The organism is Vibrio sp. THAF190c (assembly GCF_009363355.1).
Classification (GTDB): Bacteria; Pseudomonadota; Gammaproteobacteria; order Enterobacterales; family Vibrionaceae; genus Vibrio; species Vibrio fortis_A.
Map to the genome: position 1 here is coordinate 115,343 of NZ_CP045339.1, position 230,686 is coordinate 346,028.

The window sequence follows — 230,686 nt, forward strand, 5'->3', positions numbered from 1 at the left end:
TGAGGTTGTAGTCGCCATCACAATAAGAACCGGGAGTTGCATGCACATCCACATCGACGCCCAAGTCTTTAAAAAACAGAGTTAAAACATCACATAGATGTAGATACGCTTTTTTGATGTCGTAGGCTTCATTACTAGGCCAATGATAAATATGCGATAGGTTAATAATCCCCGGCAACTGGGGGACGGGAGCGCCACCTGTTTTTCGCGAAGAGAGTTGCCAACCTTGCGCCTCAAGTTGTTTTCTAGACTCTAAGGTTACTGGCCACTTTTTACCTGAGGGCAAAACAAGCGTCGGTGTTTTGGCTTGCCAAAGCATTAAGGCTTGTCCAATCTCACCAGCCTGAATTTGCTGCAATAACTCGTCTTCTTTTTCAAACGCACGATCAACATCAATATGCGGGTAACGTACAAGTTTATTTGTTAACTTCAATGCGCTATTCCTCTACAACTAATCGTGAACTCGTATCAACTATTCCCCAGCCGTTGATAATACCAACATATCTCACATTATTGATGCCATATATTAAGAATCATAAACAGTATCATTGCCCTTGCGGCATTAAGGCCAATCCCTGAACTTCTTGGCAAGACCTATTGCATAGCTTCCTTTGAGCTAACTCTTTACTCAATGACACCTAAGCTTAAAACTATAGAGAAGCATAAAGCTCACTCAACGTTGGGAATTTTAAAGTGTTCCAATCTGCAGGAAGTCTTATCGCTTCACACGATTCAATCAGCTTGCGCGCCTGCTTAACATCCCCAGAACGACTCACTTTGGCAAGTTCATCGAGTAAATGAAGTTCATCGTCATTAGAAACTGGAGCCATAAAGTGAGGTAAGATCCCCCAACCAATATCCCACGTGTGCATTTCATATTTAGACAGCGCGAACAGATCGCGAATAAGGCTGGCTTTAATAAAAGCTAGCCCTTTAAAATCCGCAAAACCGAACTTCTTTGCTGGCACTGAGTTTTCACGAGCGAGTTTCCATGCCTGACCCGCAACTAAGAATTGAGATGACGGAACATCACACGGATCGAATTCAAACTTCAGAATGCGTTGATGAACGCCATCGAGCTGTGCATCAACCGATACCCAACGTTGACCATTCCAATATTCACAAACCCAGTGATCTTCGAAATGAACCGGCCCTAGATACGCTGCAAAACCACTTCTTATGCGAGCAGGCACTCCTTTCATCCTGAAGATAGAACACACCAAAAGGGAAAAGTCTCGGCAAATACTGACCACTCTATGATTCGGCGCTTTGATGGTATGTGCAGCTTGCCCTGATTTCGACATGGCTAACGACAACAAATCCTTCGCATATCGCGTCTGCATTTCAGTGCGTTGAATAGAAATGTCTATCTCTACACCATAATGCTCTAACCAATAAGCATGGATAAGGTTTCCTTGTACAAACTGACAGATTCCCTCGACATCATTTGGCACTTGCTTGATGTCCAACTTAATACTGGCGAGGTCGGTAAATTCAGATGGTGTAGTAAACTCAGAAATAACGGCATGTTCTATGACGTCCATATACTTCAATCCTTGTCAGAAAGTGAAAACCTCAAAACTGGCGCGTTGTGCTTAAGGAAACAACACGGTTTTGAGGATTAAGCATTGATTTTAAAGGGTGTAAATATGATCAGCGTAGAGCTTGCCACCAATGGTGTAAGCGTCTGGAACGACCTCTTTGAGTGAAAAGCCACTTTTCAGCAACACTTTTTCAGACCCTATATTGCCCTCTGTTACAATGGCTTGAAATGTAGTAATCCCTTGCTCTTTGGTTGCCCAGCTAATGAGAGCCTTTAAAGACTCCGTACCAAAGCCGAAGCCATGAAACTTAGGTAAAATCAGATAACCCACTTCCGCAACACCATCGACCATACGAAAGCCCGTCACCCCAATCTTTTCGCCAGTCTCTTTGTTTGTGATAGTAAGACACAGCCAATATGTTGAATCTTTATTCCAAGCAGGCAATCGAGATTCGAAAGCTTCTTTAATATCGGAAGGTGATGGTTCGTCAAAGCACAGTCGGATGACCTCTGGCTCACGATTTAAAGACTGAAAAAGGGCCCAGTCTTCGGTAGTGATTTGAGCCATGGTGAGTCTATCTGTGTTGATGATCATTGCGTACTGTCCTTATTGCATCACGATTATTAGGCAGAGTAAGCCTCTCCTGCTTTATATGCAACACATCTCGTGATTATTTTCTATAAATAACAGATATTTAAATTAGGTTTCCGCAATTCGCGTTGGTCACTCAACCATACAAAAAAAGCGCATAGGCCTAAACCTATACGCTTTTGAAATTAGTGACTATTCGCTTGTTTTATTATTTTAAAATGCTTCTTCGAGCGTTGATTCACTCTTTTTTACTGATTGATTCTCATGAGGTTCCACCTCTTTCAAACGTGCAGTGAAGTGCCTTAGTACAGGAGGTTCGTAAACAAAATCGAGCCCTTTCACTTTGCTCGCGTTCTCTTTTACTTTTTCGAATGCTTCAATAATGAAGTCCATATGCGTTTGAGTGTAAGTCGCGCGTGGAATGGTTAGGCGCAATAGCTCTGCAGGGCATGGGTGCTGTTCACCTGTTGCAGGATCTCGCCCTTGCAACAATGAACCAATCTCAACCGCTCGGATCCCTGCTACCTTATACAATTCACACGCTAAAGCATGTGCTGGGAACTGACCTGCCGGAATGTGTGGCAGCAGTTTACCTGCATCAACAAACGCAGCATGACCACCCGCTTGCTGACACACGATGCCAATCGCTTCTAAGCCATCAACTAAGTACTGAACTTGCCCAATACGATATTCCAACCAATCTTGGCGCATACCGTCGTATAGTCCAACTGCAAGACGCTCCATGGCACCGCCCTCTAAGCCGCCATAAGTTGGGAAGCCCTCTTGTACCACACACAAGGTACGACACTCTGTGTAGACATCCATGAAGGTGTCATTTTTAAAACACAACAAGCCACCCATTTGTACCATCGCATCTTTCTTAGCGGACATCGCCAAACCATCTGCGTATTTGTATGATTCGCGAGTGATTTGCTCGATAGTCCAATCTTGATAACCCGGTTCACGCTGCTGAATAAAGTAAGCATTTTCAGCGTAGCGAGCCGAGTCCATGATGACGGGAATATCGTACTTTTGAGCGATTTCATATACAGCTTTCAGGTTAGCGATAGAAACAGGCTGTCCACCAGCCGAGTTGCAGGTAATAGTACTCACAATGTAAGGAACATTGGCAGCGCCCGCTTCCAATATCACTTGTTCAAGCTTCTCGATATCAAAGTTACCTTTAAAGTCAGCGTTCACTGAAGTATCAAACGCTTCTTTGGTGTAAACGTTCTTTGCGACGCAGCAATTCACTTGAGTGTGGCCTTGCGTGGTATCGAAAAAGTAATTCGACAAAGCGACCATTTTGCTGCGGTCTAACCCCTTTTCCATCTCACGCATTTTAATCAGCACCGGGATATAGATCTGCTCTGCACCGCGTCCTTGGTGAGTCGGAATGGTTAGCTCATAGCCGAAGATATCTTTCACCGCATTCGACAGCGCATAATAACTACGACTGCCACTATACGCTTCATCGCCCATTAACATCGCCGCTTGCATACGTTGAGTAATTGAACCCGTGCCGCTGTCGGTCAGCAGGTCGATGAATACGTCATCGCTATCAAGTAGAAATGGGTTCATACCCGCTTCGACAATGGCTTGCTCACGATAAGCGTAGGTGGTTCTTTTAACTGGCTCTACAACGCGAATACGAAACGGTTCAGGTAGATGTTTGAAGTTTTCCATAATAGTACCTTTCAACGAACCCAGTACTTCCTAATGAAGAAACATTAAAAAATGTCTAAGCTCATTATTTTTCAGATGTCACAAACCATCACTATTAATTTTATTTATTGCACCATCACATTCGTGACAATTACGATAAAACTTAATAGCGAAAGACAAATTATTGAATCAATAAGATATTGATTGAGGCCGTATTAATAATGGCTAAGAGATAAATAGCGACATGCATAAATAAATTATTATCTTACGCACAGGCTACGGCATTTCTTAAAACAAAATTAACAGGATTGGCAAAGCACAAGAGCTCTGCTGGCGCGTGACGCCCAGAAGGTACTACTCTGAAGAAAGGTGGAACGAGATCTGATGATCTAAAGTATACCAAGCTAACAAGGTTAGCCATGTTGTTGATTGCCATTTCAGATACATGTTCACAATATATCCCTATGTTGAAATCAAAATGATCCGAAATTTAAATATAGTGCAGTAATTTTATAAATAAAGACCTATCAATCATAAATGTGATCAATATTTACGTTGATGTATTTGCAGTGATTAACATCATATAAAACTCATCAGTACATCGACCTAGTGAACTATTATACTAGTTCATAAAATTAAGTTATAAATAGAACTGACCAGTAAGATCTGAAAAATAAAAATTAACTATCCAAGCGATATTACGGTTTAACGAATATCGCTTTGTATTGTTGGTTATTTTTTCTTAGTGACTTGTTTTATCGCCATCTCAGCCAGTTTAGGGGTAGCGACTTTCAATGCACTTGGTGCGACCTTCTTCCCTGCCTTCATGGCTTTATTAAGCTGGCCTTTTACCGAAGTTCCTCTGTTGATAGCTTCGAGACGCTGACGATTTCTCTGAACATTATTGGCGTCTGCAATGTGTTCAATCAGCGTCTGTTTCAAAGCCTCTAAACCAAACTGTATCTTTTCAGGAGCAATCGCTAGCGGTAAAGCAATATCAGGCTTCAAAAGTGTTTGGTTGTATTGAAGGGCCTGAGCAATGATCTTAGCTTTTGCCGTAGTTGGATTATCTAAATCGTAAGGTGGCTGCCACTCGTCCAACGGCTTTAATCGATCGACTTGGTTGACGATTGTCATCACAATTGGCTGTTTGCGCGAGATATTCTTAGGATCATCGTAAAATGCATCAAACTTATCTTTAAGCTGCTTATCCAGTTCTCGAGCAGACTGATTCGCTTTAAGTACCCACAACACCACATCGGCTTGAGTCATCTCTTTAAGCATCACAGCTTCGGTTTTAGCGTTTCCATCCAGCCCTTGAAGATCAACTACTCTCACATCGTTGTCATCTACAAATGCGTTGTAAACCGTAGAGGTATCCGTTGATGGTAGAACATCCACCTCGGCAACCATTTCCTCTTTGAGAGCATTGATAATCGATGATTTACCAGAGCTAATTTGCCCTACCAGTACAATTCTCACTGGTTCTAATTCAGGCGCGAAACGCTTCTCGTCGACTTCTGAAACATCAGACACTTTTAATGCTTCGTCTTCGATGCTGAAACGTCCGCTGTATAAATCAATCGCAACAGCTGCCACTTCATCGAGCAAGGCTTGTTTCGCAGCATATTGCATATCATCGACAACGCCCTTTGTCATAGAGGCCGTCGCTTGCTCACGACCTAAGTCAGAAATAACCTTCAATGGGTTCAAATACAGGTTTTTTAAGTGATTACCCCAAATCGCCGCTTTGAAAATCTTTTGCCCCAACTCTTCATATTTGTCATAGGCTTCGTAGCCCGCTTTGATGTAAGAAACCTTAAGGTACTCAATACCCGGAATGTGCTCTTTCACCACCAATTTGTAACGGCGGCTTACCTCTTCAAATAGCTTTAGACCTTCTGGGATCGAAAAATCGAGCGACTTTTTATTAAACTTTTTAGCAACGAATTCCAACACCTCTAAACCAGTTTGGTCGACGTTGCCCCACTCGATATCATCGGTTAACTGCTGACGAACATAATGTTTAGAGTCATTCCAGATCGAAAGCTCTACTTGAGACCATTCGTTCGATGCTTTAACCAACGCGTCATCTATGCTGTGATTCGGTGATTGAATTGTGGTTTCTTCTCTGGCTTCATCTGTTGTGTTTCCTGATTGCTTGCTATTGGTCGAATTATGAGAAGCACGACTAGAAATGTATAAGGGAATCGTAAACAGCAAAGTACTTACGGCAATAGCTACCGACATTTCCAATAGGTAGCCATATTTAATCGCCAAAAACAGACCAAAGCCCATCATGATGATGCTCGGGAAGATCGCCGAAATGAGAGCTATACCCCAACGACCACTCGACAGCGCAGAAAGTAGTCGAAATAAGTTTCTAATTTTCTTCATAGCCTGACGCCGCCTTTCCTTTTTTCAGGGATTCTTTATAGATTGCTTGCATTTCTTGCTCAGAGACTTCTTCGCCTCTGTTCTTATGATAAAAGTAATAGCACGCCGCTCTGCCAAGGCCATAGCTGGTACCAAAACTCATAGCTGCGGCTGCGACAGCGCCAACCGTTTGTCCATACACAGGAATCAATTTAACCAGTTGTCGAGTGCCAAGTTTCATTCCGTATTGCAACGCAAAACTGCTACCCAGAGTTCCTATCAACTCACTAAAGACTCGCTTATTCCACTCCACCCCATATTGGTTGGCTAAGCTATGTAACATTTTCGCTTGAATGGCAGGCACAGATACCAAGCCCACGCCTGGAACTAGGTCGCTAACTGCTGCACTTCCCGAATACCAAAGTACCTCATTCTCAACTTGGTCAAAGTTCGCTTCTTCTTGCGTTGAATGCTCCTTGTTTTGCACCATCATTCCAATTACAGGAAGAATGCTGGTCAGTTTTTCTAACAAGATGTCGTGGTTATAGACATCATCGTTACCAGTCTCGAAATCAACTGCCACAGATTCAAAATCTTTGCCCCAAACCTTTTCGACTTGTTGACTGTTGAATTGAACTTGCCGTGCGCGGTCGGGTTCTTGAGAAGACAACACCGCCGTATGAACAAGTAGCAAGTGCTTAATCTTCTTTTGTTTCTTAATCTGTTTCAGTGCAGACAGCACGGCCGATTGTTCCGGCTCATCGGCTTTCATCACGACGACTAACGCATTCCCCGCTTGTCCGATTTCTTTCAGATCCTCTGTAGGGTAATAATCCGCTTCGCCCAAACCTCGCGTATCAAGAAAGCGCATTATCGGCTTATCTTGAGGAAACACGTACGACATTGCAGTTATTGTGCAGGGTGCAAAACCATTGCCCACCTCCACCGAAGAATCGCCCGTGAGCGCTTGAATAAACGAAGACTTACCTGCACCCGTTTTTCCCAACAACCACAAAGTCGGTAAATGCTTGCGTTGATACTCGTGCGCCTGAGTAAGGTCAGGGTTCTTGCTCGGGTTGATGAAATCTTTAATCTGCTCAAACATAGTTAGGCTAATTCTCACTTGGTATTGAGATTGATGACATAGCGCGACAATTCATACAATCACATTCGCGCTCTTACTATATGTTTGTTCACCAGAGCGGATTTACAATACTGAGGCGACTGTTTTATGAACTTATGTTAATAGATACTCTAAATCCCCCTTTAGATCGAGAAAGCCTCAACAAGCTTACCTTGCTGAGGCTTTTTAAGTGTTAAGTCTTCAGACTGCTAACGCGACGTTGATTGAACGTCCACGCCCTCAAAAGAAAGATTACTTAGTCGTATTCTCAAGCACGTAGTCTGGACCAGCGGTTTCTGCTGTCACAATCGCAAGCTTAGACACGTCCGCGCCTTCACCTTGGTAAGAATTAATACCGTTTTTGACCGTTACTTGTGGTAGTTCAACTGAGTAGCTTCCAATCAGCTCTGACTCAGTGACTTGTCCAACATAGGTTTCATCGCTGTATGTTGCGCCGATTAGTGGAAAGTCTTGGGTCGCTCGAACACTCACAAACTCAGGCGTTTTCGAGTTATCTACCACATTGTTGTTGAACGCGATATCAACACCCGCATAGATGCCTTCTACTTCTGCGTTGTCAAATAGGCTCACACGGTGACTTTGGTTGCCGTAAACAATACCCCACTCCGTGTCGACCAGAGAGTTGTTTTCAATCGTGATGTTTTTCGGAGTCCACTGCTTGTTAAGCTCTTTGCCCTTTACCGATTGATCAAGCTGCTCGCCGTTCGCAACATCAATAATGCCAGTATTAATGACAATACCACCACGCAAGTCAGCATTGCCTTCGATCACACCATCACGACCACGCGTGTTTGTGATGTAGTTGTTACGAATCACATGGTCTTCATCGTAGATACGAACACCGCCCGTTAGGCGCTTCTCGTTACCCAAAATCATGTTGTTCTCAACCGTGTTGCCTTTACCGTGACGCAATGAAATCAACGCTGCGCTTTGGAAGATAGTATTACCTGCAATTGTGTTGTCGCCCGATTTAATTGAGATAAGCTCACGCTCACCATCCATATCGATCATCAGGTTGTTGACAAATTTCGAGCTTGAATCCCACTGTGAAGATTTAGAATCACCAATACGGATCGCTTCCCAGCTGTTGCCGTTGTAGCGAATCGCTTCTTTGATATCGAACTCATTAAACTGGTTTGGCTTTTGATCCATAAAGATGTTGTTCGCGATCAGGTGGTTATCTGACGTATCGTCTTTTTGGACACCGATCAAGGTACCGCGCTTTTGCTTACCTTCAAAACGGTTGTTGATCACTTTACCGTCTTTACCCCAAAGTGAAACCCATAGGTACTTAGGGTACTCAGAGCGGCGCTCATCTGGCTCGTAAGTGTAGTCGTGGTTGAAATAGTAGAAGGTCGAGTTTTGAAGCGTATTGCCATTACCCATCATACGAACCGCACCAAAGCGCTCGTTTGGACCTCCTTCGGTAAACACTAAGCCATCGAGCGTAATGTCGTCACCCTTTAACTCGAATTGAATCAAACCTGTCAGCCACGCCGAACCCGCTTGCTCCGATCTAATAGTGATGTCATTTGCTGTGATCGTCACTTGACCCAAGTTGGCGTATTTACCGTTAGGGATAACCACTTCGTCGCCATCTTGTAGGTTTTCAAATTCCGCCTTAAGAGCAGCAACTTGCTCTTCTGAGGCTACCGCCAGCGTATCCCCATCAACCTCAGTTAAGCGGTCACTGTTCAAAAGGTAGCTACGATCGATCTCGTTGATTGCGGTAGTTGCCTGCTGTTCTGCAGTAATCACCGATGCCGTGTTTTCTTGAGTGGTACAGCCCGTAGCAAAAGCCAACGTAAACGCACTAATTACGCTTACCGATATTAAATTTTTCTTCATCTTTGTTCTCACATTAAACATTGGATTATCAAATTAACCGCCACCTAAATAGGTGGTCGTTCTATTTACACTGCTCTTGTGGCTATTTATTGCTGCTTCTTTTTGAGAACAATATAGATAGATGATGAGTTAATTTGTACTACAATAATTTAAATGCGTGACGGCGATCTTGCAGTTTTAGAGTTGATTTATTGGCGACAGAAACCGCCTAACTGAATGGATGATTTGATATGCAAAATCTCAATAATTTCGCTCATCGATAAACATTTTCTTACATTCAGTCCAGAACTTACCTAATATTGAGAGAGATTGGAGTAATGAAAAGTGAGATCAGAAAGCAATCAAACCAGCGTTCAATGCTCACTCATAAATTGAAAGGAAAGATCAAAGACAACTCGGTAAACGACCTGTCTTAATGTTATCTACAAAAACCATTTCTCGCCCATCTTGTATTACAAATCAAGGTTATTTTTCCATATCAGGCACTCATTTCCAGCGCGATTCATGGGGAGATCACTCCTGATTGGAAACAAGCACAAAGGGAGATGGAATTATGCGACGATTTACACCGCTCTTGGTGTTGTATTGAAGTGGCGCTTGAACTCACGGCTGAATTGGGATGGACTTGAATAACCCACTCGACGCGCAGCATCACTGATTCGCAACCCTTCAAGTTGAATCAGCTCTTTAGCTTTATTAAGCCGTACTTTCTTAAGATATTGAAGGGGAGATTCAAAAGTAACACTACGAAAAGCGCTATGGAAAGCAGACACGCTCATGTTTGCTTCTTCAGCTAGAGATTGAACGGTAATGGTTTGATCGTATTCTTCATGCACCTTAGATAAAGCCTTAGCGACACGAGCGTAATGTCCATCGTGATGGGCGAGATCAAACAGAACACGTCCTTCTGAGCCAGTGAGCGCGCGGTAAACGATCTCGGTAACAATGGAATCTCCAAGAATGTTAGCTTCTATGTCGCAATGAAGCATTTTCACCAATCGCTTAAAGCTCTCTAACATCGCCTCTTCCATCGGTGTTGACTCTAAGCCGCTCGCATTCTGTTTGTGCTTATTGCAATAGCTTTCCAAAAAGCCTTGGTCTTCGAGCTTTTTCACTAAGCTATGCAATCGTTGGGAATCAATATTAATCGATAAACCTAACAAAGGTTCATCATCGACAGGCAGTGCTTCGCACTCTAACGGCATCGGTACACCAACAACCAAATAATCACCTGCTGCATAGGTGACTGGCCTGTCACCAATATAAATATTCTTTTTACCTTGACCCAACATGATGATGCCAGACTGATAGGTAAACGGCTGACGATGGTTACCACGACTGCTTCTGTATAGCCAGACGCCCTCAATACCGGTTTCTCTGATCCCTTCTAGATCATGCCAACCTTTATATTCAACGTAGGATTGTAGTAACTGTGCGAGTGTCTTCATTGGTGGTCATTTTCCGTGCTGATTGAGAGTCGAAAGCCAATAGAGAATAACAATATTGTAGAAATAGGCAATTTATTTGGAGGATCAGCTCTTCATGACCCAAGATTACTGTACTAATATGCAAATATAGAAATTGAGCAATCAATCAGAATAACAAGTTCCGATTTACACAAGGATACAATGATGCAATTTACATACGTTAACCCAACCGTGATTCATTTTGGTAAAGGTCAAATCAACGCAATCAGCCAGGCAGTGGATACCGCTAAGAAAGTACTGGTCATCTACGGTGGCGGTTCAATTAAGAAGAACGGTGTTTACGACCAAGTTGTAGAATCCCTGAAAGATCACTCTTGGATCGAGTTTTCTGGCGTTGAAGCCAACCCAACCAAAGAAACGCTAGACAAAGCGGTGGCTATCGTTAAAGAGCAAAACGTTGAATTCATTATCGCTGTCGGTGGTGGCTCAGTAATCGATGGTTCGAAATACGTTGCTGCAGCAGCAAAATATGATGGTGACGGTTGGGATATCCTAGCAGGCAAACACCAAGTAACAGAAGCGACGCCAATCGGTGCAGTACTGACACTGCCTGCTACGGGCTCTGAATCTAACATGGGTGCAGTAATCACTCGTAAAGAGACTCAAGAGAAGCTGGCATTCATGAACCCTGCAGTTCAGCCTAAGTTTGCGGTTATGGACCCAGATGTAATGAAGTCTCTTCCAGAACGCCAACTTATCAACGGTTTAGTGGATGCATGGGTACACGTATGCGAGCAATACATCACTATGCCAACAGAAGCGATGGTTCAAGACGGCTATGCCGAAACACTTCTAAAGAATCTGCTTGTTCTTGGTAAGCAATACGATGAGCGCGATAACGACTCATGGCGTGCAAACCTAATGTGGACAGCGAACCAAGCGTTGAACGGTCTGATTGGTACTGGCGTTCCTCAAGACTGGGCAACACACATGATTGGCCACGAGTTCACAGCTCTTTGGCATGTAGACCACGCACGCTCATTGGCGATTGTTCAACCTTCACTTCTACGTAACCAAATCGAAGTTAAACGTGGCAAGCTAGAACAAATGGGTCGCAACGTGTTTGGCCTTGAATCTGGCGCAGATCTAGCAGAGCGTACCATTGATGCAATCGAAGCCTTCTACCACAGCTTAGACGTCGCAACTCAGTTCGATGGCTATGAAGCAAGCAAAGAGAGCGCAATTGATAATGTTATCGCTCAACTAGAGTCTCACGGTTATGTAAAACTAGGTGAAAACCAAGCGATTACTCCTGAAAAAACGCGTGAAATCCTAGAATCAGCGATTGCGTAGTCTGTTATTTTTGCGCTCGCGATTGGTTGATTCATAAAACCGAGTTTGTTGATACAAGGCACAACAACGTTTTTACAATCGAACTGAACCAAACGCCGAGTTCTTACGTATGTAAAAAAGCAGCTCCCAATTTGGGCGCTGCTTTTTATTTGTCCAAACGATATAACGAAATTCTCATAAGCTCTTAATTTTATGTGCAATCATATTTCTATATTGTTAAGGTAATTCATTCCGTAACTACAGATGTACTGCAATTTGAACGCAACTTCTAAGATGGTTAAGTTTACGTCACTTAACAAGTGGTATGGTGATTATCATGCCCTGAAAGACATTGATTTGAGTATCCAACAGGGTGAAATCGTGGTGGTTTGCGGCCCTTCTGGCTCGGGTAAATCCACTTTGATTCGCTGCATTAACCAATTAGAGCCTTTTGACTCTGGTGAGCTCAGTGTCGTTAATCAAACTCTGCCTTGTAAATTCAACACTCCAGGCCAAGTCGGCATGGTTTTCCAACACTTTCATCTGTTTCCACACCTTACAGTGCTCGAAAACCTCACCTTGTCGCCAATCCGCACACTCAAAATGAGTAAAACCGATGCAGAAGCCTTGGCTATGCACTACTTGGAACGCGTACACATTGCTGACCAAGCACACAAATACCCTGTTCAGCTTTCAGGCGGTCAACAGCAACGAGTAGCCATTGCTCGTTCTCTATGCATGAAACCCGACCTACTGCTGTTTGATGAACCAACCTCGGCACTCGACCCTGAGATGATCAACGAAGTGCTCGACGTAATGGTCGAACTTGCTGAAGAAGGCATCACTATGGTGTGTGTGACTCATGAGATGGGGTTTGCCAAGAAAGTAGCGGACAGAGTCATCTTTATGGATCAGGGAGAGATTGTTGAGTCAAATACGCCAACCGAGCTTTTTGAAAACCCTAAACATCAACGAACTCAAGCCTTCTTGAATCAAATACTGAGCTATTGATGATCATCCGAATTTTAAAGCCAACCCTTTCAGCCTTGTTACAAATCGTTGTGCTCGTTGCTGCGGTAAGCTGGATTCTAGACTCTGGTGCACAAGCCATGGGCTATCGTTGGCAATGGGAGCGTGTTCCTGACTACATAGCATTTTATGAAGATGGTGAATGGTGGCCAGCCGAGCTCATTGAAGGACTATTCGTCACCATTAAGATATCTTTGCTCGCTTTAATCGCGACGCTATTGATTGGTTTAACAACGGCACTACTACGTAACTCAAGTTCCATTGTTGGTCGAACCATCGCGAGTAGCTATGTAGAACTTATCCGCAACACACCACTGCTAGTGCAGATTTATCTACTCTACTTTGTCTTTGGACCGGTACTTGGTTTAGAGCGTTTTAGTACAGCAGTACTTGCGCTCGCTCTGTTTCAGGGCGCTTACACCGCAGAAATTTTCCGTGCGGGCCTGAACAGTATCGCCAAAGGCCAATTTGAAGCAGCACAATCATTAGGGCTCTCAAGAACGTTTACCTTCTGGGATATTGTGCTACCTCAAGTCATACAAAGAACCTTGCCACCACTAACTAACGAGGTGATTTCTTTAATCAAGAACTCTTCTATCGTTAGTGTGATGGCGATTTTCGATCTCACAACAGAGGCGCGTAACATTGTCTCTGAAACTGCCATGCCGTTTGAGATTTGGTTCTCTGTGGCACTTATTTATCTTGCATTAACTCTTTCACTTTCTGCCATCGCTGCTTGGCTCGAGCACAAGCTCGGCGCTAATTGGCGCACACAATAAGGAAATATCAGCATGAAGCTATTTAAATCTGCCATCACTGCGCTTTTAGCGTTAGCCGTCAGCTTACCGACTTTGGCCTCCGAAACACCTAATCTAGACAAGATTAACGAACGTGGTTCGCTGCGTGTTGGTATGTCTACCTTTGTTCCTTGGGCAATGCGTAACAAGCAAGGCGACCTTGTTGGTTTTGAGATTGATGTTGCGAAGCGCCTAGCAGAAGATTCAGGCTGGAAAGTAGAGTTTGTTCCAACAGCTTGGGACGGCATTATTCCTTCTCTACTTTCTAAGAAATTTGATGTGATTATCGGTGGAATGTCGATCACTGAAGCTCGTGCCAAGAGTGTTCTTTTCACCGAACCTTATTCTCACTCTGGCGTTCAGCTTGCAGCGAACAAAGAACTGGCGAAAGGTTTCACTGAAATCTCTGACTTCGACTCTCGTCGCGTGAAAATAGCGGCTCGCCGCGGCGCATTCACCGTTCAAGTAGCTCGCGAGACCTTCCCGAAAGCAAAAGTTCTACAGTTTGATGACGATGCTCAAGCATTCCAAGAGGTTCTTAACGGTAACGCGCACGCTGTGATTGCATCGAGCCCTAAACCTGAGCACGAGAGCATTAAAAACTCAGACACTCTGTTCATTCCGTTCACAGAGCGCTTATCAAAAGGTAACGAAGCTTTTGCAGTACGCCTAGGTGAAACTGATAAAGCAGAATTCTTCAACAAATGGATTCAAGCTCGTACTGAAGATGGCTGGCTACAAGAGCGTTACGAATACTGGTTCTCAACTCTAGACTGGCAAGATCAGATTGCTCAAGGCCAGTAATTAAAATCATCGCTCTGAGCGAGCTCTAAGAAAGACAAACACAGCGGCCAGTCAATTGGCTGGCCGCTTCATAATTGAGTTTCAAAGTGGGTTCGATGAGCCTACTTTGAAACGAAAATTATTAAGTATGAATCTACACATAGGTTATCAGTGACGGATACAAGCCCTCTCATAGCAACCAAACCTAGCCCCCAAAGCAAAGCTTGGTACCAACGCCTTACTCTTCTCGATGGCGTGCTACTTCTCCTTGTCGGCCTTTTTTCTGGTTGGCTATATTATCGTTCTTCGGTTGGCATCAATTATCACTGGCACTGGGAAGATGCGTTTAATCTCATCTTCATTCCACCTTCTGAAGGAAGCATTCCGTATTTCTTTCAGGGCTTAATCGCGACATTACGCTTGAGTCTATGGAGTATGGTATTAGCACTCTCTGTGGGCATTGTGCTCGGTGTTGCACGTCACTCATCCATAGCTGTGTTTCGAACTCCTGCATTGTTGTTCATTCAACTGGTTCGTAATATTCCACCCTTGGTGTTTGTGTTCATCTTCTACTTTTTTATCTCTAATCAGCTCATCCCTTTACTCGGGCTTGAGAGTCTCTTGCGCGAGCATAACGGAGAGATTAACAGTCTGCAGAGTTTCCTATTCGGCCCTTCTAACCTATGGGAAAATCTAGCCTCTGGCGTTATCTGTATTGGCTTGCTCTCTTCTGCCTATATTGCAGAGGTGATTCGTGCTGGATTAGAGAGCGTCCCGAAAGGACAATGGGAAGCCGCCGATTCACTAGGGCTATCTAGCTTTTCTAAATACCGTTTCGTGATTGGCCCACAAGTACTCACAGCAATTACCCCACCTCTTGCGGGGCAAGCAATATCTCTTGTCAAAGATACCTCCATCGTCTCTTTGATCTCGATTCAGGAGATGACGTTTGTTGGAACAGAAATGGCTAATTCATCGGGGCTTATCTTTGAGATTTGGCTGATTGTTGGCGCAGTTTACTTCACCTTGTGCTTCGCCCTATCTCGCCTGTTTAAGTGGATTGAAATACGCTCTCGCGCCTATCTCAATCGCTAAACAAAAAAATGGCCTCAAGCTGATTGCCGAGGCCATTTTGCCACAATAAAATTAACGTTCGTTTAGCGCCCAAGCCAACTCAATACTGATACCTATGGGGATAAATCAGATTGAGTGAACGTTAACCTGCTTGCATGTATTCTTCTGATTATACGCGACTCGTTTTGGTCGCGCTGTTTCAAAACCCTACGCCATTAGAACTGGTATGCTGCTGACAGTTTGTAGTTACGACCCGGTTCGTAATCGTCTAGCACAAAACCACGAGCTGTACCTGAACGTGACGCATGAGAGGTGTACAACTCATCGAATACATTATCTATACCGAACGTAACCGATAAACCCTCAACACTATTTGGCACCCATTGAGCATAAAGGTTGTGTACATCGTAACCCTCTTTGATTGGCGCACCATCAGCCACGTTTGTTTCATCCTTAACAAGGATCGACGTCCAACCGAAGATCGTCTCTAGAGAGTCCGCTTGATAATCCAATGTCAGCGCTATGCTGTCACCCATATCAATGCTTCGGCCGTTACCACCCGGTACATAGCCACCTGTCTCTTTGTTTTTGGTGTCTGAACGCGAGTAAGACAGCTTACTGTTAAACATATCGTAGCCGTAAGATACGCTCGCTTCGAAACCTTTGATTTCAACATCACCCAAGTTATAGATTAAATAAGATGATGTAGCACCTTGGTACGCTTCAACAATGTAATCATCAATGTCAGTTTGGAAGACCGTTACATTTGCGCCTAGGAAATGATCTTCAATGTATTTGTTGAATCGAACTCCACCCTGCGTGTTTAGACCTGTTTCAGCTTTGATGTCATCAGCTAAATACGCCACATCTTGATAAGCGATAAAGCTCTCTAGCAGCTCTGGGCCTTTAAATAGCGAGCGTGCACTGGCGAACAGAGTCCAGTCTTGTGTTACACCCCACTCGGTTGCCAAAGCCCATGTGACATCATCAAAGTTGTCAGTACCGGTTTCCGCTTTACGTTTATAGTCATCAAAACGTAGACCGGCTGTCACAGAGAAATTGTCTGTAAAGTAGAATTGGTCTTCTGCAAACAAGGCCGTTGAAATTGCAGATTCATCCATGAACTTACGGCTTCCGTAGTAAGAACTTGATGTCTTATCCATGTAATCAAAACCATAGGTCGCAGTATTGTCGAAGCTTGCGATACTGAAGTCAGATTGAATTTTTGCAGTCAGGCCAAGGTTTTGGTTTTTCGCCTTGTTTTTTGATTGACGATTACCCGGCCATGCTGGAGCCATAACAGATTCATCACGAATAATCTCAGTCATGGTGTTATACAGTGTTACGTCAGCTTGATGAGTATCACCGCGCATCTCATAACTTAACGTGACCGTGTCACGATCATAATCCGTTGGAATAAGCTTATCACTCGACAAACCTTCATTCGCACCACCAGACATATCAGGACGTGGGCTATAGTCGCCACTATCTCTGTAAAGATCATAGGCTAATTCAAAACGATGCAGGTCACTCGGCTCGTAGCCAATTTTACCTAGAATGTTATAAACATCACCTGACGCACCGAAGGTCTTATTACCATCTCCATCTTCAAAATCATCACGAGTTACAAAGTTGCCGTACACCATTAGATCAATAGTATCAGTCGGTGTGCCATAAACCGTTAACGAGCCTTGTTGACTGTCATTCGTCGCATAACCACCATAAACGCGAGCACCGAAGGTTTCATCGTAACGCAGTAAGTCTTTCGCATCCTTCGTTTCAAAATAAACCGCACCACCTAAACCATTTTGAGTCACTGAGTTGTTACCCACCTGAATGTCAGCAGACTTTAAAATATCTGGGTTTAGCGTCAGGTTACCGATGTGGTGGAACATGTTCGCATGTTGAGACGCACCATCTAAACGAATATCAAGATCCGTTTCGCTTAAGCCACGAATAGTAATACGTTGGTTAACAGAGTGCGTTCCCCCGACATCAACACCAGGAATATCGCGCAGCAGATCAGACATATGGTCCGCCTGTTTGAGTGACATGTCCTCAGACACCATAGACTCAGAGTTACTCGATACCTTAGTACCCCACACAACCACTTCTTCAAAGTTTGATGTTGTATCGTCGGCAAAGGCTGGGCTAGCGATAGCCGCGCCAATTGCGAGGCATAATGTTGAGCGCTTAATGGTCAAATGGATTGGGCTTTCCATAAATTCTTTTCCTAGATATAAATGATAATAATTCTCATGTATAATATGGGTCGAGTTTATAAATGGACAGGCGATTCACTTATGCAAAATCGCATAGGTGTTATGAGGAAAGGTCAAATGGGTGAAGTAGCATCAAAACGAGCTAGAATTGGCAAAGTCACTTTAACAAAAAAGCTAGAGCAGACAGAAAAGCAGATTATTGTCACACAAGGCCAACCTAAACAGACTTCGCTTGCAGAAGGCACCTTTCTCTCTTATCAGTACAATGACCAGATTTTTGTTCATGGAGGGCGCTGTGTAGAACTCGTCGATACCAAGATCGTCTCAACGGCGCATGCCGCGGTGCTGGTCACCATACTCTTGGAGGGGAAATTATCATTTGGTTATGATGATCTTGAGTTCAACCTTGATGCTTCAAAAAAGCCACAAGGTGTTGTCGTCAATCTCGCTAAGCCTGCGAATTTTCGTCGTGCGATGGTCGCCAACAACCACTTAAATAAAATCAATATCTTAGTAAAGCCGCAATGGCTCGAAGCACGTATGAACGAAGATTGCACCAGCCGCAACTTTATTAAATCGCATACCGCTAACTACCATCTAGAAATCACCGACCAAATCTTAGAGCTTGCCCAAAAACTAACAACAAGTTCTACTCCAGATGATTTCCACCAAAAGCTGCATATAGAAGCCTTAACACAACAGTTGCTAGCGAGCTCACTTTCACAACTTCCCCTAGCCTGCTGCCAAATTTGTCAAAGTAGTCCTACGAAACTAGGCTTGGCCAAAAGTTCGAGTGCAATACAAAACAAAAGTAATGATGAACGTATTGAGGCGATGATCAGCTATATTGAAATTCATTTGGATCAAGAACTCAGCTTAGAAACGCTAGCCAAGCAGTTCTCGATGAGTGTTTCTAATATTCAAAGACGCTTCAAGCAATCTTACAACATGACCATCAATGGCTACATTCGTTTTAGACGCCTTGAAATCGCGCGCCAACATTTGGAAAGAGGCCTTGTATCCATTACTGAAGCCGCTTACGAAGCGGGCTATCAACACCCTTCAAACTTTACCAACGCCTTTAAGAAGACTTTTGGTATGCCACCTCATGATATTGCTGTAAGGGCGTCATGAACTCCGGCTCAAATCAGAAAAAGCTTAAGCTATTCAGGTACCGATTTTGCGAGTTCCGCTTTAAGCCAGTCGCTAAACTGCTCTTCGTTATGAGACAGTTTGTCTTGCTCAGCAAGTAAAACATAATTAAAACCAGATTTAACAAAGCCGAACGGCGCTATCAAATTACCTCGGCTCAAATCGTCCTGTATTAGAGGGTAAGAACCAATCGCGCCCCCTAAACCATCAACCGCCGCTTGTAAGCAAAAATAGAAGTGGCCCATGGTGTGGTTCTTGGTTGATGTATTCAGTGCACTCTTAAATTGGTTAAAGCATTGATTACGCTCTGGTTGTTTTTGAGCTGAATTGGCGATATCAAAATAGGACAACCAGTTTTTCCAAGCCTCGGGCCGAGTCTCGCTGTGTAAACATGTCACATCAGTATTTTTGCGAGAGATCTCTTCCCAATATTGCGAAGAGAAAACAGGCCCAACCCACTCTTCCACTAAAAACAGTTTTTGGTAGTCTGTTCCTGCTTCAAAGTCATCACGGCGAATGGCGAGCGAAAGCCCCGAAGCGCCTAACGTAACAGGACCACCAGCTGTCGATAAGCGCACATCGATACCAGACTTAGCAAAGAATTCAGATATTCTCGGCATTAACCAACGCATGGTTAGCGTTGGCTCACAGGATACTTCGAGAACATTGTTATTTTGCATGCTCAACACGTTAACACCTGCCTGAAGTGCCGAAAATGCTTGTTCAGTATAGCCCTTAAGCAATTCCCCCTCAGAGGTTAAACGAACACCACGCCCTTGTTTGTAAAACAGCGAACAGGCTAAATGTTCTTCCAATACTCTAATCTGTTTGCTCACAGCACCATGAGTAATATTGAGCTGTTTAGCGGCCTCACTGTAACTCCCGACACTGGCAGCGACGTTAAATACCTGAAAAGCTTTTAGATGTCTCATTGGTGAATTTTACTCACATATCATAAGAATTCTTTTCGATTATAGTTCTGCACGGTGGACCATACAATAACGGCTCGTTTCACATCAGAGTCATATAATATGGAATTCATCAGTTTAGCCATCTTAGGTATTTTAATCGTTATCAGTCCCGGCGCCGACTTTGTTCTGGTATTAAAGAACAGCATCAACTTCGGGCGTAGGGCTGGCATTCTCACAGCGGTGGGAATTAGCCTCGCAATTGGCGTCCACATCAGTTATTCAATGTTTGGGATAAGTTACTTAATCTCACAAAATGAATTAGTTTTTCAGACTATTCGATATTTAGGCGCAGGATATTTAGTCTATCTTGGGGTGAAGGGTATCTTGTCAAAAGAGCAAGTATCAAATGAAGCGGAGGCAACTCAAGAAAAGGGACAGCGCTACTTTGTACAAGGCTTCTTCTGTAACGTTCTTAACCCAAAGACAATGCTGTTTTTCTTAAGTATTTTTAGTCAGTTGATCACCAATAATTCAACCGACAATGCATTCGCACTGGGTTACGGTGTCTATATGATGGCACTGCATATGGCATGGTTTGCGCTTGTCGCAGTTCTGTTTACGTCACCGTTGTTGCAAGATTGGTTAAACAAATTCAAACAGCGATTAATTCAGGTATGTGGTGCAGGTTTGGTATTGTTTGGGTCGGCGCTAGCGTTGAAGTCATAGCGCACCCAATTAAATAGTGACTATGGCTTAGACTGGTGGCCATAGTCGTTATCAACTTAATCAGCCTTTAAAGTAACCGAAAGACCAACTGTCGTTTTTAATTTCGTCACCTAAAAACTTCTGAAACTGCGCTGCATGCTTAGATTCAAATTCAGAAATTTGGATACTAAAATAACCGTCTTTATCTTGAGTTGCATAGATAAAGTTCGGTGAGATAGTTACCGTGTTCGGCTCAATTACATGCTCTGAATTCATCTCTAAAGTCAAAAACGACTTGCCATCCACCACAAATCCGCGGCGTATATTACAACGCGCCTCTTTTAGAACATATTCGCCTGGCTTAATACCATCGAATAACGCGTAATTTGCGTCTTCGTACACAAAGAATCGTAGTGTTTGTGGCTCTGAATCAACTACCTCCCCATCTACTTTTTCGTACAAATCAAACGAGAAGGTCTCACAAGGGTATGTAACTTGATTTTTACTAATTGCTGTCGCGATTGCTAATGCACCTTGACCATGAGGTTCAGATAATGTTTCCGTAGCCGTGTTAGGTAATGTCGTCTGACACCCTGCTAAAGTAGCAACTAGAGCCACTGCCATCATTCGTTTCATATTAAGCCTGTATATATCTATATTTAATAATCCGCGAACATTATCAGAATTCAAACAATAAATGAATAAATTTAATAACTTAGATTAGTTTTTATAAATTCGATCGATATACAAAGAGCCTTAAGTAAGAATGAACGGTGGAAGATTGTCACTACCTGGGAAAACTTCATTCAACTGTTCTCGGCTGAGAGATAAATGATTAGAGAGAACACTTCGTATAACTGACCTCATATCGGTCGTTGGCATCAAGTCTCTTTGTTGGTATAGCTCATTTTTTGATAACCCAGGCCATTGGGTGTAAACCTTGCCGCTCTTAACCGCACCACCAGCAATAAACATCGCGTTTCCTGTGCCGTGATCGGTTCCTTTAGTGCCATTTTCAGCGGCTGTTCGTCCGAATTCACTGGCAACCAGAATCACGGTTTTATCCCAGTTTTTACCGAGTGACGCTCTTAATGCGGCTAATCCGGAATCTAGAGCTTTCAACTGATTGGCGAGTCTACCTTTCTCCGCACCTTGATTTGCATGTGTGTCCCAACCACCCAGTTCCAGTGCGGCGATATTCGGAGCATCATTTGCTGACAGTATATCTCCGGTTTTCGACATTATAGCTTTAAACTGTTTACCTACGGTTTCGTCTCCGACTAATTCATCGACTTTCATTACACTGTCGAAATTTGACGAGAGCATCTCATCACTTTGAAACATCTCGGCCAGTAATTCCGTTTGTTTATCTCGAGTTTTGAGCTTATTTGGAAACCAACTTGCTACTTTGCTTTCACCTTGCATGATCAATGGTAACCCTGAATCGATGGCAATACCTTGGTTTTGTAAGTCACTTAACGCTAATAGTCGATTCAACCAACCATCTGTATGGAAGGGATCATTGGTACCGTTCTCTAGCACTTTCTGACCATCAAAGTGCGAACGTGATCGGTATGGTGTTGAACAGGCTTGAACAATACTAAATTGCTTCTCCTTAAACCATTTATGACACTGCTCCATCGACGGATGCAGCCCAAAAAAGTCATCAAGTAATAACAACTGTTGTTTCTTCAAACCGATATTGGGACGTAATGCGAGATAACTAGCATCACCATAAGGAACGGCGACATTGAGCCCATCCATTGCACCTCGCAGTGTTATCCAAACAAATACATTCTTAGACTGTGTTTGTGCGAAGAGAGGTAAAGGACATACCACAGAAGCACTGCACACCGTCGCAATAGTTAAGAATTGGCGACGATTGTAATGTTTAATGCTCATAGCGCCTCCTATCGATATTGGAATTGTGGGCTAAGCCAAAGCAAAGCGAGTTTCATCGGTACGCCATCGGCTTTTGATAAAGCAGTCGCTGTATGCTCATCAAGCGCATCAGGATAGAGAGTATTCACAACATCTTGTAAAAGAGCCTGAGGCTTAAGATTTGATTGCTTAGCTGATTTTACAGCTAGATTCGCCAACCGATTCGCCACCTGCATTCTTTGAGTTAGAGCTGAAGGGCTATTGTAATCACTGTCTCTATCGGACCAACCAACAGGAGACCCCGGTTTGAAAGGTGGCTGGCCCATAGCGTTTAGAGTATTCAATGCTTGTCTCTCAGTAAGTTCAATATTGACACTTCTTACAACTGCAAACAGCCACTCTTTAGGCGTTCTAAATCGCACTGGCGACGACACATGAATGTCTTTGCTTTTAATCAGCTCTTTATACATTGGCATCAACTGCCCTTTAGAGCGAACAAATGCCTGTGCCATATCCGCAGACAGCTCTTTAGGTTCGCTTCCCAAAAAGTGCAGGCATAGCTTACGGGCAAGATGCTCTGCTGTACTTGCATGGACGGCTAAGTCAGCTAAACACTGCTCCCCTTGCCTAATTCCAATTTGATTGTAACGACGCCCAAGTAGAGTAACGCTTCCTGGTTCATGTGCTGATTCTGAGAATCGAAAACCCACGTTTGGAGATTTGAGCTTAACGCCCCACCCTGATATCGCCTTTGCGAGTTCCAATACATCTCGTTGCGAATAGCCACTCCCCACTCCTAGCGTATGTAATTCAAGGATCTCTCTGGCGAGGTTTTCATTTAAACCCTTACCTCTACGCTTACCCAATTTCGAGTTCGGTCCAATGGACTGTTGATTATCGAGGTAAATAAGCATAGCTGGATTCTTGGTCACCCCTGACAACATCTCCGAAAAATTGCGATTCCACGTGTTTCTTATTACGTCATTTTCAATGTGAGCCGCCAAAGGTAATAACCGTCGATTGTCGACGGATATAGCGAAATGGTTACTCCAAAACTGAATCAGTCGCTCTTGGAAGCCCAGTGGTGTATGGATACTCTGCTGATATCGAGCTTCGGCTTGTTGACGATAGTTTGATCGAAAGAACTGCTTGGTTTGATCCTTAACCATCTTCATTTGGTCGGGATCTTTTTTAGCCTTATTTCTTTTAGTACCTTGTTCGCCCATTTTTATCAATATCGATTGGGTACTTGGCAAGACCTTTAGACTAGAGTGGGTAAAAGCAGGTCGAGAAAGTTGTTCGGATAACGTGTAATAACGCTCTTGGCCCAACTTAGGACCGAAGCCGAACCTTTGCTCACTCACTATCTCTGATGTTGGATAATAGCTCATTGCGATACTCCCTATTCGCCGCTGTTTAAGTGTAATAGGAAATGAGCAAATTGGTTGAGCACTCAGTCTCACACCAATCATCACAATCAAGGATAAACAATTAACCCAGTGTTGGTTTGATATGGAAATAGAAGGAAACAAGAGAGGCATATGGTGCCAGCCAATGACAAGCACCATCAATATTAGAAACTAACGCTCTACTTTTGGAGAGTAAATTGAATATGCAGTAATTTGCCCCGCGACAATAGCCGAGAACATAAATAGCGCTGACAGACCAATGCTTGGAATCGGCAAAATAGATTGCTCAAATACCGATTGACTGGCACTCACTAATACACGACTACCGGGAACTAGGATGATAATGCCTTGAACAATGTAGATAGAGCCAGTGAGATCCATTTTCTTGGCAATCCAAGTACCGTATAGCGTGATTAATACCGTAGTCACCCAAGTACCCACAACCCAGCCACTATCAAAGCCTAAGTAGAACGGCCCCCACATACCCAACACGGCTACTGGCAGTCCCAGCAAGATATCTGTTGGACGAGCATTAAACATCACACCAATCGATACTGAGATCAATACCAGACCGGATATATGCATCCACGTCGGCACCTCATTGGTGTATGAGATAGACGCCGCCTGTCCCCATAACGCTTCGCCAATATTCAGCCCCATGACAATGCCAACAAACAGCTTAATCAAGGTTAACGCGCTCTGCCCCAATAAACTTGTGCCCGAAACTAAGTCATTAAATGCTAAACACTCTAAGGAGTTAGCAATCGACAATCCGGGCACAAACAGAACAATCGAAGCAATACACAAAGCCCATACAGGAACGGGTAAGCCAGTGCTGGCAAGGAAAGCAACGAAAATACCTGTGATCAAAGCGGCAATGAACTCTACTGCAATAGCACGTCGCCCATGACAAACTTGCTGACACAGCCACACCATAAGTCCCAGTAGAACAGAAAAACCAACCGCTTCCAAAGTACTACCAACCAACATTAAGTACGCCGGTGGAATGCCCATATTCGCTAGAGCCGTGACAAACTTCGAGTAACCTACAGGCTCAGGTACGGGTTCGCTACTTGGCTGGTTAATACGAATGATCGTATTTGCTAACAGGCTCAAGTTAATTGAAGCAGGTTTAAGGCGCTTCAAAATAACCGCGTTGTTGTCGTCAGGGAACTGGTAGTTAATCGCCGTTGGAGTCGCTTGGATCATCACATCTACACCATGCTTTTTCGCATAGTGCTGTGTGTATTTTTCGAGCTTATATGGTGCACAGCCACTGCGATGCAGAGTGTCGCCGATTTCAACAATTTTGTTAATTCGATACTGGGAAGGCATGGACGTTACAGAGGTGAAAAAATATGCGGCAAATGTAACAAACGTACAGCTGATTGACGAGCGATTTGGGGTAATTAGTTCCTCATTTTTATACTTTTTTTCGTTGTGCAAAAATAATAACGCACATCATACCCCTTTGTAGTTATCAATCATATCAATGTCATATAGACACCTGAATCATTCACAAACCAATCCCAACCTCAAATGGGACTTTGCTCACACAGAATGCTCGGTTATAAGACCATAACGAACAAAAAAATAGCGCAACGGTGATTATGCGACCACTTAGCATAAAAATCAGGAAAAAAAGGTTTCGTTTTCAGTTAGATGTGGCATTATCGATCTCGTTAAGACGATGTGCGTGCATCGTATAATGGCTATTACCTCAGCCTTCCAAGCTGATGATGCGGGTTCGATTCCCGCTGCACGCTCCAGATCTTCAACCTGCTTAGTCTTTCTCAATAAGACGATAAGCGTGCATCGTATAATGGCTATTACCTCAGCCTTCCAAGCTGATGATGCGGGTTCGATTCCCGCTGCACGCTCCAATGCTCTCCTGCATCTAAACTTATTTCATCTCATCGATTTCCATCAACGTTATTCTCATTCGTTGCAAAGTCATATGAGACTAAACTCACAATATTTGCACCTTTTCGCTTTGTAGCAGCATTTCATAATCTCAATCAATATCCTTGTTGAGACCTTGTGTTAGTCTTCGCGCAATAGAAGCAATGTTGTAATAATAAAAATGTTAAAAAACAAAGATTTAAGCATAGAAGCCATTACAATGGCTCTCACCAAAGTCGAGAATGCAAACAAAATAGAATTGAGTATGCTGAAGGGCTACGTTGAACAGCAACCGGCGCAAGCAATTTTGAACTTTCAAGCCTTAAATGACGCAGAGTCCATTGACGACAAGCTCAAAAAAATAATGAGCGACATGCCTCACCTCAGTAGTGAAGCACATCATGTTTTAGAAACTGCTATTTTGCTCCAGTAACGCTGCATATTTCTTCCCAGCACAAAAGCAAATGAGATTTATTTGCAACCGTATAACTGATAGTATAATTACGTCGTTATCGGAGGTATTGGGATGAAAGCAAAAAAGGCATTAACAAAACTGTATAAGAAGGCGAATAAAAAGTCGCCTTCTGCTTCCTTACAACTACTAAAACAGCTAAAGAAGAATCCTGACTCTTCTTTGAATTCTACATCTCACCCATCGCGCGGTTATTCTTCATCAAAAGAGTTCCAAGAACTTGCCGAGCAGGTCGCGATCAGCGCTGTCTCAGAGTTGGCTAAACCGTTTAGCCCAGTCATATCTTGGCTAAACGATGCGCCTGTTGGTTTGAATATCTCCACATCTCAACGATCTGCAGCCAATACTTCAAGTTTAAGTCCAGTAAAGCCCAACCAAACGCTGAGTAATGTTTCCTCTATAGGACGACTACCGCTTAAATCGCCTCCTTGTAAACGCTGCCCTGCTCTACAAAACGGTTTGTGTAAATGTGCAGCGAAGAAATTCCAACTCTCCGCTTGATTCTGAACCCGAAGACGCCTCTCAATACCAAAAGTCGCCCACAAAAAAGCAGCCAATTTAGGCTGCTTTTTCACTTTCGGCGAGTTAATACAGTGATATTACGCAATACTCATCACCATACGACTAACCGTGGGTCCCAGTAAGCGATTTAATGCGATCGTCGCTGCTCCTTTCACAAGGGTCTTGGTTCCTGAAACCATAGCTTGTTCAACAAAAGAAGGCTTGTCACTGCTATGAGTCCAATTATGGCTCTCTAATATCTCTAACAGGCTTTCACAATCCAACTCATTCTTATCAAACTGAATCGCCACAGAACCTGCGTACTTTTTGTACTTAATCTCAAAGATTGCATCAATGTCATTCAGCTGATTGATCAGCTTCTCCACCTCTGATGGGTGATCTTTAATATAGTCAGATCTAACCCTAAGCCTTTGATTTGTTTTGTGAATATAAGTGTTCATCTTAGCAAGAACCTTAATGATAACCAATCTCAATAGCAACATATCATTAAACTTGATTCAGCGCAAAGCATCTCTATTTAAATCCACCAAATGTTACTTTTTGGTATCCATATATTTTTCATGGCTATTATACTCAAGTGTATGAAACAGCACATAAACAAGGCCTTAAAGCTAAGAAAGTGGGTATCGATTGGCCATCATATCCCTGGACGAGTTCGTCTTAAATACAAGCTAGGTATTGTCGCTCAGCTAGCTAGCTATCGGAGCGATGAGATTGAACAAGCCCTTGCTTCTGTCCCGGCATTTAGAAACTACAAGATCAATACCGCGACAGGCAGCATCGTCATTGAATATGACCCAACCTGTATTCAGCCTAGCACCATAGACACTCTATTTTCCGACTCCGCCGCAGAAGCGGAACAAGCATGTTACGCACTAGCCGAGCAGCTAAACCTCTAGGGAGTAAAGACCTTGAGTAACGAGACAAACAACCCTTATCAAGCCTATTTCAACGCAATGTTGGATATGCAGAAAGAGATGGCAAACGCCTATTTCGCAGCCCAACAAAATGGTCAGTTGGATCCAAACATGCCTCCCCCGATGGGAATGCCGTCATTCATGATGCATGGGCAACCTATGCCTCCTCAGTTTATGCATCCGGGGATGATGCATCCACACTGGCCACATCCAGGGATGCCGCCGCAACATAATCAAACACACGCTCCACAGCCACCTCCTCAAGAAGAGGAAAACAATGCCCTATTTGAACAGGCACAAGCGATGCTCGACGGTGCGCTTGGAGAAGACGCAAGTACATTTAAAGAAATATTAGGAAGTTTTGGTATGAGTGATAAAGAGTTCTGGAAAGGCGCTATGGTTGGCGCTGCGGCTGCGTTGATTCTTAGCAATGATAATGTGCGTGGGAAACTAATGGGATTGGTTTCAGGCGCTGGTGACATGCTTAAAAATGGCGGTGAAGCTATGCGTGACGGTGCCGCTAACACTGCAAGTACCGTAAAAGAAAGTGTATCGACCAGCAGCGAAATCTTTAAAGACACAGTTGCAGCAGGCAAACAAGGGTATCAAGAGTCAGTACAGAAACATAAGGCTGAACCGGTAATTAAACCTCTTCAACCAGGGCAAGAGCCTCGCGCACCTAAAATGGATGATGACGCCCCAGCAATTCAAGAGCAGTAATTATGAGCAATGCAACCAACAAGTTGAGTACAGCGAATCGAGCGATGCTCGTTGGTGCAATCGCTGGTGGCAGTGCATCCGTAGCAAAACAATGGCAGCAACACAAAGCCGGGCAGTTGGAGACTAACACTATGGTTTCCAACGCAGCCAAAGATGCATTAAAAGCTGGCGCAATTGCTGGTTCGACAACTTATGTCGCCGAACAAATGGCAGGACGCCCTGCTTTGTCGCTGCTCACCATTATCTCTGTGGGTGCAGCTGGCCTCTATCTACTAGACCAATCATCGGAAAAGAATCATGAACAATAATAATCCATACGGCTACCCATATTACGGCTATCAACAGCCGACTCAGCCAACGACTGAGCAACCACAACAATACAAGCAGCAAAACAGCAAAACTCATTTTGCTATGGGCGTTGCAGCAGGTGCTGCGGTGGCTTATCTCCTGACCAATAAAAAGTTTAAGCAAGGCGTAGCCGCAACGGGCGAAAAAGCGTGGTCGGCAGTGCGAGGTGAAGTCGAAGAACTGAAAGAACGACTAGAAGACACGCAAGCGGAACTCGAATACTACCGAAACCTACACAAAGGCGACGAATGATTGATCTGCAGGTTAAGCACCACTTCCCTGGTCGTGTTCGCTTTAAAGTTCCTGCCTTAAAGCAACATTCAGATATTGGTAACTGGATCAAAACAAGCCTGCTTGCGATTCAGGGAATTCGTGACGTTCGCGTTAATGAAGAGGCTTACTCGGTCACCATTGAGTACGACCCGCAAATAATTAAAGCCTCAAACGTCGAAACGAGACTGTTGCAGCTCGACTTCGATACTGCGGAGCAAGAAGAAACCGAACACGAGTATACTCGTGGTGATATAGCTATGAATGTCATCGGTACCATTGCGGCAGCCCTACTACCGAACAAATGGGCCACAATGAGTACGGCAACGCTAATTGCGCCAACGCTATTTGAAGGATTTAACGATCTTAGAAACAAAGATGTATCGGTTGAGGTCCTTGACGCTGTCGCTGTTGGGCTTTCTGCATGGCGCGGTGACTACAGCACCGCGATGATGACTCAAAGCCTGATCAGTTTGGGCGAATATATGGAGCAGAAAACGAGCCGCAACAGTGATGAGCTGCTTGCTAATCTTATGCGTCCTCAAGAGTCTTTGGTCTGGCTCGTGAACGATCATCAACGATCGCAGGTTCACTCTTCTGAATTAAAACCGGGTGATGTAATTGAGCTCGGCCCCGGTGTCGCGATCCCAATCGACGGCACGATAGTAAAAGGAACAGCTCTGGTTAATCAGTCCTCCCTGACGGGTGAAAATGTGCCTGTAAGACGAGAGCAAGACGCCATTGTTTATTCTGGCACCAGTGTTCATGAAGGCACAGTTCAAGTTCGAGTTGATAAGGTTGGTAGTGAAGCGACAACAGCTAAAATTGCTAAACTGATTTACGATTCATTAAGTGAGAAAAGTGAAACTCAACAAGTCACTCAAGACATGGCCAATCGTCGCGTCAAAATCACGCTTGGAATTGGTGCTGCTGTATTTGCACTAACCCAAGACATCAATCGAGTCGCTTCTGTTTTCCTCGTTGACTACTCTTGTGCATTAAAACTCAGCACTCCGGTAACATTCAAATCCATAATGTACCGAGCGGCTTCACAAGGTATCTTATTCAAAGGTGGTTCAGCGATTGAGAAGCTGGTTAACATCGATACTTGTGTGTTTGATAAGACCGGAACACTAACTCATGGCGATATGGAAGTAATGGATGTGATCCCGTTGTGTAACAACAATAGTGCCCGCGATCTGCTTGCTATGGCTGCATCGGTTGAAGAACACAGTAACCATCCACTATCTCAAGCCGTTGTTAATGCTGCAAAACAACATGAGTTGCCTCATATCGATCATGGGGAAGTAGAATACGTCATCGCACACGGCCTAAAAACCACGCTAAATAGTGAACAGCTTGTCATGGGCAGTCGTCATTTCCTTGAAGCACACGAAAAGGTCTGCTTTACGGAATATGAAGAAACGATTCGCCATTATGAGAGCTTAGGTCGACATCTTATTTTCATCTCCTACCAAGGCAAGCTTATTGGTATGCTCGGCCTTCGAGATCATTTACGCGAAGATGCCCATGCCACTTTAGATAACCTCAGAAATCTTGGAATTAAAGAGCTCATCATGATCACTGGCGATAGCCGGTATAAAGCTCAAATCCTAGGTGACGAACTGAAACTAGATCGAATCTTTGCAGAAGCCGTACCTTCAACCAAATCCTCGATAGTTGAGTCATTACAACAGCAGGGGAAAAAAGTGATGTTCGTCGGTGATGGCGTTAATGACGCGCCCGCTTTGACTGCTGCTGATGTGGGCGTAGCCATGTCTCAAGGGACTGAACTTGCAAGGCAAGTTGCTGATGTGGTTCTTCTACATGATAAGCTTTCTGCACTTTCCGATGCACGTGAATTGGCAAACATTGCAATGGGCGTCATCCACTCAAACATCAAGATTGCTGAATACGTCAACAGTGGCATTATGTTAGCGGCTGCCCTTGGGTACCTGAGCCCCGCAATGAGCGCTCTGCTACACAATGGCACAACCTTATCTATTCTGGGACGCTCTGCAGCGTTGCGTCACGGCTAATTAGATAAACAAATCAAAGCTGAAAAGCGCCCCTATTTGGCTGTAACAGTAACAATTGCTTCCAGTGCCCAAGTAGGTCTCGCCTAACCAATAAAATCAAGCCCAGCTAATTTGCTGGGCTTTTGATTATTATTGACTGATTACGATTCTAGGAGAAATCACCACTGGTTGAGCAAGGGTCAGAACTACAGGAGTCAATGCCTTTGTGACTCTTGCTAGTGTAATCATTGTAGGAGCGATATTGATGCTTTTAGTAGGTACAGGTACTTTTACTCTGGACAGTTGTTGTGTCGCAGTACATCCCGTCATTGAGATAAGACCAACCATAGCCACTAGAATTTTATTTTTGATTTTCATTGTTTTGTCCTTAAATCTGAGTCCGATATTCTCGAGGGGATAACACTGCCAACCACTCCTCGTACCACTGGATTTAAGAATGCATTCATAAATCAGATATTGAGACCAAAACCAATCAAGTAACTTATAGTGGCACCCCAAGTCTTATAAAATGTTACTTAGCATTGATACAATCAATATTATCGAACATATCAAAGTGCCAACGCCTCAGTGCGATTATCAAAGAGGTGCCATTTCGGTCACACATTTCCAACTCATTATCACCCTGACAAGCGTTATAAAACTCCTCAACTAACTTCTGCAAACGCAACTGGAACTTCTGATTGGTGTGCGGTGACATCAAACCGGTCGACATGAGTAACTTTTCATCTTGTCGACTAAAGTGGCTATTAAAGAACTCTGGTAGCACTTGAGTTAAAAAGAAGGTTTGAATCGGTCCGCCCGCTATCCAATCAAAATTGGGTGACAACAGTAATCGAATTCGATTGTCTGGCATCAGCTCCAGTACCCCTAACCTGTCTAGCTCAATCAACTTTTGCATCAACAGCTGTTTATTGATGTTATAGCGTTCGATGATTTCGTTAAATTGAAACCCATTTAGCGCACATACTGAGACCATTAACAAAGCCTTGTCTGACACAATCTGTTGTTCCTGTTCGAACGTTAAGCTCTGGAGATTTTTCTCTGCGTTCGCAACTAACTTAACCAACTCACATATATCCATGCTGATGAGTTCGCATATCACGCTAAGTCTCGCCAAACTTATGTTATTGCCGTCTGCAAGTAGCCTTTTCACCGAACCTTCACTCAAGTCCAACTTTGTCGCGATATCTTGATAATGAACATCGTGAAGTTTGAGTTGCTTTTTGAGCTCTTTGATTATGGATTGCGTTCCTGACATATCGTTTTCTTAATTCATTGCTGATGGACTCAGTTTATAAATTAACAAACAAGGCACATTAGAAAACCTATTAACCCGAAGATTGAGGTGTTTTGTGAGTAGGGCGACAAGAATACAGAAAAGCAGCCCAATTGGACTGCCTTTCAGATGGTTAGAGCACCTGTGCTGTTACTTACACAGTATCTTATTTCTACATTTGTGCTAGCTGTGCTTTCCTGTCTTTATTGACAACACAGAAATTACCACGTTTGGTTCGGCACTTAGAGCAGCGTTCGCACTCTACTGGGGCTCGGTCGCCTTCTTGCCAACGTTTAATTAGTTTTGGTTCCGAAAGCAAAGGACGCGACAAAGCAAAGTACTCAATACCGGTGTTGTTTGCGATATCTTCGATAGCAGCGATATCGGTAAGTCCGCCCACCGTAATAACCGGTGCTTTGATCTCACGGCTAACAATATCACCATACTCATGAAAGTAGCCCTCTTCTTGCACGGTGTAGCCATCGTAACAATCACCCACCATAGAATTGGCTTTCCCATGCACGTTCCCCGACATGATGATGCCGTCTACACCCTGTTGATCAAGACGTTGGCAGATTTGTCGAGTCTCTTCGAAGGTTAAACCACCCTCAAAAAACTCAGTAGCAGTTAGTTTAACGAAGATTGGGTAATCCTCTCCCACCAGCTCACGTGTCTTATTGAAAATTTCGATCAAAAAACGCATACGATTTTCTAAGCTGCCACCATACTCATCTTGACGCTGATTGTAGTAAGGACTGAGAAACTGGTTAATAAGGTAAGTATGAGCAGCATGGATTTCTACGCCATCAAAGCCAGATTGTTTTGCTCTTAGGCTCGCGGCAGCGAAAGCATCGACAATGTAGTCAATATCTTGCTTCGACATCGCTTTGCCTTGCGTTTTCGTGCCTATTTCCGGAACATCACTTGGCGCAAAAATGACACGTTCGCCAATGTTATAAGTGGTTTTTGTGCCACCGTAAGCAAGCTGCATAACGATCTTCGAGCCATAGCTTTGCACCAGTTGGGTAAGCTTTTGGTACTCTTGGATGAACGAATCATCGTAGATTCCCATCATTCCTGCATTTGGTTTTTCTTCTGCGACAATGTTCGCATAACCAGTGACAATCAGTCCCACTTGTCCTTGTGCAAGCTCTTCATAAATCGCATAGAGCTTATCCGTCATATGACCATCTTCTGTCGCCATATTTTCCCAGGTCGCGCTACGCATGAATCGATTCTTTAGAAGCATGTTGCCAAGGCGATTTTCGGTGAACAAAGTACTCAAGTGAAACCCTCTAGATCTGTTTTCGATATCGACAAATAAAAAAGAGCAACCTCCGATACAATATCGAGGATTGCTCTTCACTGTTCAAAACGAACGATGTCGTGAATGACGCGAATAGTAACGACTAATGACAAGCCAAAACTTAATCTAGATTAAGATTGATGCATCCTTTATTGAGAAACAAACACCTAGCCAATTGATAGTCAGCTTTTGGGGTGCTAATACTTGCAATTAACCATATTTAACCGTTGGATCGACACATTGGTATATCTCACCAATACACGCGTTATCTGTCACCAAGCTCTCTACGATGCGTGCCACCTCTTGACGGTAAATTACACCATGGATTTCGCCCGATTGAGATACTTCACCTCGGTTAGTGATTTCGCCATCCATAAGTCCACCCGGTCTTAAAATCGTAAAGTCCAGATCACTTGACGCAAGCCAAGCTTCAGCAAGACTCTTCTCTCTTACTGCAGCGCCGAACCCTTGTCTCGCACGCTCCGATAAATATTGCCATGAATCGCCACATCCTAATGATGTCACTAATAAAAATCGCTTAATCTCACGCTTCTGTAGAGCATCAATCAAGTAACGATGCCCGATGTAGTCAACTGGGACCTCAGCTCTAAAACTACCCATACTAGACACAACTAAACAGTCTTGAGGTAACGCCTCCACTGTGGCTTCAACTTGATCTTGTTGAGTTGCATCACAGCTTAAGGTTTGCACTTTAAGCTCGTCCAAACGTGGGTTCTTACTAGGATTTCTAGCAACAGCGATAACGTTAAAGCCACTTTGGTGAAATTGTTCGACCATAGCAGCACCTAAGCCACTTGCTGCACCCCAGATTGCGACAGTTTTCATACAGACCTCTAAACAGTTGAATATACGGTGATACTATCTATTTTTCATTGCAGTTTCTTACATACAGATCAATAAAATGAAAATCATTCGTATTTTCACATCTGTACTCCAGCGTGCCAACCAGAAAAGCAAAAGGCTGACTGTAAAAGCCAGCCTTATCTCAATCAGCTAAAAACTAAAGGGATTTAATTAAACTCATAGGTATAAGAGACACCAACACTGTTGTTTTCCCCAAAATCGTCTTCAGCAAAGATACTGAAAAGGTTGAAGGATTGTGCATCTGAAATCTTGTAGCTAGCCCCTATCCCAGCCCAATAACCAGAATAGTCATCAGAACCCATAGAACCACCACCAAACGCTAACAGCGACCATCGCTCATTGATTGGCCTTAGGCCAAATGCTCCCAGATAGCCACCATGAGTCGACGTTGGCATCAAGACATAGTCGTTTTCAACGCTAGAGTCATCAAAGTAGGCAACTTCACCATCATTGTAACTATAGCCCGCCATAGGGAATAGCTGCCAGCCATAGGGTTCAAAACCGAAATAACTCAGTGGAACAAACGTACCGATACTGTAGTTATTCTTGTATGCATCGTTATCGTATTCAGAGCGACTGAAGTTGAAGTTAACGATTCCTAAAGGGAGCAACCACGACCCACCCAGACGCCACTCATCGCCATCGGCATTGATGCGAGCGTTAATCATTCGAGCGTCATCCAGCCCTACCGAACCCGAAAATTTCAGCTCTTCATTATAAGCCAGCCCTGCTTTGGTGACGATTTTAGTCGGGTCTTCATGATGTTTTTCCTCAGCGTGTAACTCTGCTGAACCAATGAGTACAACAAGCGCTGCGAATAGTCTGCATTTTGAATACATTAGAACGTCGCGCTGATGCCAACAAAGTGGATACGGCCATCAAATGTGCCATCTACACCCGCTCGATACATTTCGACTGAACCAAAGTCTGCATATTCATAGAAAACATCAATCAAGATATCATCCCAATAGGTAGAGGCACCGACTGAGTAACGGTATTGTTCGCCTACAGGCACATCGACCCACTGCATTGAAGGATCATCTTGAGGAGAACTTTCGTAAGAAAAGCCGGCCTTTAATCGCCAGTCGGAGGTCAGTTGATAATCAGCACCAACAGCCAATTTCCAAACATCATCCCAATCCCGCTTGATTGGCACACCACCCGCAGCACCAAAATCTAAAACAGTTTCATCCCAGGCGCTCCAACGATGCAGTTGAACACTAGTTAATAGATCGAGTCTTTCATTGACAGCGTAGCTAGCACTCACGTCAACAATCTCAGGCAAAGCGACATCTGTAGCAAGTGAACGATCGCCTCCGATTGGACCTTTTACTTCATTGTTGAATTCATGTTCCAGTTTAGAGCGGTAACTCAGGCCTAGCTTCAACTGCTCGGTTGGCGTGTACATCACACCCAAGTTATAACCATAAGCCCAATCAGTGTCTTGTTTTGCCGTTAACATTGAGGTGGTTTGCTGAAAAGCTGCCCAACCCAGCTGAACACCGGCACCGATAGCCAGTTGATCATTCACTTGATAACTCAATGCAGGGTTGATCTGCATTGCTGTGAGCGTGATGTCTTCAAGCAAAGCTGAACCCGCCCAGTTGCTACCGTAATCTAGGCTAGATCCACCGGCTGCGCCCAGTGCAATACCTAAATGAAGTTTGTCAGTTATTTGGTGGGCATGGAACGCACCAGCTGAAGGTAAAACTGAGTGACCGCGGCCATCACCAGAAGGATTATTGTTGTCTGTGTATTCCATCTCCAGATCAAACACCATGGTATTGATGGTCGTTTTACTCTCGCCCATATAAGACATCGTGGCAGGGTTAGTCCACATGGCAGCAGCAGAACGAGTGTAGACACCATCACCCGCACCTGCGGTACCTGCATTTGCAGTCACTGCTTCTTGGAGAAAGATACCGCTAGCAGACACGTTAAGGCTTGCCATAATCGCGGCTGCTGCTACTGAGATTTGTAAACCGTTTTTCATTAAAGGAGGCTCATCTAGCTAGTGAATAATTTGACTAGCTTTAGGGTATCTCAAACCTCTATAAACAAATGGAATAACGCGTATTACTAGCCAAGGCCTACTTAAACTGCCTTGCCTCAAAAGCTTTCGGTTCTTCTCTGTTTCTCTCTCGCTGACCAGCAATAATCATGTTCTTGCTCATACCAACTTTTATCTGATACCAAGTCTCTAACATGAGTGCTTTACCGGGACTCGTCCACCACGTTTTCTGGTACAACTTTTTGTTTGCAGCAATAGCATCTGGACTTCGGTTAACGCACTCAAGTGCCAAGTTGTATGCTTCCATGTAAGGATCTGAAGAGAGGTGAGTAACCAAGCCGTAGCTTTTCGCTGTCTGGCTATCGATCACCTTTGCCGTCATTGCCATTTCCAAAGTATGGTCTTGGCGCATCACTTCTCGAAAAGCAAGCGAGCCTCCCATGTCTGGGATCAATCCCCACTTACCTTCCATTATCGAAAAGTTTGAATCATAGCTCGCAATACGGAAGTCCCCACCACAGGCTAACTGCAAACCACCTCCCCAACACTTACCGTGAATTGCGAAAATGACGGGGCATGGGATCTCTCGCCATCCGGTTGAAAAGCGTTGTGCTGCGTTCGCCTGGGTAGGCCACCATTTGAACAGCAGCTTTAATGCACCTACTTTACTGGTGAGTAGTGATTTAACATCAAGGCCAGAGCAAAAGTCACTTCCGTTGGCAGTCACAATCACTGCTCGAAGAGTTTTATTTTTCTTTAGTTCTCGAGTGAGCTGGTTCACTGCCATAAACATGTCCATGTCAATGGCGTTCAATTTATCTGGTCGATTGAGGGTTACTGTCGCGATATTGTTGTCATCTATAGTGCAAGTTACACGATCTTGATTAGGCATAATGTAAGACATCCGATGTCATGGGCTTACTTTTAGAGTAAACATTTTATTAACATACTCAAATATCTATCGGTAAATTTGATACGTAGTCGATGGTATTCATGTGGATTCACATAAAAAAGCAGTACCGAAGTACTGCCTAGGATTAAGTCAACATAACCACGTGGCTCATCAATCGCGCCTTGCTTTTAACAAGAGGAAGATAAAGTAACTACCACCGATGACCGAGACCAGAGTGCCTGCCGCCAGTTGAGCAGGAAATACCACAATTTGTCCTAGCCAGTCGGCAAACAACATAAGCGTTGCGCCAATTAACATTGAGAGCAAAATTTGCTCTTTGACCGTTCGAGCACCAACAATAGCGGCGATATGCGGACCTAATAGGCCAACGAATGCCACTGGCCCCATCGTTGTTGTTACTACACCACACAACACCGCAACCAAACACAGTAACACTAAGTAAGCAGTTGAAATATTTAGGCCACGAGCGGAGGCGAATTGACGCCCTGAACCAATAAGGGTCACCCAACGGCTCAGCGACAAAGCGGTGATAACGACCAGTGAGATAATTAAAGCAAGAATTAACGCAGACTCTGGCTTAACACGATAAGTCGAACCAGCGAGCCACGCCAACAGAGTGTACTTACCCTCACCCACTCGTGTTAATGAAAACTGCACTAGAGCTTCTAATACAGCGGTCAACGAGATCCCAGTTAAGATCAAGATGGAAGGCGCGTATTGATGTTTCTTTCCGAGAAAAAGTAGAAGGGCAAGAGCGCCTAAACTACCCGAAAACGCGACCCAAGGGCTTAATGTATGGATTGAATGACCAAACAATAAACTGCTCAGAATCAACGCTAATACCGCCCCCGACGATACCCCCAGAATATCTGGGCTCGCAAGCGGATTATAAACCAATCGTTGAAGGATCACCCCAGCCACCGCCAAGCCACCACCAGCAAAAATAGCCGTTAACATACGTGGCCAACGAATCGACCATTCAAACGCATCAGGAATCTGAAAATAGTGCTCGTTAGATAACGGATGTGAAAAAGAACTCAATCCAAGCAACACTAGCATTACCGTACCTATCACAAGATAGACTTTAGCACTAGTTTGCTCTGCTCCTTTCGGCATCGAAAAGAACATCTGGTCTTGTGCGGTTAACTGTTTTCTTGCAATTAAAATCAGCGCGGGAGCACCAATAACTGCCGTCGCTGTACCTGTCGGGATGATATCTAATGACCATTGCCCCATGAAGATAGCAAGACTATCCGTTGCGCACAGAAGTAAGGCGCCTAATAACCCACTCGCGTACAACTCGTGTTTCGCCTTAATAGTACCAAGGTAGCGAGCAATGTTGGGCGCAATCAAACCGATAAAACTGATCACCCCGACTGTGGTAATTGACACAGAAACCAGCCAAACACCGATAAACATCAAAAGAAAGAATGTGGTACCAATGTTTAAGCCACGAGCTGCAGCACCTTCGGTTCCAATAGATAACAACGTCAATACTCGCGGTGCAAACAGGAATATAGCGATAATAGGTAGAAGCTTAGGAAGCAGCCATTCAACTTGTTCCCAACCATTCTGGCCGAGATCACCCGCTCCCCAAATAAATAGATTCTGTGCATATTGATCGTTGAGCAGAATAATCGCCGTCGCAAATGCGCCAAGTAGTAAGTTGACGGCCATACCGGCCAATACTATCGGCAAGCCGCTCATGTTTTTCAGACCAACAATCGCGACAATCAGCCCCATCGCCGCCAAAGCACCTAATAGAGCAAAAAAGACCGAAAATTGACCGACTAGCATTGGCGCAAAGACATTCAGTAGCACAAGTCCAAGCCAAGCACCTGCTGATGTACCCAGCGTCAATGGTGACATCATTCTGTTTTGAGTTAATTGCTGGAAAAGGCTACCAATGGTACCCAGAGACCCACCTACCAATATCGCCATCACCAAACGCGGTAAATTGACATCGATAAACCCCATCAGCTCAAACGATTCTGAGTATAAGGTTTGCAGAGCCGACCAACTTCCTGCTGCCGCTACCTCATTCATTAATAAAGATACGGGCCCAAAATCGCTCTGCCCTAACCACAAATGAATGGTGGCTGCTAACAACAATACAGCCACAACAATTAACCCGTTATATTTCATTACTTCTCAGCGAGCTCCAGCATTGATTCAGCTATCGCTTCTGCGTTGTAAAGAATTGACATCGCACCGCCATAACTCCAACTCGGCGCAACAGACCCTACTTGGTTATTCTTCACAAACGGCATGCTCTTCCATACTGGTGAACGATTGAGTTTGGCCGTGTAAGGGAAAGGTTCGAAGTACAGTGCAATTCCATCTTTTACGCGCTTAAGCTCTGTAATTCGTTTCTGAGTGATACCCCATTGGCTGGCTGGCAATTGAATCGCATTTTCAAAGCCAAGCTGTTCCAGCGCGTATTGAGGAATCGAGTTATCACCGTAAATGAACACCGAGTTGGTGCTTGCAAAACGAAACGACGTTACTTTCGGTTTGTCTGCCGGATATGCTTTATCGAGCAAGCCTTTAAGTTCAGCGATTCTTTCATTCATCGCTTGCAGTTTTTGATCAGCCACTTCTTCTTTACCAAGGACATGACTGATTTTCTTGAAGTTATCGATCGCAGCGTGCGCGTTATTATGTGTTTCACTGTATGTCTGATAGTAGAGAACAGGTGCGATTTCAGACAAACGGGATTCGAGATCTTTCTGCGGTGAAGCGATCAAAATAACATCTGGCTTTAGCTGCTTAAGAACGGAGAAATTAGGTTCTGTACGTGTCCCAACATCTTGCGCCCCTTCTGGGATAGGAGGCTGAACAACCCATTCATTATATCCGGCGATATCAGGCACCGCGATAGGTGTCACTCCTAGCTCAATCACCTGCTCTGCAATATCCCAGTTGAGTGCAGCAATTCGCGCAGGCTCTGCAGGTAAGGTTTTTGTACCTTCGCTATCTTGTACTTTAAACTCAGCCAATGCTTGGCCTGACCACATCCAAACCATGATTGATAAACCAATTCCTACCTTGGAAAATCGTAAGCCTTTATTTAATAGATCCATATTATTCCCTATCGGTTTTAGTTGTTTCTTTTAAACGACAAAAGCAGCCTTCTCAGGCTGCTTGTTTATTTGGGTTACTTTAACCCTTTAGAATTCGTAGTTAACACTCAGTTCCACAGACTGCTCTTCACCGAACCAGCAATTACTGTTGTCGTAGCAGGTGTAGTACTCTTCATTAAACAGATTGTTAACCAAGAAGTTAGCAGAAGCTCCTGAAAGAGAATCAGACATCATGCCTAAATCGTAACCAATTGACAGATCAACAACAGTGTAAGACGGAACCATGCCTTGAGTATTCGAGGCATCCATTTGCATCTCACCCATATATCGAGCACCTGCACTAAAGCGTGTTCCCGCTAAGACGCCATCATAAACGTTGTAGTTCCCCCACAGTGTTGCCGCATGCTCAGGCACATAAATAGGAGTGGTGCCTTCAAGATCTGGGTTTACATCTTCAGTCACTTCCATATCCAAGTAGGTGTAGCTTGCCTGAATATCTAGCTCTTCAGTAACAAACCAACGCCCTTCAAGTTCCAAACCTTGTGAACGAACTTCACCCAGCTGAATTTTAGCTCTGTATGAAGGGTCTGAAGGGTCTGAAGGGTCAGCAACAATAGAATCTTGTTTAGTGATATGGAAATATGATGCCGTGAACTGCTTGTCCATATCAGGAGACAGGTATTTCACACCGACTTCTACTTGTTCACCTAGCTGAGGTTTCAGAGATTTGCCATTAATATCTGTACCAGCAGCTGGTTCAAAACTTGTTGCGTAACTTACAAATGGTGACAAGCCATTGCTTAACTCATATAGCGCCCCAACACGATAAGAAAACTGATTATGATCGGCTTCATCTTTACCATCATAAGCTGGTTGGTCACTACGTTTGTCGTCCGTTGCTTTAAACATGTCATAACGACCACCAGCAAGTAAAACTAAGGCGTCGTAACGAACTTGATCTTGGAAATAGAAACCAAGTTGCTCAGTCGAAATATCATGAGTTTCACGATAACTCTCTTGAAGACTGTCTCGGTCCAAAAGGTCATTATTTGGGTTGTAAACATTGAAGCCGTAGAAACCAGCATTAGCGGTGTACTCTTTGTAGAGAGAGTCACCATCCAATTTGATGTAATCAACACCGAAGAGAAGGTTATGTTCTAGTCCACCAGCCAAAACAGTACCTGAGACTTGGTTGTCAATCACGAAGCTTTGTGACTCTTCGTCGGTACTGTATACATTTCTAAGCATCGACCCAGTAGCAGGATCGAAGTTTGTCGAACGGTGATATGTGTTTTCTTGATACAGAGAAGCGTCGGTATAACGAGCATTCTGTAAGAATGACCATTTGTCGTTAAATTGATGATTAATTTTGTAACCCACCATAAGTACTTCACGCTCGAAAGTACTCCAATTCTTATCCCCCATTGATACCGATGGATCATGGTATTTAATCGCTTCCAACGGCATCGCAGAGTTAGTACCCATTGCTGGATCATTTTGATAGTAGAGGTTGAAATTAATCAGCGTATTATCAGATGCTTGCCAATCTAAAGAAGGAGCAATTACATAACGTTCCTCTTCCGCGTTATCTACTTGGCTATCTTGTTTACGCGCCAAAGCTATCAAACGGTATGAAAGATCGCTGTCACCAATCTGCCCAGTTGTGTCAATCGATGCTTCCATTAGATTTCTTGACCCTGTAGCAACACCAACTTTAGTAGAGCCATCACTTTGTGGTGTTTTAGCAATCATATTAACCATTCCACCAGGTGGCATTGCACCATACAAAACCGACGTTGGTCCCTTAAATACCTCGACTTGTTGGATTGCAATCGGATCAATCTGTGGCTGTAGGTTCCAGCCAGTCAAAAATGGCAGTACTAAACCGTCGTAGTAGCTTTGATTATTAGTGAAACCTCGAATCGAGAAAGTGTCGTACATTGTTACTGACGCACCCTTCTGCTCAGTCACGACACCCGGCGCATAACGAAGCGCTTGATTTAGGGACTTCACACCACGCTGCTCAAGCTGTTCGCCTTCAATTACAGTGATACCTTGAGGGGTCTCCTCTGGTTCAAGAGCAGACTTCGTCGCTGTATTACGATACGCCTTACCTAGGATCGTTACTGTTTCTACATCTTGCTCAGAGTTTGTTTTCGACTCTTCTGCATATGCAGGGGCAGATAAAGTACTAACGAGCGCGACAGTTATTGCGGAATACTTGAAATGAGTGTGGGTGTTCATGAGTCCCTCAGATACCAATGCTTAAGTTAAATAATAATAAATCTCATTTGCATTGTATGTATCTAGCGGCGCGATAATTAACAATTTGGTGCAAATATCTATAAAAAAGGGTCAACTGCTTACGAAAAAAGCAATTGACCCTTCTATAAATACGGTCAAATTATGAATTACCCTACACAAGCTAAGGTTGCTTATGCTCTTACTATTGGAACCCAATACTCCATCTCAGCGTCTTGTGACTGTGATTGATAGTCCTTTGGATACACTTCCAATTCGTAACCATCAATCCCTCGATAACCTGAAGCTGGAAGCCAATTTAGAACAAACCATGACAGTGTTTTAGGTAAACCTTGGATAGGCCCTTTGTGCTTGACTACTGCATAGGTCTGCTTGGGAACGGTAAGCACTTCTAGTTTTTCTGAAACTACGCTAGGAAGAGTTGGCATAGAGACTTGTTCATCCAATACCACACCAGCCCAATATTTAAGGTTAGTACCATCAAAATTCGCTTGGGTGATATCTACAACCCCAATAAAGCGCAGGTCTTGCTCTTTAGGTAACACCACTTCCTGCTCAAGGTGCGCCCACAACTGTGGAACTTTTTGAGCAAAGTCCTGCGTAAGAGAAAACAAGCCGCTGATTTCTGTGCTCATGCCTTTAATCAAAAAGGCATCACGCTCATCAATTTTTACCTCAACAAAACGAGCACCACTCTCTTCTTCTAGAGCAGTAGAGAAATCCGAAACCTCGATAGGTTTCTTCAAGCCAACCCTTTTACCACTTTTTCGATATTGGCTAGGGCTAATCTCAAACATTTGCTTAAACGCTCGACTAAAGCTAATTTCTGAGTTGAATCCCAGAGCAATCGCAATATCAATCACTCTTTGATCATCATCTAACAGCAGTTCAGCGGCTCTGCTTAATTTGAGCTCTCGAACATAGTTCGCCACTGTCATCCCCGTCTCCGACTGAAAAACGCGCTGCAACTGCCAACGAGACCAACAGCTCTGGGTCGCTATCTCTTCTAAAGAAAGCTGGCTACTAAGGTTAGTGTGAATAAAACCTAGAACCTTACTAATTCGCTCAAATGCAGGGGTATTCTTATTCAACGTTTATACTTCTTCGTCTTGAGTGGGTGATAGATCGACACATAACATTCACTTTACAAATATTAGTATCATTTAACTCTACTCTGGTCACGTATCGTTTGTTATTCAGCCTAAAAAATCCATTTCAAACGACGTCAATGCACCAATTTGTATGGTGATGTGTGCATCGTTTAGTTATGATAACGAAATTGATTATCATTTATACCAATCTTATGCTGGCCCAGATTCACGACATTGTCATCCGTAAAAAAGCCCCGCCTCTTCATCAAAAAGTATTTTCGCTTTCAAAAGAAGTTACTCCTTTCTTAAAAGGTAGCTTCGGGCCCATCTACGGCAAAAGCATTGTTATCAGCAATCCAGGTAGTCATGTCGAGATCAAACGTGTTTATGATAGCTTGGCAAAAAACCATCCGGAAGCAGGAAATCCATATTGGTTAACTCGCACTTGGGATTTACTCAGCTGGCAACCAATATACGTCAGCTTTATTTCCATTTATGCGTTGCACTCACTACCTGATATTCAAAATATTGGTCAGTCGCGTTTAAAAGGATTTATCACTGGCTACCGCTTCGGCACTGATGCGCACAAGCATGGAACGCCGGAAGAGTTAATTCCAGAAGCAGGAAAAGCACTGCTGGCCTTAGCCGAGTTCTATCGAGAGCAAATTAATACTTGGACACGCATTCGCCCGGGCTTTACTCAGCATTTGTTAGCTGACCACCTTCTGGCGGCACTCATCAAGGTTCAACGTCACCATAATGAATTCAGTAATGAGTATATTCTTGAGCAAGCGAAACTATGGCTAGAAGCATGTGAACTCCCACTCCGCCACTTAACCAGCCTCAAAACGGATCCTGAAACGGGCATGTTAAAGTTGGTTAGAACCAGCTGTTGTCTGGTCTATAAATGTGATTCTCGTAAACTGTGTGATGATTGTCCCCGACATCCAGACAACAAACGCCAAACTACTAAACCTACAAGATAAAAGACGACGTTGACGTTGAGTATCTACCCTAACAAAGGTTATTTATGTTCCAGCTCTCTAATATTGAAGTGATTCGTGATGATCGAACCATTTTACAAGTGCCTAACTTAACGATCCCCACCGATAAACTCACAGTGGTACTCGGTCATAATGGCTCGGGAAAATCAACGTTGGTAAATTTATTGTCCGGTCAGGTGCAAGCAGAACAGGGAGAAGTAAAGCTCGACAACACCTCGTTGAGCTCGCTCAAAAGTAAAGATCTCGCCAAACGCATCGCTTATTTGCCACAAAAGCTTCCTACTTCAGCTGGCCTAACAGTTTCTGAGTTGGTTCGATTAGGACGATTCCCTTGGCGTGGTGCCTTTGGACGATGGAATCAAGAAGATACCGCGATCATTGAACAAGCGATGAAACGCACTGGTGTAGATCAGTTTTCAAGTGCGTTGGCCGATGAGCTATCTGGTGGTGAACGTCAGCGAGCTTGGGTATCGATGTTACTTGCGCAACAATCCCCACTATTGATTCTCGATGAGCCGACATCAGCACTGGACGTTCATCATCAATTTCAATTAATGAGTTTACTTGCAGAGCTCAATCGAAATGAAGGTGTGGGTATCATAGTTATCCTTCACGATCTGAATTTAGCACTGCGTTATGCAACTCACATTATCGCTCTAAAGCAAGGAGAGATTGCCTTTGAAGGTGGCACCGATACCTTATTGAGTGAGAAAACACTCTCAGAGTTGTATGAATCACCCATCAAACTGATCGATCATCCTGTTCCAGCGGATACATTGGCGAGTCAAAAAGTAGCCGTTGTGTGTGAATAATCGAACGAGACCAACTTTGTAGCAGGCTAAGTATTTGCCTGCTGCGCTTCTGGGCTATTAAAACCACGAGTGATATTAAACAGTGTAATTAACGTAAACACAGCGCTCACAATCGACAGATGCCAAGCTTCTCCTAAACCCAGTTTAACCAATCCCATACTCACCAATGACGACACCACCATCTGCCCTCCTCCAGACATAGCTGCAGCCGCACCTGCATTCTTTTTGTATGGAAGCATCACTAGGGCTTGAGCACATGGCAATGCAATACCGTTTCCAAGAATCATCAATAACTGTCCGAGCATTAGGTACAACGGCTCTAGCGGACACACAAACAGCCAGACAGCCGCGCAGGTATGAAGAACAGGCGTAATCAACAGAGTTTTCTTACTGCCTAAGATAGGTCGAATCCGACTACACAAACTGGTCCCGCCTAACATACCTAATGCCGGTATCACCGCCCACATTGCGTATTGATCCGATGTCATGCCAATTTGGTTCTGCATGATAAATGGCATCACTGAAACAGTTGTGATCATCAAACTGAAGTTAAGCCAACCTATGCTGGCAAAACTGATGAAATATCGCGAACTCAGTAACTCTTTGTACTGGATGGTCATTCGTTTTGGTGAAGGAATCTTCGAAAACTGGCTAACCGTCTCTTTGAAACGAAAAGCAATCACAAACCACACCAAGCTCACATAACCAAGCAGCGAGATGAACACCATACTCCAGCCAAAGTGGAAGTTAATGAAACCGCCAATGACGGGGGCAATTAACGGTGTAATTGACGCCACCATAGCAATATAAGACATTGCGATGGGTAGCTCTGAACCCGAGTATCTATCTCGTGTTGTCGCTCTAGCTAATACAGCACAACAACCAGTACCCAGACCTTGCAGGAAGCGACCCAGCACCATATTCGAGAATGAGTGACTTAGGAAAATGATCACTAGTAGACCCATCAAGGCAATCAAAAGACCGGTCAATAGCACTTTTTTGCGCCCTAACGCATCGGAAATAGGACCATATAAGAACTGCGACGGCCCAAAGCCAAGCAGATAGATACTCACCAAAAGCTGAGCCTGCTCCAGTGAAACATCAAAGTCTTTGGCAATCCAAGGTAGTGATGGAAACACCAAGCCCATGCTAAGTTGACCAACACTAATGATCAGACAAGCGAGCAAGATAGTTTTAAATTCAAAACTGGACTTCATGGCTGCACAACCTAATTTTGATGAGTGTTACAAGAGCGATAGAAACAATGCTTGCATAACAAGCCACCGTATCAGCATGCTTGTTAAGCATCGTGAGGAAAGACGAGATAACATACGCCACATGGTTTATTCATACAATACTATTTACATTTATTTTCGAAATAGTCACTTTTCATGAGCAATAGTAACGCTACACTAAAAGACAAGGGATTATTTGGAGAGACTGTATGAGATTAAGTCATTGTATTACCGCTGTTTTAAGCCTAGCTGTTGCGTTACCGAGCCAAGCACTTCAAGTTGAGAAGATCACCGATGGATTATTAATTCCTTGGGGGCTTGCTTACGTTGATGACAATACAATGTTAGTGACTGAACGAGAAGGCGTGATCAAACAGGTTAATCTCAAAACTGGCGAACAAGAGACTCTTTTTCGTCTGCCTGATGTTTGGGCTAAAGATCAAGGTGGCGCCTTAGATATCGCCCTATCGCCATTTGAACAAAACAAAATTTACGTCACCTACAGTAAAAAACAACAAGGTGATGCCGTCACTGCTCTGGCAAGTGCGACCTATAACGGAACGCAGATTACCGACTGGCAAGATGTCTTCGTCTCTCAATCCCTAACAGATACAGGTCGTCACTTTGGCAGCCGCATTACTTTCGATAGCAATAGTCTCTATTTTTCTATTGGTGATCGCGGTGAGCGAGACAACGGCCAAGACACGCAAACCCACGCTGGTTCTATTTTACGACTAACGCCTGACGGACAGGTACCCAAAAACAATCCTTTTGTGAAAAACAAAAACGTACTTAACGAGATTTGGAGTTACGGTCATCGAAACCCACAAGGTCTTTTTTATGATAAAAAAACCAAGAAGCTTTGGTCGATTGAGCATGGACCGCGTGGCGGTGACGAGATCAATCTGATTAAGAAAGGCGCAAACTACGGTTGGCCAGTGACTTCCCATGGAAAAGAGTATTGGGGACCCATTAAAGTTGGCGAAGCAGAGACGAAGAAAGGCATAGAGTCACCTGTAAAGGTTTATATTCCCTCTATCGCTCCGGGCAGTTTAGTACTTTATAGAGGAGAGAAATTCCCTGAGCTTGATGGCAAGCTATTATCTGGTGCGTTGAAGCTCGCTCATATTAATGTTGTTACCCTGAATAAGAAGAACCAAGCCGTGGCAGAAGAGCGATTGTTTGAAGATCTGGGAGAGAGAATCCGTGATATTGAAGTCACGCCAGAGGGTGATATCTATTTTAGTACCGACAACGGGAATTTATATCGCATAACCCATTAAGCAGAGACTCCCAAGGTTGGGTATTGCAGCTGTTTAGGTGTGATACCTGCCTTGAAAGCCCGTTTAGATAGGGGCGGTGATCAACCAATTATTCGAATGAGTCTCGTTTCTATATTTGTTTTACGCCTCACATTTCACATCCATTATTGATATTAATAATTGTTGAATTAGTGCTTTGACTCCAGTTTTTTGCCAAAAATAACACCGATCTGTCACAAAAAGTACAACAAAACACCATACCATTGTAACTACATGATATCTAAGGGATGGAAAGTTTGACTGCCCCCAAAGTTCTGCAACCTTTAGCACAATATCCCATTGACACCTACCCTGTTTGATTTAGACTCGATTTCGGCTAGAAAGAAAGTTCTTTGTATATAAACATATCGTCGGATTACTAGTAACCCCCCGTTGTGTTGTACGCAATAGCAATAAACTTTTCCACGCTATCGGTGCCGCAATAGGCTCAAATAAAAAATAATTTAGGATATCATCATGTCTAACACAGTTACTGGTACAGTAAAATGGTTCAACGAAACTAAAGGTTTCGGCTTCATCCAACAAGAGAATGGTCCAGACGTATTCGCACACTTCTCTGCAATCGTTGGTGACGGCTTCAAAACTCTTGCTGAAGGCCAAAAAGTTGAGTTCGTAGTATCTCAAGGTCAAAAAGGTCCTCAAGCAGACAGCATCAAAGTAATCTAATTGATCGCTTAACGCATTCCTAAAATAGCCAGCCGACGCTGGCTATTTTTTTACCCAAAATTCATTCAGTTAAGGTAAGATAGAGGTCAATTTATAATACAAGACTGTGCTAATGGCTCTTAAACCTACAATCTACAAATTTCGTATCTCACTCACTGACATGAATCGAGACTACTACGACTCGTTCAACCTCACTATCGCACAACACCCTTCTGAGACAGAGCAACGCATGATGGCGCGTATCATGGCGTTTTGTATCAATGCATCGCCAGAGCTTCAATTCACCAAAGGCTTGTCGACTATTGAAGAACCAGACCTTTGGCAAAAGTCTCTTGATGATCAGATCTTAGAGTGGATCGATGTCGGTGAACCGGATCCAGAGCGCGTTAAAAAAGCCACTCGCTTAGCAAAGTCAGTCAAAGTATTTAGCTTTAACACCAAATCAAATGTTTGGTGGGAACAGAATCGCGGTAAGTTTGGTTACTTGGACGCTCAAATTGTTCGCCTGAGCAATGAAGGCATCGAGCAAATGGCGGAAATGACAGAACGTACGATGGATCTGTCAGTGATGTTAACGGGCAATTCAGCCTTTGTGAACAGTGATACCAAGTCAGCTGAAGTGACTTGGGAAGAACTACAAAGCAACGAATAGCACCAGCACGATGAGTAAACTCGAACACTGTTTATCAGAAGCAGGTTTTGAACAGATCCAAGCCTTAAAAATTGGGTTTGAACAGGAATCGAAAGACTTTATCCAGAGTAATCAGTCTTTGTTCAAGCACGCGTGTGAAAACAAACCTGACAACTCCAGTATTCAAACTCTGCTTGGCTTGCTGACAAAAACGCACATCGATGCGAGCTATGAATTTAGTTCTGATAAAGATGCCAGCGAAGCTATGCAGCAAGTGCTGGAAGAGACCGTTGGCCAAGAGCATAGTCAGAAATTTAGCCACTCAAGTTCAAAGAAGCTGCAATTCATCACTCACCTATGGCTATTTGTTCAAGGCCGCATGGGCATGGATTATAGCCTAGCGAACGATCACGCAGCCGCGACAGCTTCCCTACTTTGTCGAATCGTAAGACAAACAGAGGATGAGATTCGTGTCTCGTTTATGGGTAGCTTCTACGATGGCTTGAGCATCTATCAAGATCAGAATAAGCCATCAGGTTTAATTCATAATCTTAAGCGTTTGTTTAACCTGTCATAATCGCTTCAAACTCAAATGAAAGTGCGCTTTACTGCCTGTTGAGCGCATTCCTTTCAAACCATGCCTTCGTAACAGATTCCCTACTACGCTCGTGCCTCGCTTTAGGGAATGACGTAAATAATCTAGACGTAAAATTCCCCAATCAACTTCTGAAACTCAAAATCATCAGCCTCGGGAAGAAGGAACGACTGAATTGGGGGAACTCATACTAATTCTGAAACCGTACTGATTCTTTACTCGCTAATTCTTCACGCTAGAGAATGACCAAAGTTATTTAGACGTAACCATTTGCCAATCAATCTCAGGGAGCTCTAATCCGTCATCCCCGAGAAGGAGGGACGACTGAGTCGGGGATCTATCGCCAGCACAAAACCACACTTGCATAAAGAAACTCCCCGTAACGCTTGCTGTCACGTTAGGTAATAGAACGAATCAGATACAAAAAAGCCCCGCAGAGTGCGAGGCTTCGAATATTTCTTGTCGATTTAAACAGTGAAATCGAACCTATCTAATCAATCGTAGATTAGCGTAGACCGTGCAAGAACTCATGACGAGTTGCTGGGTTTGACTTGAAAATACCGCCCAGTGCCGTTGTGGTCGTTTCACTCGTTGCATCCATAACACCACGAGACTTCACGCAGTAGTGAACTGCATCCATTGTTACCGCAACATCATCCGTCTCAAGCAGAGTTTGAAGTGCAACTAGAATTTGCTGAGTCATGCGCTCCTGAACTTGTGGGCGCTGAGCAAAGAAGCGAACAATACGGTTGATCTTAGAAAGACCAATGATTTTACCACGAGGAATATAAGCAACCGCCGTTTTGCCATCGATAGTTACTAGGTGATGTTCACACGTGCTGGTTACTGTGATGTCTTTCACACGTACCATTTCACGAACACCCATCTTGTTTTCGATCACGGTGATTTTAGGGAAGTTGGCGTAATCCAAACCAGAGAAAATTTCATCGACATACATTTTAGCAATACGATGCGGTGTTTCTTCCAAGCTGTCATCGGTTAAATCAAGTTCTAGAAGAGTCAGAATCTCACGCATATGATGTTCGATTCGTTCCTTTTTCTCTTCACGGCTTACCTGATTCGGGCTCATTGGTGTTTCTAACCCGCGGCTCGCTAGCGCATCTTTAACCAACTTCGCTGATTCGCTAAGACCTGACATTGAACTTCCTCTTCTATTACCCCTTTTGGATGGCAGACAAGGATACTCGGAATTTTGAATAATTACACCCATATTTTAAGGGAGGTCATTATTTACGGGCCTCAAACTATGCTAAAGTGGCATCAATTTCGTTGATACCGATGTACCAACAAACAAATCAAAATAATAACGATCAAAGGAATTCAATTATGGGCTGTTGCGACGCTCCGGGCTTAATGCCAATTGAAGAAGCACTTGATAAGCTGCTATCACCAATTACACCAATTCAAGACACACTATCACTGCCGTTAGCGGATGCTCTAGGTTACGTTCTTGCTGAAGATATTCTCTCACCTATTTTTGTTCCTCCTTTTGATAACTCAGCAATGGACGGTTATGCCCTTCGTCTAGCAGACCTAGAAAATGGCAATACACTCCCACTCGCAGGTAAATCATTCGCAGGTCAGCCGTTTGAAGGCGAATGGCCACAAAACACCTGTGTGCGCATCATGACTGGCGCTAAAATTCCAGAAGGTTGCGATGCGGTCATCATGCAAGAAAATACGCGTGAAACCGAAAACGGCATCGAGATTCAGCAAACTGACATCAAGCCGAACAACAACATTCGTCCAACGGGTGACGACATCAAGCAAGGAGACGTTGTGCTGAGTAAAGGCGAACGTCTGACACCTCGTGACATTCCAATGATCGCGTCTCTGGGTATTAGCCACATTCGAGTGCTGCGCAAACCTAAGGTTGCTTTCTTTTCTACTGGTGACGAGCTTAAGCCTTTAGGTCAACCACTAGAAGATGGCCAGATTTACGACAGCAACCGCTACGGCATTAAACCTCTGATTGAAGCCTTCGGCTGTGAAGCCATTGATTTAGGCATCATTCCTGATTGCCCTGCTACGCTTAAGCAAACATTCGAAAAAGCGCAAGAGCTCGCTGATGTTGTCGTGACTTCCGGTGGCGTGAGTGTTGGTGAAGCGGACTACACCAAAGACATTCTTGAAGAGCTTGGTCAGATTGGTTTTTGGAAACTCGCAATCAAACCGGGTAAACCTTTTGCGTTTGGCGAACTAGAGAACGCTTGGTTCTGTGGTCTTCCGGGCAATCCAGTATCCGCAGTTCTGACTATGTACGTACTCGTACAACCGATGCTCGCTAAATTGGCCGGCAACACAGCGTGGAAGGCACCTGAATCTATTCCAGCGACAACGCGTTCAGCATTTAAAAAAGCACCGGGTCGTACCGACTATCAACGTGGTATCTACACCATCGAAAATGGTCAGTTTATCGTCGAAACAACCGGGAACCAAAGCTCAGGCGCGTTCCGCTCGATGAGCCTTGCGAACTGCTTTGTGGTACTTGAACGTGAGCGAGGTCGTGTCGAAGCAGGTGAAACTGTTCAAATCCAACTGTTTAATTCAACACTCTACTAACGAGGCTTGTTAATGGAAATTCTGTCTGATGCGGAGATGCTTCGCTACAACCGCCAGATCATTCTTAAACAGTTCGACTTTGAGGGACAAGAAGCCCTCAAGCAAAGCTCCATTCTTGTGTTGGGCGCAGGCGGCTTAGGCTGTGCAGCGTCCCAATATCTGGCTACAGCGGGTATTGGCAAGCTCACGCTCATTGATGATGATGTAGTAGAGCTATCTAATTTGCAAAGGCAAGTGTTGCATACCGATGCTGACGTCGGAAAGAAAAAGGTCGAATCGGCAGCTGAATCACTCAAACTGCTGAATCCTCATTTGAAGGTAGAAACAGTAGACCGACGTCTGTCAGACGATGAACTAGATAGTCTGATTAGATCACACACATTGGTGCTGGATGCATGTGATAACGTAGAGACACGTAATCAACTCAATCGATTATGCTACCAAGCAAAGGTCCCATTAGTCTCTGGAGCAGCAATTCGTATGGAAGGTCAAATCAGTGTATTTACCTACCAAGACGAGAACGCTCCGTGCTATCAATGCTTAAGTGCTCTATTCGGTTCGGCTGCGCTTAGCTGCGTTGAGGCTGGCGTTATGGCACCTGTTGTAGGTATAGTCGGCGCTGCACAGGCTCTAGAAGCCATTAAAGTAATAGCGCAATTTGGCTCTCCGAAAGAAGGTAAACTTCTTATCTTAGATGCGATGTCACACAGCTGGCGTGAAATGAAATTGATGAAAATGCCAACTTGCACAGTGTGTGGCGAGTCTAAGTAAACATCGCACTGTACTGTCTCGTCTCTAAAACACGTTTATTAGAGCCTCACTCTTTGGATTGAGGCTCTTTTTCTATCCGCTTCCACTTATTTTCATTTTGAAAACTCTCTTCGCTACTTGGCTTATTTCGACGCCAATTCAATTCTCATTTTGAGAAAACTAAGAAACAGAAACATAAAACCAATAAATACAACAACTTAAAAATGGCATAAGAATTGATACTCATACAGTATCTTCCATTACAAGGATGTTGATATGAGAATCCCAACGTTAAGTTTGCTACTCGGTGCACCGCTTCTAGCTCAAGCCGCGCCATTCGACACTTGCCCAAGCAAGGCATACCTATTTCAATCAACGCCAGTTCAAGTATATGGCGTCAATCTAGTCACAGGCTCTACAACGCTGTTGCAATCGGACACAGGCATGAACGCCAATATTAATGGTGTCGGTTTTAGCTTTGATGACCGCTATATCTACGGTTACGACACTACTAACAAACGCATCGTAAGACTGGGATCTAATTTCCAAGCTGAAGTCGTTAATACCAGCGGTTTACCAACCGACCACACCTTTTATGTGGGCGATGTTTATAACAGTACTTACTATCTATATCGCACTGGCAAAGGACTGTTCACAATCGACTTAACGCCGCTCGCGTCAGATTCCAACGCAGTGCTACCTGTTGTAAAAGTGTCTGATATTGCCACGGTCAGGCTCACTGACTTCGCATTCCACCCAAGTGATGGCAAGCTTTTCGGAATCGATAACAATTCAGGGGTGCTCTACTCCTTCGACCCAAATACAGGCGCGACAACCTCAATTGGTAATACTGGGGAAACAGGAACATTTGGTGCGGGCTATTTCGATGTTAACGGTAACTACTACGTATCACGTAACCAAGACGGTAAAATCTACCGTGTGAATCTATCTCCAGATAATGCGGCCAATATTGCTGCAGGTATCGTTCCTGCCGTTGAGTTTGTATCTAACGGCCCTAGCTCTAATCAGAATGATGGTGCTCGTTGTGCAAACGCTCCTGTTATTGACGAAGACTCCAACATCGATTTTGGTGATGCACCAGACAGCTATCTAACACTGCTTAATAGTAACGGTCCGCGACATGAGCTTGATGGTGTGACTTGGCTCGGTAGTGAAGCCCCAGATGGCGAGCAAGACGGTTTTGTATCTCCACAGTCCGATGAGACAACCGGTATAGATGATGAGTGGACCAACGGCGGTATCGGCTTTGTTACTGCGCTTGAGGCTGGACTTGATTCTAAAGTGATGGTTGAGGCATCAACCACGGGTTATCTGTCTGCTTGGATAGATTGGAACCAAGATGGTAGCTTTGATGGTGAGAACGAAAAAGTGTTCGCTGACTATCAACTATCTGCTGGTGAAAACGAGCTTTTCCTCAACGTTGATGTTAATGCTTTAACGGGTACGACGTGGGCTCGTTTCCGTTTCAGTCAACAGACCAACCTAGAGTATTACGGCGGTTCAACGTCCGGTGAAGTTGTTGATATTCAAGTCGATGTACTCAATGACGGTGCTACCGCTCGTTACTTCCCAAGCGCATCGGGTTACGCCACTCTCGCATATGAAGATAACTGGCCTTATAAAGCTGACTACGACATGAATGATGCCGTACTTCGTTACCGAATCACGGAGATCTTAAAAGATGGCAAAGTCGTCAAATCAACGATTGATGGTCGTCTGGTGGCTGTCGGCGCGGATTACCTTAATGGCTTTGCGGTTCGCCTTCCGAACTTAGCGCCAAGCTCTGTCAACACTGGTAACTCCTACATGAAAGAGAATGGTGTGTTCACGTCTCTCAATATGGAAAGCGGTCGCAGTGAAGCCATTTTTGTTGTCGCAGAGAACCTGACTGAAAAAATCGCTACCAGTTGTGATTTCTATCGTACACAGAATGGTTGTAAGGACGATGAACAATTTGCTTTCCAAATTGGTATTTCATTAGACGGTGAAGGCGTTGACACTAGTGCTTGGACAGATATGCCGTACGACCCATTCATCTTTGCGACTCCTGGTCACTACCACGGTCCAAACTTACCGTTACACCCAGGTCGTAGTTGGGAAGTCCACTTGGCTGATCAAGCACCAACTGAAGCCTTCGACAGTGCAAACCTATTCGAGACTGGCTTAGGTGTTGATGACAGTAGTCCAAGTGAAGGCAAGTACTTCAAAACAGCAGAGAACCACCCTTGGGCATTAATGATTACGTCAACAGCCGAGTGGGAATGGCCACAAGAACGTGTAGACATCGTAACGGCATACCCACAATTCAAGACGTTTGCAGAATCTGGCGGCGAAGATGCGACAACCTGGTTCCAGTCACCTGAAGCTGGCCAATGTTATGACTTGAGCTCAGAGGAGTAATCATGATGAATGCGCAAATGAAATCCTCAAAACCATATACTAACAGCAGTAACACTGAGTCGTCAGCACTACAGGAAACACCAACAAAAGGATGCAGAGCCATGGTTAAACAAGCTTCGTTAATTTCACTGCTCGCTAGTACTACTTTGATCTTTGGTTGTGGTGGAGGTGGCGGCGGCGGAGGTGGCGGTTCAACGGCTGCACCCGCTCCAGCAGTGGCAAGCACGATGTCCGACTTAACCGTACCCGATGGTTTTGACTACAACCCGGTAGAACAGCACGACCTTAATATCGATATCAGTCATATATCAACGAACCGTTCATTCGTATCTGTGTATAGCCGCTATTCTGAACGCAGTGACGCGACTTTTAAGCCAGACTATTCAAGCAGATTGCTGGCTGGCTCTTTGAACAACGGTCAGTTTAATTCTTCATTTACCGCTCCAATCAGCGAGGAGAACATCCTGATTGAGATCTGGTTCTATGATGGTCAAGCGCCGCTTCAGCAAGTTGTTTCTTCCGATGTGATGCAAGTGACCTGGTAGATATTCGAGTAAATACAAGCGAGCCTATTTGGGCTCGCTTTTTGTTGTTAGTTGCCTCACGAACTCGCGCATCTTTATACTCAATTCGTTATAACTGGCGTATCTTAAAACTAACTGCACATAGTCTAGGAGCTCAAACAACTCTATGAAACAGCTAAAGTTGGCGTTTGTTATTCTAGGTTTGGGGGTTGTAGTTTTAGTGGCGTTGATTCAATTAACCACCCCTTCCTCCAACACTGTAGAAAAGCGGGCGACCGTCATGGCGAATACCCTTACCCAATCGCTTGATGGCCATCGTCGCTATCTGACTTTAAAACTTGATGATGAGCCAAGCTTTCGATTGTCAGTCCCAGCAACTATTGAATGCCCCATTGATTCTATAGTGATTGTTGATGCATTATTGAATCAATCAACCGGGCAACAAAGTTATAAATATCAGCGCTGTATTGCTGCAGACACCACCCAATAGCTTGCCCAAAGTTCACCTTTGTAGATATATCAATTCAAACAATAACAACACAGGAAGTGGAGTACTATGACTCAACCTCTGATCACACCCGCTCAGTTGAACGAGCTGTTAAAACAGCAAGACGTTATCCTTCTCGATGCCAGTATCGAATTTCAAATTCCGGGCGAAGCAGAAAAGATTACTGACCAATACATCCCTGGCTCGGTAAAATTCGACTACGACAAAGATTTCTGTGATAAGCATACCTTGCTTCCTCATATGTTCCCGACCGAGGAACACTTTAATGAACGTGCTCGAGCACTTGGCATAAACAATAAGAGTACCGTCGTGGTGTATGACAACGCAGGCACTTTTGCTTCACCACGTGCTTGGTGGATGTTCTTAGCCATGGGTCATACCAATACTCTGATTCTGGATGGTGGTTTACCAGCGTGGGTCGAAAGTGGCTTTGAGACGGTTTCACAATACAGCACCGTTGATGTTCTTGGGAATTTTGAAGGCGTGCTAAATAAGAATTACTTTATCGATGCAGCTCAAGTCAACGACTACTCTAAAACGCAACAAGCTAATATTCTCGATGCACGCTCTCAAGCACGTTTCGACTCTAAAGTACCAGAGCCTCGTCCTGGGTTGAGAAGTGGCCACATTCCACACTCTGTTTGCCTACCCTTCGCACAAGTTATGGAAAATGGGCGCTTAAAGTCAGAGCAAGAACTGAAAACAATCTTCAGCGGATTAGACATACAACAACTGCCTATGGTATTCAGCTGTGGCTCCGGCGTTACGGCTTGTATCATTCTTCTGGCTGCGAAAATTGCAGGGTACAACAACCCAATGAGTGTTTATGATGGTTCATGGACTGAATGGGGAGCAAACGAAAACCTACCGATCGAAGTGACCGAGCCGTAAAAATAACTGCAGGCATGTCACATTAATTGGTCTAGATGACAAATAATTTTGATCGAAACAATACTGAGTTGCTATGTGTTTTGTTACTATACAACAGAATAAATACGGCGTTCTTTTTTACAATTTCGATTCAAGGTTTCTCAAAATTGGCCGTTACATGAGTGTTATCTAGACCCAAAGGCGTTGTATGGCTGTATTCAAAAAAAATATCTGGACGTTGTACGTATTGATCGTACTGCTGACTTTGATACTTTTTTCTGCGTTTGGGCTTATCAAATGGCAAACTAACCGCGACGACTTCACCCGCCAACAGCATATGCAGTTGGAACTGTTTTCGAACTCTATTGAATCGCTTCTAACTAGCCAAGAGGCGTTACTAGAAGTCGTCGGCCATCAATTACTCCAACAATCTGATTTTACTCGTACTGCAGCAATTCAAATTCGTCCTATCTTGGACAAACTGCTCGACACTCACCCGGCGATCGCCGCCTTTGGCTTGATCAACCCTAAAGGCGAATACTTAGCTGTTAGCTCAAATTTGATGCTGACTGAGCAACGTAATCTTCTCGACTATGACTACACCCGTGACTCCTTTTTAGAGGCGATTGAAAGCCAAAAAATGGTGTTAGGTCGCACCTACTTCCAGGACTCCCTTGGCACACTGATCATCCCTATTCGTAAATCGATTTCCACCAACGGCACTGATGTCACCGCGGTAATGACGGCAGGGTTAAAACTTAACAGCACCATCCTATTTAAAAAGAACGTTAACACGGCTGAGTACAACAGCTTGAGCCTGCTGCGCGACGACCTTTATCGTCAGTTCTATTCAAAAGATGTGGTTTCACTACGAGCCTACTCTACTCCCGTTGACGCCAATATGGTCGAGCATATCGCCAAAAGCTTCGCCAAGTCGTACAACATAAAAATTCAAGACGCTAAAGAGAGTGGAAAGATCTACTCTGCGATCGTTGAACAAGAAGGCAATAACAGCATTGTCACCACTACGTACCTGAACAATTACAAACTTTGGGTTATCGGCACAACAGAGCTTGCGTATGTAGATAAGGTTTTCTGGGAAGAGTTTAGCATCTACATTGCTGTGTTCTTGCTGCTACATGCTTGCTTTTACGCACTGGTTAAATCGATTTCCAAGAGTGAGCTTCGCACTCGTAAGCAGCTGATTTATCAAGCGAATCACGACCCACTAACCTCGCTACCAAATCGATTCTATATGCGCCAAAACATCAGTAAATGGCTTGATGATGAGAAACATCCGTTTACCTTGTTGTTTATTGATATCGACAACTTTAAGAGTGTGAACGACACTCATGGGCATGACTTTGGCGATAAAATCCTCAAGCAAATTGCGCTTCGCTTGAGCCGTTTCCAGTCACGCCTGAGCCTTGTTATTAGGGACTCAAGTGATGAGTTCTTATTCTTAACGCCCTTGACCAATGAGAGTGAATTGCACCGTTTGGCGGAAAGAATAATCGAGGTGTTATCGAAGCCTTACGACGTAGACGAATCACAATTCCTATTAAGCTGTAGTATCGGTATTGCACAATTCCCGCAACACGGTACGGACCTCGATAGCCTTCTGCGTTCAGCCGACATATCAATGTACAAAGCAAAACAACAGCAGAACTCGTACAGCATGTTCACAGCTGAGATGCAGGAAACTCACTTGTATAAAATGAAGGTGGAACAAAAGCTAAGAGTGGCCGTTGAGAAACAGACACTCTTTATGGTGTTCCAGCCTCTCCTGTGTGCAGATGGCAGTGTTCATGGTGTGGAAGCTCTGGTGCGCTGGATTGACGATGAACTAGGTTTTGTACCACCTGACGTATTCATCCCCGTGGCAGAAAAAACCGGGCTGATGCCAAGATTAGGCGCGTTCATCATTGAATCCAGTGTCCAACAGATTGCGCACCTGCACCGAATTGAGATGTTTAAACTAGGTTTATCGATCAACATCTCTGTGCGTCAATTTATGCATGCTGCATTTGCAGAGCATCTATTGGCGACACTTGAAAAGTATCAATTCCCGAGTGACTACCTAACGCTAGAGATCACCGAAAACTTATTCATAGAAGACGTACAACAAGTGCGCCCTATCTTTGAATCGCTCAACGATATAGGCATTAAGATCTCACTGGATGATTTCGGTACCGGATACTCATCTTTAAGTATGCTTAAGGCATTACCAATCTACGAACTGAAGATTGATAAGAGCTTTATCGAGAACATTAACTGCGATGCTCAATCTTTGACGATGGTTCAAAACATCATTGCCATCGGTAAAAACTTTGGCATGGTGGTATTGGCAGAAGGTGTCGAGACCAAAGAGCACTTCGATGTCCTAAAAGCTTGTCACTGTGATTTAATGCAGGGCTATTACTTCTCTCGTCCATTACCGTACGAAGAACTTAGCCAATATCTGAAGCACTATTCACCTTCGACAAAAGAAGAGTGTGAAGCATAAAAAATGGAAGCGTGTGCTTCCATTTTTTAATCTCATTGGCGAATCAGTTATTTGGCACTCTCGCCTTTTTCGGCATATTTCATCTGCTCATCCAAGTTAAGAACGGTCAATGCGTTGCTTACGCTGGTTGCTATTACATCAACCACGCCAGTTCTTAGAGCACCCAACAACGCGAGCGGTTTACTGTTCTCCGCAGCAATGGCAATCACCTCTGCAATCGGGCGAAACTCTTCCAACCCCAAGCCAATAACACGGTCACTCATTACTGTGTTTGCCGCTTTACCATGTACGTCAAAAAAGTCGTAACCGGCAAAATCACCAACAACACCCTGTAATAAACGAGATTGAACTACCTCACCAGCGGTAAACCAGCCTAAGTCAACCATGTAGCTGTTTTCACTCATGTCACCGATACCCACTAATGCCACATCGGCCTTTCGAGCGAGATCGAGTGTTTGTTTAACTGTGCTGTTTTCCATAAATGCGGTTTTTTGAGCCTTGTTCTCCGCATAAGCTGGAGCATACAGAGTTTCCGATGAACCACCGTACTTTTTCGCCAGCTGACGGCAAATGTGGTCGGCATTGAACATACCGCCTCTTGGGTGGATGCCTCCGATACCACACACGAACTTACAATCACGTGGGGTAATTACGCCGGTGTGGTGTGCGACAGACGATACGTTACGGCCTTGACCTACTGTCACTACCATGCCGTTTTTCAAGGTGCTGGTTAGATAGTTAGAAACTAAGCCAGCTACTTGAAGACGTTGCTGCTCTTCATTCGGTTGATCCAGAGCGACAAGTGCGCGCTTGACACCAAAGCGCTCAATTAAGCGTTGTTCTATTTTAGCGCTAAATACTGGGTGGTACTTTACTGTAATTTCTACGATACCTTCGTCTCGAGCTTGCTTGAGCATTCGACCAACCTTTGCACGAGAGATTGAGAACTTTTTCGATATCTCTTCCTGTGTCGCACCGTCTTGATAGTAGGCAACTGCCACTTCAGTGAGAAGATCAGTATTTTCTTCCGACACATCTTGAATATTCTTACTCATATACCACCCAACAAGTATTTAACAATTTATTCACCTAAATAAGCAGCAAATGCGCGATAGCAAAGCAACTGTCGCATCAGTTTACACCATGAACATTTGTAATGGTAGAAAACAAATGCTCACGACAATCAATATCACCAAAGTGTAATTGAACTGCTCAATACACAAGCATTAAACGTTTGCTTTCAGACCCCGTGTTTATTGGAGTAAATTATATTTGATTAAAGTCACTTTACTGCACTATTTGCCATTGACTTTGCCGTGAGATCGGATAAATATGGCTTCATCATTTACTCAGCCAACGAACATATGTTCGAAGCAAATGTTCGTCAGCTCGAAATTTTAAAATTAATGAACAACTGAACCAATGATTTGGTGATGAGAAGTTTATTAGCTAGCTTGCAAATGCCCACATCTCTCTTCACACGAGATGTTATGCGATAGATAGGATGATCAAAATGAGCAACAAATTAGAGCAACTTCGTAAACTAACGACAGTAGTAGCAGACACTGGTGAAATTGATGCAATCAAAAAGTACCAGCCAGAAGACGCAACAACTAACCCATCTCTGATTCTTAAAGCGGCTCAAATCGAAGAGTATGCGCCACTTATCGATGCTTCAATCGAATACGCTAAAGCACAAAGCGCTGATAAAGCACAGCAAGTACAAGACACTTGTGACATGCTTGCAGTAAACATCGGTAAAGAAATCCTGAAAACAATCCCAGGCCGTATCTCTACTGAAGTTGATGCTCGTCTTTCTTACGACACTGAAGGCAGCGTAGCTAAAGCTCGTCAGCTAGTAAAAATGTACAACGATGCTGGCATCACTAACGATCGCATCCTAATCAAACTGGCTTCTACTTGGGAAGGTATCCGTGCTGCTGAAATCCTAGAGAAAGAAGGCATCAACTGTAACCTAACGCTTCTATTCTCATTCGCACAAGCTCGCGCATGTGCTGAAGCTGGCGTATTCCTAATCTCTCCATTCGTTGGTCGTATCATGGACTGGTACAAAGCTAAAGAAGGTCGTGACTTTGAAGCTTCAGAAGATCCAGGTGTAATCTCAGTAACTGACATCTACAACTACTACAAAGACTACGGCTACAACACTGTTGTTATGGGCGCAAGCTTCCGTAACATCGGCGAGATCCTAGAACTTGCCGGTTGTGACCGTCTAACTATCGCTCCTGCTCTTCTAGCTGAACTAGAAGCTGCTGAAGGTGAAGTTGTAGAGAAGCTAGTTGACTCTAAAGGCTCTAAAGAGCGCCCTGCTCCAATGACTCACGCTGAGTTCCTATGGGAGCACAACCTAGACGCTATGGCAGTTGAGAAAGTTGCAGAAGGTATCCGCAACTTCGCAGTTGACCAAGGCAAACTAGAAGACATGATCGCAGCTAAGCTGTAATCACACAGAATTAAAAAAGGGGAACGTTTGCGTTCCCCTTTCAATTTCCAATTCCAATATTTAAACACTGGTAGTTATTATGGACCGTAAACATCTAGCTAATGCTATTCGTGCTCTAAGCATGGACGGCGTACAACAAGCAAACTCTGGCCACCCAGGCGCACCTATGGGTATGGCTGACATCGCTGAAGTTCTTTGGCGTGATCACCTAAACCACAACCCGTCAAACCCAGAGTGGGCTGACCGCGACCGTTTCGTTCTTTCAAACGGCCACGGCTCTATGCTGATTTACTCTCTGCTTCACCTAGCAGGCTACGAGCTATCAATCGAAGATCTTAAGAACTTCCGTCAACTGCACTCTAAGACTCCAGGTCACCCAGAGTACGGTTACGCACCGGGTATCGAAACAACAACTGGTCCTCTAGGTCAAGGTATCACTAACGCTGTTGGTATGGCGCTTGCTGAGAAAACTCTAGCGGCACAATTCAACAAAGAAGGCCATGACATCGTTGACCACTTCACTTATGCATTCATGGGTGACGGCTGTCTGATGGAAGGTATCTCTCACGAAGCATGTTCTCTAGCAGGTACGCTAGGTCTTGGTAAGCTTATCGCTTTCTGGGATGACAACGGCATCTCTATCGATGGTGAAGTTGAAGGTTGGTTCTCTGACGATACTCCTAAGCGTTTTGAAGCTTACGGCTGGCACGTAATCCCAGCAGTAGATGGCCATGATGCTGAAGCAATCAACGCAGCGATTATCGCCGCTAAAGCAGACCCACGCCCTACTCTAATCTGTACTAAGACTATCATCGGTTTTGGTTCTCCAAACAAATCTGGTTCACACGACTGTCACGGTGCACCACTAGGCGCTGAAGAAATTGCAGCTACACGTAAAGAACTTGGTTGGGAGCACGGTCCTTTTGAAATTCCGTCGGAAGTCTACGCAGAATGGGATGCGAAAGAAGCAGGCGCAGCTAAGGAAGCAGCGTGGAACGAGAAACTTGCAGCTTATGAAGCAGCACACCCTGAGTTGGCAGCTGAATTCAAACGCCGCGTAAACGGTGAACTTCCTGCACAGTGGGAAGAGAAAGCAAACCAAATCATTGCTGATCTTCAAGCTAACCCAGCAAACATCGCATCACGTAAAGCGTCTCAAAACGCACTAGAAGCGTTCGGTGCTATGCTACCTGAATTCCTAGGCGGCTCTGCTGACCTTGCACCTTCTAACCTAACTATGTGGTCTGGTTCTAAGTCTGTTTCTGCTGAAGATCCAGCGGGTAACTACATCCACTACGGTGTACGTGAATTCGGTATGACAGCGATCATGAACGGTATCGCTCTGCACGGTGGTTTCGTACCATACGGCGCAACGTTCCTAATGTTCATGGAATACGCTCGTAACGCAATGCGTATGGCTGCTCTGATGAAAGTTCAGAACATCCAGGTTTACACGCACGACTCTATCGGTCTTGGCGAAGATGGCCCAACCCACCAACCAGTTGAGCAAATGGCATCTCTACGTCTAACTCCAAACATGAGCACATGGCGTCCATGTGACCAAGTTGAGTCTGCAGTCGCTTGGAAACTGGCTATCGAACGTAAAGACGGCCCAACGTCTCTAATTTTCTCTCGTCAAAACCTTGCACAGCAAGAGCGTAACCAAGAGCAAGTAGCTAACATCGCGAAGGGTGGTTACATCCTGAAAGATTGTGAAGGCAAGCCAGAGCTAATCCTTATCGCGACAGGCTCTGAAGTTGAGCTAGCGGTTAACGCTGCGGCTGAACTGACAGCTGAAGGTAAGAAGGTACGTGTAGTATCTATGCCTGCAACTGACGCATTCGACAAGCAAGACGCTGAGTACCGTGAATCAGTACTTCCATCTGACGTAACAGCTCGTATCGCTGTAGAAGCTGGCATCGCTGACTTCTGGTACAAGTACGTTGGCTTCGGTGGCAAGATCATCGGTATGACAACATTCGGCGAATCTGCACCAGCAGGTGAGCTATTCAAGATGTTCGGTTTCACTACTGAAAACGTAGTAAACACAGCGAAAGAGCTTCTAGCTTAATCTCTGCATCTCGAAACTAAAATGCCCCGCTCGTTGAGCGGGGCATTTTTTATTGGATCTCTTCAACATTGACTTCGGTGCTGAACTTAACGGTTTTGGTCGACACTGAAGTGTGAAATTTTCTAATGTTCTTATCCTGATGCAGCACCCTTTCAATAAAGCGCTCATAGGCTTGAATGTCGGGTACTGAAACAATGATCAGAAAGTCATAGCTTCCGGTGATCTGATAACACTGTGTGACTTCAGGAGCCTGCTCAATTGAACGACTAAACACACTGTAGATATCCCCCCTATCACGCTCCATCTCAACGGATACTATCAGCGTCATTTTGTTTCCTGCCAGTGCTGGATTAATCAGAGCGACGTCGCCAACAATGATTTTGCCTTCTCTAAGCCTTTTAACACGCTTCAAGCAAGCGGGTGGAGACAGCCCAACAGCTTCTGCCAGATCGATATTGGCAATTCGATTATTCTTTTGCAAAAGGCTCAAGATACTTCTATCAATTCGATCTATTTCCATATATTTCTCCACACCCAGAATTTACGAAATAAATATATCACTTATCGATAAATAAAAAATAATTAACTCAATTCAACTCTAAACTGGTTAATCATATTTCTTATGAATACCTTACCATTCATCCTATCAGTTGTAATGAAAAGGATGAAACAATGAGAAAGTTCCAAAATTTCTTCTCCGAGCTTTGGCGCGAAATATTTGATGTAACCTGGACACTATACAAGTTGATGATCCCAATCATCATTGTCATCAAAATCGTTGAAGAGATGGGCGGCATCACGCTACTGAGCGAATGGCTAAGCCCCTTAATGAGCTTTGTCGGTTTACCCAGTGAGATGGGGTTGGTATGGGCTACAACCCTTCTAACGAACATCTATGCAGGCTTATTGGTCTTCATGAACACCAATGCTGAACTCAGCGTCGCACAAGTATCGGTACTAGGTTCATTAATGTTGATTGCACACTCACTGCCGATTGAAGCTGCTGTCGCTAAACGAGCGGGTGTGAGTGTCTTTGCGACTATGGTATTGAGGCTCGGTGGCGGCTTATTGTTTGCTTGGATACTTCACCAAACCTATACATGGGGTGGTCTACTAGAACAAACGGCACAAGTAATATGGGCACCAGACTTAAACAGCGAGCAGACTTATCTTGAGTGGGCTTGGAGCCAAGTCGAAAGCCTGTTTATGATTTTCATCATCATCGCTGTATTGCTGTTCACTCTTAAAGTGTTAAAGATGTTAGGTATCGAAAAGCTAATCGCCATTGCACTGCGTCCCGTTCTGCGAGAGTTGGGTATAAGCCCTGAAGCGACCAATATGACTATCGTCGGCATGACTCTAGGGATCTCTTTTGGTGGAGGTTTATTGATCAATGAAGCAAATAAAGGACATATCCCCGCGCGAGATATCTTTACGGCAATCATGCTGTTGAATCTGGTCCACAGTATGATCGAAGACACCATTCTTATTATGCTAATTGGCGCGGATTTCATCACTATCTTCTGGGGCCGATTGTTGTTTGGCTTAATCGTGGTTGCCCTGATCTCCCACGCACTCAAACGCATCAGTGACGTCACGTGTGAAAAGTATCTCTACAAGAGCCTCAATGGCTAGGCAAGAGCTAAGAAACTAAAAAAGAAAAGCCCCGCGAGTGCGGGGCTTAATATTCTATGCGGTCCAATTGCTAGCATTACTTCTCTTCAAAACGCTGCGCAAGTAGATGGAACTCCCCGACTTGATTCTTAAGATCGTTTGAGTTCTCTTTAACTGAATGTGTCGCCGCTTGGTTTTGTTCCGCCGTAGAAGCGATTGACTGAATATGCAGGTTCACATCGCTAGTTAACTGACGCTGTTGGTTAGCTGCGCTCTCAACAGACTGCATCAATTGATTCATTTGCCCCATTAGCGACTCAACCTCAGATAAGCGCTCTGAACTTACCTGTGCAGATTCACCACACTTTGCTGTCTGAGCTTGGTTATCCAAAATATCACGCTGCCATCCTTCAATAGTGTGCAGCATGGTTTCAATACTCTCTTTGATCTGTACAGTTGCTTTTGAAGTGCGCCCTGACAGTGCACGAACTTCATCTGCTACAACAGCAAAACCACGGCCTTGCTCGCCTGCACGTGCCGCTTCAATTGCAGCGTTCAGAGCCAGCAAGTTAGTCTGTTCTGCGATGCCACCAATCTCTTCCATCATTTTGCTGACGCTCTGAGCTTGATCGCTCAACTGATACGTTGTTTGAGTCGCCTTTTCAGCCTGTACATTCAAACTATCAAGATTGCTGTGCGTTTGGTCGATGCTCTCTTTTGCACTCGCACATGTTTTGAAGGTGATATCAACGATCTGGTGCGCTTCTTGAGTTGTCGATGACACTTCATTCGCCGTTACTTCTACTTCAGCCGTCGCTTCACGTACTTCAAGGATGTCTTTAGTTTGTTGATCAAGCGCTTCCGTTACTTGGTAAGAAGTTGCGCTTAAGTTATCTGCCAAGTCTTGAATTGGTTTCGCTGAATCTGTCATTCGACCTAATACAGTACGAATACGGGCCGAAGCCAACTTAAGGTGGAAATCAGCAACCGAAAACTGACTATTGCCCGAATACACTAAGCGGCTAACACTATCAAACTTAGATTGAAGCTTTTTAAGCTCGCGCGGTGTATCGATAAGCTCCTGTCTAAATAGCAGTGCCAGTGCAGAAACAGGCAGTAAGCTACATAGCCATTGCGCAGCCTGACCTAGATCCATCATATTCGATAGAGCCGGCGCTGAAAGTGAGCCGAGAAGAATCGCGTAGCGAACACTATCACTGATCTGCAACGACCATTGACGACCATTCTTCTCAGCCTTCAACAGACCTTGATACGCTTTATCTGCTATTTGTACCCATTGAGCTTTTGGCTTCACACGAACCGACTGATAGCCACTAATTGCACCGTTGTCGTAAATTGGCGTCACATAAGCATCCACCCAGTAATAGCCACCCGACTTGGTTTTATTCTTAACAATGCCACGCCACGCCTTACCTTGTTTGAGGTTAACCCACATGTCGGCAAACGCAGCTTTAGGCATTTCATCGTGACGAACAATATTGTGGTTTTGACCCAATAGTTCATCTTGTTCATATTCTGCAATGCGACAAAAAGCCTCATTACTGTAGGTAATCACGCCTTTTAGGTCGGTCGTCGATACCAGCTGATCGGTATCGTTTAAAAGTGTTTCACGTCGTTGAGAAGATAGGCTGGCAGTCATTATTCGTTGCTTATTGGTATTTATAGTTTTAGCAGGCGAATATATACAATTATTGAAATTATGACAAAATATGAACCTCACATTTTACGCAAATGACGGTACTTTGTTCGTTTCTTATGGTAATAGGTCACAAATACAACAAAGCCTCGGATTGACACCCAAGGCTTAATGGAAATTATGAACAGAGTTCTGTTATGTAATCTTTTGTACAAATAGGTTATGCATAGCGACAAGGGCCAATATGATCTTCAGGTAGGGTCTTGTACCTTCTGTGTAACCACATCCAAGCACTGATGTCTTTTAAGATTAAGCGTTCAATTTCTTGATTCATGACTTGCGCTGCAACTTCTGGCTGCTTGCGTGGGAACTTATCACTAAAGTCCTCGCTGATCTGCAGCTCATAGACACCACCTTTTCTGACACTGACTCCTGACATCACTGCACACTTGGTTGCATCAATTAGGAAGCCGGTGCCCGCCGTGGTTGAAGCTTTGTCGACACCAAAGAACGGCACGAATACAGAAGCATTTGCTCCGTAATCATGGTCAGGTAGATACCATAGACGATTGCCAGATTTAAGTACTTTGAGCATGCCTTTTAGATCAGAGCGATCAATCATTTTATGCCCTTTACGCGTTCTACCATGATGCTGAATAAACTCGTAGGCAGCGTTACTATGTGGTCGATACACACCGTAACCCGGTGCAAATAGACTAAAAATTCTTGCTGTCATTTCTAAGTTTAGAAAATGGCCACATGCCACCAGCACGCCTCGTCCATTCTTTTCTTGCTCAAGAATAAGATCTTTACCCACAACACGCATATGGCGCTTTACACGCCAATCTGGCCAGAACCAAGCCATTCCGGTTTCAATCAGAGCCATGCCCGCGTAATCAAAATTTCGTCGAACTAACTTCTCAACTTCTTGCTCGGATAACTCAGGAAATGCTAACTCAAAGTTACGTCGAGCCACCTTCGCACGTTTACTAATAATCAACTTTGCAAGCTGACCAACGCCCTCTCCAATAAAAACTAATACTCGATAAGGTAGAAGATTCACTAATAAAGCTAAAAAGCCAAAACCAAACCAGACACACCAATATTTTGGCAACAACAAAGACAACGTTAACTTTGGACGTTCTACTACTTTCATTACGCCTCCTAGAATAAAAGCGGCGCAATTATACATACGATTCATGAAAAAAAAGTAAATATCGAATAAAGCTATGCATAAAGTCTGTCGATTATGGGATTACAACCCACAATCCCAATAAAAGATGGAGAAAGTTTGAACTTTTTAATTATTTATCAAATATTTAACAATACAACATTCAAAAAAGTGCTCACCTAAACAGGGCGAGCACTTCAATTAAAGTAGGGTTATAGAAGCTGATGTTGATTGAATTACTGAGTCAATGATGGGCGGCTCGCTTTCTTAGCACTAAACGCAAACACCATGATCACCAAAAGAACAAACGGTAATACGTAGATGTTAAGCATTTGCCAACCAACCGTAGATTCAAGCCACCCAGAGAGAAGAGCAGTGACACTAACGCAGCTAAATACCACAAACTCATTCAGGGCCTGCGCCTTAGACTTGTTTTTCGCTTGGTAAGATTGACTAAATAACCCTGTGGCCGCAATGAACATAAAGTTCCAACCTACCCCCAGTAACACAAGCGCCGATCTGAAGTGCCAAATTGACTCACCGTGAATATTGATAGCGATACACAACAAGAACAAGACGGCTCCAGCTAGAATCATACGTTTTGCCCCAAATTTCTCGATTAGTCCACCCGTGAAGAATGCAGGGACGAACATACCTAATACGTGCCACTCAATCACGCCAGCTGCTTTGGTAAAATCAAAACCACATCCAATCATCGCAAGCGGGGTGGCGGTCATTAGAATGTTCATCACGGCATAGGCAACCATAGCGGCAAACACCGCACCGACGAAATTAGGCGCTTTGATCATGGTACGCACAGGGTCTGGCTTAACTTGTTGGGTTGTTAGGTTGAACTTAGGGAATTGAACAGTCTGGAGAATAAGCAGTGTCAACACATTTAGCCCAATTAGAGATGCGAAAGCGCCGATATAAAGACCATCTTGTGACCACTGCTGAGACATTACCGCCAAGTTTGGCCCTAATACGGCTGCCAGAACCCCACCTGCCATTGAAATGGATATCGCACGATGGCGCGCATCTTCGCTACACACTTCAATCGCAGCAAATCGATACAAAGTACCAAAGCCAATACCAATGCCGAGTAAAAAGGTTGCAACGCAGAATAGGTAAAAGTTGTGGGTTGAGAGCGCGAACGTCGCCAAACTCGCCCCTGATATGCCCACGATATTACCGATACTAAAACCACGCTTACGGCCAAGCTTTCCAGAGATGAGAGACGCAGGAATAGTCGCCGCCATTAAACCAAGAAACTGAAGTGCAACAGGCAAAGTAATCATACTTTGGCTCGGCGCGATCTGTTTACCGATCAAACCAATCACCGAGATAAGAAGAATGTTGCCCGTCATCAATAGAGCCTGACAGAGAGAGAGTATCCAAACGTTCCTGTTCATTTTGCCACCTTTTATGCACTAGGTGGCAACTACAACAAATAGACAACAAACTTGCAACCCTTTAATCGCTTACATTTATAACGATATCTTTATCCATTCTGACTACAATGGGTTATGCTAATTAGAGATTGTGATAATGATTTGTTATATAGGCGCGTAATGATTAATCCGCTTTGGCTTAATACTTTTAAAACACTTGTGGAAGTGGGTCACTTCACTCAAACGGCAGAAAAACTCTACATGACTCAACCTGGAGTCAGCCAGCATATAAAGAAACTCGAGCAAGCTTGTAACTGCTCCCTGCTCTCACGCGAAAACAAAACCTTCGAGCTAACCGAGCAAGGTCGAATTATCTATCGCTACGCGCTTAAGCTAAACAAAGAGCAAGAAGAGCTGTTTGAATCTCTGCAGTTTGACAACCCTTTTGCAGGTCAATGCAACCTGTCTTGCTCTGGTACCCTTGCTCTGCAGCTTTACCCCGACTTTCTCGAACTGCAAGCCGAGCATCCAGAGCTCAGTATTCACGTCGAGGCTTCACCCAACCAACGAATATTCAATGATGTGTTACAAGGAACAATTGATGTAGGCATCGTGACTCAACTACCGAATGATCGAGTCTATCAAACAGAAATGATTGGTAAGGAAGCCTTGTGTCTGATTACTCACAAGAGCTTGGAAAACGTCGAGATTACTCCTGAAAAGCTCCACGAGTTGGGCCTAATCGCTCACCCTGACTCAACCCATTATCTCTCTCTGTATTTCGATTTATGTGGTGATGACGCGCTGAAAAAACTCAATATCAACGAGCTTCCTAAAACGGGATACATTAACCAGCTCCATCAAATTCTACTGCCCGTCTCCAAAGGACTTGGATTTACGGTGCTGCCTGAAGGTGCAGTTGATAACTTCCCAAACAAAGACCAACTGCACGTAGTTCCCCCCAAGGTCAAAGTGGAAGAGGCACTCTACTTAGTACAGAAGAGAAACCGTACCCTACCACGTCGATACGACACTGTGATTGACCTGATAAAACAGACTTTCGCTAACAGCCTATAAAAATATTCTAGCCCTAGAGCAGTTATGATTTAGTGTCAGTAATACGCTCCAACGCCGTATCAAAATCATACTGTTCAAGGGCTTGCTGCACTTCTTTTAACCAAGGTTCCGCGCTGCTCGTCAGTAATAGATTGGTTAAGTCGAGCGCTTCGCTGTCGTAATTTGAGATTAGCTCGGTCAACTTCTGTATCTGCTCTTGAGAAACCGCCATTTGCTCATTCTCGAGCGTTTCATCAGGCAAGCTATCATTACTTTGTAATCCCTTTGTGATTAAGGGTTGAAGAGCTTCCACCAACTCAATGACTCTTTTCGTAGCAACTTTTAAGTCGGCATCAGTCAAAGTCTTGTCTCGCGCTTTACCTTCAAAATCAGCCAATGCACTCTGGGCCTTCGTTCCTCCAATGGCACCACACATGCTTTTCAGCGTGTGAAGTTCGCGTTCTAAAGCCTCCCACTCTCCATTATCCAGATAACCTTGAGCATTATTGAGCATAGGTTGAGCTTGGTCGTTGAAACGGGCGAGTAGCTTCTGTTTTAGCAGGTCATCACCTTGAATGGTGCGGTCTAGAATTTTTAGAGACAATATTTCGCTAGCTTCCCCCACATCAACCTTGGAACTAAGGCTTGTGATTGGCTGCTCGTTCTCTCGATGATGATCACTTTCAACACCCAAGCCAACATAATGCGCAATCATCGCCATCGCTTTATCAAGCACAATAGGCTTATCAAGGAAATCATCCACACCCGCATCTATCGCACGCTGCTTTGCCTCAGAATACGCGTTGGCAGACATGGCAATGATTGGTATGTCACCTTTGATTTGTTTAATGCGTCGAGTCGCGGCATAACCGTCCATGATCGGCATTTGTAAATCCATTAAGATCAGTTTATAGTCATTGTTTTCAACAAAGTCGATCGCTTGCTGGCCGTTCTCTGCTAAGTCGACCGTTAAGTTCATTCTTTTGAGAAACGCCATAGCCAAATCTTGATTCAATTCGTTATCTTCAGCGAGCAATACACGTTCACCTTCGAAGAACACGGTTTGAGTTTTACGCGCCTCTTTAGTTCGAAATTTTGCTACTTCAGATTGTGATGCTTTGGAGAGTTCAAGTGCGAAGTGGAAACGACTGCCTTCGCCCAACTCACTCTCGATATGGATTTCACTGCCCATCGCATTCACCAGCTTTTGACTGATGTTGAGCCCCAGTCCTGTACCACCGAAACGTCTCGTCGTCGTGCTATCAGCTTGTTTAAATGCCTCAAACAAGTATTTTTTATGCTCATTTGATATGCCGATTCCGGTGTCGATGACTGAAATGTCTAACGTTGCTGTGTCTATAGACTCTCTTACCAAGTGACATTGAATGGTGACACTCCCTTGCTCAGTAAACTTAATCGCATTACCGACTAAGTTGAGTAGAACTTGGAAAAGTCTCAACGGGTCGCCAACGAGCGCAAGTAGCTCTGGAATATTGAAATCTGTTCGCAAAACAAGCCGCTTCTCGACCGCCTTCGATTCCATCAACTCTGCCACTTCATTCAAAGGCTGAATCGGACTAAACGGAATACTATCAATGCCAAGCTCACCCGCTTCTATCTTAGAAAAATCCAGGATGTCGTTAATAATAGTGAGTAACGACTGACCTGAGCGATGAACTTTCTCAATATAGTTTTTAGCAACTGGGTTTTGGATTTCGCCCAGAGCTAAGTGTGAAAGTCCGATAATCGCGTTCATCGGTGTACGGATCTCATGACTCATATTAGCGAGAAATTCCGATTTGGCTTGGCTTGCGTGATCCGCCCTGAGCTTCTCTTCAGCCAATCGTTGATTAAGTTGCTTCATGATAGAAATATCGAAAGCCCAAAATAGCACCGCGAGTTCACCGTCTAGTTCCAATTGGTAATAACTCACCAGAGCGACCAGAGGCTCGCCACTTAAAGTACGTAATTTCAATTCACGATTCTCTACCTGACCATGTTTAGCCAACTCCTCATAGATCGCTTTCCTATCTTCCAAAGATTCATGAATCGCATCAGGGGCGATCAAAGAAAGGTCTTCATGGTCTGCACCGAACAAGTGTTTCGCCCGTTCATTGGCATAACGCACTTCATCGCCAAAGACAACGGCTGCGGCAATCGGAGAGGTGTTGAGCATCGAATAGAGTTGAGCTTGTGCTCGCTTGTAAGCCTCAGTAGCATCATTGGCGATGATCACTTGTCTAGTCAATTTACGATTCCAGAAGACTATCAAGGCAAAGATAAGAATCGAGAAGCCCGAAATTGTATACACCAATTCATAGTCAATGGTTTCGATCTGTCTCGGTGCAGCCCATTTTGCCGTAATCTTCTGATGCTCTTCGGCAGAAATGCTGTTTATCGCTTTATTTATGATTGAAAGCAGTAATGGCTCTGACTTTAAAACATGGAGTGTCGGAGAAACAAAAAAATCTAATCGCCCAATAATGCCCATACCTGGGTAACCAAACGAATTGATTTGATAATTAAGTACATCGATAGTGTCAATGGTCGCGTCAAGCATGCCATCACTGACTAAGCTCAAGCCTTCGCGAGTCGATTGAATAAAAGTCCATTCGATTTGCGGATATTGTTCAACAATACTTTCTGTGTTAGCGGCTCCCTTAACAATACCTATCTTCCAGCCAGCGGCTTCTTTCAACACCAAGCTGTTTACGTCCCTTTTAGACGCAATCGCTAGCCGGCTCGAAAAGAAGCTATTTGCTGGTTTAACATTTTCGCCCAAGGCACGGTTTTCAGCCGCAGCTGACACCAACTCAACGGCATGATGGTCAACCAAACGACGGGTCTCTTCCCATGTTTCGACGTTCACATGTTCAATATTCAAACCCGTTTTCTGCTGAATAATAGTTAGGTAGTCGTCAATGATTCCGATGTACTCTTGATTGTCGCTCAAGGCTTCATATGGAAGCGCATCAGGGTCAATACCGACATTGATATCACGGTTCTCTTTTATCCAGTCTCGCTCATTCTCCGTTAAATTGAGAATCTCTCCAGTGAGGCTGTTGGTCTGGTAGATTTCGGCAATATAGCGCGCCGCTCCAGTGCCAAAGCCTTCAAAACGATCCACAGATGGGTAGTAAGCATAGTTTTTCAATATTCGATCAACATCGAAATAGAACGTCATACTCCCTGCGTTGGTTGTTCCACCTTTGGTCCAATAAGCCGTTTTCTTAGTGACAGAGTAAAGATGAGAAGTATCACGAGTCTTTAATAGACCGATGTTCACATCTCCTAAATACCAAGCCTCAATAGGACGAGTGCTGTTTTCCGTTTGTGCTGTAATCACGCTAAAGGCGCTATCTGCATCAAAAATCTCGAACAGCTCTGGAAGCTCTTGAATCCGGTCATTCACAATAAAATATGCTGAGACCTGTGCCATGATGTCGGCTTTTTTCAGCACATTAGATAAGTCTTGGTGAATGTGCGAATCGACTATTTTTGATAAGCCATCTTCGCGATTCTTTAAGTTCTGAATTGCAACGTTAAAGCTGTCTCGGATATCTTCATCTCTAAAGTCGACAAAAATTGGATAGTTGACGCTGTAGTCTCGATGCAGAGTTAACTCTTCCAACTCAATAAAACGTGTATTGGCGATAAACCAATCAAGAACTCGCGTTTCCACCAGCAACAAATCAACATTCTGCGCTCTCAGCTGTGAAAAAGCAGATTCTAGGCTGTCGAAGTCTTCCACCTTCTCGATCGATAGACTCTGCTCGATTTGTTCAACGGCTTTTACTATTGGTGATGTTTCATCGTAGAGAAGAGCACCCAAAGACAAAGGAGTGCGAGATTGGATAGAGATGTTACGCCGCGCCAAGGAGATGGGAACAAACTCAACATTAAGTATCTCATCACTCAAATAGCCCGTTGATTCATCCTCGACTTGCTTACTAGAAACAAACGCCATCGAGCGGTTAGTCTCCATAGCATTTCTCGCGGCTGCAGGAGGCAGAGTGACAACGTCCCCCACCTGATACCCCATATCATTGAATGCTCTTTGAAGGATCGCATATTCCATCCCTACTGAAGGACTGTCAGGGTATAGGTATGGAGGGTTTCCGAAGCCAAAAACGCCGTTAAGAGCCACTCGATAGGGCGATTCATTCAACCACTTACTCAGAATACTATTCTTCTTTTCAATCTCCATCGTTTCAATTTGATCGTTCAAAAGTGCCAACAGGATGTGATTATCAGATTTGAGGATCATTGACGCTTCCATTTCACGCCAGCGGTCCAATACATAGTTGACAGCCAAATCAAACACACCACTCTTAAATGCCAAGTCCATGGTACTGACGGGTTCAGCTAATAGACCGTCTATCAAACCATCTTCAAGAGCACGAATGCCGTCAATCACGTTATCGACCGACACCTGTGTCATCGAGTTAAGTTGGACACCAGCAAGACTCGCATCGATAGAGTCTTTGACCATCGCGATTTTCTTGGTCGCTTCTTGGTCTGCTGGCTCTTCTTGTTGACCGTTAGTTGGCACAATCACTGCGACTTGATAAGGAATATAAGGCTCAGTTGCTAAAAAGCGCCCTCCATCTGTCACATCAAATTGTTGAAACGGAAAAACATCCGCTTCTCCCTTTTCGATTGCTTGTTTGGCTTCGGTGTACGAATTGACCACGAGAAAGTGAGTATCAACAAGATAGCGCTGCTCAAGGTCACGAGCATAATCACGCACGAGGCCAGATACATTACCGTTGTCATCAATATAAGAGTATGGATAGTGTCCTGCTAGTACCGCATAAGTAATAGTGGGTTTCAGACTCAACCAAGATTGCAACTCCGTGTCCGTCACGGTTTTTGCCAGCACGCTGTTTGAAGTAATCAGCGCTGATACACCGATAGAGAGAATAAAAACAAATGACCGCACTGAGCGTCGCAAAGTGAAGAGTAGCTGCCAAGTATTGACCAACAATAAAGCCAGTTCAGTCATCTTTAAACTGCTCTTTTATGCTCAAAATCTGGTCCAAATTCTCAACTAATAGATCGACCACCATAGGATCAAAATGTTTGCCTCTTTCTCGCTCAAACAAGGCTAGCGTATCTTCGAGACTCCATGCTTTTTTGTAAGGCCTGTCTGCAGTGAGAGCATCAAACACGTCAGCAACTGCGGCGATTCTGCCGACCAAAGGAATATCTTCACCACTGATTTGATTCGGATAACCTGAGCCATCCCACTTTTCATGATGGAACTGAGCTACCTGTACCGCCATTTGCATTAATTTTGAGTCGCTATTATTTCCTAAGATCTCGATACCAAACTCAACATGCTGACGCATCACATCCCACTCTTGACCATCCAACTTGCCTGGCTTAAGTAGGATTGCATCAGGAATACCAATCTTGCCAATATCATGCATTGGCGCTGCATCTCTCAGTGTTTCAGCATCTTCCTTTGGCATTCCCGCTGCTATCGCCAAGATATAACAATAGTGACTCATTCTCAGGACATGCATACCAGTTTCGTTGTCTTTGAATTCAGCAGCACGACCAAGGATTTTAATCGTTTCTAACAAGCCAAGTTTAATCTCTTCGGTTTTCTCTTGAACTTGCTCGTGGAGTGCACGCTTCTGATTGTAAAGAGAGATATGTGTTTTTACTCGTTGACGAGCGATCTCGGGGGTAATAGGTTTAGTGATATAGTCCACCGCACCTAAACTTAAACCTTTCACTTCATCTTCAGGATCTATTTTCGCTGTCACGAATATAATAGGGATATGAGCGGTATTGGGTTGCAACTTCAACTGACGACACACTTCAAAACCATCAATATCTGGCATCATAATATCAAGTAGGATCAGGTCGGGCTGCGGTACAGTCTTAGCAATTTTTATACCGATATGACCATTGATCGCGACTTTAACTTGGTAGGTGTCTTTGAGTATTCCGGTAAGCACATCTAAGTTACTGGGCGTATCGTCTATCACTAAAACGGTCGGTTTACTACTCATTACAACCCCATATATAAATCAATTAGTTATTTACCAAGTGTAGGTCGCAATTTGGGGTCATCAACAGAACTATGTAAAAATTTTGCTAAACCCTCTACGCGCTCACAATAGGTGATATTTACGCCACAACAAACTCGTTTTCTAAGTACAAAAAAGCCGCCCAACGGAGCGGCTTTATGAATTTATCGGCTTGTCTTAGGCCGTGGTTTCTTGCTGAGCACCCTCGACTTTGTCGTCAACTGCCTTAACTAAGAGTAAGCCCACCGAGAACACGATCAGTCCACACAATACGAACACTAAGCGTCCCCACATTGGGTTTGGTAAGACGAACATCGTCATAACACCAACACCTGCGACAGCAATAAGTGTACCCAGCATGCGACGTTGTTTGTTATCTAACTTCTTCTGTTCTGTGCTTTCTGCAACGAGTGGGGTTGCCAAGTTACCGAAGAAAGTATCAACGTCTTTCTCACGGTGTTTTGGAAGAGGCTTGTAGAACAGCGTTGAAAGTACGAAGAAGCCAGCAGTAAATACGATGTGTCCAATCAGACCAATGGCAACTTTCAGGTCAGCCCACTCACGACCGGTGAGCTCATTCAGACCAAACCAACCTTCAATCATTTCAGCAGTGATAACGAAACCTACAAAGTATGATACAAAGCCACCGACAACTAGCGTACCCCAACCTGCCCAGTCTGGAGTCTTACGGATGAAGAAGCCACAGAACGCTGGGATTGTCATCGGGAAGCCAATTAAGGCACCCACATACATCATGGTATCAAATAGGCTTAGCCCCTTAAGTGAGTTAATGAACAGCGCAACTAGGATGATGGAAATACCAAAGAAGGTAGACGTTAGCTTAGAAACGATAACCAGCTCTTTCTCGTTGGCATTTGGACGTAAAATCGGCTCGTAGAAATTCTTAACAAAGATACCTGAGTTACGGTTTAGCCCTGAGTCCATAGAAGACATCGTCGCGGCAAACATCGCTGCAATCAATAAACCTACCATACCTACCGGCATGTACTCTTGCACAAAGTAAAGGTAAGCGAAGTCCGCCGCTTTACTGCCCGCTTCTGGGTATTGAGAAGCCAGATCGACACCTTGACCAGTAATGAACCAAGAAGGCATGAACCAAATGATTGGGCCAAGCGTCATCAGAACACAAGCCAATAGTGCCGCTTTACGCGCATTGTTCGAGTCTTTTGCCGCTAAGTAGCGGTAAGAGTTCAACATGTTATTGGTAATGCTGAACTGTTTTAGGAAGATGAACACCGCCCAGATGCTAAAGATGCTCAGGTAGTTAAGGTTGTCACCTGTAATGAACGAGTCTGTTGGGAAGTTGTTGACGATATTGGTTACACCCCCACCGTGGTACATAGCAACCACAGCACAGGTAACCGTTACTGCCATAATGATGACCATCTGCATAAAATCAGATGCAATAACAGCCCAAGAACCACCCGTTACTGACATTACCAATACAACTAGGCCTGTCAGAATGATGGTTGTCGTCATGTCGAAACCGAAGATGCCTGATGCAATGATTGCAAGGCCATTCAACCAGATACCCGCAGAGATAACGCTGTTTGGCATACCAGACCAAGTAAATACTTGCTCATTGACCTTACCAAAACGCATACGAATCGCTTCAATAACCGTCACCACACGTAACTGTCTGAATTTTGGTGCAAAATACAAGTAGTTCATCAAGTAGCCGAATGCATTGGCGATAAAGATTATCGCAACAGCAAAGCCATCGGTAAACGCTTTACCAGCCGCACCAGTAAATGTCCACGCACTAAACTGAGTCATAAAGGCGGTCGCACCAACCATCCACCAAAGCATACTACCTCCTCCTCGGAAGTAATCACTTGTCGTACTAGTAAACGTTCTAAACATCCACCCTATTGCAATTAAGAATAGAAAGTAGATACCTACTATTAGTGTATTGAGTTCCATTGTAGAGACCTTTTATTTGTTTTTTTGTTGCCTCGACTATAAATATCGACAGAGAACATTTGTACTACAATAACTCAAATGCGTGATTCAAATCTTAAATTTGGACTTGTAACAACGCGGGGAGTGATCGAGTTCAAAGTCATCGATTGTTCAAGTAAACAAAAAACTATAAAAGCAAAAAATAGGAGATAAAAAGCACAAATGGACGCGAAATAATCATATAAATCTTAGATATTATACATCTAGATTGGATTTTTAATTTCATTTATTAAGCAAGGTTACTCATCTAAAACAGCCTGATTGAATCGTTTCTTTACCAGTCCCTCCAATCACCAATGAAATTAAGTAATACTAATCAACTTGTAAATACCTAATCGACACCTAAATTTTTCTGACTATGCAAATTATAAAATACTGAGTTTGGGGAGTGGACAATTCAACTAGGAGGAGGACAATTTTCAATCAGGCAAAAAAAAACGCCCATGTTGCCTGTATCAACATGGGCGCAAAGGCAGTATTGCCACCACCTTCTTCTATCTCAACATCGTTCAACAGAAGTCGTCATTAGTATAGTTGGGAGCAAGAATAGAAATACCGGTGTAAGGCATTTCAATCAATGCCTAAGATCCGATAGCCAAAACGAATCAATCAAACTGCAACATACCGTTGCCAAATGCTTCTCCGTGACAGCTGCAATAATCTTAATGTATTACAATTAAAAATAAAGCGATTATTCGCGATTACATGATTGAACGCACAATTCTCAAATGCCTATTTTCCAACCAAACTTCTTATAAACACATCAATACCATATAAAACAGTCTCTTAGCATATTTATTTCAGAGTGTAACGGTTTGTTACCGTCGATTTTGTCATCACAAGTAGATCCAATTCACAGATCAACGTGAAAATATTGAGATAGCATATTTGTATTATCTTAACTCAATAATAAAAGGCATTTTATGAAAGCCCTACGTCCCCTACACCTTGCGGCTTGTATTGGAGCCATCACTTTTGGTTCCAATGTTATGGCAGCAGATTTCGTCTTCTTAGATGAAGCAACATTAGAAGCAAACCGAACTCTACTTCAATCAGAGAAAGCACCTTCAACAATGAAGGTCACTTATGAGCGACTACTCGAAGAAGCAGAGCTTGCAATGCAAGACGGGCCATTCAGTGTCGCTGATAAAGGTATGACCCCACCGAGCGGTAACAAGAATGATTACATGAGTATTAGCCCATATTGGTGGCCAGATGAATCTAAAGATGACGGGCTGCCTTGGGTTCGACACGATGGAAAAACAAATCCAGCGTCAAAAACAGACGAAACTGATTCTAAGCGAATTGGCCACTTCACCCGCTCAGTTCGCGCATTAGCTATCGCTTATTACTTTAGCCAAGACGAAAAATATGCGCAGCAAGGTATTGATTACATTAGAACTTGGTTCATCAATGAAGAGACGAAGATGAATCCTAATGTGAATTATGGCCAAGGCGTTCCAGGTGTTGCAGAAGGACGTCGTGGTGGAATCATTGATACTCGTACCTTGGCTGATCGCATGCTTGATTCAATCGCCATGCTTTCTCAATCACCTTCTTGGACAGAAAAAGACGAAGAACAGATCAAGCAATGGTACAGCGACTACCTAGATTGGCTGATTGTCGATGACCTGTCAGGAGGCCCTAAAGGTGAGGCTTACGCTGAGAACAATCACGGTACTTGGTATGACTATCAAGTCGCAAGTATTGCCTACTTTATCGGTAACGAACCACTGGCAAAACAGATGGTTCAGAAAGGCAAAATGCGCATCGATACTCAGTTCGAAAAGGATGGCTCTCAACCGCATGAAATTGAGCGCACTCGAGCTTATCACTACCACTACTTCAGCTTAGATCCTTTGGTTGGCATGGCGCAGATCGGCGAAAAGGTAGACGTCGACCTTTGGAACTACACCAACAAGAAAGGCGGCTCTTTAGAGACTGGTATTCAGCTTATGGCTAACTATCACGACCTAGATAAAGAGTGGCCATACACCCAAAAAGACAAACGTCGTCGCATTGAACGCATGACACCACTTTATATAAAAGCTGGTGTAGCAATGGACAAACCTGAGTGGGTCAAACTGGCAACCGAAACAGACTTTAGCGAGTTCACAGTGAAGAAGAACTTGGCGGAAGTTTGGGCACAACGTGATATCGAGCTGCTCTACCCAAAACTATAAATCCCCTACTGGTGGGTGCATTTACGCCCACCCTTTATGACTTTAATTACAGTGGAACAACGTTATGATTTCTAAAAATAAAATTGCTTTAGCTATTACGGCATCTCTTTTTGCTGGCAGTGTTTCAGCTGCATCACTCGACGCGCGCCAAGAGTACAAACATGGCTCAGAAGAGTGGGCAAGCCGTATCAAAATGAGCGGTTCAGTCGACAACCACTTTTTTGGCGCTGAGATGAAGCAAAAAGGTAAACCGTTCTCAGAGTGGGAAGCAGCAGACAATGAGTTTGAATATGGTTACCGTTTCAAATTGAATGATCAATGGATGATCCAGCCAAGTATGCCAGTGACTTTTGGTTCTGATAGCGTGACTTATAAACCTCAGGTTCGCGTGCAGTACTCGTTCGAATCGGGTTTAAAGGCGAAACTACGCTACCGTCATGAGTTCCGCGACTACACATCGGATTCCTCAAATGATAACCGCAACCGTAGTAAAATCACTGGTAACCTAGATTACAACTGGAACGCGTTCCAGTTCGGCTTTGAAGCAAACTACGCGGAAGATTTTGCAAATAATGAATGGACTGGCGGTGGCGGTGCTGACTATGAATGGGATTACAACCTCAAAGTAGGTTACAAAGAGTCTGACTGGAACTGGCGTCCGTATGTAGAGTTCGGTAACGTACAAGACAGTCGTGATCGTCAACTACGTAGCCGTGTTGGTATTACCTACAGCTTCTAATCAGTACCCAGCTTTTAATCTGTACGAAGCTTTTAGTCCGTACAAAGCTTTTAGTCTGCACAAAGATTAAAAACACAAAAGCCAGCATATTTGCTGGCTTTATTCTTTTGTACTAATTCAGGCAGAAAACGCAGATTAGCTTGCAGCTGGCAGTCTGTGGTTAGACGCTTGTAAGTGGTTAGCAGAAGCAGCACGTGCTTTTTCACTGTTACCAGCCATGATTGCATCGTAGATCTGGCGGTGTTCATTGATACAAGTGCTACCCTCTTCCGAAGAGTGAACAATAAAGTTAACGAACATCGTTGTTAAGATGTTGCCAAACGGAAGATAGAAATCATTACCTGTTGCGTTAAAGATAAGGCTGTGGAATCGCATGTCTACATCTGTCCAACGCTCTTGGTCAAATACTTCAGCTTCTGATACTTCTACCATTTCTTGGAAGGTCTCTGATAGCTCGATACGCTGTTCAGCTGATGCATTTTTCGCAGCTAGTGCACACGCCTCAGGCTCAATTGCACGACGTAAACCCAAGAACTGGAAACAGAACTCATCTGTATCCGCTAGGCCATCCATCCAACCAATCAATTGTGGATCAAGGAAGTTCCAGTAAGCGCGATCAACAACACGAGTACCAACTTTTGGACGAGACTCTAATAGGCCTTTTGATGTTAGCAGTTTAACCGCTTCACGCAGTGCAGTACGGCTAATACCAAATTGCTCACAAAGTGCCATCTCACCAGGGATAATAGAGCCTTGAGCAAGCTCACCTGATAAAATGCTGCGAGCGATTTCACGAGCAACTTGCACGTGCAGGCTACGCTTAGAGCCTGAGATTGAATTGAATGTTCCGACCATAAGTTCACTTGTTGTTATTTATGTATTATTTAATCCTTACTATATCACTTATATATTCAACTACCAAATATCCTTACTGCGCTCCGTCCCAGATTTAAACAAAACAAATGATGTAAATTAGATTACGCAAATAATACGCTCAAAATTGCCTATCAACTAATAGCTTAATAATAATTCTCACTTCTATTTAGCGCATTATTTTGTACGACTAATGTCACATATATTTACCTTTATGACTATTTATAGCCGCATATGGCAGATTTTCGCGATGTACTGCTTGATTCAAATAGATGCTATTGTATTATTAATTAAGTATTGATTTTCAATATTATCAGTCCCCTTAATCGGAAATCGCGTCGATCACGAGTCCGTTGTCTCATTGAAAGTCATATAACTAACAACGTCGGTTCCATTTATGGGCCAAACAACGAGGTGTCTTTATTACATCTCATTAATTTGCAGTAGTACGTCTGAACACTCGCGTTGAGATATAAATATGGTCATCAGCATTTTGAAATGGTGAATTTGGTTGAGCTAACTCTCTTTATCACATCTTACACTGACGGCCTTTCTAATCTAAACGACGTAACACTGACAACCCAAAGCCAGTTGATTCTGGTTTTGACCCTTTAATATAGGTGGTTTACATGTCCGTATTCACGCTGGTGGAAGATTCTAACCGCCGCATTCATGTCCAAGTTGCAAGACAAGTTGCCCGTAAGATCCTATCTGGAGAGTTGAAAGAAGAAGAAAAACTACCCAGCGAGATGGAGCTCTGTGAAATCTTCGGTGTCAGTCGTACTGCGTTGAGAGAATCAACTAAATTGTTGTCAGCCAAAGGTCTGATAGAGTCGAAGCCCAAAGTCGGCACACGCATTATGCCTCGCTCTAACTGGCACTTCTTGGATCCTCAACTGCTGGATTGGATTCAAGATCTTGAAGACACCAAGCCATTTCTGGCTCAATTCTTAGGCCTTCGCAAAGCAATAGAACCCGAAGCTTGTGCGCTTGCAGCAAGAAATGCATCGGTAGAGCAAAGAAAGGAACTCTCAATACTCTTCCAAAAAATGACGCTCGCAGCAGAGAGCTTTGATTACGGAAGTTGGACCGTTAACGACCACCTGTTCCATCGAACAATCTTCCTCTCAACAGGCAACCAGTTCTACATTCCATTTGGCAACATTTTGTCAGCGATTTTTCGACAATTTATTGATCATTCGGCAGAAGGTGGACGCTTCTGTTTAGCAGAACACAAAGCGATTTATGACTCTATTATGTCTGGGAATAGCGAGGGAGCACGGATAGCCTCTCAAAGCCTACTGAACGACGACAACCAAAAGCTATCCAAAGTGCCTTTAAAGCAAGTTGCGATAGCATAACGATAGCGACTTCAATCGCAATCTATACATCTGGCTTGAAACACTCATGATATAACCCGCTTGTATCATGAGTTTGCTCATTACGAGGTCACTGTGCTTTCTCAATCTTACGTCAAAAAGAACCTTTCTCTCGCTTGGCCATTAGCTCTTAATGCCCTGTTAATGCAGTCGATGCTGATGATTGATACGCTTCTGGTATCGCCACTCGGTGAAGTCTCTCTTGCTGCAATGGGAATTGCGACCACGGTTATCGCCTTCATACTTGGTATCCAAATGGCGCTCGCCAACGGTACGCAACTGGTACTCAGTCGTGCCGTAGGCTCCGGTGTTCAAGCAACATTATCTCGGTCTTTTTTGGCGGGGATGCTCATCAACTTTGGCGCCGCTTTACTCTTCTTCTTAGCTCTAACCTTTTTTGATGACTTGTTGATAAGCTCACTGACGGAAGATACAGCTCTACACAGCGAAATTGCCGTCTACCTCAGTTTTTCTAAGTACATCGTTCTATTCACTGCGGTAACCCAAGTAATCATTGCGCTGTTTAACGGGTTGGGCAAAACCAAAGTGCCATTTAGAGGCTATCTAATTGAGTTACCAATCAACGCACTGGTCAGCTACACCTTCATTCATGGTTGGTCTAACTTTGAAGGTCTCGGTGTTCAAGGTGCCGCCATTGGCAGCCTAGTAGCGATCATCATTCGTACTGTCTATCTCTACCTATGCATTCGTTTTGAAAACTGTGTTGAACTCTCATTCAATGCGTTCGGTTCTAACTTTTCACGTAATGTATTCAACCATTTCAAAGAAATTTTCCCAGTTGCCGCGAATGTCACCATGCTATCGATTGGCGCAACTATTTATCAGCTTCTCTACACCCAGCTCAATATCAATGCGTATGTAGCAATCACCTTGGTAATGCCTTGGATACGAGCTGGTACACAATTCATTACTGCTTGGGCGCACTCTTCTGCCATTACCATTAGCCAAGCCATTGGTTCTAAACAAATGGCTGACTTAAGAAAGAACGTCGACGCCAGTATCGATATCGCTGTCATAATCTCTATTCTATCAATGCTCTTTTTTGTGGCGCTGAGTTTCTTTATTGGAGACATTTACCCTGATTTAGACAGCGCGACTTATGACGCCTTAACTGTGATCGCCCCACTCTACATATTTTTACCTCTCGTCCGTGGCTACAACACGGTTCACGGCCATGTATTGAGGGCTCTAGGCAAAACAACAGCCGTATTCAAAATCAACTTCACGGGCCAGTGGATCATATCGATTCCATTATGCGCGTTGATCATCTTCGGCTTTGATGGCTCGATCTTCTGGGCATTCGCCATTCAACCTTTTGAGGAGATCGTCAAAGCGCTACCATTTAGACACTTAGCAAGAAAATCATTGAATGAATTCGATGAGGAAAAAGCGAAAGAGTTGATGTACGACTAAACAAGGAACAACTCTTGTTAATCAATCGCCCTAGCACGTGATGATAGGGCTTTTTATTTACGCCAGGTTTAGGCTTGGTCTGATCAGATTATACAAATAAGCGAGCTCATCTGGGATATTAAAGCGACGATTAATAACGCCACCCGCCATATGTGGATGCCCTCCTCCAAAACCAATGCCATTATCATTTAATGCTGCTCGCACTACCTCAGCTACATCGTTATCCTGACATTCAGACCGAAGGGAAACATACGTTCTTTGATAAGATCTCGCGCTCAGCACCACGACATCAATCTCATCGACCGTTAAGAGAAAATCACCTAGAACTCCAAGCATGTTCTCAGGACACCCTTCCGGCAACGTCGCAAAAGCGCTGTTTTTGTCACGCTTCATTGAAGCTAACATGGAATCAAAGTATTCGAGCTCCTGATACTCGATTTGGTTTCGACAGATTCCGTTCACTGTCACCATATCGGCGCGCCTTTGCAACTGAAACAGAGCCTTGATATCCGCCTCACCTATGGATTTAGTAAAGCTTCCCGTGTCAAACGTCAAACCGACTAGCAGTGCAGTAGCGATCTTTTTAGGGATCGGCATTTTATAGTAATTAAAGTACTCCACCATGATTGTCGCAGTCGACCCATAGTCAGTTCGTACATCCGAATACCAAACATAGCTCGGCACTTTAACGTCGTGGTGATCAATCACTGCCACTTCCAAACCGGGCAGGTCAGTCACGTTCTCTTCCCCGATACAACCATCAATCACAATAATCTTGTCGCTGGGTTTTAAATCTAATTGGTGTGACTTAACGATTGGAATATCTAACCAACCGATCAAATTATGCAGTGAGACTCGGTCAATAAAGCCCTGATATGAAAGAAAAGGTTTAAAACCTTTTTGACTCAGTAAATAAGCCATAGCAAATGCCGATGCTATAGCGTCATGATCAGGAAAATCATGCGCTTGAATAATGACTCGCTCATCGGTATCTAACAATTCTAAAAATTGATCAAACTTTTTTAAGTCCATTGGTAGCTCTCAAACTCATCCTGAATTTGCTTTTTTCTGATTCATTTCCATAGCGGAAGGAATAAAACCAGTTGCACACTCACTCCATTAAAGCGCTTCAACCTTTGGAATGCAAACAGGGATAAAAGACTTATCTCTCAGAATTGTTGACCTGATAGCTGCTCTAGTTCTTACACGGTCAATCGCAAAGAAAAGAAACACTATATTAAATTGTTATAATGTTTATCTTTTAAGCTCGCGTTTATTGCTCTAAAGTATCTTTTATCATGATTGATAATAGAAAGGTATGGCATGAACACAGAGAAAATCAGAGCGTTTGTTTACGCAGCTGAGTGTGGTTCATTCTCTGCAGCAGCCAAGAAACAAGGAAAAGCACAATCATGGGTAAGTAATGCAATTGCTGACTTGGAGATCGACCTTAACTTGTCGCTATTCGACCGCAGCGAGTATAAGCCTAAGCTCACTTCAGAGGGTGCGACTTTATTGTTTCACGCACAAAGCTTACTGGCCGCTGAATCCACGTTAATCAGCCATGCCGATCACTTAGCTCAAGGCATTGAAGATCGCGTTGTTTTCGCTATAGATGACTGGTTAGTAACGCCCGAAATTCGCGCATTAATTGTCGAGTTTCAAAATCAGTTCCCTTCTGTTGAACTGATCGTAAGACAACTTATGACCCAAGATATAGTTCAACTCATCGAGAACAATGAGATCGATATTGGATTAGCGACAGGGCGTTGGTTTTTCGATAAAAACGTAAGGTTTAGAACACTCTCTTACATCGAAACTAGCCTTATTTGCTCTAAAAACAGTGAACTAAGAAATATCGTTGTTGGTCATGCAGATCTCGTTGGGCACAAACAGGTTTCGCGAACCAGCATATATAACTTGCCTCACAAATACCTAGACCTACCTGACGTTGAGAAAGTCAACGTTAGTGATATGGAGTCGGTAATTGTTCTTGTCGAGAACAATATCGGTTGGGCAGTTATTCCCAGGAAGGTAGCTGAACTCAATCAATCTAGAATTCATATATTGGATTCAGAAATCAGTGACAAGGGGCATTTACTGCGCATAGAACTCATCACTTCTGAGTTAAAAACAAATGGAATTGCTACGGAGTGGCTCAAGAAAAAATTAGCCGAACTTTATTAATTCACATTTAACCTATACTTGGATACAGAATGTTAAAAGCAACGACTCTACTTTTATCTACAACTTTTTTACTTGCTTGTACTGATATTAATACCCCAGATTATGTTGGCCACATTAGCTCAGAAAAACTGGCTATGTATCAGGATATATCCGAACAATTAGGCATTGCGACTGCAGACATCATTAATATCTGCCATACCGACTACTCTTCTCAAGCAGGGGATAACGTTCAATACAACCTAAGTTGCCATTGGGACGAAAATTCGCATTCTTTTTCAATTATTTATTCCGAATTCGATGAAAATGGCAAAGCGAATCCAAACGGCGAGTTCAGCACATTAGAGCTTAACCTTACTGATGAGCTTTTAAGCCAAAACATCATCGGTATATCCGCTATGTTGTATTACCCTACTGAAGAGAAGATCACCGATGTTGAAAGCTTTGAGCTAAGTATCACTGACTTACCTGAGAGTTGGGTAAATAGTGTGAATTATGGTTTCGATTTTAATGCTGCAAACTCACAGCAGACTTCCGTCATCTCAAGCAACAATGATTTACAGCAACAAGGAATCCACATCTATAATTTGGCAAACGCTGAAATGAAAAGGTTTAAAGTTTCGTCAGACGTGGAGTTAGACGGAGAGAAAGGCACTATCCATGACGATATAATCAATACCGGTTTATTCTCAAATATATATCAAGCCGTAGCCTTAAGATCATAAACAAAAAGAGCGCCTATCACTGGCGCTCTTTCTGATTATCAAATCGTTCAATAGCTGACGTTATCGACCTGAGTAGTACATACAGATCTTTACGCCATCGAATTCACGGATTTCAAACGGAATTTCATAGATAGACTCCATGATTTCCTTGTCGACAACCTCATCCACTTTACCAGCTTTAATCACTTGTCCGCGTTTCATCGCAACAATGTTATCCGAGTAGCTCGAAGCGAAGTTGATATCGTGAATAACAATCACCACAGCTTTGTTAAACTCATGAGCTAAACGGCGCAGAGTCTGCATGATTTCGACTGAGTGCTTGATATCGAGGTTGTTAAGTGGCTCGTCGAGAAATACGTAGTCCGTGTCTTGTGCGACAACCATAGCGATAAACGCCATCTGACGCTGACCACCACTCAATTGGTCGAGATACTTATCTTGGATATCGGTAATACCCAAGTGCTCTAAAGCCGTATCTACCACCTTGTGGTCATTATCTTGCATTCTGCCTTGAGAGTGAGGGAAACGTCCGAAACAGACAAGTTCACGCACAGTAAAGCGCATATTGATGTTGTTCGACTGTCTCAAAACCGCAAGGTGCTTTGCAAGCTCTTTGGTATCCCACTCAGCAAGGAGTTTGTCGCCAATTAGAACTTCACCCGCATCACTATCGGTAAGGCGGCTCGCCATTGAAAGCAGCGTACTTTTACCCGCACCATTTGGGCCAATAATGGAAGTTACTTCCCCTTTCGGAAATAGTGCACTGGCGTCATCAACAACCGTTGTCTTGCCATACTTCTTACTTAAACCTGTTAACTTAATCACTTCTCACTACCTTTACTGAATTCTGGTGCGTAACAACAGGAACATAAAATACAAACCGCCGACTAGGTTGATAATCACGCTGACTGTAGTCTCAAAGTTCATCACTTTTTCCACGAACCATTGCCCTGAAACCAACAGCGCGACAGCGAGCAAGCTACTCGCAATAATAAGCACCCGGTGTTGATAAGATTTGAACATCTGACGAGCCAAACTCACGGTAATTAATCCGAAGAAGAGAACTGGGCCAACTAATGCCGTAGAAACAGCCACCATAATCGACACAATCACCAAAATGTACTGTGTTAAGCGCTTAGTATTTACACCCAAACTGGTTGCGTTATCAACACCAAGCCACAACACGTCAAGCTTCGGAGACATCCACCATAGCGCTAGCAAACACGCGCCCAAAGGCACAATGCTTAAGTAAACCAACTCCCCTTTTACATTGTTGAAGCTCGCAAACATCACGTTCTGCAATACCGCAAACTCATTCGGATCGATAAGCATTCCTAGGAAGTTCGATAAGCTACCGAAAACACTGCCGCAAACAATACCGATGAGAAGCAGCGTGAAGACATTGTTACGTTTACTTTTGAAATAGAAATGGAACAAACCAAATGAGAAGAGCACCATAATGCACACGGAAAGTGTAAAGTTCGCAACTGCATCAACCACCCAAAAACTAAGGCTACCAAATACAAACAACAACGAGACTTGCACTAACATGTACAGGTTATCGAAGCCTAGAATGGACGGTGTCAGAATACGATTATTGGTGATCGTTTGAAAAACCAAAGAAGACGTTGAAATGGCAATCGCAGCCAACACGATTGACAAGATCTTTGGTGTACGTAACTTTAGAAAAAACTCGTAGTTATCCCATGTAAGACCCTGTCCGATAAACACCCCGATCATGACGATGCAAACAACGGCCAATAGAGCCATTTTGATAGAATCACGCATTGGACTTGTCTCTCAAGATTAGATAAATGAAGATCAAGCCACCAAAGATGCTGATAACCATAGAGATCGGAATTTCATAAGGGAAAATAATCACCCTTGCGAGCAAGTCACACGCTAACACTAGAATCACACCCCAGTACGCGGTCCAAGGTAAGATCTTCTTCATGTTATCGCCCATCATCAGAGAAACGATGTTTGGCACAATCAAGCCGAGGAAAGGGATTACGCCGACGATCATCACGACTGACGAAGCGCAAACTGCCACCAGCGCAACGCCAATAAAGACAATTTTTTGGTAGTTCAAACCGATATTGCGAGCAAAGCTTTCGCCGATGCTGGCTGCACTGAATTGACTTGCAAAAATATACGCTAAAATACAGGCTGGTACTGCGAGGTATAAGATCTCGTAAGTTCCTTGTAGTACGGTCGCAAAGTTCGCCATGGTCCACGCAGACATCGTTTGTACAAGGTCATACTTGTATGCAATGAAGGTGGTAAGAGACGAAACAACATTGCCATACATGATGCCGATCAACGGCACCAAAACCGCATTTTTAAACTTCAGATGCTGTAAGAAACGCACCAGCAGCATAGTACCCAGAACAGCGAACGTGAAAATGAACCCTAAATAGTGCCATTGCGCTGCGCTGCCTAAGAAAACTAAACCGACAATATAGCCAAGCATCGCACAATCAATGGTGCCCATAGTCGATGGTGCAGCAAACTTGTTCTGCACGATCTGCTGCATGATGAGACCAGAGACACTCAATCCAGCGCCAGCGAGAATAATAGCGAGCAAACGAGGAATTCGGCTTACGACATAAATAGAGTTAGCGTGGTCATTTCCGTTGAAAAAATCACTGAAGCTGATTTCAGCCACACCAATCATCAAAGAAGCAACGCATAGCACGACCAGAAAAACGGCGGCAGCAATGGGTTTAAACATAAAAGTAATACTAAGGAAGGTTGGGACTAGCCCGATACAAAATTCAAAAAGGGCCTATAAGACAATACTTATAAGCCCGATAGCTAAAGTGACGACTTACTGTTTAACAGTGCGGTCGATGTCATTCAGCATACGTTGAGTTGCTGTTACACCGCCACCAGCTAGGTACCATGCACTTGAATCAATAAATACAATGTTGTCTAGCTTCGCCGCTGGAGTCTCTGCCACTAACGCGTTATCGAATAACTGTTTCGCGCGACCCTCTGAACGGCCAATCGCTTGTTCACGATCAAGTACGTAAATCACTTCTGGTTTCGCATCAGCGATGTATTCGAAAGAGATAAGGTTTCCGTGGCTACCTTTGATTGGCGCAACTTTTGCGCTCTTAGACTCAACAAAACCAAAGTCGTCAAAGATGATTGAGAAACGGCTACCTTTGTTGAACATTGCAATGTTGCTACCATTATTCATTAGCATCATTGCTGTCGTTTCATCTTTGGTTACTTTCTGATTTACCGCAGTAATTTGCTTTTGAGTCTTCTCAATCAGCGCTTCTACTTCAGATTGCTTCTCGAAGATATCACCTAACGTGCGCCAGTTTTTCTGCGTATCAGCCCAGTACTTGTCACCTTCAACATAGAACATGATCGTTGGAGCAATTTGAGCAAGCTGGTCGTACACCTTCAGCATGCGGTTTTCAGCAATGATCAGGTCAGGCTTAAGCATGTAGATTGCTTCGAAATCTGGCTCACTCAGAGAACCTGTATTTTTCGTCGTCTTTGCGTAAGACTTTAAGTAGTCAGGCAACAACATGTGTGAAGCACCCACTGGAGCCACACCGATCTGATCCAAAACATCTAAGCTACCATGGCCAAGAACAACAACACGTTGAGGTACGCCAGAGACTTCCGTAGAGCCTTTAATGTGTTCTACCGTCACTGTTTTTGCATGAGCTGTCATGAATACAGACGACGCTAAAACCAGAGTTAAACCAGTCACTAGCTTGCGAGCTGAGTTAAGTATTTTGTTCATTTCTATTCCTTTGCTGTTATGACGGTTTTCTATCAAACACACGAAAGCGATTGCCGTGTAATAAACCGTACAACTGCGAGATAACGATTATTTAAAGTATGTCATTAACTTGACAACAAATTTGTAACGCAACTGAGAATTATTATCAATTATATTCTCGCAAAATTGGGTCTACAACAACTTTGTCATTTAGAAATGTAAATATGAGTATTACAAAAGAGAATAATGCCTCTCTTGATCATACTTTTACTCGAATGAGGCATACTTAAAGAACAGAAGCTAACTCAAAAATAATCTGAGTCAGCTTCAATAAAACTGGCTAATTTCGGCTCAAGTAACATGAAAATGAATCGCACAAACAAGTTTATCTGTTGATCAGTTTACAATGTAAATTAAACCTAACTATCTGATTAATTGTGGCTAAAAATAGATCGTATTGGTCACTTCACCTACGCCTTTGATACTTACAGAGATCATATCGCCATCTTTTAATGCTTTGGTTTTCCCTGGCGTTCCCATAAAGACCAAATCACCCGGCTTCAAAGTGAAATAGTGGCTCAAATAACTGACGACTTTCTTCGGGCTATGGATCATAAAGGTCGTGTTCTCTTGTTGGACAATGGTGCCGTTGAGCTTGGTAGTCAATTCAACATTGTTGTAATCAACCCCTCGCGATATGGTTTTGGCGATTGGTCCAAACCCATCAGACGCTTTGGCTCTCAACCATTGAAGATCACTCCCCTGCCACGAACGTTCTGTGAGATCGTTACCAACAGTAACTCCAAAAATCCCCGCCTCCGCCTCTTCCTGATCAGCTTTATGAAGTGTTTTGCCAATCACCAATACCAACTCCCCTTCAAAGTGCACATTGCGAGCATCAAAAGGCGCGTGCACCGGTTGCCCTGAAAGGATCAGAGAGGAAGGAAGTTTAAGAAACATGGGAGGAGGAAGATCAGGATGAGAAGCCGCGTGACTGCGGAAATTCATCCCAACTGCGAATACTTTCTCTGGTTGTGTCGGGAGCAATATCTCCACATCAGCAAGTGATATGCTTTTGTCTGCCACACTATATTCTGAGAAAATATCTCCAACGATTGGAGTTATTGTGTCACCTTTGAGCTGACCATAGCTTATCTGCTCTTGATATTCGTAACGTACAAACTGTTCGACATTAGCCCAAGCACTGACAGAGCAACTTGCGGCTACAAATGCGCCAATCCATTTCATTAAATCATCCTTAAATACTCAATCGAGCTTACTTTTTCGGTAACCTAATGATCAGTATAGAAATTACTGGCGACTTTGCTGTAGATAACAAACAATATTTATGCGAAGCGTGCACTCAACGTACGTGCATAGAGAAAACCTAAGCATTTATTTTGAAAATAATCGAAATAAAGCTTGAAATATAAAAAACGAGGCGTATATTACGCCACCTGGCTCAAAACATGAGCTGTTAATGCAACATCCCAGTCCAAGTTCCCACAAAGACAGTTCGCGATACCTCGTTACACCGCCTCTGCGTCAGCTTTACTTCGATAGTCATTCAATAGCGTCATTTTTGTTCCAACACTCCAGTTAGTTTTTGCTGTAGAAAAATACTCGATCGTCAATAAAACTATCTGGTTAATCTCAATATTAATGTAATAAACACAAGGCACAGTTATGTCTAGAAGAACAACACGACAAATCCATTGGTACCAACTAACTCGCGAGAAATCGCTCAATAAATTCAAAGGCCATAAATGCTCAAAATCAAAATAGACTTATTGAAAGAAAACATCTCTTGGGTCACGGAGATACGACAATTAAACAGTGACATTTTGCATCGCCACATATTACCAAGGCTGCAACACACAAGTTATCTCATCGACTTCGAATTTGATGAAAGAGAGAGTATCGGAACCATTATCTCGAACAGTGGACAGAAGCTAGGACATTTCACAGTCCTCTAGAGCACAAACGCTCCTCCACTAGAAACATCGCCACGTTTCATTCGTAGCAGCAACACCTAGACAGACCTAGTCATTTGCATTTCACATCGCGGCTTTCCGCTAACTAGGTTGTTATTGCCAGTACTCTCACTACTATCTTCATATAGCCTCTGATTTCTCTAGAGTCATAAACCATCGGCTAACCCAAAAATCCGAACAAAAAAAACGGGCATCCGAAGACACCCGATTCATCGTTATTCGCTTTTTTAAACAATTAAAGTTTAGCGAATGCACCTTCCCATGAATAAGTCTCACCTGCAAACTCAACCGTATGAGTTGCTTGCTGAACATCTTCAGCTTGGTTAGAGATACCGTAGTGGTAAGTGTTACCAGAGGTGGTCTGAATGCGAACAACAGTCCCGACACTGTTATGGCCCACAACAGACACAGATTCTACAAGGCCACGAGCGCCAACAGAGGCTTCGATAGACTCGTTAAAGTAACCGTGCGTTTCTAGTACAGAAGCGAACACATGGTTTTGACCAGATTGACGCAAGATAAGTGCAGGTTCGCTCTTCAGGTTGAAGTCTGGATCGTTCGCGCCAGTACGAGCAAAAATCACTTCGCTGCCTTCGTTAGCACTTGTTACTAGGCTGTAGTAGCTGCTGTCGTGCAACCAGCTAACCAAAGAGCTACCGTTCACTTTACCCGAAGCCACGTTCCATAGATGTTGGTAACCGTTGTCTTCGCCAAGTGGTTTAAGCGTTTTTTCGATGTTGTAATCGAAGTCAGTACGGATGATTTGACCAGAGTGGTGAACTGGCAGGTCGTACTGGTGTTCAGCGTCCGCTTCGATGCGGTAAACATCAATCACTAACGGCTTTTCAAATTCAGGAAGCTCAGCAAGAATGACACTACGCTGCATATCTACACCGGTGTAGTATTCAGAGATTGTGCCGCTCATGCCTTGTAGAGACTGGTCGTCTGCCACAAAGAAGTGCTTCTGACCAAACTTAGACTCAGCCAGTGCCGTATCGAAGTTGTTTTGAGTTTTTTGGTCAACTGTTACTGTGTTATGTGCCACAGTCTGCTTACAATAAGACTTGTTCTCTGGGATGTAACGACCGCCAAATTTAGGCTCAACGTTTACCCAGCGACCGAAGCCGTAGTCGTGCAGTACTTCGTGACCGCGGTTGAACACGCTTAAGTGCAGGCCATCGTAGTGACCGTGGTCTAGTGCAGAGTGGTACTGATGGTCTGAGCCGTGTTGGCCAAACCAAATCAGAGCCATTGTGTCATCGTCTTGCTCGTCACGATGACGAAGAATGCTCACGCCGCCTTTCTCACCTTCAGGGCCGTCAGTCACGAACAGGCTACCCCAGTTGAATGGCTTGATTTCATCAGCCGCTTCAACCGCGCTTGATAGTGTTTTACCTGAGATATGAACCCATACGTCTTGCTGGTGATCAGCCATGCCAAGCAGAGTTTCAGTTTGCTCGTAGCGGTGGTAACACACAGATGTTGCCATGATCACGCCTTCATCGTTGATAGAAATCGTCTTCGATGAATCGTTCAGCGCTGGTAGCGTACCGTCTGGGAATGCCGTCTTAAATACCGCGTAAGACGTTGTCTTGATAACTGAATCGTTGAATTCGTAGATACCAAGCTCAGGCTGACGACGCTCAATAGCCTCTGCGAACAGGTAGATTGGACGCAGTGAGAAACGGTGGTAGTACGGACCTTCCATGTAGTAGCCGTCTGGCGAGAACAATTGGTCTAGCTGTGCTAGGAAACCACCGCTCACTTTGTCTAGCTTAAGGCCGTAAAGCGCTTTATCTACCGATTCTTGATCGTTGATTGCGTAGCCACAGATACCTACAGCTGCTACTGCCCATAGACCGTGGTTGTGTACGATGTCGAAGTCGTGGCCGTATGTTATAACGAACAGCTCGATCATCTGCTTGAATAGGTCGTTTTCAATCAGCGTTTTTTCATCTTCAGAAATCGTGTGGTAAACACAGCTGTATGCGCACGAAGCGTATAGCATCCACATGTTTTCATTCAGTGTTTGGTGGAAGATCTTACCCGGTGGGTTTGAATCACGGCTAGTGTTGCTCTCTAGCGATGGGTAAACCTTCGCGTAAGCCGTTAGCATATCTACGATGTAATCACGGTATTTAGTCTCTTCTGTGATAAGGAATAGACGACCCGCTAGATCCATATGGATGTAGTTCTGCTTATGACGGTTATGTTCGTAACCGCCGCCCTCGCCGTGTCCCGGAACTTCAATACCTACTTCTGCCATGTAAGCGTCAGTTTGGTTGATATCGCGAGTAAGTGCTTTTCCTAATAGGCTATCCTTGCCAAGTTCTTTACGAAGCTCTGCTGCTTCTTCAAAGTTCAGTAAAAGTGGTTGATAGCTCATTGTTATTTCTCCTGACCAGCTGAAGTTGAGTCAATTAGGTTCTCTTCTAGCGAGTAGAAACCTGTCCAGCTGTACGTTTTGCCATTTAATTCGACTTTGTGTTCAGTGGTGTCAGTCGCACCCAGTTGGTTGCTGATCATTACTGTGACACGAGAGGTATTCGTTTCAATTTCAACAACAGAACCGATGTTGTTGTGCGCCAGTACTTTGATGTCTTGTACTTGGCCACGAGCGTTCACTGACTGCTCAAACTCTTCGTTGAAGTAACCGTGCGTCTCTAGAACTGAAGCAAACAGCGTTGTTTCGCCTTTGCTACGCAGAATAAACGCAGGCTCAGAACGCAGGTTGAAGCTTGGGTCATTCGCACCAGAACGAGTAAAGATAACTTCACCGTTGTCGTTCGAGCTTGTACCTAACCATGTGTAGTAGGTGTTGTTTTGTAACCAGCTCACAAGTGCTGTCTCGTTCGCTTCACCACTTGCTACATTCCATAGGTGTTGGTAACCGAAGTCGCCACCTAGCGTGTGTAGCTCTTTGTTGGTTTGGTAACCGAAGTTTGTACGAACAATCTGACCTTCATACTGGTGAGAGTAATCGTATTGGTGCTCGCCTTTCGCTGAATCTAAGCGGTACAGGTCTAATAGTAGCGGAGATTCTAGACCTTCAAGGTTTAGCATGAACACACTGCGTTGCATGTCAAAACCATCGTAGTGATCGTTCGCGAACGCACTCATACCATTGATTTTTTGGTCTTCTACTTTGAAGAAGTGAGGCAAGCCGTGAACAGAGTCTGCGCGCTCAACATCAAAGTTGTTCTGACATTTTTCATCAATCGTTACCGCGTTGTGCGCGATAGTTTGACGAGCGTAAGATTTGTTTTCGTCTAGGTAACGGCCACCAAATTTTGGCTCCACGTTCACCCAACGACAGAAGCCGTATTCACGCAGCACTTCTTGACCACGGTTGAAGAAGGTAATACCTAGTGTATCGAAGTTGCCGTGGCCCATACCGTGTTGGCCGTAGTTCATCACTAGCTGAGACACATCGCCTTTGCTGTCTTGCATACGGATGAAGCCTTGAGCACCGTTGTGACCTTCTGGGCCTTCGTTCAACTCAACACTTGGCCAGAAAGGCATACCAATTTCTTTCTCAGCAGTTGCTGCTTCGTATGCCTTAGAAAGCTCTAATCCACAAGCATGCATCCATACTGCGTCTTGAATCTTCGCCATACCAAGGATGTTTTCGTCTACCTTGCCATCCACTGCGTAGTGCTTGCTGTAAACACTTACCGCAACTTGTACGCCCATGTCTGTGATACCCATAGTGCGAGACGCATCGTTCAGTGCTGGGAATTCACCATTAGGGTAAGCCGTTGAAAGCATCGCTTGTACTGTGTTACCAATCACGCCGTCTTTGTAGTTGTAGATGTCTACTTCTGGCATGTGACGGTGAATCACCTCTGCGAAAACACACGTTGGGCGAATCGCATAACGGTGGTAATAAGGACCTTCCATGTAGTAGCCAGAAGGTGCAAACAGTTGAGAGATTTGCGCTAGGAAACCGCCTGTGTCGTTACGATCAAGACCGTATACCGACATTTCCAGGTACTCGCGTTTGCCCAGTGCTAGGCCACAAATACCGACAGCTGCTACAGCCCAGATACCATGATTGTGGATGCGGTCGAAGTCGTGTGCATACTTCACCGTGAACATCTCAAGCATAGGTTCGAAGATGCGAGACTCGATATTGTCTCGTTGTTCTTGCGTCAAAGTAGACTTAACGCACGAATACGCCAGGCTAGTGAACATTAACCAGCAATGTTCGTTTAGAATTTGGTGGAAAAGACGACCCGTTGGATTTGTGTTCTTTTGAACATGGAAATCAAACGTCAGGTACTTGTCTGCGTATACTTCCAATAGTTCAGTAACGAAATCAGCGTACTTTTGCTCTTTAGTGATAAGGAACAAACGGCCAGCTAGGTTCATGTATGTGTAGTTTTGTTTGTGACGGTTGTGCTCGTAACCACCCGCCTCGCCATGCCCTGGCACGTCAATAGGTAAACGCATGAAGGCTTCCAGCTCTTTTTGGTTAGCTGCGATCGTCTTACCCATTAAACTTGAACGGCCAACTTCTAAATGAAGTGCTTCAATTTCCGCGTCCGTTAGTAGTATTGGTTGTGTAGTCATGTTCTTTATCACCCTCGATGAAGAGTTTCTATATTTGAATTTCAATCTAATTCTTAAACTCCATATAAAGTAATACAATATGAGGTTTAATCCCACCAATTCATCGCTAAATGATGAGCAGAATCACATAAATCTCGCTAAACCTTTGATCTAAAAAGCCAATAACAACTATCAGAGTTGTGTTAAGTCTTTGATTTTACAACACAATAAAAAGTAGCACTTGATCAATATCACACATTTCTGGATATATTGTATTACAATTAAACCCAATCACTTATGATGGACACAACTTAATGAACATATAAAAAATTTACACGCTTTGGAGAGACACAATGAACGCATTCTTTATCAATAACGAGCAACCTTGGGAAGAGCTGGGTGGCGGTATTAAGCGCAAGATCGTGGCGTACACTGACGATCTAATGGCTGTACACCTATCTTTTGACAAAGGCGCGATTGGTCATCCTCATACTCACGAAATTCATGATCAAATTGGTTATGTGGTTCGCGGTAGCTTTGAAGCTGAAATCGAAGGCGAGAAAAAAGTTCTAAAAGAAGGTGACGCGTACTTTGCACGTAAGCACATGATGCATGGTGCAGTTGCTCTTGAGCAAGACAGCATTCTTCTTGATATCTTCAATCCAGCTCGCGAAGACTTCCTAAAATAATATATAGCGCAACCTCAGTTGCTAAGGTAAGCACATGAAATCATTTAATATCGCGGTCATTGGCGAATGTATGGTTGAGCTACAGAAAAAAGATGATGGGCTTAAGCAAACATTTGGTGGTGATACACTTAATACGGCTTTATACCTGTCTCGCTTAACCCAAGAACACAACATCAAAACAAGCTATGTAACCGCATTAGGCAATGATCCGTTCAGCCTAGATATGCTGGATAAGTGGAATGCAGAAGGCATCGACACTAGCTTGGTAAAGCAAATCGATGACAAGCAACCTGGCCTCTACTACATTGAAACTGATGAGACGGGCGAACGTAGCTTTCACTACTGGCGTAATGATGCAGCAGCAAAATACTTGCTTGATGGTGACGATGCATCATTAGTGCTAGACAAACTGTTCTCGTACGATGCTCTTTACCTAAGTGGTATCACATTAGCGATTCTGACAGAGAAAGGTCGCACTGCCCTACTGGCGTTCTTGGAAGAGTACAAAAAGCAAGGTGGCCAAGTTATTTTTGACAATAACTTCCGACCTAAGCTTTGGAAAAGCCAAGAAGAAGCGCAATCTTGGTATTTACAACTACTCAAATTCACTGATATCGCGCTCCTGACCTTTGACGATGAGCAAGAACTTTATGGTGACACATGCATTGAACAATGTATTGAGCGCACGACAAAAAGCGGTGTTAAAGAGATCATCATTAAACGTGGTAGCAAAGACTGCCTAGTGGTTGAAGCGGATGCCGCGCATTATGTGGCGCCAAACCCGGTAGACAAGGTTATTGATACCACTGCCGCAGGCGACTCATTCAGTGCAGGTTTCCTAGCGAAGCGATTCTGTGGTGGTAATGCCCGTGATGCTGCGTTTGCAGGCCACTGTGTCGCTGGCGCAGTGATTCAACATCAAGGTGCAATTATTCCTAAAGAAGCAATGCCAACACTGTCTCTCTCTTCTTAATTTGATGTAAGCATGACGCCATTATCTGCGTCATGCTATGCTCAATCAAAGTACTAGACGAGACGAACCAATAGATTTTAAAGCGCTGATAATTCAATAGTTATCAGTCAATTTAGACGTGAGATATTATCCATGACGACATTAAATGAACAACTGGCTAACCTGAAAGTTATCCCTGTAATCGCAATCAACCGTGCAGAAGACGCTATCCCTCTAGGTAAAGCGCTTGTTGAAAACGGCATGCCATGTGCGGAAATCACACTACGTACTGAATGTGCAATCGAAGCGATTCGCATCATGCGTAAAGAGTTCCCAGACATGCTAATCGGCTCTGGTACGGTACTGACTAACGAGCAAGTGGACGCATCTATCGAAGCGGGCGTGGACTTCATCGTCAGCCCTGGCTTTAACCCACGTACGGTTCAATACTGTATAGACAAAGGCGTTGCTATCGTTCCTGGTGTAAACAACCCAAGCCTGGTTGAGCAAGCAATGGAAATGGGCCTACGCACACTTAAGTTCTTCCCTGCTGAGCCTTCAGGCGGCACAAGCATGCTTAAAGCACTGACAGCCGTGTACCCAGTAAAATTCATGCCAACTGGCGGCGTGAGTTTAAAGAACGTTGATGAATACTTGTCTATCCCTTCTGTTCTTGCATGTGGTGGTACGTGGATGGTTCCAACAAAACTTATCGACGAAGGTAAGTGGGACGAGCTAGGTGCTCTAGTACGTGATGCAGTGAATCACGTCGCAAAATAATTCATCTAGCGACAGATTATTTTTAAAGCGAGCCTCTTGGCTCGCTTTTTTCGTTTAAGCTGCTTTTGCGATAGATTTGGACTTCAATAGTATGATGATAATGACGCAAAGATGAGTGAGGCGCTCATCGTTAGCCCTGTCTTAGAACCACCTATACTTACTGTTTTAGGAAGAGATCTGGAAACAAAAGTAGATGCTAGTTATTTCGTCTAAACAACAGAGTCACACCCTTAGCATCTAACTTCATGATTTTAAAAGGAGTCAATGGTATTACAAATGGTTACATTTAAAAGCAATTAGTATTACGAATTGGATTTTACAAAAGTGCTTTAAAGCCCCATATGTCATAGCTTTGTCAGGATTTTTATATATCAAAAAGCTCTTGGTTTGGATCACAATAAAAGCATATTGTAGTACAAATATACCTGTAAAAGAGTAATCTAGGAGTCAGTTAATGATCACACTTAAAAGGCTGAAAAAATGACTATTGATACTCTTGTTGTTCTTGCCTACTTCTTCTTTCTTGTAGCCATTGGTTGGATGTTCCGTAAGTTCACAACGTCGACAAGTGATTACTTTAGAGGGGGCGGCAAAATGTTGTGGTGGATGGTTGGTGCAACCGCCTTCATGACACAGTTTTCAGCATGGACGTTTACAGGTGCCGCAGGACGCGCGTTCAGTGACGGTTTCGTCGTTGTAATCCTATTCTTAGCCAATGCATTTGGCTACTTCATGAACTACATCTATTTTGCTCCAAAATTCCGCCAGCTTCGCGTTGTAACAGCAATCGAAGCAATTCGTCAGCGTTTTGGTAAAACTTCAGAGCAATTTTTCACTTGGGCTGGTATGCCTGACAGCTTGATTTCAGCGGGTATCTGGTTGAACGGTCTTGCAATTTTCGTTGCTGCTGTATTCAACATTCCAATGGAAGCAACCATCGTTGTAACAGGTCTAGTACTCATGTTGATGGCGGTAACTGGTGGTTCTTGGGCCGTTGTTGCATCTGACTTCATGCAAATGCTTGTTATCATGGCTGTAACGATTACTTGTGCAGTTGCGGCATACTTCCACGGTGGCGGTCTAGGCAACATCGTTGCAAACTTCGATGGCGACTTCATGGTTGGTAACAACCTGAACTACATGAGCATCTTCATCCTTTGGGTTGTATTCATCTTCATCAAACAATTCGGTGTAATGAACAACAGTATCAACGCTTACCGCTACCTGTGTGCAAAAGACAGTGAAAATGCGCGTAAAGCGGCTGGCCTTGCATGTGTGCTAATGATTGTTGGTCCACTAATTTGGTTCCTACCAGCTTGGTACGTAAGTGCATTTATGCCTGACTTCGCTGACCAATACGGTTCAGTAGGTGCAGACGCTGCTTACCTAGCATTCGTACAAAACGTAATGCCTGCAGGTATGGTTGGTCTTCTAATGTCAGCAATGTTCGCGGCTACCATGTCTTCTATGGACTCTGGTCTAAACCGTAACGCAGGTATCTTCGTGATGAACTTCTACAGCCCAATTGTTCGCCCACAAGCGACACAGAAAGAGCTGGTTGTAGTAAGTAAAGCAACGACAGTAATGATGGGCTTCATCATCATCGGTATTGGCTTGTTCATCAACTCACTGCGTCACCTAAGCCTGTTCGATATCGTACTAAACGTTGGTGCATTGATTGGCTTCCCAATGCTTATCCCTGTACTTCTAGGTATGTGGGTTCGTAAGACTCCAGACTGGGCTGGTTGGGCAACACTGATTGTAGGTGGCTTCGTTTCTTACATCTTCGGTATCTCTCTACAAGCTGAAGACGTGCAAAACTGGTTTAACCTAGAACACGCACTAACGGGTCGTGAATGGTCTGACTTGAAAGTAGCACTGAGCTTAGCAGCACACGTTGTGTTCACTGGTGGCTTCTTCCTAGCAACAACACTGGTTTACAAAGGTCGTACACCGGAGCGTGAAGCAGAAGTTGAGAAACTATTCGAGAACTGGAACACACCAGTTGTGGCCGAGTCTCAAGAGCAGCAAAACCTAGACACTAAACAGCGTTCAATGCTTGGTAAACTAATCTGTACTGCAGGTTTCGGTATCCTAGCGATGGCTCTGATTCCAAATGACATTACTGGTCGCGCCCTATTCCTACTGTGTGGTTCGATTGTACTGTCAGTTGGTGTACTACTGGTTAACGCCTCTCGCGGTGGCGTAAAAAAGCTCGATGAGCCAGCGGCAATGAAATAAGCATTGCTTCTAGCAGCAAAACAGCTTCTAGCAAGAATACACCGTTAACAAACAAAACGCCCAAGCATCAATGCTTGGGCGTTTTTTTATATGTTCAGTACTGAGGAAGATAAGACTTTCCTGCCCTACTGTTTGTTGTGCTTGCTGTTTATTGATCCTGCTGTTTATTCAGCCAACGCTTTGACTCTTAGCTTTTGGTCAAGTTCATACAGGTGTTCAGCAGCTTCCATATGTTGAGGATAATCCGCAAATTTCTCGCGCTGTTCTGGCGTCATCTTACAGGTTTCATCGACTAGCATTAGCGTCCAATACAACTTAGTGGTGCGTAACATCGCCAGTAACGGCTTCAGCACCTCTTTTTCGTAGACTTGAATCAACTGTTCGATCCATTCGTCACGTTCGTCTTCAGTTGAAATAGCACCTTCAATCGCTGCAATAACGTTTAGGTATTTTGGGTTGGCCTTGAGCTTGTCCATAACAGACTCTGTCTCTTTAGCGAGCTCTTCAAGCTCTAGCCTTATTGCAGCGATCCAACTCGCTTGGGTAAGTGCGTCAGCGTCAATTGTCTCAAAATCAGACTTAATGCGACGCTCAACGTTCTTTTGTGCCTGCTTAACGACAGAACGCACTTTTTGAAAAGGAAGTTGGTACTCCTTACCTAGCTCAGTGATCAATGTGTGAAAACCACCATTTGGTAAATGCAGGTTCTCTTTAAATGTCGCCAAAGCCGCCTCTTGTTCAGGTGTAAGGTTACTCATTCTCTGTCCTTTTAATCTCTTCTAACTCTCAACGGACTGCCGAGCATAACATCATTCACTCTTGCTGTTGGAGCGAGTCCCTCTTATGAGTCCAAATATCTCTTTAAGTGACGAGATAATAAGCACTCGTGGCATTAAATGGTAAATCCTGAACTTCTGAATTCTGTACATTACGTGCACAAGGGTTGTATCGCAGACAGGAGTCTCCCAACTAAATAAGAGAACACCATGACATACTCAGATTACAAAGAATCCGATCTACACAAATGCGTTATCGTTACAGTTGAGTTACTCACATCAACAGCCAAGTTTGCTATCAAAGCCAGCGCCACTCTATTTAAATGTTTTCGTTGGCTCGCTATTAAGGCTTATCGGTATGTTATGAAATAGACTTAAACGCGTTAAGTACCCCAACCAAAATTTCAAAAAGCGCTACCTGATAAAAGGTAGCGCTTTTTCGTTTTTCACATCTCAGGTTAATAGTCTCGTAGAGTTCAAAGCGATGAAAGTTTATCCAACCGGTGGCGTTAAATGGTAAAACTCATCAAAACAAATCGCCCATACTACACCTGTTCCAACGAAACAGACTTATTCAATAATACAGGTACTAAGATGAAAAAGATGGCACTAAAGATTGTAGGACTCACGGTTTTAGCTTCGGCGCTAACGGGTTGTATCGGTAGTAATGCTGTCACAGGGAAAGTGATGAAATTCAACGTAGAAGTTGTAGATAACCGCTACGCTCGAGCAGGCGTGAACTTCTTACTTGCCCCCGTCTACGGTATCACTACCGCCGCCGACTACGTGGTGTTCAACTCACTAGAGTTCTGGACTGGCAAAAACCCTATCAGTGGCGCGCCACACGTCTTTGATACGGAAGCAGACACACACTTCAAAGTGAATGATGAACTCGACCCAAGCCTGAAAGAGGCTCCGGTTGCACCCCTGTCTAACAATCGCACCATCGAAACAGGCGAAATGATTCAGATTGATGAAAACACTATCCAGATGGATATCGTGTACAACACAGGAGAAAGTGCAACCTTAACGGGTATTAGAGAGGGTGAAGAAGTCAGTTACTACATGAATGGTGAGCTCGTTTCTCAAACGACCATTAGCGAGCTAGAAGCCCTGAAGAAAGGTAACTCATAAACCGATTTAAACGTTTAATTAGACATTAATAGAAAGGCCGTTGAGAGTCACATCACTCTCAACGGCCTTTCTCGTTTATTCCCAGTGCTAGCTAATTTTGGCTATCCTGCCCTTGATTCAATCGAATGCTCACCAAGCTTGCCACCATGATAGCAAGATAGAAACTTCCGATGATTGATTCCATAAACACGAAGAACTGAGCAACGGGAAGGGCCGGAGATATATCGCCATAACCAACGGTCGTAAGCGTAATAAAGCTAAAGTACATCGCGTTAAACAAATTACTCAGCCACTCTCGCTCTTCTAACCCGTTAAACGCGTTGGGGAGAATCTCCAAGATCAGAAGATAGATGGTTGCCCAAGCCAAACCGATTAATAGGTAGATACAGATGGAACCTATAATGTGGTTCTTGGTGACATTAGATGCCTGCATCACCTGTTTAAGTGCCGAGTAAATATGAGAGAACAGAAACGCAGCGAGCGCTAATAGAGTGACAATGGAGAGGTTATAATCTTCAAAGAATGAGAATACCCCAGATACCCCCGCCGTGAGCAAAAGTAACCCATACCAAGAACGATACAGTGCTCGCTCTTGATGTATCCCTGCAATAGAAACCGCCAATGTCATGATTATTAGGAATAAAATTGTCTTTTGCCCTTGAGGGTAGAATTGCTGCATCACGGCGCAGCCGAAGAACAGCACTAGCAAGGCAAAAAACAGAAAGTAAAAATTGTCATCCTTCGACACTGGCTTCATTTAGCTTGCCTCTTTTTCTTTCTGGTCTTGTTGGTTAACCTGGTCCTCTTGCTCCAAATTGAGCCAAACCATCATCAGCTCATAGGTTAAGCTCAGTACCACTGCGCCCACAAACAAACCTACAATACCCGACATCGCCATCCCACCTAGTGCACCAAGAAGGATAACCAGCATAGGGATGTGAGAACCACGGCTTAATAGAACAGGCTTTAGAATCGCGTCACTACCACTAACGATCAAACACCAAACCAAGAACAAGCTAGCCGCGAGTGTCGACTCAACACTGAACATGTAGATAATCGCAGGGAGTAGCGCCAGAATCGGTGGCAGTTGGATAATCGCAATTAACAGCACCGCTAAAGCCCAGAAAGCAGCGGCAGGAACACCAGCAATCACTAAACCAATTGCAGACATAACTGACTGAATCAAAGCAACCCCAATAACGCCCTGAACCACGCTGCGCACCGTTACTTTAGAGAGCTTAACGAGCTCTTCTCCTCGACCATCAGTTAGGCGTGCGACCAAATGCGTCAAACCCACTTGGCACTTATCAGCATTACTCATAAATGCGCCCGCAATGATGGTAGAGATAATAAACTGAACAAAACCACCACCCAGAGATCCAAGAATCGAGGCTGCTTTTGATGCGAACTGTTTTATCTCATCCGCATATTTAACAAAAGCGCCTTCAATGTTGGTTGATGCGTAGACTAACGCGCCATAGATCTTTTCACCCACAAGAGGGATCTCTTGCAAAGACTGTTTAGGCTTAGGGACGGACAATGTCCCATCTTGAAGACCACTCATTAGGTCAGATGCACTGGTATAGATGCCTGAGGACAAAGCGATAAGAGGGATCAGGAGCAGCAACACACCAACAAAACTCAACAGTCCACTGGCTTTACCTTTAGACATTCCAGTTTTGTTTGAAATCGCCACCGCTACAGGATAGAGCGCTGTCGCAATGATCGCTCCCCACACCACCAGCAGAATAAAAGGACGTAGAATTGAGAAACACCAATACACAAGGATCGCTACAGCGGCAATTTTTATCGCAGCATCAATCGCTTGTTTAGAAAAGTCGTCAGTTAACTTCATAAAACATCCTTGTTCACTAAAAATTAAGGCTGATTTTGCAGAAACTTCCAATTCCGGGTCTCAAGAAATAGGGAAGCCAAAATCATATAAACACCGATCATCACCAATTGAACAATGCGTATCAGTGTGTTGCTATCAATGTCACCTGAGCTCATCAAGGTACTGCCAATAAGAACAAGTAAGGTACTAAACGCTGTCGCAAATATCGGGGCTTTCTCTGGCACGGTATAGATTTTCCGAGCCATAAAGATCGCCACTAAACCAATAAACAGCGAATAAAAAACAATGTTAGGCACGATGGCGAGAATAGAGAACGCTGCAATAGCCAGTAGCCCGCCAATGCCATTACTGATCACCAAGAAGGCGCTCAGTTTCACTGACTTCTCTGCCGTGATCATCAAAGAGAGAAGCGCAATAAACATCATAGTCAACAATGCTTCAGAGATTTGAAAAATGAAGAAGAAGCAAACCACTGGATAAGAGATGATCATCGCTCTAAACGCAGCATACCAACGCTGTTGGCGATCAAGAGGCGGCGCCGCAAAACCTGAGAAGTCGGATTTTGGTTCAGGGAAATAGATATGAACCAACGCAAAAATCAGCACCGATACTACGCCAGACGTCGCTAATCCTGATGCCAAAAGTACAGAGACTCCCGGATTAGATATCGCCATAAACGGCAACATCAGTACGGCGATCAGCAAAATGGTCGCGAATAAATTCCACTTGGGATCGACAAACAAGTAGTAACCCCAAAGCATCATCAAACCAACCAATACCAATAGTGGGATCGGATACTGGGTAATTCCTCTTGAGAGCAACAAACCTAATACCATGGTTGCGACCAATGCAAGTAGCAGCTCGTAAACCGTCTCTTTATGTAGAGTTGGCTTATCAATCAAGAACTTTGCAGTGAACACGGGAGCTACGAATGCCAAGGGCCAATTGATCCATGCTGCAATAAAAACCGATATGGTTACGCCTACTGTGAAACGCAAAATTCGTCGCTGTACCTGTTCATCTAAGATGACGTTATCTGACATAAGAAAGCACGCTGATGAAACGAATCCAGAGTTTGCCAATTGCATTAAAGATGAAGTTATCGCCGCTATAGACTATCACATCCGCTTGGCCGCCCACCCGAAGTAAACCCGACACATCATTGCGTTCAAACTCGATGGTGATAGGTAACATCTGGGTTTGTCGTAACCAACCTGTCTGTTGATTCGCTTGAGCAAGCTTACCCGCTTGATCGTTTTTCCCCCAATCAACACCCCAGTCAATACTCGTCACTTTTCCTTTAATGACCTTGCCCGGCGCGAAGTCTAAGGCCACTTCAACCTCATCTCCGACTGTGACATTGCCCAAGCTGTTTTCACGATAATACGCTTCGATCCAGATATCCTGAGTTGAAACAAAGGTCATGATTGGCTGACCAGAAGAGGCATAGAAACCCTCGGACAAACTGAAATTTGAAACACCACCTTGGGTTGGTGCCGTGATAACGGTTCTCTCTAGATTGAGTTGTGCTTGCTCAAGCGCTAATAAGGCCGCTTTAACTTGGCTATTCTCTTCACCCTCTTTACCCATCTGTTGCTTGGCGCGCTCTAGATCCGCCTCTGCATTGGATACCGCTGCACGCGCTGTGGCAACCGCTGCTCGTGCCTTATCTGCGTCAGACTTTGACACCACGCCTTTGTCTGCCATTGCCAGTACGCGTTTCGCTTGTAGATCTGTGTTCTGTCTTTCGACAATCGCAGAAGTCAGTTTGGCCTGCGCAGAAGCGATATTGGCGGTTTGAGCACCCACGTTCTGTCCAGCAATTTCTAGGTTTTGCTCTGCTTGCGCCACAGCAATCCGATAATCAGAATCATCCAATACTGCTAGCACGTCACCCTGCTCCACCAATTGGTTTGGTTGAACTCGGATATCTAGGACTTTGCCAGAGACTTCTGGCTTGATAGGAACGATGTAACCTTTAACGCGGGCGTTGTCAGTAATTGGAATAACACGATCTGATATAACACTAAAAATCAGCATAGCAGCAACAAACAACAACAAATAGTTGGTCACCTTCCTGACTTTATCTTTTTTATTTACTTGAGGTGTGGATTCACTGTTTGCAGATGATTCCGACTCTTTAGTTTCAGACATACCACTCCCTTTCATCTAGGTAACATCAACAAAATTAATACTTTAAAAATAAGCGTACTCGTGGAAAACTCAAGAAATTGCAGTTAAATTTATCTGATGGCACTCTGTAACTGATAGATGCGTCTAATTTATTGCCAATACACGCACGTCTATTGCAAAAACACACAAAGGATTGTTTCGTGATGGCAGAAACCAAGTATCAAGTTCCTGTAATACAAACCAATTATGCGAAGATCTTAGTGCAGATGTTTAGCGACTATGGACTCGACTTGCATCAGTTGCTGAAAGACTCTGGTCTTCCTCCCGATCTAATCCAGTCCGACAGTGATTTTGTGCCCTCAGAGTCCATTAAACGCTTGATTTACCTGACTTCCGCTCAACTTGGGGTTTCAAAGTTTACTGACCTGCTTGGGCTAGCATTTCGACGCCGCATCATCCCACATGTCTTGCATCAGTTTGTCGATTACCAAACCATTGGCGACGCGCTTCAACACATCAATCAAATTTTCTCCAACGACTCGCCAGGGAGCCGCGTCTCTTTAGTACAAGAACATGGCCAAGTTTGGTTCTGCCGTCAGGCTCCGGACGAGGATTCAACGATGTTTCAATGGGGCGAGGCTTTTGCCATCATCTACATCATTGAGCTCATTACGATTCTCTCAAACAATCAGTGGCAGCCAGATAAAATCCGACTTCAAGGTAGAGAAACAGATGTCATCAGTACTATCACTACCAGCCGTTGCCAACTCTTTATAGAACAAGGCATGACAGCGGTGATGATCCCAAGCGATATCTTGATATTGCCAATTCAGCTTACTAGTAAAGACCTAAGCCCCAAGCCTGCCCTTGTGGAGTGGCACACCAGCTTTACTGATAGTATCTACGAGCTACTTAAGCCGTACATGAAAGAGCAAGATCTATCCATCGAAGATGCCGCTCAATTGCTTAACTTTTCGGTGCGAACTTTCCAAAGAAAACTTAAACAAGAGAACACCTCTTTTCGCAAAATAAAAGAGAATCTAATGTTTTCAGTAGCATGCGAACTGATGGAAGAAGGTCATACGCTAACCTACATTTCCAGCCAACTTGGCTACACCAATATTTCGCACTTTTCGAGAGCCTTTAAACGTGTATCAGGGCTAACGCCTAAAATTTACCAGCGGTCTATTTCATCTACTCGATAGAAGAACTAAGCCATTGAGTGCGTTGGGCTATTGTGACTATTTTTCACAATGACTTTTACCATTTCACGCCATATCGAAATTTAGAGAGTGACGTATGATCTTCTTGCAGCGAAGTCAACGATTTGAAAGGTAGACAATATTAGTTGTTAAGTAGGAAAAGTAAGCTACCACCACTCAAAGAGCTGCCATAGTTGAAGTTGATGCCTACGCCGAAGTTATCAAAGAAATAAGAGTCGTATGGCATATCAAACACTAAACCAGCACCAAACTCGTAGTAGTAGTGTGTATCGAGTGGTTCGGTCAGATCTCCAGCTACATCGATTCTTCTAAAGTTGTAGTGGATCTGAGGATTCTTTAATGACCAAGCGTCTAGCGCTACATTCTGCCTAAACTCGAGTTCATTAATAAACCTTAGGCCCTCTGGGTTACCGATGTCACCATCGTTTGCTTCTCCCCAACCCGTTCCATAAAAATAACGCGCTCGTGACGAAATATTCCAACTGCCCCACTCTTTCTTTTGAAGGTATTTGAGCTTAACTGACGGTTCACCTATCAAGGCCCATGCCGACGTATTCAGCGCGTAACCATCAAGCACAGGCTGAAATGCTTGGGAATAGCTGTTGTTGTATTCATATTTGTTGCGGTAATAGAGCAAATGAGAGCCCAGCCCATAAGCGACAGACCAATGTTGGTCTAACTGATTTCTCACCCCGAAAAAGCCATACAAACCAAACACCGAATCTTTATTTGGGTTCACACGACGATCATTAGTCACATCCGATGAAACCTCAATGTCCTGCTCAGATAACGCGTACGAGCCACGTACCGACCAAATCAGATCAACATCAGGGTCTTCGGTGTTTATCAAAGATGAGTAAGGAATTGAGCCCACGCTGACTTGGCTTCGAGTATCAACGGTTTTATCAGAACCAAAGCCACTGTCGTTGAGGTTAATAAACGAATTAGGGTCAAAGTCTACAAAACCAATCGAAACAGCATCGCTATCGGTGAGCGCGATAGACGCTGCAAAAATCTTCTCCAAACGGTTCTGAATCGCCTCATTAGAGGAATAAACACTGGACGAAATAAGACCTGTTAAAAGTACACCAGTCGTGGGGGACTTGAGGAATTGGGGTGAAAGCATTAAGTTGACTCCATTCAAACTTATGCTTCAAGTGTAATTGGAAAATTCGCTATTTCAATCAGAGGGTTAAAGTTGGGAATCGAGCACCTCGCAAGGCGAGCTGTAAAAAACTCGCAAGATCGATTGCCCCATAAAGCTCCTCAACATCTTGTACTCGATAGTGAATGATCATGGTCAGTCCTCCGTCGTTGATAGGATTTCAAATAATGAATGAAATTCCATCTTGGCGTATCCCCAAACCACTTACTTACCATTTTATGCCATCGATTTAAGATGAGACTGCGGTAAAGACAAACTGTGTCTTCTAGACCTTGCGCTCTTTACGATACTGTCTGGGTGTCATTTTCATTTGACGTTTAAAGGCGCGAGTGAAGTGTGAAGAATCTGAGTAACCCATTTTGGCGCCGATATCTGTAATTGATAAATCAGAGTGCTCAAGTAAAAATAGTGTCTGCTCTAGCACCATCTCTTCTATCAGGGCTTTGTAAATCACTCCCTCTTTTTCCAAACGCCGTTGGATTGTCCTCACGTTGATGTTGAGGATCTCAGAGGCAAGACTAATCGGCAGTTTACCCATAGACAAATAGGGCTTAATCGCTAACTGAAACGAGCTAACAAATGAGTGAACGCCACCGATTTGCTTAATGGGTTGTTGAAAATTCTCAGCCTTCATACTCAAATTTCGAGCTAAGACGATAGGCGATTGCATAAGTGAGTCAGGAATTTCAAATGCCGTGACCGGACGACCGATAAAAAACTGAGCCTCTGCCATCTCAGGTAATGATTGAAAATACTCTAAATCACTACTTTGGATCCCTACCTCAGTTGCACGCCACTTACCTTGAGTCAGACTCAGAAGTAACTCATTAATAAATATGACCGAGAATAACTCTGACAGCTTAAACCATGGCGCGTCAGAAAAAGGTTTTTCGCGCACCAACCACCATTTTCCGCCGGACTGCTTGGTGTAAATATTGGCCCCCGTGGAACGAGCTTTAAGCTGCTCAGCGAATTCATCTAAAGCGGCTTTCAGCGAAGTCCGTTCAGATAACTGGGCCAAAAACTTAGGGACATAGACTTGCTTACAGAAACTCCATAGCAAGAGCGTTAATTCTTCTCTGGATGCAGACTGCTCCATCAACTCAAGCACGTTCTTAAACGCGGTTTCAGGAAGGTGCTGATAGTCACGTTCATGAGTAAAAATATCGTTAGGGATCTTCGCTTCTCGCAGTAAGAAATAAATGTCTTGGTCAAACTGCTGCAGCAGTTCAACAAACCACTCCACATCATCGGCATTGACGATGGCAATCGAATTACTCTGCTCCGCCATTAATGGGTCCTTTCACAATGGGTTCTATATTATTCTAATCAAAAAAAGGGCCGCTATATGCGACCCAATCCATTTCTGCCTGACGAATCTCAATTTATAGCTTAATTGATTTCGTCATGCCGGCTTCAGCGTGCCCTTTAAAGTTACACGCGAATTCAACGTTATTGTCACCGTGGAAGTGCCACATAAACTGACGGGCCTTTTTGGGTTCTACGACAATAGAGTTCTTGGTGTCATGTTCCATGCCCGCCATTGCTGCCATCATTTTGCGGTGACTCTCTAGTTCTTCTTTGCTACCAATCGAGAATTCATGAGACTCATTGCCCGCATTCATTACCACAAATTGCACCACATCGTTTGGCTCGATCTTAACTTCTTTTTTGAAAGTGATGATTTTATCGTCATCGAGGATCACATGAACCACTTTGTCTGGCTTAGCGCCATTAGCTGGCATCCCTACACTGGATGTAAGTTGCATTCCCATCATACTCGAATGATCCATAGTGGAATGGTCCATCATTTCATGACTCATCGAGCTGTGATCCATCTTTCCATGGTCCATTTTAGAGTGGTCCATCTGCGCAAAAGCAGAAGAAGTAAATAGAGCTAAGCTCAACGCGATAATTGTCTTTTTCATAATAATTCCTAATGTTGTTTTGACCCAGCGAAAGTCTCATTGGGTCATTTAATTCAATAACCTAGAGAGAATCTATTTCAGATCTCGCTGTTTCCACAAAACGAAAATGGCGGGGATCACCAGCAGCGTCAGAAGTAATGCTGATGCCATGCCTCCAATCATAGGGGCTGCAATTCTCTGCATGACTTCTGAGCCTGTACCCTGCCCGTACATAATTGGAATCAAACCAATGATTACCGTCAGGACCGTCATCATCACCGGACGAACTCGTAAGCCAGCACCTTCACGAATCGCATCCAGCAGATCCTTGTGCTGCAGCGGTGTGTGCGCATTCTCGTGGTCTTGTTTTTTGAAGTTCCACGCTTGGTTGAGGTACACCAACATAATCACTCCGATCTCCACTGCAACGCCGGCCAAGGCAATAAAGCCAACGCCTACGGCTATCGAAAAGTTGTAACCGAGGTAATGCATCAACCACACCCCGCCAACCATCGCGAGCGGTAAAGTCAGCATGATCACCATGACTTCTCCAACACGTCGGAAGCTCAAGTAAAGTAAGAGCATGATGATTGCAATGGTGATTGGCACAACAATGCTCAAGCGCTCCTTAGCTCGCTCCATGTATTCGTATTGGCCAGACCAAGCCAACGAATAACCAGCAGGAAGCTCTAGATGTTCTGCCACCGCACGCTTGGCGTTTTCGACATAAGTTCCTAAGTCACGCCCTTCAATATCAACAAATGCCCAACCGTTTGGACGCGCATTTTCCGTTTTGATCATTGGCGGACCATCTTCGTAACGCACGTCAGCGACATCGGCTAACGCGATGCGTGCACCATTCGCTGTTATCAGAGGCAGGTTTTGCAACTTGATCACCGAATCACGATACTCTTGCGGGTAACGAACATTAATCGGATAACGCTCTAAACCTTCTACCGTCTCACCGACATTCATCCCACCTACTGCTGTTGATATCACTTGCTGTATCTCAGCGATGTTTAGGCCATAACGCGCAGCAGCTCGGCGATCAATGTCGATAGTGACATAACGACCACCAGCTACACGCTCCGCATAGACAGACGCAGTTCCCGGTAAGTCATTAAGAATAGGTTCAATATCTGCCCCTATCTTCTCGATAACTTTCAGATCAGGTCCTGCAATCTTGATCCCGATTGGAGTCTTAATCCCTGTCGCCAACATATCGATACGAGTTTTGATTGGCATAACCCAAGCATTGGTTAGGCCCGGGAACTGAATCAGGTTATTGAGTTCATCACGCAGCGACTCCGGTGTGACACCGTCACGCCAGGTGTCTTTCGGTTTAAACTGAATCACCGTCTCAATCATGGTTAGTGGCGCGGGATCGGTCGCTGTTTCTGCCCTGCCGATCTTGCCCCACACCGTTTCTACTTCAGGAATGGTTTTAATCAACTTATTGGTTTGTTGGAGTAATTCACGCGCTTTACCTATCGAGATACCCGGATAGGTCGTCGGCATGTACATCAAATCGCCTTCATCCAGCGGTGGAATGAACTCGCTGCCTAGCTTACTGGTTGGGTAATACGCAGATGCCATCAAAGCCAGTGCGAACAGAATGATCGTTTTCGGGAAACGCAAGCTTAGGTTAAGCAATGGGCGATACAGTCCAACCAAGCCTTTATTGATTGGATTCTTATGCTCAGGAAGCACCTTGCCACGAATGAAGTAACCCATAAGCACAGGAACTAAGGTGATCGCCAAGCCCGCAGACGCCGCCATCGCATACGTTTTAGTGAACGCCAACGGTGAGAACATCTTGCCCTCTTGCCCTTCCAATGCGAACACAGGCACAAAGCTCAACGTAATAATAAGAAGCGAGAAGAAAAGCGGTGCCCCCACTTCTTCAGCAGCTTTACCTATCACCTGCCAACGATTGTTATCATTCAGCGGAGTGCGCTCAATGTGTTTATGCACGTTCTCAATCATCACGATCGCGCCATCAACCATAGCCCCGATAGCAATTGCGATCCCGCCTAGAGACATGATGTTGGCGTTGATTCCTTGCCAGTGCATCACGATGAATGCCGACAAAATACCAACTGGAAGGCTCAGTGCGATGACTAATGATGAGCGAATATGGAATAGGAATAACGCGCACACAATCGCGACCACTAAGAACTCTTCAGCAAGCTTTTGCCAAAGGTTTTCTACTGCTGAGTCAATCAAGGTTGATCGGTCATAGGTCGCAACAATCTCAACCCCATCCGGCAAGCTGCGTTGTAACTCATCAAGCTTTATTTTTACCTCCGCGATCACCTCACTGGCGTTCTCACCAAAGCGCATAACGATGACTCCGCCAACGGCTTCACCTTCACCATTAAGCTCTGAGATACCGCGACGCATCTGAGGGCCAAGATTCACATCAGCAATATCACCAAGTAATAACGGTGTACCTTTAGCGGTCACTTTCAAAGGCAGTGCTTTGAGATCGTCAATACCACTCAAATAGCCCGACGTGCGCACCATATGCTCAGCTTCTGCCACTTCAATAACTGATGCACCTGTTTCTTGGTTACCGCTTTGAATAGCATTGTTGACCTGCTTCAGTGTTAGGTCGTAGGCACGCAATTTAGCGGGATCAATTTGCACTTGATACTGCTTAACCATGCCACCGACTGTCGCGACTTCAGACACACCATTGACGGTTTGCAGCTCATACTTTAAGAACCAGTCTTGAAGGCTACGAAGTTCCGCCAGATCATGCTGACCAGTTTTGTCTTGTAGAACGTAACTGTAGATCCAGCCCACACCGGTCGCGTCTGGGCCAAGTGTTGGTTTAGCACTGGTTGGCAGCTTAGGCGCGACTTGGCTGAGATATTCCAATACCCTTGAACGTGCCCAATACATGTCAGTGTCATCGTTGAAAATGATATAAACGTACGAATCACCAAAGAACGAATAGCCTCTAACGGTTTCAGCACCAGGTACTGCGAGCATTGCTGTAGTAAGCGGATAGGTCACCTGATCTTCTACCACTTGCGGCGCTTGTCCCGGATAGCTGGTTTTGATGATAACTTGCACATCAGAAAGATCCGGAATGGCATCGACAGGCGTATTCTTCACACTGTAGAGGCCACCTAAAGTCAGAGCGATAGTGGCGACAAGCACCAAGAATCGATTGCTGATCGACCAGCGAATAATTGCATTAATCATCACTACTCCTCAGCCGACTCAATTTTCTTCAACACGTAATCCGTGCCAGATTTCACCACGAGGAAGCGTACTTTTTGTCGCTCTTTGTAATCATCAAGTGGAATGTCATCGCTCGCGGTGAAATTCATCTCTCCGGCTTGCCACTGCCACTCATCAACAGCTTGGTGATTCACTGTGATCATGCCAAAATCTGCCATCAGCATGGTGATATCGCCTTCGACCCAGACTTCCGTCGCCATTGTGTTATCACTTTGGCTCACTTCGGTGACTTGGAATTGTCCTGAATCCGTCTTCTCCATTTTAAAATCGATCGCCTGACCGTTCGCTAAGCCAGATAAATCAACCTCATCAGAGAAGGTAAAGTCCATTACCATTCCTGGCCAATCCCACTCGGGAACCGGTTGATGCTCAATGGTTGCCATGCGATGCCCCACCATCAGATTTGTGATACTGCCTTTTGCCCACACGGAATCGCTCATCTGCATTGGCTCTTCATTGACTGAAGAGATTCGAGACAAGTCTGCCGTTTGGCTAGACTCCGAATCCAACATGAAGTGAGCAGAAGTAACGACGCTCACACCCTGTTCGAGACCTTCAAGCACTTCGACACGATCGCCTGCTTCACGCCCTACACGAATACGATGTGAGCGATATTTGCCATCACCTTCAGACAACACCACTCGCGTCATACCACCCGAGTGAATCACCGATGAACGAGCTACTGTTAGAACTTGATCGTCACTTTCTGGTTTGAGCGTGATGTTCGAGAACATATTCGGCTTCAGCTCACCATCAGGATTGGGAAACTTAAGACGCACTCGCAGTGTTCGAGTGGTTGGATCTAGGATTGGGTAAACGTAATCCACACGACCGCTCCACTCGCCACCCGGAACCGCGTCTAACGTCATCGAAGCTGCAGTGCCTTGTGAAATCCAGTGTGCTTGACGTTCAAACACCTCGGCATCAACCCAAACTTCTTCCAGCGGGCCGGCGCTAATGACCGCTTGAGCAGGAGAAAGGTAACCACCCTCACGAATATTTAAGGTTGCGATAACCCCATCGGCTGGCGCTTTTATCTCTATGGTTTGCGATGCTTTGCCACGTCTCACAATTTGATTGATTTGCTGTTTATCAACTCCTAAAGAGACCAATCGTTCCTTAGCACCTAAGATCATACCTTTACGACCTGTTTTATAAGCGCTCAACAGCTCTTCTTGTGCCTTAACTAACTCTGGAGAATAGAGTGTAAACAGCACTTCACCCTTGGATACAGTTTCACCTACCGCATTAATAAATAGGTCTTGAACCCACCCCGCCGCACGGACGTTGGTCTGCCATAGACGACTTTCATCAAAGGCAACGTAGCCCACCGTCTCTATTTTTGGCGTCAAAGGTTCTAACATCACGGATTCGGTTTTTACCCCAAGGTTGTTCTCCACTGAAGGGGCAATAGTGACCGTCCCCGGTTTATCTTTTTTTCCTGCCAAGTCATCAGCATAAACAGGAACCAAGTCCATCCCCATAGGTGACTTACCCGGCTGGTCTCGTTGATAGTTCGGATCCATCGGAGCAACCCAATAAAGCGGTTCATCTGCGCTTTTTTCTGACACTTCTCCACTCATAGCAGTGTGGTTCATCGGGAAAAATTGACTCGCGCCAACACCGATTGCTGCGCCAACGACAAGAGCAATACTTGCGACTGTAAATGATTTCATGATGTTTCCTTATTGCGCTTGTGGCGTTGTCTTTGATGATTGAGAAGGCTGGTGATATGAGCCACCAACAAGCGCAGCCAATTGACTGTTAACTATGTTTAAATCGGTGATTAATCTCTGCTGTTCTAGCTCGATATTGAGCGCGTTAGTCATAGCAGTGATCACGTCATTAAATTGCGCAGTGTTATTTTGATAACCGCGTTCAACGGCCTTTGTGGTTGCATTAGCTTGAGGAATAAAGCTGTTTTGATAACGTTCGATACGCTGAGATAGGTTGTCTCTATCCACTAAAAGCGCGTTTACTTTGGCGTTCATTTGACTAAGAAGCGTCTCTTTCTGAGCACGGGCAGAACCCACTTGGTACTGAGCAGCTTCAACACTCTTGTCTTGACGATTACCCGTGAATAGCGGGATATCCATGGTCACATAAGCACTGACCAGATCTGACGCCGGATTACCCTGCATATTGTCGGCTTGACGATAGGCGTACATCACCTCGACACCGAACTGAGGTAGATACGCTTGCTCTGCAATCTCGACTTGCGTTTCGTTGACAGTGATAGCCGTATCAGCAGCACGAACCATTGGGTGTGATTGCAATAAAGCGTAGTATTGGGATTGACCAAGATAAGACTTCAACTGACCTTCTAACGCTTGCCAGCTCAATGCGTTACTGGCCTGAATAGATTGAGGTTGTGCGTCTGATTGTGACCCATCTTCAGCAAAATTCGCCTGTGATGAAGTCAACCAGTCTGAACCTAACCACTCAGAAAGCTGAGCGATAATTCGACGCTGTTGCTGCTGATTAGCTTGCAGCTTTTCATCAAACTTAGCGACATTCAGTTGAGCGTTGAGCAGATCCTGAGCTTCGCTGTTACCTATCCCATAATTGGTCTCAATAAAACGCTCAAGCTCTACCATTAGACGGCGCGTTTCTAACAAAGTTGAACGTGCGGCTTGTTGATAACCCAGCTCCAACCATAGTGTGGTAATAGTGTTGGTAATTTCTCTCTCTCGAACGGCAACTTGCAAGTCAATACCATCTGCTTGCTGGCTAGACTGGCGCTCCTTTAAATCCAACGTCGAACCACGTTCAAACTGCTGCATTAACCCAACAGAAATATTGGTCATTGGATCTCCGTCGAACTTAAAACTATCGACAGGAAGTCCGCCAAAACCCACTTTTAGTTTTGGATCACTGAGGGTGGCTGAAGCGATGCCCGCATGACGAGTCGCTTGAGATTGAGCGATGATTTGCTGACGACCGCTATCCCGCTGCAAAGCTTGGTCAATAAGCAGTGCTAACTGGCGTTCATGGGCTTGTAGAGTCTCTACTTCGCTAGCAACAACAGCACGACTTCCGTTTGTAGAGGTCACTGCCTCATTTGACGATGCTGCCATCACAAATGCAGGCATCGCTATCAGGCTGGTGCACATCGGAAGCACCAACCATCTCGATTCAATATTCACAAGAATAAATCCATTTTGTGGCGTTAAAAAACGCATAGATCGCACCTAGGCTCAACCTGGTAGGTCGGTCTTAGGTAATGAGATTTGGGAATTGTGAATTAAGCGGAAGGCGGTCTTAGGATAGACTGAATGCGCGCAACTTTACTGCCAATAATCACAGAGTGATAAGGAGCAAGCGAGTAAGCAAAACTGGATAAGGAATTGATAGATTGGATTGGGTAAGACCAGCTCAGGCAGATAGACACACAGCAATTGGCGCCCATATCCCCACCGTGTGAGCAATGAGAAGTCTCATGTTGTTCCATATCATGCATAGATTGATCATCACTAGAAACATCACACATTGAAGACATTGCATGAGTCATCATACTCGCGTGATGGCAAGACATCGTCTCTTTATCCATCATCTGCATCTCCATGGTTGACGCACTGGAGACAGACGTCGACATCAACATCGCAAAGATGCTGAAGATCGTAATCCAAAATGTCTTAAGTGAATGCGTCATAACCAATCCATATATTTTGAACCGTCACTATAAAGGTTACCCCAAGGGTAAGGTCAATGGCTCTTTAGACAAAGATAGCTCCAATATTGATTAAGCGCTCATTAAATAGACTTATTGATACTTTTCTAACAATTATCTTTGTCGTCTAGACAAAACACCCTAGTTGATGTCGTGCAGACACAAATTTACTATGCGCAACATCAGTTTTAACAACGAATCTTCAAATACTTAGAAGCGTCGGTTAATCCATGGTCATGAAACAGGTCATTTTTGAATTTCGATTCGTCCCCAGTTTATGAGCCCATTTGGTGCTCGTTTCTACCTGAATGAACCTTTGGAATTATTTGTGAACGTTTTAAAGAATATTTGCCCACTTAAAATGGGGAAAGAGCGTGACAAGCGCGAGTATGATTTGCGCGTACTGAATCGTGTTAGTGATAGTGAATACGCTTCACGCATGGCAATTTGGGATACTCTGTTGATGGGTAAACCAGCGGCAAGTGAAATGAAAGGGTTTATGGATGAGGCTTTCAACAAGCTTCAAAATGAACTGAAAGAAACCAGCCGCGAGTTGTCGATTAACTACACCGACTTTATTGCTATGGCGCATGAAGAAGTGAATTACATCAAGATATTCGTGGCGGATAACAAGGTGCAAATCGGTTGGTACATTGCTATCGCTTTGACGATTGCAGGAACCATCGCTCTTTGTATGCAGTAGGCTGAGTTCAGCTCATACAGAACTCACCAAAATATGACTAGAAAACAAGTTACTCGTTTTGAGCCGTTGTTTTCTAGTCAATTGAAATCTGAGCTACTCCATTTCTGAACTATTCGATTTCTGAACTATCCCATCAAAGAGAGCAGATGCTGAGCAGCAGCTTTGGGATCATCAGCCTGACAGATAGCTGAAACTAAAGCTAAACCATGTACGCCAGTCGCCATTAATTCAGGGATATTACTCTCGTTAATTCCACCAATACCAACGATCGGCAGTTTCGTCGTTTCGAGCGCACTCTTTAAACCTTCAACACCCCAGTGCTTTTTAGTATTGGTTTTGGTAGGTGTAGCAAAAATCGCACTCAAACCGATGTAGTCAATTGGAAGGTGTTCCGCTTCTTTAAGCTGTTGTTCATTCTCAATCGAAAGACCAAGTATTTTATCTTCACCAATCAGCCGTCGCGCTATCTCCGCAGGCATATCTGACTGACCAAGATGAAGCCCATCAGCGCCTACCGCCAATGCAACATCAACACGATCATTAATAATCAAAGGAACACCTGTTCCGCTGAGAATCGCTTTTACACGTTGTGCTCTCTCAATGAAAGCTCTCACATCACCATGCTTTTCTCGCACTTGAACCATGGTTACGCCACCTGCAACACTCAGTTCAACAACATGCTCTAATGTGGCGAGATCTTGCTGATCGTCGGTGACAAGATACAACTTGTATGGATTGCTCATTGATTTGGAGTCCTTATTAATGCACGTACTACTCTTTGGAGCTCTACATGCTTTGTTATTTTTAAATGCCTAGTCTACCGATTGATCGCACTAGACACATCAATTACTCGCGCCATCTTCCCTCAATCGCAATTCGTAACGAGTTGTCACTTCTTGCATCATGACAATATGTTACTAGGCACACATCAAACCACTCAAAAACTCTAAAACCAGCACTCACAGACAACAAAACACCTACAAGTGACACATTAATGTTACATTTTGCATGCTCTTACATCTTAAATGTGAAATACTCTACGAGTACTTACAGGCAAGAATACAGTGAAACGCGGATTATAAGGATGTATATGCGTCAACTATCTATCTCTTTAAGAGTGAAACTGGGTTATGCGATCTGCTTACTCTTTTTCATCATCTCGGGCTTTGTTAGCTTTCAAGGGATCCAAACCCTGTCTAACGGTTTTAAACACTACAGTCTATTGAGTGGGCAAGCTGAAAAGTCCAGCAATATTGAAACCCACTTTCTACAAATGCGCCTCACCTCTGAGCGCTACCTAGCAACGCTTGATGACCAATATCAGCAAGCTTATCTCGCCAATAAAAGCGACATCGACCAACAACTGCAATCTTTACTCAGCCAAACTCAACACGCCGATAGCCTAGAACGCCTTTCTCAGGTTCAACAGAGCATTACTGCCTTTGACCAAGCTTACCAGTTGATGAGTCAGAGCCAGCAATTAATCCACCAGCTAGTCACAGTTGAGATGGTGAAAAGAGAAGAGAACGCGCTCAAAGCAGCTCAAAGCTTACTTTACGAGTCTTACAATAACGATGACTCCAACGCGAGCCTGTATGCTGGCATGCTTATGGAGAACTTCTTAGCCGCGAAAATCGCAGTGCTAAGCTACTCAAACGACGGTAATCCAAAGACCTACGAAACAGGCCAAGATCTGTTTGAATATGCCCTACCCGGTATTGAAGGTGACATCCGCTCTCTGGAGTCATCAGATTACCAAGCAGAATTGATCGATAGCTTCACCGCTCAGCGCGAAGCCTACGCAACGGGTTTTGAGCAAGTCCACCAACAGAAACTAGAGAATGCTCAGCTTCAAACCCAGCTGACCAGCTTAGGTGATACCCTTGCCATTGCTGTATTAGATGCACAATCTATCATCGAGCAACAGAAAAACGCACTTATCCCAGAGCTCGAACTCAGCGAAGAGCGTTCAATTCAGATCATCGTGTTACTCACAGGCATTGCATTATTGGTTGGGACTACGAGCGCGATTCTTGTCACTCGCTCCATCAACAAGGGGATCGCTCAGGTTAAAGAGATCACCAATGAGTTGGCACAAGGTAACTTGAGTGGTGACGTTAAAGTAACTGACCAGAATGAGATTGGTCAGTTGCTAGAGAACATGAAAACCACCATCGAGTCGCTGCGCGATATCGTTCAGCAAGTAAATGCTTCCAGCTTACGCATTGGTGAAATGTCAGAGTCACTCGACAGCGTGACCACAACGGGTTCAAACAACGCGTCGCGACTCAATGACGAAATCATCAACATCTCATCAGCGGTGTCTCAGCTTGCATCAAGCACGTCTGAGATCGCATCTAGTGCTAACCATGCCTCTGAAGTGGCAAGCCAAGCGACTTCAAACGTTGCTATGGGTTTAACAGAAGTAGACAAAACCCTGCAAGAGATTGGCCAAGCTGACGAGCAAATGCAGCTTAGCAGCCAGAAAGTGAGCGATTTACATGCTGAGTCGATGAACATTGGCGCAATTTTAGAGGTGATTCAGGGCGTAACCGAGCAAACAAACCTGCTTGCACTGAATGCTGCGATTGAGGCTGCGCGAGCTGGTGAACAAGGTCGTGGCTTTGCCGTGGTTGCAGATGAAGTACGTACTCTAGCGAAACGTACTCAAGAGTCTGCTAGCCAGATCAATGATTTGATCACCTCATTGCAGCGCGGCGCTAAAGACGCTCTCGAGTCGATCAAAGAGAGCCATGGCACAGTATCTCAAGCTTCGACGCAGGCGCAGCAGGCCTCTCAAAACTTGCATGTGATTAACCAACATATTCAAGATCTTAACCAAGCAAATAGCCAGATTGCAGCTTCGGTCGATGAGCAAGATAGCCTAACTCGCTCTCTAGGTGACAACGCTCAAGGCGCGAATACCGTCGCCCAGAGTAACCAAGAATCTGTAGCTAAAATTTCGGAAGCGGCGAGCGATCTTACTGAGGTTGCACACCATCTTAAGAGCCAAGTTGACCGCTTTAAAAGCACCTAGCTTGCGCCGCAGCCACAGCCAATTGGATATATCTCAATAAAAATAGCCCCGAGTTGTTAAGACTCGGGGTTATTGTTTTTGGCTTCAGAGAGCTTTTAAGCTGCGAGTAAAACTGTAAGCTAAGCTTTCAGCTTTAGACGAGCAGTAAGCGTCTCTTCGTCCATTTGATACAGGGCGTCGAGGATATTTAATTGCAGGCTACCTGGTCCTTGCGATTGCTCTGCTGCAATTTCGCCAGCAACGCCAAGTACCGCAGCAGCAGCCAAACCGCTATTATCACCAACCGCAGCAAATGCACCAGTGAGTGCAGACAGCGTACAACCCATACCCGTCACGTAAGGCATCATGGCGTGACCGTTGTTCAGTTGCGTCACCGAGTCCGCAGTTACGACATAGTCAGTCTCGCCAGAAATCACCACGCTTGCGTTGTATTCAGCCACAAGGAACTTGGCTGCGCCTACTGCTGCCTCACTGCTATCTAGAGCATCAATACCTTTGCTTTGAGCTTGTTCACCCGCTAGTGCAATAATCTCTGAAGCATTAGCGCGAATAATTAAGCGGTCTGCCTGTTGAGCAATACGACGCGACGTGTCGGTTCTAAGCTGGCTCGCACCACACCCTACTGGGTCAAGCACCACGGTTTTTCCATTCGCATTTGCTTGCTCAACAGCAAAGTCCATGCGCGGCGTCCAAACACTGTCTAACGTACCAATATTGATCACCAATGCGCCTGCAAAAGACATCATCTCAGCCATTTCCTGCTTTGAGTGTGCCATGATAGGTGACGCGCCCAATGCCAGCAGTGCGTTCGCACTGTTATTCATAACCACATAGTTGGTGATATTAACCACCAATGGTTTCTGTTCTCGAACCGCTTGCAGAGCGCTTGTGATCTGTTCAATAAGCATAAAGACCTCTAGTTAATGTTGGGTAATACAGCATCGCTTGCATCAAGTCCTTGCTGCCAAAACGCCACTTCCATGCGTGTCGCCGTCTTAAAGATGTGAATCAAGTTCTGTCCACGTTGGCTATTGATATCAATTTCCGCCAATAGTTGGTCGAAATACTCAGCTCCTGCCGCTACGCCACTTTGGAACTCTTCGCCACCATACAACTCAATCCAGCTGCGGTATGGATTACCTTCCAAGACTGTTTTAGGATCTTCCAGTAGTGCTTTACCAATCACAGCATAACCGATAGAACATGGTGCCAGTGCCGCGTAGAGATCAACCAAATCGCCCGTCATGCCGGCATCCAGTACATAACGTGTATACGCCACAGTACCAAAGTCTTCCGGCTCGTTTTCTAGGTCCGACTCAGTCAACCCCCACTGCTCACAATAAGTCACGTGATGACCAATTTCAGAATCCAACAGTGCATGTACACTTGGCAATGCACGACGCATATCCGCCAGTGTATTAGCTTTGTAGATCGCTAATGCATAAGCACGGGCATACTGCTTTAGAAACAGAAAATCTTGTTTTAGATAATGTAGAAAACACGGCTGAGGCAGAGTACCTTGCGCCAGCGTTTGCACAAACTCATGCTCGGTGTAGTCCTGCCAATCTTGCTGACAAGCTGTGATTAAATCTTGATATTTCATGATGTTCCTTATTCGAACGTCGGTACGTAGTCAGCCGCTTTTGGCAGTGATTTGATGATGCCTTTGTCGTACATGAACTGTGCGTAATCATCGTAACGCTTATGATCGACTGCCGATGGGCGAAGTGCAAAACGCGTTAGAGTGTCGTTCCATGCACGCTGGTTTAGCTCGTTGTTAAGAGTGTCTGGCGAGTAAGCAACAAACTGTTTCCAAGATTCGGTTGGGTGGTTCACGATGTAGGTCGTCGCCTGCTCTAGCGCTTTGTTGAACGCTTTGATCGCGGCTTCATCACGTTTGTTAGCATTCGCAACAAAGATCAGCTCATCGTAAGCAGGTACACCGTGCTCTTCTGGGAAGAAGGCTTTTGCCTTGTAACCTTCAAGTGCTAGTTGGTTGGTTTCAAAGTTACGCAGGCCGCCCCAAATCGCATCTACTTTGCCAGAAGCCAGAGATGAAGAGAGTGCCCAACCCACATTGATGGTTTGAACGTCAGTAAATGCCACGTTTTCCTGCGCTAGCATAGTGCCGATCGTCGCTTCTTCGTTACCTGCGATTGCGATACCGATCTTCTTACCTTTAAGATCGGCCAGTGAATCATTCTTGCCATTGTCCAGAACCATTAGCGTGTTCAATGGTGTTGCGATAAGCGTAGAGGCTCTCACTAATGGAAGACCTGCTGCTACGTCGATCGTTAGACTCGGCTGGTATGTAACAGCAAGATCAACGCGCCCCGCGGCAACTAGCTTAGCGGGTGTACTTGGGTCTGCTGGTTCTTGAATTTCAACTTCTAAGCCCTGCTCTTCAAAGTAACCACGCTCGTGTGCAATCACGATCGGGCCATGGTTCGGGTTTACAAACCAATCTAGCATCAGCGTTACTTTAGTTTCATCTGCCATAACATGACCTGAAACCAACGAAGCCATTAGAGCAGCAGCGCTCATAAATTTACTGTTTTTCACGATTAACCTTTCCTTTTGAACTTTCTATTTTTATAGATTTTGTTTAGTTGTGGCTTTCCCAAGGGATCGCCTTTTTGAGTAATTTGTCTGTGACAAAGTAGAGTGAGATAGAGAGCACAGCTAAGATAAATAGCGCAGCAAACATCTCATCAATAATCATTCGAGCGTTAGCTTGTAGCATCAGGTAGCCAAGCCCTTCACTTGAACCCACCCACTCACCGACAACCGCACCAATTGGTGCAATCACTACAGCCACACGCACACCTGATGCCAAAGTCGGCAGTGCCGCTGACAGCTGAATATGACGTAACCTTTGCCATTTAGTGGCGCCCATAGTTTGAGCCAGATCGAGATAGCCACGCGGGGTATTGCGCAGTCCGTCGTAGCAGCACGTAGTCACTGGGAAGAAAATAATGATCGCTGCCATCACAACCTTGGAGGCGATACCGTAGCCAAGCCACAGCATCAGAACCGGAGCGATTGCAAAGACAGGAACAGCCTGACTCGCGATAAGAATAGGCAGCAACCAACGTTTGAGCGGTTCGAATAGCAACATTTGCAGTGCGAAGAACAATCCCATCGATAAGCCAAGTAGCAGCCCCAGCAGGATCTCTTGAGCAGTAACCCATGTGTGCTTCAACAACACGTCATAGCGTTCAATCAGCTTGTTAAACACTTCCATCGGAGCTGGCAGAATAAAGCTAGGCATTTCAAATACCACAACCACCAACTGCCACAGACCCAGAATAATTGCGGTGCTTATCACGACACGCAGTAACGGGCTCATAGAGCGATCCTTATGGTTCGATACCGATTGAGGCTTGGTTAGCGCTTCGGAACTATGCATAGTCTTGCTCCAACTGCTCTAATATTTTCTGCTGAATGCTCGCGCACTGACCATCTATGGTTCTTGGGGGTAATGTTGTCGGAACTTGCAGTGATTGAGCAGATGCGGGTGAACCTTGCAACACGTAAAGGTTGTGTGCCAAGCGCACCGCTTCTTGTGGATCATGAGTAATTAAGACCACGGTCTTATCTTGCAGCAAGTGAGCCGCTAAGGTTTGCAGTTTGTGCCTTGTTACCGCATCTAACGCGGAGAAAGGCTCATCCATCAATACGATAGGTTTGTCTTGCATAAGCGTTCGCGCTAACGCAACACGTTGACGCATGCCACCAGACAGTTGTTGCGGCATAGCATGAGCATAATCAGCAAGCCCAACCGATTTCAGCAAAGACAAAGCTCTTGCGTGGTTGTCTACATCGCTCGAAACACTTTCCAAGCGTTGGGTGTCTTTCCCAGCAAAGCGCTGGCTTAGACATACGTTATCAATCACCGATAACCAAGGCAGCAGCAGATCTTGCTGTGCCATGTAGGCAACTTTGCCCTCTAGCGATTGACCATCACTCGTCTTCACGACACCTTGCCACTCGATGCTCTCACCCAATAGACCAGCGAGATAACGTAAAATGGTCGTTTTCCCGCAGCCACTTCTGCCCAATAAAACGGTCCATTGAGATGCAGGAATCGATAAGCTCAGGCCTTGCAACGTCGACTGTTGGTTATCGAGATAACGAATGCTGGCGCTGGTGATTTCAACGCCAAGAGATTTAGCGGACATCAGCATGACCTGCGTAGAAGTGATTCACAGGTCCGTGCCCTTGACCGACATTTAATTGATCTGCGTGGGCAATCGCTTCCGATATATAGCGCTTACCAAGCTCAACGGATTGAGTCAGCTCATTACCCTGTGCAAGGTAAGAGGCGATAGCAGAAGAGAGCGTGCAGCCCGTGCCGTGAGTGTTCTTAGTTGGGAAGCGTTTTGCGCTGATAAGTGCAGTGCTTGCTGGCAAAATCAAAAGGTCATTGCTGTTTTCGTCTTGCTCTAAGTGTCCACCTTTCAACAGCACAGCTTTCGCACCCAACGATCGCAGCTCTTCAACCATGTCTTGCATGTCGGCTTCGCTTGCAGGAACAGGTTTCCCTGTCAATGCAGCGCCTTCCGGCAAGTTAGGTGTAATGATGTCTGCAAGTGGAATAAGTGCTTCTTTCAAGGTGCTGATGGCTGACTGCTCAAGCAACAAGTCGCCACTGGTCGCAACCATTACCGGGTCAATAACTAGGTGTTTAGGTTGATATTGCTTAATCTTATCCGCTACAACCTTGATGATGTTTGAATCTGCCAACATGCCGACTTTAACTGCGACAACATTCAGGTCGCTGAATACCGCATCAAGCTGGCTTGCAACATGATCTAATGGAATTGGAAAGATGGCTGAAACGCCTTGTGTATTTTGCGACGTGATCGCGGTGATCACTGAACACGCAAAACTACCTGTCGCAGACATGGCTTTGATATCGGCTTGAATACCTGCGCCGCCGCCACTGTCTGAACCCGCAATGGTTAACACAATCGGAGTGCTTGAAGAAATGGACTGAGTGTCGATTTGCGTGCTGGAATGCTGTGTCATGGTCGCTCCTACCATCTAAAAGACGTAGGAGAACTGAACTAAAACCGAGATAGCTGGCACCAGAGATCGAAAAATCGATGGAATGAAAGTCGGTACCGCATAGGTTTTAGTATCAATAGTTCCCTACGCCAGTACTAACTGAATCAGGTTCAACGGGTCTCGAAATTCGATCTCAGCAAATACAACACGGTGTAATTGCCCCCCGACTATTTGCATCCATACTAACAGCACTCTTGAGAGTGAGGTAATAATTTTGCAGATTATTATTGACTAAAGCGTGAACGAAAGCGTTTTCGTCCACAAACTCGACAGTTTTTGGGGATTGAAAAACATCCAATTAAAGAGTGGTACCGCCGCAAATTGTCCAAAATAGTTTACCTAACCTAACTGCTGCATTACGCTCCAGAGTAAAGCGAGCTGAACTCTACAAACCATTGAACATAGTTATATATCTATAAAACGTTTTATAAACACAATTGATAATACATTGCATCTAGAGTATAAGCATTTGTTAAGTAAAGATATGTACTGATGACTAAGCGGTGGATATAGAATGGAAATTAGAAGTGCCAATATATGGATTAAACTGCGTGAGCAAGGGTTCACTCGTTTTGTTATAACGTCGACTGTTAGATCCTTTTTAATCGCTGGGTTGCTGTTGATGGCGACGAACTTCATCCTAGGAGCAGAAGTGACGCTGGCTAATACACTGCAAACGCTACTCACAATACTCGTCTCGCTCGGGGTGAGCTTTACTCTAATTTGGTTCTACGTAAAACACAGATACCAGTCGCAGTCAGTTTAACTGAGACACACAACCTACAAACCGACTAGACTATAGCTTTCGCACACTGATTTATCTGACTTAAGACTGAATACCCAATACAAGGACGGTAGATTGAATACTCTGATTTATTGCTTAATTGCAGCTGCCCTACTTCCCTATCTAGCGAAAATCCCGGTGGCTATCGCCATGAACAAACTGGGTGGCTACGACAACAATCATCCACGTGAGCAACAGGCGAAATTGCAAGGGTTTGGAGCTAGAGCACTTGCCGCGCACCAAAATGCGTTTGAGTCTCTCATCGTATTTTCAGCAGCGATACTTCTTGCCGTAGCAACGAATACTGTCGACGAGAGCGTGCAGTTGTTTGCAATTCTCCATATCGGTTTTCGAGTGGCTTACCACATTCTGTATCTGGTCAATATTGGTGTTATGCGCTCGGTCTGTTGGGCGGTTGCGATAGGCAGTTCGTTTTTCATTATGGGGCAGTGTGTCCAAAGTTTATAAGCATGACGCTGTTCGTTGATGGAAAGATCTGTAATCAGTTGAAGTGAACCTGTACGTAAATGTAACCATCCATGGTATTTCGGCTTTATTTGACAACCTTAACCCACGCGATCCAATACGGCAGGCTTTAGTCTGTGAGAGATGTAAACCACTGGCTCTGACCACAGTGAATCAAGCTCTTCAACATATTGTGCGCCAGTCATTGGGCGGCTATATGGGTGAACTTTAGTTCGAGAAATACTTCGAACATCACCGACTGCATCAACATCAACTATATAACCGCTGTCATTGCTGCTCCCACGATTAGGCTTAGAGAGCCTTAAGCCAATCGGTGCACCTCCCTCCGGTGTCGGTGGAGTTGTAGAGTTCTGCTTGTTCAAAATGATATGCAAAACTTCCTGTAGCAAACCAAAAGCGAGTACGACATAGATGTAGCTCTTATCCAGCTCGATCCCTACTCCTTCCAACATAAGAACGACACCAAGCATCACTAAGAAAAGCAGTGCCAGTAGCTTCAAGCCGGGGTGTTTGGTGATGGTGGTTTGAATAGCCTCTGCTAGTAGCACCATGATGACAGCTGACACAACAATCGCGGTTATGATAATCGTGACTTCGTCCACCAGTGCAACCGCTGTAATCACAGAGTCAAAAGAGAACACCGCATCAACCGCAATAATCTGCAACACAACCAACATCAAACTGCTGCTGTTGGAACGTGGTTGTTTGACTTTCGGTTCCGTAAGCCACGCTTGCAATTCATGTAGGCTCTTTAACAACAAGAAAGCGCCCCCAAAAATCAGAATCAGATCTTTTCCTGACCAAGCCCAGCGAGAAATCGATATGAGTGGCTCTGTCAGAGTCATCAGCCAAGACACTGAGAATACTAACCCGATTCGCGACAACACCGCCAAGCTGATGCCTAGGTTACGCACTCTTCTTTGTAAGCGTTTTGGTAGGTCTTCAACCAAAATCGAGATGAAGATGACATTATCGACACCAAGGATAACTTCTAACAATAGTAAGGTTCCAAATGCCACCATATAGTCTGCAGTCATACTATGCGCCCCCAACTAAATGTTGAATCACGGCAAGCAAGAGCAACGCACCGACAACGACGCCTACAAGAAAACGGGCGATTGAGCCAACTACTCTACGATTGCTTGACGAATAAGTAGAACCACTCCCAACCAAAACTGGAATAGAGCGAATCGGATCAGCTGCTGACCATAGGATGATGAGTTGTGTGATAAATAGCGTCAGCATGATTACGCAGTCTCCGCATTACGCGATAACGTCAGCTTTTGTCTGCGCTTTTTGTAGGCATAGATGTATAGCAATTTGATAACGATGATGGTCATGGTTGGCCCCGTAGTGATTGAAAGGCCGCTCATTCTACGAATTGAATGATATCAAGCATCAGTAAAGGCTTATCTATCGGTTATTGAAATATAAAATAAATATAAAACAAATAAAATCAGAAAGTTATTGATAGTTTTTATCTCTACAACACTGATTTTTCATCGATCACATGGGCGGTAATGACAAGGAAATAATAAAGTTATAAGCAAACTCTGATGTGTTTCTCGCTTCAAGGGCACAAAATATTGCTCCTAAATGAAAGAGGTCAATATGCCAATCTATCTTACTCAACTCATCGAAACGCTACGCGAATATGACATTATACTCGCGCTGCTTTTTGTCCTTTTTTACTGGCTATTTAAACGCTTTATCTCGGCAACAATCACTAATCTAGCAAAAATGAAGTCGGTATCTTCTACACGGACGGCATTCATTATTCGTTGCTTTAATATTTGTTGTTTTATATTGCTGTTTGCCACTTACATCATCGTTAGCGGGATTGGCTATGGTAACTTCACCATTTTCATCTCTTCGCTCGTTACAGTATTTGGTGTTGCATTTATCGCGCAGTGGTCAATTCTAAGCAACATTACTGCGAGTTTTTTAATCTTCTTCGTATTCCCTTATCGAATCGGGGACTCAATCGTGGTGGCAGATGGGGATGGTATTGAAGGAAAAATTCTCGAGATAAAAATGTTTCATACTTTAATTAGGCACCCAAGCGGCAACCTAATCACCTACCCGAACTCTTTGCTTCTTCAAAAGAGTGTCACAAAGGTGATTCGCAAAAATACTCAACAGACAGATAAAACTGACAAGCACACCAGTCAAGTGTCACACAAAGACAAAACTAAGCCGAAAAGCATTGCTGTATAACATATCAATGCCATGGGGCATTTTGATGAGATCCAATAGACCTAAAAAAGCCCTGACTATTCAGGGCTTAGTTTACATACCATCGAGAGAGTTGATTAGTTGGAAGTGCTGTTGTCTTCCTTAATCACCTGCAATTGGTCGATCAGAGTATCTAAGTTACTGTCAAAAAACAGAGGCCCCGCCAAGGTCAGCGCCATTGGTGACGAGGTATTTTGCGTAGCTTGTAAATACAACTCTTTAGCACCACTGGTATGCCCTCTCGCTTCCTCTGCCTTAGCCATCAACAGATAGGTCAATGAGGTGTGCTGATTGTAAGGGATAGACAGTAAAATCTTCGATGCCTTCTCAGGATCACTTTCTGACAGTGCGAGTATCGCGTTCGCTTCACATACTCTAGGGTTTTTGTCTTTCTGCAACACTGTCTTCAAGGCAGATGAATACTGTTTGTTTAGCTCCTCGATACGCTTACTCTTATTGTCTTCATCCCGTGTAAATGCCGTCATAATCTCACTGATATAGCTCACCGAAATGGTATAAGCATTATCAGGGGCGTATTCGCGCGCTTCTCTGAAATGTTCCAACGCCACATCAAATCCACCTTTGTTGTACAAGACACCTGTCGCAGACATCAATGATAAGATCGCTTGTTCATCTCTCGGGAATATTGAGACGTTCTGCTGTAACTCATCCTCTGGTACCTCGATGTACATCGCACGTAACAAGTCATCAATCATCGCAGGGAACGTCTCATGGAAACGTCCAAAGTTGGTCGAATATCGACGGTTCAAATGAGTCTGACCCGATACTCGATTGTGGTATTTCATTAACAATCTAAGCTTGCTTCCATCACGACTCATCGCTGTAGAGAAGTTAAACTCCGCAGCCGCTAACCGTCGATGCTCTTCCGATTTCACTACGCGAATGTTGCTATAGAAACCAACGTGTTCAATGAATTTGATCACCATTCCATAGAGTTCGGGCCGAGACTTCACGTCTTCACTTACATTCAAAACCGCATAACGAAACTCATAATGGCTCAGGTGATTTGCATGTTGTTGAGTCGATGAATCGCTCTCATCTTGTTGATAGGAAATTAAAATGACAAATTGCGCAACGATCACCACTATCAAAAGAGCAAAAAGGAATACTAACCTATTTGGTTTCGGCGGTGTCAGCGTCATTTTCTCACTAATACGACGCCCAGCGATGGAAAACTCAGGTTCACTGCTCATTTCTTCACTAGCTTCTGGCTTTTGCACCGCAATTTTTTCGACTTTTACTTCACCATCAAATCGGTAACCACGCTTTGGTACCGTAATAATGTAACTTGCCTCATTTTCACTATGCTTCTTGAGTACTTTCCGTAGCTCAAACACCGCTTGAGTGACGACTTGATCGGTTAATACACTGCCATTCCAGACCTGTTCAATAAGCTCATCCCGGCTATGTGTTAACCCAGGATTCATACATAGAAATTCAAGTAACTTTGCCAACCGATTATCAATCGTGATCGACGTATCCCCAAACTGGATCTGTCCTTCATTTGGTACAAAACGCCATTCATCAACGATAAAACTGATATTTTTGTCAGGCATTCACGCAAACTCTCTCTTTTTTATTCATCTCATTGAGTAAACATAGCCCCAATCCAATGATTTCGCAGGGATTTAATTACTCGCAAACGTACATTTCCCACAGAATCAGTTATGAAGGAGATCAATGTCACATTTCAGCTTCCTTATTTGCCATTTCAATCGTTCTTAAAAGGCATAGAGTCATTGAAATGGAACTTTTATAGACTAAATCCTTTTAGAAAAACTTATCAAGCCTTTGTTTTAATTTGTTTTATATTTTGTTGATGAGATATTTATGAAGATTTATGAACAGATTAGCTTTCCGTTATGCCACACCCACCAGAACAACGCATCATAGCCCCACACCGCAAGTGAGGGGCGAGACGCTTAAACATAAGAAGGCGCAACGTTCCCTGAAGTCACTTGCAATATGGATATGTTAATCGATGTAAAAAGCATCATCTGCTGAAGGATTAGGGAATGTTAGTCAACCTTTATATTAAGAGTTCTTAAACAATGAAACTGAACAAATTTATTCTTCCTATCGCTGCTATCTTCTTCGTAACTCAGGTATCTGCTAACCCTTACGTGGGTGCAAGCTACCTTTACTCTGAGTACCAAGCAGAAAGCAACAACACCGACTTCAGCGATGAAAACAGCGGCTACAACCTTTACCTTGGTTACCAACTTAACGACTTCCTAGCGATTGAAGCGGGTTACGCAGATTTTGTAGATACGCACAAAGACTACGAGCACATCCACTCTGATGCATGGCTAGCAAGCACTAAGCTAACTCTGCCAATCACTATTTTTGATGTATACGGGCGTGTAGGTGTAGGCCACTTCCAAACGAACCTAGGTGACACGAACGACATTTACTACGGTGTAGGTGCAGGTGTTACTCTTGGCCCAGCTCGCGTGGCACTTGAGTACACGACTTACGAAGCAAAAATTGTTGAAAACAGCTACGCAGTAAGCGCAGAGTTCCGTTTCTAATTGAAATAAGATTGAATTGAGAGTTCGTATTTAACGCTCAACAAATACGAGTTCTAGACACAAAAAAGACCTTATATCCTATAACTAGGTACAGTTACGGATATAAGGTCTTTTTTAGTTTATTGTGGCTAGTTTTCGTAACGCTGCATCTTCATTGTTGAGGTATCTGCGCCAGCTAGGAAATCTTGCGCGGCAGAAGCACTCATGAAGCTTTCCATCGATGCATCCGCATCATCCAGCGATTCCCAATGCACAATTACACGCCATGTATCACCATCCACTAGTCCAGATTCACGCTGAATAAATCCTGGTTGTTTTGATACGTAGCTGTCGGCAACGGCTTTATCCAGTTTTGAGAATTCTTGTGGGTCGATCCCCTCTTTAAGCTTGAACGAAGCCACTTCCACCACGTAATCATGCTCGAAACCAAATTTGCCGTTATCGTTTTTCCACTCTTCACGAGGCGGGATATTCTCGATCACGTCCCAATGCTCAACGATTTTGCCGTTATCAAGACGGAATAAGTCATAGAAGGCGACGTCTTTATTCATAAATACGCCTTCGCTAATAGCGAGCACAAAGTTACCTTCACCCAAGATCTTGTGATTCTCTTTGTAAACCATTGGCATACCAGCTTTTGCCAACTCACCAAGCGCTTTGCCTAAGCCACTTAGGCCATCTGCTACCATGGTGTTGTGTTGAAGATAAGCGTCATCTTCGTTGTCGATAAACTGATTGATTTTAGACATATCGCCTTGCATTAAAATGGTATTTACAAAGTCTGCAACAATGGCTTTATTGTCTTCTGTTTTATCAAGGTCAGTCACTTTTGTTGGTCCATCAAGCTGAGTGCGACCGCTTGGGTTTGGTTGGGTCGCTAGCTCTGCCAGATTGTCCCAATGTTCAACTATCTTTCCCTCTTCGAAACGGAACACGTCAAAACCGACTTTAGGACCAAAGAAGTTATATTCCGTATGTAGAAAAACATAATCGCCGTCTTGATAAGCGCGTTTTACATCGGCTTTGGCGCTACCTTCAGGAAGTGCTTTTATCACTTCACCAAAGCCTTCTAAACCATCACCAACCGCTAAGTTATGCTGGGTGTATTGGGTAGGATTGATATAGCTAATTGCGTTAGCATCGCCGGTTTCAATACTCGATATCACCGCAACGGCTTTATCTTTGTTGGAAAGCTCATCGTTTTTCACCATAGAGTCATTAGCGCATGCAGCAAGGCTCAGCACACTCGCCACAAGAATTGTGCGAGAAAAGAAAGAAGAAAGTGGAGATGTAATCATTTTGTTGCCCTCTCGTTTTTGTTATTAACAGCTTAATCGGGCAACCATGATTTCGTCAGAGTGAAAATGGGTTAAATTATGGTGAATATCGAACCTAAAGCGTCGGATTCTTGTATTTTTGACTAAACTGGCTCGGCGTTAATCCGGTTAAGTTCTTAAAATACTTCACAAAGTTACTGGCATCCTCAAATCCAAAGTCGTACGCCATTTGTTGTGATGGAGTGTGGCTCACCACCAAACGACGCTTAATCTCGATGATAGTAAACGCATCTATCATCTGTTTCGCAGTCAATCCCGTTGCCAACTTGCAGACAATATTCAACGTCTTATAAGTCGTATTGATCTGTTGAGCGTACCAATTTGCGTCTCTTATTTGGTGAAAGTGGCTTTGCATTAATTCGAAGAAACGCGCGAATCTGATGCTCTGCTCTTGAGTCAATTTGTCTTGCCTTATTTCAGGTCTTAATCGATGTAAAGAGAGCGCGAAAGCCGAGAACAGATACATCACGATTAAAGGCTCGCTGGCTGCTCTGTTGATTTCCTCGATCATTTGTCGAATAAAGACCAATGTTGGTTCTTGGTCTTGATCCTCCAACTGTAGCAATGGCGAGTGCTTTTCATTAAGGTGAGTCGGCGTGTAGTTTGGCAACTTCATATTGGCATGCACTTGATCGAGAAACGCTTGGGTAAAAAGTAAGATTTTTCCTTTCGGGCGATTAGAAAAATCAAAGCTATGAACCTGCTCTCTTTGCACGAAAAGAACCGAGCCTTCTTGAAAAGGGTAATCCTCAAAGTCCACCATGTGGCTTCCGGTACCCTGCTCTATGTATATGATCCCGAAGAAATTAATACGATGAGCACTTTCAGGGCTATGGTCGAGCCGATTTTGCTCGTATAAATCAGATAACTCCAGAATTTGAAGCTCAGCTTGATTCGATTGTTGATGGCTAAAACCAACTTGAGGAATAGACAAAACCCACCACCTTTGTTTTCAATTCTATTTAACCACAGAGAAACATTTAGCGGCCTTCAAAAACAACCTGATTGAAGTCGATCCAGCCATTAGTAAGAAGATCCATCGCATTCACCTTATGAGAGATTCTCATGTCTTGTGCGCATTGAAACAGAGGAATATAAATCGCTTTTCGAATCAACTCGCGCTCAATTCGCTGGTACCCTTGAACCCGCTTACTTTCATCTGATTGAGCCAAATTATCAAACACTTGTTGTTCGAACCAAGGCTTCAATTGCTTATTCAGGCTCGCCGTCACGGTGTTAGTACACAACAACCATCCAAGCCAAGAACTCTCTTTATGTTCACCAAACACCTCACCAGAAACAATAATATCCGCTTTCGATTGTCGCTCTACTTGGTCAAATTCAGGATATGGCAGCACAGTAAGGTTTGAATCTAAACCATGCTGACAAAGCAACTCAGTGATGTTTTCAGCCGCTTCAATATGCCCAGGCAGCTGATAAGTTAAGACTTCAAGCGGCACCTGATTCACGGAAGACAAGTCCACTGCTTTACCAAATTTTAAGGGTTCAAGGCTTGTCATCCCTGAGGCTCGTCGATAAATAATAGTGTCTCTCACACCATTCATCGGCAAGGATTGCAGCAACTGTTGGATGTATCGACGATGCTTTGCCAACTTCATCCATGCGTTATTTGCACTGTTTAAACAAGCGTAGATACAGCCCTCTTCCCACTGTTGTACCTGTGTGAATTCATCAACAATATCCGGGGCAGAGCTGCCATGCACAATATCGCAATGCATTTGAAAGTCATTTGCAGATAAGCCCATGTTCCAGATTTCTACGCCATCTAGCCAAGGTCGATAGCCGTGATAATGAGGAGACGCAGTAAGTAGCGTTCGGTAATCGGTTTGCTCTGCCAATCGAAACGCTCCACTTCCGACTATCGTACCGTCGCTATTTAATTTGGAAACCGACAGCGCACCATGCGCCATCAATCTTGGCAGATAGTGAGACAAACGTTTGGAATGAATTCGTAAGGTGTACTCGTCGACAACAGAAAACTCATCAATGAGTAAGAACAGACCTCGGCTCACCGAGTTTGACGAGATAATCGACTCATAGGCTGCCTTCACATCAAACGCAGTCAGTGCTGAGCCGTCCCAAAACTTAAGTGACTTACGCAGTCGAACCTCTAACATATCGCCTGTATGCACCCAAGTTTGCGCTAAATCGCCTTCCAACTGGCCTGTATCTCTGTTGAAACGTAACAGGTTCGCATAGAGGTAATCAGCGATATGCTGTTCAGTACGCCTAGATATTTCATAGGGGATCAAGCTGTGTGTCGCTCGATAAAATGGGATTTGGAGGATGTCTTGATCGTTATCTTGCTGTTGATATTGACTAACAAACTCGGCAATGAACTGATCACGATCTTTGCTTCTGATTAGGTTCAACGCCTGATCAGCTCTTCCCTCATTCATCCAAAACTTAGCCTGTTCGATTAATGTGGTGTGTACCGACTCTTTGAGAAGAAGCTGAGGCAAATTACCTCTGCCAACACCCGACTTCCAATCGATGATCGACTCTTCCACCAGCCTTTTGATCACCAACTGAGCGTTACGACGCGTGCAGTTCAACGCTTTCGTTATGTCATCTAATGAAATCGGTGTCCATCGACCTATCTCGAATCCAAAGTCTCGCAAAAATACCAAAGCTAACCAATAACGCATAAAGGTGAAATCCTAAAATTATATTTCTATTTTTCTTCATCTTTTATTTTCAAATAATAGCCGTGTTACCAAAAATAAAAAGGATATTTAGATGAATACGTTAGCTGAGTCTCATGGCTCCATCTGGAAGAATAGAACCTTCGTTACGTTGTTTAGCAGTGCTCTGTTTGTTAGCTTTGCAAGCCAAATCTACACACTTGCATTACCGTTATTAGTGTATGAATTGACCCAATCCTCGGAGTGGATGGGTTGGATGAGAGCCGTTGAGTTTCTGCCCAATCTATTGCTGGCCCTGTTTATTGGCGTATGGGTTGATCGCAGTGATAAAAAGCAGTGGTCGCTGTCTATGTTGCTTGGTCAGGCTATAACGGTGTTTATCTCGTTCCTGGCGGTTGAGTTCCTAGCTGAGCCATTATGGGTTCTGTTTCCATGTGCGTTCTTAATGATGGCGTTTAACTACGGCTACCACAATGCGCGTATGTCGATTCAGAAAAGCGCGCTTTCCCATGAAACTCAGAATGTAGCGACAGCTCGAATGAGCTCTCTGGGCAGTTTTATGGAAACCGTTGGACCAGTGCTCTCAGGGGCAATCATGTTGCTAGCGACCATTCATAACGTTTTCATCGGCGTAGCTCTTTTGATGCTATTGGCTTTTTGGCAGCTCAAAAGGCTCGACGTAAAAACACCCATCAACAGAGACAAACAAAGCACTTTCAATGCCATAAAAGAGGGATGGAAAGCACTACGTAATGAACAGAATATGTGGTTGATTACTCTTGCTGTCATGGTCATCAATACAACAGGTGCCGTATTCTGGATTCAGGCAATCTACTATGCCAAGGCAGATTTAGGATTGAATGCGGTGGGCGTCAGTTATCTGATCGTTGCTTCTGGTCTTGGTGGTCTCATTGGTGCATTCAGCGCTGACAAGTTACGCAAGAAATGGGGACTAGGATGGCTTCTCATTATCTCTATCGCACTCGAATCCATTGGGTTTGTTATTCCCTTGATCATGGAGAATCAAACAGCGCTAGTTGCTGGGTTCTTTTGGGTATCCGCTGTGGGTCTATATAGCAGCATCTGTATCTGGAGTTACCGCCAAGAAGCCTTTGATGTCAGCGTTCTCGGCCGAGTAAACGGGATAACAGGCTCACTGTTCAAACTCTTGATGCCATTTGGCCTTGCTGGTTCAGGCTATTTAACATCATTGATTGGTATTGAATGGTTGTTCGTCGGATGCTTTGCCACACAGCTACTAACAGCGTTTTGGTTAATGACGACCAGCGTCCGTTCTATCCGTTGATGGCGCAATAAAAGGCAAAACGCCCAAAACGAATTTCGCTTTGGGCGTTAAACCAGTGAGTGCGCTGAGAACCAGTATTTCTATTTAAGCTGGCTTATCACAACGAACAAAAATGAAGTTTGGATTATTTTTCAAATGGTTATATCTATCTTCATCTATTTCTCGTACCCGCTCATCCACTTCACCTTCGGTGATTCTTGATATCACTAACCCTGATGCAGCAATCGCATTGCAGATCTCAGTAAGTGAACGACGATAAAAGCTCACTTGTACTGGATCGCCTATGGTATTCCACTCTTCTTGAATAAACTCACGACTAAAGTAGTTACCATTAATAGAGCATTCAAAGTCAGCAAATGGGTGATGGGTAGAGAAGACCATGTAACCACCAGGCTTGAGAACCCTTTGCACTTCTTTAAACACTGGTGTGAGGTCTTCAATGTAATGCAGCACTAGCGGGCACACAATGACATCCATGCTCTGGTCAAGCTCATTAGGAAGCCCAATAGCAAGGTCTTGAGAATACGCCTTTAGCTTTGAGCCGAAGCGCTCAGTAACCAAGCTAACCATCTCTTCTGACAAATCTGTACAAGTCAACTCTGCGACTGACTGCTCCAGAAACCACTGAGCGTATTCACCCGGACCACAACCGAGATCGAGTACCTTTAGACCTTTTACATCATCCAATAACGATAAAGTAGACGGGCGCTCTAACAGCGCGTTATAGATATTGCCCTTAACCACTTCCGCATACTTGCTTGCATGCTTGGTATACATTTCTGACATAACTTTACCTTTATTGAACAAAAACGTGAGCCTAGCATGAAATCTGCAAACTTGTTGTCCATGACATGAAGTTTGACCAATTTCTGACTAGGCTCAGTACAATTCAATAATGGTTTGTGTTATCGATGGACTTTAAACACCTCGATTGCTGTTTGAAGATCTGTCGTTTGCTGGCTAACAACCTCTGTTGAGCGAGTATTGTCTGACACACCTTCGACATTGGTGGTGGTTGTGTCTCGGATCACCACAATGTTCTGGGCGACTTCATTACACACCATACTCTGCTCTTCTACAGCCGCTGCAATCTGGGTGCTGCTGTCCAAGATTTTCTGCATCTCATCCATTACCGCTTCGATTTGTTGGTAAGCCACTTGTGATGACTCAACACTCACTGTGCCCTTGGTTCGACAGCCTTTCATGGTCGACACAACCGCTTGAGTCTGGCTCTGCACTGAAGTAATGATGCTAGAGATCTCTTCTGTCGACGTTTGAGTACGGCTCGCGAGCGTTCTCACCTCGTCTGCTACAACAGCAAAACCACGGCCTTGTTCACCAGCGCGTGCCGCTTCAATCGCAGCATTCAATGCCAGTAGATTGGTTTGCTCCGCAATCTCATGAATCACACCTATCACAGAGCTGATTTGAGAAGAGAGCTCTGACAGATGTTCAATCTCATGTTCTGCGGATTCCAGCTCGCTAGACAGCCCCGTAACCGTTTGCTTTGTTGATTCAATTTCAACCAAACCCTGCTGAGCAACCGTGAATCCTTTCTGTGTATTGCTTGCTGCGTGCTCTGTTGTTGCGGCCACTTCCTTGATGGTTTCCCCCATCTCAGTGATCGCCGTTGCAACGCTGTCGGTTTCGAGTTGTTGCTGCTGTAATGAAAGCTCTGTTTGGTGACTATTCGATCTAAGTTGTACAGACACAGCCCCTAGGTTCTCAACACTGCTTTGTACCTGAGTAATCAAACTCTCGATACTCACAATCAGCTTGTTGGTCCCCTTAGCAATATCACCAATTTCATCATTAGATTCCGTTGCTCGTAGTGTTAAGTCATGGTCACGCGCAACTTGGTTAGTAATCAGATTTAAATTAGAAATGCTGCGTTGAATGCTGTTGATCAAACCGTAAGACAGCAGAACAAGTGCAATAACGACGATGGAAAGCGAGAACAAAATAAACTGGTTAATCGAGGACTGTGCAGAATCGATCTCTTGTTCAAACTGTTTCTCGACCCCTTTGAAAATCCTATAGATATCGTTATAGAGGTAATCGGACTGAGCGATGATGGCTGAAGCTTTGGTTTTGTCCGCTCCATAGATGGAGACTAGCGACTCAAACCCTTGTTGGTATTGGGTTATTTCTTTCAGCAGCTTTGGCATGTCATCCACCACAACCTCAAGCTCAACAAGGTGGGCAAGCAAAGATTGTGAGAGAGTATTGAAATGATCATACTCCTTCGAAAACTGAGCAGACAAGCTGGTTTCTGATGAGTTCAGAAACTGAAGCTCTATCCTTTTCATCTCTTGCAGCGAAAGCTCTAAATCTTTCACTTCAATCAATGTTTTTTCTAGTTTTATCAGCTTTAAGTTGCTGATTTCAGTAATCAATACGATAACGATAAGCGCACTGATCGCTAGGCCAGTTAGGCCAAAAAGTTTATGTTTTATTTTCATCAAGCAATTCCAAAGCAGCAATACCGACAGAAGCACTATTATTTGTATTCGTCGCTTCTATAAAGACCACCTCGCCAAACTGTTATTACTTTATAAATTTCTTGTTACATTTATTCAAAGCATTTATTAAAAACAACTGACTCAAAATTGAGACAATTTACATTTCCGTACAAAAAACGCTCAAAAATCCACTTTTCATTCATTCCTACTGCAAAAATTGCGTGACACTTCAAAAATAGAATTTTGACTTTAATCTCGATTTAATATGACGCGAAAAACCATGGTTACATCTATGCTTAATAACAAATAGGCATACATACAAGAGACGGCTATAGCCATGAGGAATAGTGACATCGCCAAGTTGCGCGAACTCGATTTCAACCTACTGAAAACCCTATCGGTATTGCTAGAACATAAACATGTATCAAATAGTGCTGAGTTATTGTTCCTCTCACAACCTGCGGTCAGTAAACAGCTCACTCGCCTAAGAGCCATGTTCAATGACCCTTTATTGGTCAGATCGGGTAACAACCAACTTCTTACCCCTAAAGCAGAACGCATCAAGCCTCAAGTTGAATCGCTGTGCGAACAAGTCAAGCATTTGGTCATCCCAGATGAACTGGATTTAAAAGAAGTAGATGCCACCGTTAGTATTATTTTCTCCGATTATGGCAGTCCGCATTGGATTTCCACCTTGCTGCGAGAACTTCATCAAGAAGCGCCGAACGTGACTGTGGTTTGTAAGGAGTGGAGCAGAGAAAACATCAATCAACTAGAGAATGGTGAGATCAACCTAGCGCTCGGGCCTATCATAGGTTCTGGTGCACGCTTCGAAAGTATTAAGTTTGGTGCTGTAAGTTCTTCTTTCATCGCTCGTAATGATCACCCACTGTTCACCGAAACTAGCGAGGCCCCACCTTTCTCACAGTTTCCCGTGATACGGATTTCGGGTTCCACCCAGTATCAACACATCTACAATACTATCCTTCCCGATAACCCTGTGATGCTGGATCAAGCCAGCATGTGGTTAGCGCTGGATACGCTTGAATATTCAGATGCCGTGCTCATTGGCCCAACCCGTGTCATGAAGTTGCTATCCGAAACTGAAGGCTATCGCTGCCAGTTACTCGAACAAGTCCCGGAGATTGATATATGTATGAGCTGGACAGCCGGGCTCACTAACGACCTTTTTTATAAATGGCTCATCGACAAGATGATCAAGATAGGCAAACAGATCGTTTCATAGCCCAACTTCCTCGCCATAACTCCCAGTTATACCGGACATGAAAACTGACCATTTCTAACGCTGTACTCATTTTGGCATTCTTTGTTTCGTCCCGAGACAGCGGTGAAGTCACCACTCCATCGCTTCTCACTCTTAAATTAGAGGAGCCGAAACTTGAGCCAACTACGAAACGCTTTCAAAGTCATCGCCTGTTCCGCTATCGCATTGGGCAGCTTATTGCCCCATTCGGTATCAGCAGAGGAGTGGATCCCACAGCACATTGATAGTGTCTCTTTTGGTGGTTCTTTCGAAGGAAATTCAAAAGACATGTATTTCGGCTACACACGCTACAAACAAGGTGGTGTAGGGATTGGCGCAGAAGCTGCGTTCTATCGTTACGACCATGAGAGCAGTGTTCAAGACTACTCATCAAGGTATACGGAACGAGACTTATCCCTAACGCTCCCAGTTGCAGCGACAGACAAAGTGTATATCACCCCCGCTTTTGGTGTTCGTCAGATAAAAAACAGCTACGAACTCAAAGGAGAAGAAATGGATGACACGCAATATGAAGCGCTCTATGGCCTGGACCTGACTTACATGCTCGACAACGTGAGCATCACCGTTGGCGCTGATAAATCAAAAAGCTCTGACTGGTCCATCACATACGGCCTAGGCGTTTCATTTTGATCGCTGGGTAAAACTCATCACAACATATTTTCAAATATTGATACTTAAATGAGGTTCTCATGAAAAACGTTCTAAAACTTACCGCAGTTGCTTTAATGGTCTCTCTAGCTGCTGGCTGTAGCTCTTCTGGTAGCTCAGGCGGTGGTGACACTGCACCACAATTCGACGGTGACTTAGGCTTTGAAAACGTGGATCCAGGTTACGGCGTCGATGCTCCAGATGGCGATCAAACCCCAGATCTCGGTTTTGACTTCGGTTATGTCTACATTCCAGACTTAGGTGAAGAAGTGCCTGTGCCTACTCACCCGATCATGGGCACTCCATCAAATCCGATAGAGATTGATATCAACAACCCAGACAGCAAAATGGCCGCCGTTAAGGAGCGTTCAGACGACAACGAGACACTCTACTCAGTTTACATTGGTGAAGTTCGTGTTGGTGAAATCATCATCAACGACGACGGTATCTCAATCGAGGCGTTACACAGTGACAAAACCATTACTGCAGTTAAGAACACCGAAGAAGACTCTTGGCAAGTTCGCGGCGCTGACGGCAATGTAAAAGGCGACGTAAAACGCCTTGAAGATGGAACATGGTTGATTCGCGAAGAGATCACTCGTGAGGTGTACATTTCGGTCATCAAAGATGGTGAGAGAATCTTCATCCCAGCCAGTGAAGTGAAAGGAGCGCTGCAAAGTAAGCTAAAAACCAAAGGCCCAATGCGTGCTAACCTCCACAACGTTCATACACTAAAAGCACGCCCTAAACTCGGTTAAACAAAATCGTCGGCTAGGCTCAGATTATGGCTTTGCAGTTAACCCTGCATTAAAAAGGCTCGAATCACTTTTTAGGATTCGAGCCTATTCAGTTTTACCTTTTCTGAAACTAATGTTGCCGCTTATGACATCCGAACATCATTTGTCATCCAGTCGGCTTTTAAACTCAAAGACTTTCTCAGCACAAACATCTACACAGCGACCGCAACTGATACAATTCTGCGACATCACTCGTCTATCCCCTTCCTTCAATGGCTGACGAAGTATCTCTGGCTCAGGACAAACGTAAAAACAGTCCATGCATTTATCGCAGTCTTCACGACGTACCGCTTTTACGCGAATCACGCTCTTACGACCAATCACACCATACATGGCACCTAATGGACACAAATGACCACACCAACCGTGTTCAACAAGCAGCAGGTCGACGATAAATACCAAAGCAATGAGAACCCAACCTGCGCCCATGCCAAACACTAAGCCTCGATGCAGTGTCGCCACTGGGTCAAGCCACGCCCATAGAACCGTTCCTGTGACTGCACTGCCTAACAGCAAAACACCAATTAGCCAGTAGCGGATTTGTGGCGACCAACGGTAGCTCGCTTTCAAGCCCATTTTTCTGCGAAGCCAAGCAGCGGCATCGGTAACAATGTTCATTGGGCAGACCCAACCACAGAAAACGCGTGGCGCAACGATCAAATAGAAAGCAATCACTATCCCCGCTCCTGCAAGAACCGTGAGTTCAGGGATATGACCCGCTGCTATGGTCTGCATCACAATCAAAGGATCGCTCAAAGGCACTGTCCCTAAAAGCAGACTCGATGATAGATTGCCTTGCAGGATCCCCCACGTTGGGCCAGCGATAAAACAGACCATAACCGCAATTTGGCATAACCGTCTTAGAATAAGAAACCGATGTGCACGCCACCAGCCTAAAGTCTCGATCGCTTCTTTACCTGCATTCTTTGCCAGATTCTTAGCCATTATAAATTCCCCTTCTTCAAGGAGTTCAGCGACTCAAGTGCATCAGTCGGAATCACATCTTCAACTGGCGCATTGTTGAGATCTCTATCGACCTCTTCCCAACCCAGTTGGTAGTGCTCACCCAACTTACCCATGGCTAAGTTGGTCGGAATCACTTTGATCGCAGATACATCAAGAACACACGCTTGTTCACACTTACCACAACCCGTACAAGCGTCAGAGTGAACGGTTGGGATCAACTTCGCGTGATAACCGGTTCGGTCATTGCGAACGTGCTCTAATGTGATCGCTTTGTCTATTAGCGGACATACTCGATAACAGACATCGCAGCGTAAACCACGCCAGTTAAGGCAGTTCTCATGGTCGATTAGTACTGCGGTACCCATACGCGCATCATCGATATCTTTAAGCAGTGGGTCTAACGCGCCAGTCGGACATTCCACCACGCAAGGGATGTCTTCGCACATCTCACAAGGAATATCACGGGCATTAAAATAAGGCGTTCCAGAAGGAAGTGGCGAAAGCAGCGTTGCCAGTTTTAACGTGTCGTACGGACAAGCTTGAACACATAAACCGCACCTTACACAGGCTGATTCGAAGGCTTCACCCTCTAATGCACCCGGTGGCCTTACTGGCAGGCCGGTAGTATCTCGCGCTTTACTCTGCATCGACTGCAACCCAAGCACGGTTGCTGCGGCACCGACACCTGCTGCGGTTCTTGCGGTGTCACGCAGAAAGCGGCGACGACCTTCGGAGAATTTTGGTTTTGATGACTTCATATACCACCCACTACGCGCAAAGCTGTAGCAGCCCTTGCTCGTTATTATTTGCTATCCATAGACTTCTCCTACGAGCCCACTCAGTGAAAAGCTCATAGTCAGTAATCCTTGGTAATTGGGTTATCTATAAAGGATGGTATGAAAAAGCCATTGACTCAAATCAATGGCTCTCAATTAATACACAAAAGTAGTAGGGATATTTGTTAGCGGGATCACGCTGTTATCAAAGTGGTGAGAGGCAGCTCAGCGTGGGTAATCATAATGAATTGAAAAGACTAAGCTTTGATCTTGTCTTTGCTTCTTAAAACAAGAGCAAGAGCGCCAAACAACAGCTCCCCAACCAAGTATAAGTACATGACTAAATTCGCTTCTCCGTCACTCCAAAGGCCAACTAACCTTCCAAACGCCATTGCTAACAAAACGACAGCAACAAAAATCAATCCAAGCTCAACATCGTCTTTGAGTTTGACGACCAAGAACATCATCAAGCCTATAGCAAGCTGCGCTCCACCATAAGTCGCGCGTACATCTATCACTGCAGATGCCGGATTCAGCTCTGCACCCGTGATCCAATACGCCATCCCTGTGGGGATAAGAAGAAACAATGCTCCATAAACAATGAAGAAAGCAGCGGTGGCATAAACCAGTAGTTTTGACATTTCTAATCCTTTAGTTGTCTCAAAATTACTTATATTGGATTTAAAATCTTAGTCGACTTACAACGAGATCACACTGCTATTGGTATGTTTCTTCTCGCTTTTCCTCATCCATAGGAAAGGCTAAGTTCACAACTTTAGCTAACAAGATCCCACACGCTACACCACCAGCGTTAGCTGCTAAATCTAACCACTCTCCATAACGATTCACATAGGGCTGAAGTATTTCGATCGCCCCACTCCAAACAACAAAGAAAAGCGCAATCAACAGCCAGTTCTTTGGCCTTGCCAATGCAACAGAGAAGGTTAACGCTGCATAAGCAATGAAGTGATGTGTTTTATCTGTGCCCGGCACTGGCGGCAGGCTAGGAACCGGAAGAAGTGAGAGTATGGTGATAGCAGCCAAGACCAACAGGGTAATTGCCAACCAATATTTTTGAACTAAGCCGATCAAACGACGCATAACTGCCCTTACTTACCAAAATTGAAATGTACTCAAAATAACAAGTTGCATAGTAAACAGCATGACAAGCGAGTACAACTGTATCGCTATATGGGCGAGTATCTTCAGATACAAAAACGCCACCGAAATGGTGGCGATAAAAATGCATCCAGTCGGTTCACTATTACAACCACTTATCCGAAATTGGTGGGTATAATTTAAAACGCATCTGTACAGCAATATTCTTTGATTTCAACGGATTTCCATGTGCATCTTTCACTAAGTATGTCCACTGACGAAGCGCCTCTGTGGCACTCTCATCAAAAACACCTTTCGGCCACGAACGAGTGATCTGTATGTTAATAGGCTTTCCATTTGAGTCTAAATCAAACCTAAACTCCACAGAGCCCTCAACACCGGTACTCAAGGCTTCATTCGGGTAGTTGGGTGCAACTTTATAACTGGCTTTCGGGCTATCAGTAAGGTTTGGTTGAGGTGGCTTTGGTGCCGTTGCACAAGAAGCCAAAGAAAACATACATAAGATCATCAACAGATTTTTCACACCAAACTCCATTCGTATAGTCACAATATAGTCGGATAGCATTAAGCCAAGATATTAACACTGCCTTTAATATCAATATCTTGTATAATTTCGCGACTATACAGTAGAACAGCATACTAACAAAGTTGAATATTGTTTATCCATCACCAAGTTAGTTGAGTTGAGACTAAGTATCTAACCTATCCCTGTATTCTTATACTCACTATTTTTCTTTTGCTCTTACAGTTCTTTAATCTCTATCCGACGAAATCAAAGCACTCCCTGCATTAAGGATAAATGTGGGGTACGTAAGGAGTAAATGATGAACCGAACTTCCCCTTTAACACTAATAGCGAGTTTAATCATGAGTTCGAATACATTGGCTGTTGAAAAAGCCGACATGAACTTAACAAACGCAAAAATCCACGGTCATGAAAATGCCGATGCAATTGCAGTTCATGATGGAAATATTTTGTTCGTTGGCAAAGTGTCGGATACCAAGAAATATCGTAATGAAAACACTGAAGTCATCGATCTCGAACATGGAAATGTAAAGCCAGGTTTTATTGATAACCACAACCATATTTTTGAAGCTGCCTCTGAAGCTGGAGGTAACTGTGAACTCAGTATGGATGCATCACTTAAAGGCCAAATACCTTATCTAAAAGCTTGCAGTCGAAATAGTAGGTCCAAAGAGTGGCTGATGGGGTATGGTTTTTCGTTAGATGCGATTCTAAATGAAGATAATATTCAAGCACCTCTTGAGGTTATAGATCGAATTTTTCCTAGTCGCCCTGTCGTATTCATGGAGCAGACCTCACACTCTATGTGGGTAAATTCTGTTGCACTGGAACTTGCTGGTATTACTAAAGATTCACCTGAACCTCAAGGAGGTAAAATTCTCAAAGATCCAGTTAGTGGTGAACTTAACGGTATCTTATTTGATAATGCTGGAGATATCGTTATGGAAATGGCGTGGAACAGCTTAGAAGGTCAATTTGATCAAAGTTATGACGGATTGATGGTTGGCCTCGAAGAGTCAGCATCATACGGCATTACAACTATTAGTGATGGTCGGCTATATTGGAAACGCGGATGGTATGAAGTATGGAAACAGGCAGAAAAAGACGGTAACTTGACCGCACGAGTGTCGCTGCGCCCTTGGATTTATCCTGCTGACTTAATGGAACCGCAGCTAACTTTTCTAAAGAAAATCAAAACAAGAAAAATATTAACACCTTCGAGATAAGGCTTATTTTAGATTATAAGGTCATTTTCCCTTATACTATATAGATATTCATAATACTTTTTGAATCGCTCTGATAAAGCACGTTAGAATATGAATTTTAACATGCTAAATCTGAATAAGAAAAAGTAAGCTTAGACTTTAATGCTTATAATTTACTGGATTCAAGTTAATACAGCTTGAAAGCAAAAGCTCTTAGATTCCCTACCATACAGAAAACAGAGACAGCTACATCATCTAAGCTTCCAAAGCTTAGGAAGATATCTTTGAGTTTCTCTCTCAAAACATTTTCAGTTTCAAATACTAGCTTAGATTCGTCATAGTTATGCTCACCTAAATAATGCTGCCAATATAGTGTTGTATCAACATAAGGAACTTTTATTAAATTGTCATCTTTCTCAATAGCGTTATTAATACTCTTATCTATTAAATATCTATCACCTGAAATAACATATGTAATAGTAATATGTGTAAACTCACTAGATTTATGTGTTAAAACTTCACCGGGTTTATAGCTTGAATCTTCCAAGCTCAGCTTCTGAATCATTATAACTCCTTAAATCCTCAGTTGAATTAATGTTAAAATAAAATTTTTGACATATGTTGCATTCTTAGGATTAGAATACAGATCGAATTTCGTCAGCGCCATGACCGAACAATTAGCTATTTAATAGTCCTCTTTTACCCACAAGCTTCATTCAGTTTATTACTAATTTGGCTTGTAATAAAAACGGCTCCCCATTGGGATCCGTTTATTACGTCAATATATCCCGAATCAAACCCAGTAATTATTGACATTGGAGATCGTCTGAAAGTGAATTGCAGTTGTTTTTGATGATTCAATCAATAAAGATGCATCTTCTGAATATTCACGCCTTAGCATTTGTAAAACTTTAATATCAGGCTGAGTCATCTTTACTCCCATTCGACTAAGTTTAATAGCCAATTAAAAACCTTATTACGGTGTACCTGTTTTTAAACTAGCTAACCAATTATCAATGCAAAACTCCATTCTTCAATTTATAAATAATAGCTGTAATATGCAATAATACATAAATTACTCTAGTTGAATCCCTACCTAACTAGGATAATTAAAATATATAGTTATACCATCAACATCAATCATATAAGTTCATTTAACACTTCAGATACGTTAATTTCTTTTTCATCGATAACTATTAGTCCCGTATAGCTATCTTACTTTTATAGCTACCAATAAGTAATATTGAAACTGTATTATTACAAAACATAAACCTTCAACAATGACTTAGTAAAAATTACTATCTCCACTCACAAAAATTTATATTTTATGCTCCAACAAATTACCAATTAAATAATAGTTTGCGAATTCATGATTTTTATCTCGATGTTTAGCTCCATCGTTTCGAATACATATTAACACATCTAAGAACTTCGCAGATTTAACCCGAACTAAACCCGCTTTCTTAGCTGAACTTGACCAATGTACTATTCAAGATCTAATGTCAGATAATTCAGAGCTAATCATTCTACTAACCCGCCCGTAGTTAATAACAATAGCGCTAAACCAAGTTTGGTTCCGCACTCTATATAACAGTCACATGTAAAGAAATCAGAGTTTCTCTATGCTATAAATTAGACATAGAGAGACCAATACTGAGAGCAATTACCTATCTAAATTGTCAGTTTGACAACCGCATAAGAACACTCATGGCCACTAATACAATCACCTGACTATAGCTTCACGTCTATACCATCAGAAAAAATATAGAAATTGAAATTATAAACCAAATAAAAAACCAAGAATTGAGTTAAGCAAAATATTTTCTTTTATAAAGATAGCTTTAGAACTATCGACAATAAATTCTTGCACCGTTTTATTGAAAGAACAATTAAATAACTTTTTGTATTAAAAAAACATTTCATTTCATACAAAACAGTTCTTAAAAACAAAAAATATCATGCAGATTTACAACGATGAATTGAGCTCGGGTTTATTCCCAAATATCTTATAAATGCACGTTGCATGTTTTCATTTCTTACATATCCACATAAGCCCGCTACCGAACTTAGCGGAAGTTTTCCATCAGAAATCATTTCTAAAGCTAATTCTAATCGGATTCTTTCTACTAACTTCTTAGGTGTAACCTCAAATCTTTTTTTGCACTGGCGCGTAAATGTCCGAGTACTCATTGACATATAGTCAGATAACTTTTCAACTGTTAATTGCCCTGTGATATTTTCCTTGATCCAGAACTCTAGCTCTTCCCACTTTTGCTGCTGAAGTACGCCGGCATAGGATTCATTAGCTGAACTTCTCCTATCGAAATTCTTATTTCTCATGTTCTGACTAGCTATGGAAGGCAACTCAATTACCCAGAAAGCACTAATAACTTTAAGTGGTTTAAAGATTCTCGATACATCATTACTAGGGTAAATCCTATTCAACTCTAGCATCAACTGGCCATAAACAATTTTCAAAACTTCTATTTCAAATGAAGATAAATTACAACTCATTTTTAATATCGAATCTATATTATCCAATAAATGATTTGAGGGATCGGTAGCAATCGACCCAGCAACGATAAAGATATCATCGCAGAAAAAATCAAAATTTGATATCGATTGAGTGCTAACAAATATTCCATTGCCTACGTCAATCATCCCTCCATTATTGCTTAGGTTTATTATTCGACAATCACCCAAAATGAATTTAACCTTATCAATACAATCAAGCAAAAATGACCATTTTTTAAAATCAATGTCGCTCCCAAAAAATATAAATACATTTCTCAATTTATAATTCAACACTCATATTTAACGACTAAAATGTCAATCTTCACCCATAGAGTGGTGTAGCGGAAAAATTAACAACCTGCCACACCTGAAAATTCTACTTTGACTTATTTAGTACATATGTCGATAAGGAGATTTAGAATCGATAGCCTAAGGCTATCCCCAAACCTAGACCTCCAGCATCTCTTTCTTTTCCATTGAGCTTTACGTCAACCTTAGAAAATTTAGCATCGACACCGATAGTCCATTGTTCAGAAAAAATATAATCTACTCCACCACCGATCCAATACCCTAACGCTGAGTCATGAGCCTTATACTTAGTCCCTGATTCAACATATTCAAGTTCAGCCGTAGCGTAACTAATTCCAGTTCCCAAGTATGGTGAAAATACACTATTTGTAGCTAGAGGTTGCCAGCGCAACCCTATATTAGCCTCTCCCACACTAGTTTCTGTTTTTATACCGTTAATTTTCTCTTCATTGCCATTTCCATATAGATCGAGAGCTAATCCTATTGGTAGGGTAGAAGGTTGATATGTAAATAAAAATCCAATCGAGTCCATACCATCATTCTCATCCCACTCTGATGCTAGAGACTTGTTTCCTAATAGAACTTTAAACGATGAAGAACTCTCAGCAGAGTATGTCGACATTGACGAAGTTAATAGCAAAGTAGTTAACAGTGAAGTTTTAATTTTATTACTCATAATTATCCTTGATTTATATAGCAAAGTTATCTGATACTATAGGTTCAGTATTACTATACTTTTTTTGGCAGTTTAAATTTAAAATTGCAGTCTAGGTCATAGTCCTAATTCGCTCAACACAGCTTCTAGACCGGGGTCGACTCCATCTATTCGGTTTTGTTTGCTTGGAAAGTTAACCATTATATCTACTGGTACGCCCTTCCCTTCATACCAAATTTCTTCTTTGCTCAAATAACGTTCATTAGAAAGTTCAATAACAAGTTCATCATTAAAATTCCACTCCAACGCATCAGAAAAAGCACCCTGTGATCGTTCGCCTACTATTGTTACGTGTTCAAATTCTGACATGGATAACGTAAATATTTCTGCGGCAGATACCGTGCTATTACTAGTTAGTAAATATATAGGCTTGGTAAAAGAGCCAGTTTCGGAAGGCTCAATATAAACAGGGGTCAACTCTGTAAATCCATTATCTAATCTAGCCTGCTTGCTATATCCGTGAATAATTGAATCAGTAAAAAAGCGTGCTATTGCTAAGCTAATAAAATCACTTCCGCCTAAATTTTGTCTAACATCAATAATTAACGCCTCGCTATTTTGATTGTCTTGTATGACTTCTTGCATAGTTTCATTAACAATATTTATCGCATCTTGAGGGGCCTCTGCATAACCTGTCATAGCTGAAATATTAATATATCCAATATTATCCTCTACATACCACCAAATAAGACCGTCATTTAGATTTTTTATATTAGTATCTTCACTCGTTAAGCTAGTAATATTGCTAACGATCATTTGTAATTGTTCAGAAAAGTAAGCTTCCCACTGTTCTTGATTGACTTGCGTCCATTCATCGCTATTAATTGGCCATTCTAAAGAGTTATCTATGACAAATTCCTTTATGAAGACGGTACTATAGAGGTCTTTATTGAAAACCCTAACCTCGTTACCACCAATGGTCACTGCGTTGTGCCCATCTTTTAATGGACCCAGCAATTCCCCCAGTTTTACATGTAATTCTTCGATAGTTGTATCTTCATCAAGTGTCGCTTGGAGAGCACTAGTGTGTGTTTGCCAATCGACGTCATGTAAAGAAAAATCAACATAGTGTTGTTCATAGATTTTTGTAATGAGGCTGAAAATCTCATCACTACTTAATTCTAAATCTTCCAAGTTAAGTAAATTATCTGAGAGACATGATGTTGGTAGTGTTGATACTCTAGTAAATTTATTACCTGGAGCATGGAAATCAGCAGTTCCGTAGCCGTCAATTAACTCAAAACTGTTTGTGCCTAACTTTAGTAAATCATTTAGCTGCTCGTTACTAACAGTCTCAAGTTGATCATCTAACCAACACATCTCATCAATATGTCTATAAACAAAGATATTATTCTCTTGATCAACTCTTATAGTTTCTCCATAAGCAGGGCTCTGCCATACCCCAGTAAGCTTTGACGCCACAGGATTGGCTGATTCAGGTGGTTTAGTTTTATAGTTATCATTACAACCAACGAGTGCGATTGAAGACAACAAACAAACAGGAACTATTGATTTCATGTTGTTTCCTTACTGATAGACTGAACAACAATCATAACCAACGCTTATGTAACCTTCTGTTTCGCTGTTGTTATCAATTGTAATTTCGAAATAGGATGCTTTACGTGAACTAGACTTAGGTAGCAAAAATATAGAGTTATTAAGTGCTTGTAGTTTTGACTATTGTGTTATTAGTCATAAAAAAGTCATTCATACGTGTTATGATAAAAGATAAAAAAGTAACTTCACAAATAACACTCCTTTGGTAACATGCTGATTATGCTAAATAAAAAGATAATCTTAGTTGAAGACGATGAAAAATTGGCAAATCAAATAACTCGCTTTTTAAACAGATATCATTATCAGGTAGAACATATCAATGATGGAGGTCTCGCGATTCCTCTAGTTCAACGTGTTAATCCAGAACTAGTTGTTTTAGATCTAATGTTACCTACAGTTAACGGATTAGATATCTGCCGGGCCTTAAGACCTCAGTTCAAAGGTGACATTTTGATGTTGACGGGCAGCGATGATGACATTGATCAAGTCACTGCGTTGGAAATGGGAGTCGATGGGTATTTAATTAAACCTGTTCAACCCAGAGTATTGCTAGCACACATCAGGTTACTCGAAAGAAAAAGAAGGCCAGAAACTGGGAGCATTCATGGGACGTTATCGGTTTCCGACAATAATCTATTGATAATCAATAAATTATGTATTCATCTACTCCAACGTACCGTTGTACTGGAAGACAACGCTATTCAGTTAAAGCCAGCTGAATTCGCAGTATTAAAATTGCTTGCTGAAAGAGCCGATAACGTCTTGAGCCGTGAGGAAATACTACAATCCTATCGCGGTATTGACTATGATGGTTTAGATCGCTCTATTGATGTAAAAATAGCCGCATTGCGAAAGAAACTATGCGATCATAAGCAAACGAAAATAGTAACTATAAGAGCTAAAGGGTACATGCTTGTTTCCGATGCTTGGCGGTAACAAATGATTACAATCGTATGCAGCATTAAACGTTAAAATGGTTATAACTTCCTAACTTGGTTATTTAACTATGCTTAAAGTGTTCTCCCCAATCTATATACTTGTGTTATCTGTTTGGCTAGTCGGCGAATCTGTAAGGGAGGGGATTACTGAACACTTTTTTTTAGAGTCGTACTCCGAAGACGTACTAAATGATTATCAAGGGGCCTTTGCTATGGTGACTTTGATACTTGAACAATATCCACAAAGTGACTGGCAATCTCTCTCTGAACAAATGTCTTCGCCAAATATCCCCATACAAGTACTAAAACCCGACTTATCCATTTTTCCTACAAATCTCTTATCTGATTGGAAAGAAAATAAAATCGTAGTGTTAGATGCCAGGAATGATCTATTGATAAAAAAAATTGAAGGAACAAATCTTGGAGTTCAAATAGGTCCTATTGGAACAATTGAGGAAAAAGATAATGATGAGCTTTTCGTCTCAATAACAGTAACAGGTTTGTTGGCATTGCTCATCTTACTGTGGACACTGGGTATTCAGCGTCGGTTAAATCAAATACTACAAGCAGCAAAGCGGCTGGGTGAAGGGGATTTAAGTACCAGAGTTCTTGACACAAACCTGAATCGTATTGGTAGCCTTAACTTTCACTTTAATTCAATGGCCAGCCGTATAGAACAACTGGTCAATACAAACCGACGCCTAAGCATGGCCGTATCCCACGAGCTTCGTGCACCCTTATCTCGAATCCAGTTCGAACTTGAATATGCGTTAGAAGAAAGTGACGCAGAAAATATGAGAAGTGCGTTAAAAAGCATTGAAGAAGACTGTATCGAGCTTGAGTCATTGGTAAACGAATCGCTATTTTACGCTAAGTACAATCAAAGGGAGCATGATCTCCAACTCAAGAGTAAAAATTTGGTTCAGTGGATGTTTATATGGCTGGAAAGTTTTAAGCCTATCAGGAAAGACATAGTTATCGACTATAAACTTGTTGATGAAGATGTTTATGTTGAGCTAAACGACGCTGCACTTTCAAGAGCACTAGGTAACATTCTCCACAATGCCTGTCGTTATGCTAGAAAAAACGTGAAAGTTTACTTGACTGCCCATTCTGAAAGCATTTTAATCCTGATTCAGGATGATGGCAAAGGTATTGAAAACGGCGAATTACACGACATTTTTAGCCCCTTCTATCGCTCGAATAACCAACCATCTGAAAGTAAAGGCTTCGGCTTGGGCTTGAGCATTTCTACTCAAATTATAGAAAAACATCAAGGTTCAATTGTAGCGAGTAACTTACCTGGTGGTGGCGCTGAGTTCGCGGTTCAACTACCAAGACAAACCAATAGCCGCGATGCACGAACTTAATTTGCAATCGCCTCTCTCCCCTCAATTAAACATAATTACGTTGCTTAATCTCTCTAGGCAATCTCACTATTTAAAAGCTAGCTGTCTTGGAGTAACCCATATTTCGTTCAAGCAAAGCTGCTCGCGTGTAAGCCGTTGGATTAAGACTAGACATTTGAACTTCAAAGTCGCTCTAAGGTCTACTCTTAATCTAGCCTCTGACCATATATGAACGGAACGGTCTAAATAAGTATTATAGTAAATATCGTCAATAGACGATATTACTGTCCAACAACTTAGCCTCAAACCACACCTTTTAGTTTGAGCATTAAATATGAGTAGTCATCTTCCACATCATAGAACTTCGATTTAATATGAGTGGCAGTTCTTAAGTCCCAAGCAGCTTTATTTGCTTTTAAATAGTCGATACTATTTCCTCTATTTTCGGTCATATTTACTTTAAACTATCCGCTCAATATAACTTTCGAAAATGTTCAATGAGAGTTTTTTCTCCGAAAGTTGGCGCTATCATATCTCTCGCACATATTGTAAGAAAAAACTCAGCAGCTCCACCAAAACGTTCGGGCAACAAACAAGCTATTAACAGGGCAACTTTTCGCAACCAACTAGGTAAATGTATTACTTTTATGGCACGATTTTGAGATTCGAATGCTAATTGTGCTATATCAACTAAAGATAACGTTTGTGGACCTCCAACGCTAAGCTCTTTTTCATTTACATGGATAGCTAGTAAACAAAAGTGAGCGAGATCTTCACCATGAATGGGATTCATCTGGGTTAACCCATCACCAAAGACATACGATCGACCGGACTGCACCATCCTATAATACTCCTCTAGGTCTGAAAAAAAACCATTTGGCCTTATAACGCATAGATCAAGTTGCTTTGTGCTTAGTAACTTATCAGCAAATTTTTCTTTAGCGTTTAACAAACGTACTTTCCTAAATTGAGGGGCATTCAATGCAGAAACGTAAATGAACTTCTTAACTCCTGATTTGACGGCTTCTTCTAACAAGTTGTAGTTTGCTTCAAAATCAACATCCATGTATCGAAGTCCATCTTTTTGTCTTGTGATCCCTACGCATGAAATAACTACATCGATATTGTCACAACAGCCAACTAGACTTTCATGATTAGTAACCTCTGCTACTTTAAATTGTTTTTCGCTCAGTCCGATTGATTTAAGTTTATCTTCGTTTCTTGCTAACGCACAAAAGTCTGCACCTGAGTCTCTTAATATTTTTATGATGTGACGCCCAAGATAACCTGTAGCCCCCGCAACCAATACTCTTCCTTCGTGTTCTTTCACATGATCCCCCACCGTTAATTCATAAAGTAAACATACTCTATACCACAGATACTTAAATCACTATATATGGTGATTTTGCGTTAAGTTACTAATGATACATTTTTCTAACTAAGCAAAATTGGAGGCAAGACTATGAATAACGCTTTGATGATAGCACTTTATTTCGGGTAACAAATTTGCATGTCAATGAATAATGATAAGCAAAACAAACGTATTATCCATTCTCCTGAATTTAAAGAAGAAACTCTGTCTCTTCTAGAGAAAGTGGGAGTATCAACGCTTGCGTAAGTGCCCTCGCCACACGAATCCCATAATTAATGTAAGTGTATAGCAGCAAAGAAAGATACCAATACAAACCGACAGGCAAAAGCTCTAGCCGCCAAGCTCTAAAGCAATGTATGAGTAGAAAAGGAAACTGCTGGGACAATGCTTGTATGATGGTTTCTTTCATTCAATTAAAGCTAGAATAATCCTTGGTTATCTAAGCCAAGTTAACTTTGAAAGTCAAATGCCGCTTAATGAAGCGTCCAGTCTAGCAGAATCAGGCTACATATTATAAAGAGGCTCTTGTTGAGGAAATTACTTTCTTCGCTGCTGGAAAATAAGGTAAGCGACTAACTCGCCTCAAAATTAATGCTTAAGTTCTAAGTGCGAAAATTACAAAACTTGGGTATCAACTTCATATAAGTATGACTTTATTTGTGAAACTAACTTGAAACCGTAGTTTTTTACAATAGGTCTGCTCATTTCAGAAGCGTCAATTGTTAAGTATTTCTTTTTACGTAATTTGGCCTCCTGAATACGCTTCTTCAGAAGCGTTTGATAGAAACCTTGTCGTCGATACTCTTTTACTGTACTGCCTCCCCATATACTTGCGAATGGACTATTTCCATCGAGCAACAGCCATGCTGATGCCGCTGGTACTTTTCCAACATACACAACATATATAAGGACTGATTCTGGTGATTCTTCTTTTAATTTCAGCAAGTAATTATACTGCCAGTCAAGATTCCCACCCCAAACTTTCTCTTGTACTCGTATGGCATCTCTAATACCTTCTTTGTCATAAACTTCAGTAACATTCGATATATCAAACCCCAAACTGTTACTTTCAGTTAAATCCAGTACCATAAAAGACTCGGCGCTTTCTTCATTAAAACCAAGGTTTACAAGAGTACTCCCTAGTGTACTAGGTGTGTCAGTAGAGTATACCTTCCATTCAAAGCTAAGGTTGCGCTCTTTAAAGTAGTCAATTTCCCTCCTTACCGTACTTTCAGAGATACCAACATCAAAGTTAAAATAGGATATATAGCTCCCTCGAAGGTCATTGGACACAAACTTTACTAAATCAGGACTTGTAAGCCTATATCCATTGCTTCCATTTACTAATTTTCGTTCACAGGCATTATATTCTTCCATGATTTTATTTGTATCAAATTTATAACCCATTTTATCCTCACAATTTAAGAAACGGGTTTCGTGTGCAAATCAAACTTGTTCCGGGAGTTTAATAGCCACGCCGCCTACTGAAAATATAATAATTCGCATTCTGTCATTGGAGCAGAAAGGGATTAAGACACTATATTGGCCATCATGGCTTTTATAGGCCTCAATGATTCCAAAGCGTTGATCGTCTGAAGTAACCAACAAAGTATCATCAAGATCTGTCACGCCATCACCTATCAAACCAAATGTAGTTTTAGCCAGGGGTGAGAAATTGCCTCTATATATTGTCAGTTTATAATTTTTAGATATACAAACTTTGTTATCCCATATACATTCACTTTGAGTTTTTGGAACCAATTGATTGGAAAACGCTACCTTTTCAGGGGTTAAATAAGGTAGTGTGTATCCCGCAACAAACACGATAACTAACAATAAGGCTTTAACAAAAATACTCATTTCCACTCTAGTTTACTACTTACCTCCTCAAGTAAGTGTATTTCATTCTGTAAGTCTCTAATAGATTGGCGCTGAGACTCCATTTTTGCCGTAACGCTTTGTGAACTAGAATTAAGGTCAGCCATATTTCCGCTAATTTGACTCAAAGCTGTATTTTGTTGAGTAACTGCAGAAGAAACTTGGTACATCTCATCATTCACAGTTGTTACGTTCGCTGATATATCCCTGTAACCAACAAGCAAAACATCAAGCCACGTTGTAATTTGAGACGTAGAATCAAGCATCTCTGCGACCTTGGCTGTTGATGTATCTACACTTGATGAAAGCTGACTTAATGAGCCTTTAATATGGTCTAAACTAGCATCTGTTCTTTGTGCTAGCTGGCGAACCTCATCGGCAACCACAGCAAATCCACGCCCGGCCTCACCTGCACGAGCTGACTCAATGGAAGCATTTAAAGCCAAAAGGTTGGTTTGCTCAGACAAGTTAGCAATAGTCTCAAGCACACTGGATATCTGTCTCGTGTCCTCTGTTACACGATAGATTATCGATTGAGTTTCATTTGCTAGGTTCGTAAGTTGATCTAATCCACTGTGACACTTTTCTACCTCTGTCAGACTGCCTTGACTAATTAGGTTTGCCTTTTCCGCATTAGTGCTGCATTCCGAGGTAGAAGTTGCAACAGTATCAAACGATGTGCCGAGCTCTTCGACAGCTGTTGCAACAAGTTCGGTGTTTACAGCATGGGAAGACAGCTCCAAATTAATACTATCAATATCTCTTATTAGCTCAGTTGAGACCTGGCTAAGAGATTCAATAGTTGCCGACTGCGTATCCGATAACTCCCTTAACCGAATAACAATTTGATTGAATTTTTGCTCAAACTCACCCTGTTCGTCCAACTCTACATCAAGTAATAGTCGTTCATTTTTCACCATATAATCTACCGTGTCCTCGACATACTTGAGTTTTTTCAAGTTTTGACTCAATGAAAGACTACCATAGATAGACACACCCGCTTGAAGGACTGCGTACAGGCAATGCTCGATGGCCATAATAAACGGACTACCAGGAGGAAAGATAAACACTCCTGACGCGGTATTAAATTGAAGATAGTAAAAAAGCAAATGATGAACTGCAGCTGCAACTAAGCAATGAAATACAATTTTCCAATCGTTATATATAGTAGTACAAGCTAATAATATAAACACTTCAAAATGTATCATCGTATCGCCATATGCTTGGTGTATATGCAATGCAACAAAACCATAAAGTAAGTAAGGAGTGATAACTCTCAATAAATCACGACTAAACAATAAAGTAGTGGCTAATAAAATAATGTTTATAAAAAAATCTAAATAAGAAAAACCATATCTAAACATGTAGATAAAAGTCAAAGACGAAAAGAGTCCTGCGAGTATATGAGTTGTTCTTGCGAAGGTTAACGGTTTCATCAAGCTTGCTCCTATCAATAAGCTTGATGCTATCATACCTAGAGATTACGAAAACATATCAGACAAACAACACGCAAAATAGGACAAATCATTCGTAATATAGCATGTTCTATTCGGCTATAAGACTACTATGTTAGACCCCTAGTCATCTATACTATGAGATCGTCTGAACTCTTTAGGCGACTGTTTAAAACATCGTAAAAATGCTCGCGTCATATTCTCTTCTCTTTTGTAGCCACAACGAATTGCAACATATGAGATAGTTTGCTTAGTTTCGCGTAGTAAAGACATCGCTACTTCAATGCGAATACGATCAACCAGTTTTTTAGGAGTAAGTGAAAATTCGTTTTTGCATCGCCGAGTAAAATTTCGAGGACTCATTGCCATAAAGTTAGCAAGTCGATCAATGTTAAGATCTTCTGTCAAGTTTTCTTGTATCCAGTGTAGCAAGCTTTCCCATTTAGAATCGCTACATTCGAACTGCATTTTCAGGTGGAAGGTTAGCTGAGAATCTGATTCCTTCCTTCTATTAGGCAATACCATAGTCATTGCAACACGCTGTGTAAGCTCTCGACTTGTTTTCATCTCCAAAATGTTGAGAGCCATATCGATAGCTGTACTTATTCCAGCAGATGACCAAAGCTTATCATCTCGAACAAAAGGGGCCTTCTGAGACAAGTTAACGTTAGGGTATTTGTGTATTATTTCTTCAAGATAGGACCAATGAGTTGTTGCATAGACGTGCTCATCAGGTAGCGCATTTGCAAAAATGAACAAACCAGTACAAACAGTACAAATGCTTTCAACCTTTCGATAGGCATTACGAACAAACTTTGTAACCGTTGGGCTATTTGGCTGTTGGGTATCTATTCCATTGATTAAAAAAACTATATCGCTATGGAAAAGTCCTATCTGATTAATTGCTACAGTGTCGATAAATACACCGGCATTCGACCTAACCAAACCACCATGTTCGCTAACGTAAACCAACTCAAACAGTGGCTTCTCTTCGACAATATTTGCGATAGAAAAAACTTCTACGGGACCAGATAAGTCCATAAGTTGAAAGTTATCTGAACAATAAAAAACTAGTCTCATAATAATTCACTAATAAAGGAAACAGTAGAAATAATAACTCTATCAATAGTAATTTGCACGCCCATTAATTAAGGACAAATAGCACGCTAAAAACGACAACCCTCTCTGGATAGGGTTGAGCTACCAAGTGTTTAAGTTAAGATGAATCATCACAACCGAAGAAATTAAGTAAAGTTTTTTATCTGCTATTGAATTAAATAAACAAGCTTATGGTTATAAAGAAGATTGTTACTTTTAGTAACACTACTTTTGGAGATCTCTTTCAAAATGGGTAAGAGGAAATGGATAAACAAAACTTACCAAAGGTATTGTTAAGTCTCTTGGATACAGCGAGTGAAGGATTGTGGTTCATGAGCGATGACAATCAGGTCCAATTTTACAATAATACATTTTATGAACAGTTTAACCTCCCACCTAACAGTTCAACGTTAGATGATTGGTTAGCATTAGTCCATCCTGTTGATAGACAGCGTTTAGCCAGAAAAGTTAATCTTCATCAAAAAGATAATGTATCTAAAGATATAAAAACACGTTATCGAATAAAAAACCTCCTAGGGCAATACCTTTGGATTGAAGCTACAGGCGTCAGAGTAGAGCATGAGGGAAAATTTGCAATGGTTGGTTCGCATAGAGACGTGTCTGAAGAGGTTCTCTTAAATCAATATCTAACACACATTGCCAAACATGACAGTGAAACTGGTCTATTCAACAGGCACCAATTCTTGAAAGTAGCTCCAGGCTTAAACGAAAAAAGTTGGCTTATCCTGTGTCGTCTAAATCAATTACAACAATATCAACGACGTATTGGAGAGAGTGCAATAGGACAATTGTCATCTACATTGGTTAGTATATTAGACGAAATACTAGATCTTGACTACGGATTGTACCGCATTAGTGCGGAAGTCTTTGTAGTTACTATTGACAAGGCACTCGTTGAGAAAACCATGTGTTCAATAATTAACAAGATCACATCACAATTCCATGAAGGTAAACCTTATAAGACATCATTCTCTAATCGTCTCGGTTTAGTTGCTCTAATGGGCAGCGACATCAATAAAAGCAACATTCTAGAGCAACTCTTCAATCTAGCTGAATATACCCAAATAAATAATAATCCGACTATATATACGACAGACTTACAAAGAAAAATTGATAGAAACTTTGCAATACAAGATGCCTTAGAAAATGCGATTGAAACCGAACAAGTTACAATTGACTTACAACCTATAATAGGTTCTAAGTCGAATGAAGTTATAAGCTTCGAAGCATTAGCTAGATGGACACACCCAATCTTTGGCCCCATCTCACCAACTGAATTTATCCCTTTAGCTGAAAGGCAGGGACACATTCACGCACTAGGTATGGAAGTTATTAAAAAGTCCTGTAAATTTCTATTATCATTTGATCAAGTCAACGAGTCAAAACCATTTATCAATATTAATGTTTCAGCATACCAACTTCTTAATGATATGTTTATTACTGATATATTACGCGTTGTCGATGAATTTGGTGTTGCGACCTATCGTATTATATTAGAAGTAACAGAGTCATACTTGATAGATGAAGATCATACTATAGGAAATACGCTTAAAAAGCTACATGGCCATGGATTCAAAATATCAATTGATGACTTTGGTTCTGGCATGAGTGCTATTACAAGTCTCTTCAAACTCCCATTATATCAAATAAAGCTAGATCGCGAGCTGATAAACGAAGCAATGGAGGTTAACTCTTGCTTAAAACTAATCTCTCATATCTGTGAGTTTGGTCGAACACACGAAATTTCAATAGTCGCTGAAGGTGTGGAAACAACTGATATCCGAAGAAAATTGGTGGAAATTGGTATTCCTTATCTTCAAGGTTACGCAATACACATACCTAATGAACCACATAAATGGCTAAGAAACAATGCGATCACGTTATTAGCATCATGATTATAATATAAGGAAATTAAGCATTGAAATATAACTGTAAATTATGTAACTCTGAGTCAACAGTTAAATCTCAAGGATCTAGTTCATGGCACAAACAACATGATGTATGTGAGCTCTGTATTAGTGACATTTTCGATTGGTTAAATACACATCACCATTTCAATGACACTGAGCTTCATCTAAAAATTAACTTGCGCAGGTTAAGGTCTAACTTACAGAAAATATCTAATATAGATAATACAGTTAGTTCAGTGCTTAATAGTGTACAAGTCGAAATTGATAAAATAGAAAAAGAGTTAGGGGGCTTGGCATCAGAGTACCCTAACATTTCAAAGATTATATCTGAATACCGTAGCTTATTACGCGTTTATAACTAATAAAAATGGGTAGACAATGGTTATTGCAATGTTTAGTTTCACTCATTACGGCCACGCTGGTTCGTTAACAATCAGTGATCCCAAGTTAGTAGAAAAAATACAAAAGCTCATCAATTTAGGCCTGCGAATTGAACTTTATTCAATTCTTATATTACTTCTTCTTGACGAGCAAACTCAATGCCAAGACAACGAAAACCGTAGTTTAATCCAGCTTACGGAAAAATATAAAGTTAATAAAGCCTCGGTCAGACTAAATAATGGAGAGACTCTCAAAATAGTATAACTTTTTTAAAAAATCAGATAAAAACACAATAAGTAAAGTACCTATGGAAATATATAATCTATTATCCACTATTTTTTGCATATACTTGGCAACATCCTCAACGAATGTTTTTGCAAGCCAATTGAAAGAACAGAATGAGGATTTTTTTCTATCGAACAAATACAGTTAGTAAAAAAAAGTGAACCGGCGCCCTTAAGTTACATACAATCCAGTGATGGTATTAAGTTGGCTTTTCGAGCTTATGTTCCATCTGAGCCTAATGCAATACTAATTTTTTATCATGGAGCGGGAGCGCATAGCGAGATATCATATCAGCACATAGGCAATGACTTAAGAGACGTATTTCAAGTAGGAGTATATACACCCGACATCAGAGGACACGGATACCCTGAAGGGCCTCGAGGAGACGCGCCTAGTAAAGAGCTGGTGTGGCAAGATATAACAGTACTACTCAATCACGTTAGATCTCTATACCCATCTACTCCAGTTTTTTTAGGGGGACATTCTGCCGGCGCAGGACTCGTTCTCAATTATTCTAGCTGGAAAGACAGTCAACCTGTCAATGGATATGTTTTTATCGCACCATACTTGGGATTTCGCTCAAAGACTGAGCATACAAATAATAATACCAGTAGATATCAATTTTCGACCGTAAAAAATTCCAAGTTTATAGTTAATGCTATTTCGCTAGGAATGCTATTCAATCATTCTAAAGCAGTAGAGTTCCATTTTCCAACGAGCATTCTAAAAAGTTATCCAAAGATTGTTACATATAATACAGTTATAATGTCGAACTCTGTAACACCACACTCGCCACACTCTCAATTTCAAAAATTAAATCGATTCGGATTATGGATTGGAGAAAAGGACGAAATATTCGATTAAAAAAGATCGTTGATTTTGCAAAAAGCAATAGTCACAAAGATGCTGACATCAAAGTACAAACCCTTTCTGACGTTACCCATTTGTCAATCATAAAAAACTCATCCAATTTTATTGGGGAATGGATATCGGAGCAAGTAAATCAAATATAAAAATGGTAATTCTATGCCTAGAAAATTAAAAAACAAAAGAAATATACTATCTGCCTTCTATAAATTATCGAAAAAGAAAGAGTATTATCAGATAACCGTTTCTGAAATAATAACGTTATCAGAAGTGAGTAAAACAACTTTTTACCGATATTATCAACGTAAACTCGACCTTCTTATTGAAATGCATGCTGGTATTTTCCATACAATGCTACAGGAGTACCTAACCCATGATGATTGGCTGAGTACCAACCCGAAACCTATGCTAATTGAAACTGCAATAAAAGCAGCTGAAAAGATGAATGGTAGAAAATCTATTTCTTATAAGTTAGGTAACGATTGGCCTATCGCACAGCGCCTATTGAATGAGAGTTTGACTTCGGCAATTAAGAACCAGATTTGTATAGCATTTCACAACGAGAAATGGAACATATGCCCTGAGCAATTAGCAGATACATTAGCGGCTTTGCATTTAAATTTCTTAACTGGATTAAATGGTCTATCTGATAAAAATACTGTTATATCAAACGCTCGAAATCTACAGTGCTTTTCCAGAGCAATCATTCTAGCATCATTAGAAAAAAACAATAAATAATATCATGATGTTTTTTTGAAATAATCATACATCACAGTTCTAAAATAAAACCAAAGCAAGTAATGCGTATAATTAATATGTTAAAGGAACAATTAAGGCAAAGTGTCCCTTTAGAGAATCTATTATTAGTTTGTCCCTATTTCTCTCATCTTCATTCCCGTATACTGCGAATAATTTATATAAAACCGGAGTTATTATGGTTACCAAAAAATTGAGCCATCGGACCAAAAACATATCTCATAGCTACTCTTTAGAAGAAAAAATATTTAAATCTAAAGATGAAAAATCCAGTTCAAGTAAGCTAAATATTGGTATTTTCCTCTACCCTAATGTTACTATGTTAGATGCTTATGGGCCGTTACAAATACTTGCCGTTAGCAATCTATTCAACGTGTTCACGTTCGCTAAACGACTAAAACCATTACCATCAGATGCAAATGTGGATTTACTTCCCAATTATAGTTTTGAGGATTGTCCACATATCGATGTGCTAATCGTTCCCGGTAGTGCTAATCCCTTAGAGCAGATAAAAGACGTTAGTGTAATCTCGCAGCTACGAGCAATCGGAGAAAAGGCAGAATTTGTAACATCTGTATGCACTGGTTCATTGATCCTAGCTGAAACCGGGTTGTTAAATGGATACCAAACCGCGATACATTGGGCTTATGCAGATGCATTAAAACACTACCCTGAAGTTACTCACATCAACCAAAGGGTTGTAAAAGATCGAAATCGTATAAGCGGTGGTGGTATTACCTCAGGCCTTGATTTCTCACTCGAGCTGATTGCACATCTCACCGATAAAGAACAAGCACAAGCTTTGGAGCTATTGCTAGAATACAACCCTGAACCTCCATTTAAAACGGGCGATCACAACACAACACCCGAAGCAATCAAGGTCGCTGTACAATCGATGGTTTATGAACTCGCGGGTGATTTGTTTTAGCCCATTTTGGGCTGCCCCTAAAACCCAAGGATAGGCGGACTCTAGACTTATAAAACGTTGTGTCCGCTTTCGCCGTGATGCTATTTGATTGAAGGGAATTATAAATCCCTAGCTAATACAGAATTGAATCTGTATACATGAATATCTCACGGCGAATTGATTGTAAAAGTAGCAATTCTTAAAAGAAAGGGCTTTGTTGCCGAAATCGAATGAGCTAAATCAAAATTTTACGATCAGATCAGGGACATTCATTCACTGACTTTGATTTCATGCCGAAGCATCGTTACAAAACCATCAACTGGCGCAAGTACAATAACTCCTTGATCAACAGGGGTTCAGTTACGTTCTGGATGGACGAGGAGGCCATTATTGAGTGGAAACAACTAAAACAGGAAAAACGTGGCAAACCAAGACAGTTTAGTGATCTCGCTATCACGACGGCTCTCATGGTAAAGCACATCTTTTGGTTACCTTTGAGGGCGCTACAAGGCTTTATCGACTCTGTTTTTAGATTGGCGAACGTCGCTTTGGTTTGCCCTCACTATACCTGTATAAGGCGCCGAGCTAAGGATGTGGAGGTTAATTTCAAAACCTCAACAAGAGGCACTATCCAACACCTGGCCATCGATGCAACTGGTCTCAAGGTATACGGTGAGGGAGAATGGAAAGTGAAAAAACATGGAACCGATGGCAAGTGTCGAGTCTGGCGTAAACTCCATCTTGCGGTTGATACAGATACACATGAAATTATCGCCGCTGAGCTGACACTATCAGGTGTGACAGATGCGGAAGTACTCCCCAATCTACTCAAGCAAACACGCCGATCCGTCAAGGAAATCTCGGGAGAAGGAGCATACGATACAAGAGAGTGTCACAGGGCGATTAGGGTTAAGAAAGCGATACCTCTAATCCCTCCACGTGAGGGTGCAACTTTCTGGGAAAAAGGGCATCCACGCAATCTGGCAGTTGGTTGCCAAAAGCTCTATGGCTCAAACAAAAAGTGGACACGGAAGTGTGGGTACCATAAGCGGCCATTGTCGGACACCGCTATGTATCGCGTAAAACAACTACTAGGAGCTTCACGCACGCTTCGAAATTGTAACGCACAAGTTGGTGAGACTTACACCATGATCAAAGCACTGAACAAGCTAACTGGGATGGGGATGTCCACAACTCATTATGTTGTAAAATTGCGAACAATTTGGCTAGAATTCGCTCATAAGTTGAATTAGGCAACAAAGCCACCAGCCGCCTCAAATTTTTTACTCGGCTGTCGCCACTTACTAAATTTGAGGTAAAAAAAAGAGCCACTCTAAAGTGGCTCAATTCTTATAAATTAAAACAATCGTTTTAAACGTTACTCTTTACCGAATACGTTGTTCTCTTGCTCTTGTACACGGATGAAAGTTGTACGCTTAGTTAGCTCTTTAAGCTTTGCTGCGCCTACGTATGTACAAGTTGAACGTACACCACCAAGGATGTCAGAGATAGTGCCGTGAACAGAGCCACGGAATGGAAGTAAAACAGTTTTACCTTCAGCTGCGCGGTACTTGGCAACACCACCTGAGTGCTTATCCATAGCCGACTGAGAAGACATGCCGTAGAACTTCATGAACGTCTTACCGTCTTGCTCTACTACTTCACCGCCTGACTCTTCGTGGCCTGCTAGCATACCACCTAGCATTACGAAGTCTGCACCGCCGCCGAATGCTTTTGCTACGTCACCAGCACATGAACAACCACCGTCACCGATGATCATGCCGCCTAGGCCGTGTGCTGCGTCACCACACTCGATGATTGCAGAAAGTTGAGGGTAACCAACACCTGTTTTAACACGTGTAGTACATACAGAACCTGGGCCGATACCAACTTTAACGATGTCAGCACCCGCTAGGATTAGCTCTTCACACATGTCACCTGTTACAACGTTACCTGCAGAGATAACTTTGTTCGGGAATTCAGCACGTACCTTTTGAACGTACTCTACTAGGTGCTCTGAATAGCCGTTTGCGATATCGATACAGATGAAGATTAGCTCTTCAGATAGCGCCATGATCTCTTTTGTTTTTTCGAAATCAGCGTCAGAAGTACCTGTTGATACGAAAACATTGTTTAGCGTCTTCTTGTCTGCTGATTTTACGAAGTCAGCCCACTGCTCTACTGTGTAGTGTTTGTGAACAGCTGTCATTACTTCGTGCTCTGCAAGAGCCGCTGCCATTTCAAAACTTGCAACAGAATCCATATTTGCTGCAATAACAGGAGTACCAGCCCATTGACGACCGCTGTGCTTGAATGTAAACTCGCGGGTTAAATTTACTTGAGAACGACTTTTTAGTGTTGAACGCTTAGGGCGAAACAGTACATCTTTAAAGCCTAACTTAAGTTCTTGTTCGATACGCATGGTGTTTTTCCTTGATTCATAAATGTATATGTCACTCGCATGGTGCGTTGTAAAGTCGTTGGCAGACGAGTTTACTTTTCTTCGGACACAAAAAAACCGGAGCGTTGGCAGACGCTCCGGTTTTCAGCATTATAGGCCGTGATTTATTAACAACAAGTCTGATATTTCATTTTTTTTTATGCTATCCTCCCAAAGATTCCATATCCGAATTCCTCTCTCCTTTCCTATTTTTCAGCTATTTACTTAGATATTAACGACTTAAGCGCACAGCGTGACGCAAACTTACGCAATATTTGCGCAAACGTTTTCCACCCCTTCATCGCTACTTTCTCTTTTTATTTCTATTTCTGTGAGAAAAAGACGTCATCATGGTCAATCTTTGACCTGCAGATACACTTCAAAAAGTACAAATTTTTTGAATTTTCTTGTTTGAGTGCCTAAAAAATCGCCGTTATCAAAAAGAATAATGTGTCGCAGAGATCAAAAGCTCGCTCTTTAGCGATAACTCTTGCGAGTCAAACAGTCTAAAATAAGGTATAAGTTGCTTATTAGAACTGCTCTTTATATTAAACAAGAGCACATTGAATGGCTTACAAGGACGTTAGTTATGAAGAAAACCCTCCCTCTACTCGCGCTTTTATGTATCAGTGGCTCCGCTTTGGCACAAAATGGTCCCGGTTCTTTCTATACCAATCTAGGTGCAACCGCGATTTCTGATGGTTCAGATTCTGAAACAGCCTACTTTGCGCAGCTAGGGTACAACTATTACCTTTCACCTATGGTGTCGCTCGATCTTAGCTTTGGTCATACCGCGACTTTAGATAGTACTGTGACGTCAGAATCTGATGGCTTTGCTTCAAAGTACAACTCTTACAGCGCTGGCTTGAAACTGGAGCAGAGCTTTGGCGGGTTTAACCTCTATGGTTCGGGCGGTGCGAGCTACATCGATTCCGAGGTAACACGTTGGGATGCAGTCAACAGCGTATCTAGAACAACGACAGACAGCAGTATTCAACCTTATGCGAGTACAGGTATCACTTTTGCTCTGCTAGGCTCACCTTTAATTCTAGATACAGGTATCAGCTATCAATGGCTACCAAGCGGAGAAGGTGCAGCTTCTGTGTATGGTGGTGCCTACCTAAATTTCTAAACAGTAATCACCCTATCCAATTATCTGTGGCAGTCTATCTATTGATTGCCACATTCTCTCCCCCCTTTCCACACACCTGTTGCCTATTATCCCCACGTCTAAAATTCTTACCACATTAACAAGGTTGCTCAATGCCAAGAATCTTTAAAGCTGTATTGCTCAGCACACTCTCTACTATTTGCCTGAACGCCCACGCTGTCAAAGTACCGCTGGAATACTCTTTTGATATTGGTATGTCGAACATTACTAAGAACGGCGAAAGCTTGACTGGTTTCACCTCACGCGGCCGCCTAAATTATTATTTCACGCCTTTTGTCGCACTAGACCTGAGTTACACCGATACTCTATCTATCTCCGGAGACATCTACGACGGCAGTAATGACACGATTACAACGATGGAATACAAGGCGATCAGTACTGGCGTGAAGATCCACCAGCCTGTAAGTAAACTCATTAATGTCTATGCCGGTGGAGCCTACTCGACAGTAGACGAAAAGGTCGAAGACATTGGCGCAAATACTGAAACCAAAGATTCAGAGTCTTCAATCAAGCCTTACGCAAATATAGGTGTCAGCATGAACAGTCCGTGGCAAAAAGGACTGCAGTTTTCTCTCGATTACACATACCAACCTCTAGCACTGGACTACACAGCTAACTACTTCTCAATTGGTGCCCACTACAGTTTCTAGCTCAGAAGCACGAAAAACGAAAAAGGCACGCATAATCGCGTGCCTTTTCTTTCATGAATCTGTTTAGTGATGCTTACTGACGAGCAACCAGAGCCTCTGCCGTCGCATCTTGAATAGAAAGAAACAGTGACGTTACTTGTCCAGTCGGAGAACGCATCGGGTTAAGCGTCACGTTTTGGTACATGAAGTCTGCTTGTTGAGTGACAGGTCGCACGTTACGACACTTGAACAGATACGGACGTTGTTGCCACGTAATAAAACTACGACAACCAAGATCATAAACGGGTTTAGTTTTGAGGCGGAACCACTCTTCTGGGATCTCAGGAAACAGCTCGAAGATCGATTTGCCAATCGCATCATGAGACTGTTTACCACTATGGTGCGTCATGAAGCCATTCCACACCTGAACGTTGAAATCTCGGTCGATCACAACAAGTCCCATGTCGACGTTTTGAACCATATCGACCATCCAATGGAACTGCTCAAACTCTGCAGGTAACTGAAGCATATTAGAACTCCTCCATTAGGTAAGACAGCTTGTTGTCTAGTAGTGGTAAAGATTCATCCACAAACATAAACAGTAGGTCACAACGAATTGAGGTACCTTCAATGTTGTAGCTCACCTCAAAGGTCATTGTCTTTTTGAACGAACCGCTGGTATTGGCAATCACAGATTCGATTGGAATATGTTGCCCTAACAGTACCGGAGAACTTTGGAAGAAGCGCACTTCAGACTGTTCACCTAAGCCATTTAAGAAAGAACCCACAAGAATGTTGGATACATCCATAAGCAGCTCTAACTCTTCAAGCTCTTCACTGTCTGTTGGCACCTTCATCAGCTTCTTGAGATCATTCACACTCGAGTCACTGAGCAGAACCAATGCTTCGCCAGCGATACCTTCACCACTAAAGCCTTGGCAAACACCCGATACCTGGTCGTTGTCGGCAAGATCGCGCAGTGCCATGTGAAGCTCACTCACTTCAAAGATGTTGACGTTAGGTAGAGGCAGATGAACAAATACATCGAAGTGACGGGCCAATGCGTCTGCCGCGCGACCAATCGAAACGTTCGCCACTTCCATATAGATATCGCGTCTGCGCAGAATAGGCAGTTCTAGCGGCGCTGGTGTGACTAATTGTGGCTGCTTAGGCGGATCAACCAATTCACGAAGAACCGCTTTAAGTGCCTCTTGATCGATTGGTTTTTGCAGGAAGGCTTTCGCCCCAAGATCCATAACCTTTTGCTTAGCTTTAGGCTGAATATCACCAGACACAACGACGACAGGAGTCGTATTACCCAAACGCTGCATCTCTTCTAATGTTCCATAGCCATCCAACTCTGGCATGGTCAGGTCGAGGAACATTAATTTAAACTGATTACTCGCTAATTCTTCGAGCGCATTCAATCCATGCACCGCGAAGGTTATGTCAGCATTTAACGACGGCGGTAAAGAGCGGGCCATCTGTTTGCGGGCTAAGGCAGAATCATCACATATAAGAACTGGAAACGACATTAATGTACCACCAATGATTGAAGCGAATAATAGCGAGTGTAACAGATCCTTATGGTATCAGGTACGGGGTGAATCCATTAATATGGTGATTAAAGGCAAGATAATTAGAAGTTTTTGCTATGTTTGAGAGATCAAGATATGCAGTCAGAAACCCTTAATATAAAAGGGTTTCTGAATAAATCGAGTGGTGTTTTCTAAACAAGATGTTGGAATGGCAACAATTAATAAATCACGTCATTCCGCTCTAGAATTATGTGTAACGAAGCGATCGATTAAAGCTGGTACGTTGGCCATAAAATCAGTAAAGCAAAACGCAAAATGACGGCGAACACCAAAAGCGCAATACCTAAGCGATACCACTTATATTCCGAGACACTCATAGGAATGCGTTTATAGAACATGGTAATCACACCTTTCCAATCAGAACTGCGCTTTCCATATTGCATTACGCTCGTCAGTACAAAAAGAGCCCCAAGTACCAACATCCCTTTCTCGGCCCAAAACAACCCTACTTCCATTTGTACAACCTCTTTCCTTAAGTCTTCAATACAGTGTAATCAGCTTATGCTAGGGTTTCTGTACGACGTTGGTCTAAGTTTTACAAACGGGATTAATGCGCCAATTGTGCCGAGCAATCTAAAGAGCGCTGCTTTCTGATTTCAACCATGAGTTGAACAAGCAACAAGATACCCGTCACACCGAGGCCGATACCAATGCCGCCCCAGATACCGGCAAGCTGATAGTCCGGCATCAGATACCATGCCGCTGGCAATCCAAATACCCAGTAGCCAATCGCTGTCATTACCGTTGGCATAGAGACAATCTTCATACCTCTTAGTAGGTTAATCGCCAGCAACTGCCATGCATCAACAATAAAGCAGAGAGCCACTACCCAGATAACCGAAGTTAACAGCGTCGACATGGTGTCTGTTCCATCATCAAGTTGGAACATTGCCGCAATGGCTTCAGGCCACGCAATAAAGACACCACACAACACCAAGCTCAGCAGCGAGACAAGAATGAAGCTTTGAATTGAGGTCTTCTTAATGCCTTCAATATTGCCCGCACCAAAGTCACGGCCGACCAAAATCGCCGCCGCTTGAGAGAAACCAAAGTTGAAGTTCCAAGTAAAGCTCAAGCACTGAAGTAGAATTTGGTGTAGTGCTAATGACGCAATACTGATGGTTCCCGCCATTAGCGTGCCGCCATAGATAAGACCATGCTCCAGAATCGCCGCGACCGCGATAGGTAAGCCCATCAATAGCAGCGGAGCCATCAACTTGACCGAATACTCATCCAAGTGCAGCCAAGGGGCGAACGGTTTGAATTCGTCACGTTGAAATACCCAGAACGTATAGCCAATCATCACGACCAGTGCTGCAATCGCGGTACCTAACCCAAGCCCCGTTAACCCCATACCCAGCTCGAAGGTCATGAAATAGCTCACTGGCACGTTCAAAATAACAGTGGCTATCGACATGATCAAAATAGAGCGTACGTTACCAAAAGCGCTGGTTAATCCTCGCAAAACCAGTAATAACAATGATGGCAACATCACCCACTTAAGTGCATGAACGTACTCCATCGCAAGAGTAATCACCTCTGGCGGTTGTTTCGCCATTTCAAGTACTTGAGGCGCAAACCAGAAACCAGACATCAAAACAGCGCTCATCACAAACGAAAGCATGACTGCGCCTTTTACTGCCAGACGGATCTGTTGATTACCAAAATCTGGACGCGCGACTCTCTGCCCGTAGGCAATAGCGATTAAGTTTGCAACGCAACCGACCGTGCTGCTGGCAATAAGAAAGATAAAGAAGTAGATCGAGGCACCCAAACCACCCGCAGCCAGCGCAGATACGCTAATTCGAGACATCATCCATACATCGGTCAAAACCAATGCCATTGATATCAATTGTGAAATGATGAGCGGGAATGCAAGTGCGAGTATTTTTTTCATGAGAGCCTCTTAAGATTTCCACAAACCTTATGGCTTTTAGCACTAGCCTTCAATTGATATATCTGCCACTCTTACATTCCAAAAACTCATGCGAGTGTTTTATGACCCCATATCCAAATCTGCCCTATTCTCACAACGGACTACGCGCCTTTGAATCTGTCGCTAGACTCATGAGCTTTACGCTGGCTGCAGACGAGCTCAATGTTACTCAGAGCGCGGTAAGCCGACAGGTGAAACAGTTAGAAGATGAGCTAGAAGTTTCGCTGGTGCGTCGCAAGCATCGCGCTATTGAGCTGACGCCACAAGGCAACGAGTTGTACCTTGCCCTGCGTGAAGGTTATAGCAATATTGAATCTGTACTTGCCAGCTGGAAAGAGCCTAAGCAGAAACGAATCGTCATTAAAGCTGCGCTGAGTTATGCCACACGTGTACTGATCTCTAAAGTTAGGCAGCTCAATGAGCGATACCCTGATTACGAGATCGTGATTATTCCTGTTATTGAGGAAGATGAAGCACTTAACTACACCGATTACGATTTATTGGTCTTCCATACGCAGCTGAAGAACCATTACGACAACAAACCCGGTATCCGCGTACTGCGCGAAGAGTTTATGGCACCAGTCTGCTCGCACAGCTTAGTGACTGAAGATCTTGATTTAGACTCAATCCTAACGTTGCCAAGATTACATCCTACTCTCGACCACACTGACTGGAAGACATGGTTATCCGATGTGGCGTATCCACCGACAACGCCTGTTAGAAATACCAGCTTCCTCTCCCTTGATTTAGCACTGAACGCCTGCCTGTCTGGACAAGGTGTTACCGTGACCGACTTGTTGTTGATCATCCCCGAGTTAGAGCGAGGATTTTTGTACTGTCCGCCTAACGCGAAAATTCAGCATAGTGCGTGGACGTATTACCTGCATCAAAATACCAAGAGTGCTGTGATTGATGATCTCATCGATTGGCTTATTGAGGAGAATGAGAACGAGCTGAGCAAACTAAAACGCCTCGCTCAGCAGAATGATTGGTATGGAGTGATAGAGAGGTAGGTAGAGAGAGATAACGACAAAAACACCCACAAGCTATCATCTATGGTGATGTAACTTGTGGGCGAGAATTATCTGAATATATCTTTCAATTTGGAGCGTTAAGCCGCTTTCTTACTCACCTCAAAGCGACCAATGAGTTGTTCCAGACGACCTAAGGCATTACCCATCAGAGTCACACGACGCGCCAGCTGTTGAGTCGAGGTTTGAAGATCGGAAATAGAACGTTGAGCTTTGTCTGCTGTATGACCGTTCTCTTGACTGTTCTCATCGAGTTTCGACATAGTCGCAAACAGCTCAGCAACAGCGACCCGCATCTGCTCACTTCGAGCACTAGAATCGACCATCAAGTTACCTCGACTGACGTTTTCTACTCCCTGCTCCATAGACGCCACCGCACTACGTGATTTAGCATGTAGCTCCTTCATCAGATCGCCAATGTGGTTGGCCGCCTGAGAAGTACGATCAGCTAAGGTTCTAACCTCTGACGCTACCACCGAGAAGCCTCGGCCATGCTCACCCGCTCGCGCAGATTCAATCGCCGCATTGAGAGCCAATAAATTGGTTTGTGCCGTGATATCCGTAATGATGTTGATAATGTCAGAGACCTTACTCATCTCGTTATTCACTTCGTTAACACTGGTCGCTGAGCTTTCGACGATATGACGCACAGACTCCATCCCTTGCGCTGCCTGCTTGTACTCCTCTTCAGCGCTTTCCACAGCATGTTTCATCACCGTATCCATTTGAGTCGCAGAAACCGTCGCATTAGTGATTTCACTCTGTTGGTGCTGGCTCAATTCCAACATATTGTGCAGTGAATGCGAGGCATCATCACTGGCCTGATTCATCACCACACTGCGCCTAAACATCGATTCTGATACTTGGCGAACCTCACTGCTGGCATGGATCAGTTCACTGATGATCCCATCAAGATTGTCGATAAAGCTGTTGGTCCAACGCCCTAAACTGCCTAATTCATCGCTGCTGAAGGTACTTGGATCGAGTCGACGACTGAGGTTACCGTCCCCTTCGGCCAGTGTCTGCATTACCATGGTCATCTTGCTCATTTTATTGACCAGTGGCTTGGCACTAAACGCACGAAAAAGACCAAGGCTCAACAGCATGCAAACAACCATTAGGCTTGCCTGTATAAGAGGAGATAAATCAAAAAGGTGAGTCAGCAACAGAGGTAGGAAAAGAGTAAAAAGCATGCTGCCAATAAAGTGTTTCGATAAGGTGTAGCTGAGGCTTCTATCACGGTACACCTCTTCCAAATCCGACTCGCACATCATGCCGAACTTATCTGGTGAGCCATCGAGTTGAAAAGTCACACCTTTACCAATCACAGGGATGTGTCGGTAATCGGAATAACCCGGATATTCAACAAAGACATTGTTGCCTTTCTTTATCGTCTCTCTAACACCTGGGTGCAGCTGCTTGGTCGCAGGGTCGGTAAAGCGGATTTCAAACTCAGTATGATGCTGAACTTTCACCACGCCCCAATCGGTATTGACGCCTTGTTTAAGGTTCTCACCATGCGAGAAGGTGTTGTCTTCAAATCGAGAGCGAGATAGCGCGACACCAGCTTCAATACGTGGATCGTGATTCGACTCCACCATAAAGATATAGTTGTCCCCAGACTCACTATAGATATGCCCCGCTTCACGCTGGATAATATCGCCAATCACATCGTTTGGTACTCGCCCGCACAGACACAGTGGTTTGCCGTCTTCACGTGAGAACGGCACATAAAACATCAATGTTACTTGATCATGAAACGACGAACTTGAAGCGCCGACCGATAACGTTCGTTCATCGACATAAGGTCCATGAAGATAGCGCTTCTTTAAGCCTTCGTTGAGCGCCTTGGGGTCAGTAAGCGTGTAACCAACATGATTGCTGTAGCTCGATGCTTGGGCAATGCCTCGCTCGTCCACGACCGCGAGTTCTGAGATATCTGGGCTGCGATTCAGAAGCCTTTGCAAAGTTTCCGTTGTTTGCTCTTCCGTTCGACTAGCAACATACAGCGCGGCATCTTCGAGAAAGTCCCATTGGTTCTTTACCCAATTATTTAATAACTGTACCCGTGTCTCCGCAATACTTTCGAACGTCTGCTCCAACTCCCTAGTGCGCGTTCGATTTAAAAAACAGGCCTTTCTCATCGCAATCTTACCCGTTGAGCCAAACCATTTAAGCCAATGACGTTCCTGATCCGTAAGGTTCATCTACATTCCTTGTTTTGTTTTACATCTATATACAACAAAGCAATTTATAGACCATATACAAAACAGGGCTTTAATTAACTTGTATGATTAATTTATATACAGATCAAACAATTACACTCCCTACTTTAGTGCGAATCGATCACCAATATGGTGCATTAGTAAAAAATTCGCCCAAAATTAATAGAGAAATACAACTCAAAAACTGGAACATTGATTCCATTTTTATGACGAATAAATGACATTAAAGCGATAAAAATCACAGCTAACTTATTTAGAGCTTATTCGTATTGATCCATATCAATTCATATTAAATTTCAATTGGTTAAATAATGACTGCCGTCAATTTATTGATAAGGCATCATTTTGACACTTATAAGATAATACGCGCCTTATAAAACAATAAATTCTTATAACAAATACAAGGCAGTACGTAATGAACAATCATGATGAAAGAGTTCGCTTTTCAGATACGGATAGTCTTATTTCGACCACCACGCCAGAAAGTAATATTACTTATTGTAATGAAGACTTTTACCACGTTGCTGGCTACAGCGAACAAGAGTTGTTAGGGCAACCTCACAACCTTATTCGCCACCAAGACATGCCTAAAGAAGCTTTTGCTCAGCTATGGCAGTACATCCAATCGGGGAATAGTTGGATGGGTTTGGTGAAGAACAAATGTAAAGACAAAGGTCACTATTGGGTGTCTGCGTTTGTTACTCCAATTCGTAACTCAGATGGCTCAGTTCACGAATACCAATCAGTAAGAACACAACCCACTGACGGCCAAATTGAGCGAGCTAAAACGCTTTACGCTCAAATGCACGCTGGAAAAGTTAAAATTCGAAGAATGCGCTGGCTTCTCAGCTCATATGTTCTGTTAGGTTTGCAAGCTCTATTAGGGTTAGCGCTTATTTCAGGCTTGATCCCAACGACGATGGCCGCTATCGCATTATTGGTTACGGTTTTGGCTCAAGCGGGCTGTGCTGCAATGTTCAAGCAACGCCTATCTACGATACATAAGCTCGCTAAAGAGCATTACGACAACCCGATCATGGAAAAGCCATATACGGGTTATTGTGATGATCTCTCGCCTATTGAGCTCGCTATGCAGATGAAAAGTGCCGAGCTTCGCGCAGTCACATCACGCGCTTCTGAAACCTCTACCGATCTGATTGATTCTGCGAAACAAGAGCTTGCGAATCGCCAGAGTATTGATAACGAATTAGGTGAACAAGATCTCGCGACGGATGCGATGGCAGTTTCAGCAGAAGAGATGTTGGCTTCGATCGATGAAGTTGCTCATCAAGCCAAGCAGAGCGCTGATTTCGCCATTAACGCGCAGGATCAAGCTCAACAAGGTGCTTCTACCGTTGAAGAAGCTGCTCAAACAGTGCATGAGCTTAGCGAGCACTTAACAGGCTCTAAATCCGCACTAGAGCAGCTTTACAACGATGTCGATGGCATCGAAGCGATTCTGTCTATGATTCAAGGCATTGCCGAGCAGACGAACCTTCTAGCACTCAATGCTGCAATTGAAGCGGCTCGTGCTGGCGAACAAGGACGCGGATTCGCCGTGGTTGCTGATGAAGTTCGAGCACTGTCTGGCAAGACAAGTTCTTCCGTCGAAGAGATTCGTTCACGTATCGAGATTCTACAAAACACGGTGAATCAAACGGGGCGCTTTATCGAAGAAGGTATCCACTCTTCTGAGATTTGTGTCGAGAAGTCTCAGCAAAGCCGAGCCTCTTTCGAAGCCATTGTTCAAGATCTTATGTCGATCAATGAACAAAGCGCTCAAACCTCTCAAGCAATTGAAGAGCAGGTGCAAGTTACTCACGGTATCAATGACCATGTTGTTCGAGTCAAGCAAGCGATCATCGAAACGCGAGAGCTTTCTTCTACATCCGTAAGACGTGCAGAGTCCTTAGCTACTCACCTACAGAGCCTAAAACGCCTAGTGAATCAATTTAATCACTAAGACAATCTTCAAATGATTTAGAGCTGGTGTCGCAATAGGCACCAGCTCTTTTTTGTTTCCTATACATAACTAGGAAATAATGAACAACCTTCACTTTTTGTGCTCTATTTCCCCACCTACTCATTCGCTATGCTCTATGGGTCACTACATAGAGGTCCAATCAATGCATAAAATCAAATGGGGAATCGCTGGTTTAGGCAACATCGCGCATCGTTTTGCAATGGCAGTTACCCAACATAGCTCTAAGGCCGAGCTATATGCGGTTGCAGCCAGAAACGCAGAAAGAGCAAATCTATTTTGCCAACAATACGGCGCTAACCATAGCTATGAATCTTATCAACACATGGCCGAGGATCCTGAGGTCGATGCTGTATACATCGCTACCGTTCACCCTTACCACAAGCCTCTTGCAGAACTGTTTATCAAGCACAACAAGCATGTCTTAGTAGAAAAGCCCGCTTTTACACAACTTGATGACTGGTTGGAAATGAGTGCACTGGCGAAGAAGCACAATGTACTGTTGCTTGAAGCGATGAAAACCGTCACCTTCCCTGCTTATATAGAGTTAAAAGCGTATTTGGTAGAACAGAACATTCAACGACTTCACATTGAGGCGGGGTTTGGTAATGAGCACGACTACGACCCTAGCTTATTTATCTTCAATCCAGAGCTATGCGGTGGTGCTTCACTTGATGTTGGTGTGTACGGGCTATGGCTTTACTACGATTTATGCCACACTCTCGGCAGCATCCCTGATGTACCTTCAGTGCAGCTAACGCAAGGCCTTCAAGACTGTGCTGTCGATACCGATGCTTGTTTCACGTTTACTGGTAGCGTATCTGGAAAGATCAGTGCTTCAATAACACGAAACCTTCAACGCGATGCGGTGTTAACTGGTGACGGGATAACGATAAAAATATGCGAAAAGTGGTGGAACCCACAACGTATTGAAGTTGAGCATAACGGTCAATCTAAACTCATTGATATACCCGTATCAGGGAATGGCTTCGAATATGAAATCGACCATTTTTCTACGTTGCTACAAAAGCAACAGCGAACGTCTAAACTACTGAGGCCAGAAACTTCTCAACAAGTGATCAATACATTAGAAACCGCTCTGGTAGATTGCGGATTTAGTCATCTGACTCACTTACCGAATAAGAACCGCTAGCTAAGTCGTTAACACTCAGCTCAAGCATGAACCAACAAACACTTACATCAGCCACAAGTAACGACATGAAGAATTTAAAAAGAAAGTTAGAACTGTATGAACTCCTCTTTCGTTCCTTGGGTCCGGGACAATCATCATGTCAGGTAAATCAACTAGCCGAGCTATGGCTAGTGAGCGAACGACATGTCTCTACGTTGATAAAAGTGATGACTTCCGCTGGTTGGATCAACTGGCAGGCGTCTGTGGGAAGAAATAAAAAAGCCACAATTGAGCTGTTAATCGAACCTATAGATGCTTGTCATTCTTTGGCTGAACCGATCGCCAATGAAGGAAAAGTCGATGAGCTTTTGGAGGTCTTGAGCTTTGGAGGTCGCGAACCGGGTGAAGCACTGCAAGCCTTTCTAAGCCGTAATGAGCAGAGCAACAAACAACGTGTTTACCTCCCTTTTCACAGAACAATAGAACCACTGCACCCACATAAAGTGTTGCGCCGAACTGAACGATTTTTGGTTCACCATCTGTATCAGCGTTTAAACCAAATCAATGAGGGTGTGGTAACGGGAGATCTCGCCTATCATTGGCAACCCAATGAAGATGCGACAGTCTGGTATTTTCAGCTGCGTACTGGAGTCACTTTTCATGATGGGCAACCTCTAGTGGGGCAGCATGTCGTCAGCTCATTGCAACAGTTAGCGAATCGACCTCAGTGGCGTAGTTGCTATCAACATATTGCCCACATTCACTCACCTTATCCGGATGCGGTTGAGATAACACTCCATAAAGCCGACTGGCACTTACCGAGACTGCTTGCACAAGCTGAAGCATCAATTTTCAAACACGGTACTACCCAGCACACCATTGGATCAGGAGCACTAAAGCTAGATGTATTTTCTACCAATATGCTGCGGTTGAGTCGTTATAGTAGTTACTGCCACCAGCAAGCGATTTTGGACCAAATTGAGTTGTGGTCTTACCCCGACTGGGCGAAAAGTAAGGCTTGTGCTCACAATGAAATTCGAGTCTCAACGCCAGAAATAACAACGACCAAACACCAATCGCAACCCGCAGTATTTTTGCTGTTTCAGGCGATTGATTCATATAAACCATTGAGAGAACTAACTGTTGAAGATACCTCTGAATCGCAGAAAATTGCTCAACAGCTGGTTAATGAGTCTAGTAGGCTTATTTCATGTAGTTATGGGAATTACGAGTCAGTTCAAGGTGGTCTGCAATGCAGCATTATTGATGAGAACGATAGTTTCAGTGCGTGGCTACGCCTTTTATCACGTGTTCCATTCTCGCAGCTTAACATCGATGAGGAGTACTGCAAGGGCATCTCAAATCAATTAGACAACATCCGAGCGACCCGAAACTTTAAACAAGCACACCAACTGCTGGACTCGTTGAAAGTTAAGTTAATCGAAGACCAAATTATGACGGTTTTTGCCGGAGATCCTTTCGCCTTAGAGGTTTCCAAGAGACTTAATGATGTACAGGTAAATGGGTTCGGATGGTGTGACCTAACCAAGGTTTGGCTAAGTCACAAGCATTGATGATAAATACGTTGGGTGAGCTAGGGCGAAATTTACCTAGATTAAAATTCTAAACCCATTGCTTTCAATTCGTGCTCACATTGATGTACGTCTTTGAATTGAATAGCCGCCATACCTTCTTTTTGAGCGCCCTCTACGTTGTAAGGCATGTCATCGAGGAACACTGTTTCTTCCGCATTCAATTTATTGGTTGTGAGCAGAGATTGATAAATTTCAGGTTGAGGTTTGAGTATGCCAAGCTCAGCAGAGACAGTCGCACCTTCAAAGAGCGGCCAAAAATCATAGGTCTCTTTCAGGTACGCCACGATTTCATGCACATTATCTGTCAGCGCATAAACATGATACCCCGCTTGCTTAATGCGCTTAAGCAGCTCAACAGAGCCGTATATTTGGAGCTGTGTCTGCTTAACGTAGTAAAACAGCTTTTCACATTCTAATTCAGACAAGCCAATCGTATCTTGGTAGCGCTGCTTGGCCTGTTGCTCAGAAAGAAGCCCTTTGTTTAGCTCTAACCAAGTCTCAGATTGAAACACTGCTCGAGCACGCTGCTCTAAGTCTTCAACGTCCCCAAAAGTCAGGCGAGCAATTTCCAACGGAGCCCACCGAACCAACACATTTCCGACATCAAACACCACATTTTTAATCACTCCAAACTCCTTAAAAGTACTCCTAGTGACCTCTAGATTAAATCTTTAATCACGCTGTCGATATGACGTTGAACACTTTCTTGAGTTAATTTAGGTAACGACGTCCAAGTTTCGTATTGTGGCAAGCCAAGAAAAAAATCAATGACTTGAGAGCTACCTAAACCAATGGGTAGCTCGTCTGCAGGAACACCGATTAACAGCGCAACCGTAATCAAACTTGCGTAACTATCGCAAACAGGATGTGCTTCTCCTTGGCGCAACTGAGAGGAAGCACTAATTGGGTAAGTGTAACTCGGTGAATACTGCTCTACCCCTCGTTCTTGCCAGCTATCACCCACTCGGCGGGCGTTCGAGAAATCAATGAATGCGACGATATTTTGTTCCGAAAGCAGAATATTGGAGGGTTTGATATCCCCATGCACATAACCACATCGATGCAGTTCTTCGAGTTCACTCAGTAGCTGGTCAATGACATTCGCAACCACGTTAATATCACTGGTTTGATTATGCTGTATCAATTCTGAAAGCGACTTCCCTTCAACGTAGTTAGTCAGCAATGCCGCACGAGAGCCGTCTCGATAGAAATCGAGACAGCGCTGCGTTGATAACCCCTGACTATTGAGCCTCGAAAGCCATAACGCCTCACGTTGCAACATGATAGTTTCAATCATGGTTTCAGAGTATTTTGCTCTGACGCGGCCAAGCTCTGAATCGAAACAGAACTGATGCCGATGTGACTCACTAGTCCCATCGGAAACAGTCATATTGTTAGACTCGGGCATTTCAATACTTGTCAAAGAGCCGAGTGATATCGTCTTATCAGTGTTTGGACAGTTTGTGTTAAGCGTTTGACTACAAAACTTCGCTAGCCACTCTGGATGTTCAATCGTTATAGCCACGTTGGGAATCCTAAATTAGTGAATAGATCAGGCTCAAAGGGTTGTCCTATACCATCACGTTTCACCTCAAGATTCACTTCGCCATTAGTCGAACTGTAGCGCCACAATATTTCATTACTACCAACCTGAGTGGAGCCTTTCATTTTCTCTGCCACTCTAAACCAACTCCAAACCCCCGAGAACTTCTCTCTCTGCACAACCCCTTCGGTATCACGAGTCATCACAGAGATATCTTGCATTTGGTTTGCTGGAATCGGCCAACTCTGCAATCGCCACAGCTTAGGTCCGTTTTGATATTCGAAGAATTTCAGATTCGCTTCAAGTGCAAATCGCGTCAACGATGGTGACATCTCCACGGCTTTTATTGAAAAGTTGAACCCCAGATCTTTGCCAGTAAAGAGTTGCTTCTGGATTCTTTCAACCGAGTCGCTGAACGACGGGTATTGCCAAGAGAGCGACAAATACTGATGAGGAATGAAGCCATTCAGGTAGATTTCTCGACTAATAGTCATATCCAAGTGATTCGCATACTTCTTCGAGAACTGATCGAACTCCCCTTCGGGTTTAAAGAAGGCTTCAAAATCAGAGAGCAGCACGTCAGTCTGAGCATTACTCTTAATCGGGTAGTGGTTAGCTAAACGAGTCAGATAAAAGTGAGTCACCTTAGACCAATCTTCATTGATCACTTCACGAACCGCATCCAGCGCCAAACCGTTAACCAGAGTCGCTTGCGAGTCCATCAGTTCAGGCAACAGAGGAACATTGTAATCATCCGCAGAGAGGTGCAAGCGCGCAATCGGGTTGCTTGAATCTGCATTCTCAAGCTGCTCTAAGAAATAGTGCCCTTTCGATTGAATCTCTTTCGACTTGTTCACCCAATCTCGCAGCGCGGTCAGATTAGTCAGCGCAATATCTAATGAGCTTTGACCCGTTTGGTTAGCGTGAATCACACCGTGAATATGACGGAACGGATAGGTGATCGATTCTGCCACTCGCTCCATCGCAGAGCCATTGTTAGATTGCAGTGGTGAAGTTTCATCAGCTTGCTGACCTTCTTTCTGCTGTTCTTCCTTCTGCTGCTCTTTACTCTCCAATGTGCTCTTGATGAGGTTAGTGTTGGTGCTCACCACTGAGTAGAACTGCGTTATTGGTGAGAAGTTAGCGTCCGTAACTAGATCCAACTGTTGCTCACTGCCACCCCAGCTCGATACTTCAGTAAGCTGTACACTCGAAACAAACGCATTCCAATACTGTATGTAGTCTTTGATATAACGTTCACGCAATTGACGGTTGATGCGATTCATCTCAGCTTCACCGTTGATGCGCCCCATCACGCCCTCATACGCAGTGATAGCCTCAGAAGCGAGCTGGAAGCCGGTTTCGTTACTTAAATCTTGGAAGCCGTCACGTGTGAATGCATAAGGAATCAAGTAACCACTGAAGCCGTCGTTAAACGTAAATACTTGTTCATAGACGGGATTCAGGCTCTTACGAATATCGACGCGGCGTGCAAAATCGCGATGCTGCAAAATATGCTGATAAAGCAACTCACTCACATCATCGGTCGATAAGGATTTACGCACTAAACCCAGTAACTGCTCATCAAACGCAGGGGGAATAGCCGATGTGCTAAGCGCATCTTCTGCAAGGAGTTTAAAGCGCTTAATAAGGCTTGCATCACCGCTACCCTCTTCATTCAAGGCATAAATATAGTAATTCACCAATGAAGTTGAAGAATGGCGTGCTGGGTTGTATAAGATCTGCTGCAGGTTAAGTAACTCCAAAGTCTTTACTTTGTCATCCAACGAGTTATACACGAACATATCTTTCATGATGTAGTCGCGCATCAAAGTAAGTAACTCTGAGTTCAACTCACCAAAGTAAGCATCATGAACATAACCAGAGATGCTAGAGCTTGGCAGCCAACTAGAAACGTACCAAGGGTGATGCTTTTCATCATAAAGCTGCACTATTTCTCTAAGCTCATAGAGACTGAATACCGGCGATGCCAAATCATCAGGTTGAATCGCATTCTTCTCTAGGTTTTCTTTATAGCGGTCCAACATCGCGAGCGCCTTGTTGTCCAACGCCTGATGATAGTCAAAACCCGCTTTGATGGTAGCGACAAAACCTACAAACAAGATTACCAAACCGCAAGAGACAACCCAGCGTGTTGTTCGATAGGTGATCTCACGTTTCTTGTTGAACCCAACCAGAGGCGCTTCTTTTAAAACACAACTTCTGAATAGGCCTTTCCCAAATAGGCTCAAGCTTTTTGACTGAGTGTGAATATTAGACAAAGTTTCAAAACCCAGCTCAGAGGCGTGCATTGTGCTAATAATGTCGACGTTTTCACTTTCACCGCCCACGTTGACAAAGAAGTAGCCTCGGAAAAATAGGTCTATCTCATCAAACTGATGTTGATTGAAAGTGAGTGAGAGGAAGTCTTCGACATCATAACGTAGGGCAGAGAGCTGATAGATACCAACCAGCGCAGAGTCTCGATAGTCCGCGTTTAGCTGACCTTTCAGTGATGAACTTAAAGAGTTCGTCAAAGAGTGGCTTAACGCTTCAAACGACTCATCGAACCAAGCTTTATCGTACTCTTTGCTCTCTTCAACATCGCGTAATGCACCAAATGGTAGCTCACGTTCGCTCTCTTCGAGTGGCGAGAATAGCTCACACAGGTCCTGAATCTGTGACATATGAGTAAACGTGCAATACGTCGGCAGTGTTAAACCCACGGCTTTATTCAGGTCTTCTAGAACCGAGCGATATTTCTGGCTTAGTTCACTGACAGCGATTTCGGTACTATTGATCAACTTACCCAAATCAACAGCACATAACACACCATTGAAGGCTTGTCTTGAACGTTTAGACAGGATTAATGCCACCAGCGTATTGATGCTCTTCTGCATTCCCTCTTTTGGATGGAGCAAGTCAATGGTAGCAATGATCGCATCATCTGATGCCCAAAAACGAACGGCGACCAAATCTTCAGGTAGGTTATCTGCGGGCTCAATCGCCTCAAACCCCATCTGCTGCAGCCAAAGTTGGTCGTTCTCAATGTCTTCCGTTAAGTGCACATACCATGGGATTAGATAAGGGTTCGCACTAAGGCGAGAATGCTTGCGCCAGACATGATTAAAGGTACGTTGGATCTCCTCTTCGCGCCAATCTTCACGCTTCTTCGCATCTTCGTCTACTGGCGGGCGTCTTAGTCGAGAATAGATTAGAGCTCCAATACCCACTGCGGCTAGAACAGCTACGATAATCTGCACGACTACCGCCCAAATCGGCTCTAACCAATACCAATCCAATAACCACAAACCACCAACTAATAAGCAGATCACAAGTAGTGAAAGCAAAATGGCAAAAGTGAGTGCTTTTTTCTTACTTATCATTAACTAACCCTACTACTTCGCTTTGGTGATAAAGGCATCGGTTATTCCAGACTGCTTGGCACTTTCCAATATTTCAGCCGCTTGTTCTCTTGTGTCTGCATGGCTTAAAACTCGGTATTTGTCTCGCCACAGCCTCACTTCAATGTTAGGGAGTACTGCCCCATAGCGAGACAAGAAGTTTTCAGACGCCGTCTTGGTCGATAAGGTAGCCAATTGTACTTGCCACACGCCGGATGCTACTGGTTCGCTCACATTGCTACTATCACTAATGGTGCTAACCGGAGCCGTGATTCTAGGTGCTCTGCCCAACTCCTCTGGGGTGCTGGTGTAGATAAACTCTTGCTCTTGAATATTAGCTTGGCTGTAATACTTGTCAGTAAATTGAGGAAGCTGGATAAAGGCTTGTGCTTTTTGTGGCGTTGTTAAGTTGTACCAGTAGTAAATACCTGCCCAGGTCAATGACAGAAGCATTGCGAATAACAAGAAACCTCTGGTTAATCGTACTGGCCTCTGCGGACGGCTTACCTTTTTGATTTGTGCGGCATGGGGCCTTGGAATAGCGTGGGCATTCTCTTCTGTGGATTGCGTATCTTGTGCAAAAACTGCTTCCTCAATTCTTTGTAGCAAAATACCCAGCAACTCTTTTCCTTCTACTCGGTATCGACCACGGAAGCCAAGTTTGATCATGATATAGATGAGTTCTAACAAGTCTCGAAGTAACACTGGCTGAAGCAATGCGCGTTCTGCGACCAGATAAAACTGTTCACCGCCGTTTTTAATACCAAACAATTCGCTGACCAAGGTTTGGTTTTCCCAGCCAGACTCCTCTCCCCAGTCCGAGTGAAGGATCTGTTCATCCAACATCACTGCAAATAGGAAACAGGTTTTATCTGCCACTGATGGTGGGTAGTCGAGCTTAGCCACTTTGTATTTCAGGTCAGTAAGCAGGCTTTTAATACCGGTTCTAAAGGTGTAGATGTCTGCTGGGCACTCAAGCCGTTTGATAGAGACAGAAAGCGATAACAACTCTGAACTAGAACTCAGAATATCGTTGTCAAACAGCAAGCCTTTGCGCTGAAACATATTAAATCGCGCATGATTTTTTATGGCGTTAAGACTGGCCAAACGCACAGAGTCGAGATTGGACTGAGCATCCCTAGATTGGGAGTCAGCCTCTATCGCTATCGTCGCTTCGTCGAGTAGGTCATCCATAACGTTACCCTAGCGCATACAGTTTTATTTCTAGATCTGGCACTCGGCTGTCGACATGCAGTGCAATCGGCTCTCTTTTCGACTTAAGTTGTTGCCAGTATTCATGAGAGGTTTCAATCTCAAAATAGGCCAAATCCACTTGAGCTTTCAATTCCGACGGAGCCACAGCTAACGGATTAATCGTCACGCCAGATTGACTGTTACGTACCAGCTCAGCAATCAAGCTGATACCACTCAATGTGCAAGCGCTCGGGAAAGTCGTGCTGAGCATAGACGCACCAATAGAAGACTTCACCGACAACACCAACCTGCGACCATCCATTTGATGCAAAGTTGGAATAGACAAACGCAGTAGACGACGCTTATCAAACAGATTCACGTCCCAATCAAACTCAGTCACCTTATCGCTCTGTACCATAGAGAGCTGCTCACGAAGTGTCGCAAATAGAGGGCCAAAGGCGTGATAAAGATTGTCTTTGTCTAAAACACGGTGATTGGCGTTACCAATCGCGGGCGTAAAGCTATCAAGCTCAGACGAAAAACTAGTCAGTTTTTCATACAGAAGCTCAACGTTGCTATCTGGCTTAGATAGTAAAATTTGGATTTGTGGGCTCCAACGGTTTAAGGTTTGTAGCCACATAAATTCGCGCATTAAGCTCAAATCACTTTTAGTCTGTTCACCAACACCGATGCGTTCCAATACGTTTTTCGCTCGCGCTTGCACTAAAATGAATAGCTCTTTTAGGCGCTCTTTCAACTGGGTTGAGGCACCATATTGAAGACAGCTAGGAATGAAGCCTCGGTCGAGAACCACTTCCCCATCGCCTCTTCTTTCAAGCACCTTAGCGATCGGAATCAGCACTAAACCATTAACGTCTTCACCTTCCACAACCAAACGGATATTGGGTTCCGCGAGTGTCGCTTTAATGCCACTTTGCTCGGCATCACTTGCATCAAACAAGTTATGCTCTGCGACGATATAGCGTCTAAGTTCTTCTTTTGGCCCATATTCGTTTTCACCCTCAACTGAGAGTGGCAATGCAAGGTAGATGCACTTGTCGATGGTGTTTTCGGGTACTTCGATCAGTAGCTCTCGAGTATTGTCGAATAGAGTGCCGTCTTGAAACACGCCACTGCATCTTACGACGCCAAACTTACCCAGCTTCAAGTAGTTGGATTCGATCTCTAGCGCTGATACGCCATAACTGCCACTGCCTGACGTCAATGCAACATATTTCTGAATATATTGCGTAATGTATCGTTCGGTTTGCTGAAAATGCTGAGGAGCGACAAACATCCCCTCTTTCCAAACCACTTTTCTTTGATGTTTCAAATAGGTCTCCTTACCACCAAGAACTATCAACAGGCTGAGTAATCTCAATCTTTGTTTGTGAGATTCGAATAATTATTGGGTTTTCATCGGGTTCTTCTACTAACGCCACTAAGCCTTTACTCACTGCTACTTCATAGTCAGCAAATTCAGCAAACACCGCGATAGCTTTGGCTTCTTGTTGCACTTCTAGCACAAAAGAACGCTTCTCTTCAGGCAATACGGGCGCCAACACTTTAGTGTCGACAAGGGTTCCAGCTAACACCGTGCTGTCCGATTCGTACAAGCTAATGAAATCCGCTTTTTCAAACGCGCCTGTTTCTTTTAATTGGTAAACTCTTACAACCAAAGGTCTTGCTATATCGTCTTCGAATGCATTGATATCATTCGTCGCTTCCATCTTGACGTTGACCGACATCGATGGTTGAAAAACACTTTCATCGCTTGAACTACAAGCCATGATCAAAAATGAACTCACTACAGTTGACAGGCAACGAACAAAAAACTGCTTTGTCTCCATTACTTGTCCCTTAACTCTTCTAAAAGCATCGCGGTAAAATTGCGCTTGAACTCTCCGCGATCCTGTTTGCGTGCGAACTGCTTCTTGTACAGTCCCCAGTATTTCTTCTCTTTACTGCCCCACCCAGATAGGTAGTCATTAAACTCTGACTCCAGATGCTGCGGATTAAAGTCTGCAAGGAACTTATCCAAAGTGGTTTCAATACAAGAGACCAAGCGTTCACGATCCACAGCTGCTGTTAAAGCTGACTGTTGATGCTCAACGATCTGATTAAGCCTCTCTATGCTTGAATCCAGTGCTTGAATTTGAGAGCCATTACTCAAAGTCACACCAGTCTCTTGAGAGATCTTGTTTGAAGAATTGCGAGGGCTCGGCTCGTCGGCCATGATGATGGGATCGCTACTCGATTTTTCATCAAGGGTAATATTGAGAAGATCGTCCTCCTCAAACGGGTCATAGGCATACACATCTTCGCCAGCGACATTGTCGGCACTGAACGAACTCGCGGTGTCAATCGCCTCTTCAATTTCGTTGAAAGCCGTTGATTCAGCACCAAAGACGGTTGCTGCTGGCTCTTCAATCACTCCCGCAAAATCAAAAACGGGTTCATCAAGTGGCGTGTGAATCGGCTCTGATGTCTCAGGCTTGGCTTCTTTTGAGAAAAGCTCCTGCATGTCACTCACCAACAGTAAGTATCCACCTATTCGGATACTGTCACCGTCGCTGACCTTAGCCGATTGACCAGCACCAAGAAAAACACCATTTACTTGCGCACCGTTCGCGCTGCGATCGATAACTTGAAAGCCTCCCTCTGAGTGAGGAAGCACTTCAATATGAACACGAGAGAGCGTGCGACTCATGTCTGGTAGCTGAACCGTACATTCGTAAGAACGGCCAATAGTCCCACCACTACTCGGCAATGATATCTGTCGGCTGACTACCTGCTCGTTTTCAGGTAGCTCGATCAACTGAAAACTAATATTCATGGCTTTCCCTTACCCTTACTTCAATAACACTTACGTAAAGAACGATTAAATCTGTCCAAGAATCCTGGGGACTCACGCAAGAAGTCATTAGAAAAGTGAACCATTAGATCTTGTTTTTTGATCCTTACTTTTTGAAAGTAATCGACCGGTATACCTGCTTTCTTCAACGAATCTTCAAAAACAAGTTCATATTCATAAGCGACGTCCAAGTCGCCTTTCCATAACATTTGGAGCAGTGAATCTGCATCACGTGGTTTACGGATCACGTTATAGCCATCACGCTTTAAAGATAACCATTTGTTTGTATTAAATTTAGCACCAAATCGCAGACTAAACTTGGTTGTTTCATCATTTATGTCGGCATAGATGTTTGGCGCGATAAACCACGCCAAGTATTCCGACACAAGAGGCTCCGATGCGGTCGCATATTTCGCACGTCGGCTGTTCGCGGAACCAGAGAAGAAACCGTGCATTTCTCCAGTTTCCACCATCAACTGAGCTTTATCCCAGCGCATTACTCTAATTTCATACGGTTGTCCCATACGGCGCAACGCGCACTTTACACGGTCAACGGCAACGCCACCTATCTCACCGTTTTCATCCACGGTTTGATAAGGCGTCCATATCTGTGTTGCCAGCGTCAAGCGTTCAATAGCTTGAGCACTGGTTGCGACACCCATAGTAGCAATGATCATTGCCGTATTGAGCGCCGCAGCCTTAAGTGTTTTAGGCAACAAAAAGGTGTTTCTAATAATACTGCTCACCTTTGAGATATCCTTCTCCATTAAGTGATGTTAACCACTAATTCACCAGTCACAGGATCCGTTGTCACCGCGACTTGATTGATGCTCAGCCCTTCACTCAGTCTGTGAATACAGTCAATCGCTAACTGTGGCATCAGAGATCGGTTGATAATCTGCTCAACCGCACGACCACCCGTTGTTGGGTCTGTATTTCGACTCACTACAAAATCAACGAACTTCTCATCCCACTCAAAGGTCGCTTTGTATTTTTCATCCAAGCGCTTGGCGATGCGATTTAGGCTGATCTCTGTGATCTGGCTAAGCTCGTCACGGTTCAGCGGGTAGTAAGGCACGATAGTGGTTCGCCCTAAGAACGCTGGCTTGAAGTATTGCTGTAGTGCAGGACGAATTTCTTCTAGCAGGTCTTCGTTAGCCAAACGATCTTCATGCTCTTCACAGATGTCCACGATAGCTTGATCGGCTGCGTTCGAGGTCATGATGATAATTGTGTTCTTGAAGTCGACGGTGCGACCTTCACTGTCCTTAATATGGCCTTTATCAAAGATCTGATAGAACAAATCATGGACGCCCGGATGCGCTTTCTCCATCTCGTCAAGAAGCAGCACAGAGTATGGGTTGCGACGAATTGCTTCGGTTAATACACCACCTTCCCCAAACCCTACATAACCTGCTGGAGAGCCGAGTAGCATTGAAATTTTGTGCTCTTCTTTAAACTCGGTCATGTTGATAATGGTCAGGTTATCACCACCACCGAACACTTCGTCAGCAAGTGCCATTGCGGTTTCAGTTTTACCCACACCACTTGGACCACACATCAAGAACACGCCAACTGGCTTACGGCTGTCGGTTAGACCTGCACGTGAAATCTGAATGCTCTTCGCAAGCTCACTGATCGCCACATCTTGACCGATTACGCGCTTGTGCAAGGCTTTATCAAGAGACAACAGCTGAGCCACCTCCTCTTGAACCATGTTACCTGCTGGGATCCCCGTCCAATTTTCAATAACCGTCGCAATCACTTGTTCATCCACCACAGGGAACACCAATGGTTGTTCACCTTGGATCTGCTTTAGTTCACCTAGCGCGGTATTAAGTTGTGCTTGGCTCTCAGTATCAACATTGTCTTCAAGACGGCTGCTTTCAATCGTTTCGCATAATGAAGTAATGGTTGTCACCAATTCACGCTCTTTTTCCCACTGCTCATTAAGCGCATTCAACTCGCTTTTCTGCTGCTCAATTTTTTGATTAAGCGCTTCATGATCAACGGCTTTATCAATAAACACCGCACCTTCTGCTTCTAGGGCAGAACGCTCACTCTCAAGGTAACTGATATTCTGCTCTAGACTCTCAATACACTCTGGTTTTGCACCTTGAGTCAGTGCGATACGGGCACATGCTGTGTCTAACAAGCTGATCGCTTTGTCCGGAAGCTGACGAGATGGCAGGTAACGAATCGACAAGCTAACCGCGGCTTCAATCGCATCCTCTAAAATAAACACGCCATGATGGGCACGTAGAGCTTCACCAACACCACGCAGTATCTGTTTTGCATCTTCTGCATTTGGTTCTTCAACGCTAATGACTTGGAAACGACGTGTTAATGCTGGGTCTTTCTCAAAGTACTTCTTGTACTCAGCCCACGTCGTTGCAGCAATAGAACGGAATTCACCACGAGCTAAGGCTGGTTTAAGCAAGTTAGCGGCATCGTTTTGACCTGCTGCACCACCGGCGCCAATCAGTGTATGTGCTTCATCAATGAATACGATGATCGGTGTCGGTGAGCTTTTCACTTCGTTGATCACGTCTTTCAGGCGGTTCTCAAATTCACCCTTGATGCTCGCACCTGCCTGCAGCAAACCAAGATCAAGCGTATGAATTTCAACACCTTGAATCGCTGGCGGTACTTCACCTTTAACGATGCTATGAGCCAAACCTTCTACAACAGCGGTTTTACCCACGCCCGGTTCACCCACCAAAATAGGGTTGTTCTGGCGCTTACGACACAAGATGTCTATCGCCATACGAACTTCGCTGTTACGACCTAATACTGGGTCAAGTTCGCCGTCTCTAGCTTGTTGAGTCAGGTTTACTGTGTATTTTTCAAGAGCACCTCCAGCGACAGCGCCCGCTGCGTTTTCTGATGCTGCTGCGCCAGATGAAGCCGCTTGTGTTTTCACATTCTTGAGGGAACTGATTTGAGAGTTCAACGCCTCAGTAGATAGAGTTTGAAGTGCAGCCAAAGAAAACTTCTTCATCCCTAAGTTATCAGTCTGAGTTAGGGCTAAAAGTAAATGAAGACTGGTGACTTCCTGATGACCGTAATTAACAGAAGCAAGCATCCAAGCACTTTCCATCAATTCACTGGTTGCTAGGCTAATCGTAGGCTGTCCAGCTGCACCTGTAGACAGTCGATTAATGCGCTGTGTGAGTTCGCTGAGCACAACGCTAGGATCGATGTTTTGCTTGCTCAAGCAGCCGATGAGGTTTTGTTCCTTCATCGCGATGAGTTGAACCAACCAATGTTCTATCTCAATGGCAGTGACTGTTTGTGCCATAGCAGCTCCTGCTGCTTCCTCTAATGCTGACTTAAGGTGAATATCTAGCTTTGAAACGAGGTTCCCTAGTTTTATTTGTGACATCAAACTCTCTCCTGTTGAATTAAGATCTTACGAAATTCCGATTTTCGTTTATGAGGCACAAGGCAGTTGGCCTCTCCAAGTCTCAGGCCACTCTTTTGGCTTGAGAGCATTGGCTCATCGATGTATTCACGTTTCACATACATATAAAGTCGAATATCGAGACTCTCGCGCAAATAGGCTTGTACTAATGATTTCATCGAGGACGCAAAGTGTGAGTTATTCAATAACCCTAAATACTCACTGCGCGTTTTAGGTGTAATGTTAATTTCCAATGCTTTGAAGGTTTGAGTTCCTGTTGAACCCAACCAAAAGCCTTGACCCAATTTTTGATTCTGACCTTGCTGACTACCAAGTTTGGTTTGGTATTTTGTATTGATTCGATAGAACGACGCTGGCGCGACAACTGGGTTCACCGTTAAAGAGAAATAGTTACTCAATAGACGTTTTAGCCCGTTGAGGTTTCTGCTTTTGTTGCCCAATGCCATGCCATGACGCAACATACTCGGGTCAGATTTTTCTCGATTTGCATTCGGAAGAGCAAACATGCACGCCAGTGCCGCTTGTTGAGATAAGCGCCCCACTACATTACCCGCTTGCACGTCACGCTCCTGTTTAAGAAGCATGTTACGGTTGGTTTCAACATGCAGTTTGAGTTCTAAATAACGCTGATTAAACACATCGATGAATTTTTGCAGCGCATAGTCATCTTGGTGCAAGCTGTTAAGGAGCTCAGCATACATATAGTCAGGAATTACCCCTTTTGACCCAGACAGCGCCTCAAGGCCAAGCTTAATCTTTAGTGTATTGTCGCTATGGCGAATACGCGTCACTTCACTCGCATCACCATATGGCATAACCTCTGGCGACAGCTCTAGACTCGCTTGGCTGCCCATGGCTCTCAGAAGACGTATCACTTGTACAAAATCAAACGTATGAGGTTGGCTCAGCAACCGAGTTTTGACGTTGTCGGCATCTTGTTGAGTCATCTGAGTTATAGACATAGCTGGCTCCCATGAGTTTTAGGGAACTGCACGCCCGGATTGTCACTACCAAAGCGCTCTACCGAGACCTGAATAAAACGGTCAAAACTGCAATATTGCGAAAACACTGAGTTAAGAACTTGAGAGAAGACTGAAAAGTCCGCACCTAGAATTTCATCGTCGACAACGACTTCAATTTCGGTTCCGGAAGCAAAAATACTGTGCCCTGCAATAGTAATTGGAGCTACGAGGTGGCGATAGGACACCTTTTTAATTGCGTAGGCTTGTGGGCATTGCACAGAGTTACACGTTAAGCGCAGCGTATCCTGAAGCGCGACCGTTGGGTCATCTGTTTGAACCAAGCTCGCAAAGTTGGCATTCAACATGGCCAAGAAACGCCATGTTAGTTGATTATCCAGCGATGGATACTGAGGTGCGGTCGGTGTTTTCAAAATGGAAAACTCGCCCGGTAAATCGACCGCAGCAAGAGAATTCGCTTGCGTCCCAGATGGAATCAGACACGGGGCTCTACCATTGCAAACCAGTAGCTGAGTGGCTAAAACCACGGCCTCTTGCTCGGCAGGCAACTGCGCATAGCTCACGGATAAATTCATACAGCGTCGACCTTTATGGTCCCAATGCTGGCTACTTTGCCATTGCGGCGCATCGGTATCAGACCAATAACCACTGGCGTATATCGGCGATAACGGTACCTCGCCCGTCGACATCACTTCACACACCGACTCAACCGAAACTACGGTGAAATGGTCTTGTTGCTGTGCATCAGCGATCACCGGAATCGATAGCTTTGAAAAATCGTAGCGCATTGGCTCGCCACGTTTACTGAACAGGTTCACTGCAGGTGCTGTGTTCAATAAGAATACGTTTCGTGAAAACAGGCTAAGGTACTCAACGGGTAGTTGCTTGATGAAGAAAGTGAGCTGAACTTTGTCAGTATCAAACTGGCCAAGCTCTTCACCGAGATCTTCAATACGCATATATGCCGCTTTGTCTGGGTAAGCGAAATAGTCTCGCAAGATATCAAAACCGCTCAGATGGCCATCGTAAGTAGGTAGCCAGATAAAATCGGGATCAGTAATGCGACTGCGTAACTTACTTGGATCAACGATAACCTGCTGTTCACCGCTGGTAATCGAAATTGCTTCGGTATTCAGTAACAGAAGGTCAATCAAGCCACGTGAACTACTCTCAAACCCTCTCACATAAAAATCGAACGAGCCGATGTCCATTTGTGAGAAAAATAGCTCTGGGTCATTACTTGAAAGCTCAACTTGAATCGCCGAATCTGAACGTCGCAGTGTTGGCGGCGTTGGAAAATTGAAAGGAGCCGTTGTTGCTGAGATATCCGCGATATGGAAAGGCTCAATGACCATTTCATCCACCAGCGTGAAGATCGATTCAACTTCATCATGCACAACCGAGAGTTCTGAACCTTTATTCAGAACAACCTTCGTTGTCGCTTCTTCAGCTTCAACGTCGAGATAGAATGGGGTATAGCTTGGAATAATTTGCAGATAGCCCGGATAAACAATGTTAATCAAGTCTTGTAAGATTTCAGGAAACTGCTCATCAAGGCGCTTCTCTGTTTTTGCATTGAGTAATGCAGCCGCTTCAATCAAGCGGCTAATGTTCGGATCTTCTTGATCATGTTGATTAAGACGCATTGAGCCAGCGTGTTGTGGGAAATCACGCCCATAATCACTGAGCGCTGAGCGTATACTCGCCAACTCGCGCTCAAAATAACTTAGCATTTGATCAGACAACTTCCTGTCCCTCCATGGTCGCCTGTTGATTCGATAGACTTAAATTCGAATCAAACAGGAATACGTGCTCTCCTGCTGAGGTATTGACCTTAGCCATGATGGAAAAACAGATCGCGTTCTTGGTTTGGTCGCCCTCTTGGACGAATACGCTCACTTCCGATAGTCGCGGTTCAAACGACTGAATTAAGCGTTCTAGTGCTCGTGAGAACTGATCTTTCTCGATTTGACTGCTTTGACTTTGTGAATTGTCCAAGCCAAAGCAATAAATGGACTTTTGCGTTTCTGAATAGACGCTCGGAATCAAACGCATTGGCGCTTCCGAGTTGAGTAACGTCGTTAATTGATAGTGAATAGATTCAAGTAGATCATCTCGATCCGAGCTTGTGTTGCTTTTTTTCACGAAGGTTTTCCAGAAACTCATGCGCGGCCTCCAGAAGCAAACAATGACTCTTCTGTGCCAAGGTCTGTTGAAAGCAGAACTTCACCACACACGTTATCGAACTGATATTGAGGCTGAACGAGTACATTACACACGTAGCGATCGTTCTCCCCTTTCACCTGCTTCACTTCTACGCGGCTTTTACTAAGTGGAAATTTTGCAAGCGTTGCTTCATCGGCATTGAACAAGTTACTGGTGTACTTTTGCAGCCAGTTGTTCAGATACAATTCACACTCTTCTGCACTTTGAAAATTGCCGATCATGCCGCGGATTTGCACCTTCAAGAAATGAGCGATTCGGCAGATCATCAGAGTGGTTTGCACTTGGCCTGCGACAAGGTCGGCGTCATCTCGGGCTTTATCCCAAATAGAACGATTACCTCTGAAGAAATACTTATCGGTGGTGGTGCTATGACACAAAGGAATAAATCCTTGGTCTGCATAGAAGTTACCCATCTCGGTATAGATATTGAGTTCTGGCGTTGGAGTGAATGTTGCAGGCGTGCCCACGCCATTTTGCGGGACATTCACTAATGAGCCGATCAACTTGTCTTGCCAGCGCGACTTCATAAAACCAAACCAATTGATGCGATTAAATTCTCGTATCGCAATCGAGGCAAACAGCATAGCTGCACTGCCCCACAAGCCCTTTTGCATCTGTGCTGATTCAGAAAAAACAATGCGACGAGAAGATGAAAAAGAGTGCGCTTCACGCAAGCGAACACGTGGCATCGCAAGAGCGATGAATCTGGCTTGGCTAATACTTCTTAAACGCTGCCAAGAGACAAAATCCGGTCCATCTAAGATCTTTTCTATTCGATTGGTATCAGATAGCCAGTCAGGGCCACTCTCTCCAAAAAAGTTATCTTCTGGAGACAGTACAAAAGGACACAAACAGAGCTCACCTAGACAGGCTAATAGCTCTAATGTGTAGAGATCATCATAGTCGTCATCGACATCCATCGAGATAGCATGGTCGACGACTATCATGCCAAAAGGCTGACCGCCAGAAGTGTTTAACTCTCTATTGGCGACCAAATTATATAAGCTGGTTCTCTTTAAAGAGACGGCATTATTAAGCTCATGAGAAAGCTCTCCCCATGAGGTATCTAATAATTTAACTCGTATTTTTTGGTAGTTAACTGGAAGCATGACAAGGGTTTCTACGCCCTTCCATGTTGCCTCCAATTGACTAAAACTAGGATGATGAATGATATGAGACAGCTGCTCTGAAATACGACGATCTATCTCCGCAATGAGGCGAGTGACACCGGCGAATAACAAACCGGTGTCACTTAGCATCTCTGCATCAATATGGAATAGCAAAGAGAGCGCATCATGCAGATACGCACTGTCCTCACTATTCAATTCGCAAAACTCCGTTTGCAGCTTCTCATCAAACATCCATCAATCCATTCGTGCTTGCTGTTGTTCCAAATTAACCTGGGATCTTCGTAACCATACGGACAGAAGTGGTTAATTCCTCCATTTGCAACCACGGTCTTAGGTGAGCGACAGCAGAGTACGCACCCGGTCTACCTGGCTGTTCCACAACCTGAATCTGAGATTCACATAGCGGTGTTTTAGAACGTTCAGAGTTACCAACAGCACCAGAGTTCGTGTATTGATCAATCCACGTTTGCAGCTGCTTCTGAATATCCGTTGCTTCAAGGTTCGAGCCCAACATATCGCGCCCCATTACTTTGAGGTAATGTGCGATACGGCTACTTGCCATGATGTAAGGGATACGAGCAGAGATCGCTGCATTGCTGGTTGCATCAGGATCGGTGTAGACTTTTGGCTTCTGAGTCGTTTGGCTACCGATAAACACACCGTAGTTGGTGTTTTTGTAGTGAACCAAAGGCAAGAATCCAAGGTCGCTCAGCTCTTTTTCACGCTCATCCGTCAGGTTAACTTCGATCGGACATTGCTGCTGAATATCACCAGCATCAGACTTAAACGTCAGGTTAGGAAGGTTCTCAACCTTACCGCCATTGTCTAGGCCACGAACTGCCGTACACCAACCAAATTGCGTGTGAGCTTGGGTCATTTTCAAGCCAAACTCAAAAGCAGCGTTAGACCAAACTAACTCTGAATTATTGCTTGGTTTAGGGTTGCCCTCTGCGTCTGTTGCTAGCTCTTCGTAGTTGAATGAGTTAGTCGCCAGACCTTTTTCACCATATGGAAGACGAGCAAGCGTTTGAGGCATGGTTAATACCACGTAGCGAGCATCATCACTCTCACGGAAAGCGTTCCAAGAAGCGTACGCTGGAGAGTCGAAACCTGCCGCAACTGGCTTACCTTCATCGAAAGTTTCAAATGAATCAAACTCAAACATTTCAGGGTTAGCTGCTGCAACAAAAGGAGCATGGCTTGCTGCCGCTGTTTCACCCATGTATCTCAGTAGCGCTACGTCTTCATCTTTATGACTGAAGCTGTAGTCACCAATCAGTGCACCATAAGGTTCACCACCAGCCGTGCCGAACTCTTTCTGATAAAGCGCATCGAATAGCGGGCTACGATCAACGGCAGGCGCATCTTCAAACTGCTCAATGAGTTCATCTTTGGTAAAGTCGACCAGTTTGATCTTAAGAGACTGACCGGTTTCACTCTCTTTCACGAGTTTGTTCAATCCGCGCCAAGAGCCTTCTAGCCTTTGGAACTCATCGTTTTGCATCACTTGTGAAAGCTGCTTTGACATCTGTTGGTCGATCTGAGCAATCGCGTTTTCTATCGTTTTAGAAACGTTTTTATCCCAGGTAACAGTGCCGCTTAGAGCCTGTTCTGCCAGTACAGAGAACAGTTCTTTGGTTGTATCAGCCGGCGTTTGGTTAGTCGCTGCAATCGCTCTGTCTAATAGACTCGCCGATGCCGCTTCTGCTTCTCCACCCGCTTGGCTTTCTAGTTCAGAACTCATTACTCATCTCCTTTGCTTTCTACGCCCAACTCACTAGAAAGTGCGTTAATCTGATCTGCACTTTGTAGTACCTCTTTCAATAGCTTCTCTAGATCACGAGAACGATCCGCTTTTGAAAGGAGTGTCTTTAGTTGCTGACGTGTTTCAGCAAGTTTTTTCAATGGTTCAACTTGCTCGATGAGAGCATCTGGCTCGAAGTCTTTCATTGAAGAGAAAGATAAAGCGGCTTCAAATTGGCTATCGTCATCTTGTAGCGTGTTGTCTACTTTCAACTTTAGCTCTGGGCCTACACGTTTAAGCACAGTGTCGAAGTTATCTTTATCGATCTGGTAAAACGTTCTCTCTTCTAAATCTTCACGATCTTCTTTATGCGCAGAAAAATCCCCAATAACACCGACAACAAACGGCAGTTCTTTGTTCTCTACTGCACCATTAGTTTCGACATCGTAAGTGATACTTACCCGGTTTTTGCTAACACGTTTGTGTTGTGAATTTAAAGCCACGTTACTTCTCCCTGTTAATCAAAATTAAGCCGCCTTAGACTCAAGTTTGCCTGTGGTACAATCGAACTTAACAGTATCGCCTTTCTCGATCTTACCGCCGTCACCTTCTTGGTAGTAAACCTTAGTCAGCGTGGTGTATGTCAGTGAGAAATCTTCTACTGGTAGCTGGCCATCAGAGCCGTGAATGTTGTAGCTAGCAATACGAGTTTTCTCTAGAGTTAATACAAGGTATGGATCTGCACCCGCACCATCACGAGATGGTTTAGTCAGCAGGATTTCAACCGTTTTACCTTCTGCACCTGGTGCGAATAGGAATGTTGTTAGGTGAGGAGACGCACCGTCTGAAGTACGAGAAACATGGATTGCATCCAGTGAAACCATACCTTTGTCGGCGTTGTTTGCGTTACCAACATCAACAGCTACGCCACGGTTTGCACCCCAGCTCATGTTATCGATAGCGAAGAAGCCTTTCTTGCCACCGATATCACCAATTGTTGCTGCACCTTTAATCGTGTTTAAACCATCAATTCGCATGTAAATAGAAGCCATGATTATTCCCTTTTCTATGATTTGTCATTTTTGACTGTTAGTAACCGCTACCACTCAATATTGGAGAGCCCTGAATCAGAGCTTGGGGTAGAGGTTGATTCCTGCACTTTCACTTCTTCCTGAACTGTCTCCGGCGGCATGACCACTTGAGGTTGTGGTACCGCTGTCGCTTTGAGTTCTGCTTTATGCTCAGCACTCTCAAGTCCAGCTAGATGTTCGATTCTTTGATGTACGGCGTTGTTATCGCCGACCAGTTCTTCGAGTAATTCTGGTAATGACATTCCTCCCCAACGTATCGCTCGTTTAAGTAGTAAATAAATTGGACTGTGTGGTTCATTCTCTAAAAAGTAGTCGGCAATCACCTGCAGATCTGCCAATGCTTGTTCACGAGTCGCTGCTGCACTGGCTGTTGCCATAGTCGCGATTGCAGGTGAGCTGAGAGCAGCGGGAGCTGCAACAGTAACTGGAGATACAGCGGGCGTGGTCGGCGACTCCGCGACAGCGTCTACAACAGCAGAATCAACTACTGATGTTACTTCCGCAGGCTCTGGTTCAGCCGGCGTTTCGACTACAGGGTCAAGTGGCCAATGAGCGAACTGCTCACCCACAAGGTATCGAAGTGCTGAAATTAATCGCTCAATAGACTCTTTAACAAAACGGAAACTCAGAGCCTGAGCACCGACATCACCACACTTACTTGAAATCAATGTTTCAAGCTGAGTTAGCGCCTCTAAAGACTCACCCAGTGCCAAGATACGAGCTTCAACCTCGCCTCTTTCGCTCGCCAGAGCCGACACCGCTTCAGCTTTTAATGTTGCTAAAGTGCCGTCTTTTTCATTCTTGTAGAATCTGCCGTAATCGATATCACCCACTAGCGCTAACATTTGAAGCGGCATGTACAACAAACCACTTTCTGCGGTATCACCAATCAACTGTAGCAAAGGTTTGATTCTGTGCTCTGCCACTTCAACCGCTTGTTGCTGTTCAGTGTCACCTTTACGCTTCTTCTCTGGTAATACTGGGTTTAGCGTGTCCCAGTACTTTTCGACCACGCTTTCCATAGTTCTCAGAGAGCTCGACAAGTTCTGGAACGGCTCTGGCCCAAACAACTGAGCAACGGTGAACCACGAGAAGATTTCAAGGTCTTTCGAATTCTCTTTCAGACATTGATAGCAGGTGTCCGACAACTTTTGCCAGTTCGCGAAATTCGCATCCACTAGCTCTGCATCTTCTAGAGCATCGGGAATTTCCATTAACTGACGAAATGACGACTGCGCCATATTGAATTCATTACGGTAGCCACGAAACAGCGAGCGATTATCTTTTAGATATTCACCACAAGGTGCTTCATCAGAAATCGGTGACAGCAAATCTTCAAACATTCATTGATTCCTTACTACTTCGCATGCCAGTTGGCTGCAGTACCCGTCACGCCTGGCTTATGCTGAGACTTGGTGAAATTCGCCCAGATAAAGCTCGCTAAAAACGAAATAGCCCAAGCTTGCGCGTTACTAGAGTCTTGATTAGCCGCTTTCTTGTAATCATAAGGACCACATTGAATCACGAGTGGTTTCTTACGATTCTTGTAGCTGTAGTGTTGAGCTGCCGGTAACGATTCACACTCCTTAGACGAAGGAAGTTTGAATTTCGCTGAGACCATCTTGGATAGGATGCTTGCAGCCAACAGTACGTCCTGATCTCCACATGCAATACTTCGACAGTGAGTAATAGCCGTTCTTAGCTTGTTCGCTACTTTTCCTGAAATATTCGCAGGTACGGTGATGACACAATTCGTATCGTCCCAAACAAACTTCTGTTTGCCATCGATATAAGCAAGGCGTGAAAGGTTGTAGAAAGCGTGACCATAGGTTTTACCCCAAGCCATCTGACTCACGTTTAATTGAAGTTCGACAATATGAGGGATCGTTTTCTTAGGCGTAGGTACGTTGTTGACCTTAGTTGAAAAGTCAATTTCTACCTGTAAGAAAAACTTCACGTCTTTGTATTGGTCTAGGATCTCTTTTTCCCAGAGATCTTTCACAGCATCTGATTGCTTGTCTTTGATCGCCTGATATTCAGGTGTTGTGTAAATATAGTCTCGGAATGCGAACATCTGAGCGATAGTGCTAAAAACAATCGTTGCACGAGCGATGTCCTTCACTGCCAAAGGCTTTTTAACACCCTGTGTTTTATCTGTTGTAGGGTCATCCCAGTTAGTAATGCCACATTTTGCCGCGATACGCTCACGCGTTTTCAAAGGCCCACGGTTATAGGCAATCGCCTTACCTGACTCATTATTTACTTTACGAGTAAGATTAAGCATAAAAGCATGCAGCTTGGGGTTAGCCAGCTTCGCTTGCTCAACAAGTTCTTCTATCTGTTCGCGCTTATGGTCATTGTCCCAAAACGTTGTTTGAGAAATAACTCCCTCAAGAGTATGCGTTGGCATCGTTCCCTCCACTCACCATCTTCATAGTTAGTCCTTTCAACTACCCACCTATTTGAACCGTCGGAGCACCAAAAACAATGCTGCCCCCGTGACTTGTTGTGTCGCCCATTCGTGCAGCCGGAGTGCTATTGATTAGAACAGTCGCACTACCTTTTACAATGCTGTCCGGTGGTCCTACACATACCAGCGAGTCACCCATTTTTGCCGCTGGTAATTTACATATCAGTACAGTGACTGCGCCCGGCCCTACAATTGGCCCTCCCACATGAGGAATTGGCGGAGTACCCAGTGTTTGCATTGGGCAAGTGTGCATGTCAGTTAATCTTGCAGCAGACGGCATCATTGGCCTCCTTCACTCATCATCCCAGAGCCGCCATTGGCAATGTCGACGGCACTGCTGAACACCTTCTTGTAATAAGCCTTATACCCAGACCATTCAGGTAAGGCGGCGGCTGTGTTTACAGCGCCAGCCACGGCTTTTGCGTAAAGAAGATCGGCAGGCATCACGACAGGCAAATCCGCAGGGGCAATGCTGCCTTGACCACTCCAAAATACGGATTGCCCTACCCATCTCGCAGAGCTTTCATTTGGTAGAGGCTCTAAGGTCTTTTCAATGTGTCTTCGCGCCGCTTCGTTGGGTTCTTTCACCCACTTGCCACTTTCATTAATGAGCTTCAGTTCTTGGTTTGTTAAATCAGCCTTTCTTAACAACGTCGCTTGTACCGACCACCAAATAGCCTCTCGCATTGGCAACGCGTGTGCGAGGTAGTTAGTGAGGTCAATATTCAAACCAGCTTCTTGCAACTTAGCGATCGCCTCTGTTGGTGACGTCTCTCCGTTTACCAATGCGCTTGCTTCTTCTGATAATTCAAAATGGGCAAGTATCTGAGCTGAATTCTTGTACGGGATCTTTTTCATTAGTTCACCATCACTATTGTGCCTTTCACGGCAGTTTGGCCTGATGAACTGATCTCAGCGGTCGCCGCACCAGAAACTTTGGCTGTAACGTCCCCTTTTAACTCCGCGTTAAGCCCTTGAATCTTGGCCCCGGTGCTGCCTTTCGCGGCAAAGCTGGTAGAGGCACTAAGCGACATCGATGTGCTGGCCTTAGCGCTTAAAGAGCCTTTTGATGAGATGCTAACTGAGGTGCCCGATTGGCTGAGGCTGCCGCCATCTAGCGAGACTTTTGAGCTACCACTGATAGCCACAGTGCCACTGGATAATTCGATTTTATCGCTGCTGATCACGATCTTGCTGCTGCCCACTTTAAGAGTCAGGGTGTCATCCGCAGTTAGAGTGATCGTCTTACCGTCTCCGGTAATAGATTCTTTTGCCTTAAGGGCATACGACTTATCTGTAGAAAGCTCGATACCTTCTTTAGCAGATAGAATATTTTTCTGTTCAATGGTTTGCGTGACGTTTTTAGTGACTGTCGACTTGTACTCTCCGCCCACGCTTTCGGTGTAATCATTAACAATGTCACGCGTCATATCTTTTGCGGCATTGACGGCAAACAGCTCATTGTCTTTCTTATCGTCGAGTTTGATTTCATTCGCCTTGCCAGCCAACTTCGTCATCACGCCACTTTGAGTGGTGTTTGCGGTTGGATAAGGTGGCTTATGTTTGCTGTTGTAAACACTTGAAACGATCACTGGTTGATCAGGATCGCCATTGATAAAACTCACCAGCACTTCTTGACCCGCGCGAGGTAAAAATTGAGCGCCATATCCATTGCCCGCCATTGCCTGAGCAACACGCACCCAGCAACTGGTTTTATCGCCGCTCTCAGGATCCCAATGGAACTTAATTCTTACGCGTCCTAAAGCGTCATTCGCTGGCTCACCATCTTTACTGCCTGATACCAAAGCAGATTGCAGGCCATGCAAAACAGGTTTATCTTTTCCGGCTGGATAAAAGACTTGGTCTTCTGGAATACAGGTTAATTCAGCCTTTAAGTCACCGCTCTTTTCATCAAACTCGTAGCGCAGCTCAGAGACTAGATAATTACCTTTCTGAGTAGTATCTGAATGACCCGCTAATTTTAGAAAGTGCCCTGCACAAACATCTGACGATTGCGTTTTGGCATAAGCTCTATCGTATGAAGAGTCCAATTGACCGCGCTGACTTTCAACCAAAGCACTAGCTAAGTCGGTGTAACTACCAGCAGGGCTTGCTGATGGGTAACGATACTCGGTGAGCTTTGAGTTGTTCGATAGCGTATATTTCGATTTCTTCGCTTTACTCGTTACCAGTTTGGTTTGGTTATAGTCGTAGCCTGCAATTTCAAGTGACGCACTGTGGAAACGCTTCTCTCGTTGCCAAGTATCAAGCACCTCATAGTCACCAGAAGGTTGCGCTGCATAATCAACAGTGACGCTATCGTCGGAAGCAAATGGTTTAGACGCTTGCTGCAAATAAAGGGTGTCTGCTTTGCTGTCTTTACCGAAGTAATAGTGCACGCCTTCTTCGGCCAACAATCGAGTGACGAAATCAAAATCAGACTCGTTAAATTGGATGCAGTACTCACGCTTGGTCGAGGGCATACTCTTGACGCTATAGTCGCCTTTGAAACCCAAGTCATCAAAGATGCTGGTAACGATCGTCTGTACACTCGCCTCTTGGAAAACACGACACTGACGAGAGTGTTTGAGCAAGAAAAACCAAGGCTGAACGGTCAGCTTGACGCCAAAATAGGATGAATCGACACGTTGCGATTGCACCTGAGCCTTTACTACATAGCCTTTAAATGTTCGTACTTCTTTGCGACTTGTACCGGTTTCAGTGTAAAAATTGCAATCGATCGGCTCACCAATCCAATCTTCAGCGCTAGAGCTGGTCGACAATACCGTGACCTGAAACTCATATTCGTCGCTAACGGCTTCAGAGACTGATAACTCAGAAGCGACAAATTCTTTACTCTTTGAGTTTTTGACCACCAATAGGCTGCCTTGAGGTTCAATCAGTTCGTTCATTGAACCTCCTCAATTTTCAGTGTGTAGTGCGATCCTTGCATATTCGATCCTTACTTCATGTCCGCGTTTACCAGTTCGGCAAACCGCAGCAATTGAATCGGAGGGAAGATAGACATGTTCCTTGCTACTTCCATGTTGATCGATATTGAGTAGCTGCTTAATTCAGCAATAGGTAGAGATCCCGGCTCTACGCCCTCAAAAAGCACCTTCTCAGCTTGGTTCGCAGCGAGTTGTCCTACTCGATAGTATTTATTCGATACCGAGATCAATGCATTCGATTTTGTCACCATTGAATCGTAAGCAGATGCGACAGGCAGACCATGAGCAACAGCAGCCGCTGTGAACTCATCACGATTCGCTAGGTTGTAAGAGCTTGAACCGACGTACACTACATCCGCTCCTTGCTCGACAAGTTTCTGCATCTTAGCGTCAAACTGACCAGGCAACGGTTTACCATTTTCATCAAGTTCGTAAGTCTCAACCAAGGTTTCAAATTCCATCTTTTGTTCTAAGCTCTGCAGCTTTTGGGTATTCAAGTTGGAGTTGAGCTCTGCTGTGGAGTACACCACGCCTATCTTGTTCACAGGGAAGTATTCGCGCATAACACGGATCTGTACTTCTTCATCAATTCGATTTCGAATCCCAGTGACTAGCGTACGGCCTGACGTTTGTGGGGAGTCAATAATGCCCGCACCTACAGGGTCAGCCACAATCATAAATAGAGCCGGTATGTCACCTAACTTAGTCTTGTTTCCAAACTCTTCTTGGGTTCCAATAATTGCTTTACTGACACTAGTTCCCCACGTCACAACCAAGTCTGGAGAGAGGGTTTTCGCCTCTTCAAGAAACTCTGCCAACTTCGTTTTATCCCGGTCTGCGTTCCTTAAGGTAACTTCGATCGGTAAGTTATTGGTTTTAATATAGTCAAAGAATCCTTGGCACGCCTCCTCGCAACCGCGCCAAACTGTCATATAAACAGATTTCGGCTCTTCAGCGCATGCTGAACAGGAGACAATAAGGGCGATGAGCAGTGTGATTATCTTATTCATAATGACGCCCCTACTACGCTGTGCGCTCTGGCATTCTAAGAATCATGAACATGGCAATACCGGCTAGGAAAATACCACCACCTACGATGGTCATCGCTTCACCAAAGCTGTAGCTGATCAACAGTGAGGCCACCAAAATTGGTCCAATAACACTACCAATTCGCTCTGATGTACGAAGTAAGCCAAGTACTTCAGTACGTCCAACTTCAGGTGTCGCTTCTGATGCTTCAAGTGCACAAGCGATAAGTGGCGCTTTCAAGATTGAATGCGCAATACCCATGAGTGTTACGGCCAGTAAGATCTTAAATATTGAATCATCACCGTACATCGAGATGAGTATTGCTCCAGATAGCAAGGTGCCCAGAACTACCAACTGTTTTGTCTTCTGGGTGCGATCTGCAATGCCAGAAGCTATAGGGCTCAACGGAATGATCACCAATGAGTAGATCATCATGACGCGACCAATTTCCGATTGGCTGGCATCAAGAGATACGAGATAGAGAGGAACCAAGAAATATAGGAAGCCCGTTAGCACAATCTTAGCTGGGATAGCACAGAACAAGATCACTGCCATGAAGCGCAAGTTTTTAGCCAACAGTAAAACACTACCCTTAGCTGCGGCCTTACCTTTAGCGCTATCGCCAGAAACATCGCCAATAAACATGCGCCATGCTAAGAAGCCAGCAAATGCGGCTAATAATGCCGAGAGTAAGAACACCGGCTGATAACCGATACGGTCAGCAATGATTGCGCCTAACGCGGTACCACACATTGTTGCAGTCATTAATACACCGACAAAAATCGACATGCCTTTTGCTCGGTTTTCCGGGGTGATCACTGCCGCAATATAGCTCTGACAGCTTATGGTGATAATCGCGTAACCAAAGGCCGTCACACCACGAGCGATTACGATATCCATGCTGTCTTGCGCAAAGGCACATCCGAAGTAACCACCAATCGCTGGAATCAAACCTAGTAAGAAGAGCTGCTTCTGTCCCCAACGATCAACCCACTTGGCAGCAAATGGAGTACACGCTGCAATCACAAACATGAACACGGAAATTGGCAGACCAAGCATCACATCTTTTGAAATCCAGCTAGTCGGCTTATAAAACTCATTCACGAATAGCGGCATGAAGGATTTTGATAGCTCTTCTGCAAACGAGAAAACAAAGAGCGGGATTCGGGCATCAACAATGTTGCCTTTGTGAAAGCCGAGTTTACTCTCTAAACTAAATCGCTCTGAGATACTTGATAACTTGGAAGTGACCGTATTTGATTCAGCATGACCGTCGACATCAGATTTCGACGAAATAAATCGAGAAAACAGAGCTTTAAAGCGAGACTGGAGATCTTTAGAGTCTTCGTTTAGACGCTGAGAAAACAGACCAATCACACCGTGGGAACTGGTTCTCTCATTAACGGAAAAGTCCCCTTTGACCTGACGCTTTAGGATTGACTCAGACTCTTCTAATGGCCCTGATACATAAAACATCACCACGACCATCACTACTTCGAAGCAAACCAGCAATACTGCGATCAGTACAATCGCGATGTCGAAAAAGATATCCGTCAGTTGAGACTGAACAAAAGTTGAGCTCAAGCCCACGTATACTCGACCTGACACCTCTTCCGCACCTTGGATTGCGAGCTGAAAGACATCGCTTTGAGCCTTGTCGGAACTAAACAGAGAAGGTAGCAAGTTTGGCAACTCTTTGAAGACGACGATCAATCGCTCCAAAAAAGTAGCGGACAAATATTGATTCGAGACTTTTTCAAACGCCACCGCGTAAGTTGGATCAAGCGCTTCGACCTCACCTGAACGATAAAGCACATCCTCATTCTGCGTAATCGCAACAAAGGTTAACTCTGGGTAGGTTGTAAGCGTATTGTCTAGATATGCGTCCATCCCTTTTATTTGTTCAAAAGGAATACCTACATCGATCGCGAGTTCAACATCGTCTTGAATGTTCTGCGCAATAGCATTCGCTTTCTTAAGAAGTTCAGGCTTGATTGAAAAGTTGAACTCAACCAAGGTGTAAGCCGCACTGAGGAAAGAGGCAAGAAATGCACTGACAATTGTAATCCAGATTAAGCGCTTGTTAATTAGGCCCGCCATAGTTTGAACTCTACTCATTTAATCACCTCGGTGTCTTGTTTCTCCTGCTTCTTTGAAAGCTCTTTTAATCTTTCTAATTCAGCAGACACCTCTGCTTTCATCTTCTCACTCTGTTTAATCTGATCGGCAAATGTCTGGCTCATCGTGCCTGGTGGCGCTTTATCTAAAAGCTGTTTATCGCCCTTGGAATATTTCTGGATAAGATCAATAACACCCGCAACATCACCGAAGCCTAGCCTTACCACTAAGAAAACAATCAGAGCTGTTGTCAGGAAAATGACGACCGTTGCTTCTAAGAGGTGCAATTTAACTAGAGCGTAAACACCAAACAGCGCAGATTTGTCGTACTCGATGACTATGCTGCCCGAAAGGTTTCCAAAACTATCGAAAGTCTGAAGCCCGCTGTATAGCTGAGCATCGTTGTTGTACGACCAACGTACTTCATTTGAAGTTAGTGCTCTGCGCAGCACTTCGGGAGGGACATGTGTACCTTGAGTATTTGAAGAGTGAATCAAAAGTTCACCGTTATGGTCCACCAGCGAAATAGCCGTTACATCTGGCTCACGAGTTCGAGCGTGATTAAATTGGTCTTTAAGATTATCTGCCGACTCAAATGGTATCCCCATACGATCGACACGTTCCATTGAGGTTTTTAATGAAGAAGAGATAACGTCAAGCTTCGATGAAACAACATTCGACATAACGCTGTCGAACTTCATGTAATTCATCAAATACAGAAGTCCTAATACAGACATTAGGATTATCCATACTGTAATCACTAGCCTTAAATGGACTTCAAAAAATGCTCTCATCTTCCAAACCTCTGATGAAGAAGTACTGCCAATCACGAATTAAGTAAATACTCTATTGTTTTGATTTTGAGTAACTCATAATCAAAACAAGTTATTTCTTATAAAACATACATAATTTAATATTTAACCTAACAATGGAATAACAATAAAACAACCTCTTAATTACTAGGTGTAAAACGAATATTGGTCAAACTAAGTGACGGATAAAATTGATTTTGTGGCAATAGGTTCTAAATTTTAATTGAATCTAATCGCAAAAATTGACTTTCTAAAAAAGCTTGATTGAAGTTAACGGCAAAACTAAGTTAAAAGCCGCACTCTCAATGTTAAGGATAACAATATGCCCAACTCTCTTTTTTCTGTGAGTCAGAAAGGGAAAGAAAGCTCCCCGAAAATCATGGCAGAGCCCGACTCAAAAATAACAATTCGTCCATGGAAAGTACTACTTATTGATGATGAGCCAGATGTTATTGCTGTATCGAAAATGGCGCTAACAGGCTTGAAATTCCAAGATAATCCTATAGAAATCCTCTCTGCGTCTTCGGCACAACAAGCAAAAGAAATATTGGATCTACACTCAGATATCGCGCTAGCTCTGGTCGATGTGGTGATGGAAACTGACAGTGCTGGCCTTGATTTAATCCATTGGATTCGCGAAATAAAGAACAACAAACAGATACGATTAGTTCTGAGAACGGGACAACCTGGGCAAGCTCCGGAAGAAAAAGTCATTAGTAGCTATGAAATTAATGACTACAAAAATAAAACTGAGCTAAATGCGACGCGTCTCAAAACTTCTGTTTTGACGGCACTTCGTGCTTATCGAGACATCCGAATTATCTCCTCCAACCAGAAGAGGTTGGAGCAGTTACTGTCCTCAACTGAGACCATTTTGGCTCATTCAGAGGTGAAAGATTTCCTTCGTGCAGCACATTCTGAGTTAAAACGCTTCCTAAAACATGACCAATTGCAGCTGGCTATCAATATTGAAAGCCATATGCCTTACGCACAACCAGTAAAAAAACAGTATTTAATCACCGATGAGAACGAGCTATTCGAAGGTGAATCGATTAATGCCGTTGAAGACTTCATTGTAGATTTGCCGACGACAAAGCCAGATAAGCCCATTATTGATGTAAACAACAAAAGGCTTCTTCATTGCTTAAAAATCAATGAATTCGAACATATTACTATTGGTTTTGACTTCCAAAAGCCGATATCCAGAGGCGTAAGCAACCTGCTACCTCATTTCACTTCTAACTTTGTTTTGGTCTTCAAGAACCTATTGTCTAACCATGAGATTCAAGAAGTTCAACAACAGTTGATGTTGATGCTCAGCGAAGCGATAGAGACTCGCTCTAAAGAGACCGGTGCTCATGTATTGAGAGTGGCTTTGATTTGCGAATTCATAGCAACACAACTCGGTTTGGGTAAGAAGCACGTTCAAATCATCAAGCACGCAGCGCCAATGCACGACCTCGGAAAAATAGGCGTTCCAGAGAGCATCCTACATAAGCCTGCAGCCTTGTCTGACGAGGAGTGGGACATCATGAAAACCCACCCAACTATTGGTTACAACCTATTGAGCAAGCTCAATTATGGGATTCCTCAGATGGGTGCAATGGTCTCACTTTCACACCATGAGAAATGGAATGGTTCTGGCTACCCAAACCAGTTAGAAGGGGAAGATATCCCTCTTGAGGGACGTATTATGGCCATTGCAGATGTTATTGACGCGCTTGGCTCTGCACGGTCTTACAAAAAAGCATGGCGAGACCAAGATATTATTGATCTCATCGAAGACCAAAAAGGGATTCATTTCGACCCTAAAATCGCTGATGTTGCGATTCAGCACTTTGCTGAAATCATGGAAATCCGCAAACACTATCCTGATGCAGACTAAAGAACTGAACCACCAATATGTTAACTAAGAAATTGAATGCCCTTCTCGACCACCCAAGCATCGACCTTGGGGATGTCGACTCGTTGGCTAAAGAAAGCCTTAATCTGCTCAATTCTGCTTTTCACCTTTCGGATGCGAGCCTGTGGCTAACAACGGACCAAAATGACGTCAGCTGCGTTTATGTAGAACGCAAAGAAGATACAAAAGTCACTGAAAATCAATTTATTAAGTCAGAAGATTACCGCGTATTTTTGGAGCAAATTCATAGCAAAAGTCACTTAGCGTACACCCATACCAACGCAATGAAAGGCCAATGGCTTAAGATTCCTGACTTTGTCTATTTCCAATCGTATCTAGTGCCTGTAAAGCTGAATCAAGAAATCATTGGATTCATACTACTCAGGCAGGCACCACACCGAGTTAAGCTAGACCAATCTAGCATTCAATTCGCCATCAGCATTGCGTTCGCCATTGGGAGAACAATAAAATCGGCGGAGATGAATCACCATTTTAGCGCACACACACAACAAGGTTTAGAGCTTCAGCAGAGTGTTCAAAGCCAAAATGAGAACATCAAACAGCTACTGAAAAACTTAGAGCAATCGCAGAAATATCAAGTAGAAATGGAAAAAATGGAAGCGCTTGGTCACCTTGTTAATGGCGTGGCTCATGAGGTCAATACACCGCTTGGAGTTGCGATTACTGCTTTGTCGGTAATGGAGGAACACATTGACCAACTTGAGAATGCATACAACAACCAGTTGCTTGATGAAAACACCTTTGTTGACTTCCTAGAAGGCGTCCGCCCTGCTCATAAGATGACGAGCTCCAATTTAGAGCGCGCTGCTCAGTTAGTCCAACAATTCAAACAGACATCCGTTCATGATCACCATGGTGACGTCGATGATATAAACGTTTTAAACGTAACGAGTGAATTAATAGAGAGTATTGAACCTATATACGCTTCTTATAATGTAGAGTTCATACTCGAAATATCAGAAAACTTAAACATCCGTTTAAATACAGGAATTCTTGAACAAATTCTTACAAATTTAATAAACAATAGTTGTATTCATGGTTTTGAATTAAGTAAAGAGGACAAAAACCTAATTTACATAAAAGCCATAGAATCCGATAAAGATATAGTCCTATCTTATCAAGATAATGGTGTAGGCATTGAAGATAGCGTTGCTAGTAAAGTATTTACTCCATTTTATACAACCAACAGATTAAATGGTGGAACAGGATTGGGCCTTTCCATTATATATAACCTAATCACTCACAAACTTGGCGGGGATATTAGAGTAGTAGAACAAGAGTCCTCTGTTGGCGCTCACTTTCAAATACGGTTACCAGATACATCCTCTAAATAACCTTTCTAATCAGCACACCATTTTAGTTATTTCAGCAACGTTTAGTGCTTAACGCTAATATAACCACTTAGGTCTAGAATGTTAACTGGCAGAAGAGAGCGAACATCTCTAGCAGTGTTACCAAGCGTAGATTAGTGCCAATAACGAAAAAGGCCTACTCATCAGTTCAACCTCTACTGATTGGGTAGGCCTTGTCTAACAGCTTTTATCTAGCTTACAGCATTCGCTTCATCGCCGAATATTCACCTTTGGTACGAATGATCACCATTACGGTACTGTCATTTCGGTTTCTAAAGAACCAACCGTGATGTCCAGTGAACGCTGCAACCAGTTCTCCTTCATCGTTCGGTACACCTCTACCTTTCTCGTAACTTATCGCGTTGCCATTTCCATCGCCATGAGTATCAAAGTTAACCGGACCACCCTTGGCTGACCAAGCAAAGGTCGCTGTTTGTCCCTCTGTCATCACTAGCTTAACTTCCGCACCTTCACCCGGTTTTAGTACCAACATCATTTTGTCTTTCCAAGCTGTGCTTGCTTGTTCTTGAGAATCAGTATTTGCTTGCTGTTGAGAGTCCGTACGTGGCTTCGGTTCAGCTTTTGTATCAGGAGTTGCTACGATTACCGCTTGATCGCGCGCCCTATCCGCTTCCGCTTCTTGAGCAAGTTGAGTCTTGATTTCTCCCATCTCGGTCAATCCGAGCATCCTGCCAGCACCTGTGGGGTCAATGGCATACTCAGCAGGTAAGATAACCGTAACTAAGGTCACAACCGCCACAACAAGAGCGATGGCAGTAGAACGAACGAGCTGCTTAGTTGTTGGTAACTCGGCTCTGTTTGGCATGTCTGAATTGTACATAAATAATTCCTTTTCTATTTATTGAGCGACAAAGTAGCCCGTTACTTGATACCCGATAAGCATAAAACCGAGACTCATCATTACTACGTTTACCGAATAGGCTTGACGATAGAAACTCGCATGTCTTCGCCAAAAGCCCATCACGATCAAAATGGTGCCAAGGGCCATGAGCTGCCCTATTTCCACACCTATATTGAACGCTAATAGATTGGGAATTAACCCGTCTGGTGAGATGTCATAATCAATGATCTTGGACGATAAGCCAAAGCCATGACAAAAACCAAACAGTAAGGTCGCGAGCTTGGTATTCGGTTGAACACCAAACCAGCGCTGAAAGGCACCTAGGTTATCCATCGCTTTATAGACCACCGAGAAGCCGATAATGGCATCGATGATGTAGCTGTTGATGCCGATATTGAAGTAGACACCCAATAGCATGGTCGATGAATGCCCTAAGGCAAACAGACTTACGTAAAGCGCGATGTGTTTCATCTTATAGAGGAAGAAAATCACACCAAACAGGAACAAAATATGGTCATATCCCGTGACCATGTGTTTCGCTCCTAAGTACATGAAAGAGACAATATGTGTCCCAGTAATTTCTTGAATATAGCCTTTATCACCCTCTGCAACGGCGTGTGCCAAGGCATCACTACTTAGTAACGTGCAGAAAAGTAGAATGAAAAAGACCGCCCCATTTTTTATGTGAGTGCCAACGCTATCGTTGAGCCACTTCACCCCATGGGAAGAGGATTGCTTCATACAAACTCCGATATAAATTGAACTGTGTTAGCTGCGCGTCAACGCAACTCGAAATCAGGCGAATATCGAAATTATAGGAGGGCGATCTAAAATGAAGGGGCTGTAATTGGGGTCACCAGAAATTCGAGGTTCTCTAACGATGCTCAAAAGTTGAGAGCTTGTGATCATCAACTCTGGCTTTAAATGACCTTTATCATGATGGTGATTACTCGCATCATGATGTGAAACAAAACCAAGTCCTTCTGCCATCTGACTAGACTCATCGATAGCATGATGCTCCACGGCATGATGGTGAGCTACACTGTATTGCTTATCATCATGGTGATGATGTCCTACAGGGCTATAAGACAAAAGACTATGGGAACGAAACTCACCAATAACAGAAGCTGTCGATCCCAGCGCGACGATGACGAGCATCGACCAACTGATCAACTGTTTATGCAGTTTCGACAACATGCTGTGGCTTCCATTAGAGTTAGAACATTTGAGAGTGGCAACTGTTATATTATAACAAGAATAAAATATCAACGCTCCTCAAGTCTCTGCACAACAAATAACGCGATTTACACAAAAAGCGAGCCAATGAAATCAACTCGCTTTAGACACTTTCATGCCCTTATCCAGATCCGAGCATTTATGTTTGTGTTGATGAAGTACTGTTCGTTTGACACGAGCGAGTTTTATAGTCATGTAGCCAGCAACAAAGCAAACCAATACACAACCCCCAAAAGGCACTGCCGATCCCCATTAGGTTGATACCAGAGGCAGTAAACAAAAAGGTAAACAGTGCGGGTTCTCGATAGTTTTCATCCGCCATTGATACTGACAAACAATTTAGTAAGGTCGGCATCACGGCCAAGCCAGCTATCGCAATAACTATCGCCGTAGGGACTGCACTAAACAAGGACACCATTGACATACCGAGGACCGCAGCCAGAAGATAAAATACGCCCATTGATATCCCTGCCATATAGCGTGTTTTGGTGTTCTCGTCCGCATTTGGCCCCATACAAATCGCACCCGTAATTGCCGCAAGATTGAATGCAAAACCTCCCAAAGGCGCTAGCAGAAGACCCGTCACCCCAGTAGTGGTAATCACCTTGGAGGAATCCACTTGATAGCCATTGGCTTTTAAGACCGCAAACCCCGGTAAATTCTGCGATGCCATAGTGACAATAAACAATGGGATTCCAACACTTATTAATGAGAAGAATTCGAAATCTGGCACCATAACCACAGGGACCGTCAAACCAATGGAAACCTCACTCAAATCAAGCTTACCCATGACGATACACATTCCCAGAGCAACAGCAAAAATCGTCGGAATCAGTAGGTTTCCTAGCCAAGCTCTTGCCAAAATAAACATGGTGAGCATCACCAAAACAATTTCAACCTCTGTCATGAGAGAGGAAAACAAACCCAAACCAAATTGCAGCAGAATACCGGCGAGCATAGCGGAAGCTATCGATGTTGGTATGTGTTTAAGGATCTTCTCGAATAAGCCAGCTAGCCCAACCAAGGTGATCAACAGTGAGCTAAAAAGAAACACTGCGACGGCTTGGTTCATGGTCAACCCTTCAAGAGAAGTGATAAGCAACGCAGCCCCAGGAGTCGACCAAGCCGTTACGATCGGCTTCTTATAGTAAAACGAGAGCAAAATCGTTGTAGCCCCCATTCCAATACCTAATGCCCAGAACCACGATGCGACTTGCTCGTCCGTTGCGCCGGCACTCATCGCAGCTTGATAGATAATCGCAGCAGCACTCGCATAACCGATAAATACGGCAATAAAACCGGTTGTAACGTGCGAAAATTTTAGCTTAGTCATGTTAATCGATCTCCATGTGCGTTATAACGTCCATAGAGTCAATCTAGCACTTGTGCGCTATAACGCACAACTTATTTGTCGAAAAAATTTGTTGAGAAAATATGCAATCAGAAATAAAGGTGGGTGACAATTTAAGGCGCCTTCGCAAAGAGAAGGGTTGGAGCCTAGATAAAACAGCGCAAGCGACAGGAGTTAGCAAGGCCATGCTCGGTCAAATTGAGCGTGGAGAGTCCAGTCCAACCGTAGCAAAACTTTGGCAAATAGCGTCGGGGTTCGAAGTTTCATTTTCCAGCTTTATTACAGCGGGCTCGAACAATGAACTTACGAGTCTATTTCGAGATGCTAACGAGCTAAGGCGTGAAGAGTACAATGTCGGCTTTTTTGTCAGTTTATTGTTTCCCTTCGAGCCAGCATTAGGCTTTGAGATCTTCGAACTCACTTTGGCACCTGAGTACCAACATAAGTCTGACCCACATAACTTGGGTGTTACCGAACATATCTTATGTATTTCAGGAGAGATGGCTGTCTTTTTTGATGGAGAGTGGCATTCATTGCAAGCGGGTCAAGCTGTGCGCTTTAATGCTAATCAGATACATGGTTACAAAAACATCGGTAAAGACAACGCGGTATTTCATAACGTTATCCATTACCCTGATAGCAAGCAGTAACATCATTCTACCCTACCGTAGTTCTCCTTATGTTCCCCAATGGAAAGCGAGTTAAGCGCTCGCTTGCCTGATCCTTGTCTGAATTCTATCTCATCGAAACAGTCGTTGATTTCGGTTCTTTTGACTATTGCCTCTACACATCAGAACGCTAATTTAGTAATAATAGAGCTAATACTCCGCCAGTAAGAGCGGATTGAAGGAACATAATTATAAAACGTTAGGGAATAAACGAACCATGACACAACAAATGAAACATGCCCTCGTTGTAGAAGGTGGGGCGATGAGAGGCATCTTTGCTGCTGGTGTATTGGACGGCTTTTTAGATCACAATTACAACCCTTTTGATTTCTGCATCGGCGTATCGGCTGGCTCGACCAACATCGCCTCTTGGCTTTCAAATCAACGTGGTCGAACTTACACAATCATATCTGATTACTCTTGCCGACCAGAGTTCATCGACTTCAAGAGATTTGCTAAAGGTGGACACTTATTAGAGCTCGATTGGCTCTGGGATCATATCGCGCAAAACTACCCTTATGACATGCAAGCATTTAGTGAGCAGCCACTACCTTTTCACGTCGTTACTACAGATGTTGATAACGGCACGGCTGTTTATACCCGCGGAGACGAAGAAAATCTTGAAGAGTTGCTAAAAGCATCTTGCTCGGTACCTATGGCTTATCGCACTCCCCTGACCATTGATGGTCGCAGAATGATTGACGGCGGCGTCGTTGATTCGATTCCTGTCATCGAAGCCTACAACCGTGGTGCCAAAAAGATCACCGTGATCCTCTCTCAGAAACAAGGTTATGAAAAGCGTCCACCAAGATCGCCTTGGCTAGTTCGAAAACTATTGAAGAAAACACCTCAACTCGCTGAAGCAATGATCAGTCGTGCCGATCAATATAATCAAACTCTGGCATTCATTAACAACCCACCACACGACTGCACCATTGAGGTGATCGCCCCCGATGACACCTTTGAGGTTGGTAGGTTAACAACCGACAAAGACAAACTAGAAGCAGGTTATCAGATGGGTCTGAAAGCGGCGGATAAAGCCCTTCAAAGCGCCTAAAAAAGAGCCCAAACAAAGGGTTGGGCTCTATTCTATAGTCATGAAACCATTACTATAGTGGTTATATTCCGTTTAGTTTCCCCAGATCTGGCTAACAAACTCTGGATGATCAATAAACGGGTTACGATTTCCTTGGAAGTCATGTACCGCTTGGTTTCGGTCGATTTCTTTTTGGCTTACCGGATCTTCAGAATGCCAACGCTTAAGCATAGTAAGTAGCCAAGGTTCAAACACAGTGGTATTAGTCCCATCTAGAACAGCATCTGAGCTTGCAGAGTTACCTTCCCAGCTCGCGATTTCATTTTCATAGCGTGTTGCCATGTAGAAATATGCTCTTGCGAAATCACCTTTAAACTCATCAATTGGCTCAAACACAGTACCCACATAACCAAGAGAGCTCGCTGCACTACCCAGTTTAGAACCATTGCTTGATGTGTATGTTGCACTGCTCACCTCACCAAATGGCCAGTTACTGCGTTTCGAATTAACGTAACCGTCAGTGGCAAATAGATGATGGCCGTCAGAGTTCATAGGCTCAACTTTTCCACCAAACCAGCTTTTCGGGAAAGAGTGCTCGCGGTTGTAACAATCACCTTCCTTGCTGTACTGGCCACATTGATCAGTCACCTTAGTGAATTGGACTGAATCTGAACCCGAAGGCTTCTCTGAGTACATATCGAGAATCGACCCATCTGTCTCATAGTATGCGTCTAGGTCAGCTTCAGACATCAATGTCCAAATAGCGGTGTAACCCTTACTACTATGATTATCAATAATTTGATACAAGGCCGTTTTTAACGCAAAGCCCGTTTTGCCTTCAGCGTCTTTGTAATATTCGCCTAATACTGGTGGCTCAGTTGGTGGTGTCGTTGAGCCACCAACCGTAAATTCTGTACTCTGACTTGATTGGAAATCACCGCCAGATGCTGCAACGCTTCCATTAACCGACAAACTGTACGAACCATTGCCGACATTACAGCACATTCCATCGCCATAAGAGTCTTTAACTTCTAGAGTGTAGCTACCGTTTGCTAAACACATTTCCACTTCATTGGTGGTGTTACTTTGATAGTCTGAACCAGAATAAAGAGTTTGAGAAACTGAGTTTTTAAGAGACCAACTGGTTTCAGAGCCATAGTTATCCGTCACTAATGTAAACGTGGCACTGGTATCATTGCAGCTTTGTGTAGGTGGAGTCACCGTAGGCTGAAAGTTATCTAGATACACAACTTCCGATCCGTCAAAACCTGCATCATCATAAAATCGCACGCCCACAACAATGTCTTTGGTGCTCGTAGCATTGTACGAGTGAGTCAATGCTTGCCACTGATTCGTTAAACCATTGTTCGAGTAACCTAAATAGCCATCAACAAAAAGGCGAGCTTTCACATTACCTTCAGTGTGGTAAACATCGACAGAGAAATCATAAGTTTTCCCTTGTTCAACACTGATCGTTTGCAGAAAATCGGTATTACTTTGAGTACCAGTATTCACTGTCACTTGCGCCGAAAAACTGCCATTGCTAACAGGGTCGGTAGAGGGAGAAACCGAAACCCCGGAGTCAATTACACTCCATCCAGATGGGACGTTTCCTTCCCAGTTTTCGAAGCTGCCATTTTGCATTTGAGCATGCGCACTTGCTGAACAAAGTAATGCAACGCCACTTAGTGTTATTATTCTATTTATCATATAACCTTCTGTTTAATTGGATAAAAATCAACTAAGCTTAGAAAGTAATCAAAATGCGGATGGAGATATAAGTCACATTTATAAATGTATGTATCATCACTTTTATTAATAAGTGTGATACAAAACAACAACACATTGGATTAATGAATGGTTATGCATGCTAGATTCTTGAGAAATAGAGCACATTGCGGGGTTTGAAAGTGTGCGTGGCGAAGAAGCAAGTTATGAGGTGCTAGGTAACTGGGAGCAAGCCGAAAGCAACTGTTAGATCGTAAAACATCTAGTGATTGTCGTTTTCAGCGAAGGTATTTCGCATTAGCCTATCCGACGTACAAAAACGAAAAAGCGAGCACTAGGCTCGCTTTTTAATTGGTAATGCTATTTCGTAGATTACAGAAGCTCTACCGACTGCTTAGCAATTACAAATTCTTCATTGGTTGGCAAGGTATTAGTAGAGCAGAACACAATAAACGCTGGAAAGAGACGGTGTTATGTGGGATAAGGATAGCGCCAAAAATTAACTATTGACGCCATAGTCTCTTGTTATGCAACCATAACTCCATTCTAAAGCGACGAAGTGAACAATTTTACACTAAGTGCATATTCTGAACTAAACTTGCATGGTATCGTTGGCTAGAAGTTGGAGGATATTCACATGACTACTGCAAAGAAAAATGCCGATCTAGTGAACTACAATAAAGAAGTTGGCGAAGCGTACCACGTTTCAAAGAACGGTGTTTTGACAGTTAACGTTGAAGATGAGAATTTCAAAAATGAGTTTTTGAAACAACTAAGAAAGATTCGTTCAAAAAGAGAGATTCAGCGCAGAGCTCTTCAAGCAAAGGTGGCGGCTGATTCAATAAAAAAGTACGTTGAGGCTTAATGTTCGCTGTTCTACTAATCGTAATCCTTACGTCAGGCTATATTTATTCGAGCAAACACCTTCCCTCACGATATAAGATGGCAAAATCAGATGGATGGGACCTATATTTTCAGGTTGCTCGTCGAGGCTTTGAGCTATCCATCGGCTCTGCTCTTATATGTGTACTGATTGATTTCACCGATGTTATTGGTGAGGTTTTAAAGAAAACCACTGGATTAATGTATAGACCAGACTTTATACAAATCCCCTTTTCTCATAGCGATCTTAAGCTCTTGGTCTGGGCTGCTTTCACAGTATTTTTTTCCTACGCAGTGGCTTGGATTAAGTCGAGAAAATATAATGTGGACCGAGTTCGTAAGCTTAACATGCTGCAGCATGTTGTAAGAGAAAACCCACTAGAGTCATTTATAACAAAAGCTACATTATCTTTCGTAAACGACGATGAGGACTCACAAGTAGTGTGTATAACACTATCCTCAAGAAAGGTTTACATTGGGTTTTGTGTCGGCGGTAATAATGTACTTCACGGGAACTTAGAACATGTAGGCATAATCCCGATTAGAAGCGGGTTTCGCGACAAGGATAACCTAAACCTAGTCATCACCAATAATTACGAAAGCTACTTTCTTGAAGAGAATGTACACATTAGTGAGTTTGTCATATTAATACCGACATCAGAGATAACGACTTATCAAAACTTTGACTTGGTTGCATATGAAGCTATTCAGCAACTCGAAGACCCAGAAGAAAATCCTAACTCGGTGAACGACTCTGACGAAGGTGTCAAAAAGGTTGCATAACGCCTGCAATAAGGTGCCCCGCAGGAAACATGCAAAGCGCACTGAACTCTAAACCAAAACTGCCGAAGTCCAGGGTCACCTTGATTGCCTTGTTAGCCGAAATTAGATTCAATTTCGTTAACTTTTAGCATCTCGTTTAGAAGGTCAAACCTAAACTGACGAACATTATTATTGATCCTTAATTCATCAATCATTTGCTGTAAAGTACGACCGTCGTGACTTAAGATTGTGTTTACTGATTTTATTTTTGAGAAATAAGGTTCGTAATTCTTATACTGCAGTAATTTAGTTTGAATGCTCGCCAATGGTCCACCTGGCACTATATCCCAACATACCACAATCATATTTATGGCATCATTTAATTGCTTTGCTACTGGATGCCACTCCCTAGAACCGTTGCCTCCGCCACCACCAGTACCGGAGCCATTAGAAACTAACGGATTGAAAAGAGGCAGCGGCATTAGTTTCGCTTTTTTTAAAAAATCACTTGCTGCATGAGAACCACAAAAGAAAGTTCCTTTCTCACTAGGATCATTGCGAGAAACATAGTCAAAACAATAATAACTATCAGTCAACGTATCATTAGTACAGCTTAGCTTCTCTTGACCGCCAATAAGTTTGACATGCGCGATTGGATTGATAATGTAATTTTTAACTATGCGCTCACGACTTTCTTCACCACGACACTTCATAATATTCCTTTTACTTAGCTACGAAACTATATGATTATAAATATAAAATATCAGTTCGCATAGCATGCTTTGGCTAACGCCCTGCTAAGGGGTGAGCAACGCAATACCGATGCCGCTGCATACCACCTTAATCACTAAATTCAACGCATAGTAAAAATGCCACGCGTTGCGAATCACTCTTAAGCAACTTGTTAGCTTAATTTTCTAAGAGGTAGTGATATGTTTTTCTTGTCATTGAATACCTCCCCAATAGCCACTTTTCATACTTCAATTTATGCTCCTGAGTTGCAAAGTGGAGCGACAATTCGGGATGTTCTCCCAAATAAATGATGAAATCCCTATCAAGCTCGTGACCAACACCCTCCCTATAAAAGGGATAGAATTTAGGAGGTAAAGGAATAAGCTTGTGTTTCCCCGAATCTAGAACAATTGCCAAACAGCACCTTGGCATTTTAACAACTTTTTCAAGATATACTGCGTTGTATACATTACATTGTTTATACGGCAAGAAATATTCATAGAGATGGGTAATTCTGGAGTACGGTATATCAAAGTTCACTGTTGGACTGTTTGGCTCCAAGGATATGTCTAGGTCGTCATTTTGAGTGGACTGGAAGCCGTACTTATCACTATCTACAAGCGCGAAAAACGAATTAGGGTCAAACTGAAAGCGATTTCTAAACCTAGATTTTTTAACGAGGAGTACATGCCTAATTTTCACATGCGCATCTTTATGATTCCTAACCGTAATATAGACATTACTGTCGGTATTATGTACAGAAACTTTGATTGATGGATTCTTTTTGTAGTACCAAAGCACACCTGTAATTATGATGGTTAAGAAACCGAGTACGCTAGAGACCAAGTCAATATATTCACCCAATTAAAATTTCTCTCCTATTAAGCTAACATACTTAATAACAAGCAGTCTCGTTTTTCTGCCTGATTAATGCTCGACCAATCTATCATAAACCACTAAAAATTAAAGAAAAATATGGAGAAACGCATTCTATTTCCACATAAAACACGCGAGCGTGTTATCACTTTTCAATAATGCGTATTATCCAAGGTGGGAAAAAACAAACCTATTAATAAACAATAAATTATTTGAAACCACATTGACAAATCAAGACTAGGCACTCAGTAAAACGTGCCACTTTTCATACTTAAACAGCATTCAAACTCAATAAACTAAGTAGCTTTACAGAAAAACGAGCTTAGGTGATAAACAATTCAGTCATAAACTTAAAGTTAGGTTTTGTATGGAAAGCTTACACACCCAAAATTGATAGACAGTTTAACCTAACATACTCTTGACATTTCCGCTCTAGAAAGTGCCATGACTAAAGTCTCATATTTCGTAGAGTTCTGAACACATGTTTTTATCCCTAGCTCATGGTACCAAGCCATTTTGTTGGGCAAATTCCATTAGTTTAGGAACATCACCTTTGACGAGAATCGGCATTGCTTGTTCGATTAGCTCAACTTCCCAATCCCACCACGCCAATTCAATCAGCACTTTTTGTTCTGTTTCATTGAACCTAGTTTTTACAACTTTTGCAGGATTACCTACAGCAATGCTGTACGGAGGAATATCTGTTGAAACGACTGATTTAGCGCCAACGATTGAGCCGTGACCAATGTTTACACCAGGCATGATCGTGACGTCATAACCAAGCCAAACATCATTGCCAATGACCGTGTCTTTGTATTTCTTAAATGGGTAATCTGATAGGGGTAAAGCTTCGGCCCATTTTTCACCAAACACAGCAAAGGGATAAGTTGTAATGCCCGAAGTCACATGATTTGCGTCAGGCATAATGAATTGAACACCGTTTGCAAACGCGCAAAACTTACCGATGTAAATGGAACTGCCTGAAATGCCAAAATTGTATAAGACATTCTTAGTTAAGAACTTCGTCGGGTCTTCAAAGTCACTGTAATAACTATAATCGCCAGCATGAACGTTGGTCACGTGGCTATCAGCAATAAGAGGCTTCAAAAATACTGTATTTTTAAAATCTTCAATTGGAAAGATTTGGTTAGGTTCCATGGTGTTATGCTCGCATTAAGTCGTTATGATTATCACATACTTTATATTTCAATGAGTTAACGTAACTCTTTCTCTTCACGTTGGAAATAAACCGTAGCCCCTCCTTCCCACGTCACACGTCGCTTTTCTACAAAAGGAGAGTCTCTCCATGAGCTGAATTTGATATCACCTGCCAATGATTCATTAGTGCAAGCGATGATAATTTCATCGGCATAAGGCAAAAAGAGTTCCCAGATCACCGCACCGCCACCAACAATTAGTACTTCGTCGGAATCTTTATACTTATTCACTACCTGCATGTAATCAGTCACAACCATTGCTTTGGGGTTACCATGCAAGTCGAAGTCTTGATTTCGGGTGAGGACAAGAAGCTCCTTATCCCCAGGATCTAATTGTGAGAATAGCTCTATATTGTGGTCATAAGTAACACTGCCTACAATCGCACTCTCTCCAAAAAAAAGTTTTTCTACTTCAGCAGCAAGAGCTTTAGGCCACTGGCTCGCTCTTAAAGCTCGTTCCTCAGGGGTTGAACAGCCCACAGTGTCATTATTATCTGCTACAAATGCTAATCTAATCATGATACTTACCTTAGAATTTTCACCCAAATTTCAGAAACTAATTCGGTTAGAATAGCGCTAGAGCTACTTCGAAAAAGACCACTTGAAGTTAACTAAATCTTCACTTTTTGCCCAAAGAAGCTGACGGGTCTCCTCGGCTAGGATATGAGCGCCGACTTGAGCATCGCCTACAGGCCCTCGCATCTCCCACATTTTCTGCGGGCCGTAATACGCACCACGAACAGCTTCTTTTCCAGCAGCAGCTAATACTGTTGATAGTGCGCCTTGTGCTGGTTGTTGAGCAAATAAAGGATTAACAACTTTGTAGATGGCATTAAGCAACCCCTTAGGCCCAGCATTTTGTAAGTTAGTATTCGAGTAACCTGGATGGCACGCGATTGAAATCGCGGAACTCCCCGATTCTCTTAAGCGATAGTCCAGTTCTAAGGCAAACATAAGGTTAGAGATTTTAGATTTAACATACGCACCATTTGGTGAGTAATCTTTATCAGACATAAAGTCGTCCAGCTTCAAACCATCTACTCGATTTGCGAGACTGGTGAGCGTGACAAATCGACCTTTACCCGCTTCAACTAAATCCAACATTAATCCTGAAAATAAAAAATGCCCCAAGTGGTTAGTGCCAACTTGCATTTCAAAACCATCTTTCGTTTCTTTCTTTGGGCACTGCATAATGCCTGCGTTGTTGATTAGGCCGTCTAGTTTATCAAAACGTCGATGAGCCTCCTGAGCTGCATCTCTGACGCATGCCAAATCACTTAAATCAAGTTTCAGAACTTCAACATTACCCTTAATGGTTTTTCTCAGCTCAGAACTTGCACGAGCGGCTTTATCTAATGAGCGACAGGCTAAAACCAAATTAGCACCTTTCGCTCCCAGGTACTTTGCAGTTTGAAAACCCAAACCCGCATTGCCGCCCGTTATCAAATAAGTTTTACCCGTCAGGTCTGGGAGTTGATCAACATTCCAAGTGCTGAATCCTGAGTTTACAACCGTTCTCTTTGTCATATTGAAAATCCTCGTTAGATATTGCGATAGAGCGTTTTATGTACTTTATGTTGTCACATTAAGGCATAACGGTAAACCCCAAAGTTGTCACATTTGAACAATTAGACAACCAAAAGGATTGCATAACAATTGCTATAGGTAAACCTTTCAATTGACATGAATCGAAAATGTGACAAAATTTTGCGCTTG

199 protein-coding genes, 2 tRNA genes, 3 pseudogenes and 1 riboswitch (1 of these 205 only partly in view) are annotated in these 230,686 nt (G+C 43.7%); of the genes and pseudogenes, 77 read left to right on the forward strand and 127 right to left on the reverse strand.

Going from position 1 to position 230,686, the window contains the following annotated elements; all coding sequences use genetic code 11:
- From FIV04_RS15580 to FIV04_RS15615, 8 genes are all read right to left on the reverse strand, one after another.
- Positions 1-433, reverse strand: partial view of a lipoate--protein ligase gene (locus FIV04_RS15580; RefSeq protein WP_152469637.1) — the 5' portion only. Its footprint begins 269 nt before the window's first position; the window shows 433 of its 702 coding nt (coding positions 1-433); it begins with the start codon at positions 431-433; the stop codon falls past the left edge of the window.
- 217 nt (positions 434-650) lie between these two features.
- Entirely contained in the window at positions 651-1,544 is an 894-nt protein-coding gene (locus FIV04_RS15585; protein ID WP_152469638.1) for a transglutaminase-like domain-containing protein, read from the reverse strand.
- Between the two features lie 90 nt (positions 1,545-1,634).
- Positions 1,635-2,138: a GNAT family N-acetyltransferase gene (locus tag FIV04_RS15590; protein ID WP_152469639.1), complete on the reverse strand. Its 504-nt coding sequence runs from the start codon at positions 2,136-2,138 to the stop codon at positions 1,635-1,637.
- A gap of 210 nt (positions 2,139-2,348) precedes the next feature.
- Entirely contained in the window at positions 2,349-3,821 is a 1,473-nt protein-coding gene (tnaA, locus tag FIV04_RS15595) for a tryptophanase (protein ID WP_152469640.1), read from the reverse strand.
- A 711-nt stretch (positions 3,822-4,532) separates the two neighbouring features.
- Entirely contained in the window at positions 4,533-6,197 is a 1,665-nt protein-coding gene (locus FIV04_RS15600; protein ID WP_152469641.1) for a GTPase family protein, read from the reverse strand.
- Entirely contained in the window at positions 6,184-7,281 is a 1,098-nt protein-coding gene (locus tag FIV04_RS15605) for a YcjF family protein (RefSeq protein WP_152469642.1), read from the reverse strand. The genes FIV04_RS15600 and FIV04_RS15605 overlap by 14 nt, the downstream gene beginning before the upstream one ends.
- Positions 7,282-7,551: 270 nt before the next feature.
- Positions 7,552-9,168, reverse strand: a complete 1,617-nt coding sequence (locus FIV04_RS15610; protein WP_152469643.1) for a polysaccharide lyase 6 family protein — start codon at positions 9,166-9,168, stop codon at positions 7,552-7,554.
- Between the two features lie 563 nt (positions 9,169-9,731).
- Positions 9,732-10,616 (reverse strand): AraC family transcriptional regulator, encoded by an 885-nt coding sequence (locus FIV04_RS15615; RefSeq protein WP_152469644.1) that lies wholly within the window; start codon positions 10,614-10,616, stop codon positions 9,732-9,734.
- A gap of 183 nt (positions 10,617-10,799) precedes the next feature.
- Between FIV04_RS15615 and FIV04_RS15620 the strand changes: the two genes are divergently transcribed.
- From FIV04_RS15620 to FIV04_RS15640, 5 genes are all read left to right on the forward strand, one after another.
- A complete protein-coding gene (locus tag FIV04_RS15620; RefSeq protein ID WP_152470642.1) occupies positions 10,800-11,948 on the forward strand; it encodes an iron-containing alcohol dehydrogenase in 1,149 nt (382 codons plus the stop codon).
- 273 nt (positions 11,949-12,221) lie between these two features.
- Complete coding sequence (locus tag FIV04_RS15625; RefSeq protein ID WP_152469645.1) at positions 12,222-12,938, forward strand: amino acid ABC transporter ATP-binding protein; 717 nt, start codon at positions 12,222-12,224, stop codon at positions 12,936-12,938.
- Positions 12,938-13,735, forward strand: a complete 798-nt coding sequence (locus FIV04_RS15630) for an amino acid ABC transporter permease (RefSeq protein WP_152469646.1) — start codon at positions 12,938-12,940, stop codon at positions 13,733-13,735. The genes FIV04_RS15625 and FIV04_RS15630 overlap by 1 nt, the downstream gene beginning before the upstream one ends.
- Positions 13,736-13,747: 12 nt before the next feature.
- The gene (locus FIV04_RS15635) at positions 13,748-14,557 is read left to right on the forward strand and encodes a transporter substrate-binding domain-containing protein (protein ID WP_032552714.1); all 810 of its coding nucleotides are present in this window, start codon (positions 13,748-13,750) and stop codon (positions 14,555-14,557) included.
- 150 nt (positions 14,558-14,707) lie between these two features.
- Complete coding sequence (locus tag FIV04_RS15640) at positions 14,708-15,631, forward strand: amino acid ABC transporter permease (RefSeq protein ID WP_152469647.1); 924 nt, start codon at positions 14,708-14,710, stop codon at positions 15,629-15,631.
- A gap of 194 nt (positions 15,632-15,825) precedes the next feature.
- Here the strand turns inward: FIV04_RS15640 and FIV04_RS15645 are convergent, their stop codons facing one another.
- On the reverse strand, positions 15,826-17,832 hold the full coding sequence (locus tag FIV04_RS15645; protein WP_152469648.1) for a TonB-dependent siderophore receptor: 2,007 nt from the start codon (positions 17,830-17,832) through the stop codon (positions 15,826-15,828).
- A gap of 21 nt (positions 17,833-17,853) precedes the next feature.
- On the opposite strand from FIV04_RS15645, the gene FIV04_RS15650 reads away from it, so the two are divergent.
- Positions 17,854-18,966 carry an AraC family transcriptional regulator gene (locus FIV04_RS15650; protein WP_152469649.1) on the forward strand — a complete coding sequence of 371 codons (1,113 nt, stop codon included), beginning with the start codon at positions 17,854-17,856 and terminating at the stop codon, positions 18,964-18,966.
- Between the two features lie 29 nt (positions 18,967-18,995).
- Here FIV04_RS15650 and FIV04_RS15655 read toward each other — a convergent pair whose 3' ends face one another.
- Positions 18,996-19,916 (reverse strand): LysR family transcriptional regulator, encoded by a 921-nt coding sequence (locus FIV04_RS15655; protein ID WP_152469650.1) that lies wholly within the window; start codon positions 19,914-19,916, stop codon positions 18,996-18,998.
- Between the two features lie 99 nt (positions 19,917-20,015).
- On the opposite strand from FIV04_RS15655, the gene FIV04_RS15660 reads away from it, so the two are divergent.
- Positions 20,016-20,621: a LysE family translocator gene (locus tag FIV04_RS15660; RefSeq protein WP_152469651.1), complete on the forward strand. Its 606-nt coding sequence runs from the start codon at positions 20,016-20,018 to the stop codon at positions 20,619-20,621.
- Positions 20,622-20,681: 60 nt separating this feature from the next.
- Here FIV04_RS15660 and FIV04_RS15665 read toward each other — a convergent pair whose 3' ends face one another.
- The 4 genes from FIV04_RS15665 to FIV04_RS15680 all read right to left on the reverse strand — a co-directional run bounded on the left by FIV04_RS15665 (position 20,682) and on the right by FIV04_RS15680 (position 25,225).
- Positions 20,682-21,236, reverse strand: a complete 555-nt coding sequence (locus FIV04_RS15665; protein WP_152469652.1) for a hypothetical protein — start codon at positions 21,234-21,236, stop codon at positions 20,682-20,684.
- A 120-nt stretch (positions 21,237-21,356) separates the two neighbouring features.
- Positions 21,357-22,502: a DUF1501 domain-containing protein gene (locus tag FIV04_RS15670; protein WP_152469653.1), complete on the reverse strand. Its 1,146-nt coding sequence runs from the start codon at positions 22,500-22,502 to the stop codon at positions 21,357-21,359.
- Between the two features lie 8 nt (positions 22,503-22,510).
- The gene (locus FIV04_RS15675; protein ID WP_152469654.1) at positions 22,511-23,872 is read right to left on the reverse strand and encodes a DUF1800 domain-containing protein; all 1,362 of its coding nucleotides are present in this window, start codon (positions 23,870-23,872) and stop codon (positions 22,511-22,513) included.
- Between the two features lie 189 nt (positions 23,873-24,061).
- On the reverse strand, positions 24,062-25,225 hold the full coding sequence (locus tag FIV04_RS15680) for a threonine/serine exporter family protein (protein WP_032552720.1): 1,164 nt from the start codon (positions 25,223-25,225) through the stop codon (positions 24,062-24,064).
- A 359-nt stretch (positions 25,226-25,584) separates the two neighbouring features.
- On the opposite strand from FIV04_RS15680, the gene FIV04_RS15685 reads away from it, so the two are divergent.
- The 4 genes from FIV04_RS15685 to FIV04_RS15700 all read left to right on the forward strand — a co-directional run bounded on the left by FIV04_RS15685 (position 25,585) and on the right by FIV04_RS15700 (position 26,765).
- Positions 25,585-25,659 (forward strand) — tRNA-Gly (locus FIV04_RS15685).
- Positions 25,660-25,698: 39 nt separating this feature from the next.
- Positions 25,699-25,773, forward strand: a tRNA-Gly gene (locus FIV04_RS15690).
- Between the two features lie 200 nt (positions 25,774-25,973).
- Positions 25,974-26,225 (forward strand): hypothetical protein, encoded by a 252-nt coding sequence (locus FIV04_RS15695; protein WP_152469655.1) that lies wholly within the window; start codon positions 25,974-25,976, stop codon positions 26,223-26,225.
- Positions 26,226-26,318: 93 nt separating this feature from the next.
- Positions 26,319-26,765 carry a hypothetical protein gene (locus FIV04_RS15700; RefSeq protein WP_152469656.1) on the forward strand — a complete coding sequence of 149 codons (447 nt, stop codon included), beginning with the start codon at positions 26,319-26,321 and terminating at the stop codon, positions 26,763-26,765.
- A 98-nt stretch (positions 26,766-26,863) separates the two neighbouring features.
- Here the strand turns inward: FIV04_RS15700 and FIV04_RS15705 are convergent, their stop codons facing one another.
- Positions 26,864-27,226 (reverse strand): HMA2 domain-containing protein, encoded by a 363-nt coding sequence (locus FIV04_RS15705; protein ID WP_253895480.1) that lies wholly within the window; start codon positions 27,224-27,226, stop codon positions 26,864-26,866.
- A gap of 141 nt (positions 27,227-27,367) precedes the next feature.
- Here FIV04_RS15705 and FIV04_RS15710 point away from each other — a divergent pair, with 141 nt between their 5' ends.
- From FIV04_RS15710 to FIV04_RS15730, 5 genes are read left to right on the forward strand one after another with little or no spacing between them, the layout of a single operon-like run.
- On the forward strand, positions 27,368-27,685 hold the full coding sequence (locus FIV04_RS15710) for an HMA2 domain-containing protein (RefSeq protein ID WP_150896570.1): 318 nt from the start codon (positions 27,368-27,370) through the stop codon (positions 27,683-27,685).
- A gap of 12 nt (positions 27,686-27,697) precedes the next feature.
- Positions 27,698-28,423: a YtxH domain-containing protein gene (locus FIV04_RS15715; protein ID WP_253895482.1), complete on the forward strand. Its 726-nt coding sequence runs from the start codon at positions 27,698-27,700 to the stop codon at positions 28,421-28,423.
- 2 nt (positions 28,424-28,425) lie between these two features.
- Positions 28,426-28,731 carry a magnetosome protein MamC gene (locus tag FIV04_RS15720; RefSeq protein ID WP_152469657.1) on the forward strand — a complete coding sequence of 102 codons (306 nt, stop codon included), beginning with the start codon at positions 28,426-28,428 and terminating at the stop codon, positions 28,729-28,731.
- A complete protein-coding gene (locus FIV04_RS15725) occupies positions 28,721-29,023 on the forward strand; it encodes a YtxH domain-containing protein (RefSeq protein WP_150896572.1) in 303 nt (100 codons plus the stop codon). The genes FIV04_RS15720 and FIV04_RS15725 overlap by 11 nt, the downstream gene beginning before the upstream one ends.
- Entirely contained in the window at positions 29,020-31,080 is a 2,061-nt protein-coding gene (locus FIV04_RS15730; protein WP_152469658.1) for a heavy metal translocating P-type ATPase, read from the forward strand. Before FIV04_RS15725 ends, FIV04_RS15730 begins: the two co-directional genes overlap by 4 nt.
- Before the next feature lie 129 nt (positions 31,081-31,209).
- Here the strand turns inward: FIV04_RS15730 and FIV04_RS15735 are convergent, their stop codons facing one another.
- From FIV04_RS15735 to FIV04_RS15785, 11 genes are all read right to left on the reverse strand, one after another.
- Entirely contained in the window at positions 31,210-31,437 is a 228-nt protein-coding gene (locus FIV04_RS15735) for a hypothetical protein (RefSeq protein WP_152469659.1), read from the reverse strand.
- A 154-nt stretch (positions 31,438-31,591) separates the two neighbouring features.
- Complete coding sequence (locus tag FIV04_RS15740; protein ID WP_152469660.1) at positions 31,592-32,338, reverse strand: helix-turn-helix domain-containing protein; 747 nt, start codon at positions 32,336-32,338, stop codon at positions 31,592-31,594.
- A 190-nt stretch (positions 32,339-32,528) separates the two neighbouring features.
- The gene (locus FIV04_RS15745) at positions 32,529-33,641 is read right to left on the reverse strand and encodes an NADH:flavin oxidoreductase (protein ID WP_152469661.1); all 1,113 of its coding nucleotides are present in this window, start codon (positions 33,639-33,641) and stop codon (positions 32,529-32,531) included.
- Between the two features lie 231 nt (positions 33,642-33,872).
- On the reverse strand, positions 33,873-34,508 hold the full coding sequence (locus FIV04_RS15750; RefSeq protein WP_152469662.1) for an SDR family NAD(P)-dependent oxidoreductase: 636 nt from the start codon (positions 34,506-34,508) through the stop codon (positions 33,873-33,875).
- Positions 34,509-34,693: 185 nt separating this feature from the next.
- On the reverse strand, positions 34,694-35,386 hold the full coding sequence (locus FIV04_RS15755) for a hypothetical protein (protein WP_253895487.1): 693 nt from the start codon (positions 35,384-35,386) through the stop codon (positions 34,694-34,696).
- Positions 35,386-36,540 carry an OmpP1/FadL family transporter gene (locus FIV04_RS15760; RefSeq protein WP_152469663.1) on the reverse strand — a complete coding sequence of 385 codons (1,155 nt, stop codon included), beginning with the start codon at positions 36,538-36,540 and terminating at the stop codon, positions 35,386-35,388. Before FIV04_RS15760 ends, FIV04_RS15755 begins: the two co-directional genes overlap by 1 nt.
- 97 nt (positions 36,541-36,637) lie before the next feature.
- Positions 36,638-37,450, reverse strand: a complete 813-nt coding sequence (locus FIV04_RS15765) for a crotonase/enoyl-CoA hydratase family protein (RefSeq protein WP_152469664.1) — start codon at positions 37,448-37,450, stop codon at positions 36,638-36,640.
- 171 nt (positions 37,451-37,621) lie between these two features.
- Positions 37,622-39,616 (reverse strand): Fe(3+)-hydroxamate ABC transporter permease FhuB, encoded by a 1,995-nt coding sequence (fhuB, locus tag FIV04_RS15770; RefSeq protein ID WP_152469665.1) that lies wholly within the window; start codon positions 39,614-39,616, stop codon positions 37,622-37,624.
- Positions 39,616-40,497, reverse strand: a complete 882-nt coding sequence (locus FIV04_RS15775; RefSeq protein WP_253895568.1) for an iron-siderophore ABC transporter substrate-binding protein — start codon at positions 40,495-40,497, stop codon at positions 39,616-39,618. The genes fhuB and FIV04_RS15775 overlap by 1 nt, the downstream gene beginning before the upstream one ends.
- A 144-nt stretch (positions 40,498-40,641) precedes the next feature.
- Positions 40,642-42,798 (reverse strand): TonB-dependent siderophore receptor, encoded by a 2,157-nt coding sequence (locus tag FIV04_RS15780; protein ID WP_152469667.1) that lies wholly within the window; start codon positions 42,796-42,798, stop codon positions 40,642-40,644.
- Positions 42,799-42,989: 191 nt separating this feature from the next.
- Positions 42,990-43,907, reverse strand: coding sequence for an AraC family transcriptional regulator (locus tag FIV04_RS15785; RefSeq protein WP_150896585.1), 918 nt, complete (start codon positions 43,905-43,907; stop codon positions 42,990-42,992).
- A 212-nt stretch (positions 43,908-44,119) separates the two neighbouring features.
- Between FIV04_RS15785 and FIV04_RS15790 the strand changes: the two genes are divergently transcribed.
- Positions 44,120-44,893 carry a siderophore ferric iron reductase gene (locus FIV04_RS15790; protein ID WP_152470645.1) on the forward strand — a complete coding sequence of 258 codons (774 nt, stop codon included), beginning with the start codon at positions 44,120-44,122 and terminating at the stop codon, positions 44,891-44,893.
- Positions 44,894-44,937: 44 nt separating this feature from the next.
- Positions 44,938-45,723 carry an ABC transporter ATP-binding protein gene (locus FIV04_RS15795; RefSeq protein WP_152469668.1) on the forward strand — a complete coding sequence of 262 codons (786 nt, stop codon included), beginning with the start codon at positions 44,938-44,940 and terminating at the stop codon, positions 45,721-45,723.
- A gap of 26 nt (positions 45,724-45,749) precedes the next feature.
- On the opposite strand, the gene FIV04_RS15800 is transcribed toward FIV04_RS15795, so the two are convergent.
- Positions 45,750-46,940, reverse strand: coding sequence for a multidrug effflux MFS transporter (locus FIV04_RS15800; protein WP_152469669.1), 1,191 nt, complete (start codon positions 46,938-46,940; stop codon positions 45,750-45,752).
- Positions 46,941-47,167: 227 nt separating this feature from the next.
- Between FIV04_RS15800 and FIV04_RS15805 the strand changes: the two genes are divergently transcribed.
- The 4 genes from FIV04_RS15805 to FIV04_RS15825 all read left to right on the forward strand — a co-directional run bounded on the left by FIV04_RS15805 (position 47,168) and on the right by FIV04_RS15825 (position 50,154).
- Complete coding sequence (locus FIV04_RS15805; protein ID WP_152469670.1) at positions 47,168-48,241, forward strand: PQQ-dependent sugar dehydrogenase; 1,074 nt, start codon at positions 47,168-47,170, stop codon at positions 48,239-48,241.
- A gap of 495 nt (positions 48,242-48,736) precedes the next feature.
- Positions 48,737-48,946, forward strand: coding sequence for a cold-shock protein (locus FIV04_RS15815; RefSeq protein ID WP_032552737.1), 210 nt, complete (start codon positions 48,737-48,739; stop codon positions 48,944-48,946).
- Between the two features lie 112 nt (positions 48,947-49,058).
- Positions 49,059-49,598 carry a YaeQ family protein gene (locus FIV04_RS15820; RefSeq protein WP_032552738.1) on the forward strand — a complete coding sequence of 180 codons (540 nt, stop codon included), beginning with the start codon at positions 49,059-49,061 and terminating at the stop codon, positions 49,596-49,598.
- Positions 49,599-49,608: 10 nt separating this feature from the next.
- Positions 49,609-50,154 carry a hypothetical protein gene (locus FIV04_RS15825; protein ID WP_150870301.1) on the forward strand — a complete coding sequence of 182 codons (546 nt, stop codon included), beginning with the start codon at positions 49,609-49,611 and terminating at the stop codon, positions 50,152-50,154.
- 523 nt (positions 50,155-50,677) lie between these two features.
- Here FIV04_RS15825 and folE read toward each other — a convergent pair.
- Complete coding sequence (gene folE / locus FIV04_RS15830) at positions 50,678-51,331, reverse strand: GTP cyclohydrolase I FolE (protein ID WP_150870299.1); 654 nt, start codon at positions 51,329-51,331, stop codon at positions 50,678-50,680.
- 188 nt (positions 51,332-51,519) lie between these two features.
- Between folE and moeA the strand changes: the two genes are divergently transcribed.
- The 7 genes from moeA (at position 51,520) to FIV04_RS15865 (ending at position 60,334) form a co-directional block, all read left to right on the forward strand.
- Positions 51,520-52,755, forward strand: a complete 1,236-nt coding sequence (gene moeA, locus FIV04_RS15835; RefSeq protein ID WP_152469671.1) for a molybdopterin molybdotransferase MoeA — start codon at positions 51,520-51,522, stop codon at positions 52,753-52,755.
- A gap of 12 nt (positions 52,756-52,767) precedes the next feature.
- The gene (gene moeB / locus FIV04_RS15840) at positions 52,768-53,526 is read left to right on the forward strand and encodes a molybdopterin-synthase adenylyltransferase MoeB (RefSeq protein ID WP_152469672.1); all 759 of its coding nucleotides are present in this window, start codon (positions 52,768-52,770) and stop codon (positions 53,524-53,526) included.
- A 255-nt stretch (positions 53,527-53,781) separates the two neighbouring features.
- Entirely contained in the window at positions 53,782-55,926 is a 2,145-nt protein-coding gene (locus FIV04_RS15845) for an LruC domain-containing protein (RefSeq protein ID WP_152469673.1), read from the forward strand.
- A 2-nt stretch (positions 55,927-55,928) separates the two neighbouring features.
- Positions 55,929-56,471 (forward strand): hypothetical protein, encoded by a 543-nt coding sequence (locus tag FIV04_RS15850; RefSeq protein WP_216651674.1) that lies wholly within the window; start codon positions 55,929-55,931, stop codon positions 56,469-56,471.
- Positions 56,472-56,616: 145 nt separating this feature from the next.
- Positions 56,617-56,940, forward strand: coding sequence for a hypothetical protein (locus FIV04_RS15855; protein WP_150870293.1), 324 nt, complete (start codon positions 56,617-56,619; stop codon positions 56,938-56,940).
- Positions 56,941-57,006: 66 nt separating this feature from the next.
- Positions 57,007-57,849 (forward strand): sulfurtransferase, encoded by an 843-nt coding sequence (locus FIV04_RS15860; protein ID WP_152469674.1) that lies wholly within the window; start codon positions 57,007-57,009, stop codon positions 57,847-57,849.
- A 187-nt stretch (positions 57,850-58,036) separates the two neighbouring features.
- Positions 58,037-60,334 carry a bifunctional diguanylate cyclase/phosphodiesterase gene (locus FIV04_RS15865; RefSeq protein WP_152469675.1) on the forward strand — a complete coding sequence of 766 codons (2,298 nt, stop codon included), beginning with the start codon at positions 58,037-58,039 and terminating at the stop codon, positions 60,332-60,334.
- A 47-nt stretch (positions 60,335-60,381) separates the two neighbouring features.
- Here the strand turns inward: FIV04_RS15865 and FIV04_RS15870 are convergent, their stop codons facing one another.
- A complete protein-coding gene (locus tag FIV04_RS15870; RefSeq protein WP_152469676.1) occupies positions 60,382-61,389 on the reverse strand; it encodes a sugar-binding transcriptional regulator in 1,008 nt (335 codons plus the stop codon).
- A 458-nt stretch (positions 61,390-61,847) separates the two neighbouring features.
- Here FIV04_RS15870 and tal point away from each other — a divergent pair, with 458 nt between their 5' ends.
- Positions 61,848-62,798 (forward strand): transaldolase, encoded by a 951-nt coding sequence (gene tal / locus FIV04_RS15875; protein WP_152469677.1) that lies wholly within the window; start codon positions 61,848-61,850, stop codon positions 62,796-62,798.
- A 79-nt stretch (positions 62,799-62,877) separates the two neighbouring features.
- A complete protein-coding gene (gene tkt, locus FIV04_RS15880) occupies positions 62,878-64,869 on the forward strand; it encodes a transketolase (RefSeq protein ID WP_152469678.1) in 1,992 nt (663 codons plus the stop codon).
- 49 nt (positions 64,870-64,918) lie between these two features.
- Here the strand turns inward: tkt and FIV04_RS15885 are convergent, their stop codons facing one another.
- Positions 64,919-65,389, reverse strand: a complete 471-nt coding sequence (locus tag FIV04_RS15885) for an Lrp/AsnC family transcriptional regulator (protein WP_032552752.1) — start codon at positions 65,387-65,389, stop codon at positions 64,919-64,921.
- A gap of 152 nt (positions 65,390-65,541) precedes the next feature.
- Here FIV04_RS15885 and FIV04_RS15890 point away from each other — a divergent pair, with 152 nt between their 5' ends.
- Positions 65,542-66,504, forward strand: coding sequence for a hypothetical protein (locus FIV04_RS15890; RefSeq protein WP_152469679.1), 963 nt, complete (start codon positions 65,542-65,544; stop codon positions 66,502-66,504).
- Positions 66,505-66,580: 76 nt separating this feature from the next.
- Here the strand turns inward: FIV04_RS15890 and FIV04_RS15895 are convergent, their stop codons facing one another.
- The 3 genes from FIV04_RS15895 to FIV04_RS15905 form a co-directional block, all read right to left on the reverse strand.
- Positions 66,581-68,143 (reverse strand): PAS domain-containing methyl-accepting chemotaxis protein, encoded by a 1,563-nt coding sequence (locus FIV04_RS15895; RefSeq protein WP_152469680.1) that lies wholly within the window; start codon positions 68,141-68,143, stop codon positions 66,581-66,583.
- Positions 68,144-68,360: 217 nt separating this feature from the next.
- A complete protein-coding gene (lpxL, locus tag FIV04_RS15900; RefSeq protein WP_150896603.1) occupies positions 68,361-69,296 on the reverse strand; it encodes an LpxL/LpxP family Kdo(2)-lipid IV(A) lauroyl/palmitoleoyl acyltransferase in 936 nt (311 codons plus the stop codon).
- A 251-nt stretch (positions 69,297-69,547) separates the two neighbouring features.
- Positions 69,548-70,723 carry an MFS transporter gene (locus FIV04_RS15905; RefSeq protein ID WP_152469681.1) on the reverse strand — a complete coding sequence of 392 codons (1,176 nt, stop codon included), beginning with the start codon at positions 70,721-70,723 and terminating at the stop codon, positions 69,548-69,550.
- A 159-nt stretch (positions 70,724-70,882) separates the two neighbouring features.
- Between FIV04_RS15905 and FIV04_RS15910 the strand changes: the two genes are divergently transcribed.
- Positions 70,883-71,779, forward strand: a complete 897-nt coding sequence (locus FIV04_RS15910; protein WP_152469682.1) for a LysR family transcriptional regulator — start codon at positions 70,883-70,885, stop codon at positions 71,777-71,779.
- A gap of 22 nt (positions 71,780-71,801) precedes the next feature.
- Here the strand turns inward: FIV04_RS15910 and FIV04_RS15915 are convergent, their stop codons facing one another.
- The 3 genes from FIV04_RS15915 to FIV04_RS15925 form a co-directional block, all read right to left on the reverse strand.
- Positions 71,802-76,763 carry a transporter substrate-binding domain-containing protein gene (locus tag FIV04_RS15915; RefSeq protein ID WP_152469683.1) on the reverse strand — a complete coding sequence of 1,654 codons (4,962 nt, stop codon included), beginning with the start codon at positions 76,761-76,763 and terminating at the stop codon, positions 71,802-71,804.
- Positions 76,756-77,781: an HD-GYP domain-containing protein gene (locus FIV04_RS15920; RefSeq protein WP_152469684.1), complete on the reverse strand. Its 1,026-nt coding sequence runs from the start codon at positions 77,779-77,781 to the stop codon at positions 76,756-76,758. Before FIV04_RS15920 ends, FIV04_RS15915 begins: the two co-directional genes overlap by 8 nt.
- Before the next feature lie 195 nt (positions 77,782-77,976).
- On the reverse strand, positions 77,977-79,743 hold the full coding sequence (locus tag FIV04_RS15925; protein WP_152469685.1) for a transporter: 1,767 nt from the start codon (positions 79,741-79,743) through the stop codon (positions 77,977-77,979).
- Positions 79,744-80,705: 962 nt separating this feature from the next.
- Here FIV04_RS15925 and FIV04_RS15930 point away from each other — a divergent pair.
- Both FIV04_RS15930 and FIV04_RS15935 read left to right on the forward strand, forming a co-directional pair.
- Complete coding sequence (locus FIV04_RS15930) at positions 80,706-81,965, forward strand: alginate lyase family protein (protein WP_152469686.1); 1,260 nt, start codon at positions 80,706-80,708, stop codon at positions 81,963-81,965.
- Between the two features lie 64 nt (positions 81,966-82,029).
- Positions 82,030-82,704, forward strand: a complete 675-nt coding sequence (locus FIV04_RS15935) for an oligogalacturonate-specific porin KdgM family protein (RefSeq protein WP_032552763.1) — start codon at positions 82,030-82,032, stop codon at positions 82,702-82,704.
- Between the two features lie 135 nt (positions 82,705-82,839).
- On the opposite strand, the gene FIV04_RS15940 is transcribed toward FIV04_RS15935, so the two are convergent.
- Complete coding sequence (locus FIV04_RS15940; RefSeq protein WP_032552765.1) at positions 82,840-83,559, reverse strand: FadR/GntR family transcriptional regulator; 720 nt, start codon at positions 83,557-83,559, stop codon at positions 82,840-82,842.
- Positions 83,560-84,206: 647 nt separating this feature from the next.
- Here FIV04_RS15940 and FIV04_RS15945 point away from each other — a divergent pair.
- Both FIV04_RS15945 and FIV04_RS15950 read left to right on the forward strand, forming a co-directional pair.
- Positions 84,207-84,938 carry a FadR/GntR family transcriptional regulator gene (locus tag FIV04_RS15945; protein WP_032552766.1) on the forward strand — a complete coding sequence of 244 codons (732 nt, stop codon included), beginning with the start codon at positions 84,207-84,209 and terminating at the stop codon, positions 84,936-84,938.
- A gap of 162 nt (positions 84,939-85,100) precedes the next feature.
- Positions 85,101-86,390 carry an MATE family efflux transporter gene (locus FIV04_RS15950; RefSeq protein WP_253895570.1) on the forward strand — a complete coding sequence of 430 codons (1,290 nt, stop codon included), beginning with the start codon at positions 85,101-85,103 and terminating at the stop codon, positions 86,388-86,390.
- Between the two features lie 57 nt (positions 86,391-86,447).
- Here FIV04_RS15950 and FIV04_RS15955 read toward each other — a convergent pair whose 3' ends face one another.
- Complete coding sequence (locus tag FIV04_RS15955) at positions 86,448-87,422, reverse strand: bifunctional oligoribonuclease/PAP phosphatase NrnA (protein WP_032552767.1); 975 nt, start codon at positions 87,420-87,422, stop codon at positions 86,448-86,450.
- A gap of 291 nt (positions 87,423-87,713) precedes the next feature.
- Here FIV04_RS15955 and FIV04_RS15960 point away from each other — a divergent pair, with 291 nt between their 5' ends.
- Positions 87,714-88,577 (forward strand): LysR family transcriptional regulator, encoded by an 864-nt coding sequence (locus tag FIV04_RS15960; RefSeq protein ID WP_152469688.1) that lies wholly within the window; start codon positions 87,714-87,716, stop codon positions 88,575-88,577.
- Between the two features lie 29 nt (positions 88,578-88,606).
- Positions 88,607-89,299, forward strand: a complete 693-nt coding sequence (locus FIV04_RS15965; RefSeq protein ID WP_152469689.1) for a hypothetical protein — start codon at positions 88,607-88,609, stop codon at positions 89,297-89,299.
- Positions 89,300-89,359: 60 nt separating this feature from the next.
- Here FIV04_RS15965 and FIV04_RS15970 read toward each other — a convergent pair whose 3' ends face one another.
- The 5 genes from FIV04_RS15970 to FIV04_RS15990 all read right to left on the reverse strand — a co-directional run bounded on the left by FIV04_RS15970 (position 89,360) and on the right by FIV04_RS15990 (position 94,292).
- A complete protein-coding gene (locus tag FIV04_RS15970; RefSeq protein ID WP_150870261.1) occupies positions 89,360-90,124 on the reverse strand; it encodes an ABC transporter ATP-binding protein in 765 nt (254 codons plus the stop codon).
- 12 nt (positions 90,125-90,136) lie between these two features.
- Positions 90,137-91,087 (reverse strand): iron chelate uptake ABC transporter family permease subunit, encoded by a 951-nt coding sequence (locus FIV04_RS15975; RefSeq protein ID WP_152469690.1) that lies wholly within the window; start codon positions 91,085-91,087, stop codon positions 90,137-90,139.
- Positions 91,080-92,033, reverse strand: a complete 954-nt coding sequence (locus tag FIV04_RS15980) for an ABC transporter permease (RefSeq protein WP_152469691.1) — start codon at positions 92,031-92,033, stop codon at positions 91,080-91,082. Before FIV04_RS15980 ends, FIV04_RS15975 begins: the two co-directional genes overlap by 8 nt.
- A 96-nt stretch (positions 92,034-92,129) precedes the next feature.
- Complete coding sequence (locus FIV04_RS15985; RefSeq protein ID WP_152469692.1) at positions 92,130-93,065, reverse strand: siderophore ABC transporter substrate-binding protein; 936 nt, start codon at positions 93,063-93,065, stop codon at positions 92,130-92,132.
- Positions 93,066-93,485: 420 nt separating this feature from the next.
- Positions 93,486-94,292, reverse strand: coding sequence for a fumarylacetoacetate hydrolase family protein (locus tag FIV04_RS15990; protein ID WP_152469693.1), 807 nt, complete (start codon positions 94,290-94,292; stop codon positions 93,486-93,488).
- A gap of 518 nt (positions 94,293-94,810) precedes the next feature.
- On the opposite strand from FIV04_RS15990, the gene FIV04_RS15995 reads away from it, so the two are divergent.
- Positions 94,811-95,020, forward strand: coding sequence for a hypothetical protein (locus tag FIV04_RS15995; RefSeq protein ID WP_032552773.1), 210 nt, complete (start codon positions 94,811-94,813; stop codon positions 95,018-95,020).
- Between the two features lie 253 nt (positions 95,021-95,273).
- Here the strand turns inward: FIV04_RS15995 and FIV04_RS16000 are convergent, their stop codons facing one another.
- Positions 95,274-97,424, reverse strand: coding sequence for a heparinase II/III family protein (locus tag FIV04_RS16000; RefSeq protein ID WP_152469694.1), 2,151 nt, complete (start codon positions 97,422-97,424; stop codon positions 95,274-95,276).
- 2 nt (positions 97,425-97,426) lie between these two features.
- The gene (locus FIV04_RS16005; protein WP_152469695.1) at positions 97,427-99,610 is read right to left on the reverse strand and encodes a heparinase II/III family protein; all 2,184 of its coding nucleotides are present in this window, start codon (positions 99,608-99,610) and stop codon (positions 97,427-97,429) included.
- A 332-nt stretch (positions 99,611-99,942) separates the two neighbouring features.
- Between FIV04_RS16005 and FIV04_RS16010 the strand changes: the two genes are divergently transcribed.
- The 4 genes from FIV04_RS16010 to FIV04_RS16025 all read left to right on the forward strand — a co-directional run bounded on the left by FIV04_RS16010 (position 99,943) and on the right by FIV04_RS16025 (position 104,251).
- Positions 99,943-100,278 (forward strand): cupin domain-containing protein, encoded by a 336-nt coding sequence (locus tag FIV04_RS16010; RefSeq protein WP_032552776.1) that lies wholly within the window; start codon positions 99,943-99,945, stop codon positions 100,276-100,278.
- Between the two features lie 34 nt (positions 100,279-100,312).
- Positions 100,313-101,251, forward strand: a complete 939-nt coding sequence (locus FIV04_RS16015) for a sugar kinase (protein ID WP_152469696.1) — start codon at positions 100,313-100,315, stop codon at positions 101,249-101,251.
- A 132-nt stretch (positions 101,252-101,383) separates the two neighbouring features.
- Entirely contained in the window at positions 101,384-102,010 is a 627-nt protein-coding gene (locus FIV04_RS16020; protein ID WP_032552779.1) for a bifunctional 4-hydroxy-2-oxoglutarate aldolase/2-dehydro-3-deoxy-phosphogluconate aldolase, read from the forward strand.
- A gap of 480 nt (positions 102,011-102,490) precedes the next feature.
- Positions 102,491-104,251 (forward strand): transporter, encoded by a 1,761-nt coding sequence (locus tag FIV04_RS16025; RefSeq protein ID WP_152469697.1) that lies wholly within the window; start codon positions 102,491-102,493, stop codon positions 104,249-104,251.
- 164 nt (positions 104,252-104,415) lie between these two features.
- Here the strand turns inward: FIV04_RS16025 and FIV04_RS16030 are convergent, their stop codons facing one another.
- On the reverse strand, positions 104,416-105,009 hold the full coding sequence (locus FIV04_RS16030) for a hypothetical protein (RefSeq protein ID WP_152469698.1): 594 nt from the start codon (positions 105,007-105,009) through the stop codon (positions 104,416-104,418).
- Between the two features lie 612 nt (positions 105,010-105,621).
- On the opposite strand from FIV04_RS16030, the gene FIV04_RS16035 reads away from it, so the two are divergent.
- Complete coding sequence (locus FIV04_RS16035; protein WP_152470646.1) at positions 105,622-106,161, forward strand: DUF3332 domain-containing protein; 540 nt, start codon at positions 105,622-105,624, stop codon at positions 106,159-106,161.
- A 91-nt stretch (positions 106,162-106,252) separates the two neighbouring features.
- Here the strand turns inward: FIV04_RS16035 and FIV04_RS16040 are convergent, their stop codons facing one another.
- From FIV04_RS16040 to FIV04_RS16055, 4 genes are read right to left on the reverse strand one after another with little or no spacing between them, the layout of a single operon-like run.
- A complete protein-coding gene (locus tag FIV04_RS16040; protein WP_150896622.1) occupies positions 106,253-106,918 on the reverse strand; it encodes a potassium channel family protein in 666 nt (221 codons plus the stop codon).
- On the reverse strand, positions 106,919-108,016 hold the full coding sequence (locus FIV04_RS16045; protein WP_152469699.1) for an AI-2E family transporter: 1,098 nt from the start codon (positions 108,014-108,016) through the stop codon (positions 106,919-106,921).
- A 23-nt stretch (positions 108,017-108,039) separates the two neighbouring features.
- Positions 108,040-109,059: a DUF2955 domain-containing protein gene (locus FIV04_RS16050; protein WP_152469700.1), complete on the reverse strand. Its 1,020-nt coding sequence runs from the start codon at positions 109,057-109,059 to the stop codon at positions 108,040-108,042.
- Positions 109,049-110,170, reverse strand: coding sequence for an HlyD family secretion protein (locus tag FIV04_RS16055; protein WP_152469701.1), 1,122 nt, complete (start codon positions 110,168-110,170; stop codon positions 109,049-109,051). Before FIV04_RS16055 ends, FIV04_RS16050 begins: the two co-directional genes overlap by 11 nt.
- A gap of 182 nt (positions 110,171-110,352) precedes the next feature.
- Between FIV04_RS16055 and FIV04_RS16060 the strand changes: the two genes are divergently transcribed.
- Entirely contained in the window at positions 110,353-111,354 is a 1,002-nt protein-coding gene (locus FIV04_RS16060) for an AraC family transcriptional regulator (protein ID WP_152469702.1), read from the forward strand.
- Positions 111,355-111,493: 139 nt separating this feature from the next.
- On the opposite strand, the gene FIV04_RS16065 is transcribed toward FIV04_RS16060, so the two are convergent.
- The 7 genes from FIV04_RS16065 to FIV04_RS16095 form a co-directional block, all read right to left on the reverse strand.
- Positions 111,494-112,498, reverse strand: a complete 1,005-nt coding sequence (locus tag FIV04_RS16065) for a Solitary outer membrane autotransporter beta-barrel domain (protein ID WP_152469703.1) — start codon at positions 112,496-112,498, stop codon at positions 111,494-111,496.
- A 304-nt stretch (positions 112,499-112,802) separates the two neighbouring features.
- Positions 112,803-113,807, reverse strand: a complete 1,005-nt coding sequence (locus FIV04_RS16070; protein WP_152470647.1) for a helix-turn-helix transcriptional regulator — start codon at positions 113,805-113,807, stop codon at positions 112,803-112,805.
- Between the two features lie 115 nt (positions 113,808-113,922).
- Positions 113,923-114,465, reverse strand: a complete 543-nt coding sequence (locus FIV04_RS16075) for a copper-binding protein (protein WP_152469704.1) — start codon at positions 114,463-114,465, stop codon at positions 113,923-113,925.
- 72 nt (positions 114,466-114,537) lie between these two features.
- On the reverse strand, positions 114,538-117,657 hold the full coding sequence (locus FIV04_RS16080; protein WP_152469705.1) for an efflux RND transporter permease subunit: 3,120 nt from the start codon (positions 117,655-117,657) through the stop codon (positions 114,538-114,540).
- Positions 117,658-117,659: 2 nt separating this feature from the next.
- On the reverse strand, positions 117,660-119,372 hold the full coding sequence (locus FIV04_RS16085) for an efflux RND transporter periplasmic adaptor subunit (RefSeq protein WP_152469706.1): 1,713 nt from the start codon (positions 119,370-119,372) through the stop codon (positions 117,660-117,662).
- Positions 119,373-119,381: 9 nt separating this feature from the next.
- Positions 119,382-120,809 carry a TolC family protein gene (locus tag FIV04_RS16090; RefSeq protein WP_253895572.1) on the reverse strand — a complete coding sequence of 476 codons (1,428 nt, stop codon included), beginning with the start codon at positions 120,807-120,809 and terminating at the stop codon, positions 119,382-119,384.
- 131 nt (positions 120,810-120,940) lie between these two features.
- The gene (locus FIV04_RS16095) at positions 120,941-121,348 is read right to left on the reverse strand and encodes a hypothetical protein (RefSeq protein WP_152469708.1); all 408 of its coding nucleotides are present in this window, start codon (positions 121,346-121,348) and stop codon (positions 120,941-120,943) included.
- 379 nt (positions 121,349-121,727) lie between these two features.
- Between FIV04_RS16095 and FIV04_RS16100 the strand changes: the two genes are divergently transcribed.
- On the forward strand, positions 121,728-122,069 hold the full coding sequence (locus tag FIV04_RS16100) for a hypothetical protein (protein ID WP_032552962.1): 342 nt from the start codon (positions 121,728-121,730) through the stop codon (positions 122,067-122,069).
- 125 nt (positions 122,070-122,194) lie between these two features.
- Here the strand turns inward: FIV04_RS16100 and thiE are convergent, their stop codons facing one another.
- A complete protein-coding gene (gene thiE, locus FIV04_RS16105) occupies positions 122,195-122,812 on the reverse strand; it encodes a thiamine phosphate synthase (RefSeq protein ID WP_152469709.1) in 618 nt (205 codons plus the stop codon).
- Positions 122,813-123,159: 347 nt separating this feature from the next.
- Here thiE and FIV04_RS16110 point away from each other — a divergent pair, with 347 nt between their 5' ends.
- Entirely contained in the window at positions 123,160-125,106 is a 1,947-nt protein-coding gene (locus FIV04_RS16110) for a methyl-accepting chemotaxis protein (RefSeq protein WP_152469710.1), read from the forward strand.
- A gap of 119 nt (positions 125,107-125,225) precedes the next feature.
- On the opposite strand, the gene thiM is transcribed toward FIV04_RS16110, so the two are convergent.
- The 6 genes from thiM to thiD are packed head-to-tail and all read right to left on the reverse strand — an operon-like array spanning position 125,226 to position 130,137.
- Positions 125,226-126,014, reverse strand: a complete 789-nt coding sequence (gene thiM / locus FIV04_RS16115) for a hydroxyethylthiazole kinase (RefSeq protein ID WP_152469711.1) — start codon at positions 126,012-126,014, stop codon at positions 125,226-125,228.
- A gap of 8 nt (positions 126,015-126,022) precedes the next feature.
- Positions 126,023-126,709 carry a thiaminase II gene (tenA, locus tag FIV04_RS16120; protein ID WP_150870216.1) on the reverse strand — a complete coding sequence of 229 codons (687 nt, stop codon included), beginning with the start codon at positions 126,707-126,709 and terminating at the stop codon, positions 126,023-126,025.
- Between the two features lie 8 nt (positions 126,710-126,717).
- The gene (locus FIV04_RS16125) at positions 126,718-127,668 is read right to left on the reverse strand and encodes an ABC transporter substrate-binding protein (RefSeq protein WP_152469712.1); all 951 of its coding nucleotides are present in this window, start codon (positions 127,666-127,668) and stop codon (positions 126,718-126,720) included.
- A gap of 43 nt (positions 127,669-127,711) precedes the next feature.
- The gene (locus FIV04_RS16130; RefSeq protein WP_152469713.1) at positions 127,712-128,515 is read right to left on the reverse strand and encodes an ABC transporter permease; all 804 of its coding nucleotides are present in this window, start codon (positions 128,513-128,515) and stop codon (positions 127,712-127,714) included.
- Positions 128,508-129,287 (reverse strand): ABC transporter ATP-binding protein, encoded by a 780-nt coding sequence (locus FIV04_RS16135; RefSeq protein WP_152469714.1) that lies wholly within the window; start codon positions 129,285-129,287, stop codon positions 128,508-128,510. The genes FIV04_RS16130 and FIV04_RS16135 overlap by 8 nt, the downstream gene beginning before the upstream one ends.
- Positions 129,277-130,137, reverse strand: coding sequence for a bifunctional hydroxymethylpyrimidine kinase/phosphomethylpyrimidine kinase (thiD, locus tag FIV04_RS16140; protein ID WP_152469715.1), 861 nt, complete (start codon positions 130,135-130,137; stop codon positions 129,277-129,279). The genes FIV04_RS16135 and thiD overlap by 11 nt, the downstream gene beginning before the upstream one ends.
- A gap of 103 nt (positions 130,138-130,240) precedes the next feature.
- A riboswitch (TPP riboswitch) is annotated at positions 130,241-130,352 on the reverse strand.
- A gap of 338 nt (positions 130,353-130,690) precedes the next feature.
- On the opposite strand from thiD, the gene FIV04_RS16145 reads away from it, so the two are divergent.
- The gene (locus tag FIV04_RS16145; protein WP_152469716.1) at positions 130,691-130,942 is read left to right on the forward strand and encodes a hypothetical protein; all 252 of its coding nucleotides are present in this window, start codon (positions 130,691-130,693) and stop codon (positions 130,940-130,942) included.
- A gap of 93 nt (positions 130,943-131,035) precedes the next feature.
- Complete coding sequence (locus FIV04_RS16150) at positions 131,036-131,428, forward strand: MAPEG family protein (RefSeq protein WP_152469717.1); 393 nt, start codon at positions 131,036-131,038, stop codon at positions 131,426-131,428.
- A gap of 98 nt (positions 131,429-131,526) precedes the next feature.
- Here FIV04_RS16150 and FIV04_RS16155 read toward each other — a convergent pair whose 3' ends face one another.
- Both FIV04_RS16155 and FIV04_RS16160 read right to left on the reverse strand, forming a co-directional pair.
- On the reverse strand, positions 131,527-132,483 hold the full coding sequence (locus FIV04_RS16155) for a TerC family protein (protein WP_152469718.1): 957 nt from the start codon (positions 132,481-132,483) through the stop codon (positions 131,527-131,529).
- Between the two features lies 1 nt (position 132,484).
- Positions 132,485-132,691 (reverse strand): hypothetical protein, encoded by a 207-nt coding sequence (locus FIV04_RS16160; protein WP_152469719.1) that lies wholly within the window; start codon positions 132,689-132,691, stop codon positions 132,485-132,487.
- A gap of 366 nt (positions 132,692-133,057) precedes the next feature.
- Here FIV04_RS16160 and FIV04_RS16165 point away from each other — a divergent pair, with 366 nt between their 5' ends.
- Positions 133,058-133,663 (forward strand): mechanosensitive ion channel family protein, encoded by a 606-nt coding sequence (locus FIV04_RS16165; protein WP_152469720.1) that lies wholly within the window; start codon positions 133,058-133,060, stop codon positions 133,661-133,663.
- 95 nt (positions 133,664-133,758) lie between these two features.
- Here the strand turns inward: FIV04_RS16165 and FIV04_RS16170 are convergent, their stop codons facing one another.
- The gene (locus FIV04_RS16170; RefSeq protein WP_152469721.1) at positions 133,759-135,258 is read right to left on the reverse strand and encodes a winged helix-turn-helix domain-containing protein; all 1,500 of its coding nucleotides are present in this window, start codon (positions 135,256-135,258) and stop codon (positions 133,759-133,761) included.
- A gap of 495 nt (positions 135,259-135,753) precedes the next feature.
- Between FIV04_RS16170 and FIV04_RS16175 the strand changes: the two genes are divergently transcribed.
- On the forward strand, positions 135,754-136,233 hold the full coding sequence (locus FIV04_RS16175) for a porin (protein ID WP_152469722.1): 480 nt from the start codon (positions 135,754-135,756) through the stop codon (positions 136,231-136,233).
- A 422-nt stretch (positions 136,234-136,655) separates the two neighbouring features.
- On the opposite strand, the pseudogene FIV04_RS16180 reads toward FIV04_RS16175, so the two are convergent.
- The 3 genes and pseudogenes from FIV04_RS16180 to FIV04_RS16190 all read right to left on the reverse strand — a co-directional run.
- Positions 136,656-137,531 (reverse strand): annotated as a pseudogene (locus FIV04_RS16180) (hypothetical protein); the annotation flags it as partial.
- Positions 137,532-137,625: 94 nt separating this feature from the next.
- Positions 137,626-138,504 (reverse strand): AraC family transcriptional regulator, encoded by an 879-nt coding sequence (locus FIV04_RS16185; protein ID WP_152469723.1) that lies wholly within the window; start codon positions 138,502-138,504, stop codon positions 137,626-137,628.
- A gap of 46 nt (positions 138,505-138,550) precedes the next feature.
- Entirely contained in the window at positions 138,551-140,239 is a 1,689-nt protein-coding gene (locus FIV04_RS16190; protein WP_152469724.1) for an ABC transporter substrate-binding protein, read from the reverse strand.
- 91 nt (positions 140,240-140,330) lie between these two features.
- Here FIV04_RS16190 and FIV04_RS16195 point away from each other — a divergent pair, with 91 nt between their 5' ends.
- On the forward strand, positions 140,331-141,542 hold the full coding sequence (locus FIV04_RS16195) for an MFS transporter (RefSeq protein WP_152469725.1): 1,212 nt from the start codon (positions 140,331-140,333) through the stop codon (positions 141,540-141,542).
- A gap of 84 nt (positions 141,543-141,626) precedes the next feature.
- Here the strand turns inward: FIV04_RS16195 and FIV04_RS16200 are convergent, their stop codons facing one another.
- Together FIV04_RS16200 and FIV04_RS16205 are read right to left on the reverse strand one after the other, a co-directional pair.
- Positions 141,627-142,328: a class I SAM-dependent methyltransferase gene (locus FIV04_RS16200; protein WP_152469726.1), complete on the reverse strand. Its 702-nt coding sequence runs from the start codon at positions 142,326-142,328 to the stop codon at positions 141,627-141,629.
- A gap of 119 nt (positions 142,329-142,447) precedes the next feature.
- Positions 142,448-144,004 (reverse strand): methyl-accepting chemotaxis protein, encoded by a 1,557-nt coding sequence (locus tag FIV04_RS16205; protein ID WP_152469727.1) that lies wholly within the window; start codon positions 144,002-144,004, stop codon positions 142,448-142,450.
- Positions 144,005-144,341: 337 nt separating this feature from the next.
- Between FIV04_RS16205 and FIV04_RS16210 the strand changes: the two genes are divergently transcribed.
- The 3 genes from FIV04_RS16210 to FIV04_RS16220 all read left to right on the forward strand — a co-directional run bounded on the left by FIV04_RS16210 (position 144,342) and on the right by FIV04_RS16220 (position 146,695).
- Entirely contained in the window at positions 144,342-145,250 is a 909-nt protein-coding gene (locus FIV04_RS16210) for a LysR family transcriptional regulator (protein WP_152469728.1), read from the forward strand.
- A 153-nt stretch (positions 145,251-145,403) separates the two neighbouring features.
- Complete coding sequence (locus tag FIV04_RS16215; RefSeq protein ID WP_152469729.1) at positions 145,404-145,919, forward strand: hypothetical protein; 516 nt, start codon at positions 145,404-145,406, stop codon at positions 145,917-145,919.
- 59 nt (positions 145,920-145,978) lie between these two features.
- A complete protein-coding gene (locus tag FIV04_RS16220) occupies positions 145,979-146,695 on the forward strand; it encodes a hypothetical protein (RefSeq protein ID WP_152469730.1) in 717 nt (238 codons plus the stop codon).
- Between the two features lie 138 nt (positions 146,696-146,833).
- Here FIV04_RS16220 and napH read toward each other — a convergent pair whose 3' ends face one another.
- From napH to FIV04_RS16245, 5 genes are all read right to left on the reverse strand, one after another.
- Positions 146,834-147,679, reverse strand: coding sequence for a quinol dehydrogenase ferredoxin subunit NapH (gene napH, locus FIV04_RS16225; RefSeq protein ID WP_152469731.1), 846 nt, complete (start codon positions 147,677-147,679; stop codon positions 146,834-146,836).
- Positions 147,679-148,458 carry a ferredoxin-type protein NapG gene (gene napG / locus FIV04_RS16230; protein WP_150870166.1) on the reverse strand — a complete coding sequence of 260 codons (780 nt, stop codon included), beginning with the start codon at positions 148,456-148,458 and terminating at the stop codon, positions 147,679-147,681. Before napG ends, napH begins: the two co-directional genes overlap by 1 nt.
- Positions 148,459-148,733: 275 nt before the next feature.
- Positions 148,734-149,117 (reverse strand): DUF4345 family protein, encoded by a 384-nt coding sequence (locus tag FIV04_RS16235; protein WP_152469732.1) that lies wholly within the window; start codon positions 149,115-149,117, stop codon positions 148,734-148,736.
- 76 nt (positions 149,118-149,193) lie between these two features.
- Positions 149,194-149,577 (reverse strand): VanZ family protein, encoded by a 384-nt coding sequence (locus FIV04_RS16240; RefSeq protein ID WP_152469733.1) that lies wholly within the window; start codon positions 149,575-149,577, stop codon positions 149,194-149,196.
- Positions 149,578-149,740: 163 nt separating this feature from the next.
- Entirely contained in the window at positions 149,741-150,118 is a 378-nt protein-coding gene (locus FIV04_RS16245; protein WP_172974278.1) for a TonB family protein, read from the reverse strand.
- A 301-nt stretch (positions 150,119-150,419) separates the two neighbouring features.
- On the opposite strand from FIV04_RS16245, the pseudogene FIV04_RS16250 reads away from it, so the two are divergent.
- Positions 150,420-151,319 (forward strand): annotated as a pseudogene (locus FIV04_RS16250) (amidohydrolase family protein); the annotation flags it as partial.
- A 193-nt stretch (positions 151,320-151,512) separates the two neighbouring features.
- On the opposite strand, the gene FIV04_RS16255 reads toward FIV04_RS16250, so the two are convergent.
- From FIV04_RS16255 to FIV04_RS27165, 3 genes are all read right to left on the reverse strand, one after another.
- Positions 151,513-151,890 (reverse strand): hypothetical protein, encoded by a 378-nt coding sequence (locus FIV04_RS16255; RefSeq protein ID WP_152469735.1) that lies wholly within the window; start codon positions 151,888-151,890, stop codon positions 151,513-151,515.
- A 228-nt stretch (positions 151,891-152,118) separates the two neighbouring features.
- A complete protein-coding gene (locus FIV04_RS16260) occupies positions 152,119-152,289 on the reverse strand; it encodes a hexameric tyrosine-coordinated heme protein (RefSeq protein WP_253895493.1) in 171 nt (56 codons plus the stop codon).
- A 354-nt stretch (positions 152,290-152,643) separates the two neighbouring features.
- Positions 152,644-152,745 (reverse strand): alternative oxidase, encoded by a 102-nt coding sequence (locus tag FIV04_RS27165; RefSeq protein WP_253895496.1) that lies wholly within the window; start codon positions 152,743-152,745, stop codon positions 152,644-152,646.
- Between the two features lie 19 nt (positions 152,746-152,764).
- Here FIV04_RS27165 and FIV04_RS27170 point away from each other — a divergent pair.
- A pseudogene (locus FIV04_RS27170) lies at positions 152,765-152,869 on the forward strand (transcriptional repressor NsrR); the annotation flags it as partial.
- Between the two features lie 412 nt (positions 152,870-153,281).
- On the opposite strand, the gene FIV04_RS16275 reads toward FIV04_RS27170, so the two are convergent.
- The 3 genes from FIV04_RS16275 to FIV04_RS16285 form a co-directional block, all read right to left on the reverse strand.
- Positions 153,282-154,118, reverse strand: a complete 837-nt coding sequence (locus tag FIV04_RS16275) for a helix-turn-helix domain-containing protein (RefSeq protein ID WP_152469736.1) — start codon at positions 154,116-154,118, stop codon at positions 153,282-153,284.
- 136 nt (positions 154,119-154,254) lie between these two features.
- Complete coding sequence (locus FIV04_RS16280; RefSeq protein WP_152469737.1) at positions 154,255-154,824, reverse strand: outer membrane protein; 570 nt, start codon at positions 154,822-154,824, stop codon at positions 154,255-154,257.
- Between the two features lie 96 nt (positions 154,825-154,920).
- Positions 154,921-156,381, reverse strand: coding sequence for a S41 family peptidase (locus FIV04_RS16285; RefSeq protein ID WP_152469738.1), 1,461 nt, complete (start codon positions 156,379-156,381; stop codon positions 154,921-154,923).
- A gap of 249 nt (positions 156,382-156,630) precedes the next feature.
- Between FIV04_RS16285 and FIV04_RS16290 the strand changes: the two genes are divergently transcribed.
- Positions 156,631-157,356 (forward strand): response regulator, encoded by a 726-nt coding sequence (locus tag FIV04_RS16290; protein ID WP_152469739.1) that lies wholly within the window; start codon positions 156,631-156,633, stop codon positions 157,354-157,356.
- Between the two features lie 70 nt (positions 157,357-157,426).
- The gene (locus FIV04_RS16295; protein ID WP_152469740.1) at positions 157,427-158,728 is read left to right on the forward strand and encodes a HAMP domain-containing sensor histidine kinase; all 1,302 of its coding nucleotides are present in this window, start codon (positions 157,427-157,429) and stop codon (positions 158,726-158,728) included.
- A gap of 451 nt (positions 158,729-159,179) precedes the next feature.
- On the opposite strand, the gene FIV04_RS16300 is transcribed toward FIV04_RS16295, so the two are convergent.
- From FIV04_RS16300 to FIV04_RS16320, 5 genes are all read right to left on the reverse strand, one after another.
- Positions 159,180-160,037 (reverse strand): SDR family oxidoreductase, encoded by an 858-nt coding sequence (locus FIV04_RS16300; protein ID WP_152469741.1) that lies wholly within the window; start codon positions 160,035-160,037, stop codon positions 159,180-159,182.
- A 657-nt stretch (positions 160,038-160,694) separates the two neighbouring features.
- Complete coding sequence (locus tag FIV04_RS16305; RefSeq protein ID WP_152469742.1) at positions 160,695-161,486, reverse strand: GNAT family N-acetyltransferase; 792 nt, start codon at positions 161,484-161,486, stop codon at positions 160,695-160,697.
- Positions 161,487-161,525: 39 nt separating this feature from the next.
- Positions 161,526-161,939 carry a hypothetical protein gene (locus FIV04_RS16310; RefSeq protein WP_152469743.1) on the reverse strand — a complete coding sequence of 138 codons (414 nt, stop codon included), beginning with the start codon at positions 161,937-161,939 and terminating at the stop codon, positions 161,526-161,528.
- Positions 161,936-163,393: a methyl-accepting chemotaxis protein gene (locus FIV04_RS16315; RefSeq protein WP_172974280.1), complete on the reverse strand. Its 1,458-nt coding sequence runs from the start codon at positions 163,391-163,393 to the stop codon at positions 161,936-161,938. The genes FIV04_RS16310 and FIV04_RS16315 overlap by 4 nt, the downstream gene beginning before the upstream one ends.
- 141 nt (positions 163,394-163,534) lie before the next feature.
- Positions 163,535-164,491 carry a GlxA family transcriptional regulator gene (locus FIV04_RS16320; protein WP_152469745.1) on the reverse strand — a complete coding sequence of 319 codons (957 nt, stop codon included), beginning with the start codon at positions 164,489-164,491 and terminating at the stop codon, positions 163,535-163,537.
- A gap of 281 nt (positions 164,492-164,772) precedes the next feature.
- On the opposite strand from FIV04_RS16320, the gene FIV04_RS16325 reads away from it, so the two are divergent.
- The 5 genes from FIV04_RS16325 (at position 164,773) to FIV04_RS16345 (ending at position 170,889) form a co-directional block, all read left to right on the forward strand.
- Positions 164,773-166,425 carry an EAL domain-containing protein gene (locus FIV04_RS16325; RefSeq protein ID WP_152469746.1) on the forward strand — a complete coding sequence of 551 codons (1,653 nt, stop codon included), beginning with the start codon at positions 164,773-164,775 and terminating at the stop codon, positions 166,423-166,425.
- 885 nt (positions 166,426-167,310) lie between these two features.
- Entirely contained in the window at positions 167,311-167,970 is a 660-nt protein-coding gene (locus tag FIV04_RS27395) for an alpha/beta fold hydrolase (RefSeq protein WP_172974281.1), read from the forward strand.
- A gap of 162 nt (positions 167,971-168,132) precedes the next feature.
- On the forward strand, positions 168,133-168,711 hold the full coding sequence (locus FIV04_RS16335) for a TetR/AcrR family transcriptional regulator (RefSeq protein ID WP_152469747.1): 579 nt from the start codon (positions 168,133-168,135) through the stop codon (positions 168,709-168,711).
- Positions 168,712-168,907: 196 nt separating this feature from the next.
- Complete coding sequence (locus FIV04_RS16340; protein WP_152469748.1) at positions 168,908-169,657, forward strand: DJ-1/PfpI family protein; 750 nt, start codon at positions 168,908-168,910, stop codon at positions 169,655-169,657.
- Positions 169,658-169,926: 269 nt separating this feature from the next.
- A complete protein-coding gene (locus FIV04_RS16345) occupies positions 169,927-170,889 on the forward strand; it encodes an IS5 family transposase (RefSeq protein ID WP_152469749.1) in 963 nt (320 codons plus the stop codon).
- A 125-nt stretch (positions 170,890-171,014) separates the two neighbouring features.
- Here the strand turns inward: FIV04_RS16345 and FIV04_RS16350 are convergent, their stop codons facing one another.
- Positions 171,015-172,058 carry a GMP reductase gene (locus FIV04_RS16350; protein WP_152469750.1) on the reverse strand — a complete coding sequence of 348 codons (1,044 nt, stop codon included), beginning with the start codon at positions 172,056-172,058 and terminating at the stop codon, positions 171,015-171,017.
- Positions 172,059-172,665: 607 nt separating this feature from the next.
- Here FIV04_RS16350 and FIV04_RS16355 point away from each other — a divergent pair.
- Together FIV04_RS16355 and FIV04_RS16360 are read left to right on the forward strand one after the other, a co-directional pair.
- Positions 172,666-173,208 carry an outer membrane beta-barrel protein gene (locus FIV04_RS16355; protein ID WP_152469751.1) on the forward strand — a complete coding sequence of 181 codons (543 nt, stop codon included), beginning with the start codon at positions 172,666-172,668 and terminating at the stop codon, positions 173,206-173,208.
- A gap of 131 nt (positions 173,209-173,339) precedes the next feature.
- On the forward strand, positions 173,340-173,897 hold the full coding sequence (locus FIV04_RS16360) for an outer membrane beta-barrel protein (protein WP_152469752.1): 558 nt from the start codon (positions 173,340-173,342) through the stop codon (positions 173,895-173,897).
- A gap of 73 nt (positions 173,898-173,970) precedes the next feature.
- Here FIV04_RS16360 and FIV04_RS16365 read toward each other — a convergent pair whose 3' ends face one another.
- From FIV04_RS16365 to FIV04_RS16380, 4 genes are all read right to left on the reverse strand, one after another.
- A complete protein-coding gene (locus tag FIV04_RS16365; RefSeq protein WP_032552840.1) occupies positions 173,971-174,405 on the reverse strand; it encodes a PAS domain-containing protein in 435 nt (144 codons plus the stop codon).
- Between the two features lies 1 nt (position 174,406).
- On the reverse strand, positions 174,407-175,411 hold the full coding sequence (locus FIV04_RS16370) for a response regulator (RefSeq protein WP_032552841.1): 1,005 nt from the start codon (positions 175,409-175,411) through the stop codon (positions 174,407-174,409).
- 272 nt (positions 175,412-175,683) lie between these two features.
- Entirely contained in the window at positions 175,684-175,929 is a 246-nt protein-coding gene (locus FIV04_RS16375; protein WP_032552842.1) for a hypothetical protein, read from the reverse strand.
- A gap of 92 nt (positions 175,930-176,021) precedes the next feature.
- Positions 176,022-177,371, reverse strand: a complete 1,350-nt coding sequence (locus FIV04_RS16380; RefSeq protein WP_152469753.1) for an MATE family efflux transporter — start codon at positions 177,369-177,371, stop codon at positions 176,022-176,024.
- A 101-nt stretch (positions 177,372-177,472) separates the two neighbouring features.
- Between FIV04_RS16380 and FIV04_RS16385 the strand changes: the two genes are divergently transcribed.
- On the forward strand, positions 177,473-178,423 hold the full coding sequence (locus FIV04_RS16385) for a LysR family transcriptional regulator (protein ID WP_152469754.1): 951 nt from the start codon (positions 177,473-177,475) through the stop codon (positions 178,421-178,423).
- 98 nt (positions 178,424-178,521) lie between these two features.
- Here FIV04_RS16385 and FIV04_RS16390 read toward each other — a convergent pair whose 3' ends face one another.
- Complete coding sequence (locus tag FIV04_RS16390; RefSeq protein ID WP_152469755.1) at positions 178,522-180,648, reverse strand: methyl-accepting chemotaxis protein; 2,127 nt, start codon at positions 180,646-180,648, stop codon at positions 178,522-178,524.
- 433 nt (positions 180,649-181,081) lie between these two features.
- Here FIV04_RS16390 and FIV04_RS16395 point away from each other — a divergent pair, with 433 nt between their 5' ends.
- From FIV04_RS16395 to FIV04_RS16405, 3 genes are all read left to right on the forward strand, one after another.
- On the forward strand, positions 181,082-182,629 hold the full coding sequence (locus FIV04_RS16395; protein WP_152469756.1) for a PAS domain-containing methyl-accepting chemotaxis protein: 1,548 nt from the start codon (positions 181,082-181,084) through the stop codon (positions 182,627-182,629).
- Between the two features lie 163 nt (positions 182,630-182,792).
- Positions 182,793-183,800, forward strand: a complete 1,008-nt coding sequence (locus FIV04_RS16400; protein WP_152469757.1) for a Gfo/Idh/MocA family protein — start codon at positions 182,793-182,795, stop codon at positions 183,798-183,800.
- A gap of 65 nt (positions 183,801-183,865) precedes the next feature.
- Positions 183,866-185,353, forward strand: a complete 1,488-nt coding sequence (locus FIV04_RS16405; protein WP_152469758.1) for an SgrR family transcriptional regulator — start codon at positions 183,866-183,868, stop codon at positions 185,351-185,353.
- A gap of 41 nt (positions 185,354-185,394) precedes the next feature.
- Here the strand turns inward: FIV04_RS16405 and FIV04_RS16410 are convergent, their stop codons facing one another.
- Genes FIV04_RS16410 through FIV04_RS16525 form a run of 24 tightly spaced genes read right to left on the reverse strand, consistent with a single transcriptional unit; the run spans position 185,395 to position 214,269 of the window.
- A complete protein-coding gene (locus FIV04_RS16410; protein ID WP_152469759.1) occupies positions 185,395-186,000 on the reverse strand; it encodes an HAD family phosphatase in 606 nt (201 codons plus the stop codon).
- A gap of 32 nt (positions 186,001-186,032) precedes the next feature.
- The gene (locus FIV04_RS16415) at positions 186,033-186,899 is read right to left on the reverse strand and encodes a lipopolysaccharide kinase InaA family protein (protein WP_152469760.1); all 867 of its coding nucleotides are present in this window, start codon (positions 186,897-186,899) and stop codon (positions 186,033-186,035) included.
- Complete coding sequence (locus tag FIV04_RS16420) at positions 186,890-190,303, reverse strand: type VI secretion protein IcmF/TssM N-terminal domain-containing protein (RefSeq protein WP_152469761.1); 3,414 nt, start codon at positions 190,301-190,303, stop codon at positions 186,890-186,892. Before FIV04_RS16420 ends, FIV04_RS16415 begins: the two co-directional genes overlap by 10 nt.
- Positions 190,304-190,315: 12 nt before the next feature.
- Positions 190,316-191,515: a type IVB secretion system protein IcmH/DotU gene (icmH, locus tag FIV04_RS16425; protein ID WP_152469762.1), complete on the reverse strand. Its 1,200-nt coding sequence runs from the start codon at positions 191,513-191,515 to the stop codon at positions 190,316-190,318.
- A 4-nt stretch (positions 191,516-191,519) separates the two neighbouring features.
- The gene (gene tssK, locus FIV04_RS16430; protein WP_152469763.1) at positions 191,520-192,848 is read right to left on the reverse strand and encodes a type VI secretion system baseplate subunit TssK; all 1,329 of its coding nucleotides are present in this window, start codon (positions 192,846-192,848) and stop codon (positions 191,520-191,522) included.
- 10 nt (positions 192,849-192,858) lie between these two features.
- A complete protein-coding gene (tssJ, locus tag FIV04_RS16435; RefSeq protein WP_152469764.1) occupies positions 192,859-193,365 on the reverse strand; it encodes a type VI secretion system lipoprotein TssJ in 507 nt (168 codons plus the stop codon).
- On the reverse strand, positions 193,365-194,351 hold the full coding sequence (locus FIV04_RS16440) for an FHA domain-containing protein (protein ID WP_152469765.1): 987 nt from the start codon (positions 194,349-194,351) through the stop codon (positions 193,365-193,367). The genes tssJ and FIV04_RS16440 overlap by 1 nt, the downstream gene beginning before the upstream one ends.
- 20 nt (positions 194,352-194,371) lie before the next feature.
- Positions 194,372-195,115 (reverse strand): ABC transporter substrate-binding protein, encoded by a 744-nt coding sequence (locus FIV04_RS16445; RefSeq protein WP_253895499.1) that lies wholly within the window; start codon positions 195,113-195,115, stop codon positions 194,372-194,374.
- Between the two features lie 20 nt (positions 195,116-195,135).
- On the reverse strand, positions 195,136-197,754 hold the full coding sequence (gene tssH, locus FIV04_RS16450) for a type VI secretion system ATPase TssH (protein WP_152469766.1): 2,619 nt from the start codon (positions 197,752-197,754) through the stop codon (positions 195,136-195,138).
- On the reverse strand, positions 197,754-198,755 hold the full coding sequence (locus FIV04_RS16455) for a type VI secretion system baseplate subunit TssG (RefSeq protein ID WP_253895503.1): 1,002 nt from the start codon (positions 198,753-198,755) through the stop codon (positions 197,754-197,756). Before FIV04_RS16455 ends, tssH begins: the two co-directional genes overlap by 1 nt.
- Positions 198,746-200,518 (reverse strand): type VI secretion system baseplate subunit TssF, encoded by a 1,773-nt coding sequence (gene tssF, locus FIV04_RS16460; RefSeq protein ID WP_032552858.1) that lies wholly within the window; start codon positions 200,516-200,518, stop codon positions 198,746-198,748. The genes FIV04_RS16455 and tssF overlap by 10 nt, the downstream gene beginning before the upstream one ends.
- Positions 200,511-200,939, reverse strand: a complete 429-nt coding sequence (gene tssE / locus FIV04_RS16465; protein WP_150870123.1) for a type VI secretion system baseplate subunit TssE — start codon at positions 200,937-200,939, stop codon at positions 200,511-200,513. The genes tssF and tssE overlap by 8 nt, the downstream gene beginning before the upstream one ends.
- Positions 200,936-202,360 carry a type VI secretion system contractile sheath large subunit gene (locus FIV04_RS16470; protein ID WP_152469767.1) on the reverse strand — a complete coding sequence of 475 codons (1,425 nt, stop codon included), beginning with the start codon at positions 202,358-202,360 and terminating at the stop codon, positions 200,936-200,938. Before FIV04_RS16470 ends, tssE begins: the two co-directional genes overlap by 4 nt.
- 34 nt (positions 202,361-202,394) lie before the next feature.
- On the reverse strand, positions 202,395-203,873 hold the full coding sequence (gene tssC, locus FIV04_RS16475; RefSeq protein ID WP_150870119.1) for a type VI secretion system contractile sheath large subunit: 1,479 nt from the start codon (positions 203,871-203,873) through the stop codon (positions 202,395-202,397).
- Positions 203,873-204,376 carry a type VI secretion system contractile sheath small subunit gene (tssB, locus tag FIV04_RS16480; RefSeq protein WP_032552862.1) on the reverse strand — a complete coding sequence of 168 codons (504 nt, stop codon included), beginning with the start codon at positions 204,374-204,376 and terminating at the stop codon, positions 203,873-203,875. The genes tssC and tssB overlap by 1 nt, the downstream gene beginning before the upstream one ends.
- A gap of 24 nt (positions 204,377-204,400) precedes the next feature.
- Positions 204,401-204,925: a type VI secretion system tube protein Hcp gene (locus tag FIV04_RS16485; RefSeq protein ID WP_032552863.1), complete on the reverse strand. Its 525-nt coding sequence runs from the start codon at positions 204,923-204,925 to the stop codon at positions 204,401-204,403.
- A 47-nt stretch (positions 204,926-204,972) separates the two neighbouring features.
- The gene (locus tag FIV04_RS16490) at positions 204,973-206,307 is read right to left on the reverse strand and encodes an ImpA family type VI secretion system protein (protein WP_152469768.1); all 1,335 of its coding nucleotides are present in this window, start codon (positions 206,305-206,307) and stop codon (positions 204,973-204,975) included.
- Between the two features lie 14 nt (positions 206,308-206,321).
- Entirely contained in the window at positions 206,322-207,374 is a 1,053-nt protein-coding gene (locus tag FIV04_RS16495) for a hypothetical protein (RefSeq protein WP_152469769.1), read from the reverse strand.
- 40 nt (positions 207,375-207,414) lie between these two features.
- A complete protein-coding gene (locus FIV04_RS16500) occupies positions 207,415-207,714 on the reverse strand; it encodes a PAAR domain-containing protein (RefSeq protein ID WP_152470650.1) in 300 nt (99 codons plus the stop codon).
- Positions 207,714-208,292, reverse strand: a complete 579-nt coding sequence (locus tag FIV04_RS16505; RefSeq protein WP_152469770.1) for a hypothetical protein — start codon at positions 208,290-208,292, stop codon at positions 207,714-207,716. The genes FIV04_RS16500 and FIV04_RS16505 overlap by 1 nt, the downstream gene beginning before the upstream one ends.
- A complete protein-coding gene (locus tag FIV04_RS16510) occupies positions 208,292-210,346 on the reverse strand; it encodes a type VI secretion system Vgr family protein (protein ID WP_152469771.1) in 2,055 nt (684 codons plus the stop codon). The genes FIV04_RS16505 and FIV04_RS16510 overlap by 1 nt, the downstream gene beginning before the upstream one ends.
- A 50-nt stretch (positions 210,347-210,396) precedes the next feature.
- Positions 210,397-211,395 (reverse strand): ABC transporter substrate-binding protein, encoded by a 999-nt coding sequence (locus FIV04_RS16515; RefSeq protein ID WP_152469772.1) that lies wholly within the window; start codon positions 211,393-211,395, stop codon positions 210,397-210,399.
- Positions 211,396-211,408: 13 nt separating this feature from the next.
- Positions 211,409-213,532, reverse strand: a complete 2,124-nt coding sequence (locus FIV04_RS16520; RefSeq protein ID WP_152469773.1) for an MFS transporter — start codon at positions 213,530-213,532, stop codon at positions 211,409-211,411.
- Positions 213,529-214,269 (reverse strand): hypothetical protein, encoded by a 741-nt coding sequence (locus FIV04_RS16525; protein WP_253895506.1) that lies wholly within the window; start codon positions 214,267-214,269, stop codon positions 213,529-213,531. The genes FIV04_RS16520 and FIV04_RS16525 overlap by 4 nt, the downstream gene beginning before the upstream one ends.
- 397 nt (positions 214,270-214,666) lie before the next feature.
- Between FIV04_RS16525 and FIV04_RS16530 the strand changes: the two genes are divergently transcribed.
- Together FIV04_RS16530 and FIV04_RS16535 are read left to right on the forward strand one after the other, a co-directional pair.
- Entirely contained in the window at positions 214,667-216,229 is a 1,563-nt protein-coding gene (locus FIV04_RS16530; RefSeq protein WP_152469775.1) for an HD domain-containing phosphohydrolase, read from the forward strand.
- A 17-nt stretch (positions 216,230-216,246) separates the two neighbouring features.
- Positions 216,247-217,602: a sensor histidine kinase gene (locus FIV04_RS16535; protein ID WP_152469776.1), complete on the forward strand. Its 1,356-nt coding sequence runs from the start codon at positions 216,247-216,249 to the stop codon at positions 217,600-217,602.
- A gap of 214 nt (positions 217,603-217,816) precedes the next feature.
- Here the strand turns inward: FIV04_RS16535 and FIV04_RS16540 are convergent, their stop codons facing one another.
- The 4 genes from FIV04_RS16540 to FIV04_RS16555 all read right to left on the reverse strand — a co-directional run bounded on the left by FIV04_RS16540 (position 217,817) and on the right by FIV04_RS16555 (position 221,051).
- The gene (locus FIV04_RS16540; RefSeq protein ID WP_152469777.1) at positions 217,817-218,461 is read right to left on the reverse strand and encodes a transmembrane anchor protein; all 645 of its coding nucleotides are present in this window, start codon (positions 218,459-218,461) and stop codon (positions 217,817-217,819) included.
- Positions 218,462-218,479: 18 nt separating this feature from the next.
- A complete protein-coding gene (locus FIV04_RS16545) occupies positions 218,480-219,223 on the reverse strand; it encodes a HupE/UreJ family protein (RefSeq protein WP_152469778.1) in 744 nt (247 codons plus the stop codon).
- Between the two features lie 54 nt (positions 219,224-219,277).
- A complete protein-coding gene (locus FIV04_RS16550; protein ID WP_152469779.1) occupies positions 219,278-219,679 on the reverse strand; it encodes a hypothetical protein in 402 nt (133 codons plus the stop codon).
- Positions 219,680-219,857: 178 nt separating this feature from the next.
- Positions 219,858-221,051, reverse strand: coding sequence for a benzoate/H(+) symporter BenE family transporter (locus FIV04_RS16555; protein WP_152469780.1), 1,194 nt, complete (start codon positions 221,049-221,051; stop codon positions 219,858-219,860).
- 101 nt (positions 221,052-221,152) lie between these two features.
- On the opposite strand from FIV04_RS16555, the gene FIV04_RS16560 reads away from it, so the two are divergent.
- The gene (locus FIV04_RS16560) at positions 221,153-221,719 is read left to right on the forward strand and encodes a helix-turn-helix domain-containing protein (RefSeq protein ID WP_150870097.1); all 567 of its coding nucleotides are present in this window, start codon (positions 221,153-221,155) and stop codon (positions 221,717-221,719) included.
- 235 nt (positions 221,720-221,954) lie between these two features.
- Positions 221,955-222,794, forward strand: coding sequence for a patatin family protein (locus tag FIV04_RS16565; protein WP_152469781.1), 840 nt, complete (start codon positions 221,955-221,957; stop codon positions 222,792-222,794).
- Positions 222,795-222,866: 72 nt separating this feature from the next.
- On the opposite strand, the gene FIV04_RS16570 is transcribed toward FIV04_RS16565, so the two are convergent.
- A complete protein-coding gene (locus tag FIV04_RS16570; protein WP_152469782.1) occupies positions 222,867-224,483 on the reverse strand; it encodes an endonuclease in 1,617 nt (538 codons plus the stop codon).
- 655 nt (positions 224,484-225,138) lie between these two features.
- Here FIV04_RS16570 and FIV04_RS16575 point away from each other — a divergent pair.
- Together FIV04_RS16575 and FIV04_RS16580 are read left to right on the forward strand one after the other, a co-directional pair.
- Positions 225,139-225,366: a hypothetical protein gene (locus FIV04_RS16575; protein ID WP_050937348.1), complete on the forward strand. Its 228-nt coding sequence runs from the start codon at positions 225,139-225,141 to the stop codon at positions 225,364-225,366.
- A 77-nt stretch (positions 225,367-225,443) separates the two neighbouring features.
- Positions 225,444-226,166, forward strand: coding sequence for a hypothetical protein (locus FIV04_RS16580; RefSeq protein WP_230850510.1), 723 nt, complete (start codon positions 225,444-225,446; stop codon positions 226,164-226,166).
- 92 nt (positions 226,167-226,258) lie between these two features.
- Here the strand turns inward: FIV04_RS16580 and FIV04_RS16585 are convergent, their stop codons facing one another.
- The 4 genes from FIV04_RS16585 to FIV04_RS16605 form a co-directional block, all read right to left on the reverse strand.
- Entirely contained in the window at positions 226,259-226,858 is a 600-nt protein-coding gene (locus FIV04_RS16585; protein WP_152469783.1) for a hypothetical protein, read from the reverse strand.
- A gap of 1,393 nt (positions 226,859-228,251) precedes the next feature.
- The gene (locus FIV04_RS16595; protein WP_152469784.1) at positions 228,252-228,911 is read right to left on the reverse strand and encodes a CatB-related O-acetyltransferase; all 660 of its coding nucleotides are present in this window, start codon (positions 228,909-228,911) and stop codon (positions 228,252-228,254) included.
- Between the two features lie 56 nt (positions 228,912-228,967).
- Positions 228,968-229,489 (reverse strand): dihydrofolate reductase, encoded by a 522-nt coding sequence (locus tag FIV04_RS16600; protein WP_152469785.1) that lies wholly within the window; start codon positions 229,487-229,489, stop codon positions 228,968-228,970.
- Between the two features lie 63 nt (positions 229,490-229,552).
- A complete protein-coding gene (locus FIV04_RS16605) occupies positions 229,553-230,497 on the reverse strand; it encodes an oxidoreductase (RefSeq protein ID WP_152469786.1) in 945 nt (314 codons plus the stop codon).
- Positions 230,498-230,686: the final 189 nt, after the last annotated feature.

Excerpts from the sequence above, each read along its gene's own strand:
- FIV04_RS15775 (WP_253895568.1), bottom strand. The coding sequence starts at position 40,497 with ATGGTTTGGATGTGGTCAGGCCAAGCATTGGCTGAGTTTAAAGTACAA.
- FIV04_RS16045 (WP_152469699.1), bottom strand. The coding sequence starts at position 108,016 with ATGAAGTTAACTGACGACTTTTCTAAACAAGCGATTGATGCTGCGATA.
- tal (WP_152469677.1), top strand. The coding sequence starts at position 61,848 with ATGAGCAACAAATTAGAGCAACTTCGTAAACTAACGACAGTAGTAGCA.
- FIV04_RS15920 (WP_152469684.1), bottom strand. The coding sequence starts at position 77,781 with ATGAGTAGTAAACCGACCGTTTTAGTGATAGACGATACGCCCAGTAAC.
- FIV04_RS16200 (WP_152469726.1), bottom strand. The coding sequence starts at position 142,328 with ATGTCAGAAATGTATACCAAGCATGCAAGCAAGTATGCGGAAGTGGTT.
- FIV04_RS15865 (WP_152469675.1), top strand. The coding sequence starts at position 58,037 with ATGGCTGTATTCAAAAAAAATATCTGGACGTTGTACGTATTGATCGTA.
- FIV04_RS16520 (WP_152469773.1), bottom strand. The coding sequence starts at position 213,532 with ATGAGTAGAGTTCAAACTATGGCGGGCCTAATTAACAAGCGCTTAATC.
- FIV04_RS15645 (WP_152469648.1), bottom strand. The coding sequence starts at position 17,832 with ATGGAAAGCCCAATCCATTTGACCATTAAGCGCTCAACATTATGCCTC.
- FIV04_RS15965 (WP_152469689.1), top strand. The coding sequence starts at position 88,607 with ATGTTAAAAGCAACGACTCTACTTTTATCTACAACTTTTTTACTTGCT.
- FIV04_RS16380 (WP_152469753.1), bottom strand. The coding sequence starts at position 177,371 with ATGAAAAAAATACTCGCACTTGCATTCCCGCTCATCATTTCACAATTG.
- FIV04_RS16055 (WP_152469701.1), bottom strand. The coding sequence starts at position 110,170 with ATGTCTGAAACTAAAGAGTCGGAATCATCTGCAAACAGTGAATCCACA.
- FIV04_RS16550 (WP_152469779.1), bottom strand. The coding sequence starts at position 219,679 with ATGTTGTCGAAACTGCATAAACAGTTGATCAGTTGGTCGATGCTCGTC.
- tkt (WP_152469678.1), top strand. The coding sequence starts at position 62,878 with ATGGACCGTAAACATCTAGCTAATGCTATTCGTGCTCTAAGCATGGAC.
- FIV04_RS15660 (WP_152469651.1), top strand. The coding sequence starts at position 20,016 with ATGGAATTCATCAGTTTAGCCATCTTAGGTATTTTAATCGTTATCAGT.
- FIV04_RS16195 (WP_152469725.1), top strand. The coding sequence starts at position 140,331 with ATGAATACGTTAGCTGAGTCTCATGGCTCCATCTGGAAGAATAGAACC.
- FIV04_RS15765 (WP_152469664.1), bottom strand. The coding sequence starts at position 37,450 with ATGCCTAATCAAGATCGTGTAACTTGCACTATAGATGACAACAATATC.
- FIV04_RS16340 (WP_152469748.1), top strand. The coding sequence starts at position 168,908 with ATGGTTACCAAAAAATTGAGCCATCGGACCAAAAACATATCTCATAGC.
- FIV04_RS16505 (WP_152469770.1), bottom strand. The coding sequence starts at position 208,292 with ATGAAAAAGATCCCGTACAAGAATTCAGCTCAGATACTTGCCCATTTT.
- FIV04_RS15885 (WP_032552752.1), bottom strand. The coding sequence starts at position 65,389 with ATGGAAATAGATCGAATTGATAGAAGTATCTTGAGCCTTTTGCAAAAG.
- FIV04_RS16525 (WP_253895506.1), bottom strand. The coding sequence starts at position 214,269 with ATGTCTGTATTAGGACTTCTGTATTTGATGAATTACATGAAGTTCGAC.
- fhuB (WP_152469665.1), bottom strand. The coding sequence starts at position 39,616 with ATGAAATATAACGGGTTAATTGTTGTGGCTGTATTGTTGTTAGCAGCC.
- FIV04_RS15665 (WP_152469652.1), bottom strand. The coding sequence starts at position 21,236 with ATGAAACGAATGATGGCAGTGGCTCTAGTTGCTACTTTAGCAGGGTGT.
- tenA (WP_150870216.1), bottom strand. The coding sequence starts at position 126,709 with ATGAAATATCAAGATTTAATCACAGCTTGTCAGCAAGATTGGCAGGAC.
- FIV04_RS15815 (WP_032552737.1), top strand. The coding sequence starts at position 48,737 with ATGTCTAACACAGTTACTGGTACAGTAAAATGGTTCAACGAAACTAAA.
- tnaA (WP_152469640.1), bottom strand. The coding sequence starts at position 3,821 with ATGGAAAACTTCAAACATCTACCTGAACCGTTTCGTATTCGCGTTGTA.
- FIV04_RS16345 (WP_152469749.1), top strand. The coding sequence starts at position 169,927 with ATGCCGAAGCATCGTTACAAAACCATCAACTGGCGCAAGTACAATAAC.
- FIV04_RS15870 (WP_152469676.1), bottom strand. The coding sequence starts at position 61,389 with ATGAGTAAGAATATTCAAGATGTGTCGGAAGAAAATACTGATCTTCTC.
- FIV04_RS16090 (WP_253895572.1), bottom strand. The coding sequence starts at position 120,809 with ATGTGCACCAGCCTGATAGCGATGCCTGCATTTGTGATGGCAGCATCG.
- FIV04_RS15695 (WP_152469655.1), top strand. The coding sequence starts at position 25,974 with ATGTTAAAAAACAAAGATTTAAGCATAGAAGCCATTACAATGGCTCTC.
- FIV04_RS16160 (WP_152469719.1), bottom strand. The coding sequence starts at position 132,691 with ATGCTGACGCTATTTATCACACAACTCATCATCCTATGGTCAGCAGCT.
- FIV04_RS16100 (WP_032552962.1), top strand. The coding sequence starts at position 121,728 with ATGGGGAAAGAGCGTGACAAGCGCGAGTATGATTTGCGCGTACTGAAT.
- FIV04_RS15750 (WP_152469662.1), bottom strand. The coding sequence starts at position 34,508 with ATGAAAACTGTCGCAATCTGGGGTGCAGCAAGTGGCTTAGGTGCTGCT.
- FIV04_RS16390 (WP_152469755.1), bottom strand. The coding sequence starts at position 180,648 with ATGAACCTTACGGATCAGGAACGTCATTGGCTTAAATGGTTTGGCTCA.
- FIV04_RS16500 (WP_152470650.1), bottom strand. The coding sequence starts at position 207,714 with ATGCCGTCTGCTGCAAGATTAACTGACATGCACACTTGCCCAATGCAA.
- FIV04_RS15955 (WP_032552767.1), bottom strand. The coding sequence starts at position 87,422 with ATGGACTTAAAAAAGTTTGATCAATTTTTAGAATTGTTAGATACCGAT.
- moeB (WP_152469672.1), top strand. The coding sequence starts at position 52,768 with ATGGAAATTCTGTCTGATGCGGAGATGCTTCGCTACAACCGCCAGATC.
- FIV04_RS16290 (WP_152469739.1), top strand. The coding sequence starts at position 156,631 with ATGCTGATTATGCTAAATAAAAAGATAATCTTAGTTGAAGACGATGAA.
- FIV04_RS16565 (WP_152469781.1), top strand. The coding sequence starts at position 221,955 with ATGACACAACAAATGAAACATGCCCTCGTTGTAGAAGGTGGGGCGATG.
- FIV04_RS15805 (WP_152469670.1), top strand. The coding sequence starts at position 47,168 with ATGAGATTAAGTCATTGTATTACCGCTGTTTTAAGCCTAGCTGTTGCG.
- FIV04_RS16530 (WP_152469775.1), top strand. The coding sequence starts at position 214,667 with ATGCCCAACTCTCTTTTTTCTGTGAGTCAGAAAGGGAAAGAAAGCTCC.
- FIV04_RS15960 (WP_152469688.1), top strand. The coding sequence starts at position 87,714 with ATGAACACAGAGAAAATCAGAGCGTTTGTTTACGCAGCTGAGTGTGGT.
- FIV04_RS16135 (WP_152469714.1), bottom strand. The coding sequence starts at position 129,287 with ATGTCCGCTAAATCTCTTGGCGTTGAAATCACCAGCGCCAGCATTCGT.
- FIV04_RS15930 (WP_152469686.1), top strand. The coding sequence starts at position 80,706 with ATGAAAGCCCTACGTCCCCTACACCTTGCGGCTTGTATTGGAGCCATC.
- FIV04_RS16065 (WP_152469703.1), bottom strand. The coding sequence starts at position 112,498 with ATGCTTTCACCCCAATTCCTCAAGTCCCCCACGACTGGTGTACTTTTA.
- FIV04_RS16175 (WP_152469722.1), top strand. The coding sequence starts at position 135,754 with ATGAAACTGAACAAATTTATTCTTCCTATCGCTGCTATCTTCTTCGTA.
- FIV04_RS16360 (WP_152469752.1), top strand. The coding sequence starts at position 173,340 with ATGCCAAGAATCTTTAAAGCTGTATTGCTCAGCACACTCTCTACTATT.
- FIV04_RS16570 (WP_152469782.1), bottom strand. The coding sequence starts at position 224,483 with ATGATAAATAGAATAATAACACTAAGTGGCGTTGCATTACTTTGTTCA.
- FIV04_RS16145 (WP_152469716.1), top strand. The coding sequence starts at position 130,691 with ATGGAAATTAGAAGTGCCAATATATGGATTAAACTGCGTGAGCAAGGG.
- FIV04_RS16325 (WP_152469746.1), top strand. The coding sequence starts at position 164,773 with ATGGATAAACAAAACTTACCAAAGGTATTGTTAAGTCTCTTGGATACA.
- napH (WP_152469731.1), bottom strand. The coding sequence starts at position 147,679 with ATGGCTAAGAATCTGGCAAAGAATGCAGGTAAAGAAGCGATCGAGACT.
- FIV04_RS16405 (WP_152469758.1), top strand. The coding sequence starts at position 183,866 with ATGAAGAATTTAAAAAGAAAGTTAGAACTGTATGAACTCCTCTTTCGT.
- FIV04_RS16190 (WP_152469724.1), bottom strand. The coding sequence starts at position 140,239 with ATGCGTTATTGGTTAGCTTTGGTATTTTTGCGAGACTTTGGATTCGAG.
- moeA (WP_152469671.1), top strand. The coding sequence starts at position 51,520 with ATGGGCTGTTGCGACGCTCCGGGCTTAATGCCAATTGAAGAAGCACTT.
- FIV04_RS16400 (WP_152469757.1), top strand. The coding sequence starts at position 182,793 with ATGCATAAAATCAAATGGGGAATCGCTGGTTTAGGCAACATCGCGCAT.
- FIV04_RS15635 (WP_032552714.1), top strand. The coding sequence starts at position 13,748 with ATGAAGCTATTTAAATCTGCCATCACTGCGCTTTTAGCGTTAGCCGTC.
- FIV04_RS15985 (WP_152469692.1), bottom strand. The coding sequence starts at position 93,065 with ATGAACAAAATACTTAACTCAGCTCGCAAGCTAGTGACTGGTTTAACT.
- FIV04_RS15855 (WP_150870293.1), top strand. The coding sequence starts at position 56,617 with ATGAAACAGCTAAAGTTGGCGTTTGTTATTCTAGGTTTGGGGGTTGTA.
- FIV04_RS16010 (WP_032552776.1), top strand. The coding sequence starts at position 99,943 with ATGAACGCATTCTTTATCAATAACGAGCAACCTTGGGAAGAGCTGGGT.
- FIV04_RS16040 (WP_150896622.1), bottom strand. The coding sequence starts at position 106,918 with ATGAAGCCAGTGTCGAAGGATGACAATTTTTACTTTCTGTTTTTTGCC.
- FIV04_RS15925 (WP_152469685.1), bottom strand. The coding sequence starts at position 79,743 with ATGGAACTCAATACACTAATAGTAGGTATCTACTTTCTATTCTTAATT.
- FIV04_RS16235 (WP_152469732.1), bottom strand. The coding sequence starts at position 149,117 with ATGTCAAAACTACTGGTTTATGCCACCGCTGCTTTCTTCATTGTTTAT.
- FIV04_RS16420 (WP_152469761.1), bottom strand. The coding sequence starts at position 190,303 with ATGATAAGTAAGAAAAAAGCACTCACTTTTGCCATTTTGCTTTCACTA.
- FIV04_RS16220 (WP_152469730.1), top strand. The coding sequence starts at position 145,979 with ATGAAAAACGTTCTAAAACTTACCGCAGTTGCTTTAATGGTCTCTCTA.
- FIV04_RS15850 (WP_216651674.1), top strand. The coding sequence starts at position 55,929 with ATGATGAATGCGCAAATGAAATCCTCAAAACCATATACTAACAGCAGT.
- FIV04_RS15825 (WP_150870301.1), top strand. The coding sequence starts at position 49,609 with ATGAGTAAACTCGAACACTGTTTATCAGAAGCAGGTTTTGAACAGATC.
- FIV04_RS15655 (WP_152469650.1), bottom strand. The coding sequence starts at position 19,916 with ATGAGACATCTAAAAGCTTTTCAGGTATTTAACGTCGCTGCCAGTGTC.
- FIV04_RS16495 (WP_152469769.1), bottom strand. The coding sequence starts at position 207,374 with ATGCCAACGCATACTCTTGAGGGAGTTATTTCTCAAACAACGTTTTGG.
- FIV04_RS16320 (WP_152469745.1), bottom strand. The coding sequence starts at position 164,491 with ATGAGACTAGTTTTTTATTGTTCAGATAACTTTCAACTTATGGACTTA.
- tssE (WP_150870123.1), bottom strand. The coding sequence starts at position 200,939 with ATGAGTTTCTGGAAAACCTTCGTGAAAAAAAGCAACACAAGCTCGGAT.
- FIV04_RS16295 (WP_152469740.1), top strand. The coding sequence starts at position 157,427 with ATGCTTAAAGTGTTCTCCCCAATCTATATACTTGTGTTATCTGTTTGG.
- thiM (WP_152469711.1), bottom strand. The coding sequence starts at position 126,014 with ATGCTTATTGAACAGATCACAAGCGCTCTGCAAGCGGTTCGAGAACAG.
- FIV04_RS16470 (WP_152469767.1), bottom strand. The coding sequence starts at position 202,360 with ATGTTTGATGAGAAGCTGCAAACGGAGTTTTGCGAATTGAATAGTGAG.
- FIV04_RS16370 (WP_032552841.1), bottom strand. The coding sequence starts at position 175,411 with ATGTCGTTTCCAGTTCTTATATGTGATGATTCTGCCTTAGCCCGCAAA.
- FIV04_RS15610 (WP_152469643.1), bottom strand. The coding sequence starts at position 9,168 with ATGAAGAAAAATTTAATATCGGTAAGCGTAATTAGTGCGTTTACGTTG.
- icmH (WP_152469762.1), bottom strand. The coding sequence starts at position 191,515 with ATGGATGACCTACTCGACGAAGCGACGATAGCGATAGAGGCTGACTCC.
- FIV04_RS16110 (WP_152469710.1), top strand. The coding sequence starts at position 123,160 with ATGCGTCAACTATCTATCTCTTTAAGAGTGAAACTGGGTTATGCGATC.
- FIV04_RS16595 (WP_152469784.1), bottom strand. The coding sequence starts at position 228,911 with ATGGAACCTAACCAAATCTTTCCAATTGAAGATTTTAAAAATACAGTA.
- FIV04_RS15590 (WP_152469639.1), bottom strand. The coding sequence starts at position 2,138 with ATGATCATCAACACAGATAGACTCACCATGGCTCAAATCACTACCGAA.
- FIV04_RS15790 (WP_152470645.1), top strand. The coding sequence starts at position 44,120 with ATGCTGGCCCAGATTCACGACATTGTCATCCGTAAAAAAGCCCCGCCT.
- FIV04_RS16000 (WP_152469694.1), bottom strand. The coding sequence starts at position 97,424 with ATGAGCTATCAACCACTTTTACTGAACTTTGAAGAAGCAGCAGAGCTT.
- FIV04_RS16485 (WP_032552863.1), bottom strand. The coding sequence starts at position 204,925 with ATGGCTTCTATTTACATGCGAATTGATGGTTTAAACACGATTAAAGGT.
- FIV04_RS15980 (WP_152469691.1), bottom strand. The coding sequence starts at position 92,033 with ATGTTTAAACCCATTGCTGCCGCCGTTTTTCTGGTCGTGCTATGCGTT.
- FIV04_RS15620 (WP_152470642.1), top strand. The coding sequence starts at position 10,800 with ATGCAATTTACATACGTTAACCCAACCGTGATTCATTTTGGTAAAGGT.
- FIV04_RS15730 (WP_152469658.1), top strand. The coding sequence starts at position 29,020 with ATGATTGATCTGCAGGTTAAGCACCACTTCCCTGGTCGTGTTCGCTTT.
- FIV04_RS15585 (WP_152469638.1), bottom strand. The coding sequence starts at position 1,544 with ATGGACGTCATAGAACATGCCGTTATTTCTGAGTTTACTACACCATCT.
- FIV04_RS16335 (WP_152469747.1), top strand. The coding sequence starts at position 168,133 with ATGCCTAGAAAATTAAAAAACAAAAGAAATATACTATCTGCCTTCTAT.
- FIV04_RS16170 (WP_152469721.1), bottom strand. The coding sequence starts at position 135,258 with ATGCCTGACAAAAATATCAGTTTTATCGTTGATGAATGGCGTTTTGTA.
- FIV04_RS16255 (WP_152469735.1), bottom strand. The coding sequence starts at position 151,890 with ATGATTCAGAAGCTGAGCTTGGAAGATTCAAGCTATAAACCCGGTGAA.
- FIV04_RS16165 (WP_152469720.1), top strand. The coding sequence starts at position 133,058 with ATGCCAATCTATCTTACTCAACTCATCGAAACGCTACGCGAATATGAC.
- FIV04_RS15740 (WP_152469660.1), bottom strand. The coding sequence starts at position 32,338 with ATGTCAGGAACGCAATCCATAATCAAAGAGCTCAAAAAGCAACTCAAA.
- FIV04_RS16575 (WP_050937348.1), top strand. The coding sequence starts at position 225,139 with ATGACTACTGCAAAGAAAAATGCCGATCTAGTGAACTACAATAAAGAA.
- FIV04_RS15990 (WP_152469693.1), bottom strand. The coding sequence starts at position 94,292 with ATGAAATGGATTGGCGCATTTGTAGCCGCAAGTTGCTCTGTCAGTGCT.
- FIV04_RS15905 (WP_152469681.1), bottom strand. The coding sequence starts at position 70,723 with ATGAACAGGAACGTTTGGATACTCTCTCTCTGTCAGGCTCTATTGATG.
- FIV04_RS16440 (WP_152469765.1), bottom strand. The coding sequence starts at position 194,351 with ATGAATATTAGTTTTCAGTTGATCGAGCTACCTGAAAACGAGCAGGTA.
- FIV04_RS16605 (WP_152469786.1), bottom strand. The coding sequence starts at position 230,497 with ATGACAAAGAGAACGGTTGTAAACTCAGGATTCAGCACTTGGAATGTT.
- FIV04_RS16285 (WP_152469738.1), bottom strand. The coding sequence starts at position 156,381 with ATGAAATCAATAGTTCCTGTTTGTTTGTTGTCTTCAATCGCACTCGTT.
- FIV04_RS16490 (WP_152469768.1), bottom strand. The coding sequence starts at position 206,307 with ATGTTTGAAGATTTGCTGTCACCGATTTCTGATGAAGCACCTTGTGGT.
- FIV04_RS16310 (WP_152469743.1), bottom strand. The coding sequence starts at position 161,939 with ATGAGTATTTTTGTTAAAGCCTTATTGTTAGTTATCGTGTTTGTTGCG.
- FIV04_RS15625 (WP_152469645.1), top strand. The coding sequence starts at position 12,222 with ATGGTTAAGTTTACGTCACTTAACAAGTGGTATGGTGATTATCATGCC.
- FIV04_RS15710 (WP_150896570.1), top strand. The coding sequence starts at position 27,368 with ATGAAACAGCACATAAACAAGGCCTTAAAGCTAAGAAAGTGGGTATCG.
- FIV04_RS16455 (WP_253895503.1), bottom strand. The coding sequence starts at position 198,755 with ATGTCTATAACTCAGATGACTCAACAAGATGCCGACAACGTCAAAACT.
- FIV04_RS15680 (WP_032552720.1), bottom strand. The coding sequence starts at position 25,225 with ATGCCTTCCCAGTATCGAATTAACAAAATTGTTGAAATCGGCGACACT.
- FIV04_RS16355 (WP_152469751.1), top strand. The coding sequence starts at position 172,666 with ATGAAGAAAACCCTCCCTCTACTCGCGCTTTTATGTATCAGTGGCTCC.
- FIV04_RS15705 (WP_253895480.1), bottom strand. The coding sequence starts at position 27,226 with ATGAACACTTATATTCACAAAACAAATCAAAGGCTTAGGGTTAGATCT.
- FIV04_RS16515 (WP_152469772.1), bottom strand. The coding sequence starts at position 211,395 with ATGAATAAGATAATCACACTGCTCATCGCCCTTATTGTCTCCTGTTCA.
- FIV04_RS15600 (WP_152469641.1), bottom strand. The coding sequence starts at position 6,197 with ATGAAGAAAATTAGAAACTTATTTCGACTACTTTCTGCGCTGTCGAGT.
- FIV04_RS15615 (WP_152469644.1), bottom strand. The coding sequence starts at position 10,616 with ATGAAGACACTCGCACAGTTACTACAATCCTACGTTGAATATAAAGGT.
- FIV04_RS16240 (WP_152469733.1), bottom strand. The coding sequence starts at position 149,577 with ATGCGTCGTTTGATCGGCTTAGTTCAAAAATATTGGTTGGCAATTACC.
- FIV04_RS16005 (WP_152469695.1), bottom strand. The coding sequence starts at position 99,610 with ATGACTACACAACCAATACTACTAACGGACGCGGAAATTGAAGCACTT.
- FIV04_RS15860 (WP_152469674.1), top strand. The coding sequence starts at position 57,007 with ATGACTCAACCTCTGATCACACCCGCTCAGTTGAACGAGCTGTTAAAA.
- FIV04_RS16205 (WP_152469727.1), bottom strand. The coding sequence starts at position 144,004 with ATGAAAATAAAACATAAACTTTTTGGCCTAACTGGCCTAGCGATCAGT.
- FIV04_RS16130 (WP_152469713.1), bottom strand. The coding sequence starts at position 128,515 with ATGCATAGTTCCGAAGCGCTAACCAAGCCTCAATCGGTATCGAACCAT.
- FIV04_RS15800 (WP_152469669.1), bottom strand. The coding sequence starts at position 46,940 with ATGAAGTCCAGTTTTGAATTTAAAACTATCTTGCTCGCTTGTCTGATC.
- FIV04_RS16080 (WP_152469705.1), bottom strand. The coding sequence starts at position 117,657 with ATGATTAATGCAATTATTCGCTGGTCGATCAGCAATCGATTCTTGGTG.
- napG (WP_150870166.1), bottom strand. The coding sequence starts at position 148,458 with ATGAAGTCATCAAAACCAAAATTCTCCGAAGGTCGTCGCCGCTTTCTG.
- FIV04_RS15910 (WP_152469682.1), top strand. The coding sequence starts at position 70,883 with ATGATTAATCCGCTTTGGCTTAATACTTTTAAAACACTTGTGGAAGTG.
- FIV04_RS16365 (WP_032552840.1), bottom strand. The coding sequence starts at position 174,405 with ATGCTTCAGTTACCTGCAGAGTTTGAGCAGTTCCATTGGATGGTCGAT.
- FIV04_RS16350 (WP_152469750.1), bottom strand. The coding sequence starts at position 172,058 with ATGCGTATCGAACAAGAACTTAAGTTAGGCTTTAAAGATGTACTGTTT.
- FIV04_RS16035 (WP_152470646.1), top strand. The coding sequence starts at position 105,622 with ATGAAAAAGATGGCACTAAAGATTGTAGGACTCACGGTTTTAGCTTCG.
- FIV04_RS15890 (WP_152469679.1), top strand. The coding sequence starts at position 65,542 with ATGAGAAAGTTCCAAAATTTCTTCTCCGAGCTTTGGCGCGAAATATTT.
- FIV04_RS16095 (WP_152469708.1), bottom strand. The coding sequence starts at position 121,348 with ATGACGCATTCACTTAAGACATTTTGGATTACGATCTTCAGCATCTTT.
- FIV04_RS16315 (WP_172974280.1), bottom strand. The coding sequence starts at position 163,393 with ATGAAACCGTTAACCTTCGCAAGAACAACTCATATACTCGCAGGACTC.
- thiE (WP_152469709.1), bottom strand. The coding sequence starts at position 122,812 with ATGAGCAATCCATACAAGTTGTATCTTGTCACCGACGATCAGCAAGAT.
- FIV04_RS16015 (WP_152469696.1), top strand. The coding sequence starts at position 100,313 with ATGAAATCATTTAATATCGCGGTCATTGGCGAATGTATGGTTGAGCTA.
- FIV04_RS16210 (WP_152469728.1), top strand. The coding sequence starts at position 144,342 with ATGAGGAATAGTGACATCGCCAAGTTGCGCGAACTCGATTTCAACCTA.
- FIV04_RS15735 (WP_152469659.1), bottom strand. The coding sequence starts at position 31,437 with ATGAAAATCAAAAATAAAATTCTAGTGGCTATGGTTGGTCTTATCTCA.
- FIV04_RS16155 (WP_152469718.1), bottom strand. The coding sequence starts at position 132,483 with ATGACTGCAGACTATATGGTGGCATTTGGAACCTTACTATTGTTAGAA.
- FIV04_RS16050 (WP_152469700.1), bottom strand. The coding sequence starts at position 109,059 with ATGTCAGATAACGTCATCTTAGATGAACAGGTACAGCGACGAATTTTG.
- tssC (WP_150870119.1), bottom strand. The coding sequence starts at position 203,873 with ATGAGTTCTGAACTAGAAAGCCAAGCGGGTGGAGAAGCAGAAGCGGCA.
- FIV04_RS16280 (WP_152469737.1), bottom strand. The coding sequence starts at position 154,824 with ATGAGTAATAAAATTAAAACTTCACTGTTAACTACTTTGCTATTAACT.
- FIV04_RS15780 (WP_152469667.1), bottom strand. The coding sequence starts at position 42,798 with ATGAACACCCACACTCATTTCAAGTATTCCGCAATAACTGTCGCGCTC.
- FIV04_RS15630 (WP_152469646.1), top strand. The coding sequence starts at position 12,938 with ATGATCATCCGAATTTTAAAGCCAACCCTTTCAGCCTTGTTACAAATC.
- lpxL (WP_150896603.1), bottom strand. The coding sequence starts at position 69,296 with ATGAAAGTAGTAGAACGTCCAAAGTTAACGTTGTCTTTGTTGTTGCCA.
- FIV04_RS15975 (WP_152469690.1), bottom strand. The coding sequence starts at position 91,087 with ATGCGTGATTCTATCAAAATGGCTCTATTGGCCGTTGTTTGCATCGTC.
- folE (WP_150870299.1), bottom strand. The coding sequence starts at position 51,331 with ATGTCAGGTCTTAGCGAATCAGCGAAGTTGGTTAAAGATGCGCTAGCG.
- FIV04_RS15795 (WP_152469668.1), top strand. The coding sequence starts at position 44,938 with ATGTTCCAGCTCTCTAATATTGAAGTGATTCGTGATGATCGAACCATT.
- tssH (WP_152469766.1), bottom strand. The coding sequence starts at position 197,754 with ATGTCACAAATAAAACTAGGGAACCTCGTTTCAAAGCTAGATATTCAC.
- FIV04_RS16085 (WP_152469706.1), bottom strand. The coding sequence starts at position 119,372 with ATGAAATCATTTACAGTCGCAAGTATTGCTCTTGTCGTTGGCGCAGCA.
- FIV04_RS16545 (WP_152469778.1), bottom strand. The coding sequence starts at position 219,223 with ATGAAGCAATCCTCTTCCCATGGGGTGAAGTGGCTCAACGATAGCGTT.
- FIV04_RS16585 (WP_152469783.1), bottom strand. The coding sequence starts at position 226,858 with ATGAAGTGTCGTGGTGAAGAAAGTCGTGAGCGCATAGTTAAAAATTAC.
- FIV04_RS15995 (WP_032552773.1), top strand. The coding sequence starts at position 94,811 with ATGCTCAAAATCAAAATAGACTTATTGAAAGAAAACATCTCTTGGGTC.
- FIV04_RS15950 (WP_253895570.1), top strand. The coding sequence starts at position 85,101 with ATGCAGTCGATGCTGATGATTGATACGCTTCTGGTATCGCCACTCGGT.
- FIV04_RS15725 (WP_150896572.1), top strand. The coding sequence starts at position 28,721 with ATGAACAATAATAATCCATACGGCTACCCATATTACGGCTATCAACAG.
- FIV04_RS16305 (WP_152469742.1), bottom strand. The coding sequence starts at position 161,486 with ATGGGTTATAAATTTGATACAAATAAAATCATGGAAGAATATAATGCC.
- FIV04_RS16560 (WP_150870097.1), top strand. The coding sequence starts at position 221,153 with ATGCAATCAGAAATAAAGGTGGGTGACAATTTAAGGCGCCTTCGCAAA.
- FIV04_RS16580 (WP_230850510.1), top strand. The coding sequence starts at position 225,444 with ATGGCAAAATCAGATGGATGGGACCTATATTTTCAGGTTGCTCGTCGA.
- FIV04_RS15935 (WP_032552763.1), top strand. The coding sequence starts at position 82,030 with ATGATTTCTAAAAATAAAATTGCTTTAGCTATTACGGCATCTCTTTTT.
- FIV04_RS15670 (WP_152469653.1), bottom strand. The coding sequence starts at position 22,502 with ATGAGCATTAAACATTACAATCGTCGCCAATTCTTAACTATTGCGACG.
- FIV04_RS16535 (WP_152469776.1), top strand. The coding sequence starts at position 216,247 with ATGTTAACTAAGAAATTGAATGCCCTTCTCGACCACCCAAGCATCGAC.
- FIV04_RS15700 (WP_152469656.1), top strand. The coding sequence starts at position 26,319 with ATGAAAGCAAAAAAGGCATTAACAAAACTGTATAAGAAGGCGAATAAA.
- FIV04_RS15945 (WP_032552766.1), top strand. The coding sequence starts at position 84,207 with ATGTCCGTATTCACGCTGGTGGAAGATTCTAACCGCCGCATTCATGTC.
- FIV04_RS16075 (WP_152469704.1), bottom strand. The coding sequence starts at position 114,465 with ATGAAAAAGACAATTATCGCGTTGAGCTTAGCTCTATTTACTTCTTCT.
- tssJ (WP_152469764.1), bottom strand. The coding sequence starts at position 193,365 with ATGGAGACAAAGCAGTTTTTTGTTCGTTGCCTGTCAACTGTAGTGAGT.
- FIV04_RS16375 (WP_032552842.1), bottom strand. The coding sequence starts at position 175,929 with ATGGAAGTAGGGTTGTTTTGGGCCGAGAAAGGGATGTTGGTACTTGGG.
- FIV04_RS15605 (WP_152469642.1), bottom strand. The coding sequence starts at position 7,281 with ATGTTTGAGCAGATTAAAGATTTCATCAACCCGAGCAAGAACCCTGAC.
- FIV04_RS15940 (WP_032552765.1), bottom strand. The coding sequence starts at position 83,559 with ATGGTCGGAACATTCAATTCAATCTCAGGCTCTAAGCGTAGCCTGCAC.
- FIV04_RS15895 (WP_152469680.1), bottom strand. The coding sequence starts at position 68,143 with ATGACTGCCAGCCTATCTTCTCAACGACGTGAAACACTTTTAAACGAT.
- FIV04_RS16020 (WP_032552779.1), top strand. The coding sequence starts at position 101,384 with ATGACGACATTAAATGAACAACTGGCTAACCTGAAAGTTATCCCTGTA.
- FIV04_RS15755 (WP_253895487.1), bottom strand. The coding sequence starts at position 35,386 with ATGTATTCAAAATGCAGACTATTCGCAGCGCTTGTTGTACTCATTGGT.
- FIV04_RS16030 (WP_152469698.1), bottom strand. The coding sequence starts at position 105,009 with ATGAGTAACCTTACACCTGAACAAGAGGCGGCTTTGGCGACATTTAAA.
- FIV04_RS16395 (WP_152469756.1), top strand. The coding sequence starts at position 181,082 with ATGAACAATCATGATGAAAGAGTTCGCTTTTCAGATACGGATAGTCTT.
- FIV04_RS15845 (WP_152469673.1), top strand. The coding sequence starts at position 53,782 with ATGAGAATCCCAACGTTAAGTTTGCTACTCGGTGCACCGCTTCTAGCT.
- FIV04_RS16540 (WP_152469777.1), bottom strand. The coding sequence starts at position 218,461 with ATGTACAATTCAGACATGCCAAACAGAGCCGAGTTACCAACAACTAAG.
- FIV04_RS15915 (WP_152469683.1), bottom strand. The coding sequence starts at position 76,763 with ATGACTGAACTGGCTTTATTGTTGGTCAATACTTGGCAGCTACTCTTC.
- FIV04_RS15675 (WP_152469654.1), bottom strand. The coding sequence starts at position 23,872 with ATGAGCTATTATCCAACATCAGAGATAGTGAGTGAGCAAAGGTTCGGC.
- FIV04_RS16060 (WP_152469702.1), top strand. The coding sequence starts at position 110,353 with ATGGCAGAAACCAAGTATCAAGTTCCTGTAATACAAACCAATTATGCG.
- FIV04_RS16555 (WP_152469780.1), bottom strand. The coding sequence starts at position 221,051 with ATGACTAAGCTAAAATTTTCGCACGTTACAACCGGTTTTATTGCCGTA.
- FIV04_RS15820 (WP_032552738.1), top strand. The coding sequence starts at position 49,059 with ATGGCTCTTAAACCTACAATCTACAAATTTCGTATCTCACTCACTGAC.
- FIV04_RS16510 (WP_152469771.1), bottom strand. The coding sequence starts at position 210,346 with ATGAACGAACTGATTGAACCTCAAGGCAGCCTATTGGTGGTCAAAAAC.
- thiD (WP_152469715.1), bottom strand. The coding sequence starts at position 130,137 with ATGACACAGCATTCCAGCACGCAAATCGACACTCAGTCCATTTCTTCA.
- FIV04_RS15650 (WP_152469649.1), top strand. The coding sequence starts at position 17,854 with ATGATAATAATTCTCATGTATAATATGGGTCGAGTTTATAAATGGACA.
- FIV04_RS16025 (WP_152469697.1), top strand. The coding sequence starts at position 102,491 with ATGACTATTGATACTCTTGTTGTTCTTGCCTACTTCTTCTTTCTTGTA.
- FIV04_RS15760 (WP_152469663.1), bottom strand. The coding sequence starts at position 36,540 with ATGAAAAACGGTTTACAAATCTCAGTAGCAGCAGCCGCGATTATGGCA.
- FIV04_RS16600 (WP_152469785.1), bottom strand. The coding sequence starts at position 229,489 with ATGATTAGATTAGCATTTGTAGCAGATAATAATGACACTGTGGGCTGT.
- FIV04_RS16385 (WP_152469754.1), top strand. The coding sequence starts at position 177,473 with ATGACCCCATATCCAAATCTGCCCTATTCTCACAACGGACTACGCGCC.
- FIV04_RS15720 (WP_152469657.1), top strand. The coding sequence starts at position 28,426 with ATGAGCAATGCAACCAACAAGTTGAGTACAGCGAATCGAGCGATGCTC.